At 67.0% G+C, this 230686-nt stretch carries 189 protein-coding genes, 1 tRNA gene, 3 rRNA genes, 4 pseudogenes and 1 riboswitch (2 of these 198 cut by a window edge); of the genes and pseudogenes, 105 read left to right on the top strand and 92 right to left on the bottom strand.

From position 1 onward, the window contains the following. Window positions 1–737 carry the 5' end (the start) of an MmpA family trehalose lipid delivery protein gene (locus H1R19_RS21240; RefSeq protein WP_219850091.1) on the bottom strand. The gene continues 1021 nt to the left of window position 1, outside the view, so the window shows 737 of its 1758 coding nt (coding positions 1–737); its start codon is at window positions 735–737; its stop codon lies beyond the left edge, outside the window. A 15-nt stretch (window positions 738–752) separates the two neighbouring features. After that, a complete protein-coding gene (locus H1R19_RS21235; protein WP_219850090.1) occupies window positions 753–1703 on the bottom strand; it encodes an HpcH/HpaI aldolase/citrate lyase family protein in 951 nt (316 codons plus the stop codon). A 111-nt stretch (window positions 1704–1814) separates the two neighbouring features. Here H1R19_RS21235 and H1R19_RS21230 point away from each other — a divergent pair, with 111 nt between their 5' ends. Both H1R19_RS21230 and H1R19_RS21225 read left to right on the top strand, forming a co-directional pair. Beyond that, window positions 1815–3017, top strand: a complete 1203-nt coding sequence (locus H1R19_RS21230) for a polysaccharide biosynthesis protein (RefSeq protein WP_219850089.1) — start codon at window positions 1815–1817, stop codon at window positions 3015–3017. 58 nt (window positions 3018–3075) lie between these two features. Beyond that, window positions 3076–3546 carry an SRPBCC family protein gene (locus H1R19_RS21225; RefSeq protein WP_188328270.1) on the top strand — a complete coding sequence of 157 codons (471 nt, stop codon included), beginning with the start codon at window positions 3076–3078 and terminating at the stop codon, window positions 3544–3546. Between the two features lie 119 nt (window positions 3547–3665). Here the strand turns inward: H1R19_RS21225 and pgfA are convergent, their stop codons facing one another. Then, the gene (gene pgfA / locus H1R19_RS21220; protein ID WP_219850088.1) at window positions 3666–4832 is read right to left on the bottom strand and encodes a cell envelope lipid trafficking protein PgfA; all 1167 of its coding nucleotides are present in this window, start codon (window positions 4830–4832) and stop codon (window positions 3666–3668) included. Between pgfA and H1R19_RS21215 the strand changes: the two are divergent. Beyond that, window positions 4831–6006, top strand: a pseudogene (locus tag H1R19_RS21215) (acyltransferase family protein); the annotation flags it as partial. The gene pgfA and the pseudogene H1R19_RS21215 overlap by 2 nt on opposite strands. Before the next feature lie 11 nt (window positions 6007–6017). Here the strand turns inward: H1R19_RS21215 and H1R19_RS23480 are convergent. The 3 genes from H1R19_RS23480 to H1R19_RS21200 form a co-directional block, all read right to left on the bottom strand. Beyond that, on the bottom strand, window positions 6018–10370 hold the full coding sequence (locus H1R19_RS23480; protein ID WP_372631994.1) for a DUF3367 domain-containing protein: 4353 nt from the start codon (window positions 10368–10370) through the stop codon (window positions 6018–6020). A gap of 169 nt (window positions 10371–10539) precedes the next feature. Further along, a complete protein-coding gene (locus H1R19_RS21205; RefSeq protein ID WP_188328267.1) occupies window positions 10540–10740 on the bottom strand; it encodes a DUF2613 domain-containing protein in 201 nt (66 codons plus the stop codon). Between the two features lie 114 nt (window positions 10741–10854). Beyond that, window positions 10855–11412, bottom strand: a complete 558-nt coding sequence (locus tag H1R19_RS21200; RefSeq protein WP_188328266.1) for a universal stress protein — start codon at window positions 11410–11412, stop codon at window positions 10855–10857. A gap of 68 nt (window positions 11413–11480) precedes the next feature. Here H1R19_RS21200 and H1R19_RS21195 point away from each other — a divergent pair, with 68 nt between their 5' ends. From H1R19_RS21195 to H1R19_RS21185, 3 genes are all read left to right on the top strand, one after another. Continuing rightward, window positions 11481–12641 (top strand): glycoside hydrolase family 3 N-terminal domain-containing protein, encoded by a 1161-nt coding sequence (locus H1R19_RS21195; RefSeq protein ID WP_219850086.1) that lies wholly within the window; start codon window positions 11481–11483, stop codon window positions 12639–12641. A gap of 102 nt (window positions 12642–12743) precedes the next feature. Next, a complete protein-coding gene (locus H1R19_RS21190) occupies window positions 12744–13343 on the top strand; it encodes a TetR/AcrR family transcriptional regulator (RefSeq protein WP_188328264.1) in 600 nt (199 codons plus the stop codon). 195 nt (window positions 13344–13538) lie between these two features. Beyond that, a complete protein-coding gene (locus H1R19_RS21185; protein WP_219850085.1) occupies window positions 13539–14039 on the top strand; it encodes a hypothetical protein in 501 nt (166 codons plus the stop codon). A 96-nt stretch (window positions 14040–14135) separates the two neighbouring features. On the opposite strand, the pseudogene H1R19_RS21180 reads toward H1R19_RS21185, so the two are convergent. The 5 genes and pseudogenes from H1R19_RS21180 to H1R19_RS21160 form a co-directional block, all read right to left on the bottom strand. Beyond that, window positions 14136–14579: pseudogene (locus tag H1R19_RS21180) on the bottom strand (hypothetical protein); the annotation flags it as partial. A gap of 65 nt (window positions 14580–14644) precedes the next feature. Beyond that, entirely contained in the window at window positions 14645–16111 is a 1467-nt protein-coding gene (locus H1R19_RS21175; RefSeq protein ID WP_188328262.1) for an NAD-dependent succinate-semialdehyde dehydrogenase, read from the bottom strand. A 351-nt stretch (window positions 16112–16462) separates the two neighbouring features. After that, window positions 16463–17275: an SDR family NAD(P)-dependent oxidoreductase gene (locus tag H1R19_RS21170; RefSeq protein ID WP_219850084.1), complete on the bottom strand. Its 813-nt coding sequence runs from the start codon at window positions 17273–17275 to the stop codon at window positions 16463–16465. A 32-nt stretch (window positions 17276–17307) separates the two neighbouring features. Continuing rightward, complete coding sequence (locus H1R19_RS21165; protein WP_219850083.1) at window positions 17308–18408, bottom strand: acyl-CoA dehydrogenase family protein; 1101 nt, start codon at window positions 18406–18408, stop codon at window positions 17308–17310. Continuing rightward, on the bottom strand, window positions 18401–19498 hold the full coding sequence (locus H1R19_RS21160) for an acyl-CoA dehydrogenase family protein (protein ID WP_219850082.1): 1098 nt from the start codon (window positions 19496–19498) through the stop codon (window positions 18401–18403). Before H1R19_RS21160 ends, H1R19_RS21165 begins: the two co-directional genes overlap by 8 nt. A gap of 118 nt (window positions 19499–19616) precedes the next feature. On the opposite strand from H1R19_RS21160, the gene H1R19_RS21155 reads away from it, so the two are divergent. Next, a complete protein-coding gene (locus H1R19_RS21155; protein ID WP_219850081.1) occupies window positions 19617–20465 on the top strand; it encodes a FadR/GntR family transcriptional regulator in 849 nt (282 codons plus the stop codon). Here the strand turns inward: H1R19_RS21155 and H1R19_RS21150 are convergent. Both H1R19_RS21150 and H1R19_RS21145 read right to left on the bottom strand, forming a co-directional pair. After that, window positions 20462–21442 (bottom strand): acyl-CoA dehydrogenase family protein, encoded by a 981-nt coding sequence (locus tag H1R19_RS21150; RefSeq protein WP_219850080.1) that lies wholly within the window; start codon window positions 21440–21442, stop codon window positions 20462–20464. The two genes, H1R19_RS21155 and H1R19_RS21150, sit on opposite strands and share 4 nt — an antisense overlap. Beyond that, window positions 21432–22601, bottom strand: a complete 1170-nt coding sequence (locus H1R19_RS21145; protein WP_188328525.1) for an acyl-CoA dehydrogenase family protein — start codon at window positions 22599–22601, stop codon at window positions 21432–21434. Before H1R19_RS21145 ends, H1R19_RS21150 begins: the two co-directional genes overlap by 11 nt. A 190-nt stretch (window positions 22602–22791) precedes the next feature. Between H1R19_RS21145 and H1R19_RS21140 the strand changes: the two genes are divergently transcribed. Together H1R19_RS21140 and H1R19_RS21135 are read left to right on the top strand one after the other, a co-directional pair. Continuing rightward, entirely contained in the window at window positions 22792–23604 is an 813-nt protein-coding gene (locus tag H1R19_RS21140) for an enoyl-CoA hydratase/isomerase family protein (protein ID WP_317451335.1), read from the top strand. Next, window positions 23601–25217, top strand: coding sequence for a class I adenylate-forming enzyme family protein (locus tag H1R19_RS21135; RefSeq protein ID WP_219850079.1), 1617 nt, complete (start codon window positions 23601–23603; stop codon window positions 25215–25217). Before H1R19_RS21140 ends, H1R19_RS21135 begins: the two co-directional genes overlap by 4 nt. An 83-nt stretch (window positions 25218–25300) precedes the next feature. Here H1R19_RS21135 and H1R19_RS21130 read toward each other — a convergent pair whose 3' ends face one another. Further along, window positions 25301–25639, bottom strand: a complete 339-nt coding sequence (locus H1R19_RS21130; protein WP_188328256.1) for an EthD domain-containing protein — start codon at window positions 25637–25639, stop codon at window positions 25301–25303. A 186-nt stretch (window positions 25640–25825) separates the two neighbouring features. Here H1R19_RS21130 and H1R19_RS21125 point away from each other — a divergent pair, with 186 nt between their 5' ends. After that, window positions 25826–27307 (top strand): aldehyde dehydrogenase, encoded by a 1482-nt coding sequence (locus tag H1R19_RS21125; RefSeq protein WP_219850078.1) that lies wholly within the window; start codon window positions 25826–25828, stop codon window positions 27305–27307. A gap of 196 nt (window positions 27308–27503) precedes the next feature. Here the strand turns inward: H1R19_RS21125 and H1R19_RS21120 are convergent, their stop codons facing one another. Beyond that, a complete protein-coding gene (locus H1R19_RS21120; protein ID WP_188328254.1) occupies window positions 27504–28610 on the bottom strand; it encodes an LLM class flavin-dependent oxidoreductase in 1107 nt (368 codons plus the stop codon). Between the two features lie 85 nt (window positions 28611–28695). Between H1R19_RS21120 and H1R19_RS21115 the strand changes: the two genes are divergently transcribed. Then, the gene (locus H1R19_RS21115) at window positions 28696–29817 is read left to right on the top strand and encodes an NDMA-dependent alcohol dehydrogenase (protein WP_188328253.1); all 1122 of its coding nucleotides are present in this window, start codon (window positions 28696–28698) and stop codon (window positions 29815–29817) included. Window positions 29818–30102: 285 nt separating this feature from the next. Here H1R19_RS21115 and H1R19_RS21110 read toward each other — a convergent pair whose 3' ends face one another. After that, the gene (locus H1R19_RS21110) at window positions 30103–30990 is read right to left on the bottom strand and encodes a MaoC/PaaZ C-terminal domain-containing protein (RefSeq protein ID WP_219850077.1); all 888 of its coding nucleotides are present in this window, start codon (window positions 30988–30990) and stop codon (window positions 30103–30105) included. Beyond that, window positions 30990–32354 (bottom strand): 3-oxoacyl-ACP reductase, encoded by a 1365-nt coding sequence (locus H1R19_RS21105; protein ID WP_219850076.1) that lies wholly within the window; start codon window positions 32352–32354, stop codon window positions 30990–30992. The genes H1R19_RS21110 and H1R19_RS21105 overlap by 1 nt, the downstream gene beginning before the upstream one ends. A gap of 89 nt (window positions 32355–32443) precedes the next feature. Between H1R19_RS21105 and H1R19_RS21100 the strand changes: the two genes are divergently transcribed. The 3 genes from H1R19_RS21100 (at window position 32444) to H1R19_RS21090 (ending at window position 36608) form a co-directional block, all read left to right on the top strand. Continuing rightward, the gene (locus tag H1R19_RS21100) at window positions 32444–33769 is read left to right on the top strand and encodes an acetyl-CoA C-acetyltransferase (protein ID WP_188328250.1); all 1326 of its coding nucleotides are present in this window, start codon (window positions 32444–32446) and stop codon (window positions 33767–33769) included. A gap of 313 nt (window positions 33770–34082) precedes the next feature. Further along, complete coding sequence (locus tag H1R19_RS21095; RefSeq protein ID WP_425323650.1) at window positions 34083–35765, top strand: VanW family protein; 1683 nt, start codon at window positions 34083–34085, stop codon at window positions 35763–35765. 63 nt (window positions 35766–35828) lie between these two features. Next, window positions 35829–36608, top strand: a complete 780-nt coding sequence (locus H1R19_RS21090) for an SDR family NAD(P)-dependent oxidoreductase (protein WP_188328248.1) — start codon at window positions 35829–35831, stop codon at window positions 36606–36608. A gap of 101 nt (window positions 36609–36709) precedes the next feature. On the opposite strand, the gene H1R19_RS21085 is transcribed toward H1R19_RS21090, so the two are convergent. Beyond that, window positions 36710–37765: a zinc-dependent alcohol dehydrogenase family protein gene (locus tag H1R19_RS21085; protein WP_188328247.1), complete on the bottom strand. Its 1056-nt coding sequence runs from the start codon at window positions 37763–37765 to the stop codon at window positions 36710–36712. Window positions 37766–38101: 336 nt separating this feature from the next. After that, entirely contained in the window at window positions 38102–39937 is a 1836-nt protein-coding gene (locus H1R19_RS21080; protein ID WP_219850074.1) for an acyl-CoA dehydrogenase, read from the bottom strand. Between the two features lie 284 nt (window positions 39938–40221). Between H1R19_RS21080 and H1R19_RS21075 the strand changes: the two genes are divergently transcribed. Continuing rightward, entirely contained in the window at window positions 40222–40752 is a 531-nt protein-coding gene (locus tag H1R19_RS21075) for an Rv2253 family sensor-like surface protein (protein WP_188328522.1), read from the top strand. Between the two features lie 9 nt (window positions 40753–40761). Here the strand turns inward: H1R19_RS21075 and H1R19_RS21070 are convergent, their stop codons facing one another. Both H1R19_RS21070 and H1R19_RS21065 read right to left on the bottom strand, forming a co-directional pair. Then, a complete protein-coding gene (locus H1R19_RS21070; protein ID WP_188328244.1) occupies window positions 40762–41532 on the bottom strand; it encodes a deoxyribonuclease IV in 771 nt (256 codons plus the stop codon). 82 nt (window positions 41533–41614) lie between these two features. Further along, complete coding sequence (locus tag H1R19_RS21065) at window positions 41615–41830, bottom strand: hypothetical protein (protein ID WP_188328521.1); 216 nt, start codon at window positions 41828–41830, stop codon at window positions 41615–41617. A 239-nt stretch (window positions 41831–42069) separates the two neighbouring features. Between H1R19_RS21065 and H1R19_RS21060 the strand changes: the two genes are divergently transcribed. The 3 genes from H1R19_RS21060 (at window position 42070) to H1R19_RS21050 (ending at window position 44420) form a co-directional block, all read left to right on the top strand. Next, window positions 42070–43311, top strand: a complete 1242-nt coding sequence (locus H1R19_RS21060; RefSeq protein ID WP_372631962.1) for a phosphatase PAP2 family protein — start codon at window positions 42070–42072, stop codon at window positions 43309–43311. An 18-nt stretch (window positions 43312–43329) separates the two neighbouring features. After that, window positions 43330–43611 carry a hypothetical protein gene (locus H1R19_RS21055; protein WP_219850073.1) on the top strand — a complete coding sequence of 94 codons (282 nt, stop codon included), beginning with the start codon at window positions 43330–43332 and terminating at the stop codon, window positions 43609–43611. Between the two features lie 134 nt (window positions 43612–43745). Further along, entirely contained in the window at window positions 43746–44420 is a 675-nt protein-coding gene (locus tag H1R19_RS21050) for a DUF305 domain-containing protein (RefSeq protein ID WP_219850072.1), read from the top strand. 27 nt (window positions 44421–44447) lie between these two features. Here the strand turns inward: H1R19_RS21050 and H1R19_RS21045 are convergent, their stop codons facing one another. The 3 genes from H1R19_RS21045 to H1R19_RS21035 all read right to left on the bottom strand — a co-directional run bounded on the left by H1R19_RS21045 (window position 44448) and on the right by H1R19_RS21035 (window position 47673). Continuing rightward, window positions 44448–45506 (bottom strand): DUF2776 family protein, encoded by a 1059-nt coding sequence (locus tag H1R19_RS21045; protein ID WP_188328241.1) that lies wholly within the window; start codon window positions 45504–45506, stop codon window positions 44448–44450. A gap of 146 nt (window positions 45507–45652) precedes the next feature. Beyond that, window positions 45653–46723, bottom strand: a complete 1071-nt coding sequence (locus H1R19_RS21040) for a glycoside hydrolase family 183 protein (RefSeq protein ID WP_188328240.1) — start codon at window positions 46721–46723, stop codon at window positions 45653–45655. A gap of 68 nt (window positions 46724–46791) precedes the next feature. After that, window positions 46792–47673: a thioesterase family protein gene (locus tag H1R19_RS21035; RefSeq protein WP_219850071.1), complete on the bottom strand. Its 882-nt coding sequence runs from the start codon at window positions 47671–47673 to the stop codon at window positions 46792–46794. Window positions 47674–47849: 176 nt separating this feature from the next. Here H1R19_RS21035 and H1R19_RS21030 point away from each other — a divergent pair, with 176 nt between their 5' ends. Then, the gene (locus H1R19_RS21030) at window positions 47850–48437 is read left to right on the top strand and encodes an HdeD family acid-resistance protein (protein WP_219850070.1); all 588 of its coding nucleotides are present in this window, start codon (window positions 47850–47852) and stop codon (window positions 48435–48437) included. A 15-nt stretch (window positions 48438–48452) separates the two neighbouring features. Here H1R19_RS21030 and H1R19_RS21025 read toward each other — a convergent pair whose 3' ends face one another. Then, complete coding sequence (locus H1R19_RS21025) at window positions 48453–52331, bottom strand: Pls/PosA family non-ribosomal peptide synthetase (protein WP_219850069.1); 3879 nt, start codon at window positions 52329–52331, stop codon at window positions 48453–48455. A gap of 210 nt (window positions 52332–52541) precedes the next feature. Here H1R19_RS21025 and H1R19_RS21020 point away from each other — a divergent pair, with 210 nt between their 5' ends. The 3 genes from H1R19_RS21020 to H1R19_RS21010 are packed head-to-tail and all read left to right on the top strand — an operon-like array spanning window position 52542 to window position 54214. Next, window positions 52542–53516, top strand: a complete 975-nt coding sequence (locus H1R19_RS21020; RefSeq protein ID WP_188328236.1) for an alpha/beta hydrolase — start codon at window positions 52542–52544, stop codon at window positions 53514–53516. 4 nt (window positions 53517–53520) lie between these two features. Next, window positions 53521–53901, top strand: coding sequence for a YidH family protein (locus tag H1R19_RS21015; RefSeq protein WP_257865667.1), 381 nt, complete (start codon window positions 53521–53523; stop codon window positions 53899–53901). A gap of 37 nt (window positions 53902–53938) precedes the next feature. Next, window positions 53939–54214 (top strand): hypothetical protein, encoded by a 276-nt coding sequence (locus H1R19_RS21010; RefSeq protein ID WP_188328235.1) that lies wholly within the window; start codon window positions 53939–53941, stop codon window positions 54212–54214. 26 nt (window positions 54215–54240) lie between these two features. Here the strand turns inward: H1R19_RS21010 and H1R19_RS21005 are convergent, their stop codons facing one another. Together H1R19_RS21005 and biuH are read right to left on the bottom strand one after the other, a co-directional pair. After that, window positions 54241–56160, bottom strand: coding sequence for an ABC transporter ATP-binding protein (locus H1R19_RS21005; protein WP_219850068.1), 1920 nt, complete (start codon window positions 56158–56160; stop codon window positions 54241–54243). 47 nt (window positions 56161–56207) lie between these two features. Continuing rightward, on the bottom strand, window positions 56208–56942 hold the full coding sequence (gene biuH / locus H1R19_RS21000) for a biuret amidohydrolase (RefSeq protein ID WP_219850067.1): 735 nt from the start codon (window positions 56940–56942) through the stop codon (window positions 56208–56210). A 243-nt stretch (window positions 56943–57185) separates the two neighbouring features. Between biuH and H1R19_RS20995 the strand changes: the two genes are divergently transcribed. Next, window positions 57186–57863 (top strand): GntR family transcriptional regulator, encoded by a 678-nt coding sequence (locus H1R19_RS20995; protein WP_219850066.1) that lies wholly within the window; start codon window positions 57186–57188, stop codon window positions 57861–57863. A 119-nt stretch (window positions 57864–57982) separates the two neighbouring features. Then, a complete protein-coding gene (fgd, locus tag H1R19_RS20990) occupies window positions 57983–58993 on the top strand; it encodes a glucose-6-phosphate dehydrogenase (coenzyme-F420) (protein WP_219850065.1) in 1011 nt (336 codons plus the stop codon). Window positions 58994–59051: 58 nt separating this feature from the next. Here the strand turns inward: fgd and H1R19_RS20985 are convergent, their stop codons facing one another. Continuing rightward, a complete protein-coding gene (locus H1R19_RS20985; RefSeq protein WP_219850064.1) occupies window positions 59052–59951 on the bottom strand; it encodes a LysR family transcriptional regulator in 900 nt (299 codons plus the stop codon). A 98-nt stretch (window positions 59952–60049) separates the two neighbouring features. Between H1R19_RS20985 and H1R19_RS20980 the strand changes: the two genes are divergently transcribed. The 6 genes from H1R19_RS20980 (at window position 60050) to H1R19_RS20955 (ending at window position 67398) form a co-directional block, all read left to right on the top strand. Continuing rightward, a complete protein-coding gene (locus tag H1R19_RS20980; RefSeq protein ID WP_219850063.1) occupies window positions 60050–61093 on the top strand; it encodes a DMT family transporter in 1044 nt (347 codons plus the stop codon). 11 nt (window positions 61094–61104) lie between these two features. Beyond that, on the top strand, window positions 61105–61722 hold the full coding sequence (locus tag H1R19_RS20975) for a hypothetical protein (protein ID WP_219850062.1): 618 nt from the start codon (window positions 61105–61107) through the stop codon (window positions 61720–61722). Window positions 61723–61740: 18 nt separating this feature from the next. Continuing rightward, on the top strand, window positions 61741–62298 hold the full coding sequence (locus H1R19_RS20970; protein WP_188328227.1) for a TetR/AcrR family transcriptional regulator: 558 nt from the start codon (window positions 61741–61743) through the stop codon (window positions 62296–62298). Between the two features lie 85 nt (window positions 62299–62383). Continuing rightward, window positions 62384–63940: an FAD-binding oxidoreductase gene (locus tag H1R19_RS20965; RefSeq protein ID WP_219851825.1), complete on the top strand. Its 1557-nt coding sequence runs from the start codon at window positions 62384–62386 to the stop codon at window positions 63938–63940. A 57-nt stretch (window positions 63941–63997) separates the two neighbouring features. Further along, window positions 63998–66184, top strand: coding sequence for a phosphate acetyltransferase (gene pta / locus H1R19_RS20960; protein WP_219850061.1), 2187 nt, complete (start codon window positions 63998–64000; stop codon window positions 66182–66184). Further along, window positions 66184–67398 carry an acetate kinase gene (locus H1R19_RS20955; protein WP_188328225.1) on the top strand — a complete coding sequence of 405 codons (1215 nt, stop codon included), beginning with the start codon at window positions 66184–66186 and terminating at the stop codon, window positions 67396–67398. Before pta ends, H1R19_RS20955 begins: the two co-directional genes overlap by 1 nt. Before the next feature lie 187 nt (window positions 67399–67585). On the opposite strand, the gene H1R19_RS20950 is transcribed toward H1R19_RS20955, so the two are convergent. Genes H1R19_RS20950 through H1R19_RS20940 form a run of 3 tightly spaced genes read right to left on the bottom strand, consistent with a single transcriptional unit; the run spans window position 67586 to window position 72667 of the window. Beyond that, the gene (locus tag H1R19_RS20950; protein ID WP_219850060.1) at window positions 67586–70210 is read right to left on the bottom strand and encodes a serine/threonine-protein kinase; all 2625 of its coding nucleotides are present in this window, start codon (window positions 70208–70210) and stop codon (window positions 67586–67588) included. Window positions 70211–70214: 4 nt separating this feature from the next. Further along, a complete protein-coding gene (locus tag H1R19_RS20945; RefSeq protein WP_219850059.1) occupies window positions 70215–71219 on the bottom strand; it encodes a glutamate ABC transporter substrate-binding protein in 1005 nt (334 codons plus the stop codon). Beyond that, on the bottom strand, window positions 71216–72667 hold the full coding sequence (locus H1R19_RS20940; protein ID WP_188328223.1) for a hypothetical protein: 1452 nt from the start codon (window positions 72665–72667) through the stop codon (window positions 71216–71218). Before H1R19_RS20940 ends, H1R19_RS20945 begins: the two co-directional genes overlap by 4 nt. Window positions 72668–72979: 312 nt before the next feature. Between H1R19_RS20940 and H1R19_RS20935 the strand changes: the two genes are divergently transcribed. Beyond that, complete coding sequence (locus H1R19_RS20935; protein ID WP_188328222.1) at window positions 72980–73462, top strand: NUDIX hydrolase; 483 nt, start codon at window positions 72980–72982, stop codon at window positions 73460–73462. 17 nt (window positions 73463–73479) lie between these two features. Here the strand turns inward: H1R19_RS20935 and H1R19_RS20930 are convergent, their stop codons facing one another. Continuing rightward, window positions 73480–73869 (bottom strand): hypothetical protein, encoded by a 390-nt coding sequence (locus H1R19_RS20930; RefSeq protein ID WP_219851823.1) that lies wholly within the window; start codon window positions 73867–73869, stop codon window positions 73480–73482. A 439-nt stretch (window positions 73870–74308) separates the two neighbouring features. Beyond that, complete coding sequence (gene thiE / locus H1R19_RS20925) at window positions 74309–75031, bottom strand: thiamine phosphate synthase (RefSeq protein ID WP_219850058.1); 723 nt, start codon at window positions 75029–75031, stop codon at window positions 74309–74311. A 47-nt stretch (window positions 75032–75078) separates the two neighbouring features. Beyond that, a riboswitch (TPP riboswitch) is annotated at window positions 75079–75190 on the top strand. Between thiE and thiO the strand changes: the two genes are divergently transcribed. From thiO to H1R19_RS20895, 6 genes are all read left to right on the top strand, one after another. Further along, the gene (thiO, locus tag H1R19_RS20920; RefSeq protein WP_244970786.1) at window positions 75184–76266 is read left to right on the top strand and encodes a glycine oxidase ThiO; all 1083 of its coding nucleotides are present in this window, start codon (window positions 75184–75186) and stop codon (window positions 76264–76266) included. (Overlaps the previous riboswitch by 7 nt.) Next, window positions 76263–76463, top strand: coding sequence for a sulfur carrier protein ThiS (thiS, locus tag H1R19_RS20915; protein WP_188328219.1), 201 nt, complete (start codon window positions 76263–76265; stop codon window positions 76461–76463). Before thiO ends, thiS begins: the two co-directional genes overlap by 4 nt. Continuing rightward, the gene (gene thiG, locus H1R19_RS20910; protein ID WP_280527223.1) at window positions 76456–77286 is read left to right on the top strand and encodes a thiazole synthase; all 831 of its coding nucleotides are present in this window, start codon (window positions 76456–76458) and stop codon (window positions 77284–77286) included. The genes thiS and thiG overlap by 8 nt, the downstream gene beginning before the upstream one ends. A 40-nt stretch (window positions 77287–77326) precedes the next feature. Continuing rightward, the gene (locus H1R19_RS20905; protein WP_244970785.1) at window positions 77327–78340 is read left to right on the top strand and encodes an ABC transporter ATP-binding protein; all 1014 of its coding nucleotides are present in this window, start codon (window positions 77327–77329) and stop codon (window positions 78338–78340) included. After that, window positions 78337–79083: an ABC transporter permease gene (locus H1R19_RS20900; protein WP_219850057.1), complete on the top strand. Its 747-nt coding sequence runs from the start codon at window positions 78337–78339 to the stop codon at window positions 79081–79083. Before H1R19_RS20905 ends, H1R19_RS20900 begins: the two co-directional genes overlap by 4 nt. Window positions 79084–79161: 78 nt before the next feature. Beyond that, window positions 79162–81780, top strand: coding sequence for a LuxR C-terminal-related transcriptional regulator (locus tag H1R19_RS20895; protein ID WP_188328217.1), 2619 nt, complete (start codon window positions 79162–79164; stop codon window positions 81778–81780). Window positions 81781–81793: 13 nt separating this feature from the next. On the opposite strand, the gene H1R19_RS20890 is transcribed toward H1R19_RS20895, so the two are convergent. From H1R19_RS20890 to H1R19_RS20875, 4 genes are all read right to left on the bottom strand, one after another. Then, a complete protein-coding gene (locus H1R19_RS20890) occupies window positions 81794–82480 on the bottom strand; it encodes a phosphoribosyltransferase (protein ID WP_219850056.1) in 687 nt (228 codons plus the stop codon). A 12-nt stretch (window positions 82481–82492) separates the two neighbouring features. Then, window positions 82493–82966 carry a nuclear transport factor 2 family protein gene (locus H1R19_RS20885; RefSeq protein ID WP_188328215.1) on the bottom strand — a complete coding sequence of 158 codons (474 nt, stop codon included), beginning with the start codon at window positions 82964–82966 and terminating at the stop codon, window positions 82493–82495. Next, a complete protein-coding gene (locus H1R19_RS20880) occupies window positions 82963–83829 on the bottom strand; it encodes an SCO6745 family protein (RefSeq protein WP_188328214.1) in 867 nt (288 codons plus the stop codon). The genes H1R19_RS20885 and H1R19_RS20880 overlap by 4 nt, the downstream gene beginning before the upstream one ends. Window positions 83830–83892: 63 nt before the next feature. Further along, window positions 83893–85002 carry an EamA/RhaT family transporter gene (locus tag H1R19_RS20875; protein WP_244970784.1) on the bottom strand — a complete coding sequence of 370 codons (1110 nt, stop codon included), beginning with the start codon at window positions 85000–85002 and terminating at the stop codon, window positions 83893–83895. A gap of 216 nt (window positions 85003–85218) precedes the next feature. Between H1R19_RS20875 and H1R19_RS20870 the strand changes: the two genes are divergently transcribed. The 3 genes from H1R19_RS20870 (at window position 85219) to H1R19_RS20860 (ending at window position 88387) form a co-directional block, all read left to right on the top strand. Then, window positions 85219–86415 (top strand): ATP-grasp domain-containing protein, encoded by a 1197-nt coding sequence (locus H1R19_RS20870; protein WP_219850055.1) that lies wholly within the window; start codon window positions 85219–85221, stop codon window positions 86413–86415. A gap of 97 nt (window positions 86416–86512) precedes the next feature. Beyond that, entirely contained in the window at window positions 86513–86707 is a 195-nt protein-coding gene (locus H1R19_RS20865; protein ID WP_219850054.1) for a hypothetical protein, read from the top strand. 99 nt (window positions 86708–86806) lie between these two features. After that, window positions 86807–88387: an MFS transporter gene (locus H1R19_RS20860; RefSeq protein WP_219850053.1), complete on the top strand. Its 1581-nt coding sequence runs from the start codon at window positions 86807–86809 to the stop codon at window positions 88385–88387. On the opposite strand, the gene H1R19_RS20855 is transcribed toward H1R19_RS20860, so the two are convergent. From H1R19_RS20855 to H1R19_RS20795, 13 genes are all read right to left on the bottom strand, one after another. Beyond that, a complete protein-coding gene (locus H1R19_RS20855) occupies window positions 88388–89014 on the bottom strand; it encodes a pyridine nucleotide-disulfide oxidoreductase (RefSeq protein ID WP_244970783.1) in 627 nt (208 codons plus the stop codon). It lies immediately after the preceding gene. A gap of 170 nt (window positions 89015–89184) precedes the next feature. Continuing rightward, window positions 89185–89844, bottom strand: coding sequence for a TetR/AcrR family transcriptional regulator (locus H1R19_RS20850; protein ID WP_188328209.1), 660 nt, complete (start codon window positions 89842–89844; stop codon window positions 89185–89187). 83 nt (window positions 89845–89927) lie between these two features. Next, window positions 89928–90725 carry an ABC transporter ATP-binding protein gene (locus tag H1R19_RS20845; RefSeq protein WP_223204789.1) on the bottom strand — a complete coding sequence of 266 codons (798 nt, stop codon included), beginning with the start codon at window positions 90723–90725 and terminating at the stop codon, window positions 89928–89930. Further along, complete coding sequence (locus H1R19_RS20840; RefSeq protein WP_244970782.1) at window positions 90722–91609, bottom strand: ABC transporter ATP-binding protein; 888 nt, start codon at window positions 91607–91609, stop codon at window positions 90722–90724. The genes H1R19_RS20845 and H1R19_RS20840 overlap by 4 nt, the downstream gene beginning before the upstream one ends. After that, the gene (locus H1R19_RS20835; RefSeq protein WP_219850052.1) at window positions 91602–93605 is read right to left on the bottom strand and encodes an ABC transporter permease; all 2004 of its coding nucleotides are present in this window, start codon (window positions 93603–93605) and stop codon (window positions 91602–91604) included. The genes H1R19_RS20840 and H1R19_RS20835 overlap by 8 nt, the downstream gene beginning before the upstream one ends. 130 nt (window positions 93606–93735) lie before the next feature. Next, a complete protein-coding gene (locus H1R19_RS20830) occupies window positions 93736–95010 on the bottom strand; it encodes an ABC transporter substrate-binding protein (RefSeq protein ID WP_188328207.1) in 1275 nt (424 codons plus the stop codon). A gap of 339 nt (window positions 95011–95349) precedes the next feature. Then, the gene (locus H1R19_RS20825; protein ID WP_219851817.1) at window positions 95350–96513 is read right to left on the bottom strand and encodes a phosphatase PAP2 family protein; all 1164 of its coding nucleotides are present in this window, start codon (window positions 96511–96513) and stop codon (window positions 95350–95352) included. 214 nt (window positions 96514–96727) lie between these two features. Further along, window positions 96728–97492 carry an enoyl-CoA hydratase/isomerase family protein gene (locus tag H1R19_RS20820; RefSeq protein WP_219850051.1) on the bottom strand — a complete coding sequence of 255 codons (765 nt, stop codon included), beginning with the start codon at window positions 97490–97492 and terminating at the stop codon, window positions 96728–96730. Further along, entirely contained in the window at window positions 97489–98724 is a 1236-nt protein-coding gene (locus tag H1R19_RS20815; protein ID WP_219850050.1) for an LLM class flavin-dependent oxidoreductase, read from the bottom strand. The genes H1R19_RS20820 and H1R19_RS20815 overlap by 4 nt, the downstream gene beginning before the upstream one ends. Further along, window positions 98721–100100, bottom strand: a complete 1380-nt coding sequence (locus tag H1R19_RS20810) for an MFS transporter (protein WP_188328204.1) — start codon at window positions 100098–100100, stop codon at window positions 98721–98723. Before H1R19_RS20810 ends, H1R19_RS20815 begins: the two co-directional genes overlap by 4 nt. Next, window positions 100097–101044 carry a dihydrodipicolinate synthase family protein gene (locus H1R19_RS20805; protein ID WP_219850049.1) on the bottom strand — a complete coding sequence of 316 codons (948 nt, stop codon included), beginning with the start codon at window positions 101042–101044 and terminating at the stop codon, window positions 100097–100099. The genes H1R19_RS20810 and H1R19_RS20805 overlap by 4 nt, the downstream gene beginning before the upstream one ends. Continuing rightward, complete coding sequence (locus H1R19_RS20800) at window positions 101044–101499, bottom strand: GlcG/HbpS family heme-binding protein (RefSeq protein ID WP_188328202.1); 456 nt, start codon at window positions 101497–101499, stop codon at window positions 101044–101046. Before H1R19_RS20800 ends, H1R19_RS20805 begins: the two co-directional genes overlap by 1 nt. Window positions 101500–101544: 45 nt before the next feature. Continuing rightward, the gene (locus H1R19_RS20795; protein ID WP_219850048.1) at window positions 101545–102885 is read right to left on the bottom strand and encodes an LLM class flavin-dependent oxidoreductase; all 1341 of its coding nucleotides are present in this window, start codon (window positions 102883–102885) and stop codon (window positions 101545–101547) included. A gap of 261 nt (window positions 102886–103146) precedes the next feature. On the opposite strand from H1R19_RS20795, the gene H1R19_RS20790 reads away from it, so the two are divergent. Then, window positions 103147–103872, top strand: coding sequence for a GntR family transcriptional regulator (locus tag H1R19_RS20790; RefSeq protein ID WP_219850047.1), 726 nt, complete (start codon window positions 103147–103149; stop codon window positions 103870–103872). 121 nt (window positions 103873–103993) lie between these two features. Here H1R19_RS20790 and H1R19_RS20785 read toward each other — a convergent pair whose 3' ends face one another. Next, window positions 103994–104578: a TetR family transcriptional regulator gene (locus H1R19_RS20785; RefSeq protein ID WP_372631997.1), complete on the bottom strand. Its 585-nt coding sequence runs from the start codon at window positions 104576–104578 to the stop codon at window positions 103994–103996. A 70-nt stretch (window positions 104579–104648) separates the two neighbouring features. Continuing rightward, window positions 104649–106868: an MMPL family transporter gene (locus H1R19_RS20780; RefSeq protein ID WP_188328199.1), complete on the bottom strand. Its 2220-nt coding sequence runs from the start codon at window positions 106866–106868 to the stop codon at window positions 104649–104651. Between the two features lie 321 nt (window positions 106869–107189). Between H1R19_RS20780 and H1R19_RS20775 the strand changes: the two genes are divergently transcribed. Further along, window positions 107190–107591: a hypothetical protein gene (locus H1R19_RS20775; RefSeq protein ID WP_188328198.1), complete on the top strand. Its 402-nt coding sequence runs from the start codon at window positions 107190–107192 to the stop codon at window positions 107589–107591. Window positions 107592–107619: 28 nt separating this feature from the next. On the opposite strand, the gene H1R19_RS20770 is transcribed toward H1R19_RS20775, so the two are convergent. After that, window positions 107620–108180, bottom strand: a complete 561-nt coding sequence (locus H1R19_RS20770) for a hypothetical protein (protein WP_219850045.1) — start codon at window positions 108178–108180, stop codon at window positions 107620–107622. 84 nt (window positions 108181–108264) lie between these two features. Beyond that, the gene (locus H1R19_RS20765) at window positions 108265–108654 is read right to left on the bottom strand and encodes a DUF5997 family protein (RefSeq protein ID WP_188328511.1); all 390 of its coding nucleotides are present in this window, start codon (window positions 108652–108654) and stop codon (window positions 108265–108267) included. Window positions 108655–108702: 48 nt separating this feature from the next. On the opposite strand from H1R19_RS20765, the gene H1R19_RS20760 reads away from it, so the two are divergent. After that, window positions 108703–109449, top strand: a complete 747-nt coding sequence (locus H1R19_RS20760) for a LysR substrate-binding domain-containing protein (RefSeq protein ID WP_188328196.1) — start codon at window positions 108703–108705, stop codon at window positions 109447–109449. Window positions 109450–109476: 27 nt separating this feature from the next. On the opposite strand, the pseudogene H1R19_RS20755 reads toward H1R19_RS20760, so the two are convergent. From H1R19_RS20755 to H1R19_RS20740, 4 genes and pseudogenes are all read right to left on the bottom strand, one after another. Further along, window positions 109477–110148, bottom strand: a pseudogene (locus H1R19_RS20755) (NADPH-dependent F420 reductase); the annotation flags it as partial. 112 nt (window positions 110149–110260) lie between these two features. Continuing rightward, window positions 110261–111274 carry a zinc-dependent alcohol dehydrogenase gene (locus H1R19_RS20750; protein WP_188328194.1) on the bottom strand — a complete coding sequence of 338 codons (1014 nt, stop codon included), beginning with the start codon at window positions 111272–111274 and terminating at the stop codon, window positions 110261–110263. A 357-nt stretch (window positions 111275–111631) separates the two neighbouring features. Then, window positions 111632–114349 (bottom strand): cation-translocating P-type ATPase, encoded by a 2718-nt coding sequence (locus H1R19_RS20745; RefSeq protein ID WP_219850044.1) that lies wholly within the window; start codon window positions 114347–114349, stop codon window positions 111632–111634. A gap of 174 nt (window positions 114350–114523) precedes the next feature. Continuing rightward, window positions 114524–114597, bottom strand: a tRNA-Gly gene (locus tag H1R19_RS20740). A gap of 235 nt (window positions 114598–114832) precedes the next feature. On the opposite strand from H1R19_RS20740, the gene H1R19_RS20735 reads away from it, so the two are divergent. The 4 genes from H1R19_RS20735 to H1R19_RS20720 all read left to right on the top strand — a co-directional run bounded on the left by H1R19_RS20735 (window position 114833) and on the right by H1R19_RS20720 (window position 120141). Then, a complete protein-coding gene (locus H1R19_RS20735) occupies window positions 114833–116332 on the top strand; it encodes an HNH endonuclease signature motif containing protein (RefSeq protein ID WP_219850043.1) in 1500 nt (499 codons plus the stop codon). Between the two features lie 20 nt (window positions 116333–116352). After that, window positions 116353–116922, top strand: coding sequence for a dCTP deaminase (gene dcd, locus H1R19_RS20730; protein ID WP_188328191.1), 570 nt, complete (start codon window positions 116353–116355; stop codon window positions 116920–116922). A gap of 89 nt (window positions 116923–117011) precedes the next feature. Then, complete coding sequence (locus H1R19_RS20725) at window positions 117012–118433, top strand: UDP-glucose dehydrogenase family protein (RefSeq protein ID WP_219850042.1); 1422 nt, start codon at window positions 117012–117014, stop codon at window positions 118431–118433. A gap of 97 nt (window positions 118434–118530) precedes the next feature. Next, on the top strand, window positions 118531–120141 hold the full coding sequence (locus H1R19_RS20720) for a hypothetical protein (RefSeq protein WP_219850041.1): 1611 nt from the start codon (window positions 118531–118533) through the stop codon (window positions 120139–120141). A gap of 35 nt (window positions 120142–120176) precedes the next feature. On the opposite strand, the gene H1R19_RS20715 is transcribed toward H1R19_RS20720, so the two are convergent. Next, window positions 120177–120767 carry a TetR/AcrR family transcriptional regulator gene (locus H1R19_RS20715; protein WP_188328188.1) on the bottom strand — a complete coding sequence of 197 codons (591 nt, stop codon included), beginning with the start codon at window positions 120765–120767 and terminating at the stop codon, window positions 120177–120179. A 112-nt stretch (window positions 120768–120879) separates the two neighbouring features. Here H1R19_RS20715 and H1R19_RS20710 point away from each other — a divergent pair, with 112 nt between their 5' ends. Continuing rightward, the gene (locus tag H1R19_RS20710; RefSeq protein ID WP_219850040.1) at window positions 120880–122520 is read left to right on the top strand and encodes a DHA2 family efflux MFS transporter permease subunit; all 1641 of its coding nucleotides are present in this window, start codon (window positions 120880–120882) and stop codon (window positions 122518–122520) included. Here H1R19_RS20710 and H1R19_RS20705 read toward each other — a convergent pair. The 6 genes from H1R19_RS20705 to H1R19_RS20680 all read right to left on the bottom strand — a co-directional run bounded on the left by H1R19_RS20705 (window position 122482) and on the right by H1R19_RS20680 (window position 133142). Further along, window positions 122482–123609, bottom strand: coding sequence for a PDR/VanB family oxidoreductase (locus tag H1R19_RS20705; RefSeq protein WP_188328186.1), 1128 nt, complete (start codon window positions 123607–123609; stop codon window positions 122482–122484). The two genes, H1R19_RS20710 and H1R19_RS20705, sit on opposite strands and share 39 nt — an antisense overlap. A gap of 9 nt (window positions 123610–123618) precedes the next feature. Then, entirely contained in the window at window positions 123619–124530 is a 912-nt protein-coding gene (locus tag H1R19_RS20700) for a metal-dependent hydrolase (protein WP_219850039.1), read from the bottom strand. Between the two features lie 5 nt (window positions 124531–124535). Further along, entirely contained in the window at window positions 124536–126332 is a 1797-nt protein-coding gene (locus H1R19_RS20695) for an SDR family oxidoreductase (RefSeq protein WP_219850038.1), read from the bottom strand. Window positions 126333–126591: 259 nt separating this feature from the next. Next, on the bottom strand, window positions 126592–127845 hold the full coding sequence (locus H1R19_RS20690) for a pyridoxal phosphate-dependent aminotransferase (protein WP_188328183.1): 1254 nt from the start codon (window positions 127843–127845) through the stop codon (window positions 126592–126594). Between the two features lie 124 nt (window positions 127846–127969). Beyond that, window positions 127970–131542, bottom strand: a complete 3573-nt coding sequence (locus H1R19_RS20685) for a (Fe-S)-binding protein (RefSeq protein ID WP_219850037.1) — start codon at window positions 131540–131542, stop codon at window positions 127970–127972. A 220-nt stretch (window positions 131543–131762) separates the two neighbouring features. Then, window positions 131763–133142: a WS/DGAT/MGAT family O-acyltransferase gene (locus H1R19_RS20680; RefSeq protein ID WP_188328181.1), complete on the bottom strand. Its 1380-nt coding sequence runs from the start codon at window positions 133140–133142 to the stop codon at window positions 131763–131765. A gap of 227 nt (window positions 133143–133369) precedes the next feature. On the opposite strand from H1R19_RS20680, the gene H1R19_RS20675 reads away from it, so the two are divergent. From H1R19_RS20675 to H1R19_RS20660, 4 genes are all read left to right on the top strand, one after another. Beyond that, window positions 133370–133885 (top strand): SanA/YdcF family protein, encoded by a 516-nt coding sequence (locus tag H1R19_RS20675; RefSeq protein WP_219851815.1) that lies wholly within the window; start codon window positions 133370–133372, stop codon window positions 133883–133885. Between the two features lie 381 nt (window positions 133886–134266). After that, on the top strand, window positions 134267–136387 hold the full coding sequence (locus H1R19_RS20670) for a hydantoinase/oxoprolinase family protein (RefSeq protein ID WP_188328179.1): 2121 nt from the start codon (window positions 134267–134269) through the stop codon (window positions 136385–136387). A 1-nt stretch (window position 136388) separates the two neighbouring features. Next, window positions 136389–138164, top strand: a complete 1776-nt coding sequence (locus H1R19_RS20665) for a hydantoinase B/oxoprolinase family protein (protein WP_219850036.1) — start codon at window positions 136389–136391, stop codon at window positions 138162–138164. A 145-nt stretch (window positions 138165–138309) separates the two neighbouring features. Next, window positions 138310–139740, top strand: a complete 1431-nt coding sequence (locus H1R19_RS20660) for a purine-cytosine permease family protein (RefSeq protein WP_223204787.1) — start codon at window positions 138310–138312, stop codon at window positions 139738–139740. A 54-nt stretch (window positions 139741–139794) separates the two neighbouring features. On the opposite strand, the gene H1R19_RS20655 is transcribed toward H1R19_RS20660, so the two are convergent. Further along, on the bottom strand, window positions 139795–141381 hold the full coding sequence (locus H1R19_RS20655; RefSeq protein WP_188328177.1) for a PucR family transcriptional regulator: 1587 nt from the start codon (window positions 141379–141381) through the stop codon (window positions 139795–139797). Between the two features lie 211 nt (window positions 141382–141592). Here H1R19_RS20655 and H1R19_RS20650 point away from each other — a divergent pair, with 211 nt between their 5' ends. From H1R19_RS20650 to H1R19_RS20635, 4 genes are read left to right on the top strand one after another with little or no spacing between them, the layout of a single operon-like run. After that, complete coding sequence (locus H1R19_RS20650) at window positions 141593–142654, top strand: phosphotransferase (protein WP_219850035.1); 1062 nt, start codon at window positions 141593–141595, stop codon at window positions 142652–142654. 20 nt (window positions 142655–142674) lie between these two features. Continuing rightward, entirely contained in the window at window positions 142675–143970 is a 1296-nt protein-coding gene (locus H1R19_RS20645) for an aspartate aminotransferase family protein (protein ID WP_219850034.1), read from the top strand. Further along, the gene (locus H1R19_RS20640) at window positions 143967–145418 is read left to right on the top strand and encodes an aldehyde dehydrogenase family protein (protein WP_219850033.1); all 1452 of its coding nucleotides are present in this window, start codon (window positions 143967–143969) and stop codon (window positions 145416–145418) included. Before H1R19_RS20645 ends, H1R19_RS20640 begins: the two co-directional genes overlap by 4 nt. A 59-nt stretch (window positions 145419–145477) precedes the next feature. Continuing rightward, complete coding sequence (locus H1R19_RS20635; protein WP_443984637.1) at window positions 145478–146335, top strand: DMT family transporter; 858 nt, start codon at window positions 145478–145480, stop codon at window positions 146333–146335. 36 nt (window positions 146336–146371) lie between these two features. On the opposite strand, the gene H1R19_RS20630 is transcribed toward H1R19_RS20635, so the two are convergent. Further along, a complete protein-coding gene (locus H1R19_RS20630) occupies window positions 146372–148582 on the bottom strand; it encodes an acyltransferase family protein (RefSeq protein WP_219850031.1) in 2211 nt (736 codons plus the stop codon). Between the two features lie 173 nt (window positions 148583–148755). Here H1R19_RS20630 and H1R19_RS20625 point away from each other — a divergent pair, with 173 nt between their 5' ends. From H1R19_RS20625 to H1R19_RS20615, 3 genes are all read left to right on the top strand, one after another. Next, window positions 148756–149316, top strand: coding sequence for a dihydrofolate reductase family protein (locus tag H1R19_RS20625; RefSeq protein ID WP_219850030.1), 561 nt, complete (start codon window positions 148756–148758; stop codon window positions 149314–149316). Window positions 149317–149453: 137 nt separating this feature from the next. Continuing rightward, window positions 149454–150812 (top strand): styrene monooxygenase/indole monooxygenase family protein, encoded by a 1359-nt coding sequence (locus H1R19_RS20620; protein ID WP_219850029.1) that lies wholly within the window; start codon window positions 149454–149456, stop codon window positions 150810–150812. A gap of 177 nt (window positions 150813–150989) precedes the next feature. After that, entirely contained in the window at window positions 150990–151922 is a 933-nt protein-coding gene (locus H1R19_RS20615) for an oxidoreductase (RefSeq protein ID WP_219850028.1), read from the top strand. Between the two features lie 165 nt (window positions 151923–152087). On the opposite strand, the gene H1R19_RS20610 is transcribed toward H1R19_RS20615, so the two are convergent. The 3 genes from H1R19_RS20610 to H1R19_RS20600 all read right to left on the bottom strand — a co-directional run bounded on the left by H1R19_RS20610 (window position 152088) and on the right by H1R19_RS20600 (window position 155412). Then, window positions 152088–153173, bottom strand: a complete 1086-nt coding sequence (locus H1R19_RS20610) for an NAD(P)H-dependent amine dehydrogenase family protein (RefSeq protein WP_219850027.1) — start codon at window positions 153171–153173, stop codon at window positions 152088–152090. A gap of 28 nt (window positions 153174–153201) precedes the next feature. Beyond that, a complete protein-coding gene (locus tag H1R19_RS20605) occupies window positions 153202–154305 on the bottom strand; it encodes a Rieske 2Fe-2S domain-containing protein (protein ID WP_188328167.1) in 1104 nt (367 codons plus the stop codon). A 78-nt stretch (window positions 154306–154383) separates the two neighbouring features. Beyond that, window positions 154384–155412: an alpha/beta fold hydrolase gene (locus tag H1R19_RS20600; RefSeq protein ID WP_219850026.1), complete on the bottom strand. Its 1029-nt coding sequence runs from the start codon at window positions 155410–155412 to the stop codon at window positions 154384–154386. Window positions 155413–155590: 178 nt separating this feature from the next. Here H1R19_RS20600 and H1R19_RS20595 point away from each other — a divergent pair, with 178 nt between their 5' ends. After that, complete coding sequence (locus H1R19_RS20595; RefSeq protein ID WP_219850025.1) at window positions 155591–156223, top strand: TetR/AcrR family transcriptional regulator; 633 nt, start codon at window positions 155591–155593, stop codon at window positions 156221–156223. A gap of 132 nt (window positions 156224–156355) precedes the next feature. Next, window positions 156356–157342, top strand: a complete 987-nt coding sequence (locus H1R19_RS20590; RefSeq protein WP_219850024.1) for a chemotaxis protein CheB — start codon at window positions 156356–156358, stop codon at window positions 157340–157342. A gap of 1 nt (window position 157343) precedes the next feature. On the opposite strand, the gene H1R19_RS20585 is transcribed toward H1R19_RS20590, so the two are convergent. The 4 genes from H1R19_RS20585 to H1R19_RS20570 all read right to left on the bottom strand — a co-directional run bounded on the left by H1R19_RS20585 (window position 157344) and on the right by H1R19_RS20570 (window position 161688). Further along, a complete protein-coding gene (locus H1R19_RS20585) occupies window positions 157344–158132 on the bottom strand; it encodes a sulfate transporter (protein ID WP_219850023.1) in 789 nt (262 codons plus the stop codon). A 117-nt stretch (window positions 158133–158249) separates the two neighbouring features. Continuing rightward, entirely contained in the window at window positions 158250–160136 is a 1887-nt protein-coding gene (locus H1R19_RS20580; RefSeq protein WP_219850022.1) for a CheR family methyltransferase, read from the bottom strand. A 212-nt stretch (window positions 160137–160348) separates the two neighbouring features. Then, window positions 160349–160753: an STAS domain-containing protein gene (locus tag H1R19_RS20575; RefSeq protein ID WP_219850021.1), complete on the bottom strand. Its 405-nt coding sequence runs from the start codon at window positions 160751–160753 to the stop codon at window positions 160349–160351. Window positions 160754–160968: 215 nt separating this feature from the next. Further along, a complete protein-coding gene (locus tag H1R19_RS20570; RefSeq protein ID WP_219850020.1) occupies window positions 160969–161688 on the bottom strand; it encodes a cutinase family protein in 720 nt (239 codons plus the stop codon). A 335-nt stretch (window positions 161689–162023) separates the two neighbouring features. Here H1R19_RS20570 and H1R19_RS20565 point away from each other — a divergent pair, with 335 nt between their 5' ends. From H1R19_RS20565 to H1R19_RS20545, 5 genes are all read left to right on the top strand, one after another. After that, window positions 162024–162413 (top strand): SRPBCC family protein, encoded by a 390-nt coding sequence (locus H1R19_RS20565; RefSeq protein WP_219850019.1) that lies wholly within the window; start codon window positions 162024–162026, stop codon window positions 162411–162413. A 176-nt stretch (window positions 162414–162589) separates the two neighbouring features. Next, window positions 162590–163798 carry a hypothetical protein gene (locus H1R19_RS20560; RefSeq protein ID WP_219851813.1) on the top strand — a complete coding sequence of 403 codons (1209 nt, stop codon included), beginning with the start codon at window positions 162590–162592 and terminating at the stop codon, window positions 163796–163798. Window positions 163799–163842: 44 nt separating this feature from the next. Continuing rightward, window positions 163843–165141, top strand: a complete 1299-nt coding sequence (locus H1R19_RS20555) for a lipase family protein (RefSeq protein ID WP_372632002.1) — start codon at window positions 163843–163845, stop codon at window positions 165139–165141. Between the two features lie 77 nt (window positions 165142–165218). Then, window positions 165219–165428, top strand: a complete 210-nt coding sequence (locus tag H1R19_RS20550; protein WP_308258794.1) for a hypothetical protein — start codon at window positions 165219–165221, stop codon at window positions 165426–165428. A 25-nt stretch (window positions 165429–165453) separates the two neighbouring features. Then, window positions 165454–166941 carry a DHA2 family efflux MFS transporter permease subunit gene (locus H1R19_RS20545; RefSeq protein WP_219850017.1) on the top strand — a complete coding sequence of 496 codons (1488 nt, stop codon included), beginning with the start codon at window positions 165454–165456 and terminating at the stop codon, window positions 166939–166941. 43 nt (window positions 166942–166984) lie between these two features. Here the strand turns inward: H1R19_RS20545 and H1R19_RS20540 are convergent, their stop codons facing one another. Continuing rightward, entirely contained in the window at window positions 166985–167407 is a 423-nt protein-coding gene (locus tag H1R19_RS20540) for a DoxX family protein (RefSeq protein ID WP_219850016.1), read from the bottom strand. Window positions 167408–167710: 303 nt separating this feature from the next. Here H1R19_RS20540 and H1R19_RS20535 point away from each other — a divergent pair, with 303 nt between their 5' ends. Next, window positions 167711–167857 (top strand): hypothetical protein, encoded by a 147-nt coding sequence (locus H1R19_RS20535; protein WP_188328077.1) that lies wholly within the window; start codon window positions 167711–167713, stop codon window positions 167855–167857. Between the two features lie 101 nt (window positions 167858–167958). Further along, window positions 167959–170286 carry an endopeptidase La gene (gene lon / locus H1R19_RS20530; RefSeq protein WP_219850015.1) on the top strand — a complete coding sequence of 776 codons (2328 nt, stop codon included), beginning with the start codon at window positions 167959–167961 and terminating at the stop codon, window positions 170284–170286. 98 nt (window positions 170287–170384) lie between these two features. Here lon and H1R19_RS20525 read toward each other — a convergent pair whose 3' ends face one another. Both H1R19_RS20525 and H1R19_RS20520 read right to left on the bottom strand, forming a co-directional pair. Next, window positions 170385–171200 carry a DUF1353 domain-containing protein gene (locus tag H1R19_RS20525; protein WP_219850014.1) on the bottom strand — a complete coding sequence of 272 codons (816 nt, stop codon included), beginning with the start codon at window positions 171198–171200 and terminating at the stop codon, window positions 170385–170387. A gap of 103 nt (window positions 171201–171303) precedes the next feature. Next, complete coding sequence (locus H1R19_RS20520) at window positions 171304–173007, bottom strand: HNH endonuclease signature motif containing protein (protein ID WP_244970781.1); 1704 nt, start codon at window positions 173005–173007, stop codon at window positions 171304–171306. Between the two features lie 184 nt (window positions 173008–173191). Between H1R19_RS20520 and H1R19_RS20515 the strand changes: the two genes are divergently transcribed. Together H1R19_RS20515 and H1R19_RS20510 are read left to right on the top strand one after the other, a co-directional pair. Beyond that, window positions 173192–173515: a hypothetical protein gene (locus H1R19_RS20515; protein ID WP_219850013.1), complete on the top strand. Its 324-nt coding sequence runs from the start codon at window positions 173192–173194 to the stop codon at window positions 173513–173515. Further along, window positions 173512–174058: pseudogene (locus H1R19_RS20510) on the top strand (ABC transporter permease); the annotation flags it as partial. The gene H1R19_RS20515 and the pseudogene H1R19_RS20510, both read left to right, overlap by 4 nt. 25 nt (window positions 174059–174083) lie before the next feature. On the opposite strand, the gene H1R19_RS20505 reads toward H1R19_RS20510, so the two are convergent. The 3 genes from H1R19_RS20505 to H1R19_RS20495 are packed head-to-tail and all read right to left on the bottom strand — an operon-like array spanning window position 174084 to window position 177579. After that, window positions 174084–175346: a sulfotransferase family protein gene (locus H1R19_RS20505; protein ID WP_219850012.1), complete on the bottom strand. Its 1263-nt coding sequence runs from the start codon at window positions 175344–175346 to the stop codon at window positions 174084–174086. After that, entirely contained in the window at window positions 175346–176431 is a 1086-nt protein-coding gene (locus H1R19_RS20500; protein WP_219850011.1) for a DUF1214 domain-containing protein, read from the bottom strand. The genes H1R19_RS20505 and H1R19_RS20500 overlap by 1 nt, the downstream gene beginning before the upstream one ends. Continuing rightward, window positions 176428–177579, bottom strand: coding sequence for a hypothetical protein (locus H1R19_RS20495; protein ID WP_244970780.1), 1152 nt, complete (start codon window positions 177577–177579; stop codon window positions 176428–176430). Before H1R19_RS20495 ends, H1R19_RS20500 begins: the two co-directional genes overlap by 4 nt. Before the next feature lie 171 nt (window positions 177580–177750). On the opposite strand from H1R19_RS20495, the gene H1R19_RS20490 reads away from it, so the two are divergent. From H1R19_RS20490 to H1R19_RS20435, 12 genes are all read left to right on the top strand, one after another. Then, window positions 177751–179049, top strand: a complete 1299-nt coding sequence (locus H1R19_RS20490; protein ID WP_219850010.1) for an MFS transporter — start codon at window positions 177751–177753, stop codon at window positions 179047–179049. Window positions 179050–179082: 33 nt separating this feature from the next. Next, a complete protein-coding gene (locus H1R19_RS20485; RefSeq protein WP_219850009.1) occupies window positions 179083–179580 on the top strand; it encodes a MarR family winged helix-turn-helix transcriptional regulator in 498 nt (165 codons plus the stop codon). A gap of 285 nt (window positions 179581–179865) precedes the next feature. Continuing rightward, window positions 179866–181710 (top strand): molecular chaperone DnaK, encoded by a 1845-nt coding sequence (dnaK, locus tag H1R19_RS20480; RefSeq protein ID WP_219850008.1) that lies wholly within the window; start codon window positions 179866–179868, stop codon window positions 181708–181710. Beyond that, window positions 181707–182357 (top strand): nucleotide exchange factor GrpE, encoded by a 651-nt coding sequence (gene grpE / locus H1R19_RS20475; RefSeq protein ID WP_219850007.1) that lies wholly within the window; start codon window positions 181707–181709, stop codon window positions 182355–182357. The genes dnaK and grpE overlap by 4 nt, the downstream gene beginning before the upstream one ends. A 164-nt stretch (window positions 182358–182521) precedes the next feature. Beyond that, complete coding sequence (gene dnaJ, locus H1R19_RS20470; RefSeq protein WP_219850006.1) at window positions 182522–183718, top strand: molecular chaperone DnaJ; 1197 nt, start codon at window positions 182522–182524, stop codon at window positions 183716–183718. A 3-nt stretch (window positions 183719–183721) separates the two neighbouring features. Then, a complete protein-coding gene (locus H1R19_RS20465; protein ID WP_188328066.1) occupies window positions 183722–184120 on the top strand; it encodes a heat shock protein transcriptional repressor HspR in 399 nt (132 codons plus the stop codon). 102 nt (window positions 184121–184222) lie between these two features. Then, the gene (locus H1R19_RS20460) at window positions 184223–184690 is read left to right on the top strand and encodes an SRPBCC family protein (RefSeq protein ID WP_188328065.1); all 468 of its coding nucleotides are present in this window, start codon (window positions 184223–184225) and stop codon (window positions 184688–184690) included. A 620-nt stretch (window positions 184691–185310) separates the two neighbouring features. Further along, a 16S ribosomal RNA gene (locus H1R19_RS20455) occupies window positions 185311–186833 on the top strand. Window positions 186834–187286: 453 nt separating this feature from the next. Then, window positions 187287–190418: ribosomal RNA gene (locus H1R19_RS20450) — 23S ribosomal RNA — on the top strand. 112 nt (window positions 190419–190530) lie between these two features. Further along, a 5S ribosomal RNA gene (gene rrf / locus H1R19_RS20445) occupies window positions 190531–190647 on the top strand. The 16S, 23S and 5S rRNA genes sit together here, the layout of an rRNA operon. Window positions 190648–190812: 165 nt before the next feature. Then, entirely contained in the window at window positions 190813–191913 is a 1101-nt protein-coding gene (locus H1R19_RS20440; RefSeq protein ID WP_188331416.1) for a hypothetical protein, read from the top strand. A gap of 89 nt (window positions 191914–192002) precedes the next feature. After that, entirely contained in the window at window positions 192003–193094 is a 1092-nt protein-coding gene (locus tag H1R19_RS20435) for a hypothetical protein (protein ID WP_188331415.1), read from the top strand. A 27-nt stretch (window positions 193095–193121) separates the two neighbouring features. Here the strand turns inward: H1R19_RS20435 and H1R19_RS20430 are convergent, their stop codons facing one another. Continuing rightward, window positions 193122–194273, bottom strand: a complete 1152-nt coding sequence (locus tag H1R19_RS20430; RefSeq protein WP_188331414.1) for an FAD-binding oxidoreductase — start codon at window positions 194271–194273, stop codon at window positions 193122–193124. 136 nt (window positions 194274–194409) lie between these two features. On the opposite strand from H1R19_RS20430, the gene H1R19_RS20425 reads away from it, so the two are divergent. Next, window positions 194410–195567: an amidohydrolase family protein gene (locus tag H1R19_RS20425; RefSeq protein ID WP_188331413.1), complete on the top strand. Its 1158-nt coding sequence runs from the start codon at window positions 194410–194412 to the stop codon at window positions 195565–195567. A 16-nt stretch (window positions 195568–195583) separates the two neighbouring features. Here the strand turns inward: H1R19_RS20425 and H1R19_RS20420 are convergent, their stop codons facing one another. Both H1R19_RS20420 and H1R19_RS20415 read right to left on the bottom strand, forming a co-directional pair. After that, window positions 195584–196573 carry a serine/threonine-protein kinase gene (locus H1R19_RS20420; RefSeq protein WP_219850004.1) on the bottom strand — a complete coding sequence of 330 codons (990 nt, stop codon included), beginning with the start codon at window positions 196571–196573 and terminating at the stop codon, window positions 195584–195586. 116 nt (window positions 196574–196689) lie between these two features. Then, on the bottom strand, window positions 196690–197115 hold the full coding sequence (locus tag H1R19_RS20415; protein WP_219850002.1) for a nitroreductase/quinone reductase family protein: 426 nt from the start codon (window positions 197113–197115) through the stop codon (window positions 196690–196692). 85 nt (window positions 197116–197200) lie between these two features. On the opposite strand from H1R19_RS20415, the gene H1R19_RS20410 reads away from it, so the two are divergent. Next, window positions 197201–198565, top strand: coding sequence for an FAD-binding oxidoreductase (locus tag H1R19_RS20410; RefSeq protein WP_219850001.1), 1365 nt, complete (start codon window positions 197201–197203; stop codon window positions 198563–198565). Here H1R19_RS20410 and H1R19_RS20405 read toward each other — a convergent pair. Further along, window positions 198562–199659 (bottom strand): GGDEF domain-containing protein, encoded by a 1098-nt coding sequence (locus H1R19_RS20405; protein WP_244970778.1) that lies wholly within the window; start codon window positions 199657–199659, stop codon window positions 198562–198564. The two genes, H1R19_RS20410 and H1R19_RS20405, sit on opposite strands and share 4 nt — an antisense overlap. Before the next feature lie 500 nt (window positions 199660–200159). Here H1R19_RS20405 and H1R19_RS20400 point away from each other — a divergent pair, with 500 nt between their 5' ends. Then, window positions 200160–201017 carry a LysR family transcriptional regulator gene (locus H1R19_RS20400; protein WP_188331443.1) on the top strand — a complete coding sequence of 286 codons (858 nt, stop codon included), beginning with the start codon at window positions 200160–200162 and terminating at the stop codon, window positions 201015–201017. Window positions 201018–201076: 59 nt separating this feature from the next. Here H1R19_RS20400 and H1R19_RS20395 read toward each other — a convergent pair whose 3' ends face one another. From H1R19_RS20395 to H1R19_RS20385, 3 genes are all read right to left on the bottom strand, one after another. Continuing rightward, window positions 201077–202759 (bottom strand): acyl-CoA dehydrogenase family protein, encoded by a 1683-nt coding sequence (locus H1R19_RS20395; RefSeq protein ID WP_219849999.1) that lies wholly within the window; start codon window positions 202757–202759, stop codon window positions 201077–201079. 16 nt (window positions 202760–202775) lie between these two features. After that, entirely contained in the window at window positions 202776–203426 is a 651-nt protein-coding gene (locus H1R19_RS20390; RefSeq protein WP_219849997.1) for a TetR/AcrR family transcriptional regulator C-terminal domain-containing protein, read from the bottom strand. A gap of 127 nt (window positions 203427–203553) precedes the next feature. After that, window positions 203554–204153 carry a TetR-like C-terminal domain-containing protein gene (locus tag H1R19_RS20385; RefSeq protein WP_188331407.1) on the bottom strand — a complete coding sequence of 200 codons (600 nt, stop codon included), beginning with the start codon at window positions 204151–204153 and terminating at the stop codon, window positions 203554–203556. 51 nt (window positions 204154–204204) lie between these two features. Between H1R19_RS20385 and H1R19_RS20380 the strand changes: the two genes are divergently transcribed. Genes H1R19_RS20380 through H1R19_RS20370 form a run of 3 tightly spaced genes read left to right on the top strand, consistent with a single transcriptional unit; the run spans window position 204205 to window position 208705 of the window. Beyond that, window positions 204205–205332: an Rv3169 family protein gene (locus tag H1R19_RS20380; protein WP_219849995.1), complete on the top strand. Its 1128-nt coding sequence runs from the start codon at window positions 204205–204207 to the stop codon at window positions 205330–205332. Then, window positions 205329–206330, top strand: coding sequence for a TIGR03617 family F420-dependent LLM class oxidoreductase (locus H1R19_RS20375; RefSeq protein WP_219849993.1), 1002 nt, complete (start codon window positions 205329–205331; stop codon window positions 206328–206330). The genes H1R19_RS20380 and H1R19_RS20375 overlap by 4 nt, the downstream gene beginning before the upstream one ends. Continuing rightward, on the top strand, window positions 206327–208705 hold the full coding sequence (locus H1R19_RS20370) for a PEP/pyruvate-binding domain-containing protein (RefSeq protein ID WP_219849991.1): 2379 nt from the start codon (window positions 206327–206329) through the stop codon (window positions 208703–208705). Before H1R19_RS20375 ends, H1R19_RS20370 begins: the two co-directional genes overlap by 4 nt. 4 nt (window positions 208706–208709) lie before the next feature. Here the strand turns inward: H1R19_RS20370 and H1R19_RS20365 are convergent, their stop codons facing one another. Then, complete coding sequence (locus H1R19_RS20365; protein WP_188331403.1) at window positions 208710–209576, bottom strand: helix-turn-helix transcriptional regulator; 867 nt, start codon at window positions 209574–209576, stop codon at window positions 208710–208712. A gap of 153 nt (window positions 209577–209729) precedes the next feature. Between H1R19_RS20365 and H1R19_RS20360 the strand changes: the two genes are divergently transcribed. The 3 genes from H1R19_RS20360 (at window position 209730) to H1R19_RS20350 (ending at window position 216998) form a co-directional block, all read left to right on the top strand. Beyond that, window positions 209730–210749, top strand: coding sequence for a zinc-dependent alcohol dehydrogenase family protein (locus tag H1R19_RS20360; RefSeq protein WP_188331402.1), 1020 nt, complete (start codon window positions 209730–209732; stop codon window positions 210747–210749). Between the two features lie 53 nt (window positions 210750–210802). Beyond that, complete coding sequence (locus H1R19_RS20355; RefSeq protein WP_188331401.1) at window positions 210803–211216, top strand: (R)-mandelonitrile lyase; 414 nt, start codon at window positions 210803–210805, stop codon at window positions 211214–211216. 292 nt (window positions 211217–211508) lie between these two features. Further along, on the top strand, window positions 211509–216998 hold the full coding sequence (locus H1R19_RS20350; RefSeq protein WP_188331400.1) for an ATP-binding protein: 5490 nt from the start codon (window positions 211509–211511) through the stop codon (window positions 216996–216998). Window positions 216999–217062: 64 nt separating this feature from the next. Here H1R19_RS20350 and H1R19_RS20345 read toward each other — a convergent pair whose 3' ends face one another. Next, window positions 217063–217299, bottom strand: coding sequence for a hypothetical protein (locus H1R19_RS20345; protein WP_188331399.1), 237 nt, complete (start codon window positions 217297–217299; stop codon window positions 217063–217065). Window positions 217300–217415: 116 nt separating this feature from the next. On the opposite strand from H1R19_RS20345, the gene msrB reads away from it, so the two are divergent. The 4 genes from msrB (at window position 217416) to H1R19_RS20325 (ending at window position 219551) form a co-directional block, all read left to right on the top strand. After that, window positions 217416–217910 (top strand): peptide-methionine (R)-S-oxide reductase MsrB, encoded by a 495-nt coding sequence (msrB, locus tag H1R19_RS20340; RefSeq protein WP_188331398.1) that lies wholly within the window; start codon window positions 217416–217418, stop codon window positions 217908–217910. Then, the gene (msrA, locus tag H1R19_RS20335) at window positions 217907–218455 is read left to right on the top strand and encodes a peptide-methionine (S)-S-oxide reductase MsrA (protein ID WP_219849989.1); all 549 of its coding nucleotides are present in this window, start codon (window positions 217907–217909) and stop codon (window positions 218453–218455) included. Before msrB ends, msrA begins: the two co-directional genes overlap by 4 nt. 146 nt (window positions 218456–218601) lie before the next feature. Next, window positions 218602–218985, top strand: coding sequence for a TA system antitoxin ParD family protein (locus H1R19_RS20330; RefSeq protein ID WP_188331442.1), 384 nt, complete (start codon window positions 218602–218604; stop codon window positions 218983–218985). Then, on the top strand, window positions 218982–219551 hold the full coding sequence (locus H1R19_RS20325; protein ID WP_188331396.1) for an ATPase: 570 nt from the start codon (window positions 218982–218984) through the stop codon (window positions 219549–219551). The genes H1R19_RS20330 and H1R19_RS20325 overlap by 4 nt, the downstream gene beginning before the upstream one ends. Before the next feature lie 55 nt (window positions 219552–219606). Here the strand turns inward: H1R19_RS20325 and H1R19_RS20320 are convergent, their stop codons facing one another. Then, on the bottom strand, window positions 219607–219951 hold the full coding sequence (locus H1R19_RS20320) for a cupin domain-containing protein (protein WP_188331395.1): 345 nt from the start codon (window positions 219949–219951) through the stop codon (window positions 219607–219609). A 68-nt stretch (window positions 219952–220019) separates the two neighbouring features. After that, window positions 220020–220838, bottom strand: coding sequence for an aldo/keto reductase (locus H1R19_RS20315; protein WP_219851808.1), 819 nt, complete (start codon window positions 220836–220838; stop codon window positions 220020–220022). Between the two features lie 58 nt (window positions 220839–220896). On the opposite strand from H1R19_RS20315, the gene H1R19_RS20310 reads away from it, so the two are divergent. The 10 genes from H1R19_RS20310 (at window position 220897) to H1R19_RS20265 (ending at window position 229730) form a co-directional block, all read left to right on the top strand. After that, window positions 220897–221964 (top strand): phosphotriesterase family protein, encoded by a 1068-nt coding sequence (locus tag H1R19_RS20310; protein WP_219849987.1) that lies wholly within the window; start codon window positions 220897–220899, stop codon window positions 221962–221964. Window positions 221965–222194: 230 nt separating this feature from the next. Continuing rightward, on the top strand, window positions 222195–223289 hold the full coding sequence (locus H1R19_RS20305; RefSeq protein ID WP_188331393.1) for an LLM class flavin-dependent oxidoreductase: 1095 nt from the start codon (window positions 222195–222197) through the stop codon (window positions 223287–223289). Window positions 223290–223343: 54 nt separating this feature from the next. Then, window positions 223344–224021 (top strand): HAD family hydrolase, encoded by a 678-nt coding sequence (locus H1R19_RS20300; RefSeq protein WP_244970776.1) that lies wholly within the window; start codon window positions 223344–223346, stop codon window positions 224019–224021. A gap of 134 nt (window positions 224022–224155) precedes the next feature. Further along, the gene (locus H1R19_RS20295) at window positions 224156–224935 is read left to right on the top strand and encodes a glutamine amidotransferase (RefSeq protein WP_188331392.1); all 780 of its coding nucleotides are present in this window, start codon (window positions 224156–224158) and stop codon (window positions 224933–224935) included. A 1-nt stretch (window position 224936) separates the two neighbouring features. After that, a complete protein-coding gene (locus H1R19_RS20290) occupies window positions 224937–225959 on the top strand; it encodes a LacI family DNA-binding transcriptional regulator (protein WP_244970775.1) in 1023 nt (340 codons plus the stop codon). Next, complete coding sequence (locus tag H1R19_RS20285) at window positions 225956–226906, top strand: PfkB family carbohydrate kinase (RefSeq protein ID WP_219849985.1); 951 nt, start codon at window positions 225956–225958, stop codon at window positions 226904–226906. Before H1R19_RS20290 ends, H1R19_RS20285 begins: the two co-directional genes overlap by 4 nt. An 87-nt stretch (window positions 226907–226993) precedes the next feature. Further along, the gene (gene acuI, locus H1R19_RS20280) at window positions 226994–227983 is read left to right on the top strand and encodes an acrylyl-CoA reductase (NADPH) (protein ID WP_219849983.1); all 990 of its coding nucleotides are present in this window, start codon (window positions 226994–226996) and stop codon (window positions 227981–227983) included. A gap of 118 nt (window positions 227984–228101) precedes the next feature. Continuing rightward, a complete protein-coding gene (locus tag H1R19_RS20275; protein ID WP_219849981.1) occupies window positions 228102–229094 on the top strand; it encodes a ribose-phosphate diphosphokinase in 993 nt (330 codons plus the stop codon). A gap of 27 nt (window positions 229095–229121) precedes the next feature. Next, window positions 229122–229271 (top strand): hypothetical protein, encoded by a 150-nt coding sequence (locus tag H1R19_RS20270; protein WP_219849979.1) that lies wholly within the window; start codon window positions 229122–229124, stop codon window positions 229269–229271. A gap of 129 nt (window positions 229272–229400) precedes the next feature. Then, window positions 229401–229730 carry an NIPSNAP family protein gene (locus H1R19_RS20265; RefSeq protein WP_219849977.1) on the top strand — a complete coding sequence of 110 codons (330 nt, stop codon included), beginning with the start codon at window positions 229401–229403 and terminating at the stop codon, window positions 229728–229730. Between the two features lie 477 nt (window positions 229731–230207). Here the strand turns inward: H1R19_RS20265 and H1R19_RS20260 are convergent, their stop codons facing one another. Next, a protein-coding gene (locus H1R19_RS20260) for a nicotinate phosphoribosyltransferase (protein WP_219849975.1) crosses the window boundary here: on the bottom strand, window positions 230208–230686 show its 3' portion. 970 nt of this gene lie beyond the right edge of the window; 479 of the gene's 1449 nt are visible here — the last part of the coding sequence; its start codon lies off the right edge, out of view — the gene reads right to left on this strand; it ends in the stop codon at window positions 230208–230210.

The following is a 230686-nucleotide window of genomic DNA, read 5'->3' as shown; positions in this document are numbered from 1 at the left end:
AGCCACGGCTCGGAGCGTAGCCCGAACGCCTCGACCCCTGCGGCAGCCGACGTGGTGGTGGCGTCGCTGATCAGCGCGGTCACCAGCCACGGGAGCGTGCTGAGCACCCACAGTGCGGCTGCTGCAGCCGTGTTCGGCTTGCCGGCCGGCCGGCCGAGGAGCGTCACCGCCAGCACGATTCCGGCGAGGACGGACCCGGTCGGTGTCAGGCCGGCGACCGCGAGCAGCCCGCCGAGCTGCAGCAGTCGCAGCGGATCGGGGCGGTCGCGTAGGTCGACGACCGCGACGACGATCCAACCGAGGGCGGCGTAGCCGACCAGAAGGCTCCAGTGTCCCTGCAGAAGCCGTTCGGCGACATAGGGATTCCAGATCGAGATGAGGGCGGCGGCCGCTGCGCCGGTACGTCCGGCACCCGGGACGAGCCGGGCGGCGAGTCGGCCGTATCCGACGCCTGCACAGACCAATGCCGCGAGAAGGGTGGCGGTGACGACCACGCCGCCGTCGATGACAGACGACAACATCGCCACGAACCAGTCCTGCGGTACCGCCCGCGGGGGCAGGTCACCGATGCCGAGGGTGGTGTCGGTGACATGGGTGCGCGGCGTCGACACCGCGTCGCGGTACAGCAGGTACCGCGGCCCGGCACCGAACAGCCCGGGCAGCAGCGGTGCCAGGATCGCCGCGGCCGCACCGGTGCTCAGCAACCAGAGCACGGGCAACAGCCGTCGGGTCAGCACCGCGTACCGCAGCCGTCAGTAGTGGTGGGTGTCCGACGGCGCGGGCGCGTGGACCGGGTCGTCGTCGTAGTCCGACTCGGTGATCCCGTAGGAGCGGGCCAGGTCGAGGATCTTCGTCGCGCGTGCGATACGCGGCAGGTCGGAACCGTTGCGGATCTCGCCGCCGTCGCGCTCGAACTCGGCGAAGAACTCTTTCGCCCAGGTGATCTCCTCCAGTGAGGGCGAGAGGCCCTCGTTGACCTGAGCGCACTGGCCAGGAGTGAGGCAGATCTTGCCGGTCATACCGAATTCGGCGCTGACCGCGGTGGCCTCGCTCAGCTTGAGGGCGCTCGAACCGACGGTCGGGCCGTCGATGGCGCTCGGCAGGTGAGCGGCCTTGGCGGCGATGGTGAATCGCGAACGTGCGTAGGCGAGGGTCTGCGGATTGTCGCCGAAGCCGGTGTCGCGCCGGAAGTCGCCGATGCCGAAGGCGAGCCGGAAGGTGCCCTTCGCGGAGGCGATCTCACTGATGCGTTCGAGCCCGCGGGCGGTCTCGACGAGTGCGACTATCGGCACGCCGGGCAGTCGCTTGGCGGTCTCGGTGACGTGGTCGACGGACTCGACCATCGCCAGCATGACCCCGCCGATGGTGGTCTCGGCCAGAGCGCTCAGGTCGTCGGCCCACCACGGCGTGCCGAATCCGTTGATCCGGACCCAGTCGCCTGCGCCCGGGCCGGTGCCGGGGTCGGCGTCGCCGCCCTTGGGGCCGAGCCAGCGGACCACGTTGTCGCGGGCTTCGATCTTGTCCTTGGGGGCCACCGCGTCTTCGATGTCCAGTACGACGATGTCGGCGCGTGAACGGCCCGCGGGTTCGAACTTCGCATAGTGGGCGCCGTTCACCAACAGCCAGCTGCGGGCCAGTACCGGGTCGATGCGCGAACCGACATCGGTCGAGTCGGCGTCATACGTGGGGTTGTCGTCGTACATCACGTTCTCTCGGTCCGAAATTCGCGGGCTGGGAACCCCCAGCCTTCCCATCGTTGCCTATCGGCGACGGCCGGTGCAAAGCGCCTCGTGCCGTATCGGCACACTTGGGGCATGGGGGAGACGCGTCGGGTGACGGGCACGTTCGGTGCCGTCGGCTCGGTGGCGGTGGGGTCGATGGTGGCCAACGTCTGCATGTACGTGGTGCACCTGTCGGCGAGTGCACGCTATCTCGACGTCAGCGAGTACGGCGAGTTCGCGGTGCTGTTGTCGGCGATGCTCGTGTTGGGCGTGCCCGCGCTGGCGTTGCAGAACGTCGTCGCGCGAGAGGTCGTGCTGGGGCGCGACGAGCGTCGGCTGCGGAGGATCGGACTCCAGACGACGCTCTACGTCGTGCTGCTCGCCGGCATCGCGACGCCGCTCGTCGCCCAGCTCACGCGCACCGATGTCGCGACGGCGCTCGCGGCTCTGGCCGGCGCCCCGCTGCTCGCCCTGATCGCCGCGGGCCAGGGAATCCTGCAGGGCAGAGGCGAGTTCCGGGTGCTGGCATGGGTGCTGGCAGCGGTGGGAGTGCTCCGTTCGGTGCCGATGGTCGGGGCGTTCGTGGCCGGCGCGGGCCCCGCGGGTGGACTGCTCGCGGGCACCGTCGGTGCGGCGGTGTCGGTCGTCGTCGTGTGGCTCGTCGTGTCGTTGGTCGCCGGGCGGTCGGTCGCCGGGCGGGCGCATCCGGGTGGGTCGGGCGCGACCGGCGCGATCGGCGTGCTGAGTGTGGCCCGCGCCTCGCAGGTCCAGCTGGTGCTGATCGTCGCGTCGTCGATCGATCTGCTGCTGTCCCCGCGGGTGCTCGGTGCCGAGGAGGTCGGGGTGTACGCCCTGGGCGCGATCGCCACCAAGGTCGCGTTCTGGTTGCCGCAGGCCATCGGCGTCGTGTTCTATCCCCGGCTCGCCGACCCCGCCCGATCGCGGGCCGCGCTCCGTCAGGCCGTGCTGGTGGTCGCCGGGATCGGCGTCGTGCTGACCATCTCGGCCGGCGCCGCGGGGCCGCTCGTCCCCCTCGTGTTCGGCGACGGCTACGACGCCCTCGTCCCGATCATGTGGCTGTTCGCCTACATCGGCGCCGCCCTCGCGGTCCTGCAGGTGGTGTTGCTGTCGGCCATCGCCCGCGACCGCACCCGCGTCGCGTTGGGCACCTGGGTCGTGGTCGCCGTGGAGGTCGTGGTGATCGTCACGGTCGCCGGATCGGTGGTCGGCGTCGCCGGCACGGCGGCGGTGGCGGTCACGATCGCCGCGGCGGGTACATGGGCGTTCGCGCGGTGATTTCACCCCCATACGTAGGAACGTTGCCGAGTCGACGAACTTTCGGCAGTGTTGAGGGATGAGCGACAACGGAAACACACAGGTCACTGTCGAACGCACCATCGAGGCTCCGGTTGACGCGGTGTTCGACGTCCTCTCCAATCCCGAGCGGCACCATGCGCTCGACGGCTCCGGATTCATCCGCAGCGTCGACCACGCCGACCGCATCCAGGAGGTCGGCGCGGTGTTCACCATGAACATGGAGGGCGACCACATGGGCGGCGAGTACAAGACCGACAACCACGTGGTCGGCTACGCCAAGGACAAGCTGCTCGCCTGGAAGACCGCTCCGGCCGGCACCGAGCCGCCCGGATGGGAGTGGGTCTGGGAGCTGGAGTCGCAGGGGCCCAACGAGACGCTGGTCCGCCTCACCTACGACTGGTCCAAGGTCACCGACAAGAAGCTACTCGAGAAGGTGAAGTTCCCGCTCGTCACCGAGGAACAGCTCAACGACTCTCTCGGCAGGCTTGCCGCCGAGGTTTCTTCCTGATCAGAGTCCTTCGGTGATCAGCACCACGACGCCGGTTGCGCCAACGCGCAGCCGGCGTCTTTGTCGTGCCGTTCGTGGTGGTGTCGTGTGTGGTCGTGCCGCCAGTCGTCCTGGCCGGCTCAGCCCCGACGCATCCGCGCGGGCAGCCACGACGGGTTGATCGCGATCATCCCGCCGAGCAGCGCGAGGACGCCCAGGATCGCGGTCCCGATCGGGACCACCCGACCCCAGATCACCACGGGGGTCGCGAGATCGGAGGCCAGCGCGGACATCTCGGATCTGGTCGTCTCGTCGTAGCCGAACTTCGCCTGCAGGTGGGGGAGTCGGAAATCCGCCGGGACCCCGGCGGTGCCGTCGGGAAAGCGGTAGAACTCGTCCACGTCGATCCTCGCGTCGACGATGGTCCCCGTGCGGGGGTCGACGGCGAGATCCCACGAACTCCGGTGACGCAGTGTGGCGGTCAGGTCCCGCGTCCGCGGGCCGTCGACCCCGAACCACGACGCCGGCCGCGTGATGGTGACGTCGGTGCCCACCGGGCGTCCCAGCGCTTCGCGAGCGAGATCGGTCTCACCGACCTCGGCGCGGAACCGGGCCACGTCGCGTCCGGCGACCTCGGTGTCGCCGGCGTAGACCAGCGGCACCGTGGTGCGGGTGATGACGTCGAAGAACTGGTGGTCGCTGAGGCTCACGTCGAACGGCAGCAGGTAGGTGAAACCGCGGCGGTCCGGTACCAGCACCGGTGCGGCGTTGCTGTCGTACTGGATTTCCGACGCCCCGCGCGCGGACAGCTGCGGCTCGGCGGTCTCCCGGTCGAGCGTCACCCGGTCCTTCACCGCACCGACGGTGGCCTCGTTGCAGGGTTGCCCGCGTTCGGCGTCGCTGCCGGGGCGGGCGTCCTCGGGTTCGACCTCCCGGCCGTCGACCCGCAGCGTCTGCGCCTGGATCGACGTGCCCGCCTGAACCGTGATGCGGTGCTCATCGGACGGTTGCACCGCCACGACGCGCTGCTGGCGGATCAGATCGGCGTCGAGCGTCCGCGCTGCGCCCGTCTCGAGCGAACACCGGTCGAAGATGGTCGCGTCTTCGGCGGTGGCGACGGTCGTGAAGTCGGTGCTGAGCGGAATCGTGCGCAGATTGCCGACGAGCAGCGTCGGGAGGGCGATGGTCACCGCGAGCAGGAAACTGCCGACGAAGATCAGGGTCGGCCCGAGGAGGTCCGCGGTCGACCAGCGGCGAGGCTGCGTCGCGGGCGGCGACGATGGCTGCGACGAGGGCGGGGAAGACATGTGGCGAGGGTACGCAACGGTCGCGGGCTACCCTGTCACCAGCATGACCAGCACAGACCGCACCCGACCGACTCCGGACGCCCCCGCCGCCGGGGCGTCGGCCCGCATCGGCGACGACCGGCGCTTTTACCCGCAGCTCGACGGCATGCGGGCGATCGCGGCCATCGGCGTCCTGACCACGCACGTCGCGTTCCAGACGAGGGCGGTCGAGATCCCGGTCCTCGGCCCGGTGCTCGGGCGCCTGGACCTCACCGTCGCCCTGTTCTTCGGGCTCTCGGGTTTCCTGTTGTGGCGGCCGTGGGTCGACGCCGCGCACCGGGGGGCCGGACACCCGTCGGTGCCGCGTTATCTGCGGCATCGCGTCGTCCGGATCTGGCCCGCCTACCTGGTGGCCGTCGTGCTGGTGATCCTCCTCCTACCGGAGGCGCAGGGCGCCGGCCTCGACGTCTGGCTCGCCAATCTCACCCTGACCCAGGTGTTCGTGCCGCTCACACTCACCGCCGGGCTCACCCAGATGTGGAGCCTCTCGGTCGAGATCGCCTTCTACGCGCTGCTACCGCTCCTGGGCTTCGCGCTACTCGGGCTCCGCGGGGCCCGACTCAACGCGCGCGTGCCCGCGCTCCTGCTGCTCGGCGCACTGAGCCTCGGGTGGGCCTGGGTCGGCACCTCGCTCCCCGTTGCCGACGGCGTCGAGACCAAGAACTGGGTGTTCGGCCATCTGCCCTGGTTCATCGCCGGGCTCGTTCTCGCCGAGATCGCCGGTGTCCTCGACAATCGGCTGCCGAGCGATGCGGGTCGTCCGCCGTCGCTCGCGGTGCGGCTCAGCGCCAATCGGTGGCTGATGTTCGGGCTCCTCGTCGTCGCGTACGGGCTGGCCTGCACGCGGTTCGCCGGGCCCACCGGTCTGGGTGATGTCACCGAGCTCGAGTTCGCCACCAAGATGGTCCTCGGTGGCCTGTGTGGTTACGCGCTGCTCGCGCCGCTCGTGTGTAACCCGGGCCCCTTCCGATTCCTCACCTCGCGGGTCATGCTCGCGCTCGGCCGATGGTCCTACGGCATGTTCATCTGGCACGTCGCGATCCTCGCGGTGGTCTTCCCGCTGTTCGGCATCGTGCCGTTCAACGGCGACACCGTGGTGGTGTGGGTGATCACCCTCGGCCTCACCATCGGGATCTCCGCGGCGAGTTACGCCTTCATCGAGGAGCCGGCGCGGAACTGGTTGCGCAACCGTGAGATCCGCCGGCGCAGGCGTTCGCGCGCCGACGGTCCCGGGCCGGGTGACTCGTCGGCGTCGTCGGTGTCGTCGGTGTCGTCGGCACCGTCCACTGCGGTCCAGAACACCGACCAGGCCAGCAGCACCACCGCGATCAACGCGGGCAACTGAACCCACCACTGCGATCCGTGGTAGCCGCCGGAGGCGTGCCACGGACCGGCGGTGAGCCCGATGGTGGCGCCCATCATCGCGACGAATGTCGTTGTCACGCAGACCTTGTGCGGTACGGCGGCGGCAACCGTGCCGACGAGGAGACTCACGGCCAGGCCCCACCATCCCGAGAGCAGCCACGACGCCGCGAGAACCGAGACGGCCGCCACAGCCAGGGTGCCGCGCCCGGACGGCACCGAGACCGGGTCGCCGACGCCTCGCGTCCGCGCGGAGGGCCACCAGGCGACGACGAGCAGCAGCGCCATGATCACGAGTCCGATGACCAGTGCCCACCGGTAGAGCGAGTCGAAACGGTATGTCAGCTCGATGCTTCCGGACGCCCCCGCCGGCACCATCCAGCCCTGTTGCCAGCCGTTGACGACGACGGGCCTCAGCTCGCGGCCGTCGAGGTGCGCCACCCAGCCCGGGTTGGTGCTCTCGGGGACCACCAGCAGCCGGTCGGCGCCCGTCGGGACGGCGACCGTGCGGGTCGCGGCGGACCACTCGAGCACCTCCGCGTCCTGTTCTGTCGGGCGCGAGCGTGCGGGCGTCTCGAAGGGTCCGGCGACGTTCACCAGTGACACCGCGTCGACGGTGAACGCCGATCCCGGATTCACCGACACCTCCTGCTGCCCTGCGGGAAGTACCAGTTCTCCTGGGCCGCAAGCACGTCCGACGACGGGTTGTCCGGCGCGCAGGGCGGCGGTCGTCGTCCGCACCGACATGCCGATCATCTGACCGGCGGCGGTGATCCCGATGCCGTCCTCGCAACCGATGTCGACGACGCGATCGGCGCGGGACGCCCCGGTGCCGGTGGCGGGCGCCGGGACGACCTCGACCTCGGCGATGCCCGGCGGTGCGGGACTGGCGAATCCGAGGCTGTTGACGTCGATCAGGTCGCCCTGCTTCCGGATGGTGATCTCGATCCGGTCGGTGACGGCGGGGTCGAGCCGCAGCATGCCGTCGTCGTCGATCTGGCGGATCTGTTCACCGGTGCCGAGATCGACGGCCACCTCGGTGGGAGCGGCCGGATAGTGTCGCGGTGCGGTGATCTTCAGGGATTCGACGCGCTGCTCGGCCGGCAGACCGACCACGAGTGTCGGGCTGTTCTCGTCGTCCTGGGCACTGTCATCTGCGTTGTTGTCGGCGGCGCGGGCCTCGTCGGGGATCTCCGGTGCGGTCCACGACGTTCCGGGGTCTCCGTCGACCGCCGCGGCGGGCCCGCCACGCGGATCGGCCACCGGTCGCGGTCCCGTCGCGGTGAGCCCGCCGCGCACGGCCAGGAGCCGGTCGAGTGCGTCGCCGGGACGTGGCCGGAGGATCACGGTCGGGGACACGGTGGAGTTCTCCGGCACCGACAGCGCGCGGCCGAACACCGACGCGGTCTCCGGGGACAGCCCGAGTCCCGGTGCGCAGCGGGTCATCTCGCGTGCCGGATCGGGAACGCACCACGCCCGGCCGGTGAGTTCCTGGTACAGCAGCCACTGGGCGACCGGGGTGCCCGCCTCGAGTTCCGGCAGGACCACGCGGTGGCGGATTCGCAGCGGCGTCGTCGTCCGCAGGTTGGACACCGACACCTCACCCAACGCGAACTGGTTGCCGGCGCTGCCGTCGTCGGTGCGCAGGGCGCGGATGTGAACCCAGCGGGTGGACCCGCTCGGAGCGGTCACCGTGGTGGGCTCGCCCGGTACGAGTCCCGAGACGACCGTGCTGCCCGCCTCCGTGGTGATCAGCGCGCTGGTGACGTCGGGACCGAGTGCCTTCGCGGTTGTCAGTGTCAGAGCGAGGTCGGACTGCGGCGTGGTGAACCCGATGCGCATCCACCGGCCGAGTGCGCCCTCCAATCCGCCGCTGACCCAGGCGCTCTGCGGGTTGCCGTCGAAGGCTGCGGCCGCCGAGTTCGCCGGTGAGGTCTGGCCGGGTTGCACCGCATCCGACGCCGACCCCGACGTCGTGACCTCCACCTCACCACTCCGGTTGTCCAGCAGCCACTCTCCGCGCACCAGCGGCTGACCGTCGACCGGGTAGTCGGCGGCCGCGTTCTGGGTTCGACGCGCATCCGATGCCGACCGGATCGCCGAACTGTGATCGTCGACGCGGCCGAAGTCGGTCTCCCGGTCGCTGGGGGTGTCGGTGATGATCAGCGGGCCGTCGGTGATCCCGGCCCGGCGGGCGTCGGCGTCGAGCAGGACGGGGCCGAGCGGCGGAAGGCCTTGCCGGGCACGCACCTCGTCGAGTTCGGCGATCGCCTCGGGACCGCCGGCCACGCGGGGGAGTCCCGCCCGATCGATGAGCAGCGGACCGGTGCCGTCGAATCCCCAAGGTCCGCCGGACGCGGCGACCTCGTAGATCTGTATCGCGGGCATCGTCGGGCGAAGGCCGTTGTCGCGCACCACGCCCCGGACGCTGGGTGGTCCGACCTGCTCGCCGAACACGGCGACGCGGCGCAACCCTGGTGAGGAGTCCAGCGCCTGTTGCGCGAGCAGTGGACGGGCCGATCGTGAGGTCTCGGGGTCGAGGTCGGCGCGCAGCACCACGTATCCGATGGCCTGCCGGGCGAGCGTCTCGGCGAGGCCGGGTGAGCCGCGCCCCGCGGCGATCTCCCGCTGTACCGCGTCGAGCGCGCGGATGGCGCCGGGCGGGGTCAGCGGGATCGCATCCCGCACCGCCCACGGTGCGTCGGCCAGGGGCTGGAGCGGTTCGTCGCGGGTGAGGCCCCAGAGCTGGTCGGCGAACGGTGCGCCAGGTACGACGAGGGATCGTGCGGGGGCGCCGCCGGGTCGGGTGCTGTTCTCGGACAGCCACGCCGACGCCTGTTGCCAGTGCTTCGGTATCTCCTTGTAGGTCCCGCCGGGTGCGAGCTGGCCGGTCCAGATGAGCGATCCGGCCCCGATGACCGCCACCAGCAGCACGATCGCCGCCGCCACCGGCCGGGAGCGTTGCGGATGGGCGAAGGCGGACAGGATCTCGTGCGTGGATGCGCTGCCCGGCAACGGGACACGGGCCAGCAGATGGGCGACGCCGAGCACGAGGGGGATGCGCAGGAACGGCTCGAACTTGTGGATGTTGCGCAGCGGTGCGCCAGGCCCGTCGAGGAACACGCGGATCTGCTCGGCGATCGGCGATCCGAGATCACCGGCGTAACCGACACACATCACGACCAGTCCGACACCCAGGATCGCGGTCAAACGGCCACGGAACGGCATGTGCCGCATGCACAATCCGGCGAGGCCCGCAGCGGCGATGGTCCCGGTCGCCAGGACCGCCGCGGGCTGGGTGACGAGCACCGCGCCGGCGACGCGTTCGGGGGAGACGAACGGTGTCCACGAACTCGCCCCGCGCAGCACTTCGGTGAGCGAGGTCCACTGGGTGGTGACCCGCGACGACTCGATGTAGTCGAGGAACGGCGGACTGACCCGGGAGAGGATCAGCAGCGGCACGACCCACCATGCGCAGGCGAGCGTGAGGCCGGCCGCCGTCCATGCGCCGAACCTCCGCCACCGGCGGTCGCGCGGACTGTGCAGGAGCCACCAGAGTGCCGCGACGCCCAGCGCCGCGAGTGTGGCCACCGCGTTCACCGCACCCATCAGCGCGACCGCGGCCGCCGACCGGGCGGCCTCCCGCCACAGCGGCGCCGAACCCACGACGACGCGGGTGTCGAGTGCACGCACGACCGGCAGCAAGACCCACGGCGCGAGCATCATCGGCAGTGTCTCCGACGAGATCGAGCCGAGGGTTGTGAGGACGCGCGGACTCAGGACGAAGACGATGCCGGCGATGACCCGCGACGCCGGTGAGCCCAGACGTATGGCCTCGGCCAGCCGGACGATGCCGACGAAGCCGATGGTGAGCAGCAGCGCCCACCACAGCCGCTGGACGATCCAGGGCGGGACGGTCAGCAGGTCGCCGAGCGCGAAGAACGCGCCGTGCGGAAAGAAGTAGCCGTACGCCTGGTTCTGCACCTGCCCCATCGGGGCGTCGGGCGTCCACAGGTGCGCGGCGCGCGCCAGGAATCCCAGTGGGTTGGCGGTCAGGTCGAGTTTGGTGTCGGCGGCGATCTGCCCCGGAGCCTGCAGCAGGCAGATGATCAGGGAGATCGCGGCGGCGAACCAGATCCCGCGCCTGCCGAGGGTTCGCGAGCCGACCCCGTCGGGTTCGGCTCGGGTGGCCCGGAGTCCACGAGACGCGGCGCCGGTGGTGGGCCCCGCACTTCTGGGCGTTGTACTACTCAGTTGCTGCTGCCGTGATCAAACGACGCCGTGACCTGCGGCGGCGTCGTTGGGGTCAGTTGGTCTCGCCCGCGCCGCCGCGCGACCCGTAGTCGACCGAACCCTGCACGAAACCGCTGTTCGGGTTGATGCTGTTCAGGTCGGTGGACGGGCTGTTCTCGGCGGTCAGGAACCCGCCGAGGAACACCGCGCCGAGTCCCACCAGGATGCCGGCGACTCCGGCGACGGCTCCGGCGACAAGGCGGTTGTTGGTCATGGCGATGAAACTACCATCGTGTGCCGTCGTATCCCGGTGAGACCCACTGCGTACGCGCGTTCACCGTCGGACGCGGACCGTGTTGGAGGGCACGGTCGGCGTCCCACGCGACCCCTACAACGTCACCGGCGGGGTCTGCTCGCACTTCGCGGGGACGATGAACACCGGCCGATGGCAGTGCTTGAGGACGCGTTCGGCGACGCTGGAACGCAACAAGGCCCGCAGGCCCGACGCCCCGCGGGTGCCGGTGACGAGGAGATCGACGTCGAGCGCCTCGGCGGCCGCGACGAGCGCACCCCACACCGTCGATTCGACCTCGACGAGCGAGCCCCGGGCGGACAGCCCGCATCCGGCGGCGAGGTCGACGCCCTGCTTGTTGATGGAGGCGGCCTCGTCTTCCAGCGCCCGATCGATCCCGGCGTCGAGCTGGGTGTCGATGAACGGCTGCATCCCGCCGGCGAGAGTGGACAGGCGCGCGGGGGTCATGCCGCCGGGCTGCCAGGCGGTCACCACGATCGCGGTCTTCGCGCGGAGGAACTGCCCTGCGTACCGGATGGCGCGGTCTGCGTTCGGAGAGCCGTCGTAGGCGATCATCAGCGTCTGACCGGCACTGTTGCCGCCGCGACCGCTGGGAGCGGTAGCGGACCCGGCAGAGATGGACCCCACGTCCATTGGCTCAGGTTACATGCCAGACTCGTGCCATGGGCCCAACTCGACGACCTCGGTGGATTCGGAATGCGATGTCCTCGGGAGCAGTCGTCGTGTTGTGCGCGACCCTGGCCGCGTGCACGTCGTCGACACCTGATTCGCCACCGCCGGCTCCCTCATCTTCGGCATCGTCGTCGGCGTCATCGGTGTCGGTGCCGTCGTCGGATGCTCCGGTCGCAAATGGTTGCGGCGCAGCCGAACTCGCGAAACTGTCGCTGCGGCAGAAGCTGGCTCAGCTCGTCGTCGTCGGGGTGACCGGGGCCGGCGACGCGCAGCAGATCGTCGAGAACGAGGAGATCGGCGGCATCTTCATCGGGAGCTGGACCGACAAGTCGATCCTGACCGGCGGAGCGGCGTCGCGGATCTCGAAGAACTCCCCGATCCCGCTGATGGTGACCGTCGATCAGGAGGGCGGCCGGGTGTCGCGGCTGTCGGCGCTCGGCATCGACCACGAGTCGCCACGGCAGCTCGCCCAGACCAAGACGCCCGAGCAGGTGAAGGGGATCGCCACCGAGGTGGGGCGCAAGCTCAAGCGTCTCGGCGTCACCGTCGACTTCGCGCCCGTCGCCGACGTCAGCGACGAGTCCGACAACGAGGTCATCGGGGACCGTTCGTTCAGCAACGACCCGGCGGTGGTCATCGAGTACGCGTCCGCTTACGCCGCAGGCCTGGCCGCTGCCGGGATCACACCGGTGTACAAGCACTTCCCGGGACACGGACACGGCACGGGCGACTCACACCTCGGCGTGGTGTCGGTGCCCTCGCTGGCGCAGTTGCAGACCAGCGACCTGGTGCCGTTCCGCACCCTGCTCGCCGATCCGGGTACCGCGGGCGTGATGGTCGGTCACCTGATCGTGCCCGGGCTGACCAACGGCCTGCCGGCCAGTATCAGCAGGCCTGCCATCCAGATGCTGCGTACGGGTGTGGGCTACGACGGCCCGCGCTACAACGGGGTCATCTTCTCCGACGACCTGTCGGGGATGGCGGCGATCAGCGCGCAGTACCCGATCGAGCAGGCCGTCGAGAAGTTCATCCTGGCCGGGGGCGACGTGGCCCTGTGGTTGTCCACCGACCGCGTCTCCTCGGCACTCGACAACCTCGAAACCGCGGTAGCCCGCGGGCGGCTCGCGCCGTCCCGTCTCGACGCCAAGGTGCTGCGCATCCTGCGCTCCAAGGGTGTTGTGACCTGCTGAGGGCTCCCGTTCGAGCGGGGCCCGGGCGAACGTTCACCTTACCGATAGGTAAGTTCTTGGTATCGTCTTTCGGTACATGCGTCATGGAGAACGGAGGTGGTCATGTCGGGCGGAACCAAACGCCTGCCTCGCGCCGTGCGCGAGCAGCAGATGCTCGACGCGGCCGTGAAGGTGTTCTCGCAGAAGGGGTTCCGCGAGGCCTCCATGGATGCGATCGCCGCCGAGGCGGAGATCTCCAAGCCGATGCTCTACCTGTACTACGGCTCCAAGGAGGAGCTGTTCAGTGCGTGCATCGCACGTGAGTCCGGGTTGTTCATCGACGCGATGAGCGTCGGCTTCGATCCGTCGCTCACGCAGCGAGAGCAGGCGGTCACGGTCATCCGGGAGTTCCTCCGGTTCGTCCACGAGCACCGCCAGTCCTGGCGGGTGCTCTACCGCGTCGCCATCGGCACCGCCGGATTCTCCGGCATCGTCGCCGACAGCCGCCAGCGGGTCACCGAGATGGTCACCGCCCTCATCAAGGCGGGCACCACCGTCGAGGTCGGTGACCTCGACTCCGAACTCACCGCCGTCGCCATCGTCGGCGCGGCCGAGGCTGTCGCCGACCGCATCACCGAGGGCGACGTCGACCTGGAGAAGGCCACCAACCTGCTCGTCGGCATCACCTGGCGCGGCCTGAAGGGTGTCGGTACCGACATCTGAGGGGCTTGCGAGCCTCGACGCCGCCCCTGAGGCTGCGCGCCGAGCCGTGCGCGTCCTCCGAACGGATGAAATCCGGGTGCGTCGGCGGTGATTCGCGTGCCGAGACCGGTCGGTTACGCCGAGTGGGCATCTCCGCGGACCGAGCGGCCTATCTTCAGCGGTACGGCATTCACTCCTCCCGATCCGAGGTCGGCAATGAAGAAGTTCACTCAGTCGCTGCTGCTGGTCCTTCTCGGAGCGGCCCTCGTTTCGACCCTGTGCGTCGGAGTCTCCGACGCGCGTCCCCTCGGCGCCAACGGACGCCCGCCGGGCACCGCGTCCTCACCCGGCGTCGCACAGTGCAAGTACAAGCCCGCGTGGTCGACGCTCCAGCTCTCGATCGGGGGGCCGACGGTCCGGACCAATCGCGTCGTGAGGGTCCGATACACGCTGCTCGCGCAGAACGCCGGCAACCGCGCGGGGGTGGCAGCGGTGGCGTCGCCCTTCGTCACGGTGCGACCCGGCCGGCCGTTCACCTTCGGTCCCGGCAACATCCAGGTGCACTGGCGGCAGAATGTGCACCTGTACACCCTCGTCGAGTTCGCGACCGGCGCGCGCACGATGCCGACGATCGCATTCGTCGCCGATCGCTATCAGTACTTCAACGGCAACAACGTCGGGCCGATCGGTCCGTTCCGGAGCTGTTACCGAGCGTGATCCCGTAAACGATTCCCGCCGGATCGCTTCCCTCCCGCCTATTGGATCCAATTAGCGGGAAGGAAGCGATCCGGCGGCAACGCGGCAAGGGGTTTCTCAGCCCTCCCGCGTCGTGGCGGTGAGGTGCGGGAGTCCCTTGCGGCGGTGGCGGATCGAGATGTCGAAGCTGCCGTGGCCGTCGATGCGGCGTGTGTAGAGATTCACCTTGGCGGGCAACAGGATCGGTGTGCCGAACCGGACGTCGTAGGTGACGGCGTCGGGCAGTTGCGACTCCGCGGCGTACGACGGATGCGCTTGCGGTCGACGGCGAGGATCGCATCCGGCGGGGGCGGGGTCTTCGACTTCGGTTCCGGGCCGCGCGGCTCGTCGGACAGGCTGGTGCGCTGCTGCTTGAGGAAGGTCGCGGTCTGCGTCGTCACCAGCTCGGTACCCACACTGATCTCGCTGATCACGTCGATCAGCATGCCCTCGCGGTGTTCACGCAGGTTCTCCGCATGTGTCACGATTCAGCGGCTCGCCGGCCCCGATGGGTCGCTTGCGCCCCCCGCCGTGGGTACCGTCATCTGATGAGCTTGCGGGCATGGTTGTGCCACCCGCTGCTCCTCTCAATTCAAGGCGATGTACTTTGCTGAGAGGTATTCGTCGATCCCTTCGATGCCGCCCTCTCGTCCGAGGCCGGATTGCTTGACACCACCGAACGGTGCTGCAACATCGGAAATGGCTCCGCGGTTCACTCCGACCATGCCCGCGTCCAACGCATGAGCGACTCGCAAGCAGCGCTCGTGGTCTCGGCTGTAGAAGTACGACGCCAATCCGAACTCTGTCGAGTTGGCCGCGTTGACGGCCTCGCCCTCGGTCGTGAACGTGCTGATCATCGCGACTGGACCGAAGATCTCGTGGCGCGTGACCGCCGCGTAGGGGTCTACTTGATCGAGAACCGTTGCGGGATAGAAGTGTCCGCGTCTTTCGGGGATGTGGCCACCGAGCCGCAGCCGCGCCCCGTCCGTGATCGCGGTCTGCACCAGGCCGGCGACCTTGTCTCGCTGGGCCGCGCTGACCAGCGGTCCGAGCGTCACACCGTCGTGGTAGCCCGCTCCCATCGTGACGGTTGACATCTTCTCGACAAGTTTGGTGGTGAACTCTGCAGCGACTGACGACTGCACGAGGAACCGATTGGCGGCCGTGCAGGCTTCGCCTCCGTTCCTCATCTTGGCTGCGAAGGCGCCCTCGACTGCGGCATTTATGTCCGCGTCTTCGAAGACCAGGAAGGGGGCGTTTCCGCCCAACTCCATCGACGTGCGTTGCACGCGTTCGGCGGTTTGCCCGAGCAGGCTTCGCCCGACGGGAGTCGACCCCGTGAAGCTGATCTTGCGAGTCCGGTCATCGGTGATGATCGCGGTAGCGATGTCTCGGCTGGCCGTCGTGGGCAGCACGGAGAGCACCCCCGGTGGTAGTCCGGCCTCCGTGAACGTCTCCGCCAGGGCCAGCATCGTCAGTGGTGTTTCCTGGGCGGGCTTTACGATGATTGTGTTTCCGGCCGCGAGTGCTGGTCCAATTTTGCGAGTTCCCATGGCCAGCGGGAAGTTCCACGGTGTGATGGCCAGACATAGACCGACCGGAGCGTGGCTGACCAGGACCCGGCCGACGCCGGTAGGTGATGCGGTGAGGCGTCCGTTGATGCGCACCGCTTCCTCGGCGAACCACCTCAGGAACTCTGTGCCGTACGTGGTCTCGGCCCGACTGTCAGGGAGCGCGCGTCCGAGTTCAAGGGTCATCAGCATTGCCACGTCGTCGGCGCGTTCGGTCAGGAGGTCGAAGGTGCGACGAAGGATGTCCGCCCGCGCCCGTGGTGCGGTGGAAGCCCAGTCGTTGGCCGCCGTCGTCGCGGTGTCCATGGCTCTCAGTGCGTCGTCGACGGTAGCGTCGGCCACAGCGACCAACGGTTCTTCGGTGGCGGGGTTGTAGACGTCGAAGGTCTTCCCTGACGACGCAGGCACGGACTCGCCGTTGATCCAGAGGCCGGTCGGTACCTGGCGCAGAACGGCGTGCGGATCGAAAATATGGTCTGACACAGGGAGTCGTTCCTTTGCGCGTCGTGGCTCGAGCTGAGTTCGGAAGAGCGTCGGGGTGTCGCCGGCCACGGTGTATGCCCCGCTGCCGTCGTTGGAGGCAGCTTCCGCGGCCGGACCGTTTCTATATGCCACCAGGCACCGGCTCAGGCCGGCTCCAGTCGAAATTCAACTCGGGTTCTCGCCAGGAGTGTGGTACTGGCGGCGTCTCGGGTGCGCGAAGTGCTATGCCAAATGCCGCGGATCCCCGCAGAGATGATCAGCGGCGATGATCAGCGGCCCTTCGCGCAGAGAGCATTCGGTGCGGTGCGCAGGGTCTTGTGCTGGGCTGAGTGGATAGATGGTGTCGGCTTGTCATAGCGTTTCGCCGCCATCGACGTAGATGGTTTGTCCGGTGATGAACGATGCGTGATCACTGGCCAGGTGGACGGCGAGTGCCCCAAGTTCTTGCGGATTTCCGGTACGACGCATGGGAATTCGTTCTCGAAGCCACTGCTGACCCTCCTCGCTGTCGTGCAGAGCTTGGGTCATACTGGTTCGGAAATGTCCTGGGGCAATCGAATTGACGGTGATGTTGAAGGGCGCCCATTCCTTGGCGAGGCCTCGAGTGAGGTGATCGAGCGCACCTTTGCCGACCTGGTACGGCACGCAATAGTCAGGTGAGCGAACGGTGCTGCTCGAACCGATGTTGATGATGCGACCGTGCTGTTGTGCGAGCATCGCTGGTACGAAAGACCGGATCAGGCTGAGCGATGCGGTGACATGGGTATCCAGGATTGCGGTCCAGTCGTCATCTGTCATCGCATCGTGGTGGGGTCGGGCGCCGGGTTGCTGTGCGGTATTCGTATCCAGTGGGAGGACTGGCTTCTTTCGGTTGATGCCTGCGTTGTTGACCAGGATGTCGACTACCGGTGTGGCGCTCATGACGCGCCGCGTCAGGTCGGCCAGCTCAGCAGGGCTACGTAAGTCGACTGTCGCGATGTCTCCGGTACCACCTCGGTCATGGATCCCATCCAGCACGACGCTGAGTTCATCCTCGGTGCGGGCGACAACCCACACGTGGGCGCCGGCGTCGGCGAGCGAGTCGGCGATGGCGCGTCCGAGTCCGCGCCCGCTGCCGGTGACGAGGGCAGTGCGCCCGGTGAGTGGTCGGTTGTCGGGATACATGAGTAGTCTTTCGTGTCGTCGGCGGGAACGGGTCAGGATTTCGGGAGACCCAGAATTCGTTCAGCGATGATGTTGCGCTGAACTTCTGAGGTCCCGCCGTAGATGGTCGCGGCCAGGGACTCCATCATTTCGTTGACAAGCGGGGTGTTGTCCGCAGACGTGGGCCCAGTCGTCTCGAAGCTGAATCGCGCGGCGTGCTGCACGGTTTCAGAACCGACGAGTTTCAGGATCGGTTCGAAACGCGCCGAGGTGGAGGTGATCCGGTGAGCTGCCGCACGGAGGCCGGTATAGCGAATCGCGGCGGTATCAGCGAGTACTTTGCCAAGTTCAGCGAGACTGTGCTCGGGCAGGTCCGGCGAGCGTAGGGCGGGTTCGAGTGCCCGCCGGGACTCGAGCCAGGTGTTGATCCAGATCATGTCGCGTTCATGTTGCAGACTCGACATTGCTACCTGCCATCCCGCGTTGAGTTGACCGAGCAGCGCCGTGGCCGGGATCTCTACCGCATCGAGGAACACTTCGCAAAACGATTCGATGGCCGGTGAGCTGGTGGGTATGGGACGTACGGTGACACCGGGACTGGTCATGTCGAGTATGAGACAAGAGATGCCGCGATGGGGTGGAGCGGTGCGATCGGTGCGGACATACAGAGTGCACCAGCGTGATTCGTCGGCTTGAGTGGTCCAGATCTTCTGCCCGGTGACCACAATGGTGTCGCCGTGCAGTGTCCCTGTGGTCCGCAGCGACGCCAGGTCGGAACCGGCCTCGGGTTCCGACATCCCCAGGGCCCACCACTCATCGCCACGAAGAGCCGAGCGTAGGAGCCGGCGCTGTTGGTCGTCGGTCCCGTACTGACGCAATGCGGGGGCGGCCACACCTACTCCCTGAATGTTGAGGTGTCGCGGTATCCGGCGCTGCGCACCGGTCAGACGGACGTCGAGCGCGTCGGCGGCATTGAGGTCGCGGCCACCGTGGTCGCTATTCCATTCAGGGACAAGCCATCCGTTCTCGAACTCGGCGATCTGGAAGTCGCGACGGAGCACGTGGTCATGCCGGTAGCGGTCATAACAGTCGTCGTAGTCTCGAGGGAGCGCCTCGGAGAGAAAGTGGCGGTACTGCTCGATGACTTCAGACATGGGTGCTCCTCTGTAGAGCGGCGGCCTGCGCGAACAAGGCCGCGGCGGACCCAGTGGCTTGTGCCGTCTGGTGTGCTCTGCGCAGGTACAGGTGAGCGTCCGACTCGAAGGTCACTCCCATGGCTCCCAAGAGCTGAATGTAACGGCCGGATACGTCGATAGACGTTCGCAATGCCGTGGCCAGCGCCAGAGTCGTCAGCACAGTGGTCTCGTGTTCGCGAGGGCTATCGGTGACGGCGAGAGCAGATCCATGCACGAGGCTGCGCGTCTTCTCGACGCTGACGTACGCCTCGACGAGCTGGTGTTTGACTGCTTGGAACGCACCGAGCGGACGGCCGAACTGATGACGCCGCTGAACGTGCTCGATGGCATCATGGAGGGCTCCCGCGGCCACTCCGAGCAGGTCGGCAGCGATGCACATCCGCACCGGGCTGAGGAGTTCGGCGACCGACGTGCGGGGCACCGTCCGAACTGAAGTCGTTTCGGCTCGGTCGAGGGCGATTTCGACGATGGAGCGAGAAGCGTCGAGGTCGGCACCTTTTGCTGTACTGCGCACCCCGGTAGCCCGAGGGTCAACGGTGACCACATGGATGTCGACGCCGGGGTCATCGAGGACGATGACGTACTCGGTCGCCCCGTGTCCGTCAACAACGGTCAATACCTCGCTGTGCGCGCGCGTGCCGTGGACTCTGCCGCGACCGACGCCGAACGCAAGGTGTGCGTGTCCGACTTCCTCACCCTCCGTCGGTTCCGCTTGTAGCAACAGCTGGATGCTTGCGCAGGTGGTCAACAGCGGCGCGGGCAGCAGTGCGCGGCCTGCTTCCTCCAGCAGAACGGTCAAGTCGAAGGCATCCCCGATTCCACCACGCGATTCGGGAACGCCGATCTGTGGATATCCTGCGTCGACAAGACTGTGCCACAACGACTCTGCCGTACGCGCGTCGGCGAGTGCCTCACGCGCGAGCTGCCGCGTGCCCAGCTTGGCGAAATGGTCTCGCGCTGACGCGGCCAGTGCGAGGCTTTCCGGAGTGGGTACCAGAGCCGTCCAGTCGGAGGGCCTGGACGCTTCGGCGATGGAAGAACCAGTCACCCCGTTACCCTACTATCTTTTATAAGATAGGCAAGCCGTGGGGCGGTGCCGACGCCGGCTGCTGCTTTCTGCACTAAGATTATCTGGATACAACAGTCGGGTTGAGGAGAGGAACCACATGGAGCCGACACGAGTGGGCGGTGTCCGGCCACGGTTCTCACAACCGTCGATCGCCGAGATGGTGGCCGAAGAGCTGCGCGAGCGAATCATCAGCGGGGCCCTTCGCGAAGGCGATATGTTGCCGCCGCAGGAGGAACTCATCCGCGAGTTCCAGGTGAGTCGGCCGCCGTTGCGAGAGGCGCTGCGGATTCTCGAGGCCGAAGGGTTGATCGCGGTCCGTCGGGGAAACGTGGGCGGGGCAGTGGTACATGCGCCGAGCAAGTCCGGCACGGCTTACAGCCTCGGTCTGCTGCTCCAGTTCGAGCAGGTCTCGCTGGGCGATCTGGCAGGTGCGATCGCCGAGATCGAACCCGTGTGTGTTCGCCACGCGGCCGAACTCCCAGCCCGCGGCAAGACGTTGATTCCCCGCTTACGCACGCTGGTTGCGCTTCAGGAAACTCTGGTCGATGACGAGAGCGAGTTCACCAGAACCGGCCGCGAGTTCCACGACGCAGTCATCGAGGGGTGCGGCAACGACACGTTGCGCCTGGTCGCAGGGGCATTGGCCGGACTGTGGTCAAGTCAGGAAGAGGAATGGGCTGATGCGGTGGCAGCATCCGACCGTTACCCGGCGCCGGCCCTTCGGGCCGAGGTGGTCAAGACCCACAGGCGACTGATCGATGCGATCGAGGCCGGCGATGCCGACGCGGCGGCCGAGCTTTCACGTTCTCACGCCCGTGCCTCGCAACAACACATCCTCGGGATGCAGGACGCGGCTGCGGCCGACGCCGCCCGCGCGGTGAGTTTGAGCAAGCAGGTGACAATCACGCGCGGGCGGATGTTCAACGACCGTCGCACATCTGTTTAGACCGCGGCGGCCGGTGCCGACTCGGCAGATCTCCAGGGCAACACAGGAAATGGCGCATCGAAGCCTTCTGTGGCGACGGCGTCGGCCAGTTTCGCGGTGGTTCGCAGAAGTCCTCCAGGGCGACGGAGCACAGGTTGAAGATGTCGATCGACAACAGTCAGATTGTGCTCTTCGCACAATCCCATCGCACCCAGGACCTGATGTGCGTGCGACAAGATGCCTTCCGAGGCCTCGAGCATGTGCACGCGCAGCGCCAGTAGGTCGACAGTGCTGCTACGGCCTTTTCGTACGACCCACCAGGTGTGGCGGGCCAGTTCGGCCAGGCCGTCCAGGGCAACGACCATGTCCGCCAGGCGCCACCGGATCTCGCCGAATCGTCCGATAGGTGAACCGAACTGATGGCGATCGCGAGCGTGGAGAGTTGCTTGCTGCAGCGCGGTGCTCAATGCTCCGTGTACCCAGAAGGCGGTGAGGACCGTGTGCATCGCCACCGCGTCGGGGAGTCTGTCGAGGTGGCGGGGCTGAGCGACGGAGACCTCGACTGCGAATGGATCCAACGGTGCCGGGTTGAGTCGACCGATGGTCGTGGCCCAGGACTCTTCCCCGCCTGGGCACATGACGACGCTGTCGAACAGATCGGCATGGGACAGGCGATTGCGTACACCGTCGGTGACATGGATGGCCGCGATCTGCTCGCGCGCGGCCTGAGGTACCGCGAGTTGTTCGACGACAGGCCACGGTAAGACGACGCGACCGGCTTCGCATACTGCCAGAGCGACGGCCGCGGACTCTTCGTCGCCGCCCCATGGGTCCAATGCGGGAAGGCCGAGACCGTCGAGAAGTGGCCGGACTGTGGAGTGGCGGATGTCGGGTTCGCTTTCGGCTTGGCGTGCCAGATCGAATCCGCCACGCCGGCGCAGTGCTGCGGCGACGGTGTCGCGATAGTTCAGCGACTCGGCCGGCCAGTCACGTTTCATCTTTGACCTCTCTGATTGCGCTGCGCGCGATGAGCATTCGTTGAACCTCTGCCGTTCCAGAGGCGATGGTGGCCGATCGGGCGTATCGGAATATGTCTTCGACCTGTCCGAGCAGACCGGCCCCGGGCCGGGGAACCAAGCCATCGGAACCGACCATGTCCAGGGCCAGCCCGGCGACCTCTTGGTCGAGGTGGATGGATGCCACTCGTGCGACAGATGCTTCCCGATCGCTCAGCATGCCGGCATCGTTGAGCGCGATCGCCCGGTGGTTGAGCAGTCGAGCCACCCGGGTGTGAACGAGGGTCCGTGCGTAGTCCGAGGCCACCGTCGGTTCCTGAAGTGACTCGTGACCGGCCAATGCGGCGAGGATTCGTTCGTCACGGGCATAGCGGGGGATTCCGATGCGCTCGTGGGTCAGCACCAGTTTGATGACCCGCCACCCCTGGTCGAGCTCGCCCAGTATCGCCTCCTCGGCAACCTCGACGCCATCGAAGAACACCTCGTTGAGGTGCTGTTCCCCCATGATCGACGGAATGGGACGAACAGTGATTCCCGGTGAGGACATCGGCACCAGAAAAATGGTGATTCCGGTGTGTTTGTTGTCGGTATGACTGGTCCGGGCCGCCAAGAAACACCAATCGGCCAGTCCCGCATACGAAGTCCAGATCTTCTGGCCGGTCAGTAGCCAGCCCCGATCGGTCCGGGATGCGCTCAGCTTCAGAGAGCCGAGATCGGTACCGGCCTCGGGCTCAGAGAAGCCCTGGCACCACACAATGCGGCCTTCGGCGATGCCGGGAAGGTGTTTCTCCAGCTGTGCAGGAGTGCCGATCTGCATGAGGGTCGGTCCCACCCAACTCAGACCCATGTACTGGGCCCCCCGGGGTTCGAAGTGGGCCCACATCTCTTCGCGCAGCACCGTCTGCTGCCAGACGTCCGCACCGGCACCGCCGAACTCGGCGGGCCAGTTGATGGTGAGCAGTCGCTCGTCCCCCAGGCGGCGACAGATTCGACCGACAACCGCTTGTACCTCGGCGTCGTTGGAGAATGAGGTCCTCCAATCGGCCGGCAACATCTCCGCCAGCAACTGGCGAAGACGTCGACGCAGCGCGTGGGCGGCCGGCCCGGGATCCAGATCGACGAGATCGTCGGTGGCGGTCATCGGACTCCTGTCCCAGCGCTGGGCGCAGCCGGCAGGCCACACGGGGACGGACGAACGAGGGGGACGGTGATCGGCCCGCTGGCGGGGCGCCGGGCGGGCGATGGACGATTCATGCGAGAGATGCTCCTCACACAGGGCTAGAGGCTGTGTGTTAAAACTTATATATGATTGAAAGAGCCTGTCAATCGGTGTGTGGCTTGTGAGGGACGGCAAGTCGGTTCCTCTGGAGCGTGATACCGGCGTACTCGTCGCTGAACTCCGAGGCTCGACGCTCCTGGTCACGTTGCATCGACCGCATGCGGCGAATGCGCTTGACGACGAGTTGATGGTCGCGCTTCGCCGACTGTGGGAGTCGGTGGCCGCCGAACCGTCTGTGCGGTGCATCGTGCTCACCGGCGCCGGTGAGGCGTTTTGCGCCGGTGCCGACGCGCGCATGGTCGCCGGGGACCGTGCGTCGGTGGGTGACACCGCCGCCCAGGAGCTGGCGTTCGTGCCCGGCCCGCAGATCTCAGTCCCGGTGGTCGTCGTGGTCAATGGTGTGTGCGCGGGTGGAGGACTGCATTTCGTCGCCGACGCCGACATCTGCATAGCGGCGAAGAGCGCGCGATTCCTGGATCCCCACGTCAGTATCGGCCAGGTATCTGCCCTCGAACCGGTCCTGCTGCGAGGACGGATGCGCCGCGACGTGCTGGCCCGGATGGTGCTGCTCGGTAAGCACGAGCAACTCGGCTCCGAGGCCGCTCGCGATGCCGGCCTCGTTTCCGAGGTGGTCGACGATGACGTTGCTCTGGAGCGGGGACTTGCGTTGGCCGCGCTGATCACGCGCAACTCGCCGGAGGCAGTGCGGTTGAGTCGTCGAGCGCTCCGGCGCGCCGAAGAACACGCCCTGGCAACCGAACTCGACCTCGGCTGGGAACTCATCCGACGTCATCGAGCACATCCAGACGCCGCTGAAGGCCCGATTGCCTTCCTGGAGAAACGTGTACCCAAATGGACCTCATGAGCTACCAACGCGCGAGTCGGATTCCAGCGTCGGTACGCGAAAGGTGGCACCGCGCAGGGTTTCACACCCAACAAACAATCGGTGGACTTCTGGAGGACAGTGCAGCACGCTGGCCTCAGCGTGTCGCCGCGATCACGGAGACCGGGGAGGTCACCTTCACTGACCTGGCCCGCCAGTCGCGTCACATTGCGACCACGTTGATCGAAGCGGGGGTACAGCCAGGCGAGGCTGTGTCGTGGCTTCTCCCCACGGGTCCCGAAGCCATCGCCACGGCGGCAGCGATTTGGCGCATCGGCGCGATCTCGAGCCCGCTGGTGCCGATTTACGGATCACGCGAGATCACCACCGCGCTGTCGCAGGTCCGTCCAACCGCGATCATCACCTCCACGGCATCCGCTCGCCGCGACTATCCAGATGAGTTCGACGAGATCTGCCGGGCCGTCGAGCTCGTCCCTCGAATACGACTACTCACCAGCGGGGCACACCCCGGTTGGGTGTCATCGTCAGATGTCCGAGTGGGCAGCCTGCCCGACCGGGTTCAACCCGCCACCGCCGAACACCCGGCTTTGGTGTTGTTCACCTCCGGCACGGAATCTGAACCGAAAGGGGTCATCCATTCAGTGGCGGGTCTGAGCCACGAACTGCGTTCCACGGTCAGTGGGTGGGGGCTGACCTTCCGTGACCGGATGGTCATGGCTTCTCCGATGACTCACATCACGGGGCTCCTGCAGGGGTTCATGATTCCTGCTCACATCGGCGCGGCGGCAATTCTGCTGGAACGATGGGACGCCGAGGTCTGTGTCGAAATGATCGAACGTCACGGCGCGACCTATATGGCAGGCGCGACTCCCTTTCTGCGCGAGCTCCATCGCAGCTATCTCGACAGCGGCCGGGGTTCCTCGTCGTTGCGTCAGTACTGTTGCGGCGGCGCGTCAGTTCCGCCGGATCTGATTCGCGACGTCAACGCTCTCGGTATCGCCGCCTACCGTGCGTGGGGTATGACCGAGCTGCCCACCGCAACTCTGCCAAACGAGTTCGATCCGCTCGATGCCCGCGCAGACACCGATGGCCCTTTGGCTCCTGGGGTCGAGCTGCTGGTCGTTGACGACGCCGGCGCACCGGTGGGTCCTGGCGAAGGCGGAGAACTGCTGATACGGGGCCCGGAGATGATGCGTGGCTATGTCCGCGCCGACCTCGACGACCGTGCTTTCACTCGGGAGGGCTGGTTGCGAACCGGCGATCTCGGTGCGCTTGATGCCGATGGACGGGTGCGAATCACCGGGCGCACCAAGGACATCATCAACAGGGGAGGAGAGAAGCTGAGCGCTCGAGAGATCGAGGAGGCCATCGCGCGGCACCCCGATATCAGCGCAGTTGCAGTCCTCGCCGTCCCGGGCGGAAGGCTTGGAGAACGGGTCGGGGCCGTGGTGGTCTCACATCGTCGCGACCTCACGGTCAGCGAAGTCGGGGCCGTGGTCACCGAGGCCGGCCTCGCCCGCCAGAAGCAACCCGAGATGATCACAGTTGTCGATGCGCTGCCGACGAACGCCACCGGAAAGATCGATCGCAGGACACTCCGGGCGCTCTTCTCCGACGGTGACAGTACGGACTGAGTGCAGGCAAGGGAACGCCCCTGGGGGCCAGACGCTTCGCGCGCCGGCCCCCAGTTCACATGGCGGAGAACGTCGGTGCCGGTTCAGGCAGGCTGGAAAACGTGCATCACCGGCGGCGACACCTCACCGTCCAACGTGGTGGTCAGCTCCAACGAACCATCACTCATCGCAGTGTTGATCTCGGCGACGGTGTCTGCGATGTTCTCAGAATCGATTTCGTACACCGTCAGGTAGGAGTTGGCAGGCGCCGGGGCACCCGCGAACTGGGCGTCGGCGACGTGGTAGCGCCGAGCCCCTCGCACCCCTGGCACACGCTCGATCAGTTGCGGGATGTGAACCTCGTCGTACCAGCGGTTGAACTCCGGCTCATCGGCCGGACTGGTGGGCTGAACGTAGGCGAGAAGCAAGGCACTGGCAGACATGATCACTCCAAACAGAGAAACGGTGGGTGGGTTCCGGCGGTGTGTCCGGCCGGCGAGTGTGTCACATGCGGATGCATCTGTGACACACACAACAACCTATGCTATCTGTATAGAGAATGTAAATCTTACATAGTTGGAGGGTCACGCGCCCGTGTGGAGTCTGACTATGCGATATCAGGAGACGTTATGACCGTTGCCGCCACAGTCACGCCCGAAGTCGACCGACTCCAGTTCTTCGTCGGGGGGAAGTGGGTCGATGCTTCGTCCACAGACACCCATGAGGTCCTCGAAGCTGCAACTGGGGAACCGATCGCTCGTGCGGCATTGGGCTCAGAAGCCGACGTGGAATCGGCGATCGTTTCCGCGCACGAGTCCTTCGCCGCAGGGGAGTGGTCGCGCGCCACAGCGGAAGAGCGCGCGACGGTGTTGAGGCGGTTCGCCGATGCCCTCGAGGCCAAGGCCGAGGCGACGAGCGTCCTGGTCAGCCGCGAGATCGGGATGCCGATCGAGCTGTCGCGAGCCTTCAACGGCGTTGCTCCCGCGCACTTGCTGCGTCAATATGCCGACGTCGCGGTCTCGACTGCAACCGAAGAGATCAGGCGCAGTCCGATGGGATCGACGATCATCCGTCGGGAACCGGTCGGGGTCGCCGCGGTCATCACGCCTTGGAATTATCCCCAGGCCAAAGCGATGATCTCGATCGCACCGGCCCTCGCGGCCGGCTGCTCGGTGGTACTCAAACACTCTCCCGATGCGGCACTGGACAGCTATGTCATCGCCGAAGCAGCACAGCAGGCAGGCCTTCCCGCCGGAGTGTTGAATGTGGTTCTCGCGGATAGGGAACCCGCAAGTCTACTGAGTCGCCACCCGCTCGTTGACAAGGTCGCATTCACCGGGTCGACCGCCAGTGGTGAGCGCATCGGCGCTGAGGCCGGGCGACGGTTCAAGCGCGTCACTCTCGAACTCGGTGGAAAGTCTGCGGCCATCGTTCTCGAGGACGCTGACCTCGACGTGTTCGTCACGGGCATGGCTACAGCGGCTTTCATGAACAACGGCCAGACCTGCACCGGACAGTCCCGGATCCTCGCGCCGCAATCACGATATGACGAGATCGTCGACGCACTCGCCGGATGGGCCGGCGAACAGATCCTCGGCAACCCGCTCGATCCAGCCGTCACAATCGGGCCGATGGCCAATCAACGTCAGCTTCAGCGCGTGAGTCGTTTGGTTGAGGTAGCCATCTCTGACGGCGCACGATTGGTCCACGGTGGCGGCCGGCCGGCCGGCCTCGATCGCGGATGGTTCATGGAACCGACGATTCTCGCCGATGTCTCCAACACCGACCGGATTGCCCGCGAGGAGATCTTCGGACCAGTCGTCACCGTCATTCCCTACACCGACCTCGACGACGCGATCTCCATGGCCAATGACAGCGATTACGGTCTGGCCGGCTCGGTGTGGACTGCCGACGAGCAGCGTGGCATCGGCGTCGCACGGCGGGTACGCACCGGCACGTTCGGAATCAACTACTACGTCAACGACTTCGACGCTCCTTTTGGCGGAGTGAAACGAAGTGGCATCGGACGCGAACTCGGTCCGGAAGGCTTTGCTGAGTTCCAAGAACTCAAATCGATCTACGCCAGCGCCGCCCTTCTCGACCGGGACTAGTTCCCGACGCATGCGCCTCGAGCCACGTGAGGCGGAACAGGCTATCCACACCCACCAGGGGGCGATGGTGACAGCAGGCCATGCATAGGAACCGGGCATGTTCTTCGATCTGAAGACCACAAGGGTCCAGCGGCGTTGATCGAGTAGGGGCCCACCGTGACCGTTGGGCCCCTACTCGACGTCTGTCGACAGCTGGCTAGCGCGATACGCCCTCGGCCACACCTCTCGCTGCCCGGACTCTGGGCATCACCTCAGTCGCCAGCATTTCCATCGACGCCCGTAGCGGTGCACGATCGTCGGCGAAGTCGTGCCCCTGCTGAATCAGCGTGCCGAAACCGCCGGTCCGCGCCACGGACTCCTCGATCTTGTCCACAACGGTTTCGACCGAACCGACCAGTGCACAGTGGCGCAGGTAGTACTCGGGCGTGAGATCGGCATCCGACATGTCTGGGTCGGCCTTGTACATCGAGGCGAGCCCCACGCCCCGGAGCATGGGCAGCCAGAACTCGCCAAGGTAGGCCCCCATCCCGCTGTCCAGACTCAGCCGGAGCGCTTCTTCGTCGGTCTCAGCGACAAAGACATCCCAGCCGATGCCCCAACTCGAGCGATCGACCACTGCGCCTGTGGTGTCCGCACCCTGCTCGACGGTGCGCCACAGCTCGGCCAGATACTCCGTGTTCAGAGCCAAACTCAGCGGGGCATAACCGCGTTCCCCGCACAGGCGAAGGGTCGGTGACTGCGGGCTCAAACCGCTGAGGTGAATCGGCGGATGCGGCCGCTGAAAGGGCTGCATGTGAAAATCGAGGAAACCATCGACCATCGGCCCCGGCTTGTTGACCGTCCAGAAACGTCCCGACGACTCATACGGTCCGGGTTCGGTCCACAACCGCACGACGGCGTCCAGCGATTCCACCATCATCTCCCGATGCTGGCCTGAGGCGCCGTCGATCCCGTACAGATGCCAATCAGTCAGCGTGCCTGAGGCTCCAAGGCCGAGGTTGATCCGGCCCTGCGAGAGCTGATCCAGGAATGCCCATCGGTGCGCCACCATCGCCGGATGGTGCAGCGGTAGGTTCAACGAAGACGGTCCCAATCGGATCGTGCTGGTTTGGGTCAGCGCCTGCGCTATGACGAGGTCCGGAGCCGGCACCGGCTCCCATGGCACGGTCAGGTGCTCGCCGATCCACGCCTCCCGGTACCCGAGCTCGTCGGCCCACCTGATCAGCTCGACGTCCCACGCGACCGCAGCCGAGAGGTCCGATCCCGGCCGGTGTCCCGGATTCAACAACAGTCCCAGTTCCATCCATCATCTCCTTGCCTATGTAATCCTTGTAATGATAGAAAACATGTAGCAGAAATCACACACTGTCGATAAGGAGATCAGGAACATGAAAACCAAGGGAGCGCTCCTCTGGGAGCCCGGAACAAACTCGGGGTGGAGCGTCGAAGAGATCGAAATCGACGACCCCAACCACAACGAAGTCCTGGTCAAGCTCGCCGCCACCGGCATCTGTCACTCCGATGATCACGTCGACACCGGCGACATCCCACTGGACTGGGCGCCGCTACTCGGTGGCCATGAAGGTGCTGGCGTCGTCGAGAAAGTTGGGCCCGGCGTCACCGATCTCGAGGTAGGCGACCATGTTGTCTTCTCGTTTCTGCCCGCCTGCGGAAAGTGCATCCCGTGCGTCGCCGGCGACCAGAACCTGTGCGACCTCGGTGCCGGCGTGCTCGGGGGTGTGACACTCGACGGAGACCATCGCGTACACGCTCGTGGCAAGGGCGTCGGCGCAATGTGCTTTCTGGGCACGTTCAGTCCCTATGTCGTGGCACCGCTCAACTCTGTGATCAAAATCGACAAGTCGATCCCTCTTGACAAGGCAGCCCTCGTCGGCTGCGGAGTGCCCACCGGTTGGGGCTCGGCCGTCTATGCTGCCGAAACCCAGATCGGCGACACAGTCGTCGTATTCGGAGTCGGCGGCGTCGGCATGAACGCAGTGCAGGGCGCGAAGTTCGCCGGCGCAACCCAGATCGTCGCTGTCGACCCGGTCGCATCCAAGCGTGAAAAGGCGCTCGAGTTCGGTGCCACCCACACCGCCACCGACGCCGACGAAGCGCTCGCCATCGTCGAGGACATCACCAACGGGCGGCTTGCCGACCGGGCGATCTTCACCGTCGGTGTCGGAGACGGCAAACTGATCCAGGGCATGAACGCACTCGTTCGTAAGGGCGGCGTGATGGTGTGCACCTCCGCAGCGCCGGCCCTGCAGACCGAGATCAGCATCAACCTTCTCGAACTCACCATGTCGGGTAAGCGATTCCAGGGTGCCCTCTTCGGATCGTGTGCCCCACGAAACGATATCCCCATGCTGCTCGACCTCTACATGCGCGGCGATCTCAAACTCGACGAGCTCGTCACCACCCGCTACAAGCTCGAAGACATCAACCAGGCAGTCGCCGATCTGCGCGAGGGCAAGAACATTCGCGGTCTCATCGTCTACGACGAGTGAACGAGGCGGTGCCACACCTCCCCGAAGAAGAGGTGGAGCGCCGACCGATAGACATCGCCACTTCAACCTGGCGGGGCCGGTTCTGGACGTCCGACGTGGCGCAGGGACCGGCCCTTCCGTATTGCTTGACAGCAATAAGCGCCAACTCGTCAACGGCCCATGTGACAGTCCGTTCTCGGCTGCCGCGGATGAGTGCCCATACGACATCGACCGCACTTGGCTGTGCAACGAGCGCGTAGCCGGCACGCTCAGACGGCGGTACGTCGCCTGAGCGCGCCGTGGTGCTCAGCCCTCCCGCGTGGTCGCGGTGAGGTGCGGGAATCCCTTGCGGCGGTCGCGGATCGAGATGTCGAAGCTGCCGTGGCCGTGGATGCGGCGTGTGTAGAGATTCACCTTGGCGGGCAACAGGATCGGCTTGCCGAACCGGACGTCGTAGGTGACGGCGTCGGGCAGTTGCGACTCCACGTTTGCCACAGCTGCGGCGGCACTCCACATTCCGTGTGCGATCGCCTTGGGGAATCCGAAGGCCTTGGCCGGCAGGTTGCCCATGTGGATCGGATTGCGGTCACCCGACGCCGCGGCGTACGCACGGATGCGCTTGTGGTCGACGGCGAGGATCGCATCCGGCGGGGGCGGGGTCTTCGACTTCGGTTCCGGGCCGCGCGGCTCGTCGGACAGGCTGGTGCGCTGCTGCTTGAGGAAGGTCGCGGTCTGCGTCGTCACCAACTCGGTACCCACACTGATCTCGCTGATCACGTCGATCAGCATGCCCTTGCGATGTTCACGCAGGTTCTCCGCATGCGTCACGATGCTCAGCGGCTCGCCGGCCCCGATGGGTCGCTTGCGCTCGATCCGGTTGGTCATGTGCACCGAACCGACTGCGCCGAAGGGGAATTCGTCGGAGGTCATCAACTTCATGACCACCGGGAACTGCAGCACGAACGGGTAGGTCAGCGGCAGGGTGTCACCGAAGCGCTGGCCCGTCGCGTGGCAATATGCCTGCAGCGCAGCGGGATCGACCCGCACATCGTCGAGCCGGTAGCGGGTGTCCGGTGCGGTCGCGTCCGACGGTACGCGCGGCGGCTTACCGATGCCGGGCAGTAGCGCGGTGACGGCCTTGCCGTAGATCTCGCCGGTTCCGGGTGCTGCCGGGAGTGTGATCGTCTTGGCCATCAGGCACCCAGGAATCCCTGGCCGCACACGCGGACCACGTTGCCGGTGATCGCGTTGCTCGCCGGATTGGCAAAGTAGGCAACGGTTTCGGCGACGTCGACGGTCTGTCCGCCCTGCTGCAGCGAGCTCATCAGACGTCCGGCCTCGCGCGTGGCCAGGGGGATCGCGGCGGTCATCTTGGTCTCGATGAAGCCCGGCGCCACGGCGTTGATCGTGATTCCCTTCTCGGCGAGGATCGGCGCGTAGGCGTCGACGAGGCCGATGACACCCGCCTTCGAGGTCCCGTAGTTGGTCTGACCGCGATTGCCGGCGATACCGGCGATCGACGACACGTCGACGACCGCGCCGCCCTCGCGCAGCGCACCCTTCTCCAGCAACGTCTCGACGAGGGTCTGCGGTGCGATGAGGTTCACCGCGATCACCGCGTCCCAGCGGGCGTCGTCCATGTTGGCGAGCAGCTTGTCGCGGGTGATGCCGGCGTTGTTGACGATGATGTCGATACCGCCGTGGCGTTCGAGGGCGTGCTCGGCGAGCTTCGCCCCGGCGTCGGGTGCGGTGACGTCGAGCGGGAAGGCGGTGCCGCCGACCTTGTTCGCTGTCTCCGACAGCGCGTCACCTGCCTGCGGGACGTCGGCGGCGATGACATGGGCTCCGTCGCGGGAGAGGACCTCGGCGATGGTCGCGCCGATGCCGCGTGCCGCACCGGTCACCACGGCGACCTTGCCCTCGAGTGGGCGGTCCCAGTTCTTCGGGGCGGTCGCATCGGCCGCACCCACCCGGATGACCTGGGCGTCGACGAAGGCCGACTTGGCCGACAGCACGAAGCGTACGGTCGATTCCAGGCCGGTCAGGCCGGTCTTGGCGTCGGGGGAGACATAGACGAGCTGGACGGTGGAGCCCTTCAGGAGCTCCTTGCCCAGCGAACGGGTGAAGCCCTCGAGTGCGCGCTGTGCGACGCGCTCGGACGGGTCGGTGACGAGCTCGGGCGTGGTGCCGATCACCAGGAACCGGGCGCACGGCGCGGTCGATCGCATGGCCGGCTGGAAGAACTCGAAGAGCGCACGCAGCTCGGCGGGGGAGGTGATGCCGGTGGCGTCGAACACCAGGCCGCCGTATTTGTCGGCACTGCGGCCGGTCGTGGCGTTCTGGATGAGGGTGTAGTCCTCGGTGGAGAGCATCTCGCGAAGCGGTTCGACGAGGCGTCCGGACCCGCCGAGCAGCACCGGGCCCGGTAGTGGCGGCTCCGACGCCTTGTATCGCCGCAGCGGCGGCGGCACGGGGAGCCCGGCCTGTTTGGCGATGAATGCGCCGGGCGCGGAGTGGACGAAGCTCGAGTACAGGCCAGTGTTTCCGTTGGCTGCCACGTTGATCTCCTCTGACTGTCGTTCGACAACGAACTTACTGATGAGTAAGAATACGCTATAGATACCGCACACGACCCTGGGAGATCGACGTGGCCGCAGAGAACAGCACGACCGACTTCAAGCCCGCCCAACCCACGACCCGGCCCGAGCGACCGGTGGCGATCCTCGGCGGCAACCGCATCCCGTTTGCCCGCCAGGACAAGGCATACGCCAAGGTCAGCAATCAGGAGATGTTCACCGCGGCCCTCGACGGCCTGGTGAGCCGGTTCAGCCTGCAGGGCGAGCAGCTCGGCATGGTGGCCGGTGGCGCCGTGCTCAAACACGCCCGCGACTTCAACCTCATCCGCGAGTCCGTGCTGGGTTCGGCGCTGTCGCCCTACACCCCCGCCTTCGACATCCAGCAGGCCTGTGGGACGGGTCTGCAGGCGATCACCACCGTCGCCGACGGGATCGCCCGCGGCCGTTACGACGCCGCCGTCGGTGGTGGCGTCGACACCACCTCCGACGCGCCGATCGCCGTCGGGGAGGGTCTGCGTCGGCAACTCCTCGAGGTCAACCGCGCGCGCAGCACCAAGGACCAGATCCTGGGTGCGGCGAAGCTGCTCACCAAGCTCGGGATCGAGATCCCGCAGAATGGTGAGCCCCGCACCGGCATGTCGATGGGCGAGCACGCGGCCATCACCGCCAAGGAGTTCGGCATCAAGCGCGCCGACCAGGACGAGCTCGCCGCACTGAGCCACCAGCGCATGGCGGCCGCCTACGACGACGGCTTCTTCGACGACCTGATCACCCCGTTCATGGGCCTGACCCGGGACCAGAACCTGCGCGGGGACTCGACCGCGGAGAAGCTCGCCAAGCTCAAGCCGGTTTTCGGGGTCTCGCTCGGTGACGCGACCATGACCGCGGGCAACTCGACGCCGCTCACCGACGGTGCGTCGACTGTGCTGCTGGCCAGCGACGAGTGGGCCGCCGAGCGTGGACTGCCGGTGCTGGCGTACTTCGTCGACAGCGAGACCGCTGCCGTCGACTACGTCAACGGACCCGATGGCCTGCTGATGGCGCCGACCTACGCGGTGCCGCGTCTGCTGGCACGCAACGGACTCACCTTGCAGGACTTCGACTTCTACGAGATCCACGAGGCCTTCGCGTCCGTGGTGCTCGCGACGCTGCAGGCCTGGGAGTCCGAGGAGTACTGCAAGGAACGTCTCGGTCTCGATTCGGCACTCGGCTCGATCGACCGGTCCAAGCTCAACGTCAACGGCTCGTCGCTGGCGGCCGGCCATCCGTTCGCCGCGACCGGTGGACGCATCGTGGCCCAGGCGGCCAAGCAGATCAAGGAGAACGGCGGCGGTCGTGCGCTGATCTCGATCTGCGCGGCGGGTGGACAGGGCGTCACCGCGATCATTCAGGGCTGACCACGCCCCCAATGGGGCGCAGGGTGCACCGACGAATGGTACAAATGGGACGGATCGGCGACGGTCCGCTCGATCCGTCTCACTTTTGCGGGACGAATTGGGGTACTTCGTCACATATTCGGCCGGAATGTGCAGCCGAAGATGTCACCGACCGAAAAGTAGCGTAAATATGGTTACAGCTCCGGCTGAGCTGTCAGACCCCCGACCCGACAGCTCGGTCGGAGCGCCTACGTTTGAAAAAGCAGTAGTTGCCCGCCCGTAGTTCTGCGGCCACCCATGACTGGCCCAGTAGTCAGCCGTGATGGATGGAGTTGTGACCACAGGCGCTCGCCGAGTACGTCGTGTTGCGCAGGCCGTGTTGGCCGTGATCGCCGTCGTGACCCTCGTCCTCGCGGCCGAGTTCGTCGCCACTCGCTCCGAATCCCCGCGCAACGCCGTCATCGGTGGGATCGACGCGGGCAACCGCGACACCTCCGAACTCGATCCGGTACTCGATGAGCTGACCGCGCGCTCGGAGCAGCCGGTCATCCTCCGAACACCCGAGGGCTCCGCCGAGATCTCGCCCTCCGAGCTCGGACTCAGCTTCGACGCCGAGGCCACGCGGGCCGACATGCTCGAGCAGCCGCGGAACGTGCTCACCCGTTTCGCCGCGCTCTTCGGCCGCGATCACGACGTCGAGCCCGTGGTCACGCTCGATCGTGCCGCCATGGATGCCGCACTCGACGCACACCGTGGATCGCTCGAGAAGGCGGCCGTGGAAGGCGGCGTGCACTACGAGGGCGCCACTCCGGTCGGCGACCAGCCGGCCGCCGGCGAGCGCATCGCGCGCGACGCCGCGGCGACCACCCTGGTGGACCGCTGGCTCGACGGCAGGCCGGTCGAGTTGCCGATGGAGCCGTTCTCCCCGACAGTCAGCGCGCAGGTGGTGGCCGCGACGGTGGCGGGCCCCGCACAACGCGCGACGTCGGCTCCGATGCGTCTGGTGGACCGTCGCACACGCACTGTCGAGGTCCCCGCGGGCGACATCGCGGCGATGCTGACCTTCGGGCCGGACGGCCGAGGCGGACTCGAGCCCCGGGCCGATGAGAAGCTCGCCCGCAAGGTGCTCGCTCCCGACCTCGATCCGTCGCAGCGCCCGGCGGTCAGCGCGAAATTCAGCCTGGCGAGTGGGCGGCCGACGGTGGTTCCCGCGGTTCCCGGCTACACGATCGACTGGGCCGGCACCCTCGAGGCTCTCGTGACTGCCGCCGCCCGGGGCGGAGATCGCACCGTCGACGTCGTCTACGACGAGGTGGAACCCAAACTCACCACCGATGCCGCTCGCAAACTCGGAGTTCGTGAACTGATCAGCGAGTACACCACCGGTGGCTTCTCGAGCGCATCCGGCGAGAACATCCGACTCGTCGCCGCAGAGGTCGACGGCGCGCTGGTCCTGCCCGGAAAGGTGTTCTCGCTCAACGGGCACACGGGTCCGCGCGGAGCCGAACAGGGTTACGTCGACTCGACGATCATCGACCACGGCCGCGCGTCGACGGCCGTCGGTGGTGGTATCTCGCAGTTCGCCACGACGTTGTACAACGCGGCCTACTTCGCCGGTCTCGAGGACGTCGACCACACCGAGCACGCCTACTACATCTCGCGTTATCCCGAGGCGCGTGAGGCCACGGTGTTCGAGGGCGCCATCGATCTGAAGTTCCGCAACAACACTCGTCACGGCGTTCTCATCGAGACCAGCTGGTCGCCGTCGGCGGTGACCGTGAAGCTCTGGGGAACAGAGACTTTCGAGGTCGAATCGATCACCGGCGAACGATTCGCCACCACCGACCCGGAGCGGGTGAGGGTGCCCCGCGGGGATGACTGCATTCCCAGCAGCGGTAGCAAGGGTTTCACGACGTCGGACACGCGGATCATCCGTGACGCGAAGACCGGCCGCGAGATCAACCGGTACACCCGCACCGTCCGCTACGCGCCCGAGCCGATCGTGAAGTGCGTGTAGACCGTCGGAGTGATTCGCTCAAGGTCTTTACCGAGCGATAGATCGCTCGATAGGCTCCGAGTCGTGGATATCAATGGAGCTAGTGCAATCGTCACAGGTGGCGCGTCGGGGATCGGTGCAGCTGCGGCTCGCCAGCTGGCGGCCAAGGGTGCGAAGGTCGTCGTCGCCGACCTCAACGCAGACAAGGGCGAAGAACTCGCCAAGGAGATCGGCGGCCAGTTCGTCAGCGTCGACGTGACCTCGACCGAGCAGATCGAGGCAGCAGTCAACGCCGCGACGGAACTCGGCCCGCTGCGTGCGCTGGTCAACTCGGCAGGGATCGGCTGGGCGCAGCGCACCATCGGACGCGACGGCGAGTTCGGGTCGGCGCACAACCTCGACGCATACAAGAAGGTCATCGCGATCAACCTGATCGGTACCTTCGACTGCATCCGTCTGGCCGCCACCGCGATGAGCCGCAACGAGCCGCTCGACGCGCACGGTGAGCGCGGTGCCATCGTCAACATGGCCAGCGTCGCCGCGTTCGACGGCCAGATCGGCCAGGCGTCGTACTCGTCGTCCAAGGGTGGCGTCGTGGGCATGACCCTGCCGGTCGCGCGTGACCTGGCCGCGGTCGGCATCCGCGTCAACACCATCGCCCCGGGGCTCATCGACACCCCGATCTACGGCGAAGGCGAAGCCGCCGATGCGTTCAAGGCCAAGCTGGGTGAGTCGGTGCTCTTCCCGCACCGTCTGGGCCAGGCCGACGAGCTCGCCTCGATGGTCGTGGAGCTGGTGACCAACAGCTACATGAACGCCGAGGTCATCCGCGTCGACGGCGGCATCCGGATGCCACCGAAGTAGTCCGCCGCACACCCACCGTTTGTCGACAGATCCATCGCCCCGCCGGGGCGATGGATCTGTCCGTTTGTGGCGGTTTTCGGTGGTGGTTTTTCGGTGGCGGGTCAGGCCTGCAGGATCACCTTCAGCGCCTTGGTCTCGGCGGCGCGGCCGAAGACGTCGTAGGCCTCGATGATGTCGCCCAATGCGAATCGGTGGCTGACGAAGATGTCCGGATCGATGCGACGCTGCGCGACGAGTTTGAGCAGGACGCCCAGGGTGTCGGTGTTCACCAGGCCCATCGCCACGTTGATGTTGGAGATCCACAGGTCCTGTAGAGCGAACTCGACCGGAGCACCGTGCACGCCGACATTCGCGACGTTGCCCGCCGGCCGCACGATGTCCAGGCACATCTGGAACGTCTGCGGGATACCGACCGCTTCGACCGCGACGTCGACGCCGAGCCCGTCGGTCATCGCCATGACCTGGTCTTTCCAATCCGAATCAGAGGACACGACCCCATCCGTCGCACCGAACGCCTTCGCCTGTTCGACACGGTTGGCGTCGAGGTCGATGGCGATCACGCGGCTGGGACCGTACAGCCCCGAAGTTGCGATGGTGGCCAGACCCACCGGTCCGGCACCGACGACGGCCACCACGTCACCCGGCTTGACGTGGCCGTAGCGCACTCCGATCTCGTGGCCGGTCGGCAGGATGTCGCTCAGTACGACGCCCTGCTCGGCTGTGACGCCTGCGGGCAGTTTGTACACCGAGGTCTCGGCGTAGGGGACCCGCACGAACTCCGCCTGGGTCCCGTCGATGAGGTGCCCGAAGATCCACCCGATCCCCGACGCCCCCTCACTGCCCAGGCAGTGGGAGTGGACTCCGTGTTTGCAAAAGTCGCATTTTCCGCAGGCCGAGACGCAGGACAGGATCACCTGATCGCCGACGTCGAGAGTGGTTACTGCACTGCCGATTTCGGTGATGGTACCGACGCCTTCGTGGCCCAGGATGCGCCCGGGCTGCACAGCGGGCACGTCGCCCTTGAGGATGTGCAGATCGGTGCCGCAAATGGTGGTGGCATCCATCTTCACGATGACGTCGGTGGGTTCCAGGATCTTGGGGTCGGGCACGTCATCCCAACTCTTCTGGCCTGGTCCATGGAAGATCAATGCCTTCATGGTTTCTCCCTCGGTTGTCCCCGACCGATGGTGGTGCTTCCTCCAGGCTAGGGAGATTCTCCGCCGACGGCACAAACTGTGTCGCTTTGAGACGAACGGACATGGCCATCTCACCTTCGATGGACAGACCGGTCCCGGATTCGAGAGCATCGCAGCCGACTCGTCTCCGCCGAACCGCGGTTTTCTTCCCGCCGGGTGGCTTCCTTCCCGCCAATTGGGTCCAATTAGCGGGAAGGAAGCCACTCGGCGGGAACGTGCCAGAGTCAGAAGGACAGACGCACCACCCCGCGTGGCGGAATGGTGCGTCTGTCCAGTCGTGGTGCGTGTGCGGAAGGGTCAGAAGGCCGCTTCGTCGAGTTCCATGATGTCGTTGTCGACGTTCTCGACGGTGGCGCGCACGGCGGTGAGCATCGGCAGCATGTTCTTGGCGAAGAAGCCGGCCACGGCGACCTTGCCCTCGTAGAAGGGCTTGTCGGCGTCGGATGCACCTCCGTCGAGCGCGGCGAGTGCGATCTCGGACTGGCGCAGCAGCAGCCAGCCGATGAGCAGGTCGCCCACCGACATGAGGAAGCGGACCGAACCGAGGCCGACCTTGTACAGTTCGGTCGGATTCTCCTGTGCCCCCATCAGAGTGGTGGTCAGCGAAGCGGCCATGGCCTGCACGTCGTCGAGCGCGGTCTTCAGCAGAGCGCGCTCGGCCTTGAGTCGACCGTTGCCCGCCTCGGAGTCGATGAACTTCTGGATCTGTCCGGCGACGTGAGCCAGTGCCTGACCCTTGTCGCGAATGATCTTGCGGAAGAAGAAGTCCTGCGCCTGGATGGCGGTCGTGCCCTCGTACAGCGAGTCGATCTTGGAGTCACGGATGTACTGCTCGATCGGGTAGTCCTGCAGGAAGCCCGAACCGCCCAGAGTCTGCAGCGACTCGTGGCCGAGGGTGCCGTAGGCCCGCTCGGAGCCGACACCCTTGACGATCGGGAGCAGCAGATCGTTGACCCGGTGCGCCATCTCGGCGTCGGCGCCGGAGACGATCTGCGCGGAAGCGGCGTCCTGGTGTGACGCGGTGTAGAGGTAGATCGCGCGCAGGCCCTCGGCGTAGGCCTTCTGGGTCATCAGCGAGCGACGCACATCGGGGTGATGGGTGATCGACACGCGAGGAGCGGCCTTGTCGGTCATCTGGGTCATGTCGGCGCCCTGGATACGCTCCTTGGCGTACTCCAGCGCGTTCAGGTAACCGGTCGACAGGGTCGAGATCGCCTTGGTGCCCACCATCATTCGGGCATGCTCGATGACCTCGAACATCTGCGCGATGCCCTTGTGGACGTCGCCGACGAGCCAGCCCTTGGCCGGGATGCCGTGCTGACCGAAGGTGAGCTCACAGGTGGCCGAGGCCTTGATGCCCATCTTGTGTTCGACGTTGGTCACGAAGACGCCGTTGCGTTCGCCCAGTTCGCCGGTCTCGAAGTCGAAGTGGAACTTCGGTACGAAGAACAGCGACAGACCCTTGGTGCCCGGTCCGGCACCTTCAGGTCGCGCGAGCACGAGGTGGAAGATGTTCTCGGTCATGTCCTGGTCGGCGGAGGTGATGAAACGCTTCACGCCGTCGATGTGCCAGGAGCCGTCTTCCTGCTGCACGGCCTTGGTGCGGCCCGCGCCGACGTCGGAACCTGCGTCTGGCTCGGTCAGCACCATGGTGGCGCCCCAGCCGCGCTCGGCGCAGATGGTGGCCCACTTCTTCTGCTCGTCGGTGCCGTTGTCGTAGAAGATCTGGGAGAAGCCGGCGCCGGCGGCATACATGAACACCGGCGGGTTGGCGCCGAGGATCATCTCGCCGATGGCCCAGTACAGCGAACGGGGAGCAGGCAGGCCGCCGAGCTCCTCGTCGATGCCGATCTTGTCCCAGCCGCCCTCGACGAGTGCTTGGTAGGACTTCTTGAAGCCCTCGGGGATGGTGACGCTGTGGGTCTCGGGGTCGAAGACCGGCGGGTTGCGGTCGGCGTCGACGAATGACTCCGCGATCGGGCCCTCGGCGAGCGCCTTGACCTCGCGCAGCATGTCGACGGCGGTCTCGTGGTCGAGGTCGCCGAAGTCGCCCGACTCGAGCACCTTGTCGAGCTCGAACAGCTCGAACAGGTTGAACTGCAGGTCGCGCATGTTGCTCTTGTAATGGCCCATCGTGGTTCCTTTGCTGGGTGTGGCCGTGTGCGTTGTCGTCCTCGACCCGGTCCGATCGCATGCGGTGATGCGTACCGGCCGAGGCGGGCAGGACTGTTCGGCTCGAGCTAAGTTACTCGCCGGTAACAGCAGAATAGACCCATATCCCCGTCCGATCAATCGCTGGACCTGTGATCTGACACCCACGAGCGTGGGCGACTGGGGGCGCGATCTCGTTGTCCCACCTACAGACCGTTGATGGGGTTGGATGAGGCATGAGCAGACTAGGAACGAGTACCGCGCGGATGGCCGTCGGTGTGGCCACGATCCTCACGTTGGCAGCAGGCCTTCTGGTGAGTGTCGCCCCCGCGCAGGCGGCCGAACCCGCATGGAACGGCGTCTACACGCTGAAGCGATTCGCGGCCTCGAAGACCGGGACCAGCCTCGCCGCCCGGCAGGGCGAGCCGGATTTCTCCGACGACTACACCTTCGTGACCTCATGTGTCGGTGGTGCATGCGTGGCCACGGTGACGAACGGGCCGAAGCCCGCCAACCCGACGCTGCCGCAACCGCCCCGCTACATCTGGGAGAACGGCTCCTGGGTCCACCGCTACAGCTGGGAGTGGGACTGCTGGCAGGGCGCCGGCGTACCCAAGGTGTGGGCCCCGGCGGAGTCGGAGGCGACCTACACGCCGCAGGCCGACGGCACCCTCACGGGATTGTGGCGGACCACCATCAAGGGCGGGCCGTGCAACGGGACAGTCGACATGAGAGTGGCGGCCTACCCGGTGAACCCGTCACCGGTTCCGCTTCCGGGCTTGGGAAGTCTTTCCTGAACCGCGCGCCTACAGCGACTCTCGAAGATAGGCCAGGTCGTCGGGGATGCCGTCGGCGGGCGTCTCGAGAATGACGGGCGCCCCTGCGGCCTCCGCGACGGCGACCAGCACCTCGGGATCGATGTGGCCCGACGCCAGGTTGGCGTGCCGGTCGCGGCCGGAGTCGAACTCGTCGCGAGAGTTGTTGAGGTGTACGAGGTCGATGCGACCGGTGATCTCACGGACGCGTTCGACCAGGCCGACCAGATCCTCGCCCCCGGCCCATGCGTGACAGGTGTCGAGGCAGAATCCCGCCTGTTCGAAGTCTCCGACTGCTTCCCACAGCCGATCGATCGACTCGAGGGTGCGTGCCATCGCGTGGTCGCCGCCCGCGGTGTTCTCGATGAGGATCGGCACCCCGAACCCGCCCTTGTCGGCCTGGCGGTCGAACAGCTTGCGCCAGTTCGCGAATCCCTCGGCGCTCTCCTCGCCGTCACGCAGGTGTCCGCCGTGCACGACGAGACCGAACGCGCCCAGCTCGGCAGCCGCGGCCGCCTGTTGTTCGACGGCCTTTCGCGACGGCATGCGCAACCGGTTGTTCAGGCTCGCGACGTTGATCTGGTAACTCGAGTGCACGACGACGTCGATGTCGGACTCGCGGAACTCCGCGGCCCGCGGATTGGGCTGCGGCTTCTTCCAGCTCTGAGGGTCGGTGACGAACATCTGGAACACGTCGATGCCCAGTTCGGCCGCGGTGGCCAGGGGGTCGGTGTCCTCACGAAGATGTGCTCCGATGCGCATGCGACAACGATAGTTGCCCGCACCGACGCCCGGGTTCACCCGGGCAGTTCATTCACCCGGGCAGTTCATTCACCCAGGCAGTTCATTCACCCAGGCACGGTTCGGTTTCGATGGTGATCGGCACGCCCGCCGCGATCAGCAACCGGCAGGGGGCGGCGCTGTCGTGGTAGAGGTTCAGCCACTCGTGCCCGCGGGTTCCGTCGGCGTACACCGCGTCGAGGGTGCGGTTGAGCCGGGCCTCCGCCTCCTTGTTGATGATGTAGCGCTGATCGCCGTAGCGCAGATAGCGATTGGGCACCGGGACCTCCTCATCGATCGAGAACCCCATCTATCGGGAACCCCAGTGTGATCGACAACACCTCCGAAAGTGGGCCGTCGGCGAAAACGGACATTTCCGCCGGTGGTCGCCGCGCAGACTCGCGAAACCGTGACATGCCTGGCTCTCGCGGTGGTTTCCGAACGCGGGATGGCCACTACAATGACGGCAGGTTACGAGGGTGGTTGCCCTGCGGGGTGTGACAGGCAGGGTTGTGTCGGGTGAGTGTTGACGAGACGGTGGGCGTCCCGCAGCCGGGCGGTGCGTCGAAGAGCGACCGCGGTGCCGACACAGACGACCAGCAGCCCCCGGAGATGTCGCCGGTCCTCGAGGATCTGGCTGCCGCAGCGGAGATGGACCCCGACCCGGAGAACCGCCGCGACCTGACCACGGTCCGACGTATCGCGATCGGCGCCTGGTTCGTGCTGATCGCGCTGCACATCGCGTTCGAGGGTCTCGCGTTCGACCGGACCCGCCTCATCATCCTGCTGTGCCTCGGACTGGCAGCCGCGTGTATCGGCCGCCGCAAGTTCATCACCATCCTCACCGACTGGGCGCCGTTCGCGCTGATCCTGATCCTCTACGACTGGACCCGCGACGTCGCGCGCGTCGTCGACATGCCCACGCACTGGCACCTCGCGATCGACTTCGACGCGTTCCTGACCGGTGGCGTCAACCCCACGGCGTGGTTGCAGGAACACCTCAAGCAGGCGAGTCCTCCCTGGTGGGAGGTCATTATCAGCGTCGTCTACATGTCGTACTTCATCGTTCCGTACGCCGTGGCAGCGGTGCTGTGGCTCAAGGACCGCACGGCGTGGCGACGTTATGCCGCGTGCTTCGTGGCGACGACATTCCTCGCCCTGGTGGGTTACACCCTGGTCCCCGGCGCGCCGCCGTGGGCCGCGGCCCGATGCACCGCCGCCGAGGTCCACGACTATCCGCGTGATCCGATCTGCATGTATTCGCCGGAGGCCAAGGAACCGGGTGGCCTTCTCGGTGAGCTCGACACCGATCATCCCGGCGCCAATCCCTACGTCGAGCGCATCTCGGCGCGTGGCTGGGGCTATCTGAACATCCACGCCGCGTCGAACCTGGTCGAGGTTGGCCAGGGCAAGTCCAATCTCGTCGCGGCCATCCCGTCCCTGCACGCCGGCTTGACGATGCTCCTCGCTCTCTTCATGTGGCCGCGGGTGAAGGCGCTCGGAAAGACGCTGTTCATGGGCTATGCGCTGGCCATGGCGTTCGCCCTGGTCTACACGGCCGAGCACTACATCTTCGACATCGTGCTCGGCTGGGCACTGGCCGCAGCTGTGGTCGCGACGTATCGCATCGTCGATCGAAAGTGGCTGATACCGCGGCAGAGTCGGCTGGCGGAGGAAGAGGCGGCCGCCGAGAACGGCGACCCCGCACTGGCCGCGCACGACGACAGCTCCGGCGCGAAGGCATCGACGACCGCTTCGTGAGCTCGTAGCCTGGACGCCGTGAGCAGCCGCCGACCGCGCACCGTCGCCCGACGACGCGTCACGGTCCTGCTGCTCGCGTTCGCGGTGTTGCTCATGCACGCGGCGGTCGCGGGTCATCTCGGCGGGCACACCCAGGCCTCGACACCGGGACCTGCGGGTCACCCGGTCGCGACGCACGAGTCGGACCGCGCCGTGCCAACGGCGTCGACGCTCCCGGTTTCTGACATGACCCCGGCTTCTGACATGACCCCGGCTTCTGACATGACCCCGGCTTCTGACATGACCCCGGCTCCGAGATGACCGCCGCCCTTGCCCATGCACTCGCATCTGCAGTTGCAGGTGATCCGCTGCTGAGGTGGTCCGCGGACCGGTCGGTCCGCCATGCCGTTCTTCTCCGAATTCCGTAGAAACCTCAGCAGCAAGGGAGTTCAGTCATGTCCCTACCACGCAACAGCACAGTTCGACGCCGCGTCCCCGCGGTGTCCGCACTAGGAATCGCGGCGGCGGCCGCGCTCGTTCTCGCCGGATGCTCGCCCGACGAGTCGCCCGGCAGCGCCCAGTCGGCCGGTCCCCAGACGAGCAGCGCCACGATGAGCAGCGGCCCGGCGGGCGGTTCGTCGCTGCCCGGCGCCCACCACAACGACGCCGACGTCGACTTCAACTCGACCATGATCGGACACCACCGGCAGGCGGTGATGATGGCCGAACTCGTCGAGGGCAGAACCGACAATCCGCAGCTGATCGCCCTGGCGGCGGCGATCGAGAAGGCCCAGGAGCGCGAGATCGACCAGATGGAGGATCGTCTCGAGAGCTGGGGCGTCGACGACGACGGTCCCGGGATGGGGCCGGGGATGGGGCACGGGGGCCACTCGGACATGCCCGGGATGCTCACCGCGAACCAGATGATGGCGCTGCGCGATGCGCGGGGTCCCGCGTTCGACAAGCTCTGGCTCGAGGGCATGATCCGTCACCACGAGGGCGCGATCGCAATGGCCGACGCGGTTCTCACCGACGGTGTCGACCCCGGCACCAAAGCTCTTGCCACCGAGGTCGAGAAGACGCAGCAGGCAGAGATCGACCAGATGAAGAAGATGCTCGGACAGGGCTGATCCTCCCAGTCGGCTCCTGGAGGGCGGCTACTCCGTGGAGGTGCCGCTCTCCAGGATGCTGACGATCGAGTACAGGGTGAAACAGATCCCGCCGAGTCCGACGAGCACGCGGGCGGCGATGAACACGCTGGAGTCGTCGACTGCCATCTGAAAGACGAAGGCGGACAGGAACAAGCAGGCCAAGGCGGTGACGACGGGAATGAGGGGTACCCGGTTGGCGAGCTCGAACGTCCGCCGCCACACGAGCGCGAGGAGACCGACCTTGCTGAGGATGCTGAAGCAGACGAGACCGAGTCCGATCATCACGAAGCCGGGTGTCAGATAGTACTTCTCGCTGTGGAGGCCGAGGACGACCACGCCCCATATCGTGCTCAGCGTCCCCATGGCGATCACCAGCGCGGGCCACAGTATCCGCTCGCGTGGTTCGTAGGTGTTCTGGACCTGCCGGACGATGCTGAACACCAGACCGATCAGGCTCGTGCAGATCATCGCCAAGCCGCTCATGACGTGGCCGACGGTGAACCGTTCCGGCGTCGACGCCTGCGCCAGGTCGATGATCGCGAACGTCCAGGCGGTGCCGGCCAACACGACCGGGATCGCATACAGCACCAGGGTGGACGTGCCGGAGAACGCGGAGCCGGGGCGTGAACGGTCGCTGTCGGGCAGCTGGGAGTTCTGCGGTACGAGAGTGAACTTCGTCGATGCGGTCGCGACCGCGGCGACGCACCCGCTGATCAATCCGAGACCGAAGACGACGTGACCGGCGACGTAGTCGTCGGGACGTTCGGGTGCCGCGCCGGCGAAGATGATGATCCCGTACGCGGCGGTCCCCGCCGCCGTGATGAATCCCAATGCCGGATACAGGAATTTGTCGAGGGTGTTGAAGCGGCCGATCAGCTGCCTGATGATCGTCGCGGCGGTACAGAACAGGCACACGCAGATGGCGCCCAGGAAGACGACCACGTGGCCGGCGACGAAGTTCCCGGCGGAATCACCTGCGGTCCAGATATAGGCGCCGAAACCGATACACACGGCCATCATGGCCAAGGGAATCGCACGGAAGACGACGCTGACCCAGTAGTTCATGCCCATCACGACCTTGTGTGTCGCACCATCACCGCGGACAGGATGCGATCGTCGGGCTCTGCGGCCGGAGCGTGTCGGTCAGTCTCTTCCGTGCCAGTAAACCACCACGCGTGCGACGCCGGGTAGCTTTTGCGCCCAGCCCGAGGTCAGCCGCGTCGCAGCGGCAGCCTCATCAGGTAGACCTGATAGCCGAGGGAGATCGAGTACGTGAAGTAGAGCGTGCTGCCCTTCGACCACGGGTGGATGTAGGGTGCATACCCGGTGTACGGGTCGACCGACGGCGCCACGATCTCACCTGAAGTCCAAGGACCCCAAGGCTTGTCGGCGGTGCGCAGGGTGACGCCGACGTCCTGGCTGGCCAGCGACACGTACTTGCCGAGATAGTCGTTCCACTGAACCGACATCTCGCCGGTCGGCGCGCCCATCACCGGCGTTGCGGCGTCGGGGTTGTTGGGCACCCACCGGCCGTAGGAGAAGTACTCCCACTTGCCGAGCTTCTCGATGTCCTTCTCGCCGACGCGCGCGAGATACACACCGCCCCAACGTCCGTCGGGGGTGCCGTAGTAGTAGACGGTCTTACCGACCTTCAGGAAGGCGCCCATCTGGAACTTCTTGTTCCCGCCGCCGTTGGGCCGGAAGGCGTTGACCGACCGCCAGTTCTCGCCGTTGTCGGTCGAGGACACGAGACCGGCCCAGTTGGTGGTCCAGATGCCCGGCGAATCCCAGCGCTTCACCGACATCACGGTCATGTACTGCTTGCCGTTGGCGGCCACCCCGGCGGTGGGGATGATCGTGACCTCGCGGCGGACGTTCGGCTTCAGCAGCCGCTTCGCGTGGCCCGGCCGGCCGGCGTGCGAGGTGAAGGTCATCCCGTCGGCGAGATGGGGGTCGGTGCTGCGCAGCAGGACGTTCGACCGCCAGTAGAAGAGTTCGCCGTACAGCAGCGACCAGCCGTTGAACGACTGGGTGTCGCCGAAGGCCGTCAGGATCTCGCCGCGGCCGTTGTCCCACATCACGCCGAGGTCGGTGCCCACGATGTCGTAGCGGCCGATCGTGTCGTTCATCGCGAACGGGCCGGTGAGCCGGTTGACGATCGTCGCCGGTCCGGCCGCATGCGGGGCGGCATGGGCAGGTGTGGCAGTCAGCGTGGTCGTCAGGGCCATGGCGAGTACCGAGACGACAAGACCCGTGAGTGGCCGTGAGAGGCGACGTGTCATGGGCGTGACCATATCAAGACCTGGGGGTGAGACAAGGGTCTTTATGCAGGCTAAGTACCGTTTTCGGGTCAGGCTTCGCGGTAGCGCTCCGAGGTGTCGACGGTGGTGAAATCGATCTGTGCGGCGGCGTTGTTCACCGCGGTGACGAGGGCCGTTCCGAACATGCCGTCGGCGTCGTAGAGGCCCGCGTTGCTCACCGAGACGCCGTCGTCCTCGATGTGGACGTCGGCTTCGACGCCGATCCGTTGACCGTGGGGCAGACGGCTGATGGCGACGGTGAGGTCGCAGTTGATGAATCCGATGCCTGTCGTGCCCCAGTTCGATATCAGGCTCGCCGACTCCGCACCGATCACCGTGCGCTGAAAGGGCGTGGGTTCTTCTCCCGGGACGATCGGGGCCGCCCGTGTCCAGATCCGCTTGCGGTGGCTGTTCTGGTGGTGGGACATCTCCTGCTCCCACTCTCCGGGACCGGCACCCGGGGTGTCCGAGGCGAAGCGGGGGGCGAGGTCGTCGGGTGTGGTGGCCGGCGGATGGAAGGTCACCGCCTCCGCCGGCCGCTGCCACCGCTCGCCCGGCGGGTTCGACGAGGTGCGGAGGAACACTGTCGTTCCCCGGGCGACGACCACCTCCGGACCGTCATCCGGGTGCTGCAACACCTCGACGTCGACGACCCGGATGCGCCCGCCGGAACGCACGAGCGAGAGCCGGGTGGAGGTGATGATGTCGCGCGCAGCCTTGAACAGGTCGATCGTGCATCGTGCCGGGACGAAGTCGTCGGTACCGAACCCGAGTTCCACCGCGCGAGCCGCGAGTGCGCACACGGCCGGACCGTTCAATGTCCCCGGCGCCCAGAGGCTGGACGCGAAAGTCGTCGGCCGATAGCGGACCTCCTCCGCACGATCAGGGGTCGCGGGGACGGCTACCGGGTCGAAGAACGCGATCGTGGTCATCGTTACTTACTACCGCCCACGGCCGCACCCAGCTGCATGAGGGGCGGGCACCGGCCTCGAAGGGAGGGCACCAGCCTCGAGGGGCAGTGGCTCGAGGGGCAGTGGCTCGAGGGGCAGGTTTGTGCCACACCCGTGAACAGCACACCGGCGAGGCCCGTGGCGGATAATCTTCGCGCATGACATTCGCCGCGGTGTACACCAAGCAATTCCCCGACGAGGTGATCGGTGCCGTCCGTACCGCGCTGATCATCACCTCGATCGTCGGCATCGTGATCGGGGTCATCGCGATCCTGTGGCCCGGTCCCACCATCGTGGTGGTCGCGATGCTGTTCGCCATCTCGCTGATCATCGCCGGCATCTTCCGCATCTATCAGGCGTTCGCGGCGTCGTTCCTCGGTACCGGGATGCGGATCCTTCTCGGCGTCATCGGTGCGATCGTGTTGCTGGCCGGTGTGATCGCGCTCTTCAGCCCCGGCGACGCAGTCTGGCTGCTCGCAGTGTTCATCGGCATCGGCTGGATCTTCCAGGGCGTGGCCGATCTCTATGCCGCGATCACCAAGTCGGGACACGTACCGACGTGGTTCCTGATCCTGTCGGGGATCGTCGCGGTGATCGCCGGCATCGTGATGATGATCCTGCCGGCCTTCTCCCTCGAGGTCCTCGCCTGGGTGGGCGGCATCATGCTGGTCGCGCTGTCGATCGCCACGCTGCTGACCCTGCCCAAGAGGGTGGAGCATCCGGCGGCCGACGCCCCCGCGGTCTGACCTCGACGAAACCGCTCAGCGCCGCGAGCGGGGCCACGGCGCGATCGGGTTGCCCTGCCAACGGGTGTGCGCGGGGACCACGTCGCCGCGCATGACCAGCGAGGCAGGTCCGACGGTTGCCGATTCGCCGAGTCCCGACGCCGGGAGCGCGACGCAGTGCGGGCCGAGTGTTGCACCGGCCTCGAGGGTGACCCGGTCGATGGCCATCACCCGATCGTGGAAGAGGTGGGTCTGCACGACACAGCCCCGCTGCACGGTCGCGCCGTCGCCCAGGGTGACCAGGTCGGCCTCGGGCAGCCAATAGGTCTCGCACCAGACGCCGCGGCCGATCTTCGCGCCGAGCAGCCGCAGCCACAGGTTCAGGATCGGCGTACCGGTCGCGGCATTGGCGAACCACGGGGCCGCGACCGTCTCGACGAATGCATCCGACAGCTCGTTGCGCCACACGAACGAACTCCACAGCGGATGCTCGCCCACCGAGATGCGGCCGACGACGATCCACTTGGCCGCGGCCGCGGTGATGCAGGCGATCGCGCCGACGCACAGCAGGGCAGGCCCGCTCACCAGGGCGGCGATCCCGTAGTGGACGTGGACCGCGACGTACTGCAGGGAGAGCAGTAGCCCGACGCCGAGCCCGAACGAGACCATGACCGGGATCAGACGCAGGGTCTCGATGAGGGCGCGGGCGGCTCTCAACGGCAACGGCGGGTCGAAGGTGCGTGAGGTGTCGATCTCGGCGGCGGTCCGTCGCAGGCGCACCGGCGGGCTACCCAGCCAGCTCGAGCCCGACTTCGCGCGATCCGGGGTGGCCGACAGCACCGCGACGAGCCCGTTCTTGGGGACCTTGCGGCCCGGCCCGGTCATGCCGGAGTTGCCGAGGAACGAGCGCTTGCCGATCTTCGCCTCGTCGATGTGCAGCCAGCCGCCACCCAACTCATACGATGCGACCATGGTGTCGTCGGCGAGGAACGCGCCGTCGCCGATGGTGGTGAACTTCGGTAGCACGAGGGCGGTCGAGATCTCGGTGCCCACACCGACCTTCGCGCCGAGCAGGCGGAACCAGACCGGGGTGAGCAGGCTGGCGTACAGCGGGAAAAGGTAGGTGCGGGCGGCGTCGAGCAGGCGCTCGGTGATCCACACCTGCCAGCCGACGCGCGAGCGCACCGGGTGATAGCCGGTGGTCATGCCCAGCGACGCCAGGCGCACGAGGATCACGGTGATCGCCGCGAAGACGAACAGGCTGGTGACGGTGGCGGCGGGCAGCAGGATCAGCGCCCGGATCGCGGCGTCGCGCAACCGGTCCGCCGACACCGCCCAGGTGCCGATGACGGCGAGCCCCGAGGCCAGGGAGATCAGCGGGATCGCGGCCAGACCCAACGACGACAACCCGTAGACCGGGACCCAGCCCGGGGCGCGCGGCGGACGATGGTCGGGCCACGGATGTTCGGCCTTGCCGACCTTGATGGCGGGGGAGCCTGCCCAGTGCTGTCGGGCCTTGACCCGTCCGAACACGGCCGAGCCGGGGGCGACGACCGCGTCTCGCCCGACGACCGCACCCGGCATGAGGGTCGACCGGGCGCCGATCGATGCGCCGCGTTTGACGGCGATCTCGCCGATGTGGACGTCGTCGCCGTCGATCCACCAGCCCGCGATGTCGACCTCGGGTTCGATGGACGCGCCGTCCCCGACCGTCAGCAGCCCGGTCACCGGGGGAATGGTGTGCAGGTCGACGCCGTGCCCGATCTGCGCACCGAGCGAGCGGGCCAGGTAGATCATCCAGGGCGCGCCGGACAGATTGGCCGCGCCGCTGGCGTCGAGGAGGCGTTCGGCCACCCACAGCCGCACGTGCACGCTGCCGCCGCGCGGATGGATTCCGGGGGTCACGCCGGACAGGAGCAGGCGTGCGCCGATCGCCGCGATGCCCATCCGCCCCGGCGGGGTGATGAAGATCAGGAACGCCGCGAGCAGCACCCACCAGTTCACCTCGACGAGCCAGTCGACCCTGCGGCCCATCCGGTCGGCGGCCAGTGTCGCGACATTGTTCACGACGCCGAGCCAGGTCGCCCACTGGAGTCCGGTGAGCGCGGTCAGCGGGATGGTCAGCGCGAGTTGGGCGAGTCCGGACGCGCGCGGGGTGGGTTCGATGTGGCGCGCGACGACGGCCGCCGTCGGGCGCCGCGCGTCGAGCATCTCCGCCATCGAGCCGAGCCGGGGATGATCGTAGAGGTCGGCGACCGAGATGTCGGGATACCGCCGGCGTACGGCCGAGACGAGCTGAGCCGCGGCCAGCGAACCGCCGCCCTCGGCGAAGAAATCGACGTCGGGGCTGGTGATCGTCACGCCGAGGACATCGGTCCACAGCCGTGCCAGCCAGAGTTCGGTCTCGCTGAGTTCGACATCCTCATCCTCTGGTCTTGCGCTGCCTGGCAGGGGCCAGGGCAGCGCATCACGATCAACCTTTCCCGAAGTCCGCGTGGGCAATTCGTCGACGAGGGCAAGGGTGGGGACCATCGCGGACGGTAGGTGCCGCCGCAATTGCGCATGTGCGTCCGCGACGTCGAAGTCCGGATCGGCCGAGACGAGGTAGCCGATCAGCAGGCTGTTGCCCGCGGCCGACTTGCGGACCGCGGCCGCGGCGCCGCTGACTCCCGGCAGATTCTGCAGGGCGTTGTCGATCTCACCGAGCTCGATGCGCCGGCCGCCGACCTTGACCTGGTCGTCGGCGCGACCCATGAAGATCAGGCCCGCGGGGTCCAACCGGACGAGATCGCCGCTGCGATAGGCGCGTTCCCAGCCCAGGCTCGGCATCGGCGCGTACTTCTCGGCGTCCTTGGCGGGGTCGAGGTAGCGGGCGAGTCCGACGCCGCCGATCACCAGTTCGCCGACCTCGCCCTCCGCTACCGGCTGCCCCTGGGGATCGACGACCGCGAGATCCCAACCGCGCAAGGGTAATCCGATTCGCACAGGGCCTTCTCGGCTCAGCGGCGCGGCGCATGCGACGACGGTGGCCTCGGTCGGTCCGTAGGTGTTCCACACCTCGCGACCCTCCACCGCGAGCCGGTCGGCGAGTTCGGGCGGGCAGGACTCACCGCCGAAGATCAACAGCCGCACCGCTTCCAGTGCCTCCGGCGGCCACAACGACGCCAGCGTCGGGACGGTGGAGACCACGGTGATGTCGCGGGCCACCAGCCACGGACCCAGGTCCATGCCGCTGCGGACCAGCGAGCGCGGCGCGGGCACCAGGCAGGCGCCGTTGCGCCACGCGAGCCACATCTCCTCACACGACGCGTCGAACGCCACCGACAGGCCCGCCAGGACCCGGTCGTGGGGGCCGATGGGGTCGTCCTGCAGGAACATGTCCGCCTCGGCGTCGACGAAGGCCGCGGCGTTGCGGTGGGTGACGGCGACGCCCTTCGGCTTGCCGGTGGAGCCGGAGGTGAAGATGATCCACGCGTCGTCGTCGGGCGTGGGCCGCGCAGGCGGCTCGGTGGCCGCCGCGGTGTCCGGTCGAGCCGATCGCGGACCGTCGGCGTCGACGATGGCGTCCACCCCGGCCTCACCGAAGACGAGTTCGGCGCGTTCGTCGGGGTCGTCGGCATCGACGGGGACGTAGGCGGCACCGGCGTAGAGCGTCGCGAGGATCGCCACGTAGAGATCGCGCGACCCCGAGGGCATGCGGATGCCGACACGGCTGCCGCGCCCGACGCCGACCTCACCGAGGCGGCCGACGGTGCGTCGGACCACGGCGAGCAACTGGCCGTAGGTGAGGGTCATCTCACCGTCGTCGATGGCCGCAGCGTCGGGGTGCGCCCGAGCCGTGGCGGTGAGGATGTCGCAGAGCGTCCGAGGATCCTCGGCCTGTGCGGACAGCAGGAACTGAGGCGGGATCTGCACCTAGACAGCACCTGCCGGGCCGGTAGCTGTTTGAGGTCCACCGACAGGGGTACAACCGATCGGGCCCAGCCACCGTCTAGTCACGAGTTCGAGAATATAGCCGACGAAGATGACCGGACGCCCTCGACACAGTGAACAGCAGAACCCGGCGAATACACGGAAGCAGACGACGTCCGGGTGTAGCTTCGGGCGAGACCAGGAGGAATCCCGATGCCCATCGTCCATCACCGCCGACCGAGTCTCTTGTCGTATCCCCGGTGGTTCGGCGCACGCGTGTTCCTGAAACCGGCGTTGGCCCTGTGGCCGGTCAACAAGGTGGGCCTGGCGGGTCTGTTCCTCATCGACCGGCTGGTCGCGGTGGGGCCCAAACCCCGCGGCGTCGTCCGCGAGCAGCTCGTCCTGGCGAACCGGCCCGCCGAACTGATCATGCCGGTCGGGCCGTCGCGCCGGGACAGCGACACCGCGATCCTCTACCTGCACGGCGGGGCGTTCGTGGTGTGCGGACTCGGCACCCATCGGTCCATCGCGGCGCGCCTGGCGAGTGCGTGCGAGACCCCGGTGTTCTCTCTCGAGTACCGGCAGCTGCCGAACGCCGGTGTGGGTACCTCGGTCGCGGACGCTCTCGACGCCTACGCCGAACTGATCGACGAACGCGGCTATCGACGGGTCGTCGTGGCCGGCGACTCGGCCGGCGGATTCCTCGCCGCGAAGGTGGTCGAGGCGGTCGCCGCCCGCGGATTGCCCAAGCCGCCCGCACTCATCGGGTTCTCGCCCCTGCTGGACCTGGACCTCGGCACCAATCCCGACCGGTCGAGCCGCTCGGACGCCTACCTGCCCAAATCCAAGATGGCGCGGCTGGCCCCGCAGTTCGACAAGGGGCCGGTGCCGCTGACCGGCGTCCGTCGCATCGCCGACGCCGACCTCACGGACTTTCCGCCCACGGTCATGGTGACCGCCGAGGGCGAGATGCTCGAACCCGACGTCATCGACCTGATCGAGTCGCTCGATCAGGCCGGGGTCGAGGCGTTCGCACACAGTTACGCTTGGCAGGTACACGCATTTCCGGTGCTGAGCTCCCGTCACCAGGAAACGCTGCAGGCGGTCGAGGTGACCGCAGCCTTTGCCAAGCGGGTGATTCGAGAGGGCAAGACCGCTGACCAGCGAGAGGACCAGTGGGCCGGCTGACGCCGTGAGCGCCGACCCCGACCCCGACACCACGGACCCGGCGGCCGCGCGGCCGCCGGGGGCGGTCGACGCGCGCTTCACCCTCGCCGCCGAGCGCACGATGCTCGCGTGGGTGCGCACGGCCCTCGGGTTCCTGGCGGCCGGGATCGCCGTGGTCTATCTGTCGCCCGACGCCGACACCCCCGCCCTCGGCATCGCGGTCGGGGTGCTGATGGTCGTCCTGGGTTGTGCGCTGGTACTCATCGGGGCGTGGCGGTGGCGTCGAACCACCAGGGCGCTGGTCGACGGCGGCGAGATGCCCGGCCCGGGCGGGGTGATCTTCATCGTCACTGCGATAGTGGTGGTGGCCGTCTTGGTCGCGATCGTCATGGTGGTCCAGTCCTGATCAGGACACCAGTTCTTCCCAGCACAGGAGTTTTCTCGTGAGTACCGGCCCCGACTTCTCGCGCAGCGCGCAGACGTTCTCGATGACGCTGACCATCGTCGGCGCGACCATCCTGATCGCCTGCATCGGGTTCCTGACCGTCGGCTGGTGGCGGGAGGGGCAGTGGTTCTGGGTGGCCGTGGGCATCGCCGTCGTCGTGGTCAACATCGTCCTGATCGCGATGCAGTTGCGCCGCCGGCTCGGTGAGCGCGTCAACGACCCCGGCAAGCCCCGCCGCGGCCTCATCGACAACTTCGACGACCTCGACGACTGAGCTCCGCCACCCGGCGTCTCGACGGGTCAGGCCGTCAGCGTCTCGTCCTCGTCGGTGGGGTCGTCGCCGGCGAACTGCGTACGGTACAGCTCGGCGTAGCGCCCGTTGCGGGCCAGCAGCGTCGGGTGATCGCCGCGTTCGACGACGCGCCCGCCTTCGAGGACCACGATCTCGTCGGCCGCCCGGATCGTCGAGAGCCGGTGTGCGATCACGATCGACGTCCGGCCTTCGAGCGCCTCGCCCAGGGCCTCCTGCACCGCGGCCTCCGACGTCGAATCCAGATGTGCGGTCGCCTCGTCGAGGATGATCACCGACGGCTGCGCCAGTAGAAGTCGTGCGATCGTCATGCGTTGGCGCTCACCGCCGGACAATCGGTAGCCCCGCTCTCCGACGATGGTGTCGAGGCCGTCGGGCAACGAGCCGACCAATTCGTCGAGGCGGGCTCGGCGCAGCGCGTCCCAGATCTCGTCGTCGGACGTATCGGGCCGGGCCAGAACGAGATTCGCGCGGATGGTGTCGTGGAACAGATGTCCGTCCTGGGTGACCAGTCCGACCGTGCGATGCACCGACGCGCTCTGGAGCCGCCGGATGTCGACCCCGGCCAGCTGAACAGAACCCTCGTCGACGTCGTAGAGGCGGGTCGCCAGGTTCGCGATGGTCGATTTACCGGCACCCGAGCTGCCCACGAGCGCGACCATGCTGCCTGCCTTGACGTCGATGTCGACGTGGTGCAGGACCGTCGATTCGGCCCGGTTGTCCAGCTGCGCAACCTCTTCCAGTGATGCGAGGGACACCTTGTCGGCGGACGGGTAGGCGAAGGACACGTCGGAGAACCGGACCGAGATCGGCACCGGCCGGCCGCCCTCGGTGCCGGGTACCGGGATGGCGTCGGGCGCGTCGGCGATCAGCGGCGGCAGGTCGAGTACCTCGAAGACGCGCTCGAAACTGACCAGCGCACTCATGATCTCGACGCGTGCGTTCGCCAGGGCGGTGAGTGGTGCGTACATCCGGGTCAGCAGCAGTGCCAGCGACACGACCGCGCCGGCGGACAGATGTTCCCGCACCGCGAGCCATCCGCCGAGTCCGTAGACCAGCGCCAGGGCGAGCGCGGACACCAGCGTGAGCATGGTCATGAAGTAGGCCTGCAGCATCGACCGGCGGACGCCGATGTCGCGGACGCGTTCGGCTCGGTCGGCGAACTCCCGCGACTCCAGATCGGGCCGGCCGAACAGCTTCACCAGCGTCGCGCCGGGGGCGGAGAAGCGTTCGGTCATCTGGGTCGACATGCGTGCGTTGTGCTCGGCGGCCTCCCGTGACAGCGCCGCCATCCGGCGTCCCATCCGCCGGGCCGGCACCACGAAGACCGGTAGCAGGATCAGCGCGAGAAGGGTGATCTGCCAGCTGATGGCCAGCATCACCCCGACCGTCAGCGTGAGGGTCACGATGTTGGACACGACGCCGGACAGGGTGTCGCTGAAGGCGCGCTGCGCGCCGATCACGTCGTTGTTCAGCCGGCTGACCAGCGCTCCGGTGCGGGTGCGGGTGAAGAACGCGACCGGCATCTTCTGCACGTGGTCGAACACCGCGCGCCGCAGGTCGAGGATCAGGCCTTCGCCGATGTTGGACGACAACCATCGGATCCCGATCCCGGCGGCGGCCTCGGTGACGGCGATCAGTGCGATCGCGACCGCGAGACCGATGATCATCGTCTCCGACCCGGAGTCGGTGATGAGGTTGACGACCTTGCCGGCGAGCAGCGGGGTCACCACGGTCAGCACCGCGGTGAACACGGACAGGACGAGGAACCACCCGATGCGGCGACGGTGCGGCTGGGCGAACCCGCCGATCCGGCGAAGCGTCAGCCGGCGGTCCGCGCGGAGTCGCCTGCTGCTGGGGAGGGTGGAGGACTTGTACATCATGTCCCAGGCGACCGATTCCATGCTCATGTCCTCCACCGTAGGACTTCAACCCAACTTGAAGTCCAATCGGACGTTCAGGCCATGGCGGATTCGATTCGCGACGCCGCGCCCAGCGCTGTCAGGAGGTCGGCCGAGGAGGCGACGGCTCCGAACACGCCGCCCTGCATGGTGACCATGTTCAGCGCCGCCTCGTGGTTGGCCGGGTCGGTGGCGCCGGTGCAATCGGAGAGGATGAGGCATTCATAACCCCGGTCGTTGGCCTCCCGCATCGTGGTGTGCACGCAGACGTCGGTGGTGATGCCGGTCAGGATGATGTGCGTGATCTGATTGGTCCGCAGGACCAGGTCCAGGTCGGTGGCGTAGAACGCGCCCTTGCCGGGTTTGTCGATGATGATCTCGCCGTCGATCGGCGCGACCTCCGGCACGATCTGCCATCCCGGTTCGTCCCGGATGAGGATGCGGCCGCAGGGCCCGGAGGACCCGATCTCGGCCCCGATCTGTCCCGAGCGCCAGCGCTTGTTGGCCGGCAGGTCGGAGAGGTCCGGTCGATGTCCCTCGCGGGTGTGGATCACGGTCAGGCCGGCCTCGCGCGCGGCGGCGAGGACGCGCGCCGTGGGCTCGAGGGGCGTGCGGGTCAGGGCGAGGTCGTACCCCATCGAATCGACATATCCGCCGGGGCCGCAGAAGTCGGTCTGCCAGTCGATGCAGAGCAGCGCGGTGTGGGCCGGGTCGAAGCCGCCGTCGTAGGGCCAGGCGTACGGCCGGGCGTCGGAGAGGGCCGGAAAGCTGTGTGGTGCAGCCGAAGTCATGGATGTGTCCTTCGCGGGTCCGGTTGTCGGGCGGAGCGGGTACGTCGGGCGGGGTCGTCGAGGTCTCGCGCGACCCAGTTCCTATAGGAAACGCGTCGATCGTCGCGCGACGATTGCCGTCGTGTTAACGACCCATTAACAGGTGGTCAGACGGTCTCAGGGCCGCGGGACGCAGTGGGTCGGGGTGGAGGACTGTTCCCAATCAGCCTGCGAGATCACGCAATTCATATAGGATCAGGTCGCATGATCGACAGCGGCGCAGGTGCTGCCACCACACCGGCTCCCGCGGACCGCATCCGAGCCGACGTGGAGGAGTCGATCCTCTCCGGACGGCTGTCGCCGGGGGCCCGGATCAACGCCGACGAACTCGCCCGGGCGTCCGGGGTGAGCCACATCCCGGTTCGCGAGGCCCTGCGCTCGCTCGAGGCGGAGGGGTGGGTCAGTCGCCGCCACAATCGCGGTACCTACGTGCGTGAACGCGACCCCGCGGAACTGGCCGATCTGTTCGAGGCCCGCCTCGTCGTCGAGCGGCGCGCGGCGTGGCTCGCCGCGCAACGACGCACCGCCGCACAACTCGACGCCCTCGCGCGCATCGTCGACCGGCAGGAGGTCACCGCCGACGACGCCGCGCTGTCGGCGATCAACTGCGACTTCCACGTCGGGCTCGCCGGGTGCGCACACAATCGGGTCCTCGAGGCGATGGTCGCCGACGTCAACAAACGGGTGCGCTTCTACTACCTGCCGACCGCGGGCCGACGTCACGACGTGTCGGTCGCCGAGCATCGGGCAATTCTCGACGCCGTCCGCGACCGGGACGCCGATCGTGCTGCCGACCTGCTCGAGAGTCATATCGCCGACACCCGGGCCGGCGCCTCGGCGCACGCCCACCGGGAGGCGAGGCACGACGCGGCCCCGGTGTGAGCGGGATCGGCCTCTGACGTCGGTCTCCTCGTCATGCTCTAGGTTGGTAAGCGAGATCACAGACGCGATCGACCGGGCACGCAGGTCGGCTCAGGCCGACGGTAAGGGGCGAGGCAGACATGGCAGAACTCAAACTGGGCTTCAAGGCATCTGCGGAACAGTTCGATCCGCGGGAACTGGTGGAGATCGCGGTCGCGGCCGAAGAGCACGGCATGGACTCGGTCGCGGTCAGCGATCACTTCCAGCCCTGGCGACACAACGGCGGCCACGCCCCCTTCTCGCTGGCATGGATGGCGGCGGTCGGCGAACGCACCGAGCGGGTGCAGATCGGCACGTCGGTGATGACCCCGACCTTCCGCTACAACCCCGCCGTCATCGCCCAGGCCTTCGCGTCGATGGGCTGCATGTACCCCGGCCGGATCATGCTCGGCGTCGGCACCGGCGAGGCACTCAACGAGTACGCCACCGGCTTCCAGGGGGAGTGGCCCGAGTTCAAGGAGCGCTTCGCCCGGCTGCGTGAGTCGATCACGCTCATGCGTGAGTTGTGGACCGGCGAAGAGGTCAACTTCGACGGTGAGTACTACCACACGCAGGGCGCCTACATGTATGACGTTCCGGAGCAACCGATCCCGGTGTACGTCGCGGCCGGCGGGCCGGTCGTGGCGCGGTATGCGGGCCGGTCCGGCGACGGTTTCATCTGTACCTCGGGCAAGGGCGCTGAGCTCTACACCGAGAAGCTGCTGCCCGCGGTCGCCGAAGGTGCCCAGAAGGCCGAACGCGACTTCGACGCCATCGACAAGATGATCGAGATCAAGATCTCCTACGATCCCGATCCCGAACTGGCACTGGAGAACACGCGTTTCTGGGCGCCGTTGTCGCTGACGCCGGAGCAGAAGCACAGCGTCAACAGCTCGACCGAGATGGAACGCCTCGCCGACGAGCTGCCCATCGAGCAGGTCGCCAAGCGGTGGATCGTCACCTCCGACCCCGACGAAGCCGTCGAGAAGGTCAAGTTCTACACCGACGCCGGACTCAATCACCTCGTGTTCCACGCACCCGGTCACGATCAGCGCCGGTTCCTCGAGAACTTCGAGCGCGACCTCGCCCCGCGTCTGCGCGCGTTGGGCTGAGTTCGCCCGTCTCCCGCCGGCTGAGCCGCGTCTCCCGCCGGCTGAGCCCCGCCGAAGCCTACGAGATCGTCTGTGCGACAGCAGTTTCGAGCAGGTCGAGGACGCGTTGCACCGGAGTCAGTTCGATTGCGGCCTGACGTATCCGCACCCGAATCGACCGGGCGGGCGTCGGGTCCACGATGGGCACCGCCGCGACCCCTGGTGGCAGGTCGAGAAGAGCCAGGCGGGGCACGACGGTGAGTCCGACGCCGGCGGCGACGAACCGTATCGCGGTCGGGTAATCCTGTGTCTCGATGCTGAAGTCGGGTGCGAAGCCGACCGCGGTGCAGGCGTCGAGCAGCGCCTGGCGGCAGGGTCCGCGGGCGACGTCGTTGTCGACCCACGGCACCCCCGACAGTTCCCTCAGGGTCACCTGGTCGCGGGTCGCCCATTCCGAATCGGGGGGCACCACTGCGTGATACGGATCTGTGGTCAACGGTCGGCTGACGAATCCGCCGACATCGACCGACGGCCGGCCGGTGTCCTCGACGTAGATCTCGACATCCGGCGACGTCGCGGACGGCCCCATCAGTTCGATGAGTCGCAGGTCCAGTCGCAGGCCGGGGAACTCGCGTGAGATCGTGGCCACGATGGGCGGTATCCAGGTGGTGCCGGCCGACGCGAAGTAGTTGATCCGCAGTTGACCGAGGCGTCCGTCGCGGAGTTCGGAGATCAGGCCGTCGACACGGGCGAGCTGCTCGAACACCGACTCGGACTCCGTGGCGAGGATGGTGCCGGCCTCGGTGGCCACGATGCCCCGGCCATCCCGTTCCACCAGCACCAGTCCGGTCTCCCGCTGCAGGGCGGCGATGTGCTGACTCACCGCCGATGGCGTGTATCCCAGTGCGGCGGCGGCACCGCCGATGGACCGTTCGCCGATGACCGAACGCAGGACGCGGAGTCGATGGATGTCGACCATGCCGGTGACACTACAACCGGCGACATTACAGTGCGACTGAACTATCCAAAAGAAATATTCACTTGTTCTGAAGTCGCCGATACGCGACGCTGGATGCCATGTCGCCACGCCGGTCGCCGACGAGCCTCGTCCCCGCCGCCTCGCTGCCGGCACTCGCCGCGATCGTCACCGTCGTGCTGTGGGCGTCGGCGTTCGTGGGCATCCGGGCGTTGGGCGACACCTTCTCGCCGGGCTCGATGGCGTTCCTGCGCCTGCTCTCCGCGGTGGTGCCGCTGACGGTGATCGTGATGGGCGTCCGTCTGCGCAGGCGGGGCGCCGATGCGCCCACTCGTCCGGTGCTGCCCCGGGGCCGCCCGTTGGTTCTGGTGATCGCCTACGGCGTCGCGTGGTTCGCCGGTTACACCGTCCTGTTGAACTGGGCCGAACAGCATCTCGACGCTGGCACGGCCGCACTGCTGGTGAACCTCGCCCCGGTCCTCGTCGCCGTGTACGCGGGATTGTTTCTGGGAGAGGGCTTTCCACGCCACCTCGTGATCGGGATGACGACTGCGTTCGCGGGGGTAGTGCTGATCGCGCTCGGCGGATCGGCGACAGCCGATGCGCACGCGAACTGGCTAGGAATAGTCCTCGGAGTTGCCGCCGCGGTTCTCTACGCCACCGGCGTACTCATCCAGAAGTCGGCACTGCGCACGGTGGACGCACTCGCGGCCACCTGGCTCGGGTCCGTCGCGGGTCTCGTCGCAACCATGCCCTTCGCGCCGACGGCGCTCGCCGAACTGGCAGGTGCCGACCCGTCCGCGATCTGGGCGGTGATCTACCTCGGCGTCGGCCCGACGGCGATCGCGTTCTCGACGTGGGCATATGCGCTCGCCCGTACCGACGCGAGTGCGATGGCGGCGACGACACTGGTGGTCCCGGCGATCGTCATCGTCCTGTCGTGGATGCTTCTGGGCGAGCTGCCGACCGGCGTCGGGATCGTCGGTGGGGTGCTGTGCATCGTCGGCGTGGCGATCGCCCGGCGGCTGCTGCCGATGAGGCGTCGTGGGGCGCGCAGTGCGCGTAGCCTTGACGCATCGTCACCGGCGGCGACGCCGCCAGAGTCGACCGGCACACCCGCCGGAACGCCCGCCGGAACGCCGTAGGAGGGACTCCCATGCGCAAGCTCGTCGCCGGTGTCGCGATCGGCGGTTCGCTCACGATCGGCGCGGTGGGAACGCTTCTCGTCGTCGACTCGTCCTCACCCGCGGCGCCGTCCGCCCAGATCTGCAGCTCGTTCTCCGGCAGCGGTCCGGTTCCGTTCTGTTCGTTCCGCGTCGACGGTTCCAGGCTGCAGATCATCCTGCGCAACAACGCGACCGGCATTCCACCGGTGCTCTGCTCGCTGACGCCGAGCGGTGCGAACCGCCCGACGGACACGGTCACCCTCGGCCCCGGTGAACGCGGAACACTGGGCGCCGTCGTCCCGGGGAATCTGCCGCGGAGCTTCGACGTGGGCTGCGAGGGAGGGGCGCCGGGAAACGACCGCGTCTCCCGGCACACCACGATCATCGCCCGCGGTGAGGCTGCCGGCCCACGCACCACGAACCCCGCACCGCGGCGGCACTCGGCACCTGCGCCGCCCCCTTCCACGCGCGATGCGCCGTCCACGAGGAGTGCCCCGGCGCAACCCGTGGAACCGGCGGACCCGCCGCGGTCGGACGACGACGGCGCGTCGAAGATCTCCCCGCCGGACACCACAACGACCACCACGACAGTTCCCCGCCCCACGTGATTCGCTACGGTTTCTTGCATGGATCGTGACCGCATGGTGGACGTCGGAGTGGGGCTGGTGTCCCGGTTCGGCGCCAAGACGCTGAGTTTGACCTCGGTGGCACGTCACGCCGGGGTCGCACGGGCCACCGCGTACCGCATGTTCGGCGGTCGCGACGCGCTGGTCGCCGCGATCGTCGAACGCGAGGTCTCCCTGCTCCGCGTCAAGCTGACCGAGTGGGCGCAGACCGCGCCCGACGCGGCCGGCAAGGTCCGCGCCCAGGTGGTCAACGTGTTGCCCTACATCCGTGGCCACGAGGCACTGCAGTACGTCCTGCACAAGGAACCCGAGGAGATCGTGCGGGCCCTCGTGTCGACCAGCGACTCCGCAGGCCCCAGTCTCATCCATCAGATCGTGGCGGAGACGCTGCCCGATCTGGAGCCGGAGATCGGTGATCAACTGCTGCCCAATCCGCGCGGAGCCGCCGAGTTCCTGGTGCGGACCATCTATTCGCTGATGCTGATCCCCGACAGCTTTCTCTCCGACGAGGAGATCGCCGAACTCGTGGTGCGGGCCATCGTCAAGACGGAGCGGTGATCTGCGCGTGACCGGCGACCAGCGACCCGGTGACCAGCGAGCCGGGGAGCACCCCGGGGACGAGACCCTTCTGCCGGTCATCCAGATGCACCGCCCGCGCTGGGGCGATCCCGCGCGAACCACCGAGCTGCCCGGTGCGGCCGCGACACTCGCGGGTGAGTCGGCACCGCATCACGGGGTCGACCCGGACACCATCACGCTGCCCGGTCCGGCGATGTCCGACGCCGTCCGCGCCCGGCTGGCGGCCATCGTCGGTGCGGAGAACCTCACCGACGCCGACACGGCCCGGGTGCAGCACACCCGAGGCTTCTCGATGCCGGACCTGCTGCGACTTCGCGCAGGGAACGCAGTCGACGCACCCGATCTCGTGGTCTACCCGGGCGATCACGACGAGGTCGTCGAGATCCTGGCCGCCTGCGCGCGACTCAACGTGGCGGTGGTGCCGTTCACCGGCGGCACCTCGGTGGTCGGCGGGCTCGCCCCGGACGCAACCGGGCACGACGGTGTCGTCAGCCTGGATCTGAGGCGGCTCGACCGGATCGAGGAGATCGACGAGATCTCTCGACTCGCCACGCTGCAGGCCGGGCTGCGCGGGACCGCCGCGGAAACGCTTCTGCGCGAACGCGGTTGGACACTCGGGCACTTTCCCCAGTCCTACGAGGGCGCGGGGATCGGCGGATATGCGGCCACCCGGTCGGCGGGGCAGTCGTCGGCGGGTTACGGACGCTTCGACGAGATGGTCGAAGGACTCGTCCTCGCGACCCCGCGGGGGACCGTCGAACTCGGCACGGCCCCGCGCTCGGCGGCAGGCCCCGACCTGCGTCAGCTGATCCTCGGGTCGGAGGGCGTGTTCGGGGTGATCACGAGCGTGCGCGTCCGCATCCGCCCGGCGCCTGCCGGCCGCGTCTTCGACGGCTGGCGCTTCGCATCCTTCGAGCAGGGTGCGACCGCTCTGCGACGACTCGCCCAGGACGGGCCGCTGCCGACGGTGATCCGGCTCTCCGACGAGGTGGAGACCGCGATCAACCTCGCCGACCCCGATCAGCTCGGCGGCGAGTCGTCGGGATGTCTGGTCATCGCCGGCTACGAGGGCGAGGCGGACGAGGTCCGCCGCCGCCGGGACGCGGCGTCGGCGGTACTCACCGACGCGGGTGGCACAGCGCTGGGTACCGAACCCGGCGAGGCCTGGCGCACAGGACGTTTCGCCGGACCGTACCTCCGGGATCCGCTCCTCGACGCGGGGGTCCTGGTCGAGACGCTGGAGACCGTGACGTTATGGTCGAAGCTGCACGGGTTGCGGGCGGCGGTCACCGAGGCGATCACCGGCTCCCTCACCGCCTCGGGCACCCCGCCGCTCGTGATGTGCCACGTCAGCCACGTCTACGAATCCGGCGCATCGCTGTACTTCACGGTCGTCGCACCGTTCGGCACCGATCCGCTGGCCGACTGGGGAGCCGCGAAAACCGCCGCAAACAACGCGATTCGGGCTGCCGGGGCGAGCATCACACACCATCACGGGATCGGCCGCGATCACCGCGACGCCTATCACGACGAGATCGGGCCCCTCGCGCTCGAAGCCCTCCGCGCGGTGAAAGCGCATCTCGACCCCGATGGGGTGTGCAACCCGGGCATCCTGATCTGACGGGGCACCTGATCTGGGAAGCATCCTGAACGGCAGCGACGCCACTATGCTGGGCGCATGGCCACGGATGCAGAGCACGCCGCCAATGCCGATCCCGTCGGGAACGCCGAACCGGCACCCGGCGCCGAGGCCACGACCAGCATCTACATCGCCTCGTCGGAGGGGGAGACCGGCAAGTCGATCGTCGCGCTGGGGTTGCTGGTCCTGCTGTCGGCGACCGGCGGCCGGGTGGGCGTCTTCCGCCCGATCTCACGCGCGGCGGCCGGTGAGCGGGACCATGTCCTCGACCTGCTCATCGACTACGACTCGGTGGACATCCCCTACGAGGACTGCCTGGGCGTCACCTACGAGCAGGTCCACGAAGATCCGGAAGGTGCGATCGCGGAGATCGTCGCCCGCTACCACGCACTCCGATCCCGTTGCGATCGTGTGGTCATCGTCGGCTCGGATTACACAGATGTCGGCACCCCGTCGGAGCTGAGCTACAACGCCCGGATCGCGGCGAATCTGTCGGCGCCGATGGTGTTGGCGCTCAGGGCGATCGATCGTTCACCCGCCGAGCTGCGCGGGCTCGCCGAGGCGTCGATCGCCGAGGTCACCGCCGCCCACGCGACCCCGATCGCCTTGGTCGCCAACCGATGCGATCCCGACCGGCTCGACGAGATCCATGCCCAGCTGGTGCGCACCGGGATACCGGCGTTGTGCCTGCCCGAGGAGCCTGTGTTGTTCGCGCCCACGATGGGTGAGCTCAAGGAAGCCCTCGGCGCGACCATGTACAGCGGCGACGAGGAGCTGCTCGACCGCGAGGCACTGCGGGTGATGGTGGGCGGCATGACGGTGGAGCACATCCTCGAGCGGCTGACCGACGGCACCGTCGTCATCACCCCGGCAGACCGTTCCGATGTCCTGCTGGCACTGGTCAATGCGAACACTGCGCAGGGCTTCCCACGGTTGTCGGGGATCATCCTCAACGGCGGGCTCAAACCGCATCCGATGATCGAGGCCCTGGTCAGCGGACTCAAGCCGACTCTGCCGATCATCAGTTGCCAGCAGGGCACCTACGACACCGCACGCGCCGCGGCCCACACCCGGGGTCGGCTGGGCGCGGGATCGGCCCGCAAGATCGAAGCCGCCCTGGCGCTCATCGACACCCACGTCGATCCCGAACAGGTGTTGCACAGCCTCAACGTCGCCACGCCGACGGTCGTGACCCCGCAGATGTTCGAGTACCGACTCGTCTCCCGGGCGCGTGCCGACCGCAAGCACATCGTGCTGCCGGAGGGCGACGACGACCGTATCCTGCGTGCCGCCAATCGCCTCGCCCGGCGCGGGGTCGCCGACCTCACGCTCCTCGGCGATCCCGACGACGTTCGCGCGCGTGCGGTCGAGCTCGGACTCGACCTCGGCGACGTGTCCGTCATCGACCCGGCCGCCTCCGGGTATCTCGACGAGTTCGCCGAGATCTACACCGAACTCAGGAAACACAAGGGGATGGAATTCGAACGCGCACAGGAGAAGATGCGCGACGTCTCCTACTTCGGCACGATGATGGTGCACACCGGCCGTGCCGACGGCATGGTGTCCGGTGCGTCGCACACCACCGCACACACGATCCGTCCGGCATTCGAGATCATCAAGACCAAGCCGGGGGTGTCCACGGTGTCGAGTGTGTTCTTCATGTGTCTCGCCGACAAGGTACTCGCCTACGGGGACTGCGCAATCGTGCCCGATCCGACCGACGAACAACTCGCCGACATCGCGATCTCCTCCGCCCGGACCTCCGCCGCTTTCGGGATCGATCCGCGGGTCGCGTTGTTGTCCTACTCCACCGGTACCTCGGGATCGGGAGCCGACGTCGAAAAGGTGAAGACCGCAACCGAACTCGTGCGTGAGCGGGCGCCGGAGCTCCTCGTCGAGGGGCCCATCCAGTACGACGCCGCCGTCGAGCCTTCGGTGGCCGAGACCAAGATGCCCGACTCCCCGGTCGCCGGACGTGCGACCGTGCTGATCTTCCCGGACCTCAACACCGGCAACAACACCTACAAGGCGGTTCAACGCAGTGCGGGGGCGGTCGCGATCGGGCCGGTGCTGCAGGGGTTGAACAAACCGATCAACGACCTCAGCCGGGGAGCGCTGGTCTCCGACATCGTGAACACCGTGGCCATCACCGCGATCCAGGCGCAACAGGCGCAGGCCGAGCAGACCGTCGCGCCCGCGGAAACCGGCGGCGAGGAGGAACGCTGATGGCCGACACCACGGGTGCCGTCCTCGTCTTCAATGCGGGTTCGTCGTCGCTGAAATACCAACTCGTGCAACCGGACGACGGTACCGTCCTGGCCGAGGGCATCGCCGAACGGATCGGGGACGCGGGATCATCGATCACTCATGAGCAGAACGGTGAGTCGGTCACCGAGACACTGGTTCTCGACGACCATCTCGCCGCGGTACAGCGCGCCGAGCAGTTCTTCGCCGACAACGGTACCGACTTGGCGAGCGCGGGTCTGACCGCGGTCGGTCACCGGGTGGTACACGGCGGTCGATCGTTCCACGAGCCGACTCTGGTCACACCGCACGTCATCTCCGAGATCAAGCGGATCTCCACGCTCGCACCGTTGCACAACCCGGCCAACCTCGTCGGGATCCTGGCCGCCCAGGACCTGCTGCCCGACGTGCCGTCGGTCGCGGTGTTCGACACCGCTTTCTTCCACGGCCTGCCCGACGCGGCCGCCACGTACGCCATCGACCGCGAGGTCGCCGTCGAACATGCCATCCGGCGCTACGGTTTCCACGGCACGAGCCACGAGTACGTCTCCGGTCGGGTAGCCGAGTTCCTGGGGCGCGATCCCGCCGACCTCAACCAGATCGTGCTGCACCTGGGCAACGGGGCGTCGGCGTCGGCCATCGCCGGTGGACATCCGATCGACACGTCGATGGGCATGACGCCGCTCGAGGGACTGGTGATGGGCACGCGCAGCGGTGACATCGATCCAGGTCTGGTGTTGCACCTGAACCGGATCGCCGACCTCAGCGTCGACGAGATCGACACCCTGCTCAACAAGCGTGCCGGGCTCAAGGGTCTGTGCGGTGAGAACGACTTCCGGACCATCACCGAACTGATGGACTCCGGTGACGCCGCGGCCCGGCGCGCTTTCGACGTCTACATCCACCGGCTGCGTCGCTATCTCGGGGCGTACACCTTCGCATTGGGCCGGCTGGACGCGATCACCTTCACCGCGGGTGTCGGCGAGAACTCGGCGCGCGTGCGGTCCGAGGCCCTCGCCGGACTCGAAGGGTTCGGCATCCGCGTCGATCCGGGACGAAACGAAGTGCGCGACAAGGCGGCTCGACGGATATCCGCCGACGACAGCGCCGTGGAGGTGCTGGTGGTGCCGACCAACGAGGAGCTGGCCATCGCGCGCCAGTCCGCAGCGGTGGTGGCGTCGCTGTCCGCTCGCTGAACCGAGGGGAACCCGAGCTCGGCCCCGGGAACCTCACGCTGTGGAGTTGCCAATGGTCGTGCGCGGTCTCGGGTTTCTCCGATCGCTTGTTGCGGCAGTATGGTCCGGTATGCGGTTCAAACTGCCGCAAGAGTGTGGGCTCCTGTGGGGCAACAGATCCGATTCTGAGAGTTCCGGTCGGCCGCCCTCAGAACAACGTGTTCGGGCGCACGTAGTTGGCGAGGTCGACGAGCATGAAGCGGTGGTCCCGGTTGTTCCGTGTCTGACGGGCGAGCTGGCGCAGCGAACGCTCGGTGCCGGTACGAATTCCGTACTCGGTGAACGGGAACCCGAGAAGCGTGGACGGCTCCTTGTCGGCCGAGGCCTGCTCGGGATTGTCGTGAATCCACCCCAGCGCCGTGCCCAGCACGATGAGCAGCATCCGGACCTTACGGGGCTCGGTGTCGGGGATCTGCTCGAGACGTCGTGCGGCTTCGACGATCTGCTCGCGGGTGACCTGCGACGTCGGGCGGCCGTGGACGAGAGCGATGATCGCAGTGGCGCGAGCGGTGTTGAAATGCCGGCTTGTCGCCGGCACCTCGTCGAGAGGCTGGATCGCGGCATCGATGTCTCGGTTGGCGACCGCGAGCCGGGCGAGCCCGAATGCGGCGGTGACGATGCTGTGATCGGTCAGCCACAGATCGTGATAGTGGTGTTGCGCAACGTCATAGAGGTGCGCAATCTTCTCTGCGGACTTCGCCGTACCCTTCTCGGCGGACAGCCACCGGCCGATGAGCTCGGCGGTGCCGGCGACCGCGAGCTTGGGGGCAACCTCGCCGGGCATCGCCCCGAGCACCTCGTCGAACCGCTCATAGGCGAGCTCCGGCTCGTCGTTCATCAACGCGCAGATCCCCATGTACCACTCGACCCGCCATGAATCCCCGTGGTTGATGCGAACTTCGCGGAGAAGGGCGAGTGCGGTGTCCACGTCGTCGAGCTGGAGGTGCGCGCGTGCCTCGGCGAGATCGATCTCCCGTGACGGGTGGGCGTTCTGGACCGGGCGGCCGCCGAAGAGCGACGCGAAACCCTCTGCCCGTGCGGTGTTGATGGAGTCCAGGGTCTGGCGTGGATCCGACAACGCCGCGGAGGTGAGCAGGCTCGCCGCCGGGTCGAGCGGATTGACCAGGGGCACCGGCAGCGCGTTGGCGATGTCGACCGGGTCGTAGAAGGCGGCCTGGTCGGGGTCGAAGAACCCGTCGACCGGTGCGAGCATGAGATCGGTGCCGAATGTCGAACGCTGCGGGGTGAACACGGTCGACAACGCCGGGCGGGGCACGCCGGTGTGGACGGCGACCGTCTCGCGCAGAACGTTGAGCACCTGGGTGCTCATCTCCTCGGCCGAGACGAATCGTTCGGCCGGGTCGGATGCCGTCGCACGCTGCAGCAGAAGGTAATACGACGGGTTGTTGCGGAAGACGGGGGTCTCCGACGCCGGGGGCAGTCCGTCGACGTAGCGGCCGTTGCGCATCTCGATCGGCACGGTGAGCACAGCGAGGGTGCGGCCGATGCTGTAGATGTCGGTCGCGATCTGCGGACCGGTCTCGACGATCTCGGGAGCCTGGAAACCCGGCGTGCCGTAGAGATGCCCGTATCCGTTGATCGGGGACACCGCGCCGAGGTCGATGAGTTTGACCTCGTCGCTGCCGACCATGATGTTCTCGGGCTTCACATCGTTGTAGACCAGGCCGACCGAATGCAGATATCCCACCGCGAGAAGCACTTCGAGGATGTAGGCGAGGCCCTGCTCCACCGACAACAGTCTGTTGCCGGGGCCTCCGGAGGTGATCTGTTTGAGCGTCTGGCCGCCGATGTACTCCATCACGATGTAACCGAAGCGCTCGCCGTTGTCGTCGACATGCTCGACGAAGTTGTAGATCTTGACGATACCGGGATGGTTCACCGACGCCAGGAACTGGCGCTCGGCAACGGCGACCCGTTGCGCCTCCGAGTCCAGGGAGTTGAGCAGGCCCTTGAGAACGACGGGGCGGTCGCTCACGTTGCGGTCGATCGCGAGGTAGATCCAGCCGAGGCCGCCGTGGGCGATCGCGCCGGCGATCTCGTACTGCTCGGCGACCAGGGTCCCCGGTGCGAGGCCGGGCACAAACGAGTAGCGCGCACCGCAATTGGCGCAGTCTCCGGTGGGCGGACCAGCACCCTCGCCGTCGAGCCGGCCGACGGGTTTGCCGCACCGCCAGCAGAACCGCTTGCTCTCCGCGATCACCGGGTCGTCGATGACGGCGTCCTCGGGTTCGATGTCGGTGATCTTGGGCATCTCGACGAGGCCGCTGCCGAGTCGGCGTTCATGCACGGGTGGCCGACGACGCGGCACCAGGCGCCGGCCGAGCGGGCCCGAATCGCCCTCCAGGGTGGGCACGGTCGGGCCCGTACGGGTCACCCGGTCGGTCCGTCCCTCGGAACGGTTCTCGGGCCTGATGCCGACGGTGAAGACCGGCTCGGCGGCCTGGGTCCCGACGTGAGGATCAGTGGCGTGGCGGTCGGCGGCGTCGGGGCCGGCCGGATGTTCGGGGTCGGCGGTGAGCGCGGCGAGGTCAGCCTTCTGGGTGCCGACCTCGGCGACCTCCTCGGTGGTGCCGGCAGTGTCGGTGTCGGTGTCGGTGTCGCCCATCAGCGCGTCGAGGGACACCCGTTGGGTGCCGACCTCATCGGGCTCGGGCTGCTCGTCGCGCTCGGGCCGCTCGTCCGGCACGGTCGGCGCGGTCTGCTCGCCGGGCTCGGCACGGTCGGACTGGAAGGGATCGTGGGCGAAGTCCATGGCGTCAGTCCCGGTAGTACGGCTGGGGAGCGCCGAATCCACTGTCGAGGATGGACAGCCAGCGGTCGCGGATCTGCTGCCACCGACCGGTCGCGCGCATGTTCTCGAGCACACCGTTGACGAACCGGACCATGTCGTCCTGGCCCTTCGGGATACCGACGCCGTAGAACTCCTCGCCGAGGCTGGGACCGACGACCCGAACCCACGGGTCCTGGGCGGCGAGGCCCGCGAGGATGGCGTCGTCGGTGGTCACCGCGTCGATCTGACCCTGCTGCATCAGGACCAGGCAGTCGGCCCAGGTGGTGGTGCTGACCATGCGTGCGCGTGGCTGGATGGACTGCAGGCGGCCGATCGAGGTGGTGCCGCGGGCCGCGCAGACCCGCTTGTCCGCGAGCTGGGCGGGACCGATGATCGACGAGTTGCGGAACGACAGGATGCGTTGCGAGGCAACATAATAGGGCGCGGAGAAGCTGATGTCGTCCAGGCGGTCGCAGGTGATGCTCATCGTCTTGATCACCACGTCGACCGTCTTGTCGCGCAGCGCGTCGATCCGCTGTGCCGAACTCAGCACCTGGAACTCCACCCGTCGGTCGTCGCCGAAGATGGCACCCGCGATCTCGTGGGCGAGGTCGACGTCGAAGCCCTGGATGTCACCGGAGATCGGGTCGCGGAAACTGAACAGGTTGGACCCGATGTCGAGGCCGACGATCAGCCGGCCACGCTCGAGGATGCCGGCCATCGTCGAGTTCGGCGGCATCCGGCCCGGCTCGGGCATCTGCGCGGGCGGCCGCAGCGTCAGCGTCGCGTTGCACGCTTCCGAACTCGGTGGTGGTTCGACGGGCACATCGGTCTGCACGCCGGGGAGTACCGGCGAACCGGCGGTGGCGGTCGGTGGTGGTGACTCCGGTGCGGGAAACCGCACACATCCCGTCGCGACCACGGCGATCAACATCAGGAGAACCGCCGGCACGAGGACTGTCCGGCGGCGGCTGGTAACAGGGCGTGTCATCGGTACTCCCGTATCCGCGGGATGAGGCCGCCGACGACGGCGATGGCGGCGAAGAGGGTGAGCAGCAAGATGCCCGTGCCGGTGAATCCCAGCACGCGCTGAGCGGTGTTGATGTCGTCCCGGAACGAGGTGCGCGCGGTGGTGATCGCGTCGACGAGACCGGTGTCGACGGCGGTGTACGCGCTCGCCGAGCTGTCGGGTCCGTCGCCGACGGTGTGCAGGCGGGCTCGGCTGAAGTCGCCGATCTGGATGTAGCGCCGGACGGCGGCGTCGGTTCGCTGCCACTCCCTGAGCTCGGCGGTGACCGCGTCGAGCTGCTCGGTGGACACCGCACTGTCCCCGTCCTCGGTCGTCGCGCGCACCTCGTCGACGATCTTGCCGATCTCGTTGGTCGCCGCGGAGAACGTGCGCTCGAGGCCGCCCTGGTCCCCACGCCGGATCAGCGACAGCGTCTCGGCCGATCTCGCCTGCTGGGTGAGGATGCGGGCGGCGGTGAGTTCGCGCAGCGGGTCGGCGCCGTCGGTGCGTGCATCGCTGGTCGCCGCGACCGACAGCAGGCCCGACGCCAGCAGCCACAGCGTGCCGATGGCCAGCGCCATGACGGCCGAGACGATGCCGATGTTGAAGCGGCGTCGGGTCCGGCGGGCGAGGTAGCGCGACGTCAGCACCAGCGCGGTGAGCAGCAAGAGCAGGCCCGTGTACACCGTCCACGGCGGGCGGGTGAGCGAGCGCTGCGGATCGGCGATGGCCATCGAACGGCGCTCGTACAGGCGTTGCGCGGCGGGCAGGATCTGGTCCTGCATCATCGACGACGCCTGCCCGAGGTATGCCGAGCCGACCGGATTGCCGAGCCGGTTGTTGGTGCGCGCGGTCTCGATGAGTCCGCTGTAGACGGGGATCGACGTCGACAGGGTCTTGAGGTCGGAACTGAGCGCCTGTTCGGTCCTGTTCGCGGCCATGCCGGAACCGGGTTCGCTGGAGGTCCCGGTCGCCAGGATCAACGACGACGCCGCCGTGGCGAGTGCATCGGAGTAGCGCTGCCGCAGCTCCGGCGATTCCAGACCGCCCGAGATGAACGCGGCGCTGGCCGAGGCGTCGGCGATGGACAGCGAGCTGTAGAGAACCTGGGCGGCCTCCGCGAGCGGCTCGGTCCGGTCGATCAGCCGCTGCAGGGTCTGGGTGCGGTTTTCGAGGACCGTCGAGGCGTACAAGCCGGTCCCCAGACATCCGAGCGCGAGGATCGTACAGATGATGATGAGCTTGCCGGGCGTCGTGACGGCGTAGTGCCGGAGGGTCTGGAAGGGGGACTGCGCGCGTTCGCGTGCCGTGGCGACGAGTGCGCGGCGATCGGCGAGAACCTGACGGATCGGCGGGGTGGCCTGGGCGGGGCGGATCGTGCGGCCGCCACGGGTGAGTGCCGTCCGCACCGAGGACGCGTCGCCGGTCACCTACCTGATCCCTTCTCGAACGCTGGATCGTCTCCGGTGGGAGTTCTACGGTCACCGGTTGCACGTTCCGGAGTTCCGTGGCCGGGCGATCAACGCCAGGTGTCGTGTCATCTGGGTCATCGATCACCGGGTTGCGCGTGTTTCAGCCTAGGCCATAGGTATGGGTTCCTCCGGGGTTCATCGGCGCCGCGGTGTCGCCTCGTGGTTTGCCGTGTTCCTGGCAGGTCGTGCGCCACTCACTTACGGTGGAAGCCAACCCGTCACTCGACCCGACACAGGGGCAGACGGGGACGGGGTGTGCGAGGAGGAGTGGTGCGCGGAGACGGCGACGGTTGGGTGATCGATCCCGACGGCTCACGGTATTGGGGTGTCCACGGTGCGGCCGGGCTCCTCCTGCGGGCGCCGCTGCCCGAGGGTTCGACGGGTGTGCTCTTGCAGCATCGCGCCGCATGGTCACACCAGGGCGGAACCTGGGCGCTGCCCGGCGGAGCCCGCGACTCGCATGAGGGCGCGATCGACACCGCGATCCGTGAGGCCCAGGAGGAAGCGGGCATCACCGGCGACGACCTCCGGGTGGTCGCCGCGGTCGTCACGCATGAGTCCCCCGGCGGCTGGACCTACACCACGGTGATCGCCGAGACCGACGAGCCGGTGCGCACCGTCGCCAACTTCGAGTCGACGGAGCTCCGCTGGGTCGACGAGCAGCGCGTCGACCAGCTCCCGCTGCATCCGGCGTTCGGGCTGGCCTGGCCGACGCTGCGGGCACGCATCGCGATGCTCGACCCCCAGGGCTGACCCGTCGGCCCGCGTGCTCAGCGCGCAGATGAGCTGACGCGGCCGGCGTCGAGCCGGTTGGCTCCGGCGATGAGTGCGTGGACATTCGCCTCGTCGCCGCTCGTGCCCTCGCCGATCGCCCACGCCTGGCGGCCGTCGTTTTCGCAGAGCAGGAATGTGGTGATCAGGCCGTCGACCTCACGTTGGTGCAGGCGGACGATCTGCACCGGTGCGCCGATGCCGTGCAGGATCGACGTCATCGCGCCGACCGGGCCCGCTGCGACGGCCGACATCGAGATGATGCGGTCGGCGACCGCGAGGGTCGCCCGGCATTCGACCAGGTCCTGCCTGCACCGTTCGACCGACCACGAACCCAGCCGGATCGTGCCGCTCGACGCGTATGCGTCGGTGAACGATTGCCAGGTCATGCCGGTGGTCTCCTCGCGCAATCCCGTCGGGAGCGGGCCGCCGAAGCGAGCGGCGAAGGTGTCGCTCGCGGGCTGGGCGCGGACGTCATTCCGTGAACGGTGCTCATCGCACGAACAGGAGTGGGAGGACTGAGGACGTGTGTGCATCTCGTGAGTCGATTCCGGTCGAAGAGAGGATGACCGACGAGAGAGCGCAACCGACCCGCAGCGGGGGGTCGGTCAGATTCAGACCCCGCTGCGGCGGGCTACGAGTGCGCTCGAGATGTACGACATGATCGGTCCAGCTTAGACCCGGCCTCGAACGCAGGCAAACGACTTCCGCACCGCCCTCGCCGACCGCCCCGGCCGAAAACTGGCCCCGTAAACCGCCCTCAGGAGGGGCGTCGACGACGATATGTGTCCGGTCCACCCGACCGGGGTGGTTTCCAGGGGCGGTTTCCTACAGCCGGCCGAGGAGCTCCCGGGCGGCGGCCGCGGGATCGTCGGCCGCGGTGATCGCACGGACCACGACGATGCGCCGTGCGCCTCGGACGGTGACCTCGGGTACGCGCGCGGCATCGATCCCGCCGATGGCGAACCATGGTTTCGTGGGTTGCGCCGCGGCAGTGGAGGTCACGAGATCGAGGCCGGCGGCGGCGCGCCCCGGCTTGGTCGGCGTCGTCCAGCACGGTCCGACGCAGAAGTAGTCGACGTCGGGGTCGGCGTTGGCGGCGGCGGCCTGAGCGGGGTCGTGCGTCGACAATCCGAGAACGACATCGGGCCCGACGACCCGCCGGGCGGCCCGCGGCGGAAGGTCCCCCTGGCCGACGTGGAGCACGTCCGCCCCGGACAGGGCCGCGATGTCGGCCCGGTCGTTGACGGCCAGCAGCGCGCCGTGCGCCTGTGCGACCTCCCGCATCCCGGCGAGGATCGCGAGTTCCTCACCCGCCTCGAGGGTTCCGAACTCCCGCTCACCGGCCGAACCCTTGTCGCGCAGCTGCACCACGTCGACGCCGCCCGCGAGTGCGGCGTCCACGAAGTCGAGCAGGTCGCCCCGCTCGCGCCGGGCGTCGGTGCACAGGTACAGCCGCGCCGAGTCGAGGCGCCGACGGCGGTCGGCGCCCACGCCGTGTTCAGGGAGTCGGGAATCTGCGGACCGGGAATCGTGGGGCGGGGTCGTCACGGCGCCAAGGCTAGCCGCCCGCCGCACGGACGGGAGGTAGGGTGATCGTACGAACACACGGGAGCCCGGGTCGGCCGGGCTGAGAGTGCGGGACCCCTCCGCTGACCGTCGAACCTGATCCGGGTCATTCCGGCGAAGGAAGGTGATTCCACGTGAGCCATCCCGACCGTCGTCCTGCCGTCGGCAGCTCTACCGGCCGCGGCCTGATCGTCGTCGGCGGCGGAATCATCGGGCTGACCTGCGCACTCGTCGCGGCCGACGCCGGCTGGCAGGTCCGCGTGCTCGACGCCGGTGCCGCCGAGCGCGCGTCGTGGGTCGCCGGGGGCATGCTCGGTTCCCTCGGGGAGGGACATCCCGGCGAGGAGGCGGCGCTCGCGCTGTCGGTGGACTCGGTCCGCCGCTGGCCGGCACTGATCACACGTCTCGGCGATCCCGGCGTCGTGACGGCGACGGATTCGCTGTTCGTCGCGGCAGCCGCGGCAGACGCCGAATACCTCCGGCATCTCGCGGACTTCGTCTGGGCACGCCGGCCGCAGACCGACGCCACGCTCGAGGCCGTCACCGCCCGCGACATCCGCGCCCTCGAACCGTCGTTGAGCTCGCGTCTCGTCGGGGGTTACCGAGCCGCGGGGGAGTGGTCGGTCGACAACCGGCGGCTCCTGAGCACCCTGCGGTCGGCGGCCACCGCGGCCGGGGTGCAGCTGGTCGACGCCCGTGTCGACTCCCGCGCCGAGCTCGACGCCCTCGCCGGCCCCGACACCCAGGTCCTGCTCGCGGCCGGCCTCGGGACCCCCGCGCTGTGGCCCGACGCCCGTCTGCACGCGGCCAAGGGAGAGATCCTGCGACTTCGCCGAACCCGGTGGTCGGTGCCGCCGCCCGAGCACGTCATCCGCGCGCGGCTGCACGGCCGAGCGGTCTACCTGGTACCCCGGAACGACGGAATCGTGGTCGGCGCAACACAATACGAACCCGAGGGGAGTGCGGACCGGCAACCCCAGGCGGGTGGCGTCGCCGACCTGCTGGCTGACGCGATCGAGGTCATGCCCGGTCTGCGCACCTACGAGCTGACCGAGGTCGCCGCCGGTCTGCGACCCTGCACGGCCGACGGACTGCCCGTCGTGAGACGCGTCGACGCGCGGACGGTGGTCGCGACCGGACACGGCCGCAACGGCATCGTGCTCGCGCCCGGGACCGCGGAGACTGTTCTGTCCATTCTGGAAGGAGAAGACCGATGAGCATCACGGTGAACGGTGAGAACGTCGACGTCGGGTCCCACACCTCGGTGGGCGATGTGGTCGCCGGGCTCGGCCTACCCGATCGGGGGATCGCGGTGGCCGTGGACGGCACGGTCGTCCCCCGCGGACGCTGGGCCCAGCACACGATGACCGACGGCGCCGTCGTCGAGATCGTCACGGCGGTGCAGGGTGGCTGAACCCGGGCTTCCCGTTGATCCGCTGCGTATCGCGGGCCGTGAGTTCTCGTCGCGGCTCATCACCGGGACCGGCGGTGCGACCAATCTCGCGACCCTCGAACGGGCACTGGTGGCCTCGGGAACCGAACTGACCACCGTCGCGGTGCGCCGCGTCGACGCCGGTTCCGGCACCGGCGTGTTCGACCTCCTGCGGCGCCTCGACATAGCGGTGCTGCCCAACACCGCCGGATGCCACACCACCGCCGAGGCCGTGCTCACCGCGCAGCTCGCCCGCGAGGCGTTCGACACCGACTGGGTCAAGCTCGAAGTGGTCGCCGACGAGCGCACCCTCATGCCCGACGCCATCGAACTCGTCGATGCCGCCGCGGCTCTCGTCGCCGATGGATTCGTCGTGCTCGCCTACACCAACGACGACCCCGTGCTCGCCGCTCGCCTCGCCGATCTCGGGGTGGCCGCGGTGATGCCGCTCGGTGCCCCCATCGGGACCGGACTGGGAATTCTCAACCCGCACAACATCGAGATGATCGTCGATCACTGCGCCAATCGGTTCGACGCACCGCTGCCGGTGATCCTCGACGCCGGGATCGGCACCGCCAGCGACGCGGCGCGGGCGATGGAACTCGGTTGTGACGCCGTCCTTCTGGCCACCGCGGTCACCCGGGCCGAACATCCCGAACAGATGGCGACCGCGATGCGCCACGCGGTCGTCGCCGGGCGGTTGGCCGCGCAGGCCGGACGGATCCCCAGGCGGTTCTGGGCCCAGGCGTCCTCGCCCGCCCCCGAACGGGACCGCGCGTACACGCCCGACAGGCCGTCCGAATGACACACCGGGCCCATCGACGATCGACGGCTATGGTCGAGGCGTGCTGCGGGTAGAGAATCTGACGAAGGACTTCGGCGGTCATCGCGCCGTCGACAACCTCACCTTCGAGGTGGGGCCGGGTTGTGTGACCGGATTCCTCGGGCCCAACGGGGCGGGTAAATCGACAACGATGAGAATGATGCTCGGCCTCGACCGTCCGACGTCGGGATCGGCCACGGTCAACGGCCGGCGCTACCGGGACCTCGACCATCCTCTCCGTCAGGTGGGTGCGCTGCTCGACGCCCGCTGGGTCCACCCGAATCGCAGCGCGCGCTCCCATCTCCGCTGGTTGGCTGCCAGCAACCAGATCCCCGTCGCCCGAGTCGACGAAGTGCTCGAGACCGTCGGCTTGTCGGCGGTGGCCAAGAAGCGTGCCGGCGGGTTCTCGCTCGGGATGTCGCAGCGTCTCGGGCTGGCCGGCGCGCTCCTCGGCGACCCGCACACCCTGCTGTTCGACGAGCCGGTCAACGGCCTCGACCCCGAGGGCATCGTCTGGATTCGCGGCTTCATGCGCGACCTCGCCGCCCAGGGCCGCACCGTTCTCGTGTCCAGCCACCTGCTCACCGAGATGTCGCTGACCGCTGACCATCTCGTGGTCATCGGCCGGGGACGCCTGATCGCCGACTGCTCGGTCACCGAGTTCACCGGCCGGGCGCGGCACTCGGTGCGCGTGCGCGGCCCGCAGCTCGAGGTGCTGCACACCGCGCTCGTCGCGGCCGGGCTGAATCCCGCTCCCGGCGACCCGGATCCACAGGGGCGTCCGGTGATGCGGGTGCCCGATGCGACGACAGATCAGGTCGGCGACGTGGCAGCCGCCGCAGGTGTCGCTCTGCACGAACTCACCGCCGAGTCGGCCTCCCTGGAAGAGGTGTTCATGTCGATGACCGCACATGCCGTCGACTATCACGGCGGAAACCCGGCCGGCGGAGGGCAACCCGCGGTGGCCCGGTCCGCGCCAGCCCAGTCCGCGGCAGCCCAGCCCGGACCGGTGCGAACCGGGGGAGAGCGCCGATGATCGCCGCCGTCAACGCCGAACGCATCAAACTCGCCAGTACCCGGTCGCCGTACTGGTGTCTGGGCGTCGTGTTCGTCCTCGGGGTGGGCTTCGCCGCGCTGCTGGGTGCCCTTCTGAGTGGCGGGCACGGCGAACCCGGTGAGATCGACAGTCTCACCGACGATTTTCTGATCGGACTCGACCAGTTCGGGGTGGCGGTACTCGCCATCATGGCCGTCCTCGGGATCACCAGCGAATATCGCTTCGGCACGATCCGTCCCACCTTCGCCGCCGTACCCGGGCGGCCGTCGGTGCTGATCGCGAAAGCGGTGGTCTTCGGCGGACTCGCCCTGGTCGTCACCGCGGTCGTCGCGCTGGTCGGTGTGGTTCTCGCACAGGCACTCGCGGGACACGGTATGGCACTGGGTGGTCCGGAAACCGCCCGACACCTGTGGGGCACCCCGGTTTTCGCGATGCTGTGCGCACTGGTCGGTCTGGCCGTGGGTGCCCTCGTGCGACATTCGGCCGGGGCCGTCGCGATCGTGCTCGTCTGGATGCTGGCGCTCGAACGCATCGTCTCGGTGCTGCCTCGCGTGGGCGAGCACATCGCGCCGTTCCTGCCGTTCCTCAACGGCTGGAACTTTCTCGCCGGTGGTGACGACTCCTTCCACTGGAACGCCTACGGATCGTTGCTCTACTTCGCGGTGTTCACCGTTGTGCTCCTCGTGGTCGCCGCGGTGGTCACCGATGCCCGGGATGCGTAGTTCGGTAGGCCTGTCCGACACATATTGGTCCGTCGGCGACGCCCGCGGTGGCGCCTCAGCAGACTAAAATCCCCGGATATGTCCACGAATTGGCCGCTTGTCGAGCGCGAGCGGGAGTTCCGCACGATCCAGGCCGCCCTCAGTGGTCAGACGAGTGGTTGTGGTGTTGTCCTGACCGGCGATTCGGGAGTCGGCAAGACGACGCTCGCCCGACATGTCACCGCCGAACTGCCCACCGGTGTGCGCTGGGTGGCCGGCACGGAATCCGCGCGCTCGATTCCGCTCGGGGTGTTCGCCCACCTCGTCGGCCCGGCGACGTCGAGTGATCCGGTCACCTACCTGGCCGCGGCCCGCGAATCACTGCTCGCCGCCGGCGACGTGGTCATCGGCGTCGACGACGCTCACCTGCTCGACGAGCTCTCGGCCACTCTGCTGCATCAACTCGCGATCGATCGCGCGGTGCACATCGTGGCGACCGTCCGCAGCGGCGAAACGGTCCCCGATGCCGTGACGTCGTTGTGGAAGGACCACCATCTCACCCGGATCACGTTGTCGCCGTTCACCAGAGACCAGAGCGTCGATCTCATCGAGTCGGTACTCGGCGGCCAGCTCGAGGAGCATTCGGCCACTCTGATGTGGGACGCCTCGGGCGGCAACGCGCTGTTCCTGCGGCACCTGGTCGACGGCGCCCGGCAGGCCAACACGTTGCGACAGGTCAACGGGGTCTGGCAGTTACGCGGGCGCGCCGCGATCACCTCGGAGCTCGCGTCGTTGCTCGAGGGACGCATCGAACAGCTCGACGCCTCGGTGCTCGATGCTCTCAAGTACCTGAGCCTGTGCGAACCGCTCGACATCGATGTCCTCGCCGAACTCGCCGGCGAGGAGGCGGTCGAGCAAGCCGAGATCGCCGGCCTGGTCCGCATCACACGCGACGGCCGCCGCCTCGACGTCGCATTCCACCACCCGTTGTTCGGCGAGGTCATCCGCGGGCGACTCGGGCAGCTGTCGTCCCGGCGACTCCGCGGACGGCTCGTCGAAGCACTCCGGTCACGTCCGACGCGCACGCCTGCCGAACGGATTCGGCTCGCCGACCTCGCCATCGAGAGCGACGTCGAGATCGACCTCGCACTGGTGCGCACCGCGGCCCGTGACGCGCTGAACCTGGCACAGACTGCCCTGGGGGAGCGGTTCGCCCGCGCCGCACTGGCCGAGGGTGGTGGCCTGGACGAGGCAGAACTCCTTGCGCGAGCGCTGATGTGGCAGAGCCACCCCGACGAGGCCGAGGAGATCTTGTCGCGGTTCTCCCCGGACGATCTCGACGAGGTGCAACTCGTGCGGTGGGGAACGCTCATCATCGGCAACACGTTCTGGGCGCTGGGCGACGCGGACCGCGCCGAAGAGTTCCTTCGGCTCGTCGGCGAGCGGGTCACCGATCCGGGTCTGAGGCCCATCGTCACCGGGATGGCGTCGGCCTGTGCTCTCTTCGAGAACCGCGTCGACGAGGCGATCGCTCTCTCCAACAACATCTTCGACGAGAAGACGTCGTTGCCCTGGGCGGTCGAGTGGGCGGTCTTCGGCGGGAGCCTCGCACGTGCGGTCGCGGGCCGGGGTGGCGAGGTCAGCGTGCTGGCAGCACACGCGCGCGAGGTCGAGGTCGACGGATTGCTGCGGTTTCCCACCGGGTTCGGCGAGACACTGGCCCTCACGCTCACCGGCCGGCTCGACGACGCGGCAGCTGCCGCCGACCGCCTGGCGACCGCGGCGCAGACCGCCCAGTATCTCGGGTGGGCCATGTCCGGGGTCCTGGTCGCGGCCGTGGAACTCGCGCGCGGATCGTGCGCGACGGTCATCCGCCGCATGGAGCAGACGCTGGCCATCCTCGACAGTGGACAGTTCTCCGAGTCATGGAACTTCCCGGCCCACATATTCCTGGTCCAGGCCCTCAGCGCACTCGGGTTGTCCGATCGCGCCGCGGAGGCATTGGCCAAGGCGCAGAGTAAGTCCGGGAAACATGTGGCGGTCTTCGGGCCGATGCTCTCGATCGCCGAAGCCTGGCAGGTGGCCTCCGCCGGCACGATCACCCCTGCCGTCGAACTCGCCCATCGAGCCGCCGGGGACGCGCGGGAAACCGCGCAGTTCGCGATCGAGGCCGAGGCGCTGCACACCGCCGCGCGCTTCGGGGACACCGGCGTCGCGGAGCGGCTCGCCGAGTTGTCCCTCGTCGTCGACGGCCCGCTCTCGGACATCTATGCGCGCCACGCCGCGGCGCTGCGAGATGGCGATGCCGTCGAACTCGACCTGTGCTCAGCCGATTTCGAGGAATGCGGGGTGCGGCTGTCGGCCGCCGATGCGGCGGCACAGGCAAGTGTCCTGCACGACGCGGCAGGTAAACGGTCGGCGACGGTCGCCTCGGCCGCGGTGGCCAACCGGCTGGCCTCGCAGTGCGGCGGACTGCGCACACCTGCCCTCGTCTCCGCGGCGCAACCCCTGCCGATCACCTCACGCGAACGCGAGATCGCGAACCTGGCCGCAGCGGGCCTGTCCAACAAGGAGATCGCGCAACGGCTCACCGTCTCGGTGCGCACCGTCGAAGGACATCTGTTGCGGGCGTACGCCAAGCTCGACGTGAACGACCGCGCCGGCCTCGCCGCACTCCTGCTCAAAGACTCTCGGGGTCAGGATGGTTCGGACTCCTGAGGGTGCCGGGCCGCTACTCCCGTGACTGGTCCAGCGCTGCGATGACGGCGGCGTCGTCGACCTGTGTGAAGTCCTCATAGGAGAGACCGACGGCGTGGAACGGCTCCGGTGTGCTGAGGACGACCACCTCGCTGACACCTCGATCACGCAGGGGCGCAATCGAATCCGAGGGTGCTGTTGGCACCGCGACGATCACCGCCGCCCCTCCTGCCTCCCGCACCGAGTCGATCGCCACAGCCATCGTGGAACCCGTGGCAAGTCCGTCGTCGACCAGCACGACCGGCCGGCCGCGGACGTCGAGCCGCGGCCGGTCACCGCGATAGAGCCGTTCCCTGTCGTGCAGGATGCGCCGCTGGCGGTCGGCCGCCGAGTCGAACTCGGCGGCCGAGACGCCGAGACGGCGTGGGATGTCGTCGTTGACCACGAGGTGGTCGGCGGTCAGTGCTCCCATCGCGAACTCCTCGTGCCCGGGCGCCCCGATCTTGCGGACCACCAGCACATCCAGATCGCAGGCGCCGGATGCGTCGGCGATCGCGTCGGCAACCTCCCGGGCGACGGGGACACCACCGCGGGCCAGACCCAGGACGAGCGGTGTCGGGCCCGTCCCCGGTGCCGGCGACCGGGAGCGCAGCACGGCGGCCACCCGCGCCCCCAGGCGACGCCCGGCGTCGAGCCGGTCGGCGAAGATGCGTGGGGCCATCGGGCACCGCCGTCAGAGGTTCACCGCGGGCCCGACCTTGAGCGCGAAACTCGGCAGATCCGCGAGCCCGATCGTCGCCTCGTAGGTGCGGTCGTAGCCAGTGGCGCTGATACGCCAGCCATCTGCGGTGCGGCGGTAGGTGTCGTCGTAGAAGGCGGCGCCGATGAGCATGAACGAGAACTCGGCGACGATCACGCGGTCCTGCAGATACCAGCGTCCGCGTGCGGTGTCCGCACCGTCCGGGTTCGGGTGGATCTCGATCTCGGGGTGGGCCACCCGGTGCTCGGTGATGACCGCGGGGCCCACGTTGGTCCGCATGTACCCGACCAGTTCGTCGCGGTCGGAGAACGACAGTCCCTCACCGTAGTTGCCGGTGACGTCCTCGGTCAGGGTCTCGGCGAAGGCGGCCCAGTCCTTGGTGTCGAGTGCCCGGAGGTAGCGGTACTTGAGGTTCTCGATCGCGCGGAGATCGTCGGCCGTGCTCACTTGTGCCTCGTGCCCGGGAGGACGCCGGCGTCGATGACGGCCTTCACGATCGGGCGGGTCCGGTCGATGAGGTCATCGGTTCCGGCCCACAGCGATTCGCCCGCGGCGTCGGTGGTGGCCTCGATGTCGTCGTAGACCGCGGCCCCCTGGGCGGTGAGCCGGTGGCCGTCGTCGACGCGCTCGGCGAGTCCCGCCTCGACGAGGCGGTCGACGCTGTCCTCCCAGTCCTGCTCGGAGTAGCCGCGGGTCAGCAGGACGACACGCTTGCCCATGGTGCGGCGCCGGACCGTCGGGTCGGGGAGTTGTGCCTCGTGGAAGACAGCGGCGTCGAATCCGTCGAGCCCGTTGAGTACGAGCGCCGCGATGTGGTTGTCGCCGCGCCACTCCCGCAGCACCGCGACGGCCTGCCACAAGCGGAGACGAGCGGTGTCCGGGGCCGGCAGTGCCGCCCACGCGGCGGCGAGCGGACGGCCGCCGAGGGGTAACCCCGCGGCGAGATCGGCGTAGCCCGAGGCCAGTTCGTCAAGGGCGGCGTCGTCGGCCGACCCGCCCAGGATCTCGCGCAGCGAGTCGTCGAGCATCCGGTTGCGGCGCTCGTGGACCCGATCGAGACCGGCTTTCACCGCGGCATCCCAGCTCTTGGAGACCAGTTCGGGATTGAAGTTGTAGAACGCCGAGGAGACGACCGGGGCCGAGCACGCCCCCAAGGGGGCCCCGCGCGCGCCGAAGTAGAAGGCGTATGGATCGAGGCCGGTGTCCGACTGCGCCGCACCCAGTCCCGGATTGAAATAGGCCAGGATGTGGAAGGGCTCGAGTGTTTCGTAGGCGCGCCGGGCAGCGGAGCCCGTGCTGGTCGGTGTCATCAACCCACCCTCGCGACCGGGACCCCGACTGTCAACACCCTCGACGCTGTCCGCCGATCGGGTTCAGGGCCGGCGCGCGTCGCGGGTGCCGACGGAGTTGTCGTCGGAGTTGTCGTCGGACTGCCACGGTTGCGGGGTCGGGTCGGGCGCAGGCGGTGGCGATGAGTCCGATGCCGGTTCGATGATGTCGGTCCGGGCCGGGGTCGTGGTCGGTTGCGTGGTGAGGGTTTCGGTGTCGGGCTCCTGCCTGCCGCGTCGCCAGCCGCCCTTCATCGGCGGTGCCTCACCGAGATGGTCGGGGTCGACCGAGCCGTACCAGGCCACCAGCACCGCACCCACGACCGCGCCGAAGAATCCCAGGATCGCCAGCCAGCCGAGACCCGGTTTTGCCGTGTCCTCCAGGAACACCACACCCACCAGGCTGGGGCCGGCGGTTTCACCGACCACCAGCACCGCCGTGACACCGTTGACCGCGCCGAGCTGCAGGGCGACGGTCTGCACATAGAAGCCGACCGCGCCGGCGACCGCGATGGTCCACGCGGCGGGATCGGTCAGCAGCGCGACCGCGTCGAAGGGCTGCACGCCGTCGAGGATGCGGACGGCGATGGCGATGATGCCGAACAGCAGGCCCGCCGACGCGCCACCGACGATGGCACCCGCAGGGCCGAGGTTGTAGACACCCACCAGGGCGAGCGCGCACAGTGCGAGGGTCGCGATGAACAGTCCCCAGTGGAAGCCGACCTCCTCGCCGCCGCCGGTGTGGTGCGAGGAGGAGACACCCAGCAGGCACAGCGACATGACCACGAGCCAGATGGCGACCCATTCTCGGGTGTGCAGCGCGATGTTCAGGATGATCGTGCCGAGCAGCGCGGTGATGACGAGGTTGGCCGAGACGATGGTCTGCGAGAGGAACAGTGGGAGGAATCGTGCCGCCAGTGCGCCACCGGCGAAGCCGAAGACCACCATCGTGGTGCCGAGGATGAAGGCCGGATCGACGAAGGTGGACATCGTCGAGGAGAGAGTCGGTGCGCCGGTCTCGGTGGTGATGCCCTCGCCCTCTTCGGCTGCGGCCTCGGCCACGCGCCGGGCCCCGAGCGCACGCAGGACGGTCGACATCCCGTAGGCGACGGCGGCGAGACATGCGGCGATGACGCCGACCACGAACAGCTGCATGCCTCCTCCAACCCAGCTCGGAGGTCCCACCAGGGAGAGCGTCCGAACCCGCCGACTGCCTACCGATCCCACCGGCATGTACCGGTCGTGCAGAAACTAACAGGACGAACCGACAGATCGGTAGCGATATTCCCGCCCGGTCGGCTCTTTACCCGACAGCTGTCGGCGTCGTGGTCGTGTGATCGGTCTTGGCGTTGTCTGACTACACTCGCTCGCGTGGACAGCGCCGGCCGAGCTCATGTACTGATCACATTCGGCAGATCCTTCCTGACACTGGAACTCGCGAGGCTGATGGCCGCGGGCGGCCATCGCGTGAGCATCGCCGACTCCATTCCCGTGGGGATCGGCCGGTTCTCCAACGCCGTGGACGGTTTCCATCGTGTTCCGCCCCCGAAGTTCGAACCGCTGGCGTACTGCCGCGCACTGGCGCGCATCGTCGCCGAGAACGACGTCGACATGGTCATCCCGGTCCACGAGGAGACCGACATCATCGCGATGCTCGCCGAGACGTTCCCGCCCGAATGTCGACTGTTCCTCTCCGACTTCTCCATCGAGAATCGGCTGCACAACAAGTACGAGTTCCAGGAACTGCTCGTCGAACTCGGCATCCCGACACGGAAATTCGCACGCGTGACCGGGCCCGAGGATGCAGCGGCACTCGATTTCGAGCAGCCGTTCGCGCTGAAACGCTGCTACTCGCGGGGTTCGCAGAAGGTGCACAAGGTGAACCCGGGTGACCCGCTGACGTGGCTCGAACACGACGAGCTGAACCCGTGGATCGCCCAGGAATGGGCGTCGGGAAAGAACTACTGCACCTATTCGGTCTGTCATGAGGGACGCGTGTACGCCCACGCCACCTATCCGGTCGATTACGCCATCGACGGCAGTTCCTGTCTCAATTTCCGTTCCGTCGACCACCCGCGGATCTTCGAGTGGGTCAGCGACTTCGTGCGCCGGGTGAACTTCACCGGGCAGATCGGTTTCGACTTCATCGAAGACCGGGACAGCACCGGCGCCGGCGCCGAGTTGTTCTGCATCGAGTGCAATCCGCGGGCCACGAGCGGGATCATGATGTTCACCCCCGCCGACGGCGTCGACCGCGCCATCCTGGGGACCTCCGACCCCGACGCCGGGGTCATCACGCCGGGGTCCGGCGTCGACAAGATGATCGGCCTGGGCATGTTGCTCTACGGGTGGCGTTCGTCGTCGCGCAAGGACCGGACCGTTCGCGACTTCTTACGGGACTTCCGCGGGGCGTCGGACGTGGTCACCCGCCGCGGAGACCAGAAACCCGCGCTCATGCTGCCGTTCGCCTACGCCGGAATCCTGCGGAGCTGTCTGAAGTATCGCGTCGGTCTGGCCGAGGGTTTCATGCACGATCACGAGTGGGACGGGCTGCGCATCAGCCTCTGACCGGCGTATGCTCTGCACTCACCTTCACTTGCGATCTGAGCGTTGGCGATCACGCAGGTGAGTCCGGGGAGGGACTTGAGCTCGAGGGGAGCCACTCATGAAGACTTCAATTGTGAAGCGTCGTCTGGCCGTCGGCGTGGCCGCGGTGGGTGCCGCGTGCACGCTGGGACTGGCCACCGCGCCGACTGCGTCCGCCGCACCGCAACAGGTGCAGCCGGTGCAGGCGGTGGGTTCGCTGGCGATCTGCTTCGGCGTACCGATCGGCCCGGTGTCGTTCAGCATCTGCATCTGAGACCTCCGCTCGTCCCGCCGGGTTGTGCGGCGCGACGATGCCGGTTCCGCCCGCGCCTGAACCGGCATCTGCCGGTATTCCGGCGCGTACGCTTCACCGATGACGTCGACGACGCACGTGGTCGAAGAGGGCAAGGCTCCGGAACGTGCGCGGGCCATTCTCGTCGCGCTGATCTTGGTCGCCGGGGTCGCCAACATCAATCTCGCGGTCGCGAACGTGGCGTTGCCGGACATCGGCAAGGACCTCGACGCGAGTTCCACCCAGCTGAACCTGATCGCGGTCGGATACTCGCTGGGTCTGGCGGCGTCGGTCCTCTACTTCGGTGCCCTGGGAGACCGGTACGGCCGTAAACGGTTGCTGGTCATCGGCATGTGTCTGTCGATCCCGGCATCGGTCATTGCCGGGTTCGCACCCAACTTCGAAGTCCTCTTCGGGGCTCGGCTGCTCGGTGGGATCTCGGCCGGGCTGGCCTTCCCGACGACCCTCGCGGTGATCACCGCGCTCTGGTCGGGCTCCAAGCGCACCCACGCGATCGCGGCCTGGTCGGCGTTCGGCGCCGCGATCTCCTCACTCGGTCCGCTGATGTCCGGGGTCCTGCTGGAGTTCTTCACGTGGCATTCGGTGTTCCTTGCGACGCTGCCGCTCGCGGTGACCGCGTTGCTCGCCGCGTGGTGGCTGGTGCCCGCCGACGACGGCGACAGCGCGGCGGTCGTCGACAATCTGGGCGGCGTCGTGTCGATCCTGATGGTCGGGTCGCTGGTACTCGCGATCAATTTCGCACCCAATTCCGATCAGCGGCTCCAGGTCTACATTCTTGGCGGCATCGCGATCCTCACCGGCGTCGGGTTCGTGATGCGCCAACTACGCGTACGTGTCCCGCTGTTCGATCTCCGCATCGCGGCTCGACGCACCTTCTGGGTCGCGGCCGTGGGCGGACTGATCGTCTTCGGGTCGCTCATGGCGGCGATGTACATCGGCCAGCAGTACATGCAGAACGTGCTCGGGTATTCGACGTTGCAGGCCGGGACGTCGGGTCTGCCGGCGGCGATCGCGATGGTCGTCGTGGCCCCGAGGTCTGCCCTGCTCGTCGAGAGGATGGGTTCGAGGTTCACCCTCTTGGCCGGGTACACGTTCATCGTCGCCGCGTTGCTCGTCGCCGTGTTCACGTGGGACGAGAACGCGACGTATGGGGTTGTGGCACTGATGTATGTGCTGGTCGGCATCGGAGTCGGTCTGGCGGGTACACCCGCCTCACGCGCGTTGACCGGGTCGGTGCCGGTGCAGCGCGCGGGCATGGCGTCGAGCATGTCGGATCTGCAGCGTGACCTCGGTGGCGCGATCATGCAGTCCATCCTCGGTGCCATCCTCACAGCGGGATACGCATCGCAGTTGCGTGAGACGATCGCTGATTCACCGGAGGCCGGGCAGGTCACCGAGCAGACCGAGAGTGCGCTGACCAAGTCGTTCTCGAGTGCGGAAGTCCTTGCCGAGCGCTACCCGCAGGATGCCGAACAGATCATCGCCGCGGCCCGCGACGCGTTTGTGCACGGCGACCGAACCGCATATGCCGCGGCCGCGGCGATCGTGGCGTTCGGTGCCGCCGTGGTGTTCTTCGGTTATCCCAAGCGCGACGCCGAGCGGGCTGTGATGGCGGAGTATGCGGAGCAACGCAGCCTGTGATCAGCCGTCGAACCGGCCGGCGAGCGTGACATCCTCGGTCAGGCAGTAGCCGATCGAACTCGGCTGGGAGAACGCCCATTTCGTCTCGTCCTCGGTGCACGTGACCGACTCGTCGCCACGGCTCACCGACTTGGCCAGGATGGTGCTCTCGACCGGAGCCGCGTTGCACTCGACCTCCCGGTAGTCGGCGAGTTTGCCGCCGCTGATGGGGATCTGGTAGCAGGTGTCGACGACGAAATTGGGTGTCAGGCAGAGCTTCTGGTCGCCTTCACCGAAGGTGAGCGACGACGTGTTGGGGGTGCCGCATTCGGCCGAGGTGCTGACCTTGCCTGCCGTGTAGAAGGTGAGGCCTTCGGTGCCCTCGCACTTGGCCTTGGTGGCCGTCACCTTGCCGTCGCCGGTCTCCTCGCCGATCTGCAGGCATTCGCCCACCTCGATGTCGGAGGCCTCCTCGACGGACTGGGTGCCGACGCTGAAGCTGCAGGCCGCGAGTGCCGTGAATCCCATGCAGGCGACGACGACGGCGGCGCGGCGGCCCAGCTGCCAGTAGGGATTGCCGATGGCCGGGATGGTGTCGTCCGTGTCGGGATCAGACGGATGAGCGGTCGAGCTGGTGATGCGTGACATTGTGGGGTTCCTGTCGTGGGTATCGGGTGAGCGCCCGTTCCCGGGGCTCTCGAGGCGTTGCTGTTCGTGTGAGGCCTCGCAACGATCCCGCGGGCAGCTTGGCGGAAACTTGGGGTCGGCTTGTCCGGTTCTTGGAGCGGGTTTCGGCCGGCCGTGAAACCGGCCGCCGATCAGCGCTTTTCGAGAGAGGCGTCGAGCGCCTGGAGCTGTTCTGGCCGCACGTCGCGCAGTACGGCGAGGGTTGCGGTGATCGCGAGGTCACAGGCCTCGTCGACGCCGGCACCGTCGACGATCAGGGCGCGGTGGGCGACGTCGAGGCTCATGCGCAGCAGCAGCGAGGCGAGGGTGTCGGCGCTGGCGGCGATTCGCGCGCCGTGTGCGGCGTAGTTGTCGCGCAGGCGTGCGGCGATCCGCGGTTCGAGCGCGGCGTAGAGGCGACGGTCGCTGTCGCCGCCCTCCCGGTGACCGATGAGTACGCGCAGGCCGGCCGGATGGCGTCGGGCGTAGTCGAACAGGCACCGCACCGAATAGCGCGCGCGGGCTCCATACGGCATGTCCTCACCCTCGTCGTATACGGCGAACATGAACGAGGTGAAGGTGTCGAGTTCCCGGGCCATGACGCGACCGACGAGGTCGTCGCGGGACCCGAAGTGGGCGTAGAGCGTCACGCGTGTGGTGCCGCCGCGCTCGGCGATCGCGGTCATCGTCGCGCGTTCGGCGCCCACCTCGGCGATGACCGCGCATGCGGCGTCGAGCAGATCGTCGTCGGAGGGCCGATTGCGGGTGCTGCGTCGCCGCCGTCCGGGGTTCTCGTCTTCGTTGGTGCCCACGTCGTCCCCGTTTGCTGGTGCGTCTCGTCGGGCTGTTGGTCGGCCGGTGTCCTGGGAGGTGGCGGTCCTAGGAGGCGGCGGTTCTAAGAGGCAGGGTCCTCGATGGTCCGGCCGAAGTACGCGGCCTCCACCATGTCCCGGCGCCGGCGCAGCTCGCTCGCCGGAGACGACAGTGCGACGCGGCCGTGGTGGAGCACGATCGCCGAGTCGGCGATGCCGAGCGCCAGGTCGATGTGTTGTTCGACCAGGATCACCGCCATCCGATGCTCGTCGGCGATGGCCCGCAGCCGCGGTAGCAGGTCCTGCACCGCGACGGGCGAGAGGCCGAGGCTCAGTTCGTCGATGAGCAGGACCTTGGGGGTGGCGAGAAGTGCCTTGGCCAGCGCCAGCATCTGCTGTTCGCCGCCGGAGAGGTTGCCGCAACGTCGGCCGCGCATGGTCTTGAGTTTGGGGAAGTACTGGTAGACGGTGTCGAGATCGGTGCCGTTCTTGCGCTTGGCGAGTCGCAGGTTGTCCGACACGGAGAGCCGGTGGAACACGCCACGGGTGTCGGGCACGAGGGTCACGCCTCGTCGTGCGTTGCGTTCGATCCGACGGTCGATCGGGGCGCCGAGCGCGCTCACCGAACCCGACATCAGCCCCAGTGCGCCGATCGCCGCCAGCAGGGTCGTCGTCTTGCCCGCGCCGTTGGGGCCGAGTAACGCCAAGATCTCCCCGGGCCGCACCGACGCACTCAACCCGCGCACCGCGGGTACGCCGCCGTAACCGACAGTGATGTCATCGATCTGCAGGACCGGCGTCGTCGCGGCGGCACCGGATTCGGGAGGCGTCTTGTGGGGAGACGGGTCGTCCGGGGTCCGGGAGTCCGGGTTCGCGCTCATGAGTTCTCCTTCGGCGGGACCGGCGCGGGCGAGTCGGTTGCGGGGGCGTGTGTTTCGGGTGTGGGTCGGGGCGGGTCGCCGGCGCCGGCGGCCGCCGAGGGGTCCACCTCGGGGCTGCCCAGGTAAGCCGACACCACCGCGGGATCGTCCTGGATCGCGGCGGGTGACCCGCTGGCGATGACACGCCCGAAGTCGAGGACGTAGATCCGGTCGCAGACGTCGAGGACCAGGGACATGTCGTGATCGATGAGCAGGATCCCGATACCAGTCGCGGCAATCCGCCGCAGTTCGGCGCCGAAGTCGCGGCTCTCATGGGTGTCGAGGCCCGCGGCCGGTTCGTCGAGCAGGACCAGCTGGGTCCCGCCGACGAGGGCGCGCGCGACGCCGACCAGTTTCTGTTGTCCCAGAGTGAGTTCGCCGGGCAGGGCATCGGCGGCGTCACCCAGCCCGACGAGGCCCAGCGCCTTGTCGATGACGTCGGCGGGTGGGCGCGAGCCGTTGACGACGTCGGCGAGCATGGCGCGCAGGCCCACCGGTTGCACGGCGACGGCGAGGTTCTGCGCGACGGTCAGGTCGGTGAACAACTCGCCCGCCTGCCAGGTGCGGGCCATGCCCGCGCGGCGCCGGCGGTGCGGCGTGGCCTTCTCCAGTCGCGCACCGCGCAGCGACACGGTCCCGGTGGATCTGGTGAATCCGGTGACGGCGTCGACGAAGGTGGTCTTGCCCGCGCCGTTGGGGCCGATGAGGCCGACGATCTCGCCGGCGCAGACGGTGAGATCGACGTCGGAGTTGGCGCTCACACCGCCGTATCGAACCGACAGTCCGCCGGTCTCGAGCAGCGTCGTGGTCTCGGGAGTCTGTGTCACAACCGATGTTTCAGACATGGGTATCCGCCTGTGCGTTGTGCGCCGCGCCGGGCGCCTCCGGATGAGGGGCGCGTCGGTGTCGGTGGCCGCGTATCCGTTCGCCCAGCTCGGACATCGCACCGGCGACGCCGACCGGGTTCAACACCGCCATCAGCAGCAGGCTGCCGGCGGCGAACAGCTCGTAATACTCACCGAGACTGAGTGTCTGGTTGAGGAACACATATCCGACGCCGAGCGGGCCGATGATTCCGGCGATGACCGCACCGGCGAACGAGGTGATGCCGCCGACGTAGGTCATCGCGAGCAGGGTGAGTCCGATCATCACGGTGAACGAGCCGGCGGAGAGCTGTCCGCGGCTGTAGCCGATGAGGCAACCGCCGATCCCGGCGAGGAAGGCCGACAACGCGAAACCGAGGAGTTTGGTTGCCGCGACGTTGATCCCGACGGATGCGGCCGCTCGTTCGTTGGAGCGCACCGCGAGGAATGCGCGGCCGGTGGAGCCGCCCATGAATCGCAGCACCACGAGCGTGGCGATGGCGACGACGATGAGCACCATCAGCGAGAACCGGACGGTGACGAGGTTGGTGCCGTCGCGCACGCCGAGGTCGAGCCCGAAGATCGTCGGGTCGGCGATGAGGTTGCCCTCGTAGGAGGTGATGGCGGGATTGTTGAAGACGAAGCTCTGGATGGCCAGGGCCGCAGCCAGGGTCACGACGGCCAGCTGTGCACCGCGGATGCGGAGCGCCGGGACGCCGACGAGCACACCGAGGGCGGTCGCGATGAGGGCCGCGAAGAGCATGCTGAACGGGAACGGCACGTCCCAGTCGGCGGTCAACTTGGACAGGGCGAATCCGGCGGCGCCGGCGAAGGCCATGCTGGCCAGGGAGATCTGGCCGAGGTAGCCGGTCAGCAGGACCAGGGACAAGGCGATGAGTGACAGGATCACCGACGTCACCACGCCGAACCGCCAGGAACCGGAAGTGAGGAGGATCGCCACGACGACCACGCCGACCACCGCGAGGGTCGGGACGAGGCGGATGCGGGGGATGCGGACCGCAGGCATCTTCACCTCGCCGATCGAGCCGCGGGAGGGGATTCGGCCGCCGAGGAGGAACAGCGCGATGACGACGATCACGAACGGCAGCGCGTCGCCGAGCCCGGCCTGTGCCCATTCCGGCCACCAGTCCTTGGTGGTGAGCCACGTGATGACCGATTGGAAGGCGCCCAGGACAAGGCCTGCGGCACAGGCGATCCCGAATGAGGTCAGCCGCCCCACGAGAGCCACGGCGAGGGCCGGGATGACGAAGAACGTGTAGCTGGTCTCGGTGAGGCCGATGGTGAACGACGCGAGGATCACGATGAGCCCGGTCGCGGCGCCGGTGAGTGCCCACACGATCCCGGCGAGGCGATCGGGGGAATAGCCCGACAATCGCGCGGCGAGCTCGTCCTCGGAGCCGGCCCGGGTGGCCACTCCCAGGGTGGTCAGCCGGAAGTAGGCCCAGAGCGTCAGCGAGATCGCGATGGCGACGCAGGCCAGGATCAGGTCGGAGACGTTGACGACCGCACCGGCGATGTCCACGGTGCTCTCGGGCAGGATCGACTCGGCGAAGAGGTTCTGGGTGTCGAAGCGCAGGTGCACGAGCGCCTGGATGAACAGCATGAGGCCGACGGACGCGACCACCTGTGCCAGGACAGGCGCGTGACGCAGCGGTCGGAACACGAGGAGGTGCGCGAGCAGTGCCCACACCACTGCGCTGAGCACGCCGAGCACGATCGCGAGTTCCATCGAGGTGGGGTTGTCCTCGCTGCCGAGGGCGATGGTGCCGATCGGGAGGACGAGACTGCCTTCTGTGCGAAGTGCGGCAACGAGATACACCGAGTAGAGACCGATGGCGCCCTGCGCGAAGTTGATGATCCCGGTGGCGGCGTAGATACCCACCAGGGATGAGGCGAGCACCGAGTAGATGGCGCCGGTAGAGAGTCCGAGGAAGACGAACTGGAGGAACTGACCCATGTGGCGTACTCATTCGATCGGCGCGTGCGGCGACATCTCACGCGGTGCGGAGCGCAGGTCGGGTGTGCGGATGGAGAAGAGCGGGATGTGGCGGGGTGGGTGCGAACCCACCCCGCCACATCGGGCCGTGTCAGTAGGCGCCCGGAATGCGCTGCAGCGCAGCCGGGAGCGGGGTGATGAAGCCGCCGGTGGCGGGTTCGGTCTTCTTCTCGGCGATGACGTCGAACAGCAGCATCTCGGTGGTGCAGTTCGGGGTCGTGGGCTTGCCGCAGTTGAGCTTCGGGCCGAGGAAGGACTGGTAGTCCGTGACGGCCTTCAGCGCACCGAGCACGCTCGCCCCGGTGTAATCGGTCAGGTTCGCATTGCCGACGGTGATCGCGAAGTCGGCGAGGGTGGCGAAGGTGCCGTAGGCGTAGAAGCCGCCGGTGCCGCCCTGCTCTTCGACGAACTTCTGGGCGAGCTCGAGATTCGCCTTGGCCGGCTCCGGTGCGGAGTCGATGGCCGGCGGCTGCCAGATCGGCGAATAGGTCTGTGCGCCAACGGCCTGGGCGCCCAGGGTGTCGATGAAGTCGGTACAGGCGGCCATGAACATGGTGCCTTCGTACTTGACCGAGCGCAGCGATTGCGCCAGCTTGGTGCAGATGTTGTCGTTGGCTGCGGTCATCAGTCCGGCCGCCGCGGGACTACCCTCGGCGAGCGTGGTCGCCAGCGAGGTGAAGTTCGGGCCGGCCGGCGGGTAGTAGACGGACTTCACCTCGATGCCGAGCTGTGCGCCGAGCGGTTTCATCAGGCCGTCGAACACCTGATGTGCCTGTGGCAGATCGGCGTTGGCCAGCGTGAGTGAGGCCTTGCCCGTTGCCTTGAGTTGCTGCATGAATCCGACGAGGAAGGCGGCGGGCGGCGGACCGAAGTACACGCGGTTCTCCGACGATGCGCCGGTCGAGGTGTTGAACGGGATCTGGCCGACCAACGGGATACCCGCGGAGGTGAGAATCGGCACCGCTGAGGCGGATTCGGCGTTGAATCCGTCGATGGCGGCGATCACGCCTGCCTCGACGAACTGGTTGGCGCACGACACCGTCGACTCAGGGGCGGTCTGATCGATCCCGCAGTCGACGATCTCGATGGGCCGGCCGCCGATGCCGCCGATCTGGTTGTTGATGTAGTCCACGGCGGCCTGCTTGCCGGTGGTCACACCGGCTTGGGTCGCGGGTCCCTTGCTGGGGTTGAACAACCCCACCTTGATCGCTTCGCCGGAGGCCTTGGAGCCGCTGGCATCGGCGGCGGAGCCGTCCGACGATCCGCCGTCGTCGCTGCTACACGACACGACCGAGAAGATGCATGCCGCGGCGACGGCGACCGCCGCCAACCGTCCGGCTCTCCTGCGAGAATTCGACCAACGCATGTTTCGACTGCCTTTCCCGATGTTCTCCGGGCACGACGCCGAGAGCCCCGCACGAGGGCATGGCGACATCGCCCCGACGGGGCTTCGAGGTGAGTGAGTTCGCTAACTCAGTGTTCTGGCTGAGTCCCAGGTTCGGCACAGTCCGCCGAGGTCACGGCGCTGAGTCCACCTCGGGTGTGACGTGGACCACTCGAAAACTAGCGATACCCTTACGTCGGTGTCAAGCTGTTCCGGCGAAATGGACACACAGTCGACGGAACGCCGGCGGTCGTGCCGGGTCGCAGCGAGTTGGCAACGCGCAGTGGACAAACACTCCGGTCTCGGCAGCGCCCAGGACGGTCAGCCTACTGTGACGTTGCCGTCCCGATTCACCGTCACCTCGGCGTTGTAGGCACGCACGAGATCCAGGCGCTGCCACGACGAGCGCCCCGGGCGCTGGTCGTCGAGCGGGTATCCGGCCGCGTGAGCGGTCTGTTCGAGCACCTGTCGCCGCTGCTCGACGGTGAGCCGCGGGAACGCCGTCGCGATCAGATCGATGGCCTGTTGCGGCACGGCCATGGGATGTGCCGCCGACGAGACCCGGCCGAAGCCGTAGGTGAGCCGTTGCTCGTAGATGCGCTGGGCGTCGGCGTCGGACGCATAGGGCGTGTCCTTGCCGATGCACGTGGACAACGCTGCACTGCAACGCCATTCGAGCTCACGACGGATCTCGGTGGACGCTTCGTCCAACAGCCGGCGGAAGGCCGGATCGTTCCGTCGATCGGCGGCCGCGGCCTGGCCGACGATCGCCCCGCCGATCACATCGAGCGGATAGTGCACGCCCAGAACGATGCGGTGATATCCGCCCTCGGAGGCGCGGGTGAGGAACTGCGGTCCGAGCTCGGGCAGCATCGAGGCGAGAAGGGTGCCGCGCCAGAAGAACAGGCTCGTGTGGCCGGACGGGAAGGAGGGGCTGCTGCCGAGCGCGTCGTACTCGCTGGCCCCGGCGCGCATGTACTTCCGGATACGTTCGGGTGCGACGATGAAGGGGCGGTCGTAGCCGAAGACGTACTTCTCGACGAAGGTCGCGTTGGCCAGGCCGCCCGCCCGGGCCAGATAGTCGCTGAACAGGGCGGTGGTCTTGGGCAGCCGGCCGGCGGTGAGCGCGGCGCGGAAGTGTCGGCCCAGCTGCTCGCCGAACGCGTCGGACATCGTCCACAGCGGATCGTCGTGAGCATCGGCGAGTGCGCGGCGCTGCAGGGCCGGTTTGTCGGCAGCTGCCTGGTTGACGGCGACAGCGGTCTCGAGGTTGCGCGCCATCACCTCGGGGTGGTCGCGACGCAGCGCGGTGAACGAGTCGATCGGCTGCAGGTAGACACCGCCGGGATGCGACGAGATGTCGGAAGCGTAGAGGCGGGCGAGGTCGGTGACCGGGAACGGCGCGGGTGTCGGCTTGGCGGGTGCGGCCTGCGCGGGAGCCACCAGCGCGACGGTGGCGGCGACCGCAGTCACGGTGCCGAGCAGCGAGGTGGTCAGTCGCGAGCGGAGGCGGCGGTGAGGTTGCCGAGTCGCCCGGCGCGGCGATGTGGTGCGAGGCCGGGCGTTGCCATCCGTGGTCACCCCACGATCCTAGAGCGAAAGTTCGCCGGACGAACGGCAGCCGCCGCGGCCGGGCCGCTGACTACACGGCGCCGATCGCGGAGGCGGCGGAACCGAACGAGTGTCGACCAGCGGCGGTCTACCCCGAGGGCGGCGACGGGTACTCGGGGCGCCCGGCCGTCAGCCACGCATCGAGCTCGGCGACGGCGGAGCTCCGCGGATTGGTGATCGCCCCCGCGCGCAATCGTGTCGAGTAGCTCTTCAGCAATCGCAGCGCGCCCGGTTCGGTGTTCACGAGACCGTCGACGAGCCGCTGCGCCTCGGCGTCGAGCTCCGCCTCGGCGACGACACGGCTCACGAGGCCGATCGACAACGCCTCGCGGGCGGACACCTCGCGGCCGGTGTAGACCAGGTCGCTCGCGGCCCTGGGACCGATGAGCTCGGGCAGGTACTCCGCGACGACCAGCGGAGCGAGACCGTGGCGCACCTCGTCGAAGCCGAGTGTCGCGGTGTCGGCGGCGATGGTGAGGTCGGACTGAACTGCCACGCCGCTACCGAAGCCGAACGCCCGACCGCGGATCACGCAGACGCTGACACCGGGGAAGTCCCGGAGCGCCGTGTTGGCCTCGAGAATGAGTCCCAGCGACTGCGCCTTGGTGACGCCGGGAACCTTCTCCTTCTGGTCCCGGCCGATGCAGAAGTCGTCACCCTCGGCCCGGACCACCAGCAGCAACGAACCCTGCGTGTGCGCCGAGCGCAGTGCGTCGATGAACTGCTTCATGGCGCCGTAGGTCAGCGCGTTGGCCAGGTCCGGGTTCGCGAGTGTCACGGTCGTGACCGGTCCGTCGTGGTCGGCCCGGACCAGCGGAGGCCGGTCGGTCTCGGTGGATGCGTCGACGGTCATCGGACGGTCGCCGCTTCTCTCGAGTCGTGCAGTGCCGCATCGCCGACCACGGGGTCGGGCACGCGGAGCCCGCGCGACCGGAGTATGGGGAGCACGGCCTCGGTGAAGAATTCGAGCTCAGGACCGTAGTCGTAGAACCCGAGCTGAACGCCGTCGACACCGGCTGAGTGGAGGCCCTCGAGCTGGTCCGCCACGTCGGTGGGACTGCCGATGATCTGGACGTGTCCACCCAGAACCCGGTCCGCCGGAACGTGTTCGGGCCAGCCCTGGGCGTCGCCGGCACGATGGCGGGCGTCGTAGTTCACGATCGATGCGGTGTCGGCGGCGCCGGTGATGGCATCGCGATAGGCATAGGCCTCCTCGCGGGTCTCCTTGCAGATGACCATCGGGAACACGATCGTCTTGTGACGGTGGCCGGTCCGATCGAAGGCGGCGTCGATCTCCTTGGTGATGTCGGGGATCGACTTCATCGCGTCCGCGTACGGAGCGCCCGAGCGACTCGAGGTGAAGACGATGTCGGAGTGCTTGGCGGCGTACTCGAATCCCGCCGCAGATGCGCTGGCCGACACCATGATCGGGCGGCCGAACCCCGGACGCGGAGACACGTACGCCGACTCGAGGTCGTACCACCTGCCGTGATGGGTGAGGTCTTCCTCGCCCGCCCACAGGTCTTCCATGATCGAGGCGAATTCGTCTGCGCGCGCGTATCGTTCGTCGTGCTCGATGCGATCCATGCCGAACATGAGCGGCTCGCGGGCGTCGTAACCGGTCACGATGTTCAGACCGAAGCGGCCGTCGGCGATGTGATCGGCGGTCGCGGCGAAGCGGGCGAGGTGCAGCGGATGCCAGGAACCGTAGAGTACGTGCACCGTCGAGATGGTGACGATCCGCGAGGTCAGCGGTGCGAGTGCGACCGTGGAGATGAACGGGTCCAGGAAGTTCTCCCGGTAGTTCGTCTCACCGCCGAATCCGCCCTTCTTCACCCACTGCTGGAGTCCGAAGACGAAGTCGAGTCCGTGTGATTCGGCCGCCAGGGTGAGGTCCCGGTTGTACTTGAAGTCCCAGCGGGTGTCGCGCGGATACGTCGACTGTGAGAAGCCGCCTGTCTGCGTGGGAAGGAACAAACCGAGCATGAGGGGCTGCTGCGCGATCCGCGACAGCGGGCTCGTGGGGTCCTCCAGTGGCGACGGGGGCCGGTGCAGTGCCCCGACCGCGTCGGTGGAACTCGTCATCGGGTGGCTCCTTCCGGGGCGGCGTCGAGCTTCTCGTCTATCTGGGCGGGTGCGGGCAGGGTGGTGCCGCGGGTCTCCGGTCCCATGAACCAGGTGACCAGGACCCCGAGACCGTAACCGGCGCAGCCGATGATGACCGCGGCGCTCGAGATCGATCCGAACGCGGTGATCAGCGAAGCGCTGATGAGGGCGCCGATGGCGGCCGGGAACCGGGCGAGGTTGAACACGAGGGTCATGCCGGTGGCCCGGACGTTGGTCGGGAACAGCTCACTCGGGTACAGCGCCAGCCAGGTCATCTGGCCGAGGGTGAAGAAACCGTTGACCGCGGCCCAGAAGACCAGCGAATTCTTGCTGTCGGGCAGCAGGAACATGCAGGGGGTGACGGCGACCGAGGCGAGGAAGAAGGTGAAGATCACCGGCTTGCGTCCGACCAGATCCGCCAGCCAGCCGTTGACGAGGTAGCCGACCACACCGGCCGCGTTGTAGGTGAGGACCACGAGGGTGACGGCGCTGGGCACGTCGTCGACCGTGCCGACGAGGATGCTGCGGGCCTGGGCCGGAATCCAGGTGGACACGGCCCACCAGCCGATCATCGACGCGAGGGCCCCGGTCGACAGCATCACGACACGGCGGCGGTAGACCGGGTGCGAGAAGACCTGGCTGATGGTGGGTTTGATCAATTCAACGGCCTGCTCGGTGCGCAGTGCACCTGACGCCAGGGCGGCGGTGACGGCACGGCGCTGCTGATCGGCCTTGACCCACAGCGGCGAGTCGGAAGCGGCACGGCGGATATACAGGACGAGCAGAGCGGGGACGACGCCGAGTGCGTACATCCAGCGCCAGTCACCCGGGTTGCCCTGATTGACGAGCTGCCAGACGCCGGTGGCGATGAGGAAGCCGACGCCGAAGCCGCTCTGCAGCAGTGCGATCCGCAGGCCACGACGCTTGGGCGGTGCGGTCTCGGCGACAAGTGAACTGCCGCCGCCCCATTCGGCACCCATGCCGAGTCCGGTCAGGAAGCGCAGCAGGAGCAGCACGCCGTAGGCCGGCGCGAGGGCGGTGAGTCCGGCGCACACCGAGTACCACAGGATCGACACGATCATGACCCGGCGACGCCCGTACCGGTCGGCGAGAACGCCCGATACCAGGCCGCCGATCGCCCAGGACAGCAGCGTGATCGCGAGGATGCCGCCGACGTAGTACGCGGAGGCGTCGGGACCGACGAGGTCGCTGACGATGAACGACGCGACGAGGACGGTCGCGAACGTCTCATAGCCGTCGAACATCCAGCCCAGGTAGGCGCCGGCGAAGGCGTGGCGTCGACCGCTGCGCTGTTCAGGGGTCTCTTTCTCCGGTGGTGTGACTGTCTGTGTCATGAGCCGTGGCCTTTCGAGGTGGTTCCGGCGGACGCGGAGACCGGGAACAGGGTGTCGAGATCGAGTGAATCCAGATGTTGTGCAAGGTGTTCGGAGTCGGCCGAGGGCATCGGGCGGAAGGGTGCGGCGGGGCCGCCGAGATCGTGGCCGAGGGCCGCCATCGCCGCCTTCATGGTGGTGGTGAGGCCGTGTTTGCCCCAGAGGCCGGGGAACTGACGGAAGTGGCGCTGCCACTGTGCGGCCCGGGTGTGGTCGTCCTCGCGATGTGCAGCGACGACCTGCGCACCGATTGCGGTGCCCGGTGGCGGCATCATCGCGCCCGAGCCGCCGAGCAGAAGTGTCGTCTGCAGGGCCTGCATGGTGGTGTAGTACCGGGCGTGCCCGGCCGAGTCGATCTCGGCGCACAGCCGGCCGATCTTGGTGAGGTCGCGTGAGCTTTCCTTGAAGCCGACCACGCCGTCGATGCGGGCGAGTTCGGCCATGGTCGGTGCATCGGTGTCGGTTCCCTGAGATGGGTTGTGGTAGGCGATGATCGGCAACGGACTCGACGCCGCGATCCGCTCGAAGTAGGCGGTGAGGTCGCCGATACCCGCCGGGTTGCCGCCGGGATGACGCGGCATCAGGACCTGGATGAAGTCGGCGCCGGCGTCGGCTGCGGACTCCGCGAGTCGCAATACGCCTGCGACGTCGGAGTGCGAGGCGCCAGCCAGCACCGGGACACGCTTGCCGACGGTGTCGATGGAGGCACGCAGGGTCGCGAGACGGGTGGTTTCGTCGAGGATCTGGTACTCGGAGACCTCCGCGCCGAGGAGCGAGATCGCGTCGCAGTGCCCGACCATGATGTCGAGCAGCGAATCGAGCCGCGCCTGGTCGACGTCGTTGTCCTCGGTGAACGGGGTCAGGGCGGCGCCGATGATGCCGGTGGGTGGGAGCGTGTGCGACATCAGTGTGTTCCGGCGGTGGCCGGCACCTCGACGGGCTGACCGACGCCGGCGCGGTTGATGGCGTGGGCGGCGACGTCGTCGTCCTGGGCGGAGTTGCCGCCGCTGATCCCGATGCCTCCGATCACGCTGCCGTCGACGATGATCGGGACACCGCCCGGGATGACGTTGAAGTGCCCGTCGTTGGTCTGGTTGATGCCCCAGGCCGGGCCACCGGGCTGGGACACCGTGCCGTAGAAGGACGTGTGGTTGCGGGCGCCGGCCGCGGTGAACGCCTTGTCGACCGCCAGGGAAACGCTGGTGATCTTGGCGGTGTCCATGCGGTCGAAGGCCACGAGGTAGCCGCTCTCGTCGACGACGGCGATGCACATCGGCACATCGATCTCGAGTGAACGTTCGGTGGCGGAGGCGATCAGCGCCTTGGCCTCGGCGAGGTCGATACGGGAAATCTGCAGCATGGGTTCTCCTGGGGCGGTGGCGTTGTTGCTGGACGGGTATGTCGGTCAGGCGACGGGTCGGGTGGCAGGGGCGAGGCCGAGATCGTCGCGGAATGTATTGCCCTGGTACTCGGTGCGGAAGAGTCCGCGATCCTGGAGCCGGGGGACGACCTGGTCGACGAAGTCTTCGAGACCGTCGGGCAGGACGTCGATCATCAGGTTGAAGCCGTCGACGGCGCCGGCGCCGTACCAGTCGGCGATCAGATCGGCCACGTCGTCAGGTGTACCGACGACCTGAACGTGGCCGCCGCCGTTGCGGTACAGCAGTTCTCGAACCGTCAGGTTCTCCTCGGTGGCGAGCCGGACCGCGGCGTCGCGGAAACCCTGTGAGGCATTGAACGACGAGTTCGCCCGGACAAGGTCGGCGGGAAGTGGCTTGTCCAGTTCGAGGTCGTCGACACCGACGCCGATCCGCAGCGCGAGTTTGCGCAGCTCGGCGTCGGCGCTGAGGTCGTCGAGTGCGCGCTTGCGACCGCGGGCCTCGTCCCGGGTGGCACCGATGACCGGCACGAGCCCGGGCACGATCTTGACGGAATCCGGGTCACGGCCGAACTCCGTTGCACGGCGTCGTATGTCGGCGCGGAACTCGGTGGCGGCCGCGCGGGTGTTCTGGACAGTGAAGACCACATCGGCCGTGCGCGCTGCGAGCCGGCGGCCGGACTCCGACGCGCCGGCCTGGAATACCACCGGCCGGCCCTGTCGGGTGCGGGGAAGCGTGAGTGGCCCGCGGACCGAGAAGTGGGTTCCGACGTGGTCGATCGGCGTCACCTGGCTGCGGTCGGCGAACTGCCCGCCGTCCTTGTCGCCGGTGAGCGCACCGTCGCCCCAGCTGTGCCACAGCGCTGTGACGACGTCCATCGCCTCTTCGGCGCGGGCGTAGCGGTCGTCGTGCCGGGGAAGGTCACTCGCCCCGAAGTTCGCCGCGACATCGGGCACGAAGGTGGTGACTACGTTCCATCCCGCGCGGCCTCGGCTGAGGTGATCGAGGGCGGAGAAGCGGCGCGCGAGGTTGAACGGCTCGTTGAACGTCGTCGACGACGTGGCCACCAGGCCGAGCCGGTCGGTGACCGCGGCGAGCGCGGAGAGGACGACGATCGGATCGAGCGCACCGAGGTTCGGCCGCTCGAGGTTCTCCTCCGAGAGGGCGAGGGTGTCGGCCAGGAACAGTCCGTGGAGCACACCTCGCTCGGCGGTCTTGGCGATGTGCTCGTAGAAGTCCAGGGTCAGGTAGTCGAACGGGTCACCCGAACGATGTCGCCAGGCGCCGAGGTGCATTCCCACGCCCATCGCGGTGGTCATGAGGATGGGACTGTCCGCGGAGGTGCGATCGTCGCGCAGTGCACTCACGGGGATCCTCTGCTCGGTTCGGGTCGCCGACCCAGGGCGGGCAACCGCCGGAAAATCATGGTCAACGGCGATGTCGACGGATGTCTACAAGTGTCGACGGACGTATTCATACGGCTGTATGCTGGCCTGGTGCAAGAGTTCCGCGCAGCGTGAACTTTTCACCGACAGAGAGTTCGTGGAGAGTGTGTCGATCCGGTACGAGCAGTGAACGACCTGCCGTGCCGCCGAGCCGTAACCACCATCGCCGCCCGAGGAGCGCCTGTGCCACGAGAAGACCTGGAGTCGGTGTCCGGCTCGGGAGGAGCCGGGGAGCCCGGCGTCGACGCGGGCGGTGCCAAGGGTGCTCTGTATCAGGTCATCCGGCAGGAGATCCTGGCCGGCAACCCGCCCCCGGGCGGGGCGCTGCAGGAGGTCGCGCTGAGCAGTCGGCACGGGGTCTCGCGTGCGCCGGTCCGTGACGCGCTCCTACGACTGGAGGCCGACGGTCTGGTGGAACGGGGGCCGCGCGGAGCGGTCGTCCGGGTACGGACCCCCGACGAGATCTTCGACATCTACCAGGTGCGAATCGCGCTCGAGGCCGAGGCGGTGGAGTCGGCGATCCGGCATGCGACCGAACTCGACTTCGCGCGGCTGGCGCTGGTCCACGAGAATGCTGTCGCTGAGACCGATCCGGCCCGGGCCCGTCAGCTACATGCCCGGTGGCACCGAGTGTTGGCCGCGGCGTCGCGTAACGACACAATCTGTGAAGTGTTGGAGCGCTTGAATTCTCAACTTGCAACCTATGAGACGCGGTCACTCGCCGAGCCGGGGAACCTGACGCACAGTCATGACGAGCATCTGCAGATCATCGACGCCATGGGCGCCCGGGACGTTGTCACGGCCCGCGACCTGATCACCCGCCACCTGCAGCGCACCCGGGATGTGCGGGTGAGGGCGCTGCTGTACGTCGAGGACGAGTCCGGCGTCGGGTCGCACCTCGCCGACTAGACCGACAGCCGCTCTACCTCGCATCGGCGTACTGCCTCAGCAGGGCGGGCTGCCCGAGTCGAATCGGTCAGAGGTTTCCTTCGCCAACCAAAACGACTCGTACAGAGGCGATCACGCTCCATCATCTCCCGAGTGGGAGTCCCTGCTCGAGGAGGTCGATGGCACGCAGGGTCGCCTCGATGCGCGGCGGGCCGCACACGTTGTCCGGGTCGGCCGAGAGCTGGCATGCCACTCCGGCCACGGCGTCCAGGAACACTTTGAGTCCGAAGTCGTCGGCGTCGATCCCGAGGTAGTCGGCGACCAGCTGGGTCACGCCGGAGAGCATCCGCTCCGACTCGATCTGAAAGGTCTTCTGCAGCAGCGGCTCTGTACGGATCAGGTTCATGCGCAACGGGTTTCCGACCCAGGGGTCGTCGACGGTCAGTCTGTGCAGTTCGGAGAGGAGCCGTCGGATGAGGTCGAAATGGCTCAAACCCGGTGGCATGGACGCCACGATGGACCGGGCCTCGTCGTGCAGATGCTCGTCGCCGACGACGACCAGCTCCTTGGTGGGGAAGTAGCGGAAGAACGTCGTGTGCGAGACGCCGGCTGCCTCGGCGATCTGCTCGACGGTCGTCTTGGCGTACCCCTGCTCGGCGATGAGGGCGATCGCCGCATGTCGAATGGTGTTGCGGGTGCGCTGTTTGTGTTGCTCGCGCAACCCCATCCGACGCCCCGGGACAACTCCCGGGGCGTCGGTGAGGGTGTCGCTCACGTGCATCTGAACATTTAACTCGTCAGGATGCCGGCACCGGCGTCTTGGAGTCCTCGTCCCGAGAATCCTCGAGTCCGAGGTGGCGGACCGACTCGCCTTCGATGTCGAAGTTGAGAACGAAGCGATCCAGCCAGCGGGGCAGGCCCCAGGCGCGGTCGCCGAGCAGCGCGATGACCGCCGGCACGACGAGCATGCGGATCACGAAGGCGTCGAACAGGACTGCCGCCGCGAGCGCGAAACCCATCATCTTGGCGGTTGTCTCCGGGGAGAGCATGAACGCGGCGAAGACGCTGATCATGATGATCGCCGCCGACGTCACCACGCGCGCACCGTGCTTGTAGCCGGCGACGATCGCCTCCTTGGCCGTCATGCCGTGGAGATACTCCTCGCGCATTCGGGTCACCAGGAACACCTGATAGTCCATGGCCAGTCCGAACACCACGCCGATGAGGAAGATCGGCAGGAAGGAGATGATCGGTTGCGTCTGCGAGATGAGCCCGCCCCATCCCTCCTGGAAGATCGCGACGGTGATGCCGAAGGTCGCCAGCACGGAGAAGATGAATCCGATCGTGCCGACCAGCGGGACCCACAGCGAGCGGAACACCCCGATCATGATCAGGAAGGCGAGACCGACGACCACGATCAGGTACGGGATCAGCGCCTTGTCCAGCTTGGACGACAGGTCGGACATGATCGCCGTCTGACCGCCCACATGCAGTTGCGCGCCTTGGCTTTCGACGGTCGGCGCGAACTCGCGGATCTGCTCCATCAGCTCATGGGTGGCGGGCGAGGACGGCGCGCTCCGCGGGGTGACCGTGATGAGCGCGGTGTCACCGTTCTGGCCACCGGCGTTCCCCATCCAGGTCAGCGCCTGGGGGTTGGTGACGTCGTCGAGGCCGGCGATGTGCTTGACCGTTTCGTCTGCGGCGGTCTTGATCTGGCCGTTGTCGGTGTGCACGACGACGAGCAGCGGACCATTGATGCCCTCACCGAAGCCGCGGCTGAGCAGTTGCTGGGCGGGAATCTCGTCCCCACTGGTCAGCGAGAGTCCGAGTTCCATCTTGGTGGCCGGGATTGCGGCGCCGGCCAGGGCGAGCAGGCCGATGACGATGAACGGGATCGGCCACTTGACCACGGTGCGCCCGAGGCGGATTCCCATGGTGTCGGTTTCGGATTCTTCGGCGTGCTTGATCCACGGGATCTTGGGCAGGAACGCGAACCGTCCGAACGCGCTGAGGATCGCGGGGATGAGCGTGAGCGCGGCCAGGACCGCGATCAGCACGGCCACGGCCGCACCGGCACCCATCTGGGTGATGAGCGGGATGCCGATGACCACGAGCGCGACCACGGCGATGATGACCGTGAGGCCGGCGAACACCACGGCCGATCCCGCGGTACCCACGGCTCTGCCCGCGGCATCCGCGGGACTGCCGCCCCTTCGCAATTCGGCTCGGTAGCGCGAGACGATGAACAGTGCGTAGTCGATGGAGACCGCGATGCCGAGCATCGTCACGATGGCCGTCGCGGACTGGTTGATCGAGAGCACCTCTGCCGACAGGTTGAGCAGCATGATGGTGATCGCCACGCCCACGATCGCGGTGACCAGCGGGATGAAGGCGGCGACGAGAGCGCCGAAGGCGACGATCATGACCACGAATGCGACGGCGAAACCGATCATCTCGGAGGCGCCGCCGGGCTCCATGACCTGCATGAGCGAGCCGGTGGCCTCGACCTGCAGGCCGTCACCCCGGTTCTCCTCGAGGATCTTGACCAGCTGGTCCTTGTTCTCGACGGTCAGGTCGAGCACCTCGATGTTCTGACGGACCTGGATCAGGCCGACGCGGCCGTTGTCGCCGACGACCGACGGCGCGAGGGCCGGATCGGCTGCCGCGACGACCAGCGGGTTGACCACGGTCTGCGGCTCGATCACGTCGGGGAGGGTGCGCAGGTCCTCGGTGAGCTTGTTGATCTGCTCGACGTGGTTCTGGAGGCCGTCGTCGGCGGCGATCAGAATGCTGGTCGACGCCCGCTCCTGCTGTGCCATGACCTGGGGGAAGTACTCCTGGACCTGATCGGTGGCGATGCCCGAGTCGGTACCCGGCAGGCTGAAGTCCGTGGCGAACTTCGGCTGCAGCGCGCCGACCAGCGCGCCGACGGCGATCAGCGCGGCCAGCCAGACCGAGATCACGGCCCATTTGTGCCGGAAGGAGAACCTTCCGAGCTTGAACAGATACGACGCCATGGTGTGTGAAACCTTTCCGGTTCAGAATGCGCAGGTACGGCACTGTCTCAGCGACGTCGAGCATCAGTGAGCGACTCCGACAAAAGCGACACAAATGTTAGTCGCTAACACTGGTTACGAGTATCACTTGGCGAACTGAGATCGCCACCATCGGTCAGCCTCTGCGACCGAACCCTCTTTCGCGTGACAAACGAACGCAAAATCTGGGACCAGATACGACCGCCGAGACACCGGTCCTGGGACTTTTCCGGCTCGTGGGGTATTTTTCTGCGCAGTGACGGCCTGCGCCTGGGGAGGGCGCCGTCAGGGGGAGAGATACAAATGGGAATCACAAGGCGTTTCGTGCTGGGCACGATGGCGTTCTCGAGTGCCGTCGGCATCATGCTGGGTGCCGGCACTTCCGAGGCCGGAGCGGTCGACGCGAAGGACGGCCAGGAGGTGCACTACGTGCTCAGGTCGAGCACGCAGGGCATCGACTACCTGGAGATCAACGACGTCGCGGGCAACCGCCTCACCTGGACCGACCAGGACTTCGCCCACCGGGCCGAGCAGTGGTACTACGCCAAATGGACCTACCGCGCCAAGGGCGCGCGCGAGGCCCGGATCGTCGCCCGGACCGAGAACACCGACGCACTCGGGTGGATCGAGTGTGAGACGTGGATCGCGGGAAAGCGAGTCGCGCACGACATCGCGCGCGGCCCGCACGCCACGGCCCGCTGCTGACGCGAGTCCTCGTCCGGCCGGTCCGCGGTCAGCGGGCGTTCGGCGGGGCCTGGTGGCCGCGTGGGTCGGCATTGCCACGCGCGTCGATGTTGGTCCGGGGGTCGATGTTGGTGTGGCGACCGGTGTTTCCGCGCGGGCCGGCGTTCAGGGGCGGTTGATCGCCTTGGGCAGGTCCCTGGTGCTGTCGAGGATCGGGGTGCTGGTCGGGGTTGCGGCTGTGGGCCCCGTCGCCGCCGCCGTTGTTGCGTCTGACGTCGGGATCGATCTTGTCGGCCCGGGCGAACTCGCTCTCGACCTCGTGCCGTGACTCGGCAGCCTGCCCCTTGTGGGTGCGGGCCAGTTCGTCGAGCCGCTTGGCCTCGGCGGCCTTGGCATCTGCCTCTGCCTTCGCCTGGCGAGCCTTGGCGTCGGCCTCCTCGGCGATCGCCTCACGGTGACGGACCGCGGAGACCTCCTGGGCGGCGTTCTGGCGGATGTCCTGGGCCTTTGCTCGTTGGTGGGTTCTGCGCTGGCGCAGGAGCAACAGCAACAAGGCCACGACGACGATCACGACGACGACGGCGATGATGATCCAGACTGCGGTGTCCATGGACTACTCCTCGATCGAACAATGGGTGTTCGACGGGTACCCCGTGCGCGATCTGCCTAACCGCTGCGACCCGACGGCCGAGGCTCAGGACTTGCGGTCCGCCTCTGCCTCTTCGCGATCACGACGCCGGTCGGCGTGAAGTGACTTGACCCGACGCTCCTCGCGGCGTGCCTCCACCTGGGTGGCGCGTTCGGCGACGAGCCATTCCGGCATCTCGGCCAGCAGTTCGTCGATCTGCGCGGTGGTCAGCGCCTCGGTGATCCCGCCTCTGACCAGGCCGGAGTTGGAGATGCCGAGCTTGGCCGCCACCAGATTCTTCGGGTGCGGTCCGTTCGCGCGCAGGGTGCGCAGCCACTCCGGCGGGTCCGCCTCGAGGGCGGCGAGCTCGGATCGGGTGATGGGGCCGTCCCGGAACTCCGCAGGAGTGGCCGGCAGGTATACGTCCAGCTTCTTGGCGGCCGTGGCCGGCTTCATCGACTGCGAACTCATTCCTCGAGGGTATCGGGCGGTAGCCTCTGTCCCGTGACCACGCCCGACGACGCCCCCGTTTTCCGCCTGGCGTATGTCCCCGGCGTGACCCCGGGAAAGTGGGTCCGGATCTGGGCGGACCGTCGAGCGGAGGTGCCGCTGGAGCTCGTCGCCCTCGACGTCGCAGCCTGCGCGGATGCCGTCGGACAAGGAGACGTGCACGCGGCCATCACACGACTCCCCGACGCGCTCCGGCACGGCGACGCCGGGCCGCACCACACGATCGACCTGTACGAGGAGACCACCGTCGTGGTGGTGCCGAAGGACCACGTGCTCACCGCAGGCGACGAGTTGACGCTGTCCGACCTCGCCGACGAACAATTCCTCTGGCCCCTCGACGAACCGATCATCATGACCGACCGGCCAGGCGCCGCGGTGGAACATCGACCCGAAACCCTCGGCGACGCAATCGAACTCGTGGCCGCCGGGGTGGGCCTGCTGCTGGTCCCGCAGTCGTTGGCGCGGTTGCACCACCGCAAGGATCTGGTCTTTCGCCCGATCACCGACGCCCCCACCGAGACCGTCGGCCTACTGTGGCCGGCCCCGACCACCGACTTGGCCGACGAGTTCGTCGGCATAGTCCGGGGCCGGAAGGCAACGTCATCTCGCGGGCGCTCCGAACCGGCGCCGAAGCGTTCGGCCAAGGAGAAGGCCGCTGCCAAGAAGGCGGCACGTGAGGCGGCGGGAAAGACGCCGCGCAAGGGCGCCGCCAAGAGCGCCAGGCGCCCCAGGCGGCGCTGACCCCTCGCCGCTACAAGTGGGCAGGACTCAGGCGCGCCACTCCGGGGTGCGCTCCGGCGAGGCCTGGGCGAGTGCCTCGATGGTGTCCTTGACGCCGAAGTCCTTGCCGTACACCGGCGTTCCCGGCTGCTGGCGCCACGACTCGGCGAGCGGTCCCGCGTCGACCGGGTCGAAGCCGAGCTCGTCGACGAGGGCGAACACGATCTTCTTTCCGTCCGCGTCGTCACCGGCGATCGGCAGTGCTATCCGGCCCTCGGTGCCGGCGGGGACACCCTTGTTCAGCAGGTGCTTCCAGTAGATCCCGTTGAAGACCTTGTAGACGGGCACGCCGAGCAGCTTGGAGACCCAGACGCTCTCCGGGGTGCCGTCCTCGATCTCCTGGATCTTCCCGTCACGCTGCTGCGGGTAGTAGTTGTTGGTCTCGATGACCGGCGCCCCCGGCTTGCGGGCGTCGAGGATGCCCGCGGCCAGGTCGGGGGTGTTCTTCTGCGGGATGCTGACGATCACCAGGTCGGCGTCCTGAGCTGCGTCCGCGGCCCACACCGCCGTGGCACCGGTCTCCGACGCCAGATCGGCAAGTGTTTCCGGGGCGCGCGAATTGGCGACCCGCACGTCGTGGCCCAGGGCAGTGAGCCGACGCGTGAGCGTCCCGCCGATGAATCCCGCACCGATGATTCCGATCTTCATGACAGCACCTCTGTTCCGAACCGTGTTCTCATCGGTCTTCGGCCGACCTCTCGGCCAACGACACGGGGGTGCCGGGACATTCCTCCAGCCGCCGGACGGGTGATGCGGCGCACCCGTGAAGCGGTCAGAACTCGAAGACGACGCGTGCCGGTACGGCGCCGCTCAGCACGTCGCTGATCGACTCGTTCACCGTCTCCAGGGGCCGTGTCTCGGCGATGACCTCGGTGCGGCCGGCCGCGTGCAAGGCGAAGACGTCGGCGAGGTCGTTCCGGGTGCCGACGATGGATCCGATGACGGACTTGCCGCCGAGCACGGTGTCGAAGATCGGCACCGGCAACGTCGCATCACCGGCCGGCAGTGCAACGCAGACGAGTCGGCCGCCGCGACGCAACGAGGCGTATGCCTGCTGGAAGGAGGCGGCCGAGGCGACCAGTGCGAGGGCCACATCTGCCCCGCCCAGTCCGGCGATCGCCTCCACAGGGTCCTCGGTCTTGGCGTTGACCACGTGGTCGGCGCCCAGCCTGCGCGCCATCTCGAGCTTCTCGTCGGAGACGTCGACAGCGACCACGAAACCCCCGGCGATCCGGGCATACTGGACCGCCAGGTGTCCGAGTCCGCCGATCCCGAACACCGCCACCGTCTGCGCGGGGCGCACATCCGCCACCTGTACCGCCTTGTAGGTCGTCACACCCGCGCACGTCAGCGGGCCCGCATCCACCGAGGACACAGCGTCGGGAACCGGGTTGGCGAAGGCGGCCGGGAGAACGGCGTACTCGCCGAAGCTGCCGTTCACGGAGTATCCGGAGTTGCGCTGCTGTTCGCACAGCGTCTCCCAGCCGGAGATGCAGTACCGGCACGCACCGCACGCATACCCCAGCCAGGCGATGGCGACCCGGTCGCCGACGGCCCGATCGGTCACCTCTGATCCGATCGCCTCGATCCGGCCGATGCCCTCGTGGCCCGGTACGAACGGCGGCGACGGCTTGACCGGCCAATCACCGTGCGCGGCATGGATATCGGTGTGACAGAGGCCGCTGGTCTCCATCTTCACCAGCACGTCGGTGGGGCCGGGCTCGGGAACGGGCAGGTCCTGTATCTCGAGCGGTGCCGTGAAGTCGGTGACGACTGCTGCTTTCATCGTGATTCTCCTGTGGTGGGCGAACCCGCACATCCGCGGGCCGTTCGACCCCGAGAACCCCTTGTCCGGCGAATCCGGAGATCACCCATCCTCTTCACGGCGTCGTACTGCCCATGGTTGACCCTCCGGCCCCTCAATATCGGGTTTCGAGGTCACGGATCGGTGTGCAGTCGTGGACGGTCGTCCCGGGGGCCTGGGAGAGGAGTCGTTCGAAATCGTCGCGGCGACACGGTTCCCTATCCGGGCGTGATGACGGCGGCCGCGCCGGCCGCGGTGCCATGGCGGACGGCGGTGTGGATGTCCAGGGCGGGATTCATCGGCACGGACAGGATGTGGGACATGCCGATCCTCTCGATGTCATGCGGGTGATCCGACGCGACGCAGCACCCGGCGATAGAACTCGTCGACGCCCCACACGATCAGGGGCAGCGGTAACAGCCACAGCCAGAGTTCGAGGGGCGGTGGGATCGTCCCGAACACGTCGTTGAGGACCGGAACTGTCACCACGATCACCGCGAAGACGATCTCGAATGCGATGCCCCACAGCAGGAAACGGTTGGTCGTCACACCTATCGAGGACAACGACGCCCGCTGGGTTCGCGCCGCCATCGCGGTACCGATCTGGCATGCGACGATCCCGAGGAATGTCATCGTGGTGGCGAGCTGCCAGGTCGTGTGCATGTCGCCGCTGCTCACCGAGGTGCCGTAGGTCCAGCCACCGCGCCACAGCGTGCCGAGGAACAACGCGATCACCAGCACCGCGGAGACCCCGCCCAGGAGGAGCCACGCGCGGATCAGCAGTGGTCCGGTCACCACGCTCGAGCGACGGGGTCGCGGTGCGCGGTCCATCAGGCCCGGTTCGGCTCGCTCACGTCCCAGCGCCAGTGCGGGCAGGGTCTCGGTACCCAGGTCGATCGCCAGGATCTGCATCACCGTCAGGGGTAGCGGGATGTTGCCGCCCGAGAGTGCGTACATCAGGAAGGGGATCACCTCGGGGGTGGCGTGGGCGAAGATGTAGACGATGAACTTCTGGACGTTGTCGTAGACGCGACGGCCTTCTTCGACCGCGCTGACGATGGTGGCGAAGTTGTCATCGGTGAGCACCATCGTCGCCGCCTCCCGGGCGACGTCGGTGCCGTTGCGTCCCATGGCGACCCCGATGTCGGCCCGGTGCAGTGCAGGGGCGTCGTTGACGCCGTCGCCCGTCATCGCCACCACCGCGCCGAGGTCGCGCAGGGCGTCGGTGATGCGTACCTTCGCCTCCGGGGACGTGCGCGCGAAGACGAGCTCGCTGCCCTGCCCCAGGATGTCGTCGAGCTGTGCCTCGGACATGCCGTCGAGCTCGAGGCCGGTGATCACCTGCAGGCCGAGTTCGGAGCCGATGCCGACGCTGCGGGCGATGCCCTGCGCGGTCAGCGCGTGATCGCCGGTCACCATGACCACCCGGATGCCGGCCCGGTGGCACGTCGCGACGGCGTCGGCCACCCCCTCACGCGGCGGGTCGAGCAGCGCGAGGACACCGAGCAGCGTCAGGTCCTGTTCGGCGCTCCCGCGGTCGATGGTGCGTCCGGTGTCGGTGTCGACGTCGCGAGAGGCCACGGCGATCAGGCGTAGGCCGTCGGCGGCCCATCCCGACACCAGGTTGCGCAGCTCGTCGAGATCGACTCGGTCCGAGGGTCTTCCGGCGATCGTCGTACACCGGCCGAGGATGTCCTCGGGTGCGCCCTTGACGTTGATCCTGGCGCCGTCGGGATCGAAGACGACCGTGGACATCCGTCGGAGTTCTGAGTCGAAGGGAAAGACCCGGTCCGGTTTCGGATCGACCGCATCGCCTGTCCTCGCCGCGGCGACCCCGCGCAACAGGGCGATCTCGGTGGGATCACCGTACTCACGGGTCTGGCCGTCGTCGTCGACTTCGATTCTGGCCGTGCAGCAGTCGACGACGGACCGGGCCAGGCGCCGCATCCCCTCGGTCGGCGTGTATCCCGCTCGGACGTCGTCGACGACCCCGTCGGACGCCCAGATCCGCATCGCCTGCATCGAGTTCTGCGTGAGGGTCCCGGTCTTGTCGGTGCAGATCACCGAGGTCGACCCCAGGGTCTCGACCGCGGATATGCGTTTGACCAGGGCCCCTTTGCGGGCGAGTACCCGCACGCCCACCGCGAGGGCGAGGGTGATGGTCGGCAGCAGGCCCTCGGGGACGTTGGCGACGAGCAGGCCGATGGCGAAGTTCACCGCGTCCTGCAGGGAGAGCCCCGCCAGCAGGGTCCCGAGCGGGATGAACGCGAGGCCGAGTCCGACCGCGACCGCCGCGATGAACCAGGCGACCCGCTTCACCTTCTGCTCGAGAGGACTCTCGTCCCGCACGCCCGTCTGCGAGAGGGCCGCGATGTGTCCGAGCTGGGTCTGCATCCCGGTTGCGAAGACCACCGCCCGACCGTCGCCGCCGACGACGTTGGTGCCGCTGAACACGATGTCGGTGGCCTCGAGGATGGGGCCGGATCGCGCATCCGAGTCGCTCTGCACGTGCACCGGCGCCGACTCGCCGGTCAGGGCGGACAGGTCCACCTCGACCGCACCGGCGATCAAGCGCGCATCGGCGGACACCCGATCGCCCTCACCGAGGTGGATGACGTCGCCGGGAACGAGATCGATCGCCGCGATCGTGTCTTCAGGGGCTTCTCGGACGACCCGTGCGGTGGGCGGCATGATGTCCGAGAGGGCCTCGACCGCCCGCTCGGCGTGTCGCTCCTGGAAGAAGGCGAATGCCGCGTTGATCAGGATGACCACGACGATGGCGATACCGAGCGGCCGGGAGTCGCCGACCCACGCGAGCACCGCCGCCAGCCACAACAGCAGGGCCAGCGGGTGTGTCAGTTGGACCAGGATCTGCTTCGCCCACTGACTGCCGTGTCGTCGCACGATCTCGTTGGGGCCGAAGACGACGCGGCGGCGGTCGGCCTCGCGGCCGGACAAGCCGTCGGTCGAAGTCTTCAGATCCTGCAGGAGACGATCGATGTCCTCTTGGGGATCGACCTCGCGGAGTGACGCGAGTGCAGTGTCGGACGATGCCATGAGGTGTCCGCTCGATTGAGTTCTGGTGCTCTTCATTCACTGTGACAGATGGCACCGGGCGATGCGGCCGATCGTGATGTCCCTGTATCCGGGGTTCAGGGGGCGGGACGGCGGTCGGGCGAAGGCGGCCACGCATCGGCCCAGGCCGCGCGTGAGACGTATCCGCGGTGATGGTGGAGCCGATGACGGGAATCGAACCCGCGTATTCAGCTTGGGAAGCTGATGTTCTGCCATTGAACTACATCGGCGTGCGAGTGCTGGACTCGCGAACGACAGCGTAGCAAATCTGTCCACAGCTGTGGCCCATGCGTCGGGAGATGACGCGGTTTGTGTCGGGGGAAGCTACTAGACTCGGGAGCTGCAACAGTGCAATCCTGCTGCGGCAGAAGAGGATTCTCTGTCCGATAGGGGTTGCGCACCGGCAGGAACGCGCGTAGCATCGAACATAGTTTCGAGTAAAGCCATGATGATGGGGGATTGATCATGGCTTTCGAGGAGCCATTCGCACCACAACCAGAGCTGGTCGAGCAGTACGACCGTCTCCATGCGCTGATCGATGAGATCAGCCAGACGGCGTCGACTCGATGCACCGATGCCGAGCTGCTGAAGGTTGCCTACGAGCACGAACGCGCCACGCGGCGGATGCTCTCGTTGTCCGTGCGTCACATCGTCGACGTCGAAGAGCGTGGGGCCTTCCGCAAGGCCGGCTGCAAATCGATCAACAATTTCATGACCACGGTCCTGCGGCTGAGTGGCGAGACCACACGCCGCCTGAGGCAGGTGAGAGTTCTCGGCAAGTGGGCCGACATGCAGGGCAGCCGCCTCGAGCCGAAGTTCCCGGAGACCGCGAATGCCGTTGCCGACGGCGACATCTCGTCGTCGCACGTAGACGTGATCATCGACGTGATGAACAAGATCCCGGCCGCGGTCGACGCAACCGAGAAAGAAGCCGCCGAGGCCGCACTCGCGCACTACGCACGCGAATACGACCCGCGCTCGCTTCGACAGCTCGGTGAACGCATCCTCGCCCACCTCGACCCCGACGGCAGCATCACCGACGACCGGGACCGCGCCCGCGTCCGCGGGATGCGCCTCGGACCCCAAGACGCGCAGATGATGTCGAAGCTGACGGCCACCCTCGACCCCAAGACGCGCGCCATGCTCGACGTCGTACTCGCGGTGTGGGCGGCCAAGGGCATGAACAACCCCGACGACGACGCGTCCCCGACAGGCGATCCATCGACAGCCGACCCGAATGCACTGGCCGCAGCCGCCGACCGCGACCACAGGTCCGACGAGCAGCGCAACCACGACGCCTTCGCGGCACTGCTGCGCACGATTCTCGACGGTGGAGCGCTCGGCGCCTCTCACCACGGGCTGCCGCCGCACCTCATCATCACGATCTCCGAGTCGTCGCTTCGCGATCGCGCCGGCGATCCTGCTCGCACCGCGACCGGCACACTGCTGCCGATCAAAGACGCCGTCGAGCTCGCCGCAGAATCGCAGCAGCACCTCGCGGTGTTCCGCGACCACACCAGCGAAGTCCTCTACCTCGGCCGCGACCAGCGGTTGGCCTCCCGCGCGCAACGCCTCGCCGCATTCGCCCGCGACGGCGGCTGCACCCACCCCGGCTGCACGCGGCCGTCCTTCGACTGCGAAATCCACCACGACGAAGAATGGTTCGCCGACCTCGGACCCACCGACATCGACAACCTCGCCACCGCCTGCGGAACCCACAACCGCGCGGTCGGTCGAGGCGACGATCAGTGGGCCACCTCCATCGAGACCCACGGCGTCGACGCAGGTCGTGCGGTCTGGCACCCACCGAAGTCGCATCCGTCGTCGACCCCGCGCGTCAATCACGCGCATCGCACCGACGAGGTCCTCGACAGGATGCGCACCGACGTCCACCGACGCAGGTCGGCGGGCGCGCACCGTGCCGGGACGCCCCCGTCGGGCGACACGGGCGCAGACCCGCCCTGACCATTCGATAACCTCGACACGTGCTGCTATCCGACCGCGACATCCGCGCCGAGATCGCGGACGGGCGCCTCGCCATCGATCCGTTCGATCCCGCCCTCGTCCAACCCTCCAGCGTCGACGTCCGGCTCGACAGAATGTTCCGGGTGTTCAACAACACCCGATACACCCACATCGACCCGGCCCAACGACAAGACGAACTCACCTCGCTGGTCGAACCGGCCGACGGTGAGCCGTTTGTGCTGCACCCGGGAGAATTCGTGCTCGGGTCCACCCTGGAGGTCTGCTCCCTACCCGACGACCTGGCCGGACGCCTCGAAGGCAAGTCCTCCCTCGGCCGGCTCGGGCTGCTCACCCACTCCACCGCGGGCTTCATCGATCCCGGCTTCTCCGGCCACATCACCCTGGAACTCTCCAACGTGGCCAATCTCCCGATCACCCTGTGGCCGGGTATGAAGATCGGGCAGCTGTGCCTCATCCGGCTCAGCAGCCCCGCCGAGCAGCCCTACGGCAGCGCGGCGGTCGGATCGAAATACCAGGGACAACGCGGGCCCACCCCGTCGAAGGCGTACCTGAACTTCGTCAAAGACTAAAAGGCGCTCCTCCCGGAGTTCACCCGACCGATCACCGTACGCAACAGTGCATACGGTTGCCGGCCGCAACCGCGGGTGAGCGTTGCATCATGAAGCTCACGGTGATCGGATGCGGCTACCTCGGTGCCACCCACGCGGCCTGCATGGCCGAGCTCGGGCACGACGTCGTCGGCATCGACGTCGACGCACACAAGGTCGAACGCCTCCAGGCCGGTGAGGTGCCGTTCTTCGAGCCCGGGCTCGCCGACATCCTCCGCCGCAACATCGACGCCGGGCGTCTTCGATTCACCACCGACCAGCCGGCCGCAGCCGACCACGCCTCGGTCCACTTCCTCGGCGTCGGAACCCCGCAAGAAGTGCGCGGGCACCGCGCCGACCTGTCACACGTCTACGCCGCCGTCGACGCGCTCGTCCCCACCCTGCGCGGACGGCACCTGATCATCGGCAAATCCACCGTTCCCGTCGGAACCTGTGCCGAACTCGCGCAACGTATCTCGGTGCTCGCCCAGCCCGGCGCCGACGTCGAACTGTCCTGGAGCCCGGAGTTCCTGCGAGAGGGCTTCGCCGTCGAGGACACGCTCGAACCCGACCGCCTCGTCCTCGGTACCGGACTGCTCGACGACGGTTCGCAGGACCCGCAGGAAGAATCGTCGGCCGGCGAGACCGTTCGCGAGATCTACCGCGAGATCCTCGAGACCGGCGTGCCGCTGATCGAGACCGATTGGGCGACAGCCGAGCTCGTCAAGGTCTCGGCCAACGCGTTTCTGGCGACCAAGATCTCGTTCATCAACGCGATCAGCGAGCTGTGCGAGATCGCCGGCGGCGACATCAACACCCTCGCCGACGCCATCGGCTACGACCCGCGCATCGGCCGTCGATTTCTCAACGCCGGGCTCGGCTTCGGTGGCGGATGCCTGCCCAAGGACATTCGCGCACTCACAGCTCGTGCCGACGACATGGGCGCGCCACGCGCTGTCGGATTCCTCCGCGAGGTCGACGCCATCAACATGCGCCGACGGTCCGCCGCCGTGGAACTCGTCTACGAGGCACTCGGCGGGGACGTCCTCGGGCGCAACATCGCGGTACTCGGCGCCGCATTCAAACCCGAGAGCGACGACGTCCGGGACTCGCCCGCGCTCACCGTCGCGAGTCGACTGGCACTCGAAGGCGCGTCGGTCACCGTGTTCGACCCCAAGGCCATGGACAACTCGCGTCGAGTGCAGCCCAGCCTCGGATACGCCACGTCAGCCCGGGAGGCCTGCGACCGCGCCGATGTGGTGGTCATCGCCACCGAGTGGGCGGAGTTCGTCCACATGGCTCCGGATGAACTCGACGAGGTGGTTCGCGGCAAGCGGATCGTCGACGGCCGGCGCTGTCTCGACCCCCACATGTGGCGCGACGCCGGCTGGGATTACCGGGCGCTGGGCGGTCCGGTGCCCGTTCGGGCGGTCTCACGAGGGGATTCGTCCAAGAAGGTGAACGGTTTTGCATCGACGACGGTGGTGCGCTGATTCGTGCTAGGTTGAGTTTCGCGACTGATCAGGTGGCACCTTCTCGCCGGTGGGGGCATTGGGGCGGGGTGCACGCGAAGTGCAGGAATTCAATCAGATGACCGACACGGTAGCCGATTCGGCGGTGACACCGACCTCCGCGAATGCAGAGGCCGCGGTCGATGCCGCCGTGCTCGACCCCGCCGTGCTCGACCGCGCCGCGCTCGAGGCCGTGCGGCACAAGCTGCTGCAGCGCGGGATCGCCGAGTGTCCACAAGTGGTCTTCCTTGATCTCGACCCGCAGACCGGCGTCGCGGTGTCCCGACTGGACCCGGGCCGCGGCGCGATCGCTGACACCTATACCGACCCGGCCCTCACGCTCACCGCACTCGATCGGGATATCGCCGACCACCTCATCGGCATCGCCCGCGTCGGGTCGCCGACCACCCCCGAATGGCGCGATGAGCTCTTCGACCTCATCTCCCGCGGCCGTGGGCGGCTCAAGGACTCCGACGGCACATTCTTGATGGGTCGACGCCACATCCGCCTCTTCCGTATGGCCCGACGCGATGTCGCCGAGGCCGGCGGATCGCTCACCGCGCGCGCCGAAGAACTGGCCCGCGCCGCCGTCGCCGGAACGCAGGCCCCCGCGGTGGTGATCGCCGACCGTGTGAGCGTGTGGCCGGGCCTGCGCGACGCCGTCGCACGAGCCGTCCAGGTACCTGTCATCGACGCCGGGCCTGTCGCCGCGTCGCCGGTCGACCCAGCACCAGTCGACCCAGCACCAGTCGACGCGGCCCTGATCGACACAGCCGAAATCGACACAGCCGAAATCGACACAGCGCCAGCAGATCACACATCAACCGACGCAGCGCCGGCTGAGCCGGGAGCAGTGAGAGAAGAACGGCCTGTCGCGGTACCGGTTCCCGAGGCTGTCGTAGAGCCAGGGTCTGTTCTCACGCAGGATCTTCCGCCGATTGCCGCTGAGGTGACGGACCTGATCCGCGCCGGGGAACCCGCGGTCCCGGTCGCATCGAACGTTCCGCCCTCGCCCGCAACGGCTTTCGGTGCGCTGGCGTCGTATCTCCCGGCGGCCGACATGCCGATCCGCGTCGCGCCGGTGGCTGCACACCGACCCGAGGCACACTCTCTTTCGCCCACGCCGAACACCATCGGCACAAATCTGAGCGGCACGAGCCCCGGGGGTCTGGACTCCGGCAGTCTCGGCGCCGGAAGTCTCGACGCCGGAAGTCTCGACGCCACCGTCGCCTCGAATCCTGCTCTTCACGAGGCATATACACAGTCAGGTCCGGCACCGATGTCCGGGCTGTTTCCGGGGCCACATGCGATCACTCCGCACGGTCCGCGTCGTAGGTCCGGCGCCAAGCGGATTCTCGTGGGTCTTGCGTTGATGTGCGCGCTTGCGATCGTCGGCGTGGCCACCGCGCTGGCGGTGGGCAACGATGAGTCTCCGGCGCCCGTCGCCGCACCTCCTGCCGAGACCACCACAGCTTCCACCGGTCCGGAGTATGCGGACCCGGCGATCCTTGCCGAGGCGCGCCAGCCCGCGCGCCGGTACACGCCGCCACCGCCACCGCCGCCGCCGGAGACGTCGACGCCGGAGGCGCGCACGCCGCGGCAGCAGCCACGTCAGCGAGCTCCGCGCCCGCAACGGGGCGTGACGATTCCGAATCCCATTCCCGGACTTCCGCCGATCGTGCTGCCCTAGCGCACCCAACCGGTGGCCGGTGGAACGCCTGCCCTTTACGCCCGGGGTGGCGGGGCGAACCCCCGGGCCACGAAGTCGAGGACTTTCTCGTAGCTCTGCGGCGCATCGACCTGTGGTGGGTGGGTACCGGCGAGTTCCAGGCTGACGGCGCCGTGGACGGCCGACCATGCCTGCACCGCGAGGTCGGAAGGGTCTCCGGCCATGATGACCCCTGCCACCTGGCCGTACCGGATGACGTCGACGAGCACCGCGAACGCGTTGATCGCCGCCTCGGGCTCGGGGGTGCAGTGTGCGGAGAACATCAGCCCGTAGATGACCGGGTTGGACATCGCGAACTCGCGGTAGGCCCGGCCGGAGTTCCGTAGTCGTGCGACGGGGTCGTCGTCGGTGGCTGCCACCGCTCGGCCGAACTCGACGAAAGCGTCCGTGACCAGTGCGTCCAGTAGCCCGTCCCGGCCGTCGAAATGGTTGTAGACGCCCATCGGTGCGACCTTCGCCTCCGCAGCGACAGCGCGCACCGTCAACCCGGACTCGCCGTCGCGTTCGAGAATCGTGCGACCGGCCGTGAGGAGTGCGGAGCGGACTTCGGCGGCGGAGGTGCGGGTACGCGGTTTGGCGGGGGACATATTGACAACATACTAGAACGGTGTTCTTCTTGAATAGAACGACGTGCTATAGCGGTGGTACGGCGTTCTGCAAGAGCACGGGGCAGACCTATCCGAGAACTGGAGACCGCCGATGCACGCTTTACGCACACACTCTCGCTGGTGGGCGCTCGGCGCTCTCAGCTTCGCCGAACTACTGGTCATGATCGACAACACGATCGTCAACGTCGCGTTGCCGACGCTGGCCCGCGATCTCGACGCCGGGATCTCGAGCCTGCAATGGATCGTCGACGCCTACACCCTCGTCTTTGCCGGATTGCTGTTGACCGGCGGTTATCTCGGCGACCGTTTCGGTCATCGCCGGATGTTGCTCACCGGCGTCGTCGGATTCATGGTGGTGTCGGTGCTCGCGGCGTCGTCGCAGAACATCGGTCAGCTCATCGCGAGCCGAGGGGCACTGGGACTCTTTGCGGCGCTGGTGTTCCCGGCCACTCTCGCCATCATCACGACGATCTTCGTCGAGGCCAGGGAACGCGCAATGGCCGTCGGGATCTGGGCCGCGATCTCCGGTATCGCGGTGGCCATCGGCCCCGTGCTCGGCGGTTGGCTGCTGGAACACTTCTCGTGGACGTCGGTCTTCTGGGTGAACGTACCGTTCGGCGTGGTGGCACTGACGTTGATCCTGGCGGTGGTGCCCGGCACACGGCCGCTGGCGGTGCCGAGATTCGACATCGTGGGCGTCGTGCTGTCGGTCGTCGGGCTGGGATTGCTCACCTACTCGCTCATCGAGGCGCCCCACGTCGGCTGGGGTGAACCGCGAACCATCGCGGGTGTGGTTGTGGCACTGTCCATCCTGACCGCGTTCGTGATGATGCAGCTGCGCATCACCAATCCCATCCTGGACGTCAGATTGTTCACCAACCGTCACTTCGCAACCGCGGCCGGGATGATCAGCGTCGCCTTCTTCGCGCTGTTCGGCTTCATCTTCCTGATCACCCAGTTCTTCCAGGCGGTGAAGGGTTACGGACCTCTCGCAGCCGGCGTGAGAACGCTACCGTTCGCGGTGGTGATGGCCGTGTTCTCCCCGGTCGCGATGGCGCTGTCGCATCGTTTCGGTCCGCGACCGGTGGCCGTGATCGGAGCATTCCTGATGTCGGGCGGGTTCGCCCTCGTCGAAACCGCGTCGCGCACTTCGGGGTACTGGGAACTCATCGTCTGGTCGATGGCACTCATGGCAGCAGGTCTGGCCTTCATCTCCGGGCCCTGCACCCAGCTCATCATGAATGCGCTGCGACCCGAGCAGGCCGGCGCGGGCAGCGCGGTCAACGACACCACCCGCGAGCTCGGCGGCACACTCGGTGTGGCCGTCCTCGGGTCCATCCTCACCTCCACCTACGTGGCCGGAGTCGGGGATCGACTGTCCGGCAGCGGATTACCTCGCGAGGCGGTCGCCGCCGCGGAACAATCGGTGATGGCCGGAGTCGAGGTGGCCGCGCAGTCACCGGCTGCGCTCGGCGATCCGGTACGGGCAGCCGTGCAGCAGGTCTTCATGGACGGGCTCCACGACGCCGTGTGGGCTGCGGTGGCGATCACCGCGGTAGCCGGTGTCGCGGCGTCGTTCCTGTTGCGCGGTACCGTCGCGGGCCGCCACGCGGTGCCGAGCTCGGTGGAAGGGCAGGGGCCCCTTGTGACGCATCCTCCGCAAACTCCGAACGCCCCTCAGGGAGCAGGGGCCTCAGAGGTCGAGGGTGAGATTCCCACCGGCACTGCGTGACACGCAGGTGAGGATGGTCCCGGCCTCGCGCTCGGGCTCGGTCAGGATGTTGTCGCGGTGATCGATGTCGCCCGACAATGTCGCGACCTTGCAGGTGCCGCAGAAACCCTGCTGACACGAGTACGGGACGGACGGCAGCACCCGGCGTATCGCGGCGAGCGCGGACTCGTCGGCTGCCACCGGGATCTGTACGCCGGTCGAGGCCAGGGTGACCGTGAACTCGGTGCCGTTCTCCACCGGCGGCGGGCTGAAGCGCTCATAGTGCAGCTCGATGTCGGCGCGCCCGGCGAGATGCCGTCGCAGACCTTCCAGCATCGGCACCGGCCCACAGCAGTACACGGCGAGGTCGGCGTGCGTGTCGTCGACGGGGCCGAGCAGTTCGGTCATGGTCGGCAGCCCGTGATCGTCGTCGGTGCGGATGGTGATGCGCTCACCGAACCGGGCTACCTCGTCGAGGAACGGGATCGAGTCGGCGCTACGGCCGGTGTAGATCATCGACCAGTCCAATCCGAACCGTTCGGCTGTCGCGAGCATGGGCAGGATCGGCGTGATCCCGATACCCGCGGCGACGAAGCGGACGCGGCGCGCCGGTGACCCGTGCCCCGGAACCGCGAGCGGAAATGCGTTGCGCGGCCCCTTGATGGAGATGATGTCGCCGACGCGGAGGACGTCGTGGACCTCGACCGATCCGCCTCCGCCATCGGGTACTCGCCGTACCGCGATGCGGTAACGCTCCCGGTCGGTGGGATCGCCGCACAGTGAGTACTCGCGCATGCGCCCAGACGGCAACAGCACGTCGAGATGAGCACCGGCGTGCCACGGCGGCAAGGGGCCCCCGTCGGGGGACTCCAAGGTCAGTGCGATGACGTTGGAGTCCCGCGCGACGCACTCGCGGCCGACGATGCGCACCTGTGTGATCCCGTCGTTCACCGGTCCGTCGTGCAGCGGAGAGAGTGGTCGCCAGACCGGCCACCACGCCCGGAACACCATGGTGCCCAGCGTGATCAGGGGATCGCGTCGCCACCGACCATACAGGTGCGGCGGCGGCTGGGTCAGCGCCGTCGAATGCGGGTGTGCGCGTTGGTTCATGTCAGGCCTTCACGCGGCATTGCGGGCGGCCGGCGAGCTCGCCAGGTAGGCGACGGCCTGCGCGGTACTGCCGATGTGTTCGGGCCGGAAACCCGGCCGGAAGTAACTGAACGTGGAGAAGATGATCGTCCGCATCCTGGGTAGGACCCCCGCGCGTACGCCGCGGTGGTAGTGCCAGGACTTCTGAAAGTAGTTGTAGGACAACGATGCGTCCTGACTCATGATGAAACGGTATCCGCGCTGTACCAGGATGAGCAGCATCGGCAGCACCGCGAACATCGCCCGGCCCCGCCGAAGGTAACCGTCGCCGAAGTATGCGGCGACGTCATGTGCCACCGCGCGATGTTCCACCTCCTCGGCGCCGTGCCACATGAAGAGGTCGGCCATGGTCGGATGCGCACCGAGCCGTGTCCAGGAGTTGTTCAAGGCGAAGTCGCCGAGGATCGCGGTGTAATGTTCCAGCGCCGCGATCAGCCACAGGCGTTCGATGAGGTGCTTGTGTCGAGCCTCCCGCGATCCGCCGTCGAGCGGGCCGAGCACCTTGCGGAAGATCCACTCCATCTGGAGCTGATAGGGGCGCGGGTCGATGCCGTGATGGTCCAGGAACTCCCACAGCACGCGGTCGTGAGCCTCGGCATGCATTGCCTCCTGTCCGATGAATCCGCGCATGCGGGAGGCGAGTTCGTCATCGGCGACGAGCGGCAGCGCCTCGTTGTAGGTCTGCACGAACCAGCGCTCACCCTCGGGCAGCAACAGATTGAGCACGCTGATGAAGTTCGACGCCACCGGGTGACCGGGAATCCAGTGCAGCGGAACGTCGTCCCAGTCGAATTCCACGTTCCGGGCGTGGAGTTCGACGGGCCCCGGGTCGGCCGGATCGTCTGCGGCGGGCCGCGCACGGGTGGGATCGGTGGACGTCATGACGTTCACCCGGTGACCTTCTGGCGCGCGCCGATACGCGAGAGCCAGGGCGCGAACCGGTAGATGCGATATCCCACCTTCGCCTCGATGGTCACCGGCACCACTGCCTTGTTGCCTTCGATGGCCGAAACGATCTCACTCGCCACCCGGTCCGGGGTGAAGCCGCGGCGCTGATAGAACCGGTCGAGCCGCTCACGTCGGGCCCGTTCGTCATCGGCGTCGAGCCCGGCGATCGGGGTCGAGGAGACGATGTTGGTGTCGACGAGTCCCGGACAGATAACGCTGACGCCGATGTGGTGTTCGGCCAGCTCGGCCCGCAGCGACTCGGAGAACAGCAGCACGCCTGCCTTGGACGCGGAATACAGTCCCAGGCTTCGTGACGGGGTGAATGCCGCCGCCGAGGAGATGTTGACGATGTGGCCGCCGACCCCGCGTTCCACCATCTGCCTGCCGAATGCGCGACTGCCGGTGATGACGCCACGCAGATTGACGTCGAGCAGCCGGTCCACCTGCTCATCGGTCGCCGCGAGAGCTCCACCGGCAAGACCGATCCCGGCGTTGTTCACCACGATGTCGGGGACGCCGTGGGTCGTGCGGACCTTGTCGGCGAACTCGGTGAAGCCCGCGGTGTCGGAGACGTCGAGGCGGTGGGCATGCGCGGTCGCGCCGGCGATCTTGCATTCCCGTGCGGTCTCGTCGGCGGTTTCCGCGTCGAGGTCGGCGAGGACGAGCTCGCACCCGCGTGCGGCCAGCGCGAGGGCGGTCTCGCGCCCGATACCGCTTCCCGCGCCCGTGATCACGACGAGTTTCCCGGCCAGCGGCTTCGGGTCGCTGAACAGCCGGGAGCGATCGATGGTCGGCGCCGGTGCGCCGCTGTTCGTCTGCACGGCAAGGAAGTCCAGGACCAGATCGGTCAGGTAGTCCGGGTGGGTGTACGGCAGCCAGTGACCGGTGGGGGTGTCGCGGCGCCACAGCTTCGCCGCATACGTGGGGGTGTTCTCATAGATCGCCGGACGGAGTGCGACGTCGCGCTCGTTGACGACCTGCAGCACGGGCACATTCGTGATCCGCGGATTCGGGCGCAGCAACTTCTGCCGGATGTTGGCGCGGTACAGGGCGAGTCCGGTGATCATGTCCCGGCGTAGCGAATCGGCCACGACGACGTTCTCCGGCGGGGTGCCCTCCACGGTGCGCAGGAACTGCTTCCACGCCCGGGGGTTGCCCAGTGCCCGCAGGGCGACGTTCGGTATCAGCGGCAACTGGAAGAGCCCGGTGTAGGACGACGAGAGGGATTGCGCGGCAATGTTTCGGAGGTGGCGTGGCGTCGGCGAGGCGATCTGTTCCCGGAGAAGCTGGCCGAGATGGTCCAGATTGGGGCCCGAGACCGAGACGAAGGACGCGATCCGGGTCTGCGCTCGGGGACGGCTCACGGCCTCCCACGTGTGGATCGAGCCCCAGTCATGGCCGACGACGTGGACCGCGCGGTCCGGGGACACCGCTTCGGCGACGGCGAACAGGTCGTCGGCCAGCTCGTCGAGTCGGTATGCGCCGGTCCGCCGCGGCCGATCGCTCTCGCCGAAACCGCGGCAGTCGTAGGCCACCACGTGGTACTTCTCGGCGAGCCGCGGGGCGACGTGCGTCCACAGGTGGTGTGTGTCGGGCCAGCCGTGCACGAGCAGCACCGTCGGATTCGACGAATCGCCCAGCTCGAATGTGGCCAAGCGAACGCCGTCGTTGATCACGTTCCCCCGACGCCAGTCCGGTTGCCGGTCGGATCGCTGACGAACTGCCTGTTCGGACATGTGTGTCACCTTGCTGTGAGTGGCCTCGCGGCCGGTCCCCGGGTAGCGCGTCGGTCCGCGTCGGTGGCACGCTGCCGCGCCGCCGCTGGTGGGACCGGTGGAGGTACACGTTACCAACGGTTACACAAATGTCCAGGGCTCGGAGAGAAGTCAGCAGAAAATGGCAGAGGCCCGGTCCGAAGACCGGGCCTCTGCCACTGACCGGGATCGGTCACATCCGATCCCGCATGCTCACTGCCGCGTGCTCACTGCCGCGTGCTCACTGCCGATACGACGACAGGAAGTTGCCGATCCGCTCCACCGCCTCGGCCAGATCGCGCGACCACGGCAGGGTGACGATGCGGAAATGGTTGTGGTCGTCGAGGTTGAAGCCGGTGCCCTGCACCACGAGGATCTTCTCCTGCAACAGCAGGTCCTGGACGAACAGCTCGTCGTTGTGGATCTCGTGGACCTCGGGGTCGAGGCGCGGGAAGGCGTACAGCGCACCCTTGGGTTTGACGCAGCTGACGCCGGGGATCTCGTTGAGCTTCTCCCAGGTGACGTTGCGCTGCTCGTAGAGCCGGCCGCCGGGGGAGACCAGCGCGTCGATCGACTGGTACCCGCCGAGCGCCACCTGGATGGCGTGCTGGCCGGGCACGTTGGAACACAGGCGCGTCGACGCCAGGATGCCCATGCCCTCGATGAAACCCTTCGCGTGGTCCTTGGGTCCGGTCAGCACCACCCAGCCCGCCCGGTAGCCGCAGACCCGGTAGGCCTTCGACAGGCCGTTGAAGGTGAGGCACAGCAGGTCGGGGGCCAGTGACGCGACGTTCACGTGTTCGGCGTCGTCGTAGATGATCTTGTCGTAGATCTCGTCGGCGAGGATCAGCAGCGAATGCTGACGCGCCAGCTCGACGAGCTGCTCGAGAACCTCGCGTGAATAGACCGCACCCGTCGGGTTGTTCGGGTTGATGATCACGATCGCCTTGGTGCGGTCGGTGATCTTCGACGCGATGTCGGCGACGTCGGGGTTCCACCCGTTGTCCTCGTCGCAGCGGTAGTGGACGGGCTGGCCCCCCGACAGCGAGGTCATCGCGGTCCACAGCGGGTAGTCGGGCGCGGGGATGAGCACCTCGTCGCCGTCGTTGAGCAGCGCCTGCATGGTCATCGTGATGAGCTCGGAGACACCGTTGCCCAGGATGACGTCGTCCACGTCGAAGTACGGGAAGTCGGGGATCAGCTCGTAACGCGTGACGACGGCGCGGCGCGCGGAGAGCACACCCGCCGATTCGGAATAACCCTGCGCGTAGGGCAGCGCGTGGATCATGTCGCGCATGATCACGTCGGGCGCCTCGAAACCGAACAGTGCCGGGTTGCCGATGTTCAGCTTGAGGATCCGGTGGCCCTCTGCCTCGAGCCGCTGTGCGTGCGCGTGTACGGGACCGCGGATTTCGTAGCACACGTTCTGCAGCTTGAGAGACTGCTCGAGCGGTTTGAGGTTCTGGTTGAGGTGCGAAACATGGGGCCTACTCACGGGTACATTGTCGCAGCCGAGCGCAAATGTGTTTCCACCAGTGCCTTCCGGCCGGCTTCGCGACAAGAAGCAGGACGGGCCCCGACCCATCGGTCAGGACCCGTCCTGCGTGTACTGCTCGTGACTACTTGTGGCCGGGGCGCTTCTTGCCTGCCGCGATACCGAAGCCCTTCGCCTTGCTCGCACCGGCTTCGGCGATGGTCCGGGCGTCGCCCGACCCGTTGCTCGACGGCGCTGCGGCCTCAGCCGTCTCCGGCTCGGCGACGTCGGCAGCGGGAGCGTCGGCAGCAGCTGCCTCGGGTGCCGCTGAGGCCTCTGCCTCCTCCGGTTCCGGGGCCGGCTCGGACTCGGCTTCCGGCGTCGGCGTCTCGACCGGTGCGGCAGCGGCCGCCGGAGCGGCCTTGCCGATCCCGCCGGGACGCTTCTTGCCTGCGGCCATGCCGAATCCCTTGGCCTTTGCCGGCTTCTCCTCGGTCAGCACAGCGGCCGAACCGCCCTGCGGTGCGGCAGTTGCCGGCGCCTCGGTCGCGGGTGCCTCGGCAGCAGGTGCCTCAGCGGTCTCCGTCTCCGGAGCGGGCTGCGCCTCGGAAGCGGTCTCCGCCGCGGGTGCGGCTGCTGCCGGTGTGGGAGCGGCCTTGCCGATCCCGCCCGGACGCTTCTTGCCCGCGGCCATGCCGAAGCCCTTGGCCTTTGCCGGCTTTTCTTCCGTGGTCGCAGCTGCAGGCGCCGCTGCGGGCGCGCTTTCGGTGTCCACGGTCGGCGCCGCGTCCGGTGCCGACTCGGCCTCGTCGAGCTTGCTCTCGGCCGGGGCGGTGACCCCTGCCTCGGGCGCGGCGGCGTTGGTGGCGGGAGCGGCCTTCTGACCCGGGCGCTTGGCCTTGCCCATACCGAAGCCCTTGGCGGCGGGCTTCTTCTCGGCAGCGGCCTCGGCGACCTCGTCCCTGACGGCCTCCGACGACTCGGCCTCGGCCGGTGCCGGTGCGGCCGAGGTTGCGGCAGGTTTGCTCGCCGCACCCGGACGCTTGGCGCCACCCTTCATGCCGAAGCCCTTCGAGGCGGCGGGCTTCTTCTCGGCAGGCGCCTCCGACGTGGTCTCGGCCGGTGCTTCGGTCGCCGGAGCCGCGGAACCTGCTGCGGCGCCCGGCTTCTTGCCACCCTTCATGCCGAAGCCCTTGGCCGCCGGCTTCTTGTCTGCGGGAGCCTCGGCGGGTGCGGCCTCCGGGGCTGCGGTCTTCGCCGTCGCACCGGGCTTCTTGCCGCCCTTCATGCCCAGGCCGACCTTCGGCTTCGGAGCCGCCTCGGTGGTGGCCGATGCCGATGCGGCTGCTGCCGCGGGCACCTTCTCGGGCTCGGGTTCCGGCTCGGGGGCGGTCGGACGCGGTCCGAGGAAGCGGCCGCCGAGCTTGACCTCGGTCTTGCCGCGCCTGACCGAGTCGAGCAGCAGCTGCGCGACGTCGACGACCTCGACCTTGCCCTCGGCCTCGGTGCCGCTGGTGCGTGCGGTGACGCCGTCGGTGAGCATGACGCGACAGAACGGGCAACCGGTCGCGACCTTCTTGACCTGATCGCCGGAGGTGAGATCGCCGAGCGTGTCCAGGGCCTCGTCGACCCGGTCGATGTTGATCCGCTTGCCGATCTGCTCTTCCATCCACATGCGCGCGCCGCCGGCGCCACAGCACATGGATCGTTCGCCGTGACGCGGCATCTCGGTGAGCGTCGAACCCGCGGCGCCCATCAGTTCACGCGGGGCGTCGTAGACCTTGTTGTGCCGGCCCAGGTAGCAGGGGTCGTGGTAGGTGACGCCCTCGCCGAGCGGCGCGACCGGGACGAGCCGCTTCTCGCGGACCAGCCGGTTGAGCAGCTGCGTGTGGTGGACGACCTCGTACTTGGCGCCGAGCTGCGGGTACTCGTTGCCGAGTGCATTGAAGCAGTGCGCACAGGTCACGACGACCTTCTTGCGCTGCTCGGGTGCGGTGGAGAACACTTCGCCCAGCATCTCGATGTTCTGCTGCGCGAGCATCTGGAAGAGGAACTCGTTGCCGGCGCGTCGTGCCGAGTCGCCGGTACAGGTCTCGCCCTCGCCGAGGACCATGAAGTTCACCGCGGCCATGTCGAGGAGCTCGGCGACGGCCTTGGTGGTCTTCTTGGCGCGGTCCTCGTAGGCGCCGGCGCAGCCGACCCAGAAGAGGTACTCGAAGCCCTCGAACGACTCGACGTCCTTGCCGAACACCGGGATGTCGATGTCCATCTCGTCGATCCAGGCGGTGCGCGCGGAGGCGTTCTGGCCCCACGGGTTGCCCTTGTTCTCGAGGTTCTTGAACATGCCGGCCAGCTCGGTCGGGAAGTCCGACTCGATCAGCACTTGGTAGCGACGCATGTCGAGGATGTGGTCGACGTGTTCGATGTCGACCGGGCACTGCTCGACGCAGGCGCCACAGGTGGTGCAGCTCCACAGGGTCTCGGTGTCGATGACGGCGCCGAGGGCTTCGGGATCGAACTCCCCGTCGACGGCCTCGATCGGCAGGCCGCCACCGAGATCGCCCTTGGACTCACCGACGAGCTTGCGTGCGGCCTCGGCACGAGCTGCCTCGGGGATCGCGTTGAGCTTGTCCTCCAGGACGTTTCCGTCGGCGTCGACCAGTCCGACCTCGTCGCCGCCCATGTCCTTGCGGCCGCCGGCCAGCAGGTAGGGCGCCTTGGCGTTGCCGTGGTCGCGCAGCGACATGATGAGCAGCTTGGGGCTCAGCGGCTTGCCGGTGTTCCAGGCGGGGCACTGCGACTGGCAGCGGCCGCACTCGGTACACGTGGTGAAGTCGAGCCAGCCCTTCCAGGAGAAGTCCTCGATCTTGCCTGCACCGAAGGCGTCGACGTCGGGGTCGGCGGTCTCCATGTCGAGGACCTTGCCCTGGCTCATCATCGGTTTGAGCGCGCCGAGGGCGACGCCGCCGTCCTGCTCGCGCTTGAGGTAGATGTTGAGGAAGGCCGAGAAGCGGTGCCAGGCGACGCCCCAGCTGATGTTCATGCCGACCATGGCCAGCCAGACCATGCCGCTCATCAGCTTGATGACCGCGAAGATCGACACCAGTGTCGGCGACGCGGGCAGGATCTTGGCGACCTGCATCGTGAAGAAGTCGGAGTAGGCGTTCGCGTGACCGTAGGTCGCGATCTTCGACGCCTTCACCAGGATCATGCCCAGGCCCTCGAGCAGAACCACGACCTCGACGAAGTAGGCCGGACCGAAGCGTGACCCGGAGAACCGGGACATCCGCTCGGGGACGCGCGGGTGGTTCATCTGGCGGATGGCGATCAGCACCAGGATGCCGACCACGGTGCCGATGCCCAGCAGTTCATCCCACAGGTGCCAGGCGAAGGTGTCGCCGAAGACGGGCCAGTGGAACTTCGGGTTGATGGACTGGCCGTAGGCCTCGAACCACAGCAGGGAACCGCCGAGGAATCCGATCATCACCAGCCAGTGGGCCCAGCCGACGGAGCGGAACTTCACCATCCTGGTGTGGACGAGGAATTCCTTGAGCATCGTCAGCAGGCGCGGGCCGATCGGCCAGAACCGGGAACTGTCGACTTTGTGTCCGAGTTTGATGGTGCGGTAGATCCGCACCACGCCACCGAGGAACAAGTACCAGCAGAAGAGGCTGATCACCGCTGCTGTGGTGCCGATGGCAATCGTCGTGGCTGTCACGGGCGCGTACCGGCCTTTCGTCTAGGTCGTCCCGCCGCCGCGGTCGCGCAGAAATGCGCAAGGCTGGTCCTACGGCGCGGTGTACTACAGGTAACCGTAATTCTTCGCGCCGACGGCGCGCTGACAAGGCTCACCTAATTGTTGCTGGTATGCATCACGAAGAATGGTACTCGCGAGTAACTTACCGGCGGGTCAGGGTGTGACCAAACGCTCGGGGGCGTCAGCGTTCCGGTATGGAGGCGAGCTTCTCCAACTCCTCGAGTGCGGTGTCGAGGTGGGTCAGAAGCCGCTGCAGGCTCGGGACCTGGGCACGGGCACCGATCAACCCGAAATTGATGTGGTCGACGGTGGTCGTCACCGTGATGTTCAGCGCCAACCCTTCCATCGGGATCGACACCGGATAGACGCCGTCGAGACGGGCGCCGTTCCAGTACAGGTGCTCCGAAGGTCCGGGGACATTGCTGATGATGATGTTGAACTGGGGCCGAACGTACTGCACGAATCCCGGGACGGTGGCGAATGCCAGGGGAGCGAAGTTCGCCGCACCGAGCGCGAGGGCCTGCAGCGGCCGCAGTCCCCGGATGACCGACTTGCTGCCGCGTACCGACTCCACCATCTTGGCGAGACGACGCTCGGGGTCCGGTTCGTCGGTCGCCAGGTTGACCATGATCGCGGTGACCGCGTTGCCGTCGTGATCGCCGTCGGTGTGCATCGACACCGGTACCGCGGCGATCAGCGGTGTGTCGGGCAGGGCGTCGCGATCGATGAGATAGGACCGCAGGGCTCCCGAACACATGGCGACGACGATGTCGTTGATGGTGATGTCCAGCGCATCGGCAACCGCGCGGAGACGACTCAGTTCCCACTGCTGCGAGGCGAAGCGTCGTGCACTGCCGATCGCGACGTCGAGAATGGTCCGTGGCGCGCGCGACAGTGGCGGCACCAGCCCGCCTTCTCTGAATCCGGCGACCGCGACCTTGGCTGCGGCCGGTCCGAGCCCGGCGACCTGGACCGCGGTGTCGGCGAGCCCGGAGATCCGCGTCCGAATACTCGGCGCCTTGCGTGGCCGCTTCTCGCCGACGAGTGCGGGATCCCATGGGGCGGTTCCCGACCGGTCGTCGGGATCGTTGGACATCATCCGCTGGAGCAGCCGCAACGCGGACACGCCGTCGACGATCGAGTGGTGGATCTTGTTGTAGATGGCGACCCGGCCGTCGTCGAGGCCCTCGATGATGTGGACCTCCCACATCGGTCGGTACCGGTCGAGCAAGGTGCCGTGGTTGAGCGAGATGTACCGCAGCAGTTCACGAACGCGGCCGGGGCGGGGCAGGACCGCGCGTCGGACGTGGTAGTCGAAGTCGATCTCGTCGTCGTAGGACCAGGCGACGTTGCCGAGCAGGGTGACCGGCGAGGCCGGCCGTTTCCGGAAGAGCGGATGGATCTCGGTGCACGCGGCAAAGGACTCGATCATCTCCTCGGCGAGTTCGCTGGCGCTCTGGCCCTCGCGGGGGACGAACAACTGGAGTCCGCCGACGTGCATGGGCTGCTCGCGGGTCTCGGCGAGCAGGAACATCGACGAGGTGACCGGCATGTACGGCATCGAAGACTCACTTTCACAACGGTGTGACGCACTGGAACGCCAGGCCCGTTCAGTATCAGGGAGCGTTCCGTCGCCGGGGTCGCGATTGACGAACACTGGGCCCAATGGCACTGCTTGGAGAGTCCGGTGCAGGCACCTAGGTTGTACGGGTGAGACCAGCCGCCCGACTCGTCGTGCCGATCCTGCTGGTCGTCGTCGAGTTGTGGATCACCGTGGCGGCGACGTGGATGTACGTCTCCTCGACGGGACGCATCGACGACGCGGCGACCCTGCCCCCACGGTCCACCCTCCTTGTTCTCGGATCCCTCGTCTACGACGACGGGTCGCCGGGCGACTACGTTCGGGGACGCCTCGACACCGCGATCGAGCTGTACCGGACCGGGAAGGTGGAACGAATCATCAACTCCGGCAACGGATTGCCCGAGGCGGGAAATGAGCCCGCGGTGATGCGGACATACCTCGAGGCGCGCGGGGTGCCGTCGGCGGTCATCGTCGACGACCCGGCAGGCTTCGACACGGCCCGGAGTTGCCGGCGGGCCCGCGAGACCGTTGACGCAGATGCGGTGGTCGTCGTGACCCAGCGCTTCCATCTGCGTCGTGCGATTGCGCTGTGTCGCGTCGAAGGGCTCGACGCCCGAGGGGTTGCGGCCCGATGTGACTGCCCTGCTTGGACACTGGTGCGCAACCACATCCGGGAGACGGTGTTCGCCGGGCCGCGGGCGCTCGTGTCGGCTCACGGTTGAGGTATGTGGCGCGGGTGCGCCGACGTCAGGTCGGCACGAGCAACGTTTCGTCTGGATTACACACCGGTTTCGGTGCCGTGTCACATAGCCCGGGCGGGCTATGGAGGGGATCACGTTTCGGATTCCTGCTCCGTTCCCGGACTGCAGGCCAGACAAATTTTCGAGGAGAAAGGGGTGGCCAGCGGCGTGGTCGGGTCGAAAGCCGCGTTTACCGCGCCGGAACACCGTTTGTTTGATGTCCAAAGTGAATGCGACATTTTCGGCCGGAGGCCAATGACCACGCCGTGCTCCGCCGAGCAGACTGTGGCGACGCGAAAGATTCCGGCGCACGCGGCAGACTCCCCGCGACCGCGAGCCGGACGCAGATCGAGGAAGGCATCCATGTACACCATCTCCGTGGACACCGGTGGAACGTTCACCGACGTCGTCGTGGCCGACTCCGCTGGGCACATCTGGCTGGCCAAGGCGCTGACGACCAAGGAACGGGCCTTCCTGGCCATCGAGAACGCCCTCGGTGTGATCGCCCCGAAGCTCGACCTCACCGTCGACGCGCTCCTGGGGATGACGACCAGGTTCAACTACGGCACCACCCGCTCCACCAACGCCGTCGTCGAGGGAACTGCGGCGCGAACCGCCTTCTTCACCACGGCGGGCTTCCCCGACATCCTTCTCCTCAGGGAAGGCGGCAAGCCGGACCCCTTCCGCCCGTTGCCGTATGGCAAGCCTTACGTACCGCGTCACCTGACCTTCGAGATCGATGAGCGGATGGATGCCGAGGCGACTGCCTTCCGCCCGCTCGACGAGGACTCGGTGAAGACCGCCATCGACGGGGCGCTGGCACAGGGCGCCGAGGCGATCGGCGTCTGCCTGCTGTGGTCGGTGGCCAACCCGACTCACGAGATCCGCGTCGGCGAACTCATCGCAGAGCACGCGCCGGGGACCCCGTTCACTCTGTCGCATCAGCTCAACCCCGTTGTCCGCGAGTATCGCCGGGCGTCGGCGACAGTTCTGGACGCATCGCTCAAACCGCTGATGCAGCAGTTCTTCGCGGACCTCGAGGGCGATCTGAACGGAGCCGGTTTCGCCGGCAACCTGTTCATCTCCACCTCCTACGGCGGCTCCTGGAGTCCCGAGGACATCGCCGGACGCCCGATCTACTCGATCGGATCGGGACCGTCGATGGCCCCCGTCTCCGCCGTCCATGACGCCGATCTCGATCTCCCCGGTGGTTCGGCGGCGCATGACCTGCTCGTCGCCGACACCGGTGGCACCACCTTCGACGTGGGACTCGTGCGCGCCGGACACATCCAGCACACCAACGAGACCTGGCTCGGCGGCAGGTGGATCGGCAACATCACGGGTACACGTGCGGTCGACGTCCGCAGCATCGGCTCCGGCGGCGGGTCGATCGCGTGGCTGGATTCGGGCGGCCTGCTCCGCGTCGGCCCGCGCAGTGCCGGATCGGCGCCCGGCCCGGTCTGTTACGGGCTCGGCGGCACCGAGCCGACGGTCACCGACGCGGCCTTCGTGCTCGGCTACCTCGACTCCACCAACTTCATGGACGGCACTCTCGCGCTCGATCTCGACGCCGCGCGAGAGACCTACCGGCAGCTCGGCGAGCGCATCGGCATGACCACCGAGCAGGCCGCACATGCCGCTCTGACGATCGCGGCGGACAACATCGTGACCGCCATCCGGGAGACGACCATCGCCCGCGGAGTCGACCCCCGTGAGGTCACCATCGTCGCCGGGGGCGGCGGGTCGGGTATGAACATCGGCCGCATCGCTGGCGAGCTCGGCACGCGACATGTGTTGCTGCCCAAAACAGCTGGCGCGATGAGTGCATGCGGCGCCCTGTTCTCCGACGTCATCTCCGAGTTCACCTCGGTGGCCTACAGCACCACCGCCGACTTCGATCCGGTGCCGGTGAACGCGCGGCTGGCCGAAGTCCGTGCTCAGGCCGAGGAATTCCTCACCGGGATGGGCGATCTCGCCGCCGACTCGTCCATCGAATACTTCGTCGAGGCCCGGTACAAACAGCAGGCGTGGGAATTGACCGTCGCGCTGCCCTACGGCGATCTCGGTCCGGGCGACGGCAAGATGCTCGAAGAGGCCTTCCACGAGGTACACGAACGAATCTTCGGGGTCCGCGAGCCCGGTCAGTACCTCGAACTGCTGTCCTGGAGTGCCCGCGCCACCGCGCGCCTGCCCAAGCCGACCTTGCGCGCCGATGACGCCGGACGCTCCACCGTGCCGACGCCCATCCGCACGGGGCGTTCCTATTTCGGCGACATCGGTTGGGTGGCAACGTCCTTTTACGACGGCCCGGCCCTCCCGCTGGAGGCGGTCATCTCCGGACCCGCCGTCGTCCAGGAGCCGACGACCACGCTCGTGGTGTACCCCGGCCAGCAGGCCACCGTCACCCGCAACGGCAACTACCTGATCGACACGGCCGCCGGCACTGCCGCGGGAACCGCATTCGATGCCGACAAGGAGAACTGAGATGTCCGACCTCGACCTGGTCCAGATGGCCGTCATCGCCAACCGCCTCGACGGCATCGTCCGCGAGATGGAGAACACGCTGCTGCGCACCGGCCGTTCGGCCGTCCTGAACATGGCGCGTGACTTCTCCTGCAGCATCATCACCGGCGACAACCGCCTGCTGTCGACCGCGGAGGGGTTGCCGGTCCACGTGATCGGCACCGAGCGGCTCGGGCAGGCGATGACCGACCTGCACGACGACATCACCGACGGCGACGCCTACCTCCACAACGACCCGTACCTGGGCAACACCCACGCCGCCGACCACACCATCCTGGTCCCGGTCTTCGTCGACGGGGAGCATCTGTTCACCACCGCCGCCAAGGCCCATCAGGCAGACATCGGCAACTCGAAGCCGACGACGTACATGCCCTACGCCAAGGACATCTACGAGGAAGGTGCTCTCATCTTTCCCGCAGTGCGCATCCAACGCGGCCGCAAGGACGTCGGCGACATAATCCGAATGTGCCGCAGAAGGATTCGGGTTCCGGACCAGTGGTACGGCGATTATCTCGCGATGATCGGTGCAGCGCGTATCGGGGAAGCCGCCCTCAAGGAGCTGTGCGACCGCTACGGCCGGAACACCATCAAGGCGTTCATCGAGGAATGGTTCGACTACTCCGAGCGGACGATGGCCGACGCGATCGGGAAGCTCACCGAGGGCACGGTGACGGGGTACGGGATGGCTGATCCGCTCGAACCGCTGATGCCGGAGGGTATCCCGGTGAAGGTGACCATCTCGGTCAAGCCGAGCGAGGGGCGGATCGTGCTCGACCTGCGCGACAACATCGACTGCATCGACGCCGGTCTCAACGAGTCGGAGACGTGTTCGACCAACAACGTGATGACGGGTCTGCTCAACAGCCTCGACCCCGACATCCCCCGCAACAGCGGGAGTTTCCGCCGCATCGAGGTGCTCCTGCGGGAGGGTTGCATCGTCGGTATCCCGACGTTCCCGCACTCCACCTCGGTCGCGACCACGAATCTCGGTGAGCGGCTGGTGATGACGACCCAGAAGACCTTCGCCGACAACTGGCCCGGACAGGGTCTCGCCGAAGGCTCCTGCAGCGTCGGCGCCGGCTTCTCGGTGATCTCGGGTACGGACAATCGGCACGGCTCGCCGGAGCCGTACATCAACCAGGTGTTCCTGGGCTCGCAGGGAGGCCCGGCCAACGTAGACGTCGACGGCTGGATCACCTACGGCAACTCCGTCACCAATGGCCTGATGTTCCGCGACAGCATCGAGATCGACGAGCAGAAGTATCCGATCCGTATCGAGGAGTTGCGTATCCGAACCGACTCCGAGGGTGCGGGCAAGCGCCGTGGAGCACCCGGAACCGTGCTGCGTTTCGGGCCGAAGGATGCCCCGATGAGCGCGTTCTACGCCACCGACGGCGTCGTCTTCCCGCCCCGTGGTGTCTGTGGCGGAACCGCCGCCGCCGCCTCGGAACCCTTCATGACCACAGTCGACGGCGTCGAGAAGGATGTGCCCGCCATCGGCGACGTGCAGCTCGAGCCCGGAGAATGCCTGGGCCACCGGCTGTCCGGAGGGGGTGGATACGGCGATCCGCGGGAGCGTGAGGCCGGACTGGTCCGGGAGGACGTTCTCGCCCGCTTCGTCAGCTTCGAACGCGCCCGCGAGGTCTACGGTGTCGCCTTCACCACCGAGGTCCTTTCCGACGACCTCGCGATCGATCACGACGAGACCGCGAGACTGCGCGGGGTCGCGACCGTCTGACTCCCGGTCCTCGCAGATCTCCGTCTGACCCACACCGACACCGCCGCTCGGCATCGTCGCCGACCGGCCACCCCACCCTGTCGTATCCATGGGCACCGAACTCCATCGCCCCAGGGCGACCGAATCCCAGAGAGAAGGCACCTCGATGAGCACAACCATGCCCGAAACCGGGCACACCGCAGATCCCACGGACTGGGGCGAGAACCGCGAGGACTACGCCCAGGACCGAGTGCCCCTCGAATACCGCACCTGGAGCACCGTCTCGCTGTTCGGCGTGATGTTCGGCATCACCACCGCGATGTTCTTCCTGTCGTGGGGCGGCACCCTGGTCTACACATTCGGTACCAAGAACCTGGTCATCGGAATGACGATCGCCTCGCTGGTGATCGGCGGACTGGCCTTCTTCTGGTGCCGGCGTGCCTCTGAGACCGGACTCAGCGCCGACCTCCTCAGCCGCAGTTCGGGTTTCGGGTACCTGGGTTCGGCTGTCACGTCCTTGATCTACACGCTCACGTTCCTCATGTTCTTCGCCTTCGAGGGCGCGATCATGGCGAACGCCATCCACGCGCAGTGGCCGTCGATCCCCAAGTGGTCCATCTATCTGGTGAGCGGTCTGATCTTCATCCCGCTCACGTGGTTCGGCATGCGCGTCATGAACATCCTCATGTGGGTGACCCTGCCCATCTATGCCGCGTTCCTGGGTTTCACCATCTACAAGGCCACGCAGACCGACTCCACAGTGGACTTCTGGAGCTACGGAGGCGACGGCAGCTTCAACGGTGCTGCGGGTCCCGCGCTGATCCAGGTGCTCGCCGCGGCCCTCGCGGTCGTCTCGCAGGTGACGATCTCCGCCGACCTCGGCCGATTCATCCCGCCCAAGCGCAAGAACTCCGGGGCCTTCCTGATCGGATTCCTGGCGCAGGCGCTGACTTTCGGTGGATGCACGATTCTGGGCGGATGGCTGACACTGCGCTTCGGACAATCCGACCCCGGTCTCTACCTGACCATGATCATGGGCGTCTGGGGTGTGCTGTTCGTGATCATCACCCAGATCCGGATCAACGTCACCAACATCTACTCGGGGTCCATCGTCTATTCGACGCTGTTCCAGCGACTGTTCCACTTCTCACCCGGCCGTCACTGGTGGGTCGTGCTCACCACCGTGCTGGGTACCGCGTTGATGTTCGGCGACATCTACTCTCGGCTGAATCAGGTCCTCACCTTCGAGGCGGTGTTCATCATCGCGTGGGTCATGGCCGTCGTCGGTCACATGGTCTTCGTGCGCAAGGTGCTCAAGCTGACCGACGATTCGTCGCCGTATGAGAAGCACGAACTACCCGCCTTCAATCCTGTCGGCCTCACCGCGGTCGGTGTCGCGCTGCTGGTGGCGGTGCCGCTGGCCTTCGGGATCGCCGGGCCCGCCGGAATGACCTGGGCGCCGTTCATCTCCGGTGCCATCGCGTTCGTCATAGTCCCGATCATGGCGATCGCGACCAAGGGCCGGTACTACCGTCCGATTGAATCTGATGCCGTCGAGGCGGCGGCATCGAAGGTAGCCGAACCGGCCGCCGGGTGACCCGGTCGGTGTGGGATGCGACGCGTCCCACACCGACCGGAGGTCCGCGCCTCGTCAGAGATCTCCACAAACCCGCATCGCCAGATACAGGTCGGCGATGACGGCTGGGTCGTGAAGCGATGCGTGCAAGTACTCCTCTGCCTTGTTGAGCCGATAGCGGACGGAATTGGCATGTATGAACAATCTTTCGGCACACCGCGTCACGTCCATGCCGACCTCGAACCAGACCACGACGGTCTCGAACACCGCCGGGTGTTCGCGCAGGGTGGACAGCTCGCGGGCGGCACGTTCCTTCGCGCCCGAGTGGTGATGGATCATCCACGCGGACAACGGGACATCGTCGAACACGACGCAACGCGACCGGGCGGGCGAACCTGCCACCGGGACACTCATGTCGAGGGCGCTGCGCGCCTGCTCCACCGATCGGCGCAGGTCCACCACGCCGGGTACCTCGGCCCCGATACCGACCGCGTAGCCGTCCACTCCGCCGAGGACGGCGACCAGATCCTCGATCGGCATCTGGGTCATGACCGTCAGCGTGGTCTCGGTCGTCAGGAAGGCATAGGGCGCCGCGCTGCGGTGAAGGGCCTCGATCACGGCGTCGAAGCCGGGCCGGCGAGCATCCCGGTCGTTGTCGGCGACGCGGTCGACGACCGAACCCCGCACCGCCTCTCCCGGGCGGAAGCCGAGATCCTGAAGAGCGCTGAGCGTGCCCGCACTCTCGAGACGTCGCATCGGGTCGTCTCCCCCGCCGGAGCCGGAAGCGCGTCCGCGCGAGAGCAACTGGCCCATGACCTCCTGGCGGACGGCACGGTCGGAGGACGCCGGACGTTTGCGACTCACCACCGCGAGCGCCACGAGCCGGGCCACCGCGATGGTGGTGTTCAGCGCGACCTGGCCGTCGCTGATCTCACGGGGAACCGTGACCACCACCCAGCCGACGAAGATGGCGCCCACGCGGGCGGGAACGATGAGCAGGTCGTCGTCGCCACTGCGCTGCTTGATGGGCGCGTGGGTCGGCGCGGTCAGCAGAATCCGCCCGATGGGGTCCGAGCCGCTTCCCAGCAGGCCGTCATTGGCGTGGAACCGCACCGGAAGGCCCAGGAAGGCCGACAGATTGCTCACCAGTTGCCGTTCCGGGAGCCACTCCGGAGCGGTGCCGATGTCGAAGTTCTCGAAGAACAGGTCCTGCGTGCTCTGGGCCTGTTGGAACAGGGTGTCGTCGTTGGCCAGGATCATCCGGTTGGCCCGGGTGGCGACGTCACGCGCCTTGATGTGCAGCGGCATCGCGAACAACGGAAAGTTCAGCCGACGGGCCTCGTCGAGCAGAGCGGCCGGCACATGGCGGGTGACGATGTCGACGCAATACCCCAGGCCGGTGGCGTCGATACTGTCGAGCGTACGGATCAGCATGCGCTGCGCCTGCGGATCCCGCTGCAGCAGAACGCCGGTGGTCATCATCACCCAGCCCTCGGCCAGCCACTTGTCGACGTCGAGCACCTCGGTGAGATGGATGCCCGCCATGACCCGGTCCACGCGCTCCGGTCGACCGGAGAGCAATCGCAGTTCGAGGTCTGACTCGGCGAGCAGGCGGGTCAGTGTCGGCGAGCGGCCGTATGGCATGGCAGCCGGATTGGTCATATTCCAGATTCAACCACAACAAATTGAGCGCACGACAATACGACGGCCTCGCCCGACGCGGCATGATCCGACCAGGGGGTCATGGCCGAGTGCGTTCGGCGGCGCGATGTACGTCGTGCCGGATTTCCCGCCCTCCGTACAGATTGGTTTCCCCGTGACTCCGCAGAGAATCGGCACCGCAGCCGAATTCAGCCCTGATCAGACTCAACAGATGGCATCCTCATCGGCTGCCTCGACGCAGGCGGTGCTGACCGATGCCGCCGATCGGGTCGACCTCGACGCCGCGCGGTCCCTCGTGGCAGCCCACTACGGTGTCGATGCGGTGGTCACCCGCCTGTCGGGAGAGCGTGATGACAACTTCCGTGTCGACTCTGACCGCGGGACCTGGATGCTCAAGGTCGCGCATGGCGCCGAGGCGCGCGCGGTCACCGAATTCCAGAGCGAGATCCTGGCCCACCTCGAAGGCGGCAAGGTCTCGGTGCCGTCGGTGATACCCACCGTCGCCGGGACCAGCCACGAGTGGCTTGCCGACGGCCCGGCCGCCGGACGGGCCATTCGGATGACAACCTTCTCGCCGGGTGTCCTCCTACGCGATGTGCCGCTTGTACCCGGGCTGGCCCGCAGTATCGGTTGCACGGTGGCCGAACTCGGTCTCGCGCTTGCGGATTTCCGGCACCCGGGGGCCGATGTGGAACTGCTGTGGGATGTCCAGCAGGCACACCAGACCCGCAAGCTCGTCGACGACCGGCCTGCGCTTCCCGGTGAGGACATCCTGCGCGCAGGCTTCGATCACTTCCTCGAGGTCGGTGTGCCGAAACTGTCCGGGTTGCCGCGGCAGGTCATCCACAACGACGCCAATCCGGACAACATCCTGGTGGAAAGCGGAGAGCCGCCGACGATCTCGCTCGTCGACTTCGGCGACGCCGTCATTGCACCCCGCGTCGTCGACCTCGCGGTGGCTGCGTCGTACCACGTCGGTCTGCCGAGCGCGGCGGACCAGGCGACTCCGCTGGGTGCCGCGACCGATGTGATCCTCGGCTACGTCGAGCGAACCCCTCTGTACGACAGCGAGATCGAACTTCTCCATGAGTTGCTGATCGCCCGTGTGCTCACAGCCATCACGATCGCATCGTGGCGTGCGGCGCGTTTCCCGGACAACGACGACTACATCCTCCGGAACACCGCATCGGCCTGGCGGCGGCTGGAGATCCTGCAATCCGCCGACCGCCGCACCGTCACCGACGACCTGTTGAGGAGGTGTGCACCGCGATGACCGGTACACAGTTGAACCGAATGTCCGAGCCCCACATCATGACTCTGCAGGAGAGACGCGCGCGGGCGCTGGGTCCGGCCTACCGGCTGTTCTACCGCGAACCGGTGCATGTGGTGCGGGGTTCTGGCACCCGACTCTTCGACATCGACGGTGTCGAGTATCTCGACGCCTACAACAACGTGCCGGCGGTAGGGCACTGTCACCCGCGTGTCGTCGAGGCGCAGTACCGGCAGGCCGCCACACTCAACACCCACACACGTTATCTGGGAACAGATCTGGTCGATTACGCCGAGCGCTTGCTGGCAACCTTTCCCGCGCCTCTGGCGAATGTGATGTTCACCTGCACGGGTAGCGAGGCCATCGATCTCGCGCTGCGCGTCGCACGGCACCGGCGCCCCGGCACCGGCGTGGTCGTGACGGAGAACGCCTATCACGGGACCACCGCGGCGGCGGCGGCGATCTCGCCGTCTCTGGGCGGCTTCGCACCTCTCGGCACCGACGTCCGCGTGGTCCCTGCGCCACACCGGTTCCCCGCAGACGAGGTCGACACCGCGTTCCCGGCGGCCGTGCGTGCCGCCATCGACGACCTCGGGCGGCACGGCCACGGCGTCGCGGCATTCGTCGCGGATTCGATCTTCGCCTCCGACGGCGTGATCCCGGGCCCGACCGGTTTCCTGCGAGGTGCGGCGGAGGCGGTTCGTGCTGCCGGCGGCGTGTACATCGCCGATGAGGTGCAGCCCGGCTTCGGCCGCCTCGGGACCGGGATGTGGGGTTTCGCGCGGCACGGTGTGGAGCCGGACATGGTCGTGCTCGGCAAGCCGATGGGGAACGGGATGCCGATCGCGGCGACCGTCGTACGCCCGGAGCTGCTCGCGGCCTTCGGCTCGGAGATCAGATATTTCAACACTTTTGGCGGAAACCCGGTCGCGATCGCCGCAGCTGATGCCGTGCTCGACGTCATCGACGACGAGAACCTGATCGCCAATGCCGAGCGCGTCGGTGCTCACCTGCGTACCGAACTGCGACGGCTGACCGCCGACTGCCCGTTCATCGGTGAGGTGCGCGGCGCGGGTCTCTTCCTCGGCCTCGACGTCCTCGATGAGCACGGGCGGCCCGACGCGGCCGCCACCGACCTGGTGATCAACACCTTCCGCGACGAACGGGTACTGGTCGGGTCCGCGGGACTTGGCAGTACCGCCGTGAAAGTTCGACCCCCGCTGCCGTTCTCGATGGACGACGCGGACCGGTTGCTCGAAGTGACCGAACGCGTGCTAACTGTGCTGGTCCGCGATCAAGGAAAGGATGCCGCACGATGACAGCGATCCTCGAACTCGAGAATCACCTCGGAGGACGATGGAGCGCGGGTGAGGGGCCGGACTTCACGAGCACCAGCCCCCACGACCCGGATCAGGTGGTGGCCGCCGGACGTTCCGCGTCGACTGCGCAGGTGGATGCGGCCCTCCGATCGGCGACGGCTCGTCGGCGATCGTGGCGACGCACCCCGATCCACGAGCGGGCGACCCACCTGCTCCGTGCCGCCGACATCCTCGACGGCGAAGCCGCCGGCTGGGCGCCGACGATGGCCCGCGAGTCGGGCAAGCCGGTGGGCGAGTGCCGCGGCGAACTCGCCCGCGCCGCACAGATCCTGCGGTACCACGCACATCAAGCCGATGCGCCGGCGGGAACCCAGTTCGCCTCTCCTCGGGCCGGTGAACGCATCCTCGTCGATCACCGGCCCCTCGGCGTGGTGGCGGTGATCAGCCCCTTCAACTTCCCGATCGCGATCCCTGCGTGGAAGATCGCGCCGGCACTCGTCTACGGGAACACCGTCGTGTGGAAACCACCCACCTCAGTGGCGGCGACCGCGGATCTGCTGATGCGTGCACTGGAGGCGAGTGGCCTACCGGCCGGCGTCCTGTCGCTGGTCCACGGCGATGCGGAGGTCGGCGATCACCTCGTAGGCGCGCCGGAGGTCGACGCGGTCACCTTCACCGGTTCGACACCCGTGGGCACGGCCATCGCAGCTCGTTGTGCCGCCCGGGGCGTCCCGGTCCAGGCGGAGATGGGTGGCAAGAACGCCGCGGTGGTCCTGGCCGACGCCGATCTCGATGCGGCGGTCGCCGCGGTCGTGTCCGGTGCGTTCCGTTCCGCGGGTCAGAAGTGCACGGCGACATCGCGTCTCGTTCTGCACACGGCGATCGCCGACGACTTCCTCGAACGGTTGACGGCCGCGATGGCCGGCGTGACCGTCGGCGACCCCGAGGACGAGTCGACGTACGTCGGTCCGTTGATCTCGGCGAGCGCTCGGGACCGCGTCGACGCTGCCACATCGCGGGCGGTCGAGCACGGGGCGCGACTCATCTGCCGGATGTCGGTGCCCGAAGGTGTTCGCGGACATCATTGTGCACCGACCGTCCTGGAGATCGCCTCGTGTGACGCCGAGTTGTGGCAGGAGGAGCTGTTCGGCCCGGTGCTTGCGGTTCTGCGCACCGACCAGATCGATGTCGCTCTCGAGGCTGCCGCCAGCGGACCGTTCGCTCTGTCGCTGGCCGTCTTCGGAAGCGACCTCGGCGATGTCCTCGACGCGATCGACGAGGCCGGAGCAGGGATGGTGCACATCAACTCCGAGACGGCGGGCGCCGATCCGCATGTGCCGTTCGGTGGGAACCGGCTCAGCAGCTTCGGGCCCCGCGAGCAGGGCGCGTCGGCGCGCGACTTCTACACGACAGCGACCACGGTGTACCTGCAGGCGGTGAAGCGCTGACCGACAGCGCGCCGCCGCGTACAGCCGGAACGGAGCGTCTCGCATGGACGGGCGGCATCGTGTCGGCGATGGTCTACGGACTGACGCCGACCGTGGCCGCCGCCGGGTACGCGGGCGGGGTCTCGCCCACCGCGCTGGTGTTCTTGCGGAGCCTCCTCGGTGGGTTCCTGCTGCTCGGGTTGGCGGTTGTCACCGGGCGGTTCCGAGTCTCGTCACGCGACGCGCTGACCCTGACATTTCTGTGCGGACCGCTGTTCGCGATCCAGTTGCTGTGTTTTTTCGCCGCGATCAATCTGACCGGCGCGCAGATCGCCGTCGTCCTGGCACACATCTCACCGGTGTTCGTGCTGATCGCGAGTGCAGTACTGCTCCGACGCCGCCCGGGGCCGGCGTCATGGGCGGTGTGTGGGCTGATGGTCGTCGGAGTGGCACTGGTGGCGGGTGCCGGGGGAGGCGATGTCGTGGTGCCCGGGGTGTTGCTGGCACTGGTCTGCGCAGCCGGCTACGCGGCGTACTACCTCGTGGGCGAGCCGTGTCTGCGTCGGGTCGGTGTGGTGACCGCCACCGGGCTCACCTCCATCGGTTCGGCTCTGGCCGCGGGGATGGTTCTCCTCGTCGCACCGACGGAGTGGGACTTCACCACAGCGGGGTGGGTGTCGGTCGCGGTGCAGGGCGTGATCATGGTGCCGCTGGGGATCGGCGGGGCATACCTGGCCGTCCGTGCGCTGGGACCGGTGTCCGGGAGCATGCTCGGTTTGCTGGAGCCGGTGGTCGGGGTGCTCGCCGCGCTGGCGTTCCTCGGCGAATCGCTTGTGTTCGCGCAGTGGGTCGGGGTGGCGGTGGTGCTCGCGGCGTCCGCGCTGCTGCCATTGGCTCGTGCCGGTCATTCGTCGCCACCTCCTCCGACGGTTCGCTGACGGCGCCCGTGGGCAACGCTCAGCCGACGAACCGCGTCACCACCACCCGAGCGTCCTCTGTAGATCTGCCTCCATGGCCGGGATGAGGCTGCGCACGAAGGTGGCCGACAGGTGGTGGAAGTCGTGCCACATCAGGATGTTGCCGACGACAGCGGGGCAGTACTCGTCGTCGCACATGGCGTCGGTGTAGTCGAGGAACGACATGTTCGGGAACTCCCCGGCCAGTTCGGCGGCCGGGTCGGTGGGTGCCATCGCCTGTTGGCGCGTGACCCCGCACACCTCGGGTTTGCGGCCACTGGCCAGGCACTCCGGCGGCTTGAGTTTGCCTGTCGACCAAGGGTTGTCGCGGATGCCGATGACCCGCTGTCCGCGGTCGCGGAACTCGGCGAAGATCTCCTTGTAGTCGTTGGGCACGTGGTCGCCCTTGCCGGGAGCCTCGACCGGACGGGTGCTGTTGGTGAAGACCACATCCGGCTTGTCCACGGCGAGGCGTTCCATCACCCGCCGCGACCAGTCGTTGCACTGGTAGTACTTCTGCCCGAACCACGTGAAGACGTGTTCGGTCGTCAGCGCACACCCCACCTTGAGGTAGGTGGTGACCCGGAAGTTGTGGCGCTTGCCGATGGCGTCGAGCGCGGTGATCCACTGTTCGGCATGCGATCCGCCGACCAGCGCGATGGTGCGGGTGGCATTCACGTCGCCGTAGTACCCGACCTTGATCGACGGGTCCTTCCAGCCGCTGATGATGGAGTCGTAGGAGGTTATGGGCCAGTCCATGTCGACCACGTCGGGGCTGGGCTGTGCGGTGACCTTCGGTACCGGGGCGCCGTCGAGGAAGGCGCGGGCGCCGGGGTAGAGGCGGGGGTCGAGGTTCTCGGTGTCGAGGGTGGCGTTCGCGGCGTCGCGCTGCCAGGTGAGCGCTGCGCTGCCGGCGGCGACCGTGATGATCAGGAGTAGCGCGAGGAGGGTGCGGCGGTAGCCGCGGGTGTTCCGGAGCGGGGGCCGGGGCGTCGAGCCGGTTGCGGCTGCGTCGTCCTCGGGGCGTTTTCGTGTGGACGACCCGGAACGCAGCGGCGCCTCGACGTATTTGGTGGTGAGCCAGGCGATCAGTACCGACACGGCCAGGATTCCGGTGCCCTCGACCCACGACACGTCGTCCTGGTAGCGCCACGCCAGGTAGAAGATAAGCAGCGGCCAGTGCCAGAGGTAGAGGGCGTAGGCGATCGACCCGAGCCACACCAGCTGTGGGTGCGCCAGACCTCGGCTGAACCCGGACTGAGTGACTGCGGCACCGGCGACATCGGGGCCGGCGGTCTTCGACGACCCGACCCAGATCAGCATCAGCGTCGCACCGACGGGCACGAGCGCCCACGCGGCCGGATACTCCTGCACCCCTTCGATCCACCACCCGCACGTCACGATCAAGGCGACGGAGATCACTCCGAGCACGTTGCGGACCGCACGCGACATCGCGATCCGTGGCATCCAGACCGCGAGCAGCCCGCCGGCCAGCGGTTCCCACAGGCGCGCGACGGTGTCGTAGTAGGTGAACGGCTGATTGATGTCGTGGCGGTAGTTGGCCCAGGCGAACGACACCAGCGCCACCGCGGCCAGGGCGAGCCCGATGATCCACCGCACCACCTTGGGATCGGCGAAGAACACCGACCGCCGGCCGAGGAGGCGCAGCACACCGCCGAGCGCCAGCGCGCACAGCAGGGTCAGGACGAAGAACTGTCCCTGCATCGACATCGACCACAGATGCTGCAGCGGACTGTTCGCGGAGTCGGCGGCGGCGTAGTCCTGCGACTCGAAGGCCAGATGCCAGTTCTGGTAGTACAACGCGCTGGCCTGCAGTTCGGCGCCCAGCGGCCCCCACCGCGTCGTCGGCATGATCACCGCGATCATCGCCGCGACGAACGCCAGCACCAGCAGCAGCGCGGGCAGCAGACGACGGATCAGTCGCCACAGGCGCGGCCACGGGTTGACCGCGGCGCGCCACGTCGTCGATGCGGGTTGGGTGGCGAGCACATGTTTGAGGAGCGACGCGACGAAGAAGTAGCCCGACAGCGTCAGGAAGACGTCGACGCCACCGGAGACCCGGCCGAACCAGACGTGGAAGATCGCCACGAGTGCGATGGCGATGCCGCGTAGCCCGTCCAGGTCGAGTCGGTAGCCCGAGGTGTTTCCGGTCGCGGCGTCCTCGTTGGGCGTCGCGACCGGGGTCACTTCGGGTAGGGGCGTACGCACAGAGGGCGATGGTACTTGCCGGAGAGCCACCGATGCCGCCTGCACGGGGGGTGTCGGCCGACCTCACAGCTTCCTCGCAGGTCTCCTCTGTCGGCGAAGTCCCTCATCTCGACGCGGTGACGGCCGTAGGATCCCGGAGATCACCCCGCCCGGACCGCACGAGGAGCCGTCCCATGCTGATCTTCTCGATGAGTGTGTCGGCAGATGGATTCATCACCGACCGCGAGGGTGGCATCGGCTGGGGAGGACCCACCGACGAGCTGTTCGAGTTCCACACCGGACGGGTGCGTGAGCTCGGTGCCTGTGTGCTCGGCCGTCGGCTCTACGAGACGATGCTGCCGTGGGAGACCGACCCGGCGATGCGCCACGACGAGCCGAACTCCGCATTCGCCGACATCTGGAGCGCACTGCCGAAGGTCGTCTTCAGCCGAACCCTCCGCGAGGTCGAGGGAAACGCCCGCCTCGCCAGGAAGTCGCTCGCCGAGGAGATCGCGGAGACTCAGGACTCGACCGACAAGGACGTCGAGATCGGTGGCGCAGGTCTGGCGTCGGCCGCCATCGAACTCGGGCTGGTCGACGAGCTGCGCATGTTCCGCTACCCGATCGTCCTGGGCGGCGGCACTCCGTTCTTCCCGCCGGTTGCCGAGCCCGTCGAGCTCGACCTCGTCGAGACCCGGACGTTCGACTCCCGCATCGTCTACGAGAGGTACCGGGTTCGTCGCGACCGCTCGTGAGCCGGTGACCCGCCGAGCTCTCGGCGCGTCGTCGTGTCGCCCCATTCGTTCTCCCTGCGTCTAACCCTTCAGCGGTACCGATCCCCCCGGCACGCTGTCGGACAGCCATTCCACGCAGACAACCAGGGGAGACGCACATGACCACACGACGATCGGTCGCGATCATCGGGGCCGGACTGGCCGGGACGAGCGCAGCACTCGGCTTCGTCGACGCCGGATTCGACGTCACGCTCTACAGCGACCGCGACCGGGAATCGTTGCGCGACGAGGTGCCGCCGACCGGCGTCGGTGTGCTGTTCGGCAAGTCCCGCGAATGGGACGCCGAGATCGTCGAAGACCTCTACGAGGTCGGCAACACCACCGGCATCAGTGCGCGGCTGTACTCCGGAGTCGGCGAGGAGAGACAACGGGTGCTCGAGTTCAACCCCGACTACGGCTACGTCGCCCAGGCTGTCGACCTTCGACTCCGCGCCGACGACCGGTTGGGCCGCTTCGTGGATCGTGGCGGCCGATTCGAGGTCGGGCAGGTCGACGTCGACCGTCTCGATGCGATCGCCGCCGATGCCGACCTCACTCTCGTCGCCACCGGCAAGGGCGGATTGTCGACGCTGTTCCCGGTGGACGAGTCACGCACCCATTACCGCGAACCGCAGCGCCGGCTGCTCCAGGTCACCCTCACCGGACTCGACCACGGACCCGACACCTTCGCCTACCGCAGCAGCCAGGGCGGCGGACATTCGCTGTTCAACCTCGACAGCGAGAACGGCGAGATCTTCGTCGGACCGTTCCTGCACAAGGATGCGGGCGCGACGTGGTCGTTCATCGTCTTCGCCAAGCCGACCGGCGCGTGGGCGCCGCGAATCGACGACGTGCACGACGCCGCGTCGGCTCGGTCGACGATCGTCGACATCTTCGCCGAATACTTCCCAGAGGACGCCCCGGTCATCGAGAAGCTGCGTGTCATCTCCTCCGACCCGGTGTCGTGGCTCTCCGGTGCCGTCACCCCGACGGTGCGAAAGGCGGTGGCGACCACGTCCGGCGGTCACGCGGTTGCCGCGATCGGCGACACCGCGATCGCTGTCGATCCCGTAGCAGGCCAGGGAGCGCAGAACACGCTTATCCAGGTCGCCGAGCTGGTCAAGGCGGCCCGCAGCCATGAGGGCCCGTTCACCGCCGACTGGTTGTCGGCTGAATTCGAGAAGCACTGGGAGCGCCGCGGACGCGCATCCGTCGAGGTCACCCGCCTGTACCTCGGCGATCCCGACTACGCGACGCACCTGGAGTTGTCGTTTCCGGCTGCCGCGGTCAGTCCGCAGATCGCGTCGGCATTGTTCGGCCTGCTCTCCGAACCCGGTCCGCTGCTCGGCCTGCGGACTCGTGAGGACGTCGAGGGCTTCATCTCTGCGGTGGCAGGGGAGCCGCACGATGAGGTCCTCGCCCGCTTCGCGCCGGCCGGACGGTTCAGCGGCGCCACCCCGGAGGCCGTGAGCGTCTGACGCCTCCTCGCCGCATCGCAGATGTACCTCGTCGGCGCCGGTCCGGGCCTGTGGTCCGGCGTCGCCGAGGTCCCGCAATGTGACGTCTCGACCTGATCTGTCACCTCGGATGTGATACGAACAACAGCGTCGAATCCGACAGCGTGCGGTGCGCGGACGGGTCAGAGGGGGACATCAGTGAAGTCGGGATGGACATTGGCCGATGCGCCGCCGCAGACCGGGCGGATCGCGGTGGTCACGGGCGCGAACTCGGGTATCGGCCGCGAGGTCGCGCTCGGGATGGCGACGCTCGGTGCGACCGTCGTGTTGGCCTGCCGGAATCCCGAGACTTCGGTCGCGGCCCGGGACGACATCGTCGGCCGGGTTCCCGGCGCCGAGGTGGAGATCGTCGAGCTCGACCTCGCGAGCCTGGACTCGGTACACGCCGCCGCGGACGAGATCCGCGGCCGTCACCTGACCATCGATCTGCTCGTGAACAACGCAGGCGTCATGCGTGCCCGCCGCGAGCTGACCCCGGATGGTTTCGAAATGGATTTCGGCACAAACTATCTGGGCCACTACGCGTTGACCGGTCTGCTGATGGACCGGCTGCTCGGCGCCGACGCTGCCCGCATCGTCACCGTCGGCAGCCACGCGCACCGCGCCGGGAACATCGACTTCGACGACCTGCAGATGGAGCGCACATTCTCCAGTGCGGGTGCGTATTCGCGAGCCAAGCTCGCACAGATGCTGTTCGCCCTCGAATTGGATCGACGCCTCAGCGACGCAGGGGTGAAGGCGATCTCGCTGGCGGCGCACCCCGGCGGCACCCGCACCGGTGTGATGCGCGAGCAGAGCCGCTTTCTGCAGTGGGCCTATCACGCGCCGTCGCTGCGCTGGCTCACCGACCGATTCATCATGGATCCGCCGGATGGTGCGTTGCCCATCCTGCGCGCGGCCACCGACCCGAAGGCCCGGGGCGGCGAATACTACGGGCCCATCGGAAGTTTCGGTCTCGCCGGTGCGCCGGTGCTGGTGGAACCGTCGGTCAAGGCGACCGACCGGGAGGTCGCCGCGCGGCTGTGGGACATCGGCGCGGAGCTGACCGGGGTTCCCATCGACCTGGGCTGAGGTCCGGGCACCTACCCGGGCGTAGGCCACGTGTTCGGCCTACCCGGTTGGTACGCCCACGGATTCGAACTCGGCGGCACCGCCGAGGCGACGCAGCCGCCCGCGCGGAGATCACCGACGTACTCCGCGCGGCTGGCCGAGTGGCACGGGTGAGAGCGGGACCCCTCAGACCTTGAAGCGCCCGGCGAAGGATCGCAGCGGCAGATCGGCACTGGTCACGATGCCGGGAGGCGCCTGCACGACCGACCGGATCGAGTTGAGCGCGGGCAGGCCGGTGACGGTCATGCCGATCGACGCGAAGTTCTCCGGCTTGGACAGGTCGAATCCCTTGCGCGGGAAGATCATGTGCTTGGAGTAGATGTTGGGGTCACCGGTGACCTGGGTGATGTAGCAGGCCTGGATGTTCCACGACGGATCGGTGTGCGGCGTCATCTGCCACTCCAGATGGGATTCGACGCGCGGCACCCCGTCGACCATGCCCTGGTACTTGATGTAGCTGCCACCGAGCGAGCCCTCGGGCAGCTGGTACCAGCCCAGGTCGACGTCCTTGGTACACGCGCCGAGTTCATAGGAGAACGTCACCTCGTCGAGCTCGAGGTCGAAGGCATCGGCCATCAGATAGACCGAATCGGCAAACACCGCAGTGTATTTGTGCAACGACTCCGGAATGCTGGGATCGCTGACGGGCAGCCCGTATCCGACCGCCTTCCAGGTGTCGACGGAGTGGTGGCAGGAGACGTCGACCGATTCGGTGACGGTGACGTTCTCGATGTCGGCGACGTCGGCGGTGTGCACGATGCCGAGGATCTGCGCCAGGCCGGGGTTCATGCCGGTTCCGTAGAAGGTGGCACCCCCGCGCTCGCATGCCTCGGCGATGATCTCGCTGACCTTGCGTCCCGAGTGGTGTGGATGGTTGGTGTCCCGGTGGAAGCCGGTGATCCAGTCCGCGGTGGTCACGATGTTGATCCCGGCCTCGAGGACCGCGACGTAGAGGTCCTCGTCGGGAAAGACGCCATGGAACGTCAGCACGTCGGGCCGTGCGGCGATGATGTCGTCGACGGTGCCGGTGGCGACCACTCCCACCGGGTCGAGCCCGACGATCTCACCGGCGTCCCGGCCGATCTTGGCCGGTGTATAGCAATGCAGGCCAACGAGTTCGAGGTCCGGATGATCGCGGACCCGGCTGATCATCTCGGTGCCCAGGTTTCCGGTCGCGACTTGGAAGACCCGGATGCGGGTGGGTGCGGTCATGGGAATTTCCCTTCGATGCTCGGGCGGGTCAGGGCTGTGCGGCGGCGGCGCGCAGCTCGTCGAGTTCGGAACGGCGGATGCGGACGTAGTCGTCGCCGGCGGGGCGGATTTCGCCGGTCTCCGGCCGTTCCGGGTCCACGCCGGACGGTCCGCCGTCGGGGTAGAACTGGCGCGCCCACGTGCGCAGCGCGGTGAAACCCTCGAACTCCTTGCGAGACAGCGCTGGTGGGTCGGAGTAGCGCTGGTGTGCCCAGATGTCGATGTCGAGTGCGAACTGTTCGATCACCAGGTCCGCCATCGTCTTTCCGTAGCGGGACAGCTCGCCGGACTCCTCGCCCGGTTTGCGTCCGATCCACACCGTGAAACGGATGTCGGAGGTGTGTTCGTCGACCGGGGTCACCGCCGGCATGGTGCGGTTGTCGACCATGCCCCAGCTCTTGGTGACCGAACAGCCCAGTCCCGCGTTGATGGATTCGACGCCGCTGGTGGCGCTTTCGAGCGTTGCGCCTTCCTCGAAAGCTATCGTGAAGTCCACGTAGGACACCGGGCCGCCGAAGTCGTGGCGCGTGAACTCCGGCATGAACGGGGTCTTGTGGACGAACTTGAAGTGGGCGAAGTCGACGCCGTTCTCCATGATGTACTGCGGGTGGATCTCCAGGCCGGGCCGGAACAGGGTGGCCGCGGGCACGGGTGGGTAATAGTCGGCGGCGGTGCGGTCGTCGTCGAAGTCGGCGAAGATGTCCGGCACGTCGAAGTGTGGGGGCCTGCCCTGCGTGTCATGCCAGATCCACACGGCCTCATTGCGTTCGACGACTGGGTAGCTGCGGATTCGACGACCCTTGTTGGGGTGCTTCTCGTACGGGATGCAGACGTTGCGGCCTTCGCGGTTCCATTCCCAGCCGTGGAACGGGCACACTAGACTCTCGCCTTCGACGTGACCGCCGTGGCCCAGATGCGCTCCGAGATGCTCGCAGTAGGCGTCGAAGACCGACACCCGACCCGACGCCGACCGCCACGCGACCATGTCGCGGCCGAAGTACTTCATCGTGTGGACCGTGCCCACGGCGATCTCCGTCGACCATGCGACCTGGAACCACCCTGTGGGTGTCATCGAGAGCGGCGTTCGCGCCATTCCGCCACGGTAGGACGCGTTCTCCACGAATGCAAGAGGGTTCTGTGAAACTGTGCCGGTGCGTCCCGGCGGTCGGCCTCAGCCTGCGGCGCCGGCGAGTTCGGTGGCTCCGCGAGTCGCGTCGTGCATGACCCGATGGACCTCGGCCGTGAAATCCTCGGCGGCCTCGATGTTGGAGGCATGACCGGTGTCGAGTACGACCAGGCGGTCGAGGTACCCACGGATCGACAGCGCGTGCGCGATGCGCTGTGTCATCGCGTGGGGTAGCAGCAGGTCGTGGCGGCCGCCGATGACGGTGGTCGGCACGGTGATGGCGTCGGCCCCGGCCGGTCCGAGTGCGAGTTGTAGTAGCGCGACAGCGGATTTCGCGCGGGAGCTCGGTGCGCACGAGCGGGTCATGGCGAGTACGAACGCGGCGTGATCGATTGTCGCCGACCGCCCGTTGAGGACGCGGTGGCGGAGAACGCTGCGCGTGAACCGATCGCCGGGTAAGGGGATGGGCATCGACAAGACCAGTTGGGCGATCCACAGCGGGGCCTTGACCGGATCGTTGAGAAGCGGGATCACCCGGCTCTCGGTGGCGATCCCGCCCCAGGTGGTGTTGGCGAGGACCATTGCGGCGGCGCGTGATTCGGCCTGCTCGCGATGGCGGTGCGCCCACGACTGCAGGGTGATGCCACCCATGCTGTGGCCGACGAAGACGGCTTTCGATGTCTGCGGGACGGTCTGGGAGACCACGGTCTGGAGGTCGTCGGCCAGGACGTCGGCGTCGAATTTCCTTTTGCCCCAGGTGCTGTCGCCGTGTCCGCGCTGGTCGTAGGCGATCACGTGATAGCGCTCGGAGAGTGCGTTGATCTGCGGGTTCCAGTATTCGATGCAGCACGACCACCCGTGGACGAGCACGAGTACGGGCGCGCCGGCGGGGCCGTGGTGCTGCACCCGGAGCCGGGCGCCGTCGGCGGTGACCGCCCATGACGTGCGTTCGGGCTCCCGCGAGTTGAACAGCGAATCGATGTACTGACGGTTCCGCAGTCGGCGGCGCGCCTCGGCGGGCCTCAGGCCGGACAATGCGTACCGAGCGGCACCTATGCCACCACTTGCGTTCATCTTGTCCTCCAGGCATCGCTGCCGTGTAACCCGCGTCACAGTGTCTCGGCTGATGATACAAAATGTGGCTCGGTGTTTCATCCGTTTCCGGAACTTCCTTGGATGTCCGAGTAACCGCACGGGTGCGGGGTCAAACCTGCGCGTGTGTGCCGGAACCGAACGACTACCATCGGCGACCATGCCGCCTGCCGAGAGCCGCACCCCGTCCGTCGGGTCCCGGCGGGCCAATCGTCGCGGTCAGGCCACCCGGGACGCGATGCTCGACGCCGCCCTCGCCTCGCTGGCCTCGGGGGACCCTGCGGCGGTGTCGGGGAACCGCATCGCCAAGGACATCGGTGCCACGTGGGGCGCGATCAAGTACCAGTTCGGCGACATCGACGGCCTCTGGGCGGCCGTGCTGCACCGCACCGCCGAGCATCGCGGCGACCTCCCGGTGAGTGTGAAACCCGAAGCGCCACTGCCCGATCGCGTCGAAGCGATCGTCGATCTGATGTACGAGGGCCTGACGGCGCCCGAGTCGCGGGCCATCGAGACATTGCGTGCCGCTCTTCCTCGCGATCCCGACGACTTGCGGCGGCTCTTCCCGAAGTCCGCGGCCGAGCTCTCGTCGTGGGGGCCGTCGTGGGTTGATTGCTGCCAACGCGCCTTCGCCGACCTCGATGTCGACCCCGTGCGGGTCAGGGAAGTCGCGGCATTTCTTCCCGGGGCGATGCGTGGCCTGGTGTCGGAGAAGCAGCTCGGCAGCTTCCAGGACCAGCAGCTGGCGCGCCGCGGACTGGCGCGCGCGATCGTCGCGCTCCTCGCCGGGTGACCGCATGGCCCGGTGACCGCATGGCCCGGTGATCCACTGGTCAGCGGCGTACGCTGAGCGATGACGCCTCTCCGTCGGGGCGACACACCACCCGCCAGATTGCAGGACGACGATCCGGGGTACGCCGTGCGCATGACACAGCAACAGGTCGTGGCCATCGGTGCCTCCGCGGGCGGAGTCGAAGCACTCTCGACGCTCGTGGCGGAATTGCCCGACGATCTTCCACAGGCGATCTTCGTGGTCTTGCACATGCCGATCGGTGTGCCGAGTGCGTTGCCGAGCATCCTCGACCGGGCGGGACCGTTACCGGCCGTCGCCGCCGAGAACGGCATGAAGGTCGAAGGCGGCACCATCTATGTCTGCGTTCCGGACCGGCATCTGCTCCTTCACGAGGATCGGGTTGCCGTGGCCGACGGTCCCACCGAGAACAGACACCGACCGTCGATCAACGCACTCTTTCGTTCGGTGGCCCTGTATGCGGGTCCGCTGGGGACCGGTGTGTTGCTCTCGGGCGCATTGGACGACGGAGTGAACGGGCTGGGCGCCATCCGAGCTCGCGGTGGAGTCACCATGGCACAGGATCCCGACGACGCAGCTTTCCCGGCCCTTCCGATGAACGCGATCGAACGCATCCGGCTCGATCACGTCGTGACGGCGGCGGTCGCCGCAAAAGTTCTGGCCGACCTCGGTCGGCGCCAATTCACGGAGTCCAGCATGGAAGCAGACAGGCTCCTCGAGATCGAGAACCGTATCGCGATGGGTAGTGCATTCGCTGCACCCGTCGATTCAGAGAATCTCGGCCCGCCCACCAACTACGTGTGTCCCGACTGTCATGGGGGACTCATGGCGATCGACGAGCACAATTTTCGGTGTCGTATCGGACATGCCTGGACCGCCGATGCACTGTTGCACGCGCGGTCGGCCGAGATCGACTCGGCCCTGGGCATGGCGGTTCGGTCCCTGCAGGAGAAGGCGGAGCTCGCGGAGAGCCTCGCAGCCAAGGTGTCTGCGGGGACGTTGCAGGACAGGTACAACCGCACCGCCGAGGAATCGCGTCACGCCGCCGCCGTGCTGCGCGGGCGGCTGTCGGAGTTGCTCTTCACCAACGGAGAGGACTGACTCAGTCCGGCCTTGACGGCATCGACTCGGAGAAGCGGGCGACTTCGCCGGGCCCGGCGACCGCCCATACCGTTTTGCCGCCGGCCGTCGGTGTGCATCCCCAGTGACGTGTCAGAGACGTCAGGAGGGCGAGCCCGGATGCGACCGGGGTATGACCACTGGTGTCCTCGGCCCGCAGCGGCAGATCGGCACTCTCGTCACTGACCGCCACGATCAGCCGAGTATTTCCGTGCACCTCTACGCGGATGTCGGGGTCACTGTGCGTGTGCGCCAGGACGTTGCTCACCAGGATCGTCGTCAGCAGCGAGGCCAATGCGGAGTAGTCGATGTTCCACTCCTCGACGGTGTCGACGACGATGCCGCGCGCTGCTGCCACCGGGGAGCCGATGTAGCGCGGAACGGTGGTTCGGGTGCGATGTGTCACCCGGGTGGCCTGGTGGTCCCCGATGTGATCGAGCGCGGAATCCAGCGACGAGTACGCGGGGACGTAGCGGGTGATGCCGCCCCGGATCAGCTCGCGCATGCGGATCTGATCGGCGACGGCGGCGATGGGTACGTTCGGCCATTCACGGACCAGCCAGGCCGCGCTGGTCAGGACAGACCACGCAGAGCTCGAGGGGGCCCGAAGTTCACGTACGTCCACGATGAGGCATTCGGGCGCGTCGGTTGCTGCCTTCACGACCGCGTCGCGGACCTCCAGATAGGTGGACGAGTCGAGCACCCCGGAGACGACGAGCACCGTCGCGGACTCACGTCGTAGTGCCCGTACAGAGAGATCATCGCTGCTCATCAGTTTCACCTCGAAGCGTTGGTGTCTTTCGCCGGAGGTGATACCCCGCGGCGCCGCCACGTATTCGTTCAGGGGCGCATCGGCTCCCCTCGGATCGTGTTCGGTCGCCGCGGCTCGTCATGGCGTGGGTACCTCGTCGCTGTCTCCGTGCCCGGCCGCCTCGACGGATTCGACGGATTCGACGACGAGCATCGCGCCGCGGATGGCGTGATTGCGGGAGCGGAAAGGGCTGCAGCGAATACGGATCCGCACTGTGCGGCCACGCCTGTTGATGGCGTCGAGTTCACGTGAATCCGTATAGGACGGATCCACGAAGGCGTTGCCGACCATCGGTCGCAGATCTTCGGTGGGCAGGCCGATGTCGAGCCCGAGAAGGGGTTGTCCGGTTGTTTCCGCCGCCGAGACGCCCCACATCTCCTCGGACGCGAGGTTCCACACGGTGATCCGCATGTCACGGTCGACGACGATGATGCCGATCTCGGCCGAATTGATGATCGAGTCGAAGAACTCGCGCGCATCGCTGAGCTCGACCGTCCGTTCTCCGAGGGTCGAATTGATCGCCTGGAGTTCATCATTGGTGGATTGGAGCTCCTCGTTCATCGTTTCCAACTCTTCGTTGGTCGACTGCAGTTCTTCGTTCGTGGTCTCCAATTCCTCTACCGTCGACTGCAATTCCTCATTGGTGGTCTCGAGCTCTTCGTTGGTGGACTGCAACTCCTCATATGCGGTCTCGAGTTGCCGGTTCGCGTCCTCCAGCTTGTCGAGCAGTGCGCGCATGGCGCTGACGTCGAAGAAGGCGACCGCCACCCCGAGCAGGCCGTTCTCTGCGTCGACGAGAGGATTGATGTGTACCTCGAGCCAGATCGACTGGCCGCCCTGAATTGACCACTCCACGTCCCGGATTCGGGACGATCGTCGCTCGACCTTCGCCTGTTCGACGTATCCGCGGAGTTCGGTCGGGCGGTAGGACACCTCGAGGTCGCGCAGAAGGCGACCGATGTCCCGGCCGGAGAGGCCGAACATCAGCTCGGCTTGCTGATTGACCATCGCAACGGTGTCGTCTCCGGTCACCACCAGCTGCGCGACGGGGCTGTGCCGGAAGGCGAGGTCGCGTAGCGACGACAATCCGCCGGCCTCGGGACTCGCGGCCAGTTCGGACTCGACCGGCAGGTTCCCGATCGCGCCACGGAACCTGGCAGACTTTCGGAACAGACGGTTCTTGAGGTCGAAGGGCGTGAACCGGTCACTGTGGCTGAGCAGCATCTCGGCGTGGCCCAGGAACAGGATGCCCTGCGGGGCCAGCGCAAAATGCAGGCGTCCGAGGACCCGTCGTTGGGTTTCGGCGTTGAAGTACATGAGCGTGTTGCGGCAGACCAGGAGATCGATCCGCGAGATCGGGGCATCCTGGACCAGATCGTTGCGGCCGAAGATCACCCCTCGTCGCAGTTCCTTGGTGAAGACGTAGCGCGAGCCGTCCTTCTCGAAGTACGCCTCGAGTAGGTCGGGCGGGATGTTCTCGACAGCACGACGGTCGTAGGACGCCTGCCGTGCCTCGTCCAGTGCCTCTTCGTCGATGTCGGTGGCGTAGATCTTCACGCGCTGGCGGAAGCTCTCGGCGCCCACCGCCTCGGCCAGCAACATCGCCAGCGAGTAGGCCTCCTGACCTGAGGCGCAGCCGGCGCTCCAGACGCGGATCGGGTCGTCGGGCCCGCGTTGGGCGAGCAGCTGCGGGATCACGGTGTTCCGCAGGCTCTGCCACGCGTCCTCGTCGCGGAAGAATGCCGTGACGTTGATGAGGATCGTGTTGAACAGGGCACCGAACTCGTCGGCGCTGGCCTGGAGGTGGTCGAGGTACTCGGTGAAGCTCTCGATCCCCACCTGACCCATCCGGTGGTGGACCCGCCGCATCAGCGAGGTCCGCTTGTATCCCGTGAAATCGAATCCGCGCGTGTCGCGCAGGTACGTCAGGAGCGCCTCGAAGTCCTCGCCGTTTTCCACCGACATTCGTTCCGCACCTCTCATTGCCCGGACGTGGCCACCACGGTGAACACTAGTTCGGTGCGTCCTCAGCGGGAAACATGATGTGACCACAGCTCTTCGGCCGGCCTCAGGGGCCGGCGAGACGAGCTGTGGTGCCATCAACCGCCGAGGATCCTGAGGCATCTCGTCCTGGGGTCGGAGTCAGAAGCGCTTTCGGTTCGGATGGGCGCGAGTGGTCAGCGACGCTGATCCATCGGCGCGCATGCCGCATCGACGGAGGCGTAGATGTCCACCGGGATCTCGAGCAACCGCACGTGCCGCTCGACTGCGCGATCACACGCAAGCGCGATCTTCAGGTCCGATTGCTGCGCTTCTGTGCAATACCGTTCCAGCATTTCGAGTCCGCAGGCGCCGATGAACCCGACCTTGGTGAGGTCGAGCACCACCTTGGCGACTCGTCTCGCCGACACGTGCTCGAGTGCCGCCTCGAACTCAGAGATCGTGGCCAGATCGATGTCTTTGAGAAAGCGATGTACGCAAGAAGATTCAGTGCTGATGGCGCTGGACAGTGGCGCGTCAGCGGTGGTGGCCGTCCGCCCGTCGGGTGCGGAGTACAACGAGGTATCGGTAGTGAAGCCCATATCCCTGTCCGTCTCGCTCGCTCGAGTGATGTCGTCAAGGGGCGGTGTGCCTGCAGAGGCTGCGAAGCGGTTCCGCCCACCCGCAGCTGTGGCTGAACCGCTGCAGTCAACCGTACGGGGAGCTTGTGATCGATACAACTCATGCAAGGGATGTGTCCGGCTGCGGTACGAGCCGTATGAGGCGCCGAATTGTCGCGTTTCCCGGCCGACGGTCCTCAGACGTGCCGCGCCACGTAGCGCGCGCCGTCGAGGGTCATACCGTTGACGGAGTACAGCACGTGCAGCGCATTGGGGCCGCCGACCGGAGACCCGTCGCAGATGGTGTCACCGGCGACGCAGTAGCGCACCGTCTTGCCGCGATACGGTGCGGCGACCTTGACCGGCGGCGCGCCGATGTCGGTGATGAACCGGTCCGACGGTGTGCCGAACAGGACGATCGCGGCGACGTTGCGTGAGAGTGCGGCAGGCAGGGGCGGCGGCACGTATCGGTCGTACGCGGCGTAGCGCGCCGGAAGGTCCAGTCCCGAGTGGACCGAATAGCCTGCGACGACGGCGCCCTGCGAGTAGCCGCCGAGTACGACCTTGGTGCCGGGGCACGTCGCCGCCAGGTACTTCACGCGATTTTGTGTGGCGCGCACGCCGTCGGCGACGGTCTGCGCGAACTTCAGCCGGTTGTTGAACTGGTCGCTCGCCGGGTATGGCACCCCGTAGGCCGCCACCGAGCGGCCGGGCAGCTGCGACCGGACGGCCTCGACGAACGAGAGCCCGGTCAGGCCGAGGGGCGGTGCCGTCTCGACGGTGCCGCGCGCGAACACCACCTCGACGTCGGAGCACGGTGCGGCCTGCGCAGCCGGGGTTCCGGTCACCACCGCCCCCGTGGCCGCAGCTATCAGACACAGAACAGAAACACTCAGCCGCTTGATCATCTGACCCATGGTAGAGATCACACGCCTACCGGGTCGGGTGTTGATTCACACAAAGTTCGTGACGTTCCGGACACATCCGCGAGGGGCTCTGCAGCGAACTACTGGATTAGACCTCCGTTCGCCCGCTTCTCAGCTCGCCCGTTTCTCCGTCGCCGAGGAACCGAACGTGCGTCAAAGGGTCACCGACGCGGATATCGCCGACAGGGCGATATGGCTTCCTTGGTCAACCTCGAGCAGCTGGGGCCGGTGTCCCGTCGACCGTGCTACTCCTGGCCCGCCACCGCATCGAACCGGCCCGGTCGGACGACGCCCGAGTCGGTGTGTCGGGCGAGTAGCGTGGGCGGATGCGTAGCCGGCATGTGAGCATCGTGATTCCCGTACCCGTCGAGGTCGTCTACGACTTCGTCGCCGAGCCTGAGAATCTCCCGAAATGGGCTGCGGGGCTGGCCGGTACGGAAGTCAGGCGGCAGGGCGAGGTGTGGGTCGCCGACGCGCCGATGGGCACGGTGACGGTCCGGTTCGTCCCACGGAACACGCTCGGCGTCGTCGACCACGACGTCACCCTCCCCGACGGAGATGTCGTCCACAATCCGCTGCGGGTGCTGGCGCATCCGGACGGTGCCGAAGTGGTGTTCACCCTGCGCCAGCTGGCCATGTCCGACGACGAGTTCGATCGTGACGCCGGCATGGTGGCCGAGGATCTCGCCCGGCTCAAGTCTCTGCTCGAGTCCTGACGGCTCCTTCTGCGGAGGCGAGGTACTCCGCGAGACGCGGCCGAATTGCCGTCTCAGGCTCCACTGCTTAGAGTTCCTCACGTTATCTGCGTGTGATTCGGCCGTGATCGGCCGCTGGGGGACGGTGGGGCTAAGTGAACAGGATCGTGCGGGTGTCGGTGGGCGCCTTGGTGTCGATGGTCATTTCGGTGGGGACGTTCATCGGCGGCGGTGTCGCAACCGCCGATTCCCTTGCGCCGTACGTGAACCTGCCGCTACTCAATCGCGACGCCTCGCGCGGCCCCGGTGGCGTGCACCCGGCGTTGCCGACCGATCCGCGGGCGTTGAAGGCGTTGGTCGACCAGGCGCGTGAACGTGGCCTGGCCCCGACGAACTACCGCGCGTTGCTGTTCCAGTACTGGCTCGTCGAGACCACGACGAGAGCGGGGATCGACCTGGCGTCGTGGGACCCGCGCACCGGGGTCGGCGCGAACCACCACAACCTCCTCAAGTCCTACCGCTACTACGAGGACCTGCAGCTCGCTCACCGCGAGCTGCAGTGGGCCGGCATGGGGGGACTCGTCGGCGGCGACTTCGGCGGTGGTCTTCTCGACTACAAGGACGCCACCGACATCTTCGAGTTCAGCCGGTTGCAGCCGGTCGCCCACGCGATCGTCGCGCGCGCCAACGAGCTCGCCGGACCTGCGGCGGTGGAACGCCTTCCGCGTGGGCTCCGCGCCCTGGCCCAGGTGGGGGCAAAGATCACGGCGGACGATCTGCGGAAGGTCCAGGGGCAGATCCTGGTGATGCAGAAGAACATCTTCTCCGACCTCATGCCGATGCACCGGGCGTACGTCGTCGGTGGCCTGCCCGCGCTGCGCGAGATGAACGAGGCGGGCATCTTCGACGACGAGATCATGGCGGCCTGGACCGGCATCGCGTCGAAGGAGCCGGCGGCCGTCGCCGCGGGCAATGCGAGGTTGCTGCGTCGTGAGCAGGGCGAGGTCATCAAGAACCAGTGGGACGCGACGCGCTCCTACCGCGGCGAGGTCGGTGAGGCGATGACCTACGGGAGCACCGTCGCCGCGGCACCGTCGGTGGCCGGTGTCGTCCCACCGCGCTCGTTCCGACCGATGACGGCGACCGGCCGTGCACCCGACGGTCGTCGTGCGACATTGAGTCTTCCTCTGCCCGTATGGAATTGGTCGGTCTATGAGGACCGGTGGATCTACATCACCGATCAGTTGCTGCCGAAGTACCGAACGCAGGTCGAACATCACTGGCCCGAGCTGCGTGCGGCCATGAGCAAACCGTATTTCGAGCAGATGGAAACCCACCGCCCCACCCGCAACCTGCTGCCACTGCTGCAGTCGGCCCTCAACTCGATCAAGGTGACCTACCAGTGATTTCACGCTCTGCGCGTCTGTACCTTCGGATCACCGTCGCGGCGATGATCGCCGTGCTGGTGTCGGGAGTCGGTCTGGTCGCCCCGGCCGCTGCCGCACCGCCCAACCGGACCCCCGGGATCGACGAGGTGGTCAACGGCTTCGTGATCGGCGCGCTGCGGGACGGCCGTCTCGCGAGTCCGCAGGAAGTCATCGACCCGTTGGTCTCCGGCGACCCCTTCTACGACGAGCCGCGCCTGCGCGGTACGGAGAAGCCGGGGGATGTGTTGAAGGCCAAGAAGGTTGCCGTGCAGTTCATGGGTGTCCGCCCGGGCAAGCTCGACGCCTACAAGCTGATGTATGTGACGCGCGGGCTGCACGACGAGCCCGAGATCTCCACGGGCATCCTGATGATCCCGCGCGACGGGCGTTCCGACGCCACGCGTCCCGTCGTCGGCTACCAGCTGGCCAACGACAGCGTCGGCGCCTACTGTCACCCCTCCACCATGTGGACCGGCGGCGATCCGATGGACGGTGCCTCGTGGTCGGCGCTCGGGCCGCTGGCCCAGTTCTTCGGCAAGGGGTACGCGGTGATGATGAGCGACGTCGGCAACGACGGCGACCCGAAACCCCACGGTGTCTTCGCCGGAAAATTCGCCGGCAACGCGCTGCTCGACGGCCTGCGGGCCGCCCTGCGGCATGAGGACACCGAACTCTCGCCGAAGTCCGCGCTCGGTGTGTTCGGCATCGCCGGTGGCGGCGTCGGCGCGGCCTTCGCCGCGGAGAGTGCGAAAAACTATGCGCCCGAGCTGAACATCAAAGGTGTGGTGCTCGAGGGCATGGTCGTCGACCAGAAGAGCTTCATCCGCACCGCGGACGGGTCGGTCGGCTCGGCGTTCGTCCTCGCGACACTCCTCGGCCTCGAGCCGCGGTATCCGGAGATGAAGCTCGACGAGAAGTTCACCCCGGCAGGCAAGGCCATCGCCGACGTCTTCCGCACCCAGTGTCAGACCCCGGCCTACTTCACGATGCCGTTCGTGCCGATGAGTGCCCTCTTCAAGAGCGGTCAGAACCCGGCCGACATCGCCGACTTCCAGTCCGTCTACCGCGACAACCGGCTGGGCAACAAGGCGCCTGCCGCCCCGGTCCTGGTCGCCTCCTGCGTCGCCGACGACTCACCGATGTCGCTGGTACCCGCCGCCGACTCGCGGCAACTCGTCGCCGACTACCGCCGCGGCGGCACGCAGGTCGACTACCAGCCCACCGACTGCAGCCTGGTGCGGTTCTTCACCAACCTGTACGGCTGGGGCACCGACCTGTTCGGCATGCAGACCGTGGATTGGCTTGCGGCGAAGCTGAAGTGAGCCAGCTGCCCGGCCGCCGGTTCGGGCGCGGCGTCGACCGACCGATGAGAACGGGCGCGCGCCGCAGTGGTCTCGATATGGGCGAAGAGCAACTGATCTTTCTGCACGGCGCGGGAGGCTTCGCCGGCGACCGGCCACTGGCGCACGGACTGGGTGCCGCGCTCGGCGTTCCCGTCGACATGCCGCAGTTCTCTGACGTCGACATGTCACTCGAGGCCTGGGCGTCGCCGATCCGCGCACGCCGAGTGGTGGTTGCGCGAGTCCGGTCGACCCACGATCCTGGGTAGCACGCGACCTGCCGGGAGGCCCCACATGTCCGAGAGCAGCCCTGCCGAGGCGGAGCCGATCGGCGTGCCGGCCGCGTCACCGGCAGGCCGCTGGCTGATCGTCGCGGCGGTTCTCGGTTCCGGCGTCGCGTTTCTCGACGGCACGGTCGTGAACGTGGCGCTGCCGTCGATCGCCCGCGACCTCGACACCGGTCTGCAGGGCCAGCAGTGGATCCTCGACGGCTACCTGCTGACCCTGAGTTCGCTACTGCTGCTCGGTGGTGTCGCCGGCGATCGATACGGACGACGCCGCGTCTTCGTCTGCGGGCTCGGCGTGTTCGCGGTGGCGACGGTCGCGTGCGGGCTGGCCCCGGACATCGAATGGCTGGTTCTGGCGCGACTCGTCCAGGGCGCGGCCGCGGCCGCGGTGGTTCCCGGCAGTCTGGCGCTGATCAATGCCGAGATCGCGCCGTCGGATCGCGGTGCCGCGATCGGACTGTGGGCCGGGATGTCCGGTGCCACCAGTGCTTTGGGGCCCTTCGTCGGCGGCTACCTGGTCGACGCCGCGTCGTGGCGGTGGGTGTTCCTGTTGAGTGTGCCTCTCGCCCTGGGCGCCATGGTGATCGCCATCCGCCGCGTACCGGAGTCGCGGGGCCCGGCGTCGACCTCCCGCCTCGACGTCGCGGGCGCGCTCACCATGACCGTCGGGCTCGCCGGCGTCATCTTCGCCCTCATCGAAGGTCCGTCGAGGGGGTGGGCGGCGGGTACCGTGGTGGCAGGCGTGGCCGGCGTGACCGCTCTCGTCGGTTTCGTCCTCATCGAGTCGCGGGTGCGGGCGCCGCTGTTGCCGCTCAGGCTCTTTCGCTCGTCGCAGTTCACCGGGGCCAACCTGACCACCCTGCTGGTGTACGCCGCGCTGGGTGGTGCGCTGTTCCTGCTCGCGTTGCAGTTGCAGCAGAGTCTGGGTTACTCGGCCTTCGAGGCCGGGGCGGCGATGTTCCCGAGCACGTTCGTCATGTTGTTCGGGTCGCCGATCATGGGAAAGCTGGCGCAACGCACCGGCCCTCGGCTGCCGATGACGGTCGGTCCGCTGATCGCGGCCGGCGGATTCACCCTGATGTCGCGGGTGGAGCCGGGCGTCGGCTACCTCGGCGTCGTCCTCCCGGGAGTCCTGCTGTTCGGGGTGGGCATGAGTATCACGGTCGCGCCGCTGACCGCGGCCGCACTCGCCGCGGTCGACGACGCGCTCGCCGGAACCGCCTCGGGCGTCAACAACGCGGTGGCGCGCGTCGCCGGCCTGCTGGCGGTTGCCGTGTTGCCCGCGGTGGCCGGCGTCGACGTCGGGCCGGGTGAACCACTCGGGGACGGCTTCCGGACGGCGATGTACATCTGCGCCGGATGCTGCGCGGTGGGTGGGCTCGTGGCCGCGTCGACGATCAGCTCGAGCACCGACTTCCGGCCACAGGTCAGGGCCGGCGTGGACATGGCCTGCCAGGATGCGGCAACCAAGCGCGAGCACGTCGTGAATCCATAGCGCCACACCGCGCCCGCGGCGGTCTCGAGCAATGACATCGCAGCTAGGAATCGGTGCGCTTGCCGGTGCCCGCCGCGATCGCCCAGAGAACCAGGACCGGCTGGAAGAACAGGCGCACGAGGCGTTTCTGGTCGGTGTCGAGGCCGAAGGCGTCGATGTGGTCGACGTACTGGTGGATGTTGCCGGGGAAGACCGCCACGAAGAACGCCGCCACGATCCACGACACGATCCTGCGATGCCGCGGCAGGGCGATGAGCGCGGCACCCAACGCGATTTCGACGCCACCGGAGGCCAGCACCACGAAGTCCTTGCTGAACGGCACCCAGTCGGGGACCTGTGCCTGGAACTCCTCGCGCTGCGCGGTGAGGTGCCCGATGCCGGCGATCGCCAGTACCGCCCCGAGCGCGATGCGGGCGATCGCCCGGCCCAGCGGTTGACGGGTGGTGGTCGGGGTCAGGATCGACATGCGGGCTCCCTGCGTTGATGGTGGCGTAGTTGATCGTGCGTAGTTGATGGTGGATGTACGCGCTCTTCGTGACGGGTGCGCTTCCGGACTGCCCACCGACGACACGCGGTAAAACCCCCCGACCGATCACGATGACCGATTTGTCGCACCCACAACGGTGTGTGTGATACATATGTGACTCCGGCCACAGGTGTCCGGGGTTTGTTTGCAGGAGGTCCAGCCAATGTTCTTCGACGCCACGTCGACACGGCCACATGCCGGTCACGCCCTGATGGTTCGCAGGCACGGCCCGGGGGCGCGGTCATGAGAGTCCAGATTGTCCTGGATGCGCTCAAGGCGTCGGCCGGGGTGGTCGTCACGACGGCCGCATTCCTCGTCGCGGTGGCAGTGCTCATCGTGGCGCAGATCCTGGTGTTCACCGCCCACCTCGCGGCAGATCGCGCGGGCTGACGGCCGGGCGGTGAGCCCCCGTTCGCTCCTGGCAGAAAAGGCGCTGGAACAAACTTCCTGCCACCTCGGTTGAGTCGATCAGACTTAACTTTGGAGGTTTGATGTCGCAGACATATTCACTGCCCGTCCTCTTCGTCCCGGACGTCGTCGTCCTGCCCGGCATGGTTGTGCCGATCCCGCTCGACGACGCTGCTCAGGCCACTGTCGATGCAGCCCGGGCAGGCGAGGCCGGAAAGCTGCTGGTCGCTCCACGACTGGACGACCGGTACCCCACCTACGGCGTGATCGCCTCGATCGTGCAGGTGGGACGCATCCCGGGTGGCGGGCTCGCCGCCGTCGTCAAGGGTGAGCAACGAGCCCAGATCGGGACCGGAACGCCCGGCCACGGCGCCGCGCTGTGGGTCGAGGTGACCGAGGTCGACCCCGTCGACATCACCGATGAGGATCGCGAACTCGCGGCCGAGTACAAGAAGCTCGTGCTGGCGATGCTGCAGCGCCGCGAGGCCTGGCAGCTCATCGACGCCGTCAACAAGATGAGCGACCCGTCGGATCTCGCCGACACCTCGGGCTACGCGTCGTGGCTGACCGACGAACAGAAGCGCGAGCTCCTCGAGACACCCGAGACCGCCGCGCGATTGCGGTTGCTCATCGAGTGGACCGGGGACCATCTCGCCGAGTCCGAGGTCAGCGAGAAGATCGCCGAGGACGTCCGCGCGGGAATGGACAAGCAGCAGAAGGAATTCCTGCTGCGCCAACAACTCGCAGCCATCCGCAAGGAACTCGGTGAGGACGAGCCCGACGGCGCCGAGGACTACCGGTCCCGCGTCGACGAGGCCGATCTGCCCGAGAAGGTGCGCGAAGCCGCACTGCGGGAGGTGGGCAAGCTCGAGCGCGCCAGCGACCAGTCGCCGGAAACCGGCTGGATCCGTACCTGGCTCGACACCGTCCTCGAGCTGCCGTGGAACACCCGCACCGAGGACTCCACAGACATCAAGGGCGCTCGAGAGATCCTCGACGCCGACCACCACGGCCTCGACGACGTGAAGGACCGCATCGTCGAATACTTGGCCGTCCGCGCTCGACGCGCCGAACGTGGCATGGAGGTCGTCGGCGGACGCGGCTCCGGTGCCGTCATGGTGCTGGCCGGTCCTCCCGGCGTCGGCAAGACGTCGCTCGGTGAGAGCGTGGCCCGTGCCCTCGGACGCAAGTTCGTGCGCGTCGCCCTCGGCGGTGTGCGTGACGAATCGGAGATCCGCGGCCATCGCCGTACCTACGTCGGCGCTCTCCCCGGTCGGATCGTGCGTGCCATCGGCGAGGCGGGATCGATGAATCCCGTTGTGCTGCTGGACGAGATCGACAAAGTGGGCTCGGACTACCGGGGCGACCCGGCAGCGGCCCTGCTCGAGGTCCTCGACCCCGCGCAGAACCACACCTTCCGCGATCACTACCTCGATCTCGATCTCGACCTGTCCGACGTCTTGTTCCTCGCGACCGCCAACGTCATCGAGAACATCCCGTCGGCCCTGCTCGACCGCATGGAACTCGTCACCCTCGACGGTTACACCGAGGACGACAAGGTGGCCATCGCCCGCGACTACCTGCTCCCGCGGCAGGCCGAGCGCGCCGCACTGACCTCCGACGAGGTCACGGTCACCGACGCCGCATTGCGCGAGATCGCAGCGAACTACACCCGCGAACCCGGTGTGCGACAGTTCGAACGGCTTCTCGCCAAGGCGTTGCGCAAATCCGCGACCAACCTGGCGCAAGGCAAGTCGACGGCACCGGTCACCATCGACGAGTCCGACCTACGCGATTACCTCGGACGTCCCCGGTTCACGCCGGAGTCCGAGGAGCGGACCGCGGTCCCCGGCGTCGCAACCGGTCTCGCGGTCACCGGCATGGGCGGCGACGTCCTGTTCATCGAGGTCAACGCCACCGAAGGCGAGCAGGGTCTGAAACTGACCGGCCAGCTCGGCGACGTGATGAAGGAATCGGCACAGATCGCCCTGTCGTACGTGCGGGCACACGCCGAGGCTCTCGGCGTCGACCCCAAGACGCTCGACAAGACCATCCACGTGCACGTTCCGGCCGGAGCGGTGCCCAAGGACGGGCCGAGCGCAGGCGTCACCATGGTCACCGCCCTGGTGTCGATGGCGACGGGGCGTCGGGTGCGCAGCGACGTCGGCATGACCGGTGAGGTCACCCTCAACGGACGTGTCCTGCCGATCGGCGGGGTCAAGCAGAAACTGCTTGCGGCGCAACGCAACGGGCTGAAGACCATCTTCGTCCCGAAGCGCAACTCACCCGACCTCGACGACGTGCCCGCCGAGGTCCTCGACGCCCTCGACGTGCGACCGATGACCGACGTCGCCGAGATCGTCGCGCAGGCCCTCGAACCTGCCGTCGACGAACACGTCAGCGCCGCCTGACCTTTCGCGGAACGAATCTCACCCGAGCGGGTTGCCGTCTGTTATCCAGCAGATGGCAACCCGCTCGGGTGCTTTCACGGGAGGGCGATACTCGTGGCCTACCGACGGCCGAAGACGCGGGCGATCCGCTCCAACACCAGATAGATGCCGTACGCGAAGTACGTCACGATTGCGGCCGGCACCAACCACAACGCGGCGACCGCCGCGATCAGGCTTGCGCCCCACTGCCGTCCCCAGAGCGCCCCGGCGACGACCAGCATCACGAGGGCGGTCTTGAACGACTTGCGCCGAGACCACGGCCACCGCCACCACCGCACCAACGAACCTGCAGCTCCGACGGCAATCGAGATGCCCACAACGCTGAAGGCCAACCACGCCACGACGGTCCAGCGGCGCCAGCCGCCGGCGATGAACCTCGTGCGGAGCGCCACCGCCGACCACATGATCCACCGCTTGAGAAACGGGACCCCGGAGGTTCGCATCATCTCGCGGAAGAAACGGTCGGAGAGAGTGTCGCTGCGGAGCTTGCCGGAGTTGACCGTGCCCGTGATGAGCTCGTCGTGGATCAGTGCCGCCAGCGAGTGCTTGCCGTACGGGTCCTCGAACCAGCGCAAGAAACGCGGGATCGACGCCAGGTCGGTCGGATTGTCCTCACGTGGCGTGAAGGTCCGGGCGTCGTCGACGGCCGTCCGAGCCTCCGCTTCTCCCTTGCCCTTGCGAACCAACCTGGTGACAAGATCGTTCTCGATGACCTGGTTGGAGAACCGAAAAGCGTTGAGCACGGCGAACTGCCGTTCGTCGATCTGGACGATCCCCACGTTGCCCTTGCCTGTTGGGTCGTCGACTTCGAATCCGGAGTCCGGCGCCACTCGCCATGGCACCCGCTTGGCGACTCCCGATGTGATTCCGCCCATCTGGCCTCCTGAGCACGACGACACCGCGAAGGTAGCGCTGCAAACGAGACGGGCGCATGGGAATGCTGTGACCGTTACCAACTGGCTGCCGGACGACCGGCAATCAGAAGGGTGGCGGTGGCGATTCGCCGGCCTCGTCCTGTAGCGCCACGGCGGGCGCTTTCTGGTTGGCGTCGCGCAGTTGTTTGTTGCGGGCACGTTCGGCTCGCCGCCGGGCGTGTTTGGCGGCGGTGTGGTCGGTGGTGCGGCGTGTTGTGCCGTCGGGTGTGATGATCCGTGGCCCCGAGGGTGGTGCTTGGGCGGCTTGTTCGAAGCGGATGCGTCGGAGGTTGGGGAAGAGGTCTTCGAGGGTTTCGGCGTTTCCGGGGATGGTGAACCCTTCCGGGGTGACGTAGACGGTGGTCAGGCGTCCGTCGTCGCGGTACTGCAGGTCGATCCAGTCGCCATAGGTTTTGTGCAGGTGCCCGGCCCGGCATTTGGCGTTGAGGTTCTCACTGGAGGTGCGGCCGCCGAGATGGGGGTGGAGGTGGTCGTATTCGTCGACGTGATCGATGTCGGCGTCGAATGCTGAACGGGTGCAGCCGGGTTCGGTGCAGTACCCGTCGCGGACGCGCACGAACTCGGCACAAGCGGTGGTGGGCCGGTAGGGATCGGCGGGTTGGGAACCCGGATAGACGATGAGCAGATTGCCCGGGTCGGGCGTCGATCCGAAATCGGGCGTCGAGCCCGAATCAGGTGTCGGCGCAGCCAGGTTCGCGATTTGCGGGGCGGCGTCGGTGGTGGCGTCTATCCGTATGGGTGGTGTGCGGACGGGGGTGAGGGGTGTGATCACTGCGTCGTCGCGTGCGGCGAGGTCACGGACGTGGTCGTCGGTGATGACGCCGTGAGCATCGATCCAGCCCGGTCCGGGAGCGCCGGCCAGTGTGGCGGCGTCGGTGACGACGTGGATGACGATTTCGGTGCTGACTGCGGCGGCGACCGCGTCGGGGTCGGGAATCGAGGCGGTGCACTCGTCGGATGGGCAGTGGCATTCGAAGGCGGTGCCGGTCAGCAGTGCGAACATGGCGTCGGAGTTGCGTTGGCTGCGGGTGCGGCCGTCGTCGGGGCAGGCGGCGTCGGCGAGTGTGCGGACGGCTTGTGCGGCGATGCGGGTGTTCTCGGCGGCCATGACGGCGGTGAGTTCGCCGGTGCCGTCGGGGAGGGTGCGGGTCCACATGCCGCGTTTGTCGAGGGCTTCGCGGCGTCGTTCGCGCACGGCGTCGGGGTCGTGGCGAAAGACGAGGCGGTCGACCATGTCACGCAGTCGGGATGCCGACCAGCTGCCGGTTCGGGTGCGCAGCAGATCGGCGATGGTGTCGTCGAGGACCTCGATGACCGGTCGGCTGTCGGGGTCGTCGGGGTCGATGCGGGAGGCCTCGTCGATGAGGTCGGTGCGGGCGATGATCGTTTGGATCTGCTGACGGGACACGATCCCGTCGCGCAAGCTCTCGAGTACGTGGGGGAGCCGGTCGCGTAGGCACATGGCTTCGTTGACCCACAGTTCGGCTTGATACCGCGTGATGGCCGATTCTCGGGCGATGCGGGTGACGACGTCGGCGAAACCGTCTTTGACATAGCTGTTGGGGATGGGGGTGTAGAGGCGGTCGAGCAGGATCAGGATGGTGGTGTAGCGGCGCCACGCCAGATTCGATTCGCCTTCGCGGATCGCGGTGAGACTTTGCATGTGGGTGAGGGTGTCGGAAGCTTCGGGGTGGGCAGGGTCGACCCCGGCGAGATACTCGCTGGGTAGGTCGCTCCATGCCGGCACAGGTGGCTCCGAAAGTGTTGTGGCCCCGTCTGGTTGGCGGGGTTCGACTGGTATCCACCAAGATAGAGCACACCACCGACACGAATCGGATCTCGATCCGCAGGGCTGAGTTCGCTGACAGATCAACGGTTTTGATCGCCAGGGAACTCGATCGCGGTCCTCGGCCCTACTCGGCCTGCCGGGGGTGCCCCTAGGCCTGATCGAGCAACAACTCGACCAACTCGCGTCCCACCTCGATCAGTGCGCTGAACGGTTCGTCGAGCAGCAGGAGCTGTTGCCGCCCATCACCGGTCATCGCGCCTGGGTGCTCGACACACTGACCAGCAATGTGCGCGCACTCGCCGCCTCCGACCCGGAATCGACCGCCCGTCAGATCCAGGACCCGGCTGCCGTGCACGCCGACCTCGTCGACGACCGGATCATCCGCAATGCGATCCGAACACAGGGCGGGGCAGCAACTCTGGGACTGCCCGCCGACCTCACCAGAATCGAACTGGTGACCTCATGACGCTGCTGACCCACACCGATGAGTCCGTGACGCCACGCCGGCGATCCGGGCACACCATCGCGACACCGCTGATCGCGGTCATCACGCTCATCGTGCTCTGGTGGCTGGGCACGACGATCATCCCCGCGCCCGATTCGCTCGACAGTTCGCCCCGCAGGAAGTCTTCCCGGCAGTTCCTCGAACTGCTCGATCGCGGCGTGTTGCTGCCCGACATCGGACTGAGTATGTGGCGGTCGGTGATCGGGCTGTTGATCGCCATCGCCGCGATCTGGCCGATCGTCATCAACACCGCAGCCGGAGTGAAAGCGATTGACACCGGCTACATCGACGTCGCGCGATCCTTCCAGGCGACGCGGGTGGAAGTTCTCACCACTGTGGTGGTCCCGGCGATCCGTGGGAACGTGCAGACAGGAATCCGGGTGGCGCTGGGCATCGCGTGGGGGGTGTGTTCTCTTTCCCGCGGAAATGCTCGGCGTCCGTTCCGGACTCGGCTATCAGATCCTGAATGCGCGCGACCAGCTCGCCTACGACCAGGTGGGCGCTCATCGCTGACGCGCAGGCGGTGAGCTCAGCAGCCCTCGCACGCGGTCCACTCGGCGACCGCATCGGTGTAGAACGTCATCCGCTCACGCAGTTCGCTTGCATCGATCCCGAATTCCTCTGGTGTGTAACGATGCCGGCCCTTGCCATGATGCGGTTGCGCCGCGTTGTGCTCGGCCAGCATGCCGGTGACGTCGGGCGGGTCGATGTCGGCGGCGGCATAGACGCGCGCGACGGTCGCCTCGGGCCGAGACACCAGGTCCCGGTAGTCGAGATCGAGAATCGTCGCGGGTTCGGCTGCGGGAGAGGCGCGGAACTCCAGCGCGCGCCGGAACCACAACTCGGACTGTTCGACCTGGAAGCGGCCGACGTCGTGTCCGTCGACCTCGTCGCTGTAGGTCGACCGGTACGTCGCGAACAGGCTGGCACCCGACGCGACGGTCTCCACGATGTCGCGGTGCAGGTGCACGATGCAGACACCGGGATACGTCTGGGCGAGGTGGGCGAGCTCCGGGGTGTGCGCGGGCGCTTTGAGCAGCCAGCGTCGTCGCGAGCCGTCGTCGAGGATCTGCAACATCGTCCGGTGGGCGGCGTACTCACGGGCGAAGTACTGCGTCGCGAGCCAGCGCGAGTAGCTGTCGAGACGCATCGTCGAGCCGAATCCCCAGTTGCGCAGGGTCGTTCCCATGCCCAGCACGCATTCTTCCGGCAGCAGCGGTCCCGAATCGTGCACCGCCGCCATCGACGGGTTGAGGACGTGGAGCGGATTCGGTTCGGCCGCCTGTGCGGTGATCAACTGCTCACGCTCATCCGGGGTCAGCTTCGCGGCACGCCACGGGGCGTACAACTCGAGTGGACGCGGCGCCCGAAGCCGCGGATCGCGAGCGAGTAGGCGATACAGGAAGGTGGTGCCGGTGCGCCAACCGCCGATGATCACGATCGGCGGGCCCACCTCGCGTTCGCCCACCTCGGGATTCTCCCGCAGCGTCCTGTGGAAGATGGAGCGCGCCCGGAGCTTTCCGACGACGGCGTCCTGTGCGTTCCGAATCCCCACGGCATTGAGTCGCCCGTCCTCGGCCGCCGATCGCAGATACTGTTCCAGGCCCGGTCGCCACTGCGCCGGGTCTCCCAACCCCTCGACGCCGTGCTCGGCGGTGGCGCGCTCGACGATCGTATCGGTCGCCTCGACGCCCAGCCGATATCGTTCCGGTCGCGCCGCACGGTCGGCTTCGGCTGCCGCGTAGATCTTCTCGGCGACTTCACTCCGCTGCGGCGGTGTCCAGGTGACCATCACTCACCTCGCAAGTCGTCGACTCGTACCACCCGGGCCGACGGTAGGGGTGGTGTGTCCACCGGCTGCAGGAACCGCATCACGATGATGCCGACGTCGCGCCCCTCGGTATCGATCCAGTCCGCCGAACCACCGGGATCTTCCGCCGCCGCCACGAATCGATACCGTCCGCCGACGACGTTCGCCGTCGCGCCGGTGTAGGACACCGGCCGGTACCGGAAGTCGAGCGAGTTCAGAAAGCGGCTGTAGGCCAAGATGTTCCAGTACCGGCAGTCGACCACGTCGCCCTCGATCACCAGCGCCTCACCGGGCTCGAGTTGCCATCCGCCTCGCACGTAGTGGATACCCGGCTCGGTGAACACCGCGCCGCCGGCCATCTCCGACCAGCGTCGCAGCACGTTCGGTGGGTCGAGATCCTCCTTGGTCGCCGCTTCGAAGATCGCCGGCAGTAGTGAGGTCGTGGCCGCCAAGGTGCCCATGGCGGAACAGAACCGCCCCGGATCGATCGACGGTGGCACCGGCGGTGTGTCCTCCGGTTCGATGCTGCACCAACCCAATGCGTCGTGCGCGGCGTCGTCGTGGAAGAACCGGACCCAGATCACCCCGGACCGTTCCGGAAGTCCCAGCCGGTTTCCCGAACTCGGCGCGCCATCGCCGAGCACGATCTCGAAACCGCCGTCATCGTCGAAGATGATCGTGTCGCTGTCGATCCGGGCGGTCGCCTCCGAGCCGATCCCGCCGGTGCGCCGGTAGACGGTCACCGACACATACGACGCATCGCCGCGGTTCCCGCGGATGCGGTAGGTGCGATCGCCCCGGACCTCGGTGACCCAGTACCGGAAGTCGGGATTGTCCATCAGGAACTTGTGCCGCCACCCGTTGAACGGGACGAACTCGGGGCGTTCACGGTCGACGTCGAAGCGCGACAACTGATTCGACAGGCCGCGCAGCAATGCGCGGAACCCGTCGGCCTGCTCGGCGGGATCGAGGTCGGTGGTGTCCGCGGCGAGCTTGTCCCCTGCGGCCCGCAACGAGTCGACCAGGCCGTTCCACGCGACCACTTCCGGCCGCGGCGTCTCACTCACGACAGCCGGACCCGATCGTCGTGGCGGTAATGCGGACCGACGTCGTCGACGAGAATGCCGGGCTCGGCGGCGATGACGGCCGGGATGGCGTCGAGCACGGCGCGCACCGAGGCGGTGGTGATCGGATTGGTGTGGCCCGAGCCGATGCCGAACTCGAGTTGGGTGCGCATCTCGGCGGGCTCACCGCTGATGACCAGGGTGTAGGCGATCGGGCTGGTGAAACCCCCGAACGGCAGATCGTCGCCCCGATACACGAGTTCCGGGGCGAGGTACCAGCATTCCTCGTTGGTGAAGAAGTGGTGGTCGCCCAGATAGCCGCGATGGGTCAGGTGCAGTGCCGCCGCGGTGCCCTCGTTGATCGTGGTCGCGCCGACCTGCGCATCGCGTGACGCGGGCAGGCCGCGCAGCGACGTCTCGACGCGCACCTCCGAACTGTCGGCGCCGTACAGCGCGTGGGCGACGTTGCCGGTGAGGTCGCCGTAGTAGAGGTCACCACCGCGCGCGACCGGGGACTCCGCTCCGAGGCTGTCCAGCTCGGCGCCGAAACCCAGGGCTTCGAGACCGCCCCACATCGCACCGGCGCGAGAGAAGTCGACGGCCTCGACCGAGCGCACGTGACTCACCGACGACATCGCCTTGGCCATCGTCATCGCCACCCGCTCGACGATGAAGGTCGGATGCACGCCGGTGCCGTGCAGGGTGGCGCCGCCGGAAAGGCACGCTTGGAGCATTCGCTGAGGCGACTTGCGGAAAGGACTGAGCCAGTTGGGCATCGAGACATTGTGATACGCCGCGGTCGCCACCACGTTCGTGCCGGATTCGAGCAGGTCGATGACGTCGTCGTCGAGTCCCTTGATCACCGCGGCCGGTGCGGGTGTGAGTACGACGCAGTCGGCGTCGAGCTCTTTGATCGCGTCCCGGTCCCGCGTGGCGGTGACCCCGATGGGGTCGATCCGCACCAGTTCGCCGATGTCCCTGCCGTCCTTCTTCCGGTTGTGGACGAGGGCGCCGACCACTTCCATCCGGGGATCGGCGACCGCGGCGCGGATGACAGCGCCGCCCACTTCGCCGGGGCCCCAGACGGCGATCCGGTAGGGCCGGTCGGGCGAGGTCTCGGGGTTGATCCCGGTCGATCTGGGCAGCGTCATCGGCGTCCTTGTCCAGGGTGGGGCCCGAGGGCAATCGGGGAGCGGGGGCCGACCCACCTCAAGTGGAATCGGATGCTTCCTGTCGGAATCTGCCCTGATCTCCCCGGGTGTGTCAAGGGACATACCGGGGACAGCCTCTTAGTTGTGTATCACTGATATATAATTTCGGGAATGACCATCGCCCACCCGCCGACAGAGACGGTCGATGATCCGTCCGTCGCGCGTGGCGTGGCGCCGAGGTCGTCTTTTCAACTGATCTTCGACCGCCGCTTCGGGCTGGTCTTCTGGGGTAAGGCCTTCATCAACTTCGGGATGTGGGCGCAGTCCATCGTGATCGTGATCCTCACCTACCAATTGACCGGTTCGGCGACCTGGGCGGGATTGGTCACGGCCGCGCAGCTGAGTCCGCAACTCGTGCTCTCGCCGATCAGCGGTCGTCTGTCCAACACCTACGGGCCGGTGTCGCAGATCCTCGCCGGCGGAGTGCTCCTCGGGACGTCGTCGGTCGGTCTCGGTGTCTATCTGCTGATGGTCGACATCGACGCGGCGGACGGCCGGGCGCTGCCGCTGGTGCTCGCCGCGCTCGTCTCGGGTATCGGGCTGGCGATGGTCGCGCCCTCGCTGCAGGCGATCGTGCCCAAGCTGGTGACCCGGGCCGAGCTCCCGAATGCGGTCTCGCTCAACTTCATCCCGACCGCGCTGGCGCGTTCGGGCGGCCCGGCGCTCGGCGCGGTGTTGGTGGCCACCGTCGGTCCCGAGGTGGGTCTGCTGGTCCTGGGGGTCGGCCAGATCCTGTGCAGCGTGCTCTTCCTGACGGTTCATGTGGGGTCCGAGAAGATCCGGCCCGGCGGGGACCGCACGATCTCGGGGGCACTGAAGCACATCTGGCGCGACAAGGTGCTCTTCGCCATGCTCGCGGGCGTGGCAGCCATCGGTATGGCTTCCGAGCCCGCGGTCACCCTCGCGCCCGCCATGGCGACATCCCTCGGACGCGACGCCGGCAGCGGCGGGTTCGTCGCCGCCGCGTTCGGGGTCGGCGGTTTCCTCGGCGTCATCGCCCACCGGTTGCTGATCCGCGTGATGTCGGCAGCCACCGAGGGCTGTACGGTGCTCGTCGTCATCGGCGTCGCCATCGGGTCGGCCGGTCTGGTGTCGAGCATGCCGGTGCTGATGGGGCTGTTGGTGCTGGCCGGTGCGTGCATGGTCGCCGGCATCACCGCCTTCAGCATCGCGGTACAGGAACGGTGTCCGGCCGATATGGTCGGTCGGGTGATGGCGCTGTGGGTCATCGCGTTCGCGGGTTCGCGCCCGTTCGCCGGACTCGCCCAGGGGGCCGTCGCCGAGCATCTCTCACTGGTCGCCGCGCTGGTGGCGACGGCGCTGATCACCTTTGTCGCTGCAGCCTGGGTTCTCGCAACGGTGCGCCGCGGCCGGCGGCACGCGATGACCCCGCCGTGCGCGACATCTTGACCCGTGGCGGAACTGACCTGTGACAATGGCGCCATGACCCCGAGTGCCGACGATGCGGCCGTCCCGGATCTCACGAAGGTCGAGGATCTGCTGCAGGACCTGATGACCCTGCGACGCACCCCCCGGTACCGCCAGCTGCTCGTCGAGGGCACCGGGCTCGACGGTCGCGTGACCACCATGCGGGTGCTGCGCACCGTCGACGTCCTGGCCCGCTCCGGCATGTCGCCGTCGGTGGGTGACCTTGCCCAGCGGCTCGGTATGGAGCACTCCAACACCAGCAGGACGGTGGACTCCGTCGTCGATCAGGGACTTCTGGACAAACGGAAGTCGACCACCGATGGTCGCCGTTTCGAGCTGACGCTCACCCCGCGCGGGGAACGCGCGATCCGTGAGCTCGACGACCGGCGGGCGAAGATCCACGCCGAGATGACCAAGGGCTGGCGGCCCGACGAGGTGGCCACCCTCGTCGAACTCCTGGAGAAGCTCTCATCGGCCTACGCGGACCTACAGCGCTCGTCGTCGTCGTCGTAGTCGTCCTGCCGGCTGGCCGGGGCGAAATCCCATCAGTTGAGCGATCCGCGCTCAACTTTCTCCTCCATTCGGGAACAAACCCGGAACCCCTCCCGTTACACCCTTCGAGAAACCTGAGCGGTACGGACTCAAGTCGAGTTGACTCGGAGCCACTTGTTCAGTAGGACATGAGTCGGACGCACTGAAGTCCGTCCCGCAGGGTTTCGGACATCATCCCCGTGTTCGTCACGACCGCGGGGCAACAAGGACTTGGGTGCACACCCACAAACTAGGAGGAAGCCAAACATGTCTCGTGCTGTTGGAATCGACCTCGGCACCACCAACTCCGTGGTGGCGGTGCTCGAGGGTGGCGAAGCCGCTGTCATCGCCAACGCCGAGGGCGCCCGGACCACACCGTCCGTGGTCGCGTTCGCGCGTAACGGCGAGGTGCTGGTCGGTCAGCCCGCAAAGAACCAGGCGGTCACCAACGTCGACCGCACCATCCGCTCGGTCAAGCGCCACATGGGCGAAGGTGACTGGACCGTCGAGATCGACGACAAGAAGTACACCCCGCAGGAGATCAGCGCGCGCACGCTCATGAAGCTGAAGCGCGACGCCGAGTCGTACCTGGGCGAGGATGTCACCGACGCCGTCATCACCGTGCCTGCCTACTTCAACGACTCTCAGCGTCAGGCCACCAAGGAAGCCGGTCAGATCGCCGGCCTCAACGTGCTCCGTATCGTCAACGAGCCCACCGCAGCCGCTCTGGCCTACGGTCTGGACAAGGGCGAGAAGGAACAGACCATCCTGGTCTTCGACCTCGGTGGCGGCACGTTCGACGTCTCGCTGCTCGAGATCGGTGACGGCGTCGTCGAGGTCCGCGCGACCTCCGGTGACAACCACCTCGGTGGTGACGACTGGGATCAGCGCGTCGTCGACTGGCTCGTCGAGAAGTTCAAGAGCCAGCACGGGGTCGACCTGACCAAGGACAAGATGGCCCTGCAGCGTCTCCGTGAGGCTGCCGAGAAGGCCAAGATCGAACTCTCGAGCTCGCAGAGCACCTCGATCAACCTGCCCTACATCACCGTCGACGCCGACAAGAACCCGCTGTTCCTCGACGAGCAGCTCTCGCGCAGCGAGTTCCAGAAGATCACCTCTGATCTGCTGGAGCGCACCCGCGCACCGTTCCAGGCCGTCATCAAGGATGCGGGCATCTCCGTCGGCGACATCGACCATGTCGTGCTCGTCGGTGGTTCGACCCGTATGCCTGCCGTCACCGACCTGGTGAAGGAGATGACCGGCGGACGCGAGCCCAACAAGGGCGTCAACCCGGACGAGGTCGTCGCCGTCGGCGCCGCACTGCAGGCCGGTGTGCTCCGCGGTGAGGTCAAGGACGTGCTCCTGCTCGACGTCACCCCGCTGTCGCTCGGTATCGAGACCAAGGGCGGCGTGATGCACAAGCTGATCGAGCGCAACACCACCATCCCGACCAAGCGGTCGGAGACCTACACCACGGCCGAGGACAACCAGCCCTCGGTGCAGATCCAGGTGTATCAGGGTGAGCGTGAGATCGCCTCGCACAACAAGCTGCTCGGCAGCTTCGAGCTCGGCGGCATCGCTCCCGCGCCCCAGGGTGTTCCGCAGATCGAGGTGACCTTCGACATCGACGCCAACGGCATCGTGCACGTCACCGCGAAGGACAAGGGCACCGGCAAGGAGAACTCGATCCGCATCCAGGACGGTTCCGGCCTGAGCAAGGACGAGATCGACCGGATGATCAAGGACGCCGAGGCGCACGCCGACGAGGACCGCAAGCGTCGCGAGGAAGCAGAGACCCGCAACCAGGCGGAGTCGCTGGTCCACCAGACCGAGAAGTTCCTCAAGGAGAACGAGGACAAGGTCCCGGCCGAGCTCAAGGACAAGGTCACCGCGGCTGTCGCCGGAGCGCAGGAAGCGCTGAAGGGCAACGACACCGCAGCGATCAAGTCCGCGATCGAGAAGTTGTCGGAGGAGTCGCAGGCCCTCGGCCAGGCGATCTACGCCAACGCCGCGGCAGAATCCCCCAACGGGGAGACCGCAGGCGCTGACAGCGATCCCGACGTCGTCGATGCCGAGGTTGTCGACGATGCTGACACCAAGGAGAACAAGTGACCGCAGGATCCCATTCGACGAATGGGTCCGGCGAGGAGCCGGTGACGGTGACCGATCGTCGTCGCATCGACCCGGAAACGGGTCAGGTGCGCGACGAGCCGGTCGCCGGCCCCGGCCCGGCGGAAGCCGAACCCGTCGTCGACGAAGCAGATGTGGCAAAGGGCGACCAGAAGGGCGACCAAACGGCCGACCAGCAGGCCGACGACCCGGACGCACGTGTTGCCGAACTGACGGCCGATCTGCAGCGTGAACGCGCTCAGTTCGCCAACTTCCGGCGCCGCGCCGCGGAGGAGAAGCAGGGATCCGTCGCCTACGGCAAGCAGATCCTGATCGACAAGCTCCTCCCGGTCATCGACGATCTCGACCGTGCCCGCGACCACGGGGACCTCGAGGCCGGTCCGTTGAAGGCGGTTGCCGACAAGCTCGCCGGCGTGCTGGCAGCCGAGGGCCTGGTGGCCTTCGGTGAGCCCGGTGACGAGTTCAATCCCGAACTCCACGAGGCCGTCCAGCACGACGGAACCGGCGCCCATCCGGTCCTCGGGGCGGTTTACCGCCGCGGGTATCGCCTGGGCGAGAAGGTGATCCGAACCGCCATGGTGACGGTTACCGATCCGGCGCCCGCAGCAGATCAGACCGGTGCACAATAGAGCGACCACCGATCCCTGAGGTGCGAGGAGCGGTAGCGACGAGCCACGAAGGGCCAGGTGACCCTTCGTGGCTCGCTCCGCTCGCACCTCGGGGCGGGTGGCTCACCACCGGCGAAAGACAACAGAACCTATCCAGACCAACGAACTCAAGGAGGTGACGTCTGGTGGCACCACAACGTGAGTGGTTAGAACACGACTTCTACAAGGACCTGGGCGTTGCTTCTGACGCTTCGGCTGAAGAGATCAAGAAGGCCTATCGCAAGCTCGCACGCGAGCTGCATCCGGATGCCAATCCGGGTGACACCGCGGCCGAAGAACGCTTCAAGCGGGTGTCCGAAGCCCACAGCGTGCTCAGCGACGCCGAGAAGCGCAAAGAGTACGACGAGACGCGCGCCATGTTCGCCGGCGGACGATTCCGCGGTGGCGGCAACGGCTACCCGGGTGGATTCCCGGGCGGCGGGACGACGTACAGCACCGGCGGCAACGACTTCGACCTCGGCGACCTCTTCGGCGGCGCGCAGACCGGCGCCGGCGGCGGTTTCGGCGACATCTTCGACGGACTCTTCAACCGGAGCGGCGGAACACAACGAACTTCGACGGCCAGCAGGCCACGACGCGGCAAAGACCTCGAGACCGAGACGACGCTGTCGTTCAAGGATGCCGCACTCGGCACCACGGTCCCGCTACGGGTGACCAGCCCGTCACCGTGCACCACGTGTCACGGCTCGGGCGCCAAGCCCGGTACGAGCCCGCGGGTGTGCGCCAACTGCAACGGTTCGGGCTTCGTCAGCCGTAACCAGGGTGCGTTCGGGTTCAGCGAACCCTGCCAGGACTGCCAGGGCACCGGATCGCGGATCGACGACCCGTGCACGGACTGCGACGGCAGCGGCGTGAAGGTCCGGGCGCGCACCATCAACGTGCGCATCCCGGCGGGAGTCGAAGACGGACAACGTATTCGGCTCGCCGGGCAGGGCGAGGCGGGGCGCCGCGGTGCTCCGTCGGGCGACCTCTACGTCGTCGTCCACGTGACCCCGCACAAGCAGTTCACCCGCAGTGGCAACGACCTGCGAGTGCAGTTGCCGGTGCGTATCTCCGAACTCGTTCTCGGCGCAACGGTCTCGGTTCCGACCCTCGAGGGATCGGTCGGCGTCAAGATCCCGCCGAACACCACCGACGGCCGGACTCTGCGCGTGCGCGGACGGGGCGTCCCGAAGCGATCGGGCGGAGCGGGCGATCTGCTCGTCACCGTCAAGGTCGCCGTGCCGAACAAGCTCGACGACGCCGCGATCGAGGCCATGCGTGCCTACGACGAGGCCGAACGCGCCAGCGGTTTCGACCCGAGAGCACACTGGGGGAAGTGAGCCATGCCCGGTCAGAAGAACTTCGACGCCGATGGCGCGACCTTCATGATCTCGGTGGCCGCCGAACTCGCCGGCATGCATGCACAAACCCTTCGGACCTATGACCGACTGGGCCTGGTCACCCCGCAGCGGACGAGTGGCGGTGGACGCCGCTACTCGTCCCGCGACGTCGAACTGCTGCGAGAGATCCAACGCCTCTCGCAGGAAGAGGGCGTCAACCTCGCGGGGATCAAGCGGATCATCGACCTGAGCAACCAGGTCGAGGCGTTGCAGCACCGCATCCGCGAGCTCACCGATGAGGTCGCCTCCTCACGGAACCGCCGGGGCGGTGAGCTGGTCCCGGTGCCGCGCACCAACGCACTCGTCGTGTGGCAGCCGCGGCGCAAGCGCAACGCCGACTGAGGCGTGGCGTGACAGGCGGTGGCGTGACAGACCGTCCGGGTGGCAGACCGTGCTGTGACAAGAGCATGGCGTGGCGCACGCAACTGTGCGTACGTTGGACACATGGCAGCTGAACCCGTCACCACCGTCGACTCCGGTCCGCACAAGGTCTCGCGTCGGGTTGTCGTGAACGCGCCGGCCGCGGACATCTTCGCCCTCGTGGCCAACCCACATCGGCACCCTGAGCTCGACGGATCGGGGACGGTGCGCGACTCCCCGGTCGACGGCCCCGAGCTACTCGGTCGGGGAACCCGATTCAGCGTCGGCATGAAGCAGTACGGCGTCCCGTACAAGATCACCTCGACGGTCACCGACTTCGACACCGACCGGGTGGTCGAGTGGCAGCATCCCATGGGCCACCGCTGGCGGTGGGAGCTCGAGTCGACATCGCCGACCACCACCACCGTCACCGAGACGTTCGACTACTCGACACTCCGGGTCCCCAAGATCATCGAACTGATCGGGTACGACAAGAAGAACGGCCACGGCATCGAAGGAACCCTTCAGGCTCTGGCAACACGGTTCGCCTGAGCTCGACGCATTACCCGGCAGGGGAGCACCGACAGGGGAGCACCGACACGACCGAGGCCGGACATCCGACGCCCTGACCAGCCGATTTGTTTCTCAGGCAATCAGTGCGTAACTTCATTCCAGTCAGCGAGCCACGGCGCCGCCCCGGAAGACCTGTGAGGGTCTGAAGGCGGGGAGTGGAGACCGGGTTTTTCGTTGGCCGTCCCTGGGTTTCTGGTTCCAGACTTTGTGTCTGGGATTGGTTGTTCGGGGTTACCATGATCCCTTGAGTTCGAGATTCTTCGGAGTTGCGGACTGAAGGTCAGGTCTGGTAGGCTGGAAAAGTTGCCTCGGAGACGGGGTTGACTGGTAGGACAGAACTGAAGTCTGCTGGTGAGAGCCTCCTTTGTGGGGTGGGTAGCTGGTGGGTGTGTGTTCTTTGAGAACTCGATAGTGTGATGATGAATTGTCTGATGCCAATTTGGCATCGTGCATTCTTTATGGATGTAGATGTTTTTGTTTGTTTTTGTGGCATCTGCCTTTTTGGGGTGGGTGTTGCTAGTTTTTGGATTGGTCAGGTTTTGCTTTCCTGATTGTGTTGAAATGCCGGCTCTTTTGGGGGTTGGTTGTTTCGCTATTTTTTCATGGAGAGTTTGATCCTGGCTCAGGACGAACGCTGGCGGCGTGCTTAACACATGCAAGTCGAACGGAAAGGCCCAGCTTGCTGGGTACTCGAGTGGCGAACGGGTGAGTAACACGTGGGTGATCTGCCCTGCACTCTGGGATAAGCCTGGGAAACTGGGTCTAATACCGGATATGACCTTCCCTCGCATGGGGGTTGGTGGAAAGCTTTTGCGGTGTGGGATGGGCCCGCGGCCTATCAGCTTGTTGGTGGGGTAATGGCCTACCAAGGCGACGACGGGTAGCCGACCTGAGAGGGTGATCGGCCACACTGGGACTGAGACACGGCCCAGACTCCTACGGGAGGCAGCAGTGGGGAATATTGCACAATGGGCGCAAGCCTGATGCAGCGACGCCGCGTGAGGGATGACGGCCTTCGGGTTGTAAACCTCTTTCACCAGGGACGAAGCGCAAGTGACGGTACCTGGAGAAGAAGCACCGGCCAACTACGTGCCAGCAGCCGCGGTAATACGTAGGGTGCGAGCGTTGTCCGGAATTACTGGGCGTAAAGAGCTCGTAGGCGGTTTGTCGCGTCGTCTGTGAAATTCTGCAACTCAATTGCAGGCGTGCAGGCGATACGGGCAGACTTGAGTACTACAGGGGAGACTGGAATTCCTGGTGTAGCGGTGAAATGCGCAGATATCAGGAGGAACACCGGTGGCGAAGGCGGGTCTCTGGGTAGTAACTGACGCTGAGGAGCGAAAGCGTGGGTAGCGAACAGGATTAGATACCCTGGTAGTCCACGCCGTAAACGGTGGGTACTAGGTGTGGGTTCCTTTTCACGGAATCCGTGCCGTAGCTAACGCATTAAGTACCCCGCCTGGGGAGTACGGCCGCAAGGCTAAAACTCAAAGGAATTGACGGGGGCCCGCACAAGCGGCGGAGCATGTGGATTAATTCGATGCAACGCGAAGAACCTTACCTGGGTTTGACATACACCAGAAAGCTATAGAGATATAGCCCCCCTTGTGGTTGGTGTACAGGTGGTGCATGGCTGTCGTCAGCTCGTGTCGTGAGATGTTGGGTTAAGTCCCGCAACGAGCGCAACCCTTGTCCTGTATTGCCAGCGGGTTATGCCGGGGACTTGCAGGAGACTGCCGGGGTCAACTCGGAGGAAGGTGGGGATGACGTCAAGTCATCATGCCCCTTATGTCCAGGGCTTCACACATGCTACAATGGCTGGTACAGAGGGCTGCGAGACCGTGAGGTGGAGCGAATCCCTTAAAGCCAGTCTCAGTTCGGATTGGGGTCTGCAACTCGACCCCATGAAGTCGGAGTCGCTAGTAATCGCAGATCAGCAACGCTGCGGTGAATACGTTCCCGGGCCTTGTACACACCGCCCGTCACGTCATGAAAGTCGGTAACACCCGAAGCCGGTGGCCTAACCCCTTGTGGGAGGGAGCTGTCGAAGGTGGGATCGGCGATTGGGACGAAGTCGTAACAAGGTAGCCGTACCGGAAGGTGCGGCTGGATCACCTCCTTTCTAAGGAGCACACAACAACACTCGTTTCTGTGGGCGTATGTTCTGCGGCGAGTGTGTGTTCAGGGTGAAACATCAGACAGGCCATGTGGTGGTGCCGGCTCATGCCGGGGTCATCGGTCGACGCTCACTGTGAGGTGGGTGTGTTCTTGTCACACTATCGGGGTTCTGAGAGAACACGCGGCATGCCTTTTGGGGTGTGTATCGGGTTGTCTCTGACCTAGCTGTCTTGGTGATCGTGCTGTTGAGGTGTCCTGTGATGGGGTGCGGAGGCTCGTGAGCTGGGGTGGTGTGTGTTGTTTGAGAAGTGCATAGTGGATGCGAGCATCTTTATTTCAAATCAACAATTTTTGTTGGTCTGTGATTTAGCAGAAAATGTTTTGTGATGTCTACATTTGGTCCCTCGCTGGCATGGCCTTCGGGTTGTGTTGGGTGGGGGGTTGTTTGTAGGTGTTGTTGTAAGTGTTTAAGGGCGTTCGGTGGATGCCTTGGTACCAGGAGCCGATGAAGGACGTGGTAGGCCGCGATAGTCCTCGGGGAGTTGTCAAACGAGCTGTGATCCGAGGGTGTCCGAATGGGGAAACCCAGCACGAGTGATGTCGTGTTACCACCAGCTGAATGTATAGGCTGTGTGGGGGGAACGTGGGGAAGTGAAACATCTCAGTACCCATAGGAAGAGAAAACAATTGTGATTCCGTGAGTAGTGGCGAGCGAAAGCGGAGGAGGCTAAACCATGCGCATGTGTAACCGGGTAGGGGTTGTGTGTGTGGGGTTGTGGGGTTCATCTTCAGATCTACCTGTCTGGGCGTGAGTCAGAAAACCATGTGTTAGGTGAAGTGGCCTGGAATGGTCTGCCGTAGTCGGTGAGAGTCCGGTAGCTGAAAACATGTGGTCTTGCGTGATGAATTTTCCCAAGTAGCAGCGGGCTCGTGGAATCTGCTGTGAATCTGCCGGGACCACCCGGTAAGCCTGAATACTTCCTGGTGACCGATAGCGGACAAGTACCGTGAGGGAAAGGTGAAAAGTACCCCGGGAGGGGAGTGAAATAGTACCTGAAACCGGACGCTTACAATCCGTCAGAGCCTGTGCACCCTTGTGGTGGTGGGTGATGGCGTGCCTTTTGAAGAATGAGCCTGCGAGTTAGTGCTCGGTGGCGAGGTTAACCCGTGTGGGGTAGCCGTAGCGAAAGCGAGTCTGAATAGGGCGTTTGAGTCGCCGGGTCTAGACCCGAAGCGGAGTGATCTACCCATGGCCAGGGTGAAGCGACGGTAAGACGTCGTGGAGGCCCGAACCCACTTCAGTTGAAAATGGAGGGGATGAGTTGTGGGTAGGGGTGAAAGGCCAATCAAACTCCGTGATAGCTGGTTCTCCCCGAAATGCATTTAGGTGCAGCGTCACATGTTTCTTACCGGAGGTAGAGCTACTGGATGGCCGATGGGCCCCACAGGGTTACTGACGTCAGCCAAACTCCGAATGCCGGTAAGTGAGAGTGTGGCAGTGAGACTGCGGGCGATAAGGTTCGTAGTCGAGAGGGAAACAGCCCAGATCGCCGGCTAAGGCCCCTAAGCGTGTACTAAGTGGAAAAGGATGTGGGGTCGCGAAGACAACCAGGAGGTTGGCTTAGAAGCAGCCACCCTTGAAAGAGTGCGTAATAGCTCACTGGTCAAGTGATCCTGCGCCGACAATGTAGCGGGGCTCAAGTACACCGCCGAAGCCGCGGCACTCACACAATAGCCCGTTCTTCCCTTACGGGGGTTGAACCAGGTGTGTGGGTGGGTAGGGGAGCGTCCTGCATCCGTGGAAGCCACAGAGTGATCTAGTGGTGGAGGGTGTGGGAGTGAGAATGCAGGCATGAGTAGCGAAAGCAGAGTGAGAAACTCTGCCGCCGAATGACCAAGGGTTCCTGGGCCAGGTTAATCCGCCCAGGGTGAGTCGGGACCTAAGGCGAGGCCGACAGGCGTAGTCGATGGACAACGGGTTGATATTCCCGTACCCGTGTATCCGCGCCCATGCTGAATCAGTTGTACTAACCATCCTGAAACCACGAGAAGGCCTTCGGGTCTCGAGTTGGTGGATGCATGGGACCTCGGCTGGTAGTAGGCAAGCGATGGGGTGACGCAGGAAGGTAGTGGGGCCAGTGAGTGGTAGTACTGGTGTAAGCCTGTAGGGCGTGTTCTAGGTAAATCCGGGACACATACAGCCTGAGAGGTGATGCGTAGCCGTTGAGGCGAATTCCATGATCCTATGCTGCCGAGAAAAGCCTCTAGTGAGTTGGTACACGGCCCGTACCCCAAACCGACACAGGTGGTCAGGTAGAGAATACTAAGGCGATCGAGAGAACTGTGGTTAAGGAACTCGGCAAAATGCCCCCGTAACTTCGGGAGAAGGGGGACCCAGACTGGTGACGGCATTTACTGCTTGAGCTGGTGTGGGTCGCAGAGACCAGAGAGAAGCGACTGTTTACTAAAAACACAGGTCCGTGCGAAGTCGTAAGACGATGTATACGGACTGACGCCTGCCCGGTGCTGGAAGGTTAAGAGGACCGGTTAGTCACTTTCGGGTGGCGAAGCTGAGAATTTAAGCCCCAGTAAACGGCGGTGGTAACTATAACCATCCTAAGGTAGCGAAATTCCTTGTCGGGTAAGTTCCGACCTGCACGAATGGCGTAACGACTTCTCTGCTGTCTCAACCACAGACTCGGCGAAATTGCAGTACGAGTAAAGATGCTCGTTACGCGCGGCAGGACGAAAAGACCCCGGGACCTTCACTATAGCTTGGTATTGGTGTTCGGTTCGGTTTGTGTAGGATAGGTGGGAGACTGTGAAGTGGGCACGCCAGTGTTCATGGAGTCGTTGTTGAAATACCACTCTGATCGTATTGGACTTCTAACCTCGGACCCTGATCGGGTTCAGGGACAGTGCCTGGTGGGTAGTTTAACTGGGGCGGTTGCCTCCTAAAAAGTAACGGAGGCGCCCAAAGGTTCCCTCAGCCTGGTTGGCAATCAGGTGTTGAGTGTAAGTGCACAAGGGAGCTTGACTGTGAGACGTACATGTCGAGCAGGGACGAAAGTCGGGACTAGTGATCCGGCACCGGCAAGTGGAAGCGGTGTCGCTCAACGGATAAAAGGTACCCCGGGGATAACAGGCTGATCTTCCCCAAGTCCATATCGACGGGATGGTTTGGCACCTCGATGTCGGCTCGTCGCATCCTGGGGCTGGAGTAGGTCCCAAGGGTTGGGCTGTTCGCCCATTAAAGCGGCACGCGAGCTGGGTTTAGAACGTCGTGAGACAGTTCGGTCTCTATCCGCCGCGCGCGTTAGAAACTTGAGGAAACCTGTCCCTAGTACGAGAGGACCGGGACGGACGAACCTCTGGTGTGCCAGTTGTTCCGCCAGGAGCACTGCTGGTTAGCTACGTTCGGAAGGGATAACCGCTGAAAGCATCTAAGCGGGAAGCCTGTTCCAAGATGAGGTTTCTCACCACCTTGAGTGGTTAAGGCCCCCTACAGACCATGGGGTTGATAGGCCAGAACTGTACGCCTAGCAATAGGTTCAGGTGACTGGTACTAATCGGCCGAGGACTTACCAACAACACCCACACATCACATACACCAGTATGTTTGTGTGTTCGCATCCACTATGACACTTCTGAAACAACACACAACCGTTTAAACAAACAGTATGTGTGCTGTTTTATAAAGTTACGGCGGCTATAGCGGAGGGGAAACGCCCGGCCCCATTCCGAACCCGGAAGCTAAGCCCTCCAGCGCCAATGGTACTGCACCCTAATCAGTGTGGGAGAGTAGGACACCGCCGAACACAACTTGAAAATGCCCCGCAACCACCAGGTTGCGGGGCATTTTCCATGTCACAAACAATGCACGCAGGCCGGGCCGGCCTGATCGCCGCGAACGATGCGCGTCGGAAGTGGGCGGTGGCCATCGGCCTACGATGGCAGGTCGAAGGGTCGACCGGAAAGGCGTGATGGGGTACGAGGCCGTGGAATCGGAAGAGTCGGCCGACGAGGCCGCGGTCGTCGTGCTCGGCATCGTCGCGGCGCCAGGGCAGGCCGTCGGTCTCGCCCGCAAACTTCTTGCCGAGGACCTCGAAGGTCACGTCCAGGCGACGTTCCCCGGAGCTCGTTGGAATATCGAGATCATCGAGGCCGGCGTCGTCACGCCGCCTGCCGGCGACACCCAGATCGTCGATGCCACGAGAGATGTACTCCTCGAACATGAATGGGATCTGGTCGTCTGCATGACCGATCTGCCGCTACATGTCGGCAAACGGCCCGTCGTCGCCCATGCCAATGCGGTGCACGGAGTGGCCGTGGTGTCGGTCCCCGCACTCGGTCCCACCGGGATGCGACAGCGGGCCCGCGGGATCGTCACCGGGCTCATCGGGCAGCTGCTCGGGGCGGATGCCGACGACCTCCGGAACCATCAGAGGGCGCCGGGACGGTCGGTGCTGCACCATCGGGTGCGTCAGCTCGGCACCGACGTCAACGACGACGGCACCGCGTTCACGGCCCGGGTACTGACGGGCAATCTCCGTCTTCTCACCGGAATGGTCCGGGCCAACCGGCCATGGCGACTCGCCCTGGGACTGTCCCGCGCCCTCACCGGCGCCATCGCGGCCGGGGTGTTCGCGCTCGTGACCGCCGACATCTGGCTGCTGGCAGACACGTTCGGGTGGATTCGGTTGACCGGTGTGGCCGTCGGGTCGATCGTCGCGATCACCGCCACGCTGATCGTCGGCGCCAATCTGTGGGAGCGGGGCACGTCGCGTCAGAACCGGGAGCAGGTCGCGTTGTTCAACATCGTCACGGTGATCACCGTGGTCCTCGGCGTCGGCGCCTTCTATGCCGCCCTCTTCGTTCTCGCCTCGGTCGGCGTGGCCTGTCTGGTGGTCCCGCAGGTGTTCTCGGCAACCCTCGGGCACCCGGCCGGGATCACCGACTACCTCGAGGTGGCGTGGCTGACGTGCTCGCTCGCGACGGTCGGCGGCGCGCTCGGTGCCGGTCTCGAGACCGACGAGGCGGTCCGCGACGCGGCCTACACCCAGCATCCCGCCACACCGATCTGAGCCGGCACCGGTTGATCGGCGTACAGCCCGATGCTCCCCGCCGGAGACCAGCAGATAGGCTTGCGCATCAGAGAACGAGGGAGGTGGCGATGTCCGAGGGGCCGATGAGTGCTGCGGTGTCCGGATTCGTCGTCCTCGGAATATCCGTCGTCGACGACCAGATCACCTCGGTGGTCCGGGACGCCGACGGACACGTCCTGGCGAGCAACCTCGTCGACCTGCCGGATTCGTCGGCGGCCGGCGCAGAGGCCGCGATCATCGAACTGGTCAACTCGGTGCCGGTCGAGGTCGACCGGATCGGGATCTCGGCGTCCCGGGAGGACCTCCGCAAACACCTCGTGCAGGCATTCGGTCCGCGTACCGCCGCCGGCGAGCCGTGGTACGACAAGGTACTCGTCACCGGCTACGCGTCCGCCCTGGCCGAGATCGCCTGCGTTCATTCGACCCGCGGCGGCGTCGTCGCCGTGGTCGATCTGGACCGGAACGCCGCACCCGCGGCCGGCACGACACTGGCCACCATCGACACGGCGACCGGTTCGGTACTCGGCACAGCGGACTTCACGAGCGGACAGCTGGCCCCCGTCACCGATCCCGAGGGTGCGTCGCAACTCGCAACGGCGGTCACCAAGTTGCCGCGGGGCCGTGACGTCACCTCGGTCATCGTGGTGGGCCCCGGTGCACAGCTGCCGGGGATCGCGCCGGCCTTCGAGTACGCCGCCCAGCGCCCGGTGACGGTTGCCGACAATCCGTCTCTGGCTTCGGCGGTCGGCGCCGCCGACGCCGCCGTGGTGGCGCTCGCCGCCCCGGCCGCAGGCGCCCGTGGGGCGTCGACGGGTAAGCGTTGGTGGTTCGTCGGTGCCGCGATCGGCGCCGCGGTGTTCCTCGGGGCGATCGGCATCACGCTGATCCTGGCCGCAGAACCGGACGTCCCTGAAGCCGCCCCCGTCACGGTCACCGAGACACCGGCGGCGGTCACCCGCACCGAAGAAGCCACGGTGACCGAGACCGAGACGCGCACCGACATCCGCACCACGACGGTCACCAGCACACCCCGCCCGGTCACCCGGACGACCACGGTCACCGAGCCGCCCCCGGTCACACTGACCGTGACCGAGACCGAGACGGTGTTCAGCCCGGCACCGGGCAACGATCCGAGCGCGGGCGCGCCCGGCGCACCCTGACCTACAGTCGTCAGAACACCGGGCGGCTCAGAACACCGGGTCGTGCTGGATTCGGCTGGCCGGGACTCCGTCGATGATCAGTTTGCGACGCGTCGCCTCGATCATCTGCGGTGACCCGGCGATCAGCACCTGGCGGTCCTCCCAGCTCCCGGCGTGTACGACCACATCGGCCAGCGTCCCCAACTCGTGGTCGACGCCGAGTTGCTCCGGAGTGGCGACCGCGGTGATCCACCACGGATCGGTCCGCTCCTGGGAGACCGCCGTCACCCGCAACCATGGGTTGGTCGACGCGATGCGGCGAAGCACCGTCAGATCGTAGAGTTCGCCCGGGTACCGCATGCCGTAGAAGATGTGCGTCTCCGGCGAATCCGCGCGTTTGGACATCTCGATCAGCAGCGCGCGCAGCGGAGCGAGGCCGGTGCCGCCGGCGATCATCAGGACCTTGCTGCCGCGGTCGACGTGCAACGTCCCGTGCCCCTGGGCAAACGTCCACACATCACCGACCCGCGTTTCGCTGACGATTGCCGGGCTCACCGTGCCGCCCGGAATCGCGCGGACGTGGAACTCGAGCTCACCTGCCGGATTGGGCGGTATCGCGGGCGAGAGGTTGCGCCACTGCTTGGGCCACTGCGGGATGTGGACCTCGAGATACTGGCCCGGATTGAAGGTGAGCGGCGCGTGCGCGAGCAGGCGGACCACGGCCAGGTCGCGCGTGATCCGGTACTTCTCGACGACCTCGGCCGTCCAGCGTGCCGGGTGCGTCGCGGTCTCCGCAGCGCCCCGCATGACCCCGGTCACGAGCATCATCGCCTGCGAGACCGTCTGTTCGGTCTCGGCGTCCCAGTACCCGGCCATCAGCTCGGCGAACTCACCCATCAGCGCCCCGTACATGACGTGATAGTGCTCGGGCTCGACCCCGAACTTGCGATGGTCACGGCCGAGCTGGGCGAGGAACTCCACCAGTTCGGCGTGTCCGGACTCCGCCGGGATCGCCTCGAGGACGTGGTCGATGACGCGGTGGAAGGCGACCCGCTGGGCGGCCATCGAGACGCCGAACAGGTCGCGCAGGTCGGGATCGACCGCGAACATCCGGGTGTAGACGTTGGTGACGAACCGGTCGGGGTGCCGGTTCACCACCGTCCGCAACTGGTGCAGCGTATGGCGTGAGTGACTCGCCATCCTGTAAGAATCCACCTCCGTCGGCATTCGTTCCCCCACCCGGGCTCAAGGAATCCACACTAGCCGCTCAACCCGGCGGAATTCAGGATCCGGCATCGTATGTCGGAAGTGTGATGTGGTGTGGCAAGGTACGGGGATGACGTCCCTCGAGGATGTCCTCCCGGGCATTGTTGATGCGCATGTGCAGCACTGGAACCCGCGGCGCACACCGTGGGCGGCAACGCGCGCGTCTCGTTTCTACGGCGTCGTGCCCAGCGTCGCTGACCGCGTGTTCCCGCTGGTCGTCTCGCGCGCGGATCGTGAGTACGTGCTGACGCCGCGCACGGTTGCGCGCGCCTACGAACCCCGCCAGTACGCCACCGATGCCGCGTTGGTCCCGACGGTCGTCGGAGTGCCCATCGACTCGGTGGTGCACGTCGAGTCGCACTGGCGCAAAGCGCTCGCGGTCGGCGAGGAGTCACCGGAACTGAGTACCGCCGTGGAGGAGACGCGCTACCTCGAGAGCCTGCCGTTCGGGTGGGCCGGCACACCCCGGCTGGGAGCCATCGTCGCCCATGGTGATCCGCGGGCACCCGGGTTCCCCCGGATGCTCGACGAGCAGTTCGAGGTGTCGGAGCGGGTCCGCGGCATCCGTCTGGTCGCATCCCGGCACCCCGACCCGCGTGTGCGTGACGGCGGGGACAGCGACAGCATCCTGTCCTCGACGCCGTTCCTCGAGGGATTCGCCGACCTGGCCCATCGGGACCTCGTCTTCGAGGCGGCGGTCTACTCGCATCAGCTCTACGACGTCATCCTGCTGGCCCGGGAGTATCCCCAGACGACGATCGTCCTCGACCACTTCGGCATCCCGGCAGGCGTGTTCGGGCCCATCGGAGTCCGCACCGGGGCGACCGCCGCGTCGCGCGCGGACATCTGGCGCCTGTGGCGGGAGCGGATGACGACGCTGGCGTCGCACCGCAATGTGGTGGTGAAACTGTCCGGACTGGCGATGCCGGTCCTGGGCTACGGGCGCGAGCGTTGGGGCAACATCGGCGGGCAGTCGACGCTCACCGAGATGATCGGGCCCTTCGTCGAGCACGTGGTCACCCACTTCGGTTCCGACCGCATCATGTTCGGGTCGAACTATCCGATCGACCGTCCGAATGCCGCGGTCGACGTGCTCGTGGGTGCGCTGGTCGACTGTGTCTCCCAATGGGGTCCGGATGCTCTGCGAAAGATCTTCCGCGACACCGCGGTGCGGGTCTACGGGATCGACGGCGCGGGGCCGACCGAGCGACGGGACGATCGCTGGTGAGACCGATCCGGTCGCATCAGTGCTGGGGTGATCGGCTCCACCAGTGCGGACGTGATGCGGACGCAGGGACCGGGACGTCGCGCATCAGCCTGGTCAGGATCTCTACGAGCGCCGAGCACGACGGATAGCGGTCGGTGGGTGACTTTGCCAGTGCCTTGGCGAAGATGGAGTCCGTCGCCGAGGGAAGCCAGGGCCGGCGCCGGGTGAGGCGCGGCGGGTCGTCGTTGATGTGTGCGTAGGTGGTGGCGAACGCCGTGCGACGCGGGTAGGGCGGTGCGCCGGTGATGAGCTCGACGAGGGTGCACGCGAACGCGTAGAAATCGGTTGCGGGGGAAAGCCTCTGGGCCTGGAGCAGTTCCGGCGACGCGTAACCGATCGAACCCTGGACGCGTCCGTTGCGGGCGAGTGGGCGCGTGTCGTCGAGGAACTGGGCGATGCCGAAATCTGAGAGATAGGCGTCGACCGGCGTGGTGGCGATGTCCGGCGGCCGGGACAGCAGGATGTTCGCCGGTTTCACGTCACGGTGAATGATGTCCTTGCTGTGAGCGTGGTCGAGGGCGTCGGCGATCTGTCCGGCGATCCGCAGGACGGCGTCCATGTCGGGTTCGTCGCCGGAGTCGGGGTCGGGGACGAGTGCGGTGGCGGCGGGTCCCGGGACGTACTGCATCGCCAGCCACATCGACGGCATGTGCCGCGGACCGCGGGAACCCGGTGGGACCGGGATCTCGCCGTGGGCGCGCATGCGGACGATGTGCGGATGGTCGAGAAGAGAGGCGATTCCGAATTCGCGTTCGAAGCGCTCCCGGATGCGTGCGTGATCGGCGGCGTTCGGGTGCAGGATCTTCAGCGCGACAGGCTCGTCGAGCCCGTCGCGCCGAACCGTACCGTTGTGTGCGGCCGCGCTCGCACCATCGTCTCGATGGGCGCGGAACACGTCCGCACTCGCGCCGCCACCGAGGAACTCGTCGATGATGAAGCCGGCAACGCCTTCGCCAACCTCGAACATCCTGCCAGGGTAGAGCGCGCGGGCCGCTCGTGATGCGTCGTCCCAGGTCAGACTGCCGGGCTCAGCGTGTCGTCGGAGTTCAGGGTCTCAGGGTTTCGGGGTTCAGGGTGCCTGGTTCACGAGGACAGCGTCACCCGGAAGATCGGGAACTTCCGGCCCTCGGCGGTCTCGGTGTACTTGACGAACTGTTTCGACGCCGAGGTGAACTTCGCCCACTTGGCATCCCAGTCGTCGTCGGAGATCTCGGTGACCTGTGCGTCGTGGTGCTCGACGCCGTCGGCGCCCGGTGTCTCCACGGACACCGAGTCCGGGTGCGCACGCAGGTTGTGAACCCAGGCCGGCGCCTTGGGCGAACCGGCGAACGAGCCGATGATGAGCCAGCCGCCGTCGTCGGGGAGCGCGAAAAGCGGGCTGACGCGGGGCTCGCCGGATTTGGCGCCCACGGTGTGCACCAGGAGGAGGTTCTTGCCGAAGCCCGCGGTGTCGACGTGTCCGTTGTTGGTCCGGAACTCCTCGATGACGGTCGTGTTGAAATCGCTCATGGCGACCATTGTGGCGCGCGGGTCCGGCGATGCGCGTGTATCAAAGCGCAACCGTCGTCGTGGCTGCGGCGAATACGCTGAACGAATGAGTGCCGATCCGAGTTCGCTCGCCGCCGACCTGCCCGACGGCATGGTCGTCATCGACCCCGACATCCTCGCAGGCTATCGCCAGGACCGGGCAGCCGATCCGACAGCGGGCACACCGCTCGCGCTGGTCCGTCCGACCACGACCGCCGAGGTACAGGCTGCAGTGCGGTGGTGTGCCGACAATCGGGTGCCGATCATCACCCGGGGCGCGGGAACGAGTCTCTCCGGCGGAGCGACGGCCGTCGACGGCGCGATCATGCTCAGCACCGAGAAGATGCGGGAGATCACGGTCGACCCGACGACGCGGACCGCGGTTGCCCAGCCAGGGCTGTTCAATGCCGAGGTGAAGGCCGCCGCCGCTGCGCAGAACCTGTGGTACCCGCCCGATCCGTCCTCGTTCGAGATCTGCACGATCGGCGGGAACGTCGCGACCAATGCCGGCGGGTTGTGCTGTGTGAAGTACGGCGTCACCACCGACTACGTGCTCGGCCTCGAAGTCGTGCTCGCCGACGGTCGCGCGGTCCGCCTCGGGGGCAAGCAGCTCAAGGATTCGGCCGGGTTGCCGCTCACCAAGCTGTTCGTCGGCAGCGAAGGGCTGCTCGGCATCATCACCGAGGTCACGTTGCGGCTGCTGCCGCCCCAGGGGCCGGCGAGCACCGTGGTCGGGGTGTTCGCGTCGGTCCATGAGGCGAGCCGGGCCGTGCTCGCGGTGACCGCGGAGATACGGCCGGCCATGCTCGAGTTCATGGATTCGGTGGCGATCAATGCCGTCGAGGATCTGCTACGCATGGGACTCGACCGTGACGCCGGGGCACTGTTGGTCGCACAGTCCGACGCACCCGGGGCCGCGGGGGCCGCCGAGGTCGAGTTCATCCGGCAGGCCTTCGAGGACAACGGCGCCGGCGAGGTCTTCGCCACCGACGACCCGACCGAGGGCGAGGCGTTCACGGCTGCGCGCCGCGCGGCCATCCCCGCGGTGGAGAAGCTCGGGTCGTTGCTGCTCGAGGATGTCGGTGTCCCGCTGCCCTCGCTGCCCGATCTCATCGACGGCGTCGCGAAGATCGCCGCGGACAACCAGGTGATGATCTCGGTGATCGCGCACGCGGGGGACGGCAACACCCACCCGTTGATCGTCTTCGACCCCACCGACGCCGACGAGGCCCGGCGCGCGCAGGTCGCCTTCGGTCAGGTGATGGATCTGGCGATCGAACTGGGCGGCACCATCACCGGTGAGCACGGCGTGGGACGGCTGAAGAAGGGGTGGTTGCCGGACCAGGTCGGGCCCGACGTCATGGAACTGACCGCGTTGATCAAACAGGCTCTCGACCCGGATGGTCTGCTGAATCCGGGCGTGCTGCTCTAGAGGCGTCCGTCGGTCGTGCCGGCGTCGTGTCGTGCGACGACGAAGGTGCCCCGGCCGGCCGCCTTGGCGTCGAACAGCGCGTCGTCGGCGATCGCGAGATCGTGGCGGATCGACGACATCGCCTCGGCGTCGGACACCTCGTGGCCGGGGAGGGTGCCGATGGAGATCCCCAGGCTGATGGTGGCGGTGCTGCCTGCGCTGGTCTCTATCAGCTGGGCGCGGATGTGTTCGGCGAGTGCGCACGCGTCGGTCTCGTCGTGACGTATCGCGATGGCGAACTCGTCGCCGCCGAGCCGGGCGACGACGGCCTGCTCGTCCACCGCGCTCTGCAGGATCTGCGCGACCCGCTGCAGGACCAGATCGCCGGTGCCGTGGCCGTGTTCGTCGTTGATGCTCTTGAACCGGTCGACATCGGCGGTGAGGAGCGCGAGCGGCCCGGCCGGGCTGTTGCGCACCATCAGGGTCGTCGCATGGATGAACCCTCGCCGATTCAGCAGGCCGGTGAGTGCGTCGGTGTTTGCCATGACCAGCTGGTGTTTCAGGGATTCCTGGAAATCGGAGGTGTAACTCCGGTGCAGCGCCGTGGTGCCGTTCGTGACGACGAGTAGGGCCAGGGTGGTGAACAGCGCGTCGAGGGCGGGGGTGCCGTCCGACCATGCGACCACCCCGAGGACGCAGACGACCATGCTCGAGAAGGCCATATGCGCGTAAGCGACCCGAGTGCGGACGAAATGCGCGACATAGGAGCCGATGACGGCGAACAACGCGGCGCAATAAAGGGCGAGGGCGACATCGGCAATGGTGAACAGGCACACGGTGAGGCCGATATCGGCGTATACGACGAAGGCGGTGTTGAACCCTTTGATGGCGGACTGCTTGGTCCACCAGATCACTCCGAGGTGAACTCTGCTGATGGCGAATGCGGCAGGGACGGTGGTGGCCACGGCCACACCGATGATGATCGAACGGGATGTGGAACCCAGGGCGCCACTGGGGGTCATCAGCGCGATCGACCCGAGGAGTCCGAAGATGACGACGAGTACCGCGATCGTGTAGCGAACGTGCCGTTCGCGCATGCGGACCTGTGAAAGCACGTGGCGAGCGTCGTCGTAGAGGTGGCGCGGGCCTGCGAAGTCGGCGTCGGCACCTGGTCTTCCGTACTCGATCTCTGGGTCCTCTTTCTCGCTTCGCCGGACAAAAACGGGGCGTCCGTCCATCGCTGAAGAACGCGGCCGGACATTGCGAAGTTTAGAGGAGGTTTAACGATCGTCTCATCCGAAAGTCCACAGGATGACCCGGAGGCGTCAAAGATGCGAGAATCGCCGAAATCGCCGTTGAATAGCCAGCGGTGGAACGGTCGTGCCGTCATGTGCGGATCGGCCGGCTCCTGCTGGGGTCCTCCCGTCCCCTCCGCGGGGGGACCCCAGCAGGCAGTCCGAATGCGATTGGCATCTGGAAACGCTGCCTCGCAGAAGTCAGCATATTGGCTCGATGGTCAACCTACAATCACATCAATTCGGATAACTGACAGGAGATGGTTGTGAACGGTCCTGGGGACCCTGGACTACGCGATATCGACCTTCGGCGACTCCGGATGTTCGTGGTGGTCATGGAGGCACCCAGTCTTCGTGTCGCCGCGGACGACCTGTTCATCAGCCAGCAAGCGCTGTCGTCGGCAATTCGTGAACTCGAGCGCCATCTCGGCGTCGAACTGTTCTCTCGGACAAGGCGTTCCCTCACTCCGACCCCCGCCGGTGAAGCGCTCTATCGTGGCGCGGTACCGCTGCTGGCAGGTGGCGAGCAGCTCGCAACCCAGGTCAGACGTGTCGACGCCGGGGCGCCGGCGCCCTTCGTGATCGGCCACGCGCCAGACCTCGCGTCGTCGGAGGTCTTCCGGATCATCGAGCCGGTGGTCCTGGCGGACCCGTCGATACCGATCACCGTCCGGCCGGTCTTCGCGGATGTGATCCGCGACGAACTGATCTCCGGGGCGATCGACATGGCACTGGGACGTGGTGTGGCCGCGGCCCCGGACATGGCCACGACGATCGCCACCCAGCACGAACTCCGCCTCGCGGTTCGCGCCGATCACCCTCTCGCCGCACACGGACGCGTCGACATGGCGGCTCTGGCCGACTACGAGATCGTCGTGTGGGGGCCCGAACACGAGTACGAGTACACCGACATCCTCGTCGGGCTGTGCCGCCGAGCGGGTTTCGAGCCGCGGATCATCCAGTCGACGCTGCTGGGCACACCACCGCACACCGCGGTCATCGCGCATCCGAAGGCATGTGCGTTCGTGACCAACGAACCGGGATGGATCTACGTCAATCGCATCCGCATCGTCGAGTTCACCGATCCGCCGTTCGCGCCGGTGCGCGCGATGTGGCTACCGAACACGGCGTCGGCGCTGCGGCGACAGATCCTTGCCGCAGCAGAGGGTTCGCCCTGACTCTCCGCCGAGCGGCGGACCGTTGGCCGACCCCGGCCCCGGACAAGCAGCCGACGTTTTCAGTGTCGGGCGAGGATCGCGGTGAGATCGGCGCCGGGCGGAAGCGCGCCGTACTCCAGGCTGCGATCCGGGCCGAGGCGGGCGGCGATGAACGCGTCGGCGACCGCGGACGGGCTGTGACGCACCAGCAATGAGGCCTGCAGGGCGAGGGCCATCGATTCGACGGTGGAGCGCGCCCGCCGCTGAGCGTCGGCGGGGTGCAGGCGGGCGAGTTCGCCGAGCTGGTCCCGGAGCCGGTCCAGGTGGGTGTCCAGGGTGCGGTTCGCGCCGCGGGCGAGGGCGATCACGGCGTCGAAGGCGGCGATCGACTCGGGTTCGCGGGTCATCGCGCGCAGGACGTCGAGCGCGATGACGTTGCCCGATCCCTCCCACACCGCCATCACCGGCTGCTCGCGATAACGCATGGCGAGCGGGAAGTCCTCGGTGTATCCGTTGCCGCCCAGGCATTCCAGGGATTCGTAGGCGTGGTGGGGCCCGCGCTTGCAGATCCAGTACTTGGCGACCGCGGTGGCGAGGCGGCGGAAGGCGCGTTCCTGGTCGTCGGCATCCTCGTCGTGTGCGCGGGCGAGGCGGATGGCGGTGGTGGTCGCGGCCTCGGATTCCAGTGCCAGGTCGGCCAATACCGCGGTCATGGCCGGCTGGTCGGCGAGGGTCGCGCCGAACGCGGCCCGATGCCGGGCGTGCCAGACGGCCTCCGCCACGGCCTGTCGCATTCCCGCAGCCGAGCCGAGAACACAGTCGAGGCGGGTCTGGGAGACCATCTCGATGATGGTCCGCACGCCGCGACCGGGTTCGCCGACCATGACGGCGACCGTGCCGTCGAGTTCGATCTCGCTGGAGGCGTTGGACTTGTTGCCCAGCTTGTCTTTCAGGCGCTGGATGCGGAACACGTTGCGGGTTCCGTCGGGCAGGACACGTGGGAGGAGGAAGCACGAAAGTCCCTCACCACCCGGGCCCTGCGCCTGCGCGAGGACGAGGAACGCATCGGACATCGGTGCCGAACAGAACCACTTGTGCCCGGTGAGCAGGTATTCCGCGCCCGGTCCGCCGGCGCCGGCCGCAACGGCGACGGTCGTGTTGGCGCGCACATCCGAGCCGCCCTGCTTCTCGGTCATCGACATGCCGAAGATCGCCGACTCCTTGGTGGCGCTCAGTTCGGGGGAGTAGGTGCGCGACAGTGCTTTCGGCACCCACTGCGCGGCGACGTCGGGCTGTAGTTCAAGAGACGGGATCACCGCATGGGTCATCGAGACCGGGCATGCGTGTCCCGGTTCGATCTGCCCGAACAGCATGAACGCGGCCGCGCGGACGACGTGCGAGCCGGGCTGCGGATCGGCCCAGCAGCGGGTGTGCGAGCCGTGCGCGATGGACGCGGAGATGATCCGGTGGTAGGCGGGGTGGTACTCGACCTCGTCGATCCGGTGACCCCACCGGTCGAAGGTCCGCAGCACAGGCGTCACGGTGTTGGCGAGATGGGCGTCGTGTTTGAACGATTCGCTGCCGACGAGCTCCCCGATCTCGCTCAGTTCGGGATCCCCCCACCCCGCATCGTGGCGCGCCACAGCCTCTCTGAGCACGACGTCGAGTTCGTATTCGTTGACGTCGACGCGGGGCGCCGACTGATTGAACACCTCATGGGTCAGGTGTGGTTGTGGCCGAACAGAACTCGCGGACTTGGTCATGGTGCCTCCAGTTCGGTCATGGTGCCTCCAGTGGCGTGTCGAGGTCATCCAACCGACTGTCCAGGACGCGGTCGGGGATCTGCAGAGTGGTGAAGATGACGGCGACGGAGTCTTCGAGTCGCCAGCCGAAGTCCGAACCGGTGGCGGCTTTCTGCACCGCCAGCCCGAAGATCGCCGACCAGAATGCCCGTGCCTCGACGTCGATGCCGGCACGCAACTTCCAGCCGGTGCGGACGAGCGTGGCCATCAGGGCGTGTTCGCCGCGAACGTGCAGGGTGCGCAGGGTCTCGGTGATGTGCTCGCGCAGATCGGCGCGTCGTGCCACCAACAGCATTGCGGTGGTGAACAATTCGACATCGCGCCCGCACGGCCCCAGGAGGGTCCCGACGAGGGTGTTGGTGTACTGGCGGACCGTCGAGGCGGAGGCGGCGGCCTCTTCGGCGCGGCGTCCGGCTCGCAACACGCCCGCGCAGGCGACTTCGACGAAGAGTTGTTCCTTGGAGCCGAAGTAGTAGGTCACCTGATTGGGGTAGGCGTCGGCCCGCTGGCAGATCTGTGCGACCGAGGCGGCTTCGCCGTGTTCGGCGAACGCTTCGGCGGCCGCGCGCAGCAACGCCCGGCGCGTGGCCTTGCCTGCCTGCCGGGTGGCGCGTCCGGTGGTCGGCATGTCGGTCCTGCTCGTCGAGGTCAGTGTTTGTATGGCAAACAATAAACGGCGTCGACGGCCATGACAAGGCCTCGGCCGCACGATCGAGGGTGCCCGGTCACCCGCGCGATGGCCGGCGGCCGACCCTTTACGGTGAAGGCCAGCGCTCGGTGATCATCTCGGTCAGTTCGTCGACCCACGCATCGTCGAGAGCGGCGTCCCGGTGGACGAGGATGCGGAAGATCGCGGTCCCCACCACGACCTCGGCGAGCATGGGTAGTTGGTCGTCGGCGCGGCGTTCCTGACCGAAGCGGGTTTCGAAGGCGGTCAGATCGCCGGCCAGTCGGCCGATCATCATGCTGTGCACGTCCGGAGCCGCGACGGTGTCGGCGATCAGGCCTGGTAGCGCCACGCGCACCTCGGGACTGTCGAACATGGCTCGGACGGTCTCGACGAGGGCCCGGATGCCCTCGCGTACATCGCCGGAGCTGCGTGGCGGGGGGATCGTCTCGGCGGGCAGCACCGCCTCGTGGACGAGCTGCGCCTTGCCCGACCATCGTCGGTAGATCGCGGCCGTGGTCGTGCCCGCGCGTGCGGCGATGGCCGACAGCGACAGCGCCGGGTAGCCCGTCTCGAGGATCAGTTCCCGGGTGGCCGTGATGATCGCGGCGTCGATCCTGCCGTCGCGCGGCCGCCCGGGTGCCGAGGGGTTCGACCTCTTGTTTTCCCTCTGGCCATCTGCTGTCATGAGATCCATCGTAATTGCAATACGGCGTGCATCGTATTAGAGGGAGAGTTTGTGAAGCTGAGTCCGCTCGACGAGTACCCGATCCATCAGACACCGGCGCCGGTCAGCTGGCCGGCCACCTCCGACCGGAACTTCTACGACCGCTCCTACTTCAACGTGCTGGACCGGGCCGGTCGGTTCATGGCGCTGACCGGTATCGGCTACTACCCGCGCCTCGGGGTCAAGGACGCGTACTTCGTCGTGCGTCGGGGCGACACCCAGACCGCGGTGCATCTGAGTGACGCCATCGACGACGAGCGGCTCCACCCGCACGTCAACGGCTATCGTCTCGACGTCGTCGAGCCGTTGCAGGAAATGCACCTGACGTTGGCCGAGACCGAGGGCATCTCCGCGGACCTGACCTGGCGAGGATTGTTCCCCGCAGCTCTCGAGAAGCCGCACGACATGCTCACCGATAGACGAGTAACGCTGCAGGCGTGCCGTTTTGCCCAGCTCGGAACGTGGCAGGGGTGGATCGACGTCGACGGGGAACGCCTCGACGTCACCCACGACGCCAGCGTGGCCAGCCGGGACCGGTCCTGGGGAATCCGGCCGGTCGGCGATCCGGAGCCGGCGGGCCGGCCGGACGAGGGGTTCAGGGGAATGTGGTGGCTCTACCTGCCGCTGGCCTTCGAGGACTTCCAGTTGTTCTTGATCCTGCAGGAGGACCCCGACGGTCATCGCAGCCTCTATGACTGCACGCGGCGCTGGCGGGACGGACGCGTCGAACAGCTCGACGGCGTGCGTGTCACCATCCACTACACGCCCGGGACCAGGATTCCCCACGGGGCGCACATCGAGTTCCTGAACCGTGCCGGTGATCTGATCACCCTCGACGTGGAATCGAAGTTGTTCGCGCCCATCGCATTCGGATCGGGTTACGGAGGTGACTCGTCCTGGGCGCACGGGACCTGGCGGAACGACGCGTTCACCGAACGCGTCACTTTCGATCTGACGGACCCGGAGGTGATGGCCCGGGCACCCTTCAGCCTCATCGATCACGTCGGAGCCGCGGTGTGCACCGAGCCCGACGGCCGGGTCCGGAAGGGCGCGGGATTGTTCGAGCACGGTGTCATCGGCCCCCACCATCCGTCGGGCTTCTCCGACTGGACCGACGTCGCCGGTCAGGATGCGTCATGAAGGTCATGACAGCTCTGTTCGGGCCGACCGACGTGGTCGAGCGAGCGACACTGCTGCGGGAAGCCGGCGCCTCCGGCGTGTTCACCTTCGAAGGTCCCTTCGACGTGTTCACACCGCTGGTGCTCGCATCGGCGGTCGACGGTCTCGACCTCATGTCCAACGTCGCAGTCGCATTCCCCCGCAACCCGATTCAGCTCGCCCATCAGGCGAATGACCTGCAACTGCTGAGCGAGGGTCGTTTCATCCTGGGGCTGGGCACGCAGGTGCGCGCCCAGATCGAGAAGCGCTATGGTGCCGAGTTCGACCGTCCTGTCGACCGGATGAAGGAGATGGTCGGTGCGCTGCGCGCGATCTTCGCGACCTGGAACGACGGTGAACGCCTGGACTTCCGCGGCGAGTTCTACCGCCACACCCTGATGACGCCGACCTTCGTACCGGGACCGAACCCGTACGGCCCGCCGCCGATCTATCTGGGCGCGCTGGGACCTCGTCTGACAAAGGCGACCGCAGAGGTGGCCGACGGCCTGCTCGTGATGCCCTTCGGGACGAAGAGGTACCTGCACGAGACCACCTTGCCCGCCGTCCGCGACGGGCTGGCGGCGTCCGGGCGCACCGAAGACGATTTCGAAGTGGTGCCCGAGATCATCGTGTCGGTCGCCGCAGGACGAGACGACGACCATGCATCGACTCGGATGTTGCTGGCATTCTACGGTTCCACCCCGGCCTACCGGCCGGTGCTCGACGCCCACGGTTGGGGTGATCTGCAGCCGGAGCTCAACGCGATGTCCAAGCAGGGCCGCTGGCAGGAGATGGCCGCACTGATCGACGACGAGATGCTGCACACCATCGCCGCATGCGGTTCTCCGGCCGAGGTGGCCGCACACATCCGCGACCGCGTCGACGGCGTGTCCGACCGCATCTGCCTCTACCAGCCCGGTCCCATCGCGGTGGAGGCGTTGGCCGAGATCGTCGATGTCCTGAACAGCGACGCGAGATGAAGTCGACGACAGTCGAATTCGACGACATTACCGACGACCGGTACGGCGGCAAGGCGGCCGGACTCGCACGGCTGCGCCGACTCGGACTCCCGGTGCCGGGAGGATTCGTCATCGCCGACGCGTCCGCCGCGGGAGTCCTCGACTGTGCCACAACACGATTCGACGAGATGGCAGCCGCCGGGGCGACGCCGGTGGCCGTCCGGTCCTCGGCCGCCGGGGAGGATGGCGCCGAACAGTCCTTCGCGGGCCAGTACGACACCGTGCTCGGCGTCGGCACCGCCGAGCACTTCATCTCCGCGGTCCGCGCCTGCGCCGACTCGGTGCACTCGCGACGAGCGGCGTCGTACAGCGGGAACGCCACCACCGTCATGAATGTGGTGGTCCAGCGGATGGTCGATGCGCGTGCGGCCGGTGTGGTGTTCACCGCGGACCCGACGACGGGCCGTCGAGACCTGATGGTCATCGACGCCGTCGCCGGACCGGGCGAGGCGCTCGTCGACGGGACGGCTGCTCCCGATCACATCGTCCTCGATGACGAGGGCACCGCCGTGGTGCACGAAACCGTTGCCGCGCCGGTCCTGTCGCCGGCGGAGGTCGCCGAGATCCGGGCAGGCGCGCGTCGTGCGGCGCAGGACTGGGACCGGCCCGTGGACCTCGAGTGGGCGATCGACGAGTCCGGGAAACTCTGGTGGTTGCAGGCACGCCCCATCACCACCCTGCCCGGCGATCTCAATGAGATGGACTCTCCGCTTGCCGGCGCCGACCATGTCTACACGCGCTGCAACATCGGCGAGATGATGCCAGGTGCGTTCTGTCCGCTGACCGCCTCGGTGTCGGGATACGCGATCGACTACGCGATGCAGATGGTGCAGGTGGTCGCGCGGGCGCAGGAGCGCTACGAGAAACCCTGGCTACAGGTCGGCTACTTCTACGGGCACATGTTCCTGAACCTGACCGAGGGCACGGGGTTGAGTTCCGGAATCATCGGGAACTCCCTGGAGCAGTTCTCCATGTCGATCTGCGGTCGGGTCATCGACGAGTTGACACCGAAGCCGCCGCAGCCGTTCCGGCGCAAACTCGGCAACACGGTGCGGCTGACCACGCATGCGCTGTCGGTGGGCCCGGCCATCGCACGATTGCCCGGCGAGATCGCCGCATTCCAGGTTCCGACGAGCAGTGATCCGCGGGTAGTGCTGGGGCAGTTGGAGTCCGGCGTCGAACAGTACTGCGAGGTCACGCTCACCCATGTGCGGTCCTCGTCGCGGGCGGCGGTAGCTGCCAACGTTCTCGAAAGCGTCCTCATCCGGCAGGCGCTCAAGGCCGGACGCACCGAGGACGACGGACGGGCGGAGGCGGCGCGGCTCATGGCCGGCGCCGCCGGCGTCGAGAGCGCGCTGATGCTGGCCGAACTCGACTCGGTGGTGCACCTCATCGCCGCCGACGCCGCGACAACCGAAAACTTCCTCTCTGCCGCGGCAGACGAAGCGGTCACCGCATTGCGGGCGACCTCATCCGACGCCGGAAAGGCGTTGCTGCAGTTCTTGAATGGTCACGGGCACCGCGGCTATCGCGAACTGTGCATGCGTGACCCGTCCTGGGCCGACGACCCCGCCGGCCTGGGGGCGATGATGCAGGTGATGGTGCGCTCGGTCCTCGACGGGGCCGGCACCGGGCCCGTGCGCGTATCCGCCGAGCCCTCACCATCGGCAACCGTCAGACTGCTCGCCCGACTGGCACAGGGCGGCGCGCGTGGTCGTGAGGAGACGAAATCGACGATGGCCCTGATGGCTCACGCGCTGAAGCGGGGCTACCGCCATCTGGGTGAGGTGCTGGCCGGTGCGCGACGGTTACCGGACGCCGATCTGGTTTTCTTCTTCGACCGTGCCGAACTGCACCGCGTCGTCGGTGCCGGCAACATCTCCGATCTCGTGGATCGTGCTCGGCAGCGTCGGGAAGCGTTGTCCTACCAGGATTCTCTCGAGTTCGACGACGTGTCGGTGGGGCGCCCTGCGCCCATGGTGATCACACCGCAGCGCGGCGCGACCGACGGCCGGATCGTCGGACGTCCGGCGGGGCGTGGAAGCGTCGAAGGTATTGTCCGCGTGGCCAAGTCGATCGTCGACGCGCGTGCGGTCCGGCCCGGCGAGATCCTGGTCGCCCCGGTGACCGACGTGGGCTGGACGCCGTACTTCACCGTCATCGGGGCACTGGTGACCGACATCGGTAGCTCGGTGTCGCACGGCGCTGTGGTGGCGCGCGAGTACGGCCTGCCCTGCGTCGTGAACACACTGGTGGGCACCCGGGTGCTCTCGACCGGAGACCGCGTACGGGTCGACGGGGATCGAGGGATCGTCATCCGGCTCGAGACCGCCTGAGGGCTCAGGGGTGGGCGACTTCGCTTGCCGCGTATGAGGCGAGTAACCGGAGGCGTTCGGCGCTCGGGGAGCCCGGCTCGGCGGTGTAGATCATCATGATCGTGCCGGGGTCGGCGGTGACGGCGAACTCCTCGTAGGCCAGGGTCAGGTCACCGACGATCGGGTGATGGAAGTGTTTGGTGCCCGCTCCGTGGGTTCGGACGTTGTGCGCCGCCCACAGGGTGCGGAAAACGTCACTGCGCGTGGACAACTCGCCGACGAGATCCTGCAGTGCCTTGTCGTGGGGGTCGCGCCCGGCCTCGGCGCGCATGATGGCGACACACATCTCGGCGAATACATCCCAATCGGGATAGAAGTCGTGGCTCGCCGGGTCGAGGAACTGGAATCGCGCCAGGTTGGGCGTGCGGCCCCCGTCACCGATGACGGGGGAGTAGAAGGCGCGGCCCAAGGCGTTGGTGGCCACCAGGTCCTGGTTGGAGTTCCGCACGAACGCAACGGCGTCGGTGATGGCGTCGAGTGCCCAGTGCAGGCCGTTGCGGGTGGCAGTGCTCTTCGTCGAGCGACGCCGGGAGCGTCCGGAGGACGGGATTCCGTCGGCGGTGCGGGCGAGATCGAGTAGGTGTGCGCGTTCGGTGTCGTCGAGCTGCAAAGCGCGCGAGATCGCCTCGATGACCGAGGCCGAGGCGCCTGCGATGGTGCCGCGCTCGAGCCGGGAGTAGTACTCCACGCTGACCCCGGCCAAGGTTGCGACCTCGCTGCGTCGGAGACCCGGAACGCGGCGGTTGGCCCCGGCGGGCAGTCCCGCCGACTCCGGGGTCACCTTCGCGCGCCGCGACATGAGGAACTCCCGTACCTCTGCGCGATTGTCCATGGGGTCGAGCGTAGAACGACGACGCCGCGGCAGGGGTGCCCTGACAGTGCACCTCACATCAGTGACTGTCACCCACCCGCGATATGCGGTTGCCTTGACGAGTGCCGACCGCCGTCGTCGACGACGGCGGCGGAGCCGACCGAGGAGGAAACGATGCGCGGTGTGATCATGGACGCCCCCGGCGAGATCCGGGTGGACGATCGCGACGATCCGACGATCCTGGAGCCGACCGACGCGATCATCAAGATCGCCGCGACCTGCGTGTGCGGGTCGGATCTGTGGCCGTATCGGGGGATCGAGGATGTCGACCACGCGCCGATGGGGCACGAGTACGTCGGCACCGTCACCGCGATCGGCGACGCGGTGAAGACGGTGAAGGTCGGCGACTTCGTCGTCGGCTCCTTCTTCGCCTCCGACAACACCTGCGAGATCTGCCGGGCCGGCTACCAGTCCCGATGCGTTCACGCCGTGCCGATGGGGGCCATCGGCACCCAGGCCGAGTACGCCCGCGTCCCGCTCGCCGACGGCACCCTCGTCGCCACGCCCGGCCGGCCCGACGCGGACCTGATCCCGTCGCTGCTCGCGGCGTCGGATGTGTTGGGTACGGGATGGTTCGCCGCGGTGGCGGCCGAAGTCGGGCCGGGTAAGACGGTGGCCGTCGTCGGCGACGGCGCCGTCGGACTTCTCGCCGTCCTGGCTGCCGAGCGCCTCGGTGCCGAGCGGATCATCGCGATGAGCCGCCACGCGGACCGGCAGGCCCTGGCGCGCGACTTCGGCGCCACCGACATCGTCGAAGAGCGCGGCGACGAGGGAGTCGCGAAGATCAAGGAACTCACCAGCGGTCTCGGTGCCCATTCGGTGATCGAGGCGGTCGGCACGCAGGAATCGATGATGCAGGCCATCCGGTCGACGCGCCCCGGTGGCCATGTCGGTTATGTCGGCGTCTCGCACGACGTCGAACTGCCCGGCATCGAGCTGTTCTTCTCCGGGATCCACCTACACGGTGGGCCCGCCCCGGTGAGACGCTTTCTACCGGAACTCATCGACCTGATCTGGCGCAGGGAGATCAACCCCGGCAAGGTCTTCGACCTGACCCTTCCGCTCGACGAGGCCGCCGAGGGTTACCGGGCGATGGACCAGCGTCGAGCGACAAAGGTGTTGCTCACCGTGTGAACCGGCCCCGGCAGTCGCATGATCGGCCACACCACAGAGGAAAGGTGTTCAGCATGAAGATCACCCGAAGTTCCGTCGACACCGCGAAAGGGCCGGGTGACTGGTTCACCGGCGACGTGTACATCGACGCCGTCGCGGCCTCGCCGCCACCGTCGCGGATGTCGGCGAACCTCGTGCATTTCATGCCGGGTGCGCGGACGCACTGGCACCGGCATCCGCTCAGTCAGACGGTGTTCGTCACCGAGGGTGTCGGTCTGTGCCAACGTCGTGGTGGTCCGATCGAGGTCATCCGACCCGGTGACCGGGTGCTCTTCGAGGCCGACGAGGAGCATTGGCACGGTGCGGCGGCCACACGTCTGATGGTCCACCTCGCGATCAACGAGGGTGACGACGCCCATGAGGTCGTGCAGTGGCTGGAGCCGGTCTCCGACGAGGAGTACGCACAAGCGCCGAACGTTCAGATCTGAGACGTCACCCCTGGGTACACCCCTCCCGATCTCGGCGTGACACGGGCGGGCGCCGGACCGGCGTTCCCCGCGTTCACCGTGGCCGCGGGAGGGTTGTTCGTAGGACCTACCGACGCGTCGTACTCGCGCGTAGCGATTTGACTCGCAACAATCACTCCGTTGGACCATCTTGCGTCCTGGCACCGGGTTACCCGCCGGCGAGAAGTTGATCGGAGCCACAGTTCTCCGGCCTCGCCGAGCTGTACCGTAACCGCGGATCGCTACCGCACGACGAAGTGAAATGGAGTCGGTGATGTTTGCTCGGATCGCCATCGTGAACCGGGGTGAGGCCGCGATGCGCCTCATCCACGCCGTTCGGGGCCTGTCGGAAGAGACGCGGCAGCCCATCGAGGTCATCGCGCTGCACACCGATGTGGACCGCAACGCCACGTTCGTGCGCGAAGCCGACGTCGCCTACGACCTCGGGCCCGCGGCGTCGCGGCCGTACCTGAACATGAAGGTCCTCGAGCACGCACTGCTCGAGACCGGCGCCGACGCGGCGTGGGTCGGCTGGGGTTTCGTGGCCGAGGACCCGCTGTTCGCCGAGCTCTGCGATCGGATCGGCGTCACCTTCGTCGGTCCGTCGGCCGACGCGATGCGTCAGCTCGGCGACAAGATCGGCGCCAAGCTGATCGCCGAGGAGGTCGGCGTGCCGGTCGCGCCGTGGAGCCGTGGAGCGGTCGAGACCATCGACGACGCCCTGGCCGCGGCGGCCGAGGTCGGCTACCCGCTGATGCTCAAGGCGACCGCAGGCGGTGGTGGGCGCGGTATCCGTGTCATCACCAGCGACGACGAGCTGCGCGACGCCTACGAGCGCACCCGCGACGAGGCCGCCCGAGCCTTCGGTAGCGGGGTCGTGTTCCTGGAACGTCTCGTCACCGGTGCACGCCACGTCGAGGTCCAGGTCATCGCCGACGGACAGGGCACCGCGTGGGCGCTCGGCGTCCGCGACTGCTCGGTGCAGCGTCGCAACCAGAAGGTCATCGAGGAATCGGCGTCGCCGGTGCTCGACGCGGACCAGGTCGCCGAGCTCAAAGCATCCGCCGAGCGGCTCGCCGTCAAGGTCGGCTACCGCGGTGCCGCCACCGTCGAGTTCCTGTACCACCCGGGAGATCGGCTGTTCGCGTTCCTCGAGGTCAACACCCGACTGCAGGTCGAGCACCCCATCACCGAATGCACCACCGGCTTCGACCTGGTGCGCGCACAGCTGCACGTCGCGTCGGGTGGTCGCCTCGAAGGTGAGCCGCCGCGCGAGCGCGGGCACGCCATCGAGGCCCGCCTCAACGCCGAGGACCCCGACCGCGACTTCTCCCCCGCCCCGGGCCGCATCAACCTGCTGGAGCTCCCCGCGGGACCGGGAATCCGCGTCGACACCGGTGTCAGCGAGGGCGACACCATCCCCGCCGACTTCGATTCCATGATCGCCAAGATCATCGCCTACGGCCGTGACCGCGAGGAAGCCCTCGGACGCCTGCGCCGCGCCGTGCGCGAGACCCGGGTGATCATCGCGGGCGGCGCCACCAACAAGAGCTTCGTCCTCGAACTCCTCGACCAGCCGGAAGTCATCGACGGCAGTGCCGACACCGGGTGGATCGACCGTATTCGCGCCGAGGGCCGCCTGGTGGCCAACCGGCATTCGGGCATCGCGCTGATCGCCGCGGCCATCGACGGCTACGAAGAAGAGGAACTCGTCGAACGGCAGCGTCTGATGACGACGGCCTCCGGCGGCCGGCCCCAGGTCCAGCACGAGAGCGGCCGGCCACTCGACCTCAAGCTGCGCGGTGTCACCTACCGCGTCCGGGTCGGCGCCATCGGCGCGCATCGTTTCCGGGTGACCATCGAGGCGCCCTCGGAAACCCGCACGGTCGACGTCGACCTCGAACGCTTCGACGAGCATGCGGCGCAGCTCGTCGTCAACCGCGCGCGCTACCGGTTGATCACCGACACCCACGGACCCGTCCATCTCGTCGACGTCGACGGTGTCACCCACCGCGTCAGCCGCGACGAGGGCGGTGTCGTGCGGTCGCCTGCTCCCGCACTCGTGGTCGCCACGCCGGTGCAGGCCGGTGACGAGGTCGAGGCGGGGGCGCCGATCCTGGTGCTCGAGAGCATGAAGATGGAGACGGTGCTGCGCGCGCCGGTCCGTTCGCGCGTCAAGGAATGCGCGGTGTCGGTCGGCACCCAGGTGGAGACCGGTGCCACCCTGATGCGCCTCGAACCGCTCGCCGACGGCGACGAGGACGACGTGGTCGAGGAGGCAACCGACGTAGTCGACCTCGAACTCCCCGGCGAGCTCGAGATCGATCCGCACGAGCGGACCACCCGCAGCCAGGAGGACCTGCGCAGCCAGCTGCTCGGGTTCGACGTCGACCCGAACTACCGCACCCGGCTGCTCGACGAGTACCTCGCGGTTCGCCGGGCCGCGTTCGACAGCGGTCGGCGGCCGCTCGCCGACGAGCTGGAACTCGTCACCGTCTTCGCCGACCTCGCCGAGCTGAGCCAGAACCGGCCGTCGAGCGAACAGCTCGGTGTGGAGCACGTGCACAGTGCCCGCGAGAACTTCCACACCTACCTGCAGAGCCTCGACGTCGAGCGCGACGGACTGCCCGAGGCGTTCCACGAGCAGCTCGGCCGGGCCCTGGGGCACTACGGGGTCACCGATCTCGAACGCACACCGGAGCTCGAGGCCGCGGTGTTCCGGATCTTCCTCGCCCTGCAGAACCCGAACGACTCGGTCTCGGTCATCAGTGCGCTGCTGCTCGAGTGGCTCAACGAACCGACGCCGCGCGAGGAGCTGCGCGAGGCGGTCGGTACCGCGCTCGACCGGCTCGTCGCCGCCACGCAGGTTCGGTTCCCGGTCATAGCGGACCTCGCACGGGGCGTGATCTACGCCTGGTACGGGCAGCCGCTGCTGCTGCGCGACCGTGCCCGTGTCTACAACAACGTGCGCAAGCAGTTGCGCTACCTCGACGAGAATCCCGCTGCCGCCGACCGCAACGAGCGCATCGACGACATGGTGCGCAGCACCGAGCCGCTGGTCCGGCTGCTCGGTCAGCGCATCGAACGTGGGATCGCCGACAACACGGTGATGCTCGAGGTGCTGACCCGTCGGTACTACGGCAACCGCGGGCTGTCCGACATCCGCGTCCAGGAGGCGGGCGGTGCGACATTCGTCGTGGCCGAGCGCGACGCCGGCAACATCGCATCCGCCGCGGTGGGCTTCGACGCGCTGGCCGCGACGATCGGTGGACTCGCCGAGCTCGCTCGCGACACCGCCGCGGTCGACGCCGACATCTACCTCGCGTGGGAGCAGCAGCCCGAGGACTTCGACGTCCTGGCCGGCACGTTGCACGACATCGTCGCCACCAGTTCCCTTGTGCCGCAGGTGCATCGCGTCACCATCACCGTCGCCGGCAGTGGCGATGCACGGATGCACCACCACGTCACGTTCCGTCCGTCCGCGACCGGCATGGTCGAGGAGCGGCTGATCCGCGGACTGCACCCCTACATCGCGCAGCGCATGCAGATGGAGCGGTTGCGCAAGTTCGACCTCACCCGCCTGCCGTCGTCGGACGACGAGGAGGTCTACCTCTTCCGTTGTGCGGCAAGGGAGAACCCGTCCGATCAGCGCCTGATCGCCTTCGCCCAGGTGCGTGACCTCACCGCGATGCGTGAGCAGGACGGTCGGCTGTTGACGCTGCCGACCGCCGAGGCCGCGCTGGCATCGTGCGTCGACTCGATCCGCCGGGCCCAGCGCGGGTCCAGCCGGCTCTCGAGCGCGAACCGGATCATCATGTACGTGTGGCCGCCGATCGACGTCGACGCCGGCATCCTCGACCTCATCGCCGACCACATCCGTGGCACCACACAGGGAGTCGGGCTCGAGGAGGTTCAGCTCATCGCGCGCCGGCGTGATCGCGACACCGGTGAGCTGAGCAAGGTGTCGGTTCACTTCTCGGTCAACGCAACCGGCGGCTACGACGTCAAGGTCGGTGCGCCGACGGACGAGCCGATCGAGCCGGTCGACGAGTACCGCCAGAAGGTGCTGCGAGCCGCCAAGCGGAACACCGTCTACCCCTACGAATTGGCCGCGATCCTGGGCGACTTCGTCGAGTACGACCTCGACGCCGAGCAGCGGCTGGTGCAGGTCGACCGGCCGAAGGGCCGCAACACCGCCGCGATCGTGGCCGGTGTGGTCACCACCCCCACCGACAAGTACCCGCGCGGCGTCACACGCGTCGTGTTGCTCGGTGATCCGACGAAATCGCTTGGTGCGCTGTCGGAGCCGGAGTGCAGCCGGGTGATCGGCGCGCTCGATCTCGCCGAACAGATGCAGGTTCCGCTCGAGTGGTACGCGTTGTCCTCGGGTGCCCGTATCTCGATGGACTCCGGTACCGAGAACATGGACTGGGTGGCGCGGGCACTCAAGCGGGTGGTCGAGTTCACGCAGGCGGGCGGCGAGATCAACATCGTCGTGGCCGGCATCAACGTGGGAGCTCAGCCGTACTGGAACGCCGAGGCGACGATGCTCATGCACACCAAGGGCATCCTCGTGATGACTCCCGATTCGGCGATGGTGCTGACCGGTAAGCAGTCGCTGGACTTCTCCGGTGGCGTGTCGGCGGAGGACAACTTCGGCATCGGCGGTTACGACCGCGTCATGGGGCCCAACGGGCAGGCGCAATACTGGGCGCCGAATCTCGGTGCCGCACGGGATCTTTTGATGTCGCACTACGAGCACACCTATGTGGTGCCGGGGGAGCAGACCCCGCGTCGTGCGCACTCGAGCGATCCCGTCGACCGCGACATCTCCGACTACCCGCACGTGCTCGCGGGCAGTGACTTCACCACGGTGGGACACATCTTCTCCTCGGCCACCAACCCGGATCGCAAGAAGCCGTTCGACATCCGGACGGTGATCAGGGCCGTCGCCGACCAGGACCACCAGGTCCTCGAACGCTGGGCAGGGATGGCCGACGCGGAGACCGCGGTGGTCTGCGACCTGCATCTGGGTGGAATCCCGGTGTGCCTGGTGGGTATCGAGTCACGCGAGGTGCAGCGTCGTGGGTTCACTCCCACCGACGGTCCCGACACCTACACGGCGGGAACGCTGTTCCCGCAGTCGTCGAAGAAGGCGGCGCGGGCCATCAACGTGGCCAGCGGCAACCGTCCGCTCGTGGTGCTGGCCAACCTGTCCGGGTTCGACGGGTCGCCGGAGTCGATGCGCAAACTGCAGCTGGAGTACGGCGCCGAGATCGGACGGGCCATCGTCAACTTCCAGGGGCCCATCGTGTTCTGCGTGATCTCGCGGTACCACGGCGGCGCCTTCGTGGTGTTCTCCAAGGCGCTCAACCCGAACATGACCGTGCTCGCGATCGACGGCTCGTTCGCGTCGGTCCTCGGTGGTGCCCCCGCAGCCGCGGTGGTCTTCGCCGGTGAGGTGGCCAAACGAGTCGGTGCCGATTCGCGGGTGCGCAAACTCGAGGCCGAGACCGCGCAGGCCTCGGGCGCGGACCGGTCCCGGCTCAACGCCGAGCTCGCCGATCTTCGTCAGTCGGTGCGTGCGGAGAAGATCAGTGAGATCGCCGCCGAGTTCGACTCGGTGCACAGCATCCGTCGTGCCGTGGAGGTCGGCTCGGTGGACGCGGTGATCCGCGCCGATGAACTGCGGCCGCGGATCATCGACGCCATCGAGAACTCGCCGGCGTGGGGCCGCCGCGACTCGGAGGCGATCAGCTCGTAGAAAATAGCCGCCCGGCGGCTGCCGTCCCTGGGAGCGAGGAACGGCATCCGCCGGGCGGGCAGCCTCAGCGACCCTCGACGATCTTCTTGATCGCCTCGAGGGTCGCCGGGATCCCGGCGAGTGCCGCGTCGCGTCGTGCTTCGAGCTGAGCCGTGGCGTCGTCGCCGAACCACTCGGCGAATTTCTCGAAGCCGAGGGGTTGCACAGCCCACGACTCGGTCAACGTGGTGCCCTGTCCGTCCGGTGCGAGGGTGTAGGACCAGCGGACGGCGCCGCCGGCCACCATCCACGTGAACTCCACTGGTCCCTTCCTGATTCGCGTCCGGATCATCCTATTCGTGGGCGCGGGACCAAAACGGGACGTCGCATCGTTGTGTCCTGTGACGCCGCAGCCAGCGGTGTCGTCAGGAGGACATCGTGAGCAACACCTACCGCAAGACACCCGAGTCGTTGAGTCGTCTCACCGACGCCCAGTACCGCGTCACCCAGCGCGACGGCACCGAGCGCGCTTTCGACAACGAATACTGGGACAACCACGAGCCCGGCATCTACGTCGACGTCGTGTCCGGACAGCCGCTGTTCTCGTCGACCGACAAGTACGACAGCGGCACCGGCTGGCCGAGCTTCACCCAGCCCATCGAGCCCGACGCGGTGGCAACCAAGAGCGACCGCACCCTGTGGATGCGGCGCACCGAGGTGCGATCGGCGGGAGCCGACAGTCATCTCGGACACCTCTTCGACGACGGGCCGCGCGATGCCGGCGGGCAGCGCTACTGCATGAACTCGGCCGCGCTGCGGTTCATCCCGGCCGGAGAACTCGCCGCGCAGGGCTACGGCGACTACGCGGAGCTGTTCGCCGGCACCCCTGACACCACAGACACCCACACCGGCACCAATGAGGAGAACGCATGACCATCGACACCGGCCAGATCACCAGGCGCCCCGGCACCGAGACCGCCGTCCTCGCCGGCGGTTGCTTCTGGGGCATGGAGGACCTGATCCGCAAGCAGCCCGGCGTCCTGGACACCAGGGTCGGCTACACCGGCGGCCGCAACGATCACGCCACCTACCGCAACCATCCCGGACATGCGGAGGCCGTCGAGATCGTCTTCGACCCCACCCAGACGTCGTACCGCGACATCCTGGCGTTCTTCTTCCAGATCCACGATCCGACGACGCGCGATCGTCAGGGAAACGACATCGGATCGAGCTACCGGTCGGCGATCTTCCCGGTGACACCCGAGCAGGAGCGCATCGCGCGGGACACGATCGCCGATGTCGACGCGTCGGGTCTCTGGCCTGGAAAGGCGGTCACGACCATCGAGCCGCTGGGGCCGTTCTGGGAGGCCGAGCCCGAGCACCAGGACTACCTGCTGAACTTCCCGAACGGCTACACCTGCCACTTCCCGCGTCCCGGGTGGGTGCTGCCGAGGCGGGACGCGGTCTCGACCCGCTGACGCGCGAGGTCGACTGAGATCTGCCGGCTCCGCCCGTGGGCGTCCCCAGGGCGGAGCCGGAGCCCGCCGACGGTCGCCGCGAGGCCGACCGTCGGCGTACGCTGGCCGATGTAGCACTCTGCTACACACTGGCGTGGGAGGCGTGGATGAGCACCGGTACGGACAAGGTGACCCGGCTGTCGGCAGCGCTGGTGAGCGATGCCGCCCGGGAGGGCGCGCGGGAACAGCGATCGGCGCGGCAGCAACTGGAGCACTGGGCCCGCCTCGGCCGGAGCGTCTCGCAGCGGACGACGGCGTCGCGTCGGCGGGTCGAAGCGGCTCTGGCCGGTGGTCTGCCGGGAGAATCGTTGACCCCGGAGGAGACCGTCGTCTACGACGCCGAGATCGACGCACAGCTCGAAGCGCGACTCGCCGACGACGACCACGTGGTCCGACGTGCATCAGAGGGGTTCTCGTCGGTGGTGGTCGATGACGCCGGCCGGCTCGTCGAGTACCGACCCGACGGGACGAGCGTCGTCCTCGGACAGTGAGTCCCCGGCTCGACCTGGTCGTCGGGTGCAACGGCGCCGGAAAGTCGACGCTCGTCGAACGTCATCTGCAGCCGTTGCTGCACACGCCCTTCGTGAACGCGGACCTGATCGCCGGACAGAAGTGGCCCGACGCCGCGCAAGCCCATTCATACGACGCCGCCCGGCTGGCGGCGGCGACCCGCGACGCGCTCATCGGGAACGGCACGTCCTTCATCGCCGAGACGGTCTTCTCGCATCCCTCGAAGCTGGAACTCCTGGATCGAGCACACGCGGCTGGCTACCGGGTGGTGCTGCACGTCCTGTTGATCCCCGAAGAGCTTGCCGTGCACCGTGTTCGGCTCCGCGTCGACAGCGGCGGACACGCCGTCCCCGAACACAAGATCCGCGAACGCTATCAACGTCTGTGGCCGCTGATCCGCGAAGCCATCACGCGCAGCGACCAGGCAACCGTCTACGCCAACGAGAGTCCGACGACGCGCATCGTCGCGAGGTTCGTCGACGGCATGCCCGCAGGTTCGCCGGACTGGCCGAGGTGGTCGCCCACCGCGCTCACCGAGGGTTGGTGAGCGGAGGCCGGCGCAACCGGTCCTTGGTCCGCAGAGTCCTTGCTTCGCCGAGTGCTCAGCCTTCGCGCTCGATCCAGAACGACACCTTGCGGATCGGTTCGATCGTCTTCCAGGTGTTGCGTTTACCTGCGTACAGGCGCACGATGTCGCCCGGCCCGGCGATGAACGTTTCCCCTGTCTCGTCGAAGCTGACCTCGGCGCGGCCCTCCAGAATGACGAAGATCTCGTCAGCGGCCTCGCCGCCGATGAATCCGACCTCGGCACCCCAGACACCTACTTTGCCGCCTGCGAAGTCCCCGATGAAGTGGGCTCCGGTCGAGACCGGAGTGCCGTCGTCGAGGGAGACATAGCCTTCCGGATCGAGTTTCGTGGTGAAGACATTTCCCAGGAGCTGGCTCATGGAATCGATTCCTTCTGTGTGGTGAGAGTTGTACGGGGTGAGGCTGCATATGGCAGTGCGGGAGTTGTTCAGGAGCCGGTTTCGAGCGGGACGACCCCCGGAGCGGGGAACGCCCCGTCCAGAACTGCGAGTTCTTCTGCGGTCAGGTCCAAGTCCAGGGCAGCCGCGTTGTCTTCGATGTGGTTGAGCGACAGGGCTTTCGGTATCGCGACGGTGTTGCCGTCCCGGATGGACCAGGCCAGGGCGACCTGAGCGGGGGAGACTCCACGGTCTGCGGCGAGCGCTGCCAGGATCGGATGCTCCAGCAGGGCGCCCTTGTCCACGGGCGTGTAGGCCATCACCGTTATGCCCTCGTCGGCGCAGCGAGGCATGAGTTCGGCCTCCGGGCCTCGTGTGACCAGGTTGTAGAGGATCTGGTCGGCCGCGGGAGCGTTCCCGTCGGGCAGGTCGTCGAGATCGCCGCTGTCGAAGTTGCTGACGCCCCATGCGCGGATCTTGCCGTCCGAGACGAGCTGATCGAATGCAAGAATCGTTTCTTCCAGAGGCGTGTCAAGGCGCCAATGGAGAAGGTAGAGGTCGATGCGGTCCGTCTCGAGCCGGCTCAGGCTGTTCTCACAGGCCCTGATGGTGTCGACAGTGGCCGCATTGTCGGGATGCACCTTGCTCACGATGAAGACATCATCACGACGCCCGCGAGTGGCTTCCGCAACCACCTGTTCAGCACGGCCCTCGGCGTACATCTCGGCGGTGTCCAGGAGGGTGAGGCCGAGGTCGATGCCGGCGCGGAGGGCAACGACCTCCCGTTGCGGGTCTTCGCCCATCCGCCAGGTTCCCTGGCCGATCGTGGGTACCTCACTGCCTGCGATGGTGAGTGTCCGAGGGTGCATAGAAACAATTCTAGATTCGAACGCGCGGCGGCGCTCGCCAAGCATTACTGTCGTCGCCATGAATGACGTAGAGGTGATGACAGTCCTCGGTGGGGTGGCGGTCGAAGAACTCGGTATGACCCTGATGCACGAGCATCTCGTCTGCGACTGGACACTGCGTTTCGTCGAGCCCGAGGAGCCGGCGGATCGTGAGCTGTACCGCACGCCGATGGACGCCTCGCTCGGCTGGCTGCTGTCGGAGAACCCGTTCTGTTGCCTCGACAACGCCCGCCACGACGATCCTGCTGCGATGGTCGCCGAGCTGGCCAACTTCAGCGCAGTCGGCGGTCGCACCGTCGTCGACTGCAGCAACGGTCAGATCGGGAGAGATCCGGTTGCGCTCCAGCGCATCTCACGCGAATCCGGGGTCAATGTGATCATGGGATCGGGCTGGTACGTACACGGGTTCCATGAGCTGGACAAGCTTTCGGCCGGCGTCGAGGAGCTCACCGAGGACCTGATGGCAGAGTTCGTCGACGGTGTCGACGGGACCGGGGTCCGGCCCGGGATCATCGGTGAGATAGGGGTATCGCCTGCGTTCACCGATTCGGAGAGGGTTCGTCTGCGTGCGGCGTGTCGGGTGCAGCGTGAGGTCGGTGTGCCGTTGCTCATCCACCTTCCGGGATGGCAGCGTCGCGCCTTCGAGGTGCTCGACATCGTTCTGGCGGAGGAGGGTGTTGCCCCCGATGCCACCGTCCTGTGTCACATGGACCCGTCTGGCAACGACCCCGATTATCAACTGGCCGTGGCGGATACCGGAGTCTGGCTTGAGTTCGACATGATCGGTATGCCCTTCTACTACTCGGGAGAGGGGCAATCGCCCGCGCCTGAGCAAACTGCGGCGGCCATTGCTCGCCTCGTCGATGGTGGCCGTGCGCACCAGCTGCTCTTGAGTCATGACCTCGCATCGAAGGCCATGTGGACCCGGTATGGAGGCAACGGGATCGGATATGTGCCACGGCTCTTTCTTCCGCGGCTGCAGCGTCACGGCGTCGCGCCGGATGTGGCGGCCGGCCTCTTGGCGGCCAATCCCGCGCGGTTGTTCTCGGCGTGTGTCGTACGGGGTGCGGGCGCGCCACAGCCGTAACAGGATAGAAACGTTTTTTGAGTTGAGGCGTACCGCGGGTTTCGCTACCGTAAGCGTAATCCGGAAGCGATTTCACCTGGCAAACATCGAGCTATCAGAGAAACGTTTCTACTGCGTATTGGGCCAATCCCGGTTGTGGACGCGGAGACCGCCGACAGCGGCAACGCAAGAGCGTCACCGATCGCCACAAAATCCACCCAACCGTCACCGAGTACCGAGGAGAATCCACGATGTCACTCAAGATCTGGGTCACCACCCCGTTCTTCTACCCGGACATGAGCCGGCCGTGGTCAGAGGTGTTCAACGACATGTTGAGCATCGTCGACGCGGCCGAGGACCTCGGCTTCGAAGGCGTGACGGTGAACGAGAACCACTTCCAGAACTATGTGACCAACCCGTCGTCGATCATGTTCAGCGCACTTGCCGCGCAGCGCACCAAGCGACTGCGGATCATGCCGGGAATCGTTGTGCTGCCGTACTACAACCCGTTGATCATCGCCTCCGAGATGAGTTTTCTGGATCAGATGGCGCCCGGGCGAATCGGAATCGGAGTGGCGCGCGGCGGCAGCAGCTACCAGCTCGAGCGGGTGGGCGTCGACATGGCCAATGCCCGTGCCATGTACGAGGAATCGCTCGAGATCATCCGCAAGGTGTGGACCGAGGACGACGTCTCCTACGACGGCAAGTTCTACAACTTCCCGGAGACGACGATCGTTCCGAAACCGGCTTCGGATCCGCACCCGGAGATCTGGGCCGCGTCGCAGAGCGTGGACGGCGTCAAGCGCGTCGCCGAGCAGGGGCTCAACCTCATCACCGCGCCCAACCACGGCAACTTCGAACCGTACGGCGACCTCGAGACACTCCTGGCCGCCTACGACGATGCGGTCGCCGTGAGCGAGCATCCGCGCCAGCAGGTCATGGTGCTTCGGCATACGTGGCTCGGTGAGACCGAGGAGAAGGCCCTCGAGTACTTCGACGACTTCCTCAACGAGTACAACCACTACAGGGCGCTCGTGAAGGGGAGCGGCTCGACCGCGAGCAAGGAAGGGCGCCTCGCCGCCCGCACCGGCGGCGCCGTGGACGACGGTGCGATCAAGGCCGGTCTGGTCCGTCCCGAGAGCGAGTCGTTCCCCCGTGAGGGGCTGTACGAGAAGTACTCCGATCCCATCCTGACCACGCCCGAGCGGATGATCGAGCGGTTCAAGACCTACGAGAAGCTCGGTGTCGATCACATGGCCTGTCTCGTCGCCGTGGGTCAGCCGACCAGCGAGGTCATCAAGAACATGGAGTTCATGGCCAAGGAGGTCCTCCCCGAGTTCTGCTGAGCGGCTGACCATCACCCCGACGTAGACCCGGTACCACTTCGAAGGAGGATCGCCGTGGCGTCCGACGCGCGCAACGACGCCCCGTTGACGGGACGCCGGCTCCACGTCTTCGACATGGACGGCACGCTCCTCAGGGGAGCGGCCACCATCGAACTGGCCCGTCATTTCGGCCAGCTCACGCGCGGGCTGGACATCGAGGCCCGCTGGCTCGAGGACAAGATCACCGAGCGGGAGTTCTGGGAGGTTCTTCTCGACATCTGCGGCGATGCCGATCCGGCCGATCTGGATGCCGCATTCCGGGCGGCACCGTGGATGGCCGGGATCACCGAGACATTCGCCGACATCCGGGCACGCGGTGAAGTGGCGATCGTGATCTCACAGTCACCGGTCTTCTTCGTCCGGAGGCTCGAGACGTGGGGCGCCCACGAGACCTACGGGTCGGCGCTCGAGATCGGTCAGGGCTTCGACGACGGCGCCACGTTGTCACCGGAGGCGAAGGTCGAGATCACCCGGGATGTTCTTTCTCGACTGGATCTCGGTCCGAATGAGTGTGTGGCATACGGTGACTCGTCTTCAGATGTCGAACTGTTCGGCTGGCTGCCACACACGGTGGCGGTCAACGCGAGTCCGGTCATCTCCGACATGGCGGCCGTGTCCTATCACGGTACCGACATCGGCGAGGCCTATGCGCTCGGTCAGCGCCTGGCGACAGCCCGAATCCAACAGTTGTGAGCGCAGCACATGCGCCGTCGCGACAACCAGTTTCCCGCGCTTCACCCGACACACAAAGTGCGACCAGTCAGAAGGAGGACACACACCGTGGTCCATCGCAACGATCCAGCCGGCTCAGTCAGTGGGGACCTCGCATGAGCGGCCTCAACGTCCTCGTCGCAGGTGAATCGTGGATCAAGCACACGATCCACATGAAGGGCTTCGACCAGTTCCACAACACCGAATACGAGGAGGGCGCAACCTTCTTCCTCGAACAGATGGCCGAGGCCGGGCACAACGTGACCTACGTCCGTGGCCACGAGATCTCGACGAAGTTCCCCAAGACGGTGCAGGAGATCGACGCTTACGACGTCGTCGTGATCTCCGACATCGGCTCGAACTCCTTCCAGTTGCCGGATGAGACCTTCCTCCGGTCGGAGAAGTCGCCCAACCGGCTCGGCGTCATCGCCGACTTCGTCGGTCGAGGCGGCGGGTTGGTGATGATAGGCGGCTACCTCTCCTTCACCGGCATCGACGGGAAGGCCCGGTACGGGATGACGCCGTTGGCCGACGTCCTGCCGGTGAACATGCTGACTTATGACGACCGGATCGAGGTACCCGAGGGCCTCAAGGTCGACGTCGCGCTTTCCGATCACCCGGTTCTCGGCGGTACCCCCGCGCAGTGGCCGCCGCTGCTCGGGTACAACCGGCTCGTCCCCAAGGCCGACAGCACCGTCGTGGTTCGTTCGGGCGACGACCCGATGCTCGTCGTCGGAGACTACGGCCAGGGGCGCGCCGTGGCATTTGCCTCTGACCTGGCGCCTCACTGGGCACCGCCGGAGTTCGTCGAATGGCCGCATTACACGTCCCTGTGGTCGGCGATACTGTCGTGGGCAGGAGGGTGCCGCACCGCCGGTGCGGGCGAGGAGGTATGACGTGACACAGCCGGACCGCAGACGGAAACGTCCCACCATCAAGGACGTTGCCGAGCACGCCCGGGTGTCGGTGAGCACGGTGAGTTACGTGCTCAACGACTCCGGTCCGGTCGCACCCGAACGGCGCAACCGGGTGCTCGATGCGGTCCGGGTGCTCGAGTACTCGCCGAATGACTCGGCGCGCAACCTGAAGCGGCGCAGTGCCTCCCGTATCGGCATGGTCGTTCCCGAGTTGACCAACCAGTTCTTCGCGATGGTCACCGAAGGTGTTCAGCGCGCGGCGTCGGCTCGTGATGTGCTCGTCGTCCTGGTGATACCGGAGGTGTCGGCGAAATCGGAGGAGGAGCAGGCAAAGCTCCTCCGGAGTCAGCGGATCGATGGGGTCGTGTACCTGTCGGGAACAGGCTCGATGCCGGCGGCGAGCTATGAGATCGCACGGTCGGGTCCCGTGGTTCTCGTCGACGAACAGATACCGGGCATCGACCTGCCCGCGGTGGTCTGTGACTCGAGGAAGGGTGCGCGTGAGGTCGCCACGCACGTCCTCGACCATGGACACCGGCAGGTCGCGGTCATCGGTGGTCCGTCTGCCCTGTGGACGGCCCAGCAACGACTCGCCGGATACCGGGAAGCCTTCGCCCGTGCCGGCCTCGATCCCGATGCGGTTCCGGTCTACTACGGCGACTACCGGCAGGAATCAGGTTTCGAGGCCGCGAAGAAGGCGCTCGAAAGCACTCCCCGCCCGACCGCGCTCATCTGCGCCAACGATCTGATGGCGGTGGGCGCCATGGAGTACTGCAGAGAGGTGGGGCTGGACATGCCGGAGGATGTCAGCATCGTCGGATTCGACGACCTGGCGTTGTCCCGACTACTGACGCCGCGACTCACCAGCGTTCGGCAACCCGCCCACGACATGGGATTTCGTGCTGCGTCGGTGTTGTTCGACATGATCGAGAACAACACTCCGGACCCGCTGAGCGTGCTGGAGACTTCGTTGCAGGTCCGTTCTTCGGTGAGTCGGCTGTGACCGGCACACGGCCGGCACGGCTCCTCGTCGTAGGCGCGGTGAACGTCGATCTCGTGGTCGCGGCCCAACGACTGCCCGGCCCGGGTGAGACCGTGGTGGGGCCTGGTGTCGCCCAGCACGGCGGTGGCAAGGGGGCGAACGCGGCCGTGGCCGCAGCACGGGCGGGTGCGGAGGTGCGTTTCTGCGGCGCCGTCGGGGCCGACGCCATGGGTACCGGTGCGCTGGACGAACTCCGTGTCGAGGGCATCGATGTCACCGACGTGAGGATCCTGGCCGGGACCGCCACCGGAACCGCGCTGATTGTCGTGGATCCCAAGGGTGAGAACCAGATAGCGGTGGGTGCGGGAGCGAACGCCGAAGTCGATCCGACAGCAGTTCGTCGCGCGGTCGTTCGGGCCGCGGACTGGGCCGGGTGTGTCCTGGTCAGCACGGAGATACCCCCGTCGGCGGTACGGGCTGTCGTGGAAACCGCGGCCCTGCACGGACTACCGTGTGTGCTGAACCCTGCGCCGGTGTTTGCGGGGATCGTTGACCTACTCGCTCATGGCCCGGTCGTCACGCCGAACCGCACCGAACTCGAAGATCTGTACGGGTTGCTGCCGAATGTCGGTGACAGCACGTCGGGCACCTCACTCTCGGTGAATGAGATGGCTGCGGCGATCGCATCCGTGTCACATGCATCGGTGCTGGTGACGTTGGGCGCGGAGGGCGCGGTTGTCGTCGAACCGTCGGGTGAGACGACGACGCTACCGCCAGGCCGGATCGACGAGGTCCGGGACACGACTGGAGCCGGTGACACCCTCAACGGGGTGTTGGCGGGCTCGCTGGCAGGAGGAGCTTCGCTCACCGCCGCGGCACTGCGCGGCGTCGCAGCGGCGTCTATGTCGGTCGCGCACGTCGGCGCCCGCGCCGGTATGCCGCGCGCGGAGTCTCTCATGGGAGTCTGAGGAGTCACCCCCGGTGACCGGGAATGGTGGCACGATGACTCTGAGAATGCCTGGGGAACAACACAAAATCATCGGAAGGGCCCTGACATGGGTTTCAAGGGACTCGTGTCCGTGAAGGAAGCGGACTCGATCGTCACCACACTGATCGACCTCGACGACTCGTACCTGATGCCGGGTGAGGTCACCGTCGACGTCGAGTACTCCACGATCAATTACAAGGACGCGATGGCGATTTCGGGTCGCGCTGCGGTGATGGAGACCTTTCCGCTGATCCCCGGGATCGACCTGGCCGGCACCGTCACCGCGTCGGATTGTCAGGGAGTCGAGATCGGCGACCGGGTTGTCGTCAACGGGTGGGGCCTGAGCCAGCGGCACCACGGCGGTTATGCGCAGCGAGCCCGAGTGCCCGGCTCGTGGGTGGTGGGGTTGCCCGACCGCTTCTCGACCCTGGAGGCCATGGCGGTCGGGACCGCGGGATACACCGCGATGCTGTGTGTCCTGGCGCTCGAACACGGTGGCCTGACCCCGGAGCACGGGCCCGTGCTGGTGACCGGTGCCAACGGCGGTGTCGGTTCGATCGCGATCGCGCTGCTCTCCGACCTGGGTTACAAGGTGATCGCCTCGACCGGCCGCCTCGATGAGGCGGACTACCTACGCTCGCTGGGAGCTTCCGAGATAATCGACCGCACAACGCTTTCCGAGCCCGTGGAGCCGATCGCCGAGGAGTGCTGGGCCGGAGCGGTCGATTCGGTGGGTAGCCACACTCTCGCGAACGTCATCGCCCACACCAGCGCTCGCGGCGTCGTCGCCGCCTGCGGCCTCGCACAGGGCACCGACCTGCCGACGTCGGTGCTGCCGTTCATCTTGCGCAACGTCACACTGGCGGGCATCGACTCGGTCAACGCCCCGATCGACGTCCGGAGGCACGCGTGGGCACGGCTTGCCACCGATCTCGATGGCGACAAGCTCGCGAGGGCCACTCGCGTTGTCGGACTTCCCGAGGTTCCGGGGCTGGTCGAGCCGCTCCTGTCCGGACGGGTCCGAGGCCGGACGGTGGTCGACGTGAACGCGCTCTGATGCCACATTCACCCGGGGCGCAGGGTCTCCGCGCCAAATCTAGAGACGTTTCCATCACAACCGGAATCGAGCAGCCACTCATGCCACTGACGTACTCACTCCCACTACGGAACATCTCATGACCGCGTCCATGCGCGGTGAATCGCAGAAACGGCTGATGATCTTCGCTGGCCGGGCCAATCCGGTGCTCGCCGAGGACATCGCGGACAGGCTCGGAGTCGAGCTGGGGCCGATCACCCTCAAGACGTTCTCCAACGGAGAGGTCTACTGTCGGTTCGACGAGTCGATCCGCGGGGCCGACGTGTTCCTCATCCAGCCGATGTGTGGCAACCCCGAGACAGGGGTGAACACCAACGACGCCCTGCTCGAACTGCTCGTGATGGTCGATGCCGCTGTGGGGGCGAGCGCACACCGTGTGGTGGCGGTGACGCCCTGGTATGGCTACTCGCGGCAGGACAAGAAATCTGCGCCCCGCGAGCCGATCTCGGCGCGAATGGTGGCCCGCACGCTCGAGGCGGCCGGAGTCGACCGAGTCCTCACGATGGACCTGCATGCCGGTCAGTTACAGGGCTTCTTCGGTATTCCCGTCGACCACATGACCGCGCTGATGATGCTCGCCGATCACTTCACCGGGCTCGACGACGACCTGGTGGTCGTCGCGCCCGATGCCGGACGGGTCAAGCTGAACAAGCAGTTCGCCACGCGCATCGGGGCTGAACTGGCGATCCTCGACAAGGAGCGGCCCGCCCAACAGGTCGCCGAGATCACCACGGTGATCGGCAATGTCCGGGGCAAGACAGCGATCATCGTCGACGACATCATCGACACTGCCGGTACGTTGCGAGCGGCAGGTGAGGCGGTCCGGCGCGCAGGAGCCCGTCGAGTGTTCGCTGCCGCAACGCATCCCGTACTCAGCGGTGGTGCGTTCGAAAACCTCTCGAGTTCACCGTTCGAGCGAATCGTCGTGACCGACACCATCCCGCTGCGTCCGGGAGCGCCTGAGAACATCGACGTCGTCTCGTGCGCACCACTACTCGCCGACACCATCAACCGGATCTTCACCAACGACTCGGTCAGCGAAGTGTTCGGCGGCAAAAATCACCTGTTCTGACAAGAGCCCTGGCGGGGGAGAATTGCAGTGTCCGACCGACTCATCGGCGTCCACGACGCCTCGGGCGTGATAGACAGCGCCGGACTGCGGACAGTCTTCGGCAGCTTTCCCAGCGGTATCACCGCGCCGGTCGCTCCGCCGATCAACAGTGAGCCCGCATCGGTGGTGTGCATCTGACTCACGCGCACAATGCGCCATTGGTGTTCTACGCCAACAATTTCCACGGCATCGCCGGGGCCGGTCCGGTCGTGGAACCGGCTCGGAGGGGGCCGAATCAATGACAACACCATTCGAAAGGGCAATACCATGATCTTCGAGATCCGGGACTACGTGGCCGTGCCGGGCAAACTGCCCGCACTCATCTCGCTGTTCAACGAGGTGTCCAAGCCTCTCATGGGCAAGCACGAGCTGGAACTCGTCACCGCGGGGATGACCTGCATCGGAGAAGACGCCTTCAACGGGATCTCCTACACAATCCGGTTCGCCGACCTCGGTGATCTCGACGCCAAATGGTCGGCCTTCCTGTCCGACCCGGTCTGGGTGACGGAGCTGGCCGCTCGGACCGCCGACGGCCCGATTGTCGGGAAGATGACGCGCCGGGTCTTCGACGAAACACCGTTCGGGACCATCGCCTGACAGCTCTGACGAGAGCGCCGGCTGCGAAGGGGATCTGCAGCCGGCGCTCTCACGTTGTGCCGACTCACCCGAATACAAATGTCGCGCAGCGTAGTCCCGGGGTAGTCGGTGCGGAATCGGCCGCGTTCCTGCAGGCGGGTGCCGGGTGTGGCCGAGTTGGAGAGCAGAACGCAGGCCTCACACTGATCGTCATGTCCTCGCGGCTCCGGGCGTGTTGCAGGAACACCTCGAGGTATCCGGTGGAGCCCTTTCCCTCCGGGTCGAGATTGTCGAGATGAGAATACGTATCAAATAGCGAGTGGAACAAGACATCTGAGGTTGCCGGGTTGTCAAGGTCTGGGAACTGGAATCTCTGGTGAGGACTAGAACTTCTGGTCTGGCGGTATGCGGCTCCACGACCGGGCCCCGTCGGATCGAGTCCGGCGGGGCCCTGCGTCGAGCGTTCGTATTCTGTTGTGATGCAGCCCCTATGTCATGTCAGGAGGCCGCGGCGGACAAGGTGCTGGCCACCGAGTTGTAGTAATACTCGGGGGTGGGGCGCTCGCTACGCGCTTTGAGCTCCGAGAACTCCCAGGTCTTGAAGATCTCGCCGTTGCGGAAGATCGGAATCATGACATTGTCTTCGGCCGGGATGGATTCCCGCAGGACCGTGCGGTAGTCACCGTCGATGTACTGAAGCGCCAGGCGGCCGGCCTTCGAGTGCTTCATCGAACTGCCTGTCGGCTTCTTGGCGATACCCTTCCACTCGCCGCTGATGCAGACCGCGCTGGCCTTGTAGCCGAAGTTCAGGGTGTCGCGGGTGACGGCCTGCAGGAGCCCGGCGCCCATGCCGCACAAGATGTTGTCTGCGGCGAGGCCCCGACGTTCGAGTTCTGCGTAGATGCCCGCGAAGGCCTGGAGGTCGAGGCCGTCGCCCTGCACGACGCGCACGTTCGGCGGGAGGAGTTTGAAGCCCT

Origin of the sequence: Gordonia jinghuaiqii (assembly GCF_014041935.1) — a bacterium.
In the GTDB taxonomy this organism is placed as follows: domain Bacteria; phylum Actinomycetota; class Actinomycetes; order Mycobacteriales; family Mycobacteriaceae; genus Gordonia; species Gordonia jinghuaiqii.
The sequence above is the reverse complement of the archived record's forward strand: the minus strand, read 5'-3'. Positions and strand labels throughout refer to the sequence as shown.

Bases quoted from the DNA above. Each gene is read 5' to 3' on its own strand.
- H1R19_RS20485 (WP_219850009.1), top strand. From the start codon at position 179,083: ATGACCCCGAGTGCCGACGATGCGGCCGTCCCGGATCTCACGAAGGTC.
- H1R19_RS20745 (WP_219850044.1), bottom strand. From the start codon at position 114,349: ATGGCATCGTCCGACACTGCACTCGCGTCACTCCGCGAGGTCGATCCC.
- H1R19_RS20395 (WP_219849999.1), bottom strand. From the start codon at position 202,759: ATGACCAAGTCCGCGAGTTCTGTTCGGCCACAACCACACCTGACCCAT.
- H1R19_RS21085 (WP_188328247.1), bottom strand. From the start codon at position 37,765: ATGAAGGCATTGATCTTCCATGGACCAGGCCAGAAGAGTTGGGATGAC.
- H1R19_RS20505 (WP_219850012.1), bottom strand. From the start codon at position 175,346: ATGGTCACCTGGACACCGCCGCAGCGGAGTGAAGTCGCCGAGAAGATC.
- H1R19_RS20720 (WP_219850041.1), top strand. From the start codon at position 118,531: ATGACCGACACGGTAGCCGATTCGGCGGTGACACCGACCTCCGCGAAT.
- H1R19_RS20695 (WP_219850038.1), bottom strand. From the start codon at position 126,332: ATGTCCGAACAGGCAGTTCGTCAGCGATCCGACCGGCAACCGGACTGG.
- H1R19_RS20650 (WP_219850035.1), top strand. From the start codon at position 141,593: ATGGCATCCTCATCGGCTGCCTCGACGCAGGCGGTGCTGACCGATGCC.
- H1R19_RS20545 (WP_219850017.1), top strand. From the start codon at position 165,454: ATGTCCGAGAGCAGCCCTGCCGAGGCGGAGCCGATCGGCGTGCCGGCC.
- H1R19_RS21080 (WP_219850074.1), bottom strand. From the start codon at position 39,937: ATGGGCCATTACAAGAGCAACATGCGCGACCTGCAGTTCAACCTGTTC.
- H1R19_RS20970 (WP_188328227.1), top strand. From the start codon at position 61,741: ATGGATCGTGACCGCATGGTGGACGTCGGAGTGGGGCTGGTGTCCCGG.
- H1R19_RS21135 (WP_219850079.1), top strand. From the start codon at position 23,601: ATGAGCTACCAACGCGCGAGTCGGATTCCAGCGTCGGTACGCGAAAGG.
- H1R19_RS21195 (WP_219850086.1), top strand. From the start codon at position 11,481: ATGTCCTCGGGAGCAGTCGTCGTGTTGTGCGCGACCCTGGCCGCGTGC.
- H1R19_RS20315 (WP_219851808.1), bottom strand. From the start codon at position 220,838: ATGCACCCTCGGACACTCACCATCGCAGGCAGTGAGGTACCCACGATC.
- H1R19_RS20875 (WP_244970784.1), bottom strand. From the start codon at position 85,002: ATGCAGCTGTTCGTGGTCGGCGTCATCGCCGCATGTCTCGCCGCCGTC.
- fgd (WP_219850065.1), top strand. From the start codon at position 57,983: ATGGCAGAACTCAAACTGGGCTTCAAGGCATCTGCGGAACAGTTCGAT.
- H1R19_RS20835 (WP_219850052.1), bottom strand. From the start codon at position 93,605: ATGGGTCAGTTCCTCCAGTTCGTCTTCCTCGGACTCTCTACCGGCGCC.
- H1R19_RS20275 (WP_219849981.1), top strand. From the start codon at position 228,102: ATGACCGCGTCCATGCGCGGTGAATCGCAGAAACGGCTGATGATCTTC.
- H1R19_RS21110 (WP_219850077.1), bottom strand. From the start codon at position 30,990: ATGGCCAAGACGATCACACTCCCGGCAGCACCCGGAACCGGCGAGATC.
- H1R19_RS20420 (WP_219850004.1), bottom strand. From the start codon at position 196,573: ATGTTCGAGGTTGGCGAAGGCGTTGCCGGCTTCATCATCGACGAGTTC.
- H1R19_RS20775 (WP_188328198.1), top strand. From the start codon at position 107,190: ATGGGAATCACAAGGCGTTTCGTGCTGGGCACGATGGCGTTCTCGAGT.
- H1R19_RS21125 (WP_219850078.1), top strand. From the start codon at position 25,826: ATGACCGTTGCCGCCACAGTCACGCCCGAAGTCGACCGACTCCAGTTC.
- H1R19_RS20655 (WP_188328177.1), bottom strand. From the start codon at position 141,381: ATGACCAATCCGGCTGCCATGCCATACGGCCGCTCGCCGACACTGACC.
- H1R19_RS20830 (WP_188328207.1), bottom strand. From the start codon at position 95,010: ATGCGTTGGTCGAATTCTCGCAGGAGAGCCGGACGGTTGGCGGCGGTC.
- H1R19_RS20415 (WP_219850002.1), bottom strand. From the start codon at position 197,115: ATGAGCGATTTCAACACGACCGTCATCGAGGAGTTCCGGACCAACAAC.
- H1R19_RS20370 (WP_219849991.1), top strand. From the start codon at position 206,327: ATGAAGTCGACGACAGTCGAATTCGACGACATTACCGACGACCGGTAC.
- H1R19_RS20540 (WP_219850016.1), bottom strand. From the start codon at position 167,407: ATGTCGATCCTGACCCCGACCACCACCCGTCAACCGCTGGGCCGGGCG.
- H1R19_RS20855 (WP_244970783.1), bottom strand. From the start codon at position 89,014: ATGTCACGCATCACCAGCTCGACCGCTCATCCGTCTGATCCCGACACG.
- H1R19_RS20570 (WP_219850020.1), bottom strand. From the start codon at position 161,688: ATGGGTCAGATGATCAAGCGGCTGAGTGTTTCTGTTCTGTGTCTGATA.
- H1R19_RS20725 (WP_219850042.1), top strand. From the start codon at position 117,012: ATGAAGCTCACGGTGATCGGATGCGGCTACCTCGGTGCCACCCACGCG.
- acuI (WP_219849983.1), top strand. From the start codon at position 226,994: ATGGGTTTCAAGGGACTCGTGTCCGTGAAGGAAGCGGACTCGATCGTC.
- H1R19_RS20580 (WP_219850022.1), bottom strand. From the start codon at position 160,136: ATGTCGGTGGAAAACGGCGAGGACTTCGAGGCGCTCCTGACGTACCTG.
- H1R19_RS21190 (WP_188328264.1), top strand. From the start codon at position 12,744: ATGTCGGGCGGAACCAAACGCCTGCCTCGCGCCGTGCGCGAGCAGCAG.
- H1R19_RS20895 (WP_188328217.1), top strand. From the start codon at position 79,162: ATGTCCACGAATTGGCCGCTTGTCGAGCGCGAGCGGGAGTTCCGCACG.
- H1R19_RS20680 (WP_188328181.1), bottom strand. From the start codon at position 133,142: ATGCCGTACATGCCGGTCACCTCGTCGATGTTCCTGCTCGCCGAGACC.
- pta (WP_219850061.1), top strand. From the start codon at position 63,998: ATGGCCACGGATGCAGAGCACGCCGCCAATGCCGATCCCGTCGGGAAC.
- H1R19_RS20495 (WP_244970780.1), bottom strand. From the start codon at position 177,579: ATGACGCTGCCCAGATCGACCGGGATCAACCCCGAGACCTCGCCCGAC.
- H1R19_RS20430 (WP_188331414.1), bottom strand. From the start codon at position 194,273: ATGGCGAGTCACTCACGCCATACGCTGCACCAGTTGCGGACGGTGGTG.
- H1R19_RS20600 (WP_219850026.1), bottom strand. From the start codon at position 155,412: ATGAACGCAAGTGGTGGCATAGGTGCCGCTCGGTACGCATTGTCCGGC.
- H1R19_RS21165 (WP_219850083.1), bottom strand. From the start codon at position 18,408: ATGTCTGAAGTCATCGAGCAGTACCGCCACTTTCTCTCCGAGGCGCTC.
- H1R19_RS20705 (WP_188328186.1), bottom strand. From the start codon at position 123,609: ATGAACCAACGCGCACACCCGCATTCGACGGCGCTGACCCAGCCGCCG.
- H1R19_RS20610 (WP_219850027.1), bottom strand. From the start codon at position 153,173: ATGACCGCACCCACCCGCATCCGGGTCTTCCAAGTCGCGACCGGAAAC.
- H1R19_RS20800 (WP_188328202.1), bottom strand. From the start codon at position 101,499: ATGCTGCAGATTTCCCGTATCGACCTCGCCGAGGCCAAGGCGCTGATC.
- H1R19_RS20890 (WP_219850056.1), bottom strand. From the start codon at position 82,480: ATGGCCCCACGCATCTTCGCCGACCGGCTCGACGCCGGGCGTCGCCTG.
- H1R19_RS21070 (WP_188328244.1), bottom strand. From the start codon at position 41,532: ATGCGCATCGGAGCACATCTTCGTGAGGACACCGACCCCCTGGCCACC.
- H1R19_RS21170 (WP_219850084.1), bottom strand. From the start codon at position 17,275: ATGTATCCCGACAACCGACCACTCACCGGGCGCACTGCCCTCGTCACC.
- H1R19_RS20985 (WP_219850064.1), bottom strand. From the start codon at position 59,951: ATGGTCGACATCCATCGACTCCGCGTCCTGCGTTCGGTCATCGGCGAA.
- H1R19_RS21035 (WP_219850071.1), bottom strand. From the start codon at position 47,673: ATGACCACGATCGCGTTCTTCGACCCGGTAGCCGTCCCCGCGACCCCT.
- H1R19_RS20620 (WP_219850029.1), top strand. From the start codon at position 149,454: ATGACCACACGACGATCGGTCGCGATCATCGGGGCCGGACTGGCCGGG.
- H1R19_RS20765 (WP_188328511.1), bottom strand. From the start codon at position 108,654: ATGAAGCCGGCCACGGCCGCCAAGAAGCTGGACGTATACCTGCCGGCC.
- H1R19_RS21225 (WP_188328270.1), top strand. From the start codon at position 3,076: ATGAGCGACAACGGAAACACACAGGTCACTGTCGAACGCACCATCGAG.
- H1R19_RS20465 (WP_188328066.1), top strand. From the start codon at position 183,722: ATGCCCGGTCAGAAGAACTTCGACGCCGATGGCGCGACCTTCATGATC.
- H1R19_RS21150 (WP_219850080.1), bottom strand. From the start codon at position 21,442: ATGAAACGTGACTGGCCGGCCGAGTCGCTGAACTATCGCGACACCGTC.
- H1R19_RS21075 (WP_188328522.1), top strand. From the start codon at position 40,222: ATGGCCGTCGGTGTGGCCACGATCCTCACGTTGGCAGCAGGCCTTCTG.
- H1R19_RS20930 (WP_219851823.1), bottom strand. From the start codon at position 73,869: ATGACCTGGCAATCGTTCACCGACGCATACGCGTCGAGCGGCACGATC.
- H1R19_RS21155 (WP_219850081.1), top strand. From the start codon at position 19,617: ATGGAGCCGACACGAGTGGGCGGTGTCCGGCCACGGTTCTCACAACCG.
- H1R19_RS20440 (WP_188331416.1), top strand. From the start codon at position 190,813: ATGGGGTACGAGGCCGTGGAATCGGAAGAGTCGGCCGACGAGGCCGCG.
- H1R19_RS21030 (WP_219850070.1), top strand. From the start codon at position 47,850: ATGACATTCGCCGCGGTGTACACCAAGCAATTCCCCGACGAGGTGATC.
- H1R19_RS20865 (WP_219850054.1), top strand. From the start codon at position 86,513: ATGAAGACTTCAATTGTGAAGCGTCGTCTGGCCGTCGGCGTGGCCGCG.
- H1R19_RS20980 (WP_219850063.1), top strand. From the start codon at position 60,050: ATGTCGCCACGCCGGTCGCCGACGAGCCTCGTCCCCGCCGCCTCGCTG.
- lon (WP_219850015.1), top strand. From the start codon at position 167,959: ATGTCGCAGACATATTCACTGCCCGTCCTCTTCGTCCCGGACGTCGTC.
- thiS (WP_188328219.1), top strand. From the start codon at position 76,263: ATGAGCATCACGGTGAACGGTGAGAACGTCGACGTCGGGTCCCACACC.
- H1R19_RS20945 (WP_219850059.1), bottom strand. From the start codon at position 71,219: ATGACACGCCCTGTTACCAGCCGCCGCCGGACAGTCCTCGTGCCGGCG.
- H1R19_RS20265 (WP_219849977.1), top strand. From the start codon at position 229,401: ATGATCTTCGAGATCCGGGACTACGTGGCCGTGCCGGGCAAACTGCCC.
- H1R19_RS20525 (WP_219850014.1), bottom strand. From the start codon at position 171,200: ATGGGCGGAATCACATCGGGAGTCGCCAAGCGGGTGCCATGGCGAGTG.
- H1R19_RS21145 (WP_188328525.1), bottom strand. From the start codon at position 22,601: ATGACCGCCACCGACGATCTCGTCGATCTGGATCCCGGGCCGGCCGCC.
- H1R19_RS20645 (WP_219850034.1), top strand. From the start codon at position 142,675: ATGTCCGAGCCCCACATCATGACTCTGCAGGAGAGACGCGCGCGGGCG.
- H1R19_RS20350 (WP_188331400.1), top strand. From the start codon at position 211,509: ATGTTTGCTCGGATCGCCATCGTGAACCGGGGTGAGGCCGCGATGCGC.
- H1R19_RS20295 (WP_188331392.1), top strand. From the start codon at position 224,156: ATGAGCGGCCTCAACGTCCTCGTCGCAGGTGAATCGTGGATCAAGCAC.
- H1R19_RS20550 (WP_308258794.1), top strand. From the start codon at position 165,219: ATGGGCGAAGAGCAACTGATCTTTCTGCACGGCGCGGGAGGCTTCGCC.
- H1R19_RS20575 (WP_219850021.1), bottom strand. From the start codon at position 160,753: ATGGGCTTCACTACCGATACCTCGTTGTACTCCGCACCCGACGGGCGG.
- H1R19_RS20700 (WP_219850039.1), bottom strand. From the start codon at position 124,530: ATGACGTCCACCGATCCCACCCGTGCGCGGCCCGCCGCAGACGATCCG.
- H1R19_RS20375 (WP_219849993.1), top strand. From the start codon at position 205,329: ATGAAGGTCATGACAGCTCTGTTCGGGCCGACCGACGTGGTCGAGCGA.
- msrA (WP_219849989.1), top strand. From the start codon at position 217,907: ATGACCATCGACACCGGCCAGATCACCAGGCGCCCCGGCACCGAGACC.
- H1R19_RS20640 (WP_219850033.1), top strand. From the start codon at position 143,967: ATGACAGCGATCCTCGAACTCGAGAATCACCTCGGAGGACGATGGAGC.
- H1R19_RS20815 (WP_219850050.1), bottom strand. From the start codon at position 98,724: ATGACGAGTTCCACCGACGCGGTCGGGGCACTGCACCGGCCCCCGTCG.
- H1R19_RS21200 (WP_188328266.1), bottom strand. From the start codon at position 11,412: ATGGACGTGGGGTCCATCTCTGCCGGGTCCGCTACCGCTCCCAGCGGT.
- H1R19_RS20670 (WP_188328179.1), top strand. From the start codon at position 134,267: ATGTACACCATCTCCGTGGACACCGGTGGAACGTTCACCGACGTCGTC.
- H1R19_RS20460 (WP_188328065.1), top strand. From the start codon at position 184,223: ATGGCAGCTGAACCCGTCACCACCGTCGACTCCGGTCCGCACAAGGTC.
- H1R19_RS21045 (WP_188328241.1), bottom strand. From the start codon at position 45,506: ATGAACTACTGGGTCAGCGTCGTCTTCCGTGCGATTCCCTTGGCCATG.
- H1R19_RS20785 (WP_372631997.1), bottom strand. From the start codon at position 104,578: ATGGGGTTGCGCGAGCAACACAAACAGCGCACCCGCAACACCATTCGA.
- H1R19_RS20710 (WP_219850040.1), top strand. From the start codon at position 120,880: ATGCACGCTTTACGCACACACTCTCGCTGGTGGGCGCTCGGCGCTCTC.
- H1R19_RS21005 (WP_219850068.1), bottom strand. From the start codon at position 56,160: ATGAGCATGGAATCGGTCGCCTGGGACATGATGTACAAGTCCTCCACC.
- H1R19_RS20490 (WP_219850010.1), top strand. From the start codon at position 177,751: ATGACCATCGCCCACCCGCCGACAGAGACGGTCGATGATCCGTCCGTC.
- H1R19_RS20965 (WP_219851825.1), top strand. From the start codon at position 62,384: ATGCACCGCCCGCGCTGGGGCGATCCCGCGCGAACCACCGAGCTGCCC.
- H1R19_RS20400 (WP_188331443.1), top strand. From the start codon at position 200,160: ATGTTCGTGGTGGTCATGGAGGCACCCAGTCTTCGTGTCGCCGCGGAC.
- biuH (WP_219850067.1), bottom strand. From the start codon at position 56,942: ATGACTTCGGCTGCACCACACAGCTTTCCGGCCCTCTCCGACGCCCGG.
- H1R19_RS21185 (WP_219850085.1), top strand. From the start codon at position 13,539: ATGAAGAAGTTCACTCAGTCGCTGCTGCTGGTCCTTCTCGGAGCGGCC.
- H1R19_RS20860 (WP_219850053.1), top strand. From the start codon at position 86,807: ATGACGTCGACGACGCACGTGGTCGAAGAGGGCAAGGCTCCGGAACGT.
- H1R19_RS20950 (WP_219850060.1), bottom strand. From the start codon at position 70,210: ATGGACTTCGCCCACGATCCCTTCCAGTCCGACCGTGCCGAGCCCGGC.
- H1R19_RS20390 (WP_219849997.1), bottom strand. From the start codon at position 203,426: ATGCCGACCACCGGACGCGCCACCCGGCAGGCAGGCAAGGCCACGCGC.
- H1R19_RS20975 (WP_219850062.1), top strand. From the start codon at position 61,105: ATGCGCAAGCTCGTCGCCGGTGTCGCGATCGGCGGTTCGCTCACGATC.
- H1R19_RS20665 (WP_219850036.1), top strand. From the start codon at position 136,389: ATGTCCGACCTCGACCTGGTCCAGATGGCCGTCATCGCCAACCGCCTC.
- H1R19_RS20840 (WP_244970782.1), bottom strand. From the start codon at position 91,609: ATGTCTGAAACATCGGTTGTGACACAGACTCCCGAGACCACGACGCTG.
- H1R19_RS20820 (WP_219850051.1), bottom strand. From the start codon at position 97,492: ATGACCGTCGACGCATCCACCGAGACCGACCGGCCTCCGCTGGTCCGG.
- H1R19_RS20805 (WP_219850049.1), bottom strand. From the start codon at position 101,044: ATGTCGCACACGCTCCCACCCACCGGCATCATCGGCGCCGCCCTGACC.
- H1R19_RS20605 (WP_188328167.1), bottom strand. From the start codon at position 154,305: ATGGCGCGAACGCCGCTCTCGATGACACCCACAGGGTGGTTCCAGGTC.
- H1R19_RS20995 (WP_219850066.1), top strand. From the start codon at position 57,186: ATGATCGACAGCGGCGCAGGTGCTGCCACCACACCGGCTCCCGCGGAC.
- H1R19_RS21115 (WP_188328253.1), top strand. From the start codon at position 28,696: ATGAAAACCAAGGGAGCGCTCCTCTGGGAGCCCGGAACAAACTCGGGG.
- H1R19_RS20900 (WP_219850057.1), top strand. From the start codon at position 78,337: ATGATCGCCGCCGTCAACGCCGAACGCATCAAACTCGCCAGTACCCGG.
- H1R19_RS20780 (WP_188328199.1), bottom strand. From the start codon at position 106,868: ATGGCGTCGTATCTGTTCAAGCTCGGAAGGTTCTCCTTCCGGCACAAA.
- H1R19_RS20435 (WP_188331415.1), top strand. From the start codon at position 192,003: ATGTCCGAGGGGCCGATGAGTGCTGCGGTGTCCGGATTCGTCGTCCTC.
- H1R19_RS20385 (WP_188331407.1), bottom strand. From the start codon at position 204,153: ATGACAGCAGATGGCCAGAGGGAAAACAAGAGGTCGAACCCCTCGGCA.
- H1R19_RS20565 (WP_219850019.1), top strand. From the start codon at position 162,024: ATGCGTAGCCGGCATGTGAGCATCGTGATTCCCGTACCCGTCGAGGTC.
- H1R19_RS20560 (WP_219851813.1), top strand. From the start codon at position 162,590: ATGGTCATTTCGGTGGGGACGTTCATCGGCGGCGGTGTCGCAACCGCC.
- H1R19_RS21130 (WP_188328256.1), bottom strand. From the start codon at position 25,639: ATGTCTGCCAGTGCCTTGCTTCTCGCCTACGTTCAGCCCACCAGTCCG.
- H1R19_RS20735 (WP_219850043.1), top strand. From the start codon at position 114,833: ATGGCTTTCGAGGAGCCATTCGCACCACAACCAGAGCTGGTCGAGCAG.
- H1R19_RS21205 (WP_188328267.1), bottom strand. From the start codon at position 10,740: ATGACCAACAACCGCCTTGTCGCCGGAGCCGTCGCCGGAGTCGCCGGC.
- H1R19_RS20535 (WP_188328077.1), top strand. From the start codon at position 167,711: ATGAGAGTCCAGATTGTCCTGGATGCGCTCAAGGCGTCGGCCGGGGTG.
- H1R19_RS20955 (WP_188328225.1), top strand. From the start codon at position 66,184: ATGGCCGACACCACGGGTGCCGTCCTCGTCTTCAATGCGGGTTCGTCG.
- H1R19_RS20320 (WP_188331395.1), bottom strand. From the start codon at position 219,951: ATGAGCCAGCTCCTGGGAAATGTCTTCACCACGAAACTCGATCCGGAA.
- H1R19_RS21120 (WP_188328254.1), bottom strand. From the start codon at position 28,610: ATGGAACTGGGACTGTTGTTGAATCCGGGACACCGGCCGGGATCGGAC.
- H1R19_RS20625 (WP_219850030.1), top strand. From the start codon at position 148,756: ATGCTGATCTTCTCGATGAGTGTGTCGGCAGATGGATTCATCACCGAC.
- H1R19_RS20305 (WP_188331393.1), top strand. From the start codon at position 222,195: ATGTCACTCAAGATCTGGGTCACCACCCCGTTCTTCTACCCGGACATG.
- H1R19_RS20810 (WP_188328204.1), bottom strand. From the start codon at position 100,100: ATGACACAGACAGTCACACCACCGGAGAAAGAGACCCCTGAACAGCGC.
- H1R19_RS20410 (WP_219850001.1), top strand. From the start codon at position 197,201: ATGAGTGCCGATCCGAGTTCGCTCGCCGCCGACCTGCCCGACGGCATG.
- H1R19_RS20585 (WP_219850023.1), bottom strand. From the start codon at position 158,132: ATGAGCAGCGATGATCTCTCTGTACGGGCACTACGACGTGAGTCCGCG.
- H1R19_RS20330 (WP_188331442.1), top strand. From the start codon at position 218,602: ATGAGCACCGGTACGGACAAGGTGACCCGGCTGTCGGCAGCGCTGGTG.
- H1R19_RS20355 (WP_188331401.1), top strand. From the start codon at position 210,803: ATGAAGATCACCCGAAGTTCCGTCGACACCGCGAAAGGGCCGGGTGAC.
- H1R19_RS21040 (WP_188328240.1), bottom strand. From the start codon at position 46,723: ATGACACGTCGCCTCTCACGGCCACTCACGGGTCTTGTCGTCTCGGTA.
- H1R19_RS20750 (WP_188328194.1), bottom strand. From the start codon at position 111,274: ATGAAAGCAGCAGTCGTCACCGACTTCACGGCACCGCTCGAGATACAG.
- H1R19_RS21050 (WP_219850072.1), top strand. From the start codon at position 43,746: ATGTCCCTACCACGCAACAGCACAGTTCGACGCCGCGTCCCCGCGGTG.
- pgfA (WP_219850088.1), bottom strand. From the start codon at position 4,832: ATGTCTTCCCCGCCCTCGTCGCAGCCATCGTCGCCGCCCGCGACGCAG.
- H1R19_RS20425 (WP_188331413.1), top strand. From the start codon at position 194,410: ATGACGTCCCTCGAGGATGTCCTCCCGGGCATTGTTGATGCGCATGTG.
- H1R19_RS20590 (WP_219850024.1), top strand. From the start codon at position 156,356: ATGACACAGCAACAGGTCGTGGCCATCGGTGCCTCCGCGGGCGGAGTC.
- H1R19_RS20715 (WP_188328188.1), bottom strand. From the start codon at position 120,767: ATGTCCCCCGCCAAACCGCGTACCCGCACCTCCGCCGCCGAAGTCCGC.
- H1R19_RS20770 (WP_219850045.1), bottom strand. From the start codon at position 108,180: ATGGACACCGCAGTCTGGATCATCATCGCCGTCGTCGTCGTGATCGTC.
- H1R19_RS20675 (WP_219851815.1), top strand. From the start codon at position 133,370: ATGTACGTCTCCTCGACGGGACGCATCGACGACGCGGCGACCCTGCCC.
- dnaK (WP_219850008.1), top strand. From the start codon at position 179,866: ATGTCTCGTGCTGTTGGAATCGACCTCGGCACCACCAACTCCGTGGTG.
- H1R19_RS20360 (WP_188331402.1), top strand. From the start codon at position 209,730: ATGCGCGGTGTGATCATGGACGCCCCCGGCGAGATCCGGGTGGACGAT.
- H1R19_RS20845 (WP_223204789.1), bottom strand. From the start codon at position 90,725: ATGAGCGCGAACCCGGACTCCCGGACCCCGGACGACCCGTCTCCCCAC.
- H1R19_RS20595 (WP_219850025.1), top strand. From the start codon at position 155,591: ATGCCGCCTGCCGAGAGCCGCACCCCGTCCGTCGGGTCCCGGCGGGCC.
- H1R19_RS20660 (WP_223204787.1), top strand. From the start codon at position 138,310: ATGAGCACAACCATGCCCGAAACCGGGCACACCGCAGATCCCACGGAC.
- H1R19_RS21020 (WP_188328236.1), top strand. From the start codon at position 52,542: ATGCCCATCGTCCATCACCGCCGACCGAGTCTCTTGTCGTATCCCCGG.
- H1R19_RS21235 (WP_219850090.1), bottom strand. From the start codon at position 1,703: ATGTACGACGACAACCCCACGTATGACGCCGACTCGACCGATGTCGGT.
- H1R19_RS21230 (WP_219850089.1), top strand. From the start codon at position 1,815: ATGGGGGAGACGCGTCGGGTGACGGGCACGTTCGGTGCCGTCGGCTCG.
- H1R19_RS20310 (WP_219849987.1), top strand. From the start codon at position 220,897: ATGAATGACGTAGAGGTGATGACAGTCCTCGGTGGGGTGGCGGTCGAA.
- H1R19_RS20365 (WP_188331403.1), bottom strand. From the start codon at position 209,576: ATGGACAATCGCGCAGAGGTACGGGAGTTCCTCATGTCGCGGCGCGCG.
- H1R19_RS20555 (WP_372632002.1), top strand. From the start codon at position 163,843: ATGATCGCCGTGCTGGTGTCGGGAGTCGGTCTGGTCGCCCCGGCCGCT.
- H1R19_RS20880 (WP_188328214.1), bottom strand. From the start codon at position 83,829: ATGACACCGACCAGCACGGGCTCCGCTGCCCGGCGCGCCTACGAAACA.